Origin of the sequence: Streptococcus himalayensis (assembly GCF_001708305.1) — a bacterium.
Taxonomy (GTDB): domain Bacteria; phylum Bacillota; class Bacilli; order Lactobacillales; family Streptococcaceae; genus Streptococcus; species Streptococcus himalayensis.
The window spans coordinates 923,528-1,154,213 of sequence record NZ_CP016953.1; the positions used below are offsets into that span (position 1 = coordinate 923,528).

The following is a 230,686-nucleotide window of genomic DNA, read 5'->3' on the forward strand; positions in this document are numbered from 1 at the left end:
TACGCCTCGACGCAAGAAAGAGCCTGTGATACAGCAGAAATCGTTAGTCAACGGACAGATTATAAACGGCTGAAAGGCTTGAAGGAATGGGATTTCGGCTTATTTGAAGCTCAGCCAGAGAAGCTTACCCCTCGTTTTCGTGAGGGAGCAAATTCTTTTGAGGATTTATTTGTTCCTTATGGAGGTGAGGATGTACGAGCGGTTGGTGAGCGGATGAAGGTGGCATTGACAAGTATTGCAGAGGAAGAATCGGGCACGGTTCTCGCTGTCAGTCACGGTGGTTCTATGTGGGCCTTCTTACTAGTGCTGGGGGTGGATGTTGACTCTACTCTTCGTTTTGGCAATTGTGCCATTTGCCATTATCGCTATGAAAATGGAAGCTTTCGTCTTGTTGAGGTGATTGATCCGTTGGATAATTAAAACAATAAAAACATACTAAGATTAGTATGTTTTAATAGTCTTGGTTTTTCCGAAAAATCCTTTCTGGATGACAATTAAGTGTAAATTGGTCAGGATTAGTTCGCTATCAAACAGAGTACCATTTCTGACATTCTCGCTCTGCATAATGATGGATTCGTTTGGTAATAATGAATAGTCCATAGTGCTTCTCCTAGGTAGATGATGAGTGATTAACGAGGGGTGATTTCTAAAGGATCAAGTCGGAAAACTTCTCCCTGTGTGAAGCTAGCAATACGTGCTTTGATGTGGATATTTTGTCCTGCTTGTAGCCCATCTAACTTTGAAAATGCACTTGATTTAGCATATATCCTATAAAATTGGAAAGCAGGTCCAGGGACTCCCACATCTGGTCCTTGGTAGTCGCCTGCATAGATGAGAATATCGAAGTAGTATTTTTTATTTTCATGATGAGTGAGAAGGGCAACGTGGCCATCAAATTCGACAGTTTTATCTTTATACTTTTCGACAAAAGTAGAGATGGTAAGAGGATCTTCTGTTGTCAAAATAGCAGCAAAGTCAGGATTATTAGCGGCAGTGATGTTTTCTTCTGCTGGCTTTTCTGGCTCAGAAGTGCTTGGCTCTGATTTTGAGCTTGTACTTTCCTTGCTAGATGCACTTGTACTTGTATTCTCTTTACTGGAGGAGCTTGAATCTGCCTTCTCTTTACTAGATGAGCTTGCTGCCTCTTTAGATGATGGAGAGTCTTCTTTGTCTTCCTTAAAAGTATGATAAGTCACGGTAATCTTAGAATCTTTTTCATATTTGGAGCCTTTGATAAAATCTGTATCACCATTGATAGATACGCTTTCGATTTGCCCGTCTTTTTTGAGTAATCCTGTAATTAGGTCTTCGATTTTTTCTACTTTTACATTGGTAAATCCAGCATCTTTTAGCTGATTAACAATTGTTTTATAGTTTTGTTTGTGGATGTTTTCAGAAGTAATAGGGAGCTTAATAGTATTGGTTTCCATCTCTTTACTGTCCTTTGAGCAAGCTACTAAAAATAAGGCAGTGCCAGCAACCAATAGATATTTCCAAGATTTCATCATAATCTCCTTTATTTTAGATAAGATATGTCTATTATATATATATATATATATAATGTCAAGTATTTTTTGTAAAAAATATGATAGAATAATTCAAAGGAGGTCTGCTGATGAAAGACAATCGTATATTAGTAGGTGTTTATGAGAGTGCTCATCCGACACCTGTTTGGCTTGTTCCTGTGGTGGCAATCCTATGCTTAATCGGTGGCGAAATCTTAACCTTTGTATTTGGTCTGATATTCTTTCCTCTCGTTACGAGGCTTCTCAATACATCTGGTTTTTTGTTTATTGAACTGGGGAGCTTTGCAGCGACTAGCCTTGTACTGATGACTTGGATTAAATACGTCGAAAAACGCTCTATTCAGAGCCTCGGTTTCTTCCAAAAGCATGCTGGGCTGGAGTTGCTGAAAGGAATTGCGTGGGGCTTTCTAGCCTTTAGCCTGTTATTTCTAATCATTTTTCTAGCTGGCGGCTATTCGATTCAAGGGCTTGATATGCGTTTGGGAAATCTCCTCTATGCACTTGCGATTTTTCCGTTTTGGCTGATTCAAGGAGGTACAGAAGAGCTATTGACACGTAGCTGGATGATGCCAGAGCTTCACCGGAAATGCTCTCTTATAGTCAGCATTCTATTGTCCAGTAGTTTTTTTGCAATTCTTCATATGCTGAATCAAGGAATTGCTATTTTACCAATTGTGAATTTGATCTTATTTAGCATTTTTGCCTGTCTTTATCTACTTTATACGGATCATATCTGGGGAGTAGCTGGTTTTCATGCCGTTTGGAATTTTGCGCAAGGAAATCTTTATGGAACGCCTGTGAGTGGCCATGTTGTCGAGCAAAGGATTTTACATGTGACGAGTAATCCAATCCCTGATTATCTATCAGGAGGCAATTTTGGTCCAGAAGGTTCGATATTTACCACAATTTTATTTATCTGTGCTAGCCTGTATCTTTATCGACTAGTCAAGAAAAGCTAAAAGTCAACGAATGTTGGCTTTTTTTAATGTGTATTAATAGCAAAACCAGCTTCTGCATATCAATGCTTGAGCGATAGAGATGGAAACGAGAGCCTTGATAGGATTTTTAGAGAGGGTATCTGCCAAGCAAGAGAATGGCAAAGCTAGAGAAACTATTATTTACAGGTGATGGAAATCTATTTTCTGTAAGGAACTAGAGAATTTGAACAGTTTATCCTTGCTATTTTTTGAAAAATACTCTATAATAGTTATTTGTGAGCAAACCTCACTTACTCATGGAGAACATGAGTCACTAGACCAAAAGGAGGAAAAAATCAATGGCTAAATACGAAATTCTTTATATTATTCGTCCAAACATTGAAGAAGAAGCAAAAACTGCTTTGGTAACACGCTTTGACTCTATCTTGACAGACAATGGTGCAACTGTTGTTGAATCAAAAGATTGGGAAAAACGTCGCTTGGCATACGAAATCCAAGATTTCCGCGAAGGACTTTACCGCATCGTAACAGTTGAAGCAAATGATGACGCAGCTCTTAAAGAGTTTGACCGTCTTTCAAAAATCAACGCAGACATTCTTCGTCACATGATTGTGAAACTTGACGCGTAAGAAGGTAGATTATGATTAATAATGTTGTACTTGTGGGTCGTATGACCCGTGATGCAGAACTTCGTTACACACCACAAAATCTCGCCGTAGCGACTTTTACACTTGCTGTAAATCGCAATTTTAAAAACCAAAACGGGGAACGGGAAGCAGACTTTATTAACTGTGTCATCTGGCGTCAACAAGCTGAGAATTTGGCAAATTGGGCTAAGAAGGGTGCTTTGGTAGGCGTGACTGGACGTATCCAGACACGAAACTATGAAAACCAACAAGGTCAGCGCGTGTATGTAACGGAAATTTTAGCAGAAAGTTTCCAATTATTGGAAAGTCGTGCTAGCCGTGAAGGTCAATCGGGTGGTTATACACCAAATAATTTTGGTAGTTCAGCACCAAGTTTTGGCAGTCCGGAGCCTGCAAATCAAGTACCAAACTTTTCTCGTGATGAAAGTCCATTTGGTGCTACCAATCCGATGGATATTTCAGACGATGACCTACCATTCTAGTCAAGGAAGAACTAGAGGAAAACTCATGCGAGTTTAGGGGATATGCCCCTACGATACTATATAAAGGAGAATACACATGGCTCAACAACAACGTCGTGGCGGATTCAAACGCCGTAAAAAAGTTGACTACATCGCAGCAAACAAAATTGAATATGTTGATTACAAAGATACTGAGCTTCTTAGCCGTTTTGTTTCAGAACGTGGGAAAATCCTTCCTCGTCGTGTAACTGGAACTTCAGCTAAAAACCAACGTAAAGTAACAACCGCTATCAAACGTGCGCGTGTTATGGCTTTGATGCCTTTCGTAAATGAAGATTAATCAAATCAAGGACTAGATTTATATCTGGTCTTTTTTGTTCTTTGTCATACTGGGAGAAATCATTGAGTAATAAACAGTCGTATTTTTTAAAGAGGCTGAGACAAACCCGGATGAGCGCGATCCTCACTCTCAAAATAATGTAATCTGGAAGATTACGTATAAAAAGTGCCCAGCCTCAATTCCTTTATAGATTGAACAGTTTGACGCAGTAGTTGTCGAGTTTATAAAACGTTGATCAATCAACATTCTACAAATCGCGTCAACCTTGTGGGCTATGAACAGTCAGGGGAGTGACTGTTCATACCTGAGCCTAAAAATTGGAAAGCGAAGACAACAAAATCAATTTCTGCAAAATATCGATTTTTGTCTCACTCCCAAGAAAAATGTTTTGGATATTGAAATGGATATAAGGAGATAGTTAAGATGAAACTGAGATATTTTAGGATGCCAATAGTCGCTAGTTGTATGTGATATAATAGAAACAAATAAAATAGAGATTGGAGAAATGGGTATGGACATTAGTTTTTTGAGCGATAAGGGAAAGTTTAACTTTAGAGTGTGTGCCATTATATTAGATGATGGAAAGATTTTAGCTATGAAGGATGAACGATCGCCGTATTATTATTTGCCCGGAGGAAGGGTGAAATTTGGGGAAACAGCTGAAGAGGCGATCATCAGAGAAGTAAAAGAAGAACTTGAGATTGAAGGGAAGATTATCCGACCCTTATGGTTAAATCAAGGATTTTTTGAAGAAGATGTTGATAAGATTACCTATCATGAAATTTGCGTGTATTTTTTGATTGATATATCACACACGAAGATAGCAGAAAAAGGTAAGCACTTTATTTTACACGAACATCATCACGCTCATGAATTTGAATGGTTCAAATTTGAAGATCTAAATGACCTCTACTTCTATCCTCTATTCTTGAAGAAAGAAATAGTTAGATTGCCCGATGAATTTACCCTCCGAACAGAGATAGAGTAATCAATCCTGCTATCAAACAGAATTTCTTTCTCGTTTCTAATGCTGATACTCTATAAAAATCAAACTCTGTCTAGGCAACGAAACCGCAGGTAGAACTAGAGTTCAGCAAGGTGAATTAATGACATAGGATGTTAATTTTTGACGAGTATGACATTTGTTTGATTGAAAAAATGCTGGTAGGAGATGATGAAAGATGTGATTTATGTATGAGGATCTAGAAAGACCTATAGTAAAATAAGAAATCGTACATATACTCGATGTCTATTTCCATCTGATTTATTTATGTATAATCCTATTGAAAAAATATGAATACAAATGAAGAGGCACTTCAGAAAGATATTGCTTAATTGTAGTATTTTTCTGGAGTACTTTTTCGTTATACCGCCGTTAGTGTAGGTTTTTAGAAAGATGAAAGAGGGATATATTATTTATACAATTACTTGCAATAATTTTTCCATATATTATTCTGATAATCGTTGAAATAGCTTTTTGTTTATGATATAATCAGCACGAAGAAAGCGTTTTCAAAAAGAAAGGAGAATCTTATGAGTAAAGATTCGAAACACTTATTTTCTAAGAATAGTAAGTATGCTCTTAGAAAATTATCGGTGGGGACAGCTTCTATTTTAGTTGGCTATGTCCTATTTTCGGGGGCTGCTCGAGTTGAAGCAGCTGAAATCTCTACTGCCACACCTCCTGATGATAGGAGCACCTCAGAGTTGGCAGACAGGGAAGAAAAGCACGCGGAGTCATCGGCTGTTACATATGGGGCAAAGCCAGTTCTAGATGCAAGTTTGCCTACTCTTGCTCGCGAGGAATCAACGCCTGCTCTGGAGGAAGGGGCGATGAATAGTGCTACTCCAAGGGAGGAAGATTTAAAAGCGTCAGAAAGATTGTCTGGGTATTCCAACGCAAATGAAGAGCGTGACTCAGATGGGATTCGTGCAAATCGTTCCAGTGTCTTTTCAGAAGAAACGGATAAGTCTAGAATATCCGATGCTGTCAAAAATACGGTTCAATCGGATAAGAGACTTGTAACAAATAGCGCTGCAACTTTGCGTTCTACTGGATTAGTAGGAGGATTTCGAAAAGCTGAAATTGAAAGTGTTGAGAAAACACCAGATGTTAATCATCTTTTGGGAGTTTCTGCGACGGCGTCTGACACAGAAGTTGTTCAATTCTCAGCCGATAAGGCAGTGGATGGCAAAGAAAATACACGTTGGGCTACGAATCTCAATGTTTCCAATCCAACACTGACTGTCAATTTAGCTAAGAAAACGCATATCGAGAGAGTAGAATTAGACTGGGATCCACGGTTAAAAGATGGTCAGCCAGATCCAAATGTACATGCATGGAAATTATACGCTAGTTCTGATGAAACAGTCACAGAAGCTAGCACTTGGACAGAAATTCATAGCCGAGTAGGAGCTCCATCTCAACATGAACAAATCAATGTGATGACACCGGTGGACACTCGTCATTTGAAGCTAGTCGTTGAAGATTACCGAGCCGGTCGTTTGAATTGGCGTAATGTCGGTATCCAAGAATTTCGAGCCTTCTCCAATATCTATGAAGATATTGAACGAAGACCGGATATCAACCATTTGCTGAATGCTACTGCCACAGCATCTGATACGGAAGTCGCTCAATTCTCAGCCGATAAGGCGGTGGATGGTCAAGAAAGCACACGTTGGGCTACGAATCTCAATGCTTCCAATCCAACACTGACTGTCAATTTAGCTAAGAAAACGCATATCGAGAGAGTAGAGTTAGACTGGGATCCACGTTTGAAGGCAGGCCAGCCAGATCCAAATGTACATGGATGGAAATTATATGCTAGTTCAGATGAACATTTGACAGCATCCAGTACTTGGACAGAAATTCATAGCCGAACTGGAGAGCCGTCTCAAAAAGAACGCATTCAACTCACTAATCCGATAGATGCTCGTCATTTGAAGTTAGTCGTTGAAGATTACCGAGCCGGTCGTTTGAATTGGCGCAATGTCGGTATTCAAGAATTTCGAGCCTTTTCTAATGCTCAACCAGCCATTCGTACCCTAGAAGATATTCAGCAACTCAGCTTAAATGAAGAAGGAAATCAACTGCTCTTGCCAGAGGTTGCAGGTACACTTTCAATCAAGAAAACAAGTGCACTTCCCATCATTGATACAAGTGGAAAAATTTATCAACCATTGATTGATAAGGATGTCAAGGTCTATCTAGAGGAAAAATTAGCTGATCGCACCATTGAAAAGGAATTTGTAGTCCATGTTGTCGGTCGCCATCCAGATGAAGGCATCGGAGATAAGCCAAATGTCGTACCGGCTGTTCAGGAATGGCATGGGGTTGAAGGAAAAACTTCTATTACTTCTCGTATGCGGGTGCAAGCAGATTCGGACTTTGAAAGTGTTGCAGATAAGTACAAGTCAGACTTGGCTGCTCGAGGTTTAAGATTTGAAACGGATGTAACAGATGGTCCAACCTTGTCCTTTGCTAAGGTCGTTGATAAGGGATATGGTCGTGAAGGTTACGGCATCATGATCAGTCAGGATGGAGTTCGTATTGAGGCAGAAGATTCAGTTGGTGCATTTTATGCTACGAGAACCTTGCTTCAAATGGGGGAGAACAATCTACAAAATGGTGAGTTAAGAGATTATCCAAGCTTTGAACATCGTGGTTTCATGCTTGATACAGGACGAAAATTCATTCCGTATGAAACTGTGATGGAAGTTTTGGAAAATATGGCTTACTACAAGCTCAATGATTTACAGCTCCATTTGAATGATAATTATATTTTCCTTAAAGAGCATATCGCAGGAAAGAATTTAACACGAGAAGAGCAACTAGATTATGTATTGCACCATGCAAAAGATGGATTTCGGGTAGAGACAGACGTTGTGGGGGCTGATGGGACACCACTGACATCAAAAGAACATTACACCCGTGCACAAATGCAGGCTATCATTCATAAGGCTCAGGAATTGGGCATTAATCTTGTGCCAGAAATTGACACGCCAGGGCATGCTCTATCCTTTGTTAAAGTTCGTCCGGACTTGATGTACCAAGGAAGTGTGGGACGCCACCATGATGTGGAGAGAGTTGCCATGCTGAATTTGGAAGATAAGTATGATGAAACTCTAGCCTTTGTCAAGTCTGTTTATGATAAGCTCTTAGATGGAGAAAATGCACCATTGAAAGGTATCAAGACCATTCATATTGGTACAGATGAATACTATGGAAATTCTGAAAGCTATCGACGCTATGCCAATGATTTAATGAATTATATTAAATCCAAAGGCTTGACCCCTCGGATTTGGGGATCTTTATCGATAAAAACAGGAAGAACTCCAGTTGATTTTACAGGTTCAGAAGTTGATATTTGGAACCTGGGTTGGCAAGATCCTGGAGCAGCACTAGCTCTAGGTGCAAAGATTATCAATATCTTAGATATTCCTACTTACAGTGTACCAAGTGGCTCAGGTAGTCGTGGTGGTTACGGAGATTATAACGACTACGTTCGTCAATACAATGCTTGGCAGCCAAATGATTTTAGTGTTGCTGGTGGTAAACGATTTGCAATGACACAGCCGAATATCTTGGGGGGTGGCTATGCCGTTTGGAATGATAATATTGATTTACATGAAACTGGTCTGACTTCTTATGACATTTTCAAGCGATTTTTTGCCGCTCTTCCAGTTACAGCACAAAAGACTTGGGGCTCTAGCCGTGCCGCTCAAACTTATGCTGAATTGACCCTGCTTGATTCTGAGAAGAAATATGCTCCAGCGACCAATCCAGACTATCGCATTTCAACAGAGATCTATAGAAGATTGACTGTTGATGCATTGAAACAATTGGCACGTCAAACAGAGCAAGGAAGTCCGTTAGTGATGACTGTTGCTCAAAAAATTCAGACGAGCCTTCCTCATGTCGGACCAAATGCCGTGCTAAGTCTGGATGTAGAATTGACAGGAGATGGGGTACAGCTATTTTCTAGTACAGGTAAAGATAAGTTGTATCTTGCAGATGAAGATGGTCGTATTGGTTATCAATTTGAACATATGAAGGTGCAGTTTGATACGATTCTTCCTAAAAATCAACGTGTGAAACTTGATTTGGTGACCAAAGAGCAGCTGACAGAGTTATATGTCAATGGGGAAAAACAAGCAATTCTTGCCCAAGAAGCCTATCCACGATTGGCTCACTATAGCTTGGTCTTGCCTTTGGAGATGATTGGAGGATTTAATGGGAAGCTGTATAATCTCCGCCTATCGAATGAAGAATTTCAGAATCCGCGTGTGATTGAGCCTGATCATTATGAGACAATCACAGCAAGTAGTGAAGAGGCGGATAATGCAACAGATCAAGAAGGGCTAATCGGTCTTGCTTTTGATGGCAAACCAGGGACTATCTGGCATAGTCATTGGACAAAAAAAGATGCTTCTTATACGGTGGATATGCATTTGAAGGCAGCGGAGATGGTCAATGGCTTGTCTTACTTGCCACGAAAAGGAGCGGAAAACGGGATTGTTACACGTTATGAAGTGTATGCCGACCGTGATGGAACACTGACAAAAGTGACCGAAGGAACTTGGGCTAAGAATGCAAAAGAGAAAATTGCTGCTTTTGATGGGGTAATGACAAATCATGTTCAGCTTAAAATCTTAGAAGGGCATGGCGGATTTGCCAGTGCCGCAGAGATTGCCCTCCTTCGTCCGTATGTGGTCAATGATGCTGAAACGTCAGAAGAAACGGAAAAACCAGCTGATTCTGGGATCTCAGACTTGCCTCCTTCAGTAGATAAGAAGCAAGATGCAGCTGCTACACCAAAGATATGGCAAGCTATTCACCATATAAACGATGCGGATCAAACTATTTCTTTTGATGATCAGTGGAAATTTCATTTGGGTGAGGCTGTCGGAGCAGAGTTAAAACAATTTGATGATGCGACTTGGCAGAATGTCAATTTGCCGCATGATTATAGTCTCACTCAGGATTATACTCAGGCAGGTGAGGGCGAAAGTGGCTATAAACCAGGCGGTATAGGCTGGTATCGTAAGAATTTTACGATTGGTGAAAAAGCTAAAAAAGGGCGAGTGATGCTCCAATTTGATGGCTCTTATATGGAGACAGAGGTCTTTATCAATGGGCAATCTTTAGGAAAACACCCCAATGGCTATACAGCATTTACCTATGATTTGACGGATTATATTAAAGATAATGAGGAAAATCTATTAGCTGTTAAAGTAACAAATACAATTCCAAGTTCACGATGGTATTCAGGTAGTGGTATTTATCGCTCTCTTCAGTTGCAGGTCATGCCAGAAGTTCACCTTGAAGAAAATGGGGTTTCTGTAAAAACACCTGATTTGGCAAGTACTTATCAAGATGCAGCAGGTAGCAGGGTTGGGATTGATGCCCAAGTAGTGAATCAAGGCACTAGCGATGCGACGGTTTCTGTAAAAACGACCTTGTTTGAACGGAATGCTGATGGCAGCTTAGGAAGGCAAGTGGCGAGTGCGGATTCTGGGGCTCAAATGATAGGGGCTGGTCAATCTCACGCTCTTCATACACAGATGCAGCTTGTTCACCCTAAATTGTGGTCAGTGGACAACCCTAATTTATATATAGTCAAGACAGAGATTTACAAAGACGGAGAAAAAATCCATTCCAATCAACAGGAAACAGGCTTCCGATTTACCCGATTTGATGAAAATAGAGGCTTTTTCCTAAATGGTCAAGCGACAAAATTAAAAGGGGTCAGTATGCACCATGACCAAGGGGCTCTAGGTGCAGCGGCTTATGCGGATGCTATTGCTCGCCAGTTTGATATTTTAAAAGACATGGGAGTTAATGCTGTTCGTGTAACCCATAATCCTTCTTCTCGTGTGATGAAAGATATTGCAAATCGAAAAGGCATGCTCTTGATTGATGAAGCATTTGATACTTGGGAACATGCCAAAAATGGCAATCAGTTTGACTATGCCCGTTGGTTTAATACCCCAATTGGTGAGAAAAATGCAAAATATCTGCAAAACGTTCGGTCTGCTGATCAGACCTGGGCAGAGTATGATATCAAGCGAATGGTTAGAAGTGGTGTTAACGATCCATCCATTATCATGTGGTCCACAGGAAATGAAGTTATGGAAGGCTTTAGTGCCAATGTATCAAATTATCCACAGTTAATTGAACGTTTGATTAATTGGATTGATGAGGCAGACGGAAGTCGTCCAGCTACCTTAGGAGACAATAAATTAAAACAATCCTTGCGAGAATCCGTTGGAATGGCGAATGCTCTTAGCAATCGTACCACAGGTCCAAAAGGGGTTGTTGGCTATAATTACGCAGATGGAAGTCAGTATGACAGAGGCCATAGAGAGCACCCTGATTGGATTATGTATGGCTCTGAGACAGCTTCTGCTATCAATAGCCGTGGAGTTTATACTGTCAAGGGAAATGCTCGTCGCAATGATAAACAGCTTACTTCTTATGATCAGTCTAAGGTTAATTGGGGGCATTATGCAAGTCAAGCTTGGTATGACACCATCAAACGGGACTTTGTTGCAGGAGAATTTGTCTGGACAGGATTTGATTATCTCGGAGAGCCAACTCCGTGGAATGGGACAGGAGCTGGAGCTGTTGCTGGCTGGCCATCACCAAAAAGCTCATATTTTGGCATTGTAGATACGGCAGGATTTCCAAAAGATAGTTTCTACTTTTACCAAAGCCAGTGGAATGACAAAGTCCACACTCTTCACGTGTTACCAGGTTCTTGGAATGAGGAGGAATTAAGTCTTCAAAATAATGAAGTAGAAGTGGTTGTGTATTCAGATGCAGCTAAAGTGAAATTGGTTCATATTAGTCCAGATGGACAAGAGACGGATCTGGGAACCAAAGCTTTTACAGCCCATACGACAGAAGCTGGTCATCGTTATCAGGTCTATGAAGACGATGATAAGCAAGCAGAAGAACATAAAAATCTTTACCTAACATGGCGCGTGCCTTATCGTGCAGGTAGGATTAAGGCGATTGCCTATGATCAGAATAATCAGGAGATTTTAGACACGCAAGGTCGCAAAGAAATTAAGAACTTTGGGGCTCCTAGCCGTGTTGTGGCTCGTATTTCTCCATCAAGCCGAACCATCACGCAGGGAAATCAGACTGTAGATAATCATTCGCTTGTGTATGTGGAGCTGGCTGTGGAAGATCAAGCAGGAGAATTGGTCGCAAATAGTAAGGTTCCGATTACGGTGCAAGTGACTGGACCAGCTGAGTTAATCGGAATGGATAACGGAGATCCGACGGACTACACACCTTATCAAGAGCATCAACGGAAAGCCTTTGGAGGAAAAGCCATTGCGATTTTGAGGATGACAGGTGAAGCCGGTCAAGTGCAGATTCATGCAACCTCGCCACAGTTAGAAGGTGCACAACTTGACTTTTCAGTCCGTGGCAGATCAACTCCAGACAAGAAAACCATCACTGATGTTGAACTTGCAAAGACAGTGTATGTGAAAAAAGGAAATGAACTTCAGTTGCCACAAACGGTTCGAGTTCGCTACAGTGATCACACAGTGGAAAATCGAATGATTTCCTTTGACGAAAATCTTGTACGTGAGAAACTTGCCTTGGGAGAATCCTTCACTCTTACAGGACAGGTTGAGGGGTTAGAAGCCCCTGTGGACATGTTTGTAGCTGTGATTGATCAGGTTGCGAGCATGAAACATATTAGCATGGTAACTGCTGTGGGAAATGCTCCTCAGTTGCCGTCTACAGTTCAAGCATATTTGGCAGATGGTAAGCTACTTGCAATTCCGTTTCCAGTAGAGTGGACGTTGCCAGAAGCTACGGTTTACCAGAAAGAAGGACAAGTAACGATTGAAGGTCGGGCACAGGTGCTTGGAGACCTCTTGCCTGTCAAGGCTTTTGTACGGATTGCTCAGCCAACTGAAACCTTGGATCAAAATGTGGCACCAAGTGTCGTACGGCTGACGGAAGATACAGAGGGTGAAACATCTGATACTTTAGAAGCGATCAAAGATCAGGGGTTGACAGTTGCTGCCAATAACTCTGGCGGTGCCAATCCTACGATTTGGTCAAACTATGCCTCTTCACAACGAGGAGATACAAATTCCACCTTGACGTTTGAGTACGATACTGCACAGAATATTTCTCAGGTCGATGTATATTATGCGACAGACACCTATGCTTTAGCCCTTCCTAAGTCCACTACATTTTCATGGAAGCTATCTGGTGAAAGTGCCGCAGAAGTTATTGGGGCCCACCAGATCGCTACTAGCACCGAAGGGCGTGTAACCAAAGTTTCCTATAAGCTAGATAGAATTGTACCAGCTGTTATCTTTAATATTCATGTAGAGAATGCTGATAAGAGCCCAGGTAAAGGAAAACCGTCTACAGGAATTGTTGAAACCAAACTATGGACAGCTGTGACGAATCTTGTCGCACATCATGATGCTAATCTGTCTGAAATTCGCTTAGGCGACCAAGTAATCTCAGGGGAAGGCTTGACCGAAACTATCTTTGCATCAAGCATGCCTACAACTATAGAAGCCAATAATACAGCCAAAAATGTCGGCGTTACGATTTTACCAGCTAATAATAACGAGATTCTTATCCTGACAGAATCTGAGGATAAGAGCCAACATAAAACTTATAGGGTCAAGTTGGGCTATATTCCGAATGCTGAATGGAGTATCGAGGCAGGATCGGTTGAAAATAGAGAGTCTGAGGCGGTGGAACATATCAAGGATGAAAAACCTAGAACGCTTTGGCATTCTGCTTGGGCAGGAACAACTGTGGATAATCTTTACCTCACAATGGATACAGGAAAGAATCGTCTATTGAGTGGCCTTGCTTATCTTCCGCGTCAAGATGGTTCTTCAAATGGAAAAGTATCTGAATACGAAGTATATATTAGTTCTGATAAAGAAAATTGGATAAAAGTAGCGACAGGTAGTCTGCCAGATACGACCGATTGGCAGGAAATTTCTTTTGCACCACAAGAAGGTCGGTATTTGAAATTCCAAGCCTTACATACGAGAGGAGATAGCGGTACAGACCGATTTATGTCTGCAGCTGAAATTAGAATTAGAGAGGCTGCGGAGACGACTGTTCCTGAAAAACCAACGCTAGAATTGCACCATTCCGTAGGCGACGTTGCGGCTCCAACGGTATCCGAAAAACCAATTTTGGAATTACATCATTCCGTAGGTGACATTCCCGCTCCAACGGTATCTGACAAACCAACCTTGGAATTGCATCACTCTGTGGGAGATGTTTCAGCCCCAACGGTATCCGAAAAACCAATTTTGGAATTGCACCACTCAGTAGGTGACATTCCCGCCCCAACGGTATCTGAGAAACCAACGCTAGAATTGCACCACTCAGTAGGTGACATTCCAGCCCCAACCGTTTCTGAGAAACCTATTCTAGAGTTGCATCACTCCGTAGGTGATGTTGCAGCCCCAACCGTTTCTGAGAAACCAACGCTAGAATTGCACCACTCCGTAGGTGACGTTCCCGCCCCAACCGTTTCCGAGAAACCAATCTTGGAATTGCACCACTCCGTAGGCGACGTTCCCGCCCCAACCGTTTCTGAAAAGCCAATTTTAGAATTGCCCCATTCCGTGGGTGACGTTCCCGCCCCAACAGTTTCCGAAAAACCAATTTTGGAATTGCATCATTCCGTAGGTGATGTTGCAGCCCCAACGGTATCCGAAAAACCAATTTTGGAATTGCACCACTCCGTAGGCGACATTCCCGCCCCAACCGTTTCTGAGAAACCAATCTTGGAATTACATCACTCAGTAGGCGACGTTCCCGCTCCAACGGTATCCGAAAAACCAATTTTAGAATTGCACCATTCGGTAGGCGACATTCCCGCCCCAACCGTTTCCGAGAAACCAACGCTGGAATTGCATCACTCCGTGGGAGACGCTGCCGCCCCAATGGTATCTGAGAAACCAATTTTGGAATTACATCATTCCGTGGGTGACGTTGCAGCCCCAACCGTTTCTGAAAAGCCAATTTTAGAATTGCACCACTCGGTAGGCGACATTCCAGCACCAACAGTTTCCGAGAAACCAACCTTGGAATTGCATCATTCCGTAGGCGATGTTCCTGCTCCAACGGTATCCGAAAAACCAACCTTGGAAATGCACCACTCCGTAGGCGATGTTTCAGCACCAACCGTTTCCGAGAAACCAATTCTAGAATTGTACCACTCCGTGGGTGACGCTGCCGCCCCAACGGTATCCGGGAAACCAACGCTAGAATTGCACCACTCCGTAGGCGACGTTGCAGCCCCAACGGTATCCGAGAAACCAACGCTAGAATTGCACCATTCCGTAGGTGATGTTGCGGCTCCAACCGTTTCCGAGAAACCAACGCTAGAATTGCATCACTCCGTGGGTGACGCTGCCGCCCCAACCGTTTCTGAGAAACCAATTTTAGAGTTGCACCACTCCGTGGGTGACGTTCCCGCACCAACGGTATCCGAAAAACCAACGCTAGAATTGCATCACGCAGTGGGTGGAACTGTTGCCGACAAACCAACACTTGAGTTAGGTAATGTAGTGAGTGCCACTCCAGCGCCAACTGTTGAGGATAAGATGATGGGCTTGGTTCACGAAGGAACACAGCTGAAGGTTGTTGGTTCCGTTGCTGCCTTGAACGGTGCTACAAAGTTGAGAGTTCGTCCAATGGCTTCAACTGCTCCTGCTTTGGAAAATCAAAACTATGAATTGTACGATGTGACTCTTTATAATGAAAAAGACGAACCGGTACAAATCAAGGGAGAAGTAACCGTTGTCCTTCCAAGTAAGGGTAAAGTGGATAAAGTCTACTATGTTCTTAACAATATGACAGAAAGTCTGCCATTCGTCCAAAATGCGGATCAGACAGAAGTCGTGTTTAAGGTTACTCACTTTAGCCAATATGGACTTGTTTACGCCAAAGGCGAACCTGCACCAGTGGTGAATGGAGTGGAGGTAAAACCAGTCAATACCGCTACGACTGTGAAACCAGGTATTCAATTGCTTGCAAATGACAAGAAAGAAGAAAAGATGGAGGCTCAAAGCATGCCAGCAGATAAGATGATGGCAGACAAAGAGATGAAGTCTGAACAGTCCTTGCCAAATACAGGCAGTGCAGAGTCAGCACTTGGTTTAGCAGGTCTTGTTTTAATGGCGATGGGAGCTAGTGCTCTGAAGCCTAGAAACAAAGATGTGTAATACTCCATAAGAAAATCCTCTCTAGAAACTCTAGGGAGGATTTTTTGAAGGGTAAACATTTATATTGTTTTTATCTTTGTGGATGATGCTCGTCAAAAATCAACATCTGACGTCGTTAACTCACCTTGTTGAACTCTAGTTCTACCTGTGGTTTTTAGGACACAAGCTACGCTAGTGTTATCTATTACTTTCCACAACTCTCAATTGTGGAACCTAGTCAGATTTTGATTTTAATAGAGTATAAATTGGATTGTGAGTACTAATAAGAGGAACTTTGTCCACAGTTCTTCGCTTTCCGGTGTATAATCAGTAGAAAAAAGAGAGAACAAATTTTGTTCTCCCTAAGATAGGTGTTTCATCTCCTCATGAAAAGGTTGATTTTCAGAGGGAGATTGTCTTTAGTGTTAGGATTGAATGCGACTGGATTGGATTGTACTCTTGATATTGTATTTTTTCTTGAGTAGGTAACGGCTACCAAAGGCAAGTACTCCGACTAGAACCAAGCCAAGGTTTGGAAGTACAGGATTGATAACAGCAGGTAGTAGGCTAGTGATAGAGAAGGCTAATATCCAAAGGAGGGTACAAGCTGTGAGAATGAGGAAGGATTTCCAAAGTGGTGGACGTTTGGAACGGTCTTGCCCCATAAAGCGATAGACATAGTGATACATGGCATAAAAGACTAGACCACCCACAGCACTAGAGCTGAGAATGGTCGTTAAACCATAGATTTCAGGTTGTGAAGACAATAGGGAAACCAAACCTTGTACGACAGCAAAAAAGGCTAAAATCAATAAGGATGTATCTACCCACATGAGAAATGGGCTTTCATTTTCAGGAGCTTTTTCGGCACCAGCTGGCTTGACTTGCTCCAAAGCCCAAGCCGTTGGGGAACCAAAAAGTCCGCGGGCAGGAATGCCCTTTTTCTGGTTTTCCAAAATGGTTGGTAAAATCGTTTCCAGAAGTGCTTCGATTTCTTGGTTGTTTTTTCCTTCGTGAATGAGTTGCTTAGTGGCAGTGTGGATAAATTCCTGATTTTTTTTGGTTAATTCGTTAAGATTAATTGACATAAGTCCTCCTTAAAATGGGATTAAAACCATCTTTTCTTGATGAAATAGACAGTGAGTGAAAAGCTGATGGCAAAGGAGATAAAAATAATGAGCCAGAAGGCGTGTGGTAGGCCGTTGAGCGGGATCTCATTGTCTTTAAAGTTCATACCATAAGCTGAGAAAATCATGGTTGGAATTTCTAGAACCATGGTCATCAGGGCCAGGGTTTTCATGATTGTATTTTGATTATTGGAGACGATAGTCGCAAAGGTTTCGGTCATGCCGTGCAAGATATTCCCATAAATATCAGCCATTTCGATGGCCTGTTGGGTTTCAATCAAGGTATCTTCCAGCAAATCATCGTCTTCAACATAGCGTCGGATGATACTGGAAGAACCCGTCAATTTTTTGACTACGCGTTCGTTCGTCTTGAGGGAAGCCTTGAAATAGACGATTGTTTTTTCTAGTTCCATCAGCTCAATCAATTCTTCATTTCGAGTGGCTTGATGGAGTTGACTTTCGATTTGCTCGCTTTTTCGGTCAATCGTTCGTAGGGCTGCCAAGTAGATTTCGGCATTGCGGTACAGCATTTGAAAAACAAAGCGAGAACGCATAAAGGTATAGAAATTCCGCAGACGACGATTGATAAAGCTATCGAGCAAGGGCAAGGGCTCCAAACAAGTCGTTACGATGACATCATCTGTAATGACGATTCCTAGAGGGATGGTCACATAGTAGGTCTTGTTATTACGCTCCTCAACCACAGGGACATCGACGATAATGAGAGTGTAGTCATCCTCGATGACGATACGAGACATCTCTTCGGCGTCAAGCGGTGCTCGCAGGTCTGCGAGATCGATATTATAGGCATTTGCGACTTCAATGGATTCGCTCTGGGAAGGGTTGACTAGGTTAATCCAGGTTCCAGGTTCTAGGGACTCAACTTCTCTAAACTCTGTTGTGGTTGATAAAAATATTTGTCTCATCCTGACCTCCTTTAGTGAATTCATTGCACACTTTATCATTATACTATAAAAAATCCAATTTTAGGACAAAAGATTGTTAAAAATTTTGATATAATGAAAGATAGGAAATAAAAAGAGAAAGCAAGGAAACATGCAGGATAAAATTGTGATTCATGGGGCTCGTGCCCATAATTTGAAAAACATTGATGTGACGATTCCAAGAGATAAGTTGGTCGTGGTGACAGGCTTATCTGGCTCTGGGAAGTCCAGTCTAGCCTTTGATACCATTTATGCAGAAGGGCAACGTCGGTATGTGGAGAGTTTGTCAGCCTATGCTCGGCAATTCTTGGGCAATATGGAAAAGCCAGATGTGGATTCGATTGATGGTTTGAGTCCTGCCATTTCTATTGACCAAAAAACAACCAGTAAAAATCCTCGTTCAACAGTAGGAACAACGACCGAAATTAATGATTATCTGCGACTTCTTTATGCACGAATTGGAACGCCTTACTGTATCAATGGTCATGGAGCGATTACTGCTTCGTCCGTTGAGCAGATTGTAAATCAGGTTTTGGAATTACCAGAACGTCAACGTTTGCAGGTGTTGGCTCCGATTATTCGCAAGAAAAAAGGGCAGCATAAGACGATTTTTGAAAAAATTCAAAAAGATGGCTACGTCCGTGTTCGGGTGAATGGTGAGATTTATGATGTGACAGAGGTTCCTGAGCTGTCAAAGAGCAAAAAGCATGATATTGAGGTTGTGGTCGATCGGATAGTCATTAAAGAAGGTATTCGTAGTCGTTTGTTTGACTCGGTGGAAGCTGCACTTCGGATTGCGGAAGGTTATGTGATTATTGATACCTTGGATGAGCAGGAAATGCTTTTCTCAGAGCATTATGCCTGTCCGCTTTGTGGATTTACGGTGCCGGAGCTAGAGCCACGCCTCTTTTCTTTCAATGCTCCCTTTGGCTCTTGTAGTGAATGCGATGGTCTTGGGATGAAGCTAGAGGTGGATCTTGATTTGGTGGTACCAGATAGTACAAAGACCTTGCGAGAAGGAGCTCTGGCCCCTTGGAATCCAATTTCATCGAATTACTATCCACAGATGTTAGAACAAGCCATGGCTGAATTTGGCATTGATATGGATACTCCTTTTGAAGAGTTGACGGACGATGAGAAAAACTTGATTTTCTATGGTTCAGCTGGGAAAGAGTTCCATTTTCATTATGAAAATGAATTTGGGGGAATTCGAGATATTGACATTCCTTTCGAGGGCATTGTGACCAATATTAGCCGTCGTCATCATGAAACGAGTAGTGATTTTACCCGAACACAAATGCGGACCTATATGAATGAGCTAACCTGTGCGACTTGCCATGGCTACCGCTTGAATGATCAGGCTTTGTCTGTTCGCATTGGTGGTGAAAAGGGGCTCCATATCGGGGAGTTATCGGATTTGTCCATTGCAGATCATTTGGAAGTGGTGGAAAATCTTACACTGACGGACAATCAAGCAACGATTGCAAAGCCGATTGTGAAGGAAATTCACGACCGTCTCTCTTTCCTAAAAAATGTAGGTCTGAATTATTTAACCCTCTCTCGCTCGGCAGGGACCTTGTCAGGGGGAGAAAGCCAGCGAATTCGTTTGGCAACACAGATTGGCTCCAATCTTTCAGGTGTGCTGTATATCTTGGATGAGCCGTCGATTGGGCTTCATCAGCGAGACAATGACCGCTTGATTGAGAGTTTGAAAAAAATGCGTGATTTAGGCAATACCCTTATTGTGGTGGAGCATGATGAGGATACGATGCGGGAAGCAGATTATCTGATTGATGTAGGCCCTGGAGCAGGTGTTTTTGGAGGGCAGATCGTTGCAGCAGGAACGCCGAAGCAGGTCGCTAGAAACAGCAAATCGATTACAGGGCAATACTTGTCTGGCAAACGTAAGATTGCCGTTCCGAGTGAGCGTCGTGTTGGAAATGGTCGTTTTATCGAAATCAAGGGAGCTGCCCAAAATAATCTCCAAAATATTACGGCTAAATTTCCACTGGGCAAGTTTATTGCGGTTACAGGTGTGTCTGGCTCAGGAAAATCAACCTTGATTAACTCGATTTTGAAAAAAGCGTTGGCCCAAAAGCTGAATCGTAATTCAGAAAAACCAGGGAAATTCAAATCCATCACAGGAATTGAACATGTGGATCGCTTGATTGATATTGACCAGAGTCCTATCGGTCGAACACCTCGTTCCAATCCAGCGACCTATACAGGTGTTTTTGACGACATTCGTGATTTATTTGCCCAGACCAATGAAGCCAAGATACGAGGCTATAAGAAAGGGAGATTTTCTTTCAATGTTAAAGGTGGGCGTTGCGAGGCTTGTTCAGGGGATGGAATTATCAAGATTGAAATGCACTTTTTACCAGATGTGTATGTAGCTTGTGAGGTCTGTCACGGGACACGCTACAATAGCGAAACGCTGGAAGTTCATTACAAGGAGAAAAATATTGCCCAGGTTCTTGATATGACGGTCAATGATGCTGTCGAATTTTTCAAGCACATTCCCAAAATTGAGCGTAAACTCCAAACCATCAAGGATGTTGGACTGGGCTATGTAACTTTGGGACAGCCCGCAACGACCCTCTCAGGAGGAGAAGCGCAGCGGATGAAACTAGCGAGTGAGCTCCACAAACGCTCGACAGGCAAGAGCTTTTATATCCTCGATGAGCCAACGACTGGTCTCCATACAGAAGATATTGCAAAACTTCTCACAGTTTTGGCACGCTTTGTTGATGACGGAAATACGGTACTGGTTATTGAGCATAATCTGGATGTGATTAAGACTGCAGACCATATCATCGATTTGGGTCCAGAAGGCGGTGTCGGCGGTGGTATGATTATCGCAACAGGAACACCAGAAGAAGTAGCTGCAAACGAAGCCAGCTATACAGGACAGTATTTGAAAGGAAAACTAGAAGATGCATACGAATAGACTGGAAAAACTACGCCATCAGATGATGGAAACAGGCACTCCTGCCCTCCTCATCACAAATTTGAAGAATATTTATTATCTGACAGGATTTTGGGGATCGGCAGGAACGGTGCTGATTACGGCGGATCGGCAAGTGTTAATCACCGATGATCGCTACATCACTTATGCCCAGTCCGTGGTCAAGGATTTTGAAGTGGTGTCAGAAAGGGATGAATTGGCTGTTGTTGCTAAGGTTTTAAAAGACAGTCATATCAGCGAGCTGGCTTTTGAGGATGAAGTGTCAGTTGCCTATTACCAAGCCATGCAGACTGTATTTGAAGGAATGCACTTGGTCCCAACGAGCAATTTGGTGATGAATTTGCGGATGATGAAGGATGAGACAGAGATTGCGACCATTCAACGTGCCTGTCAGATTTCGGACCAAGCTTTTTTAGACGCTTTGGACTTTATCAAACCAGGAAAAACAGAGCTTGAAGTAGCGAATTTCCTTGATTTTCGCATGCGGGAAATGGGGTCTGAGGCCGTATCCTTTGATACCATTGCCGCATCGGGTTACCGCTCGGCTATGCCGCACGGACGTGCGTCCGAGAAGGTCATAGAAGCTGGTGATGCTCTGACACTTGATTTTGGCTGTATCTATGACCATTATGTGAGCGACATGACACGTACCATCTATATTGGTTCTGTCAGCGATGAAGAGGCCGAGATTTACCAGACTGTTTTAGCAGCCAACCAAGCCCTGATTGCAGCGGCAAAGGCTGGCATGGAATACCGTGAATTTGACGGAGTTCCTCGTCGGGTGATTGAAGCGGCGGGTTATGGCCCTTACTTTACGCATGGGATTGGTCATGGGATGGGGCTTGATGTCCATGAAATCCCCTACTTTAGTAAAACAGCAACGGATAAAATTCAAGCGGGCATGGTCTTGACCGATGAGCCAGGGATTTATCTGGAAGGAAAGTATGGTGTCCGGATTGAGGATGATCTTTTGATTACAGAAGATGGTTGTAAAATCCTAACCCTAGCACCGAAAGAATTAACTGTGATTTGAGAAAATTTCAAATCTATGGTAAAATAAAGAGAAATATTTTTTTAAAAGAGGTAATAAAAGATGATTGAAGCAAGCAAACTGAAAGCTGGGATGACATTTGAAACAGCAGACGGGAAATTGATCCGCGTTCTTGAAGCGAGCCACCACAAGCCAGGTAAGGGAAATACTATCATGCGGATGAAATTGCGTGATGTTCGTACAGGTTCAACATTTGATACGAGCTACCGTCCAGAGGAAAAATTTGAGCAAGCGATTATCGAAACTCGTCCAGCTCAATACCTGTACCAAATGGATGATACAGCTTACTTCATGGACACAGAATCCTTTGAGCAGTATGAAATTCCAGTAGCGAGCGTTGAGCAAGAATTGAAATTTATCCTTGAAAACTCAGAAGTGAAAATCCAGTTCTACGGAACAGAAGTAATCGGTGTGACTGTCCCAACAACGGTAGAGTTAGTCGTAACAGAAACACAACCATCTATCAAGGGAGCAACTGTGACAGGATCAGGTAAACCAGCAACGCTTGAAACAGGTCTTGTTGTCAATGTTCCTGACTTTATCGAAGTTGGACAAAAATTGATCATCAATACGCAAGAAGGAACGTACGTTTCTCGTGCATAATTCCACTAGAAAGGACAGATTATGGCAGTTGAACAATTAGGTGAAATCGTTATTGCACCGCGTGTCTTGGAGAAAATCATTGCCATTGCGACTGCAAAAGTAGAGGGAGTTCACTCCTTTGCGAATAAAAGTATGTCAGATAGCTTGTCAAAACGGGCCTTGGGGCGTGGCGTTTATCTTCATACAGCAGAAAATGGAGATTTGACAGTAGACATTTACCTCTATATGGAATATGGAGTTGGTGTGCCAGCTGTTGCCGTAGCAATTCAAAAAGCAGTCAAAAGTGCAGTGCATGATATGGCAGAGGTTAGCCTTACGGCTGTCAATGTCCATGTGGCAGGCATTGTGCCAGAAAAAGCACCAAAACCAGACTTTAAAGATTTGTTTGATGAGGATTTCCTCAATGACTGATGTACAATTAGAAACAAGACGTGATTTGCGTGAGCGTGCATTTCAAGCATTGATGGCGATGGAGTATGGCAAGGATGTGGTAGAAGCATGTCAGTTTGCCTACCTTCATGACCGTGATGAAGAAAAGGAAATGGATATTCCAGCCTTTCTCCTTAACCTTGTGAGCGGAGTTGCACAGTCAAAGGATGAATTGGACGAAAGTATCAGCCAACATTTGAAAGAAGGCTGGACCTTGGAACGCTTGACCTCCGTTGACCGTAACCTGCTCCGTCTCGGTGTCTTTGAAATCACAGCCTTTAACACCCCACAATTGGTCGCAATCAATGAAGCCATTGAGCTTGCAAAGACTTACTCAGATGAAAAGTCGAGTCGCTTTATCAATGGTCTCTTGAGCCAGTTTGTAGTGGACAAAGCTGAAGTAGCAGAATAAGAAAAAGAGTTGTACGAACTGAATTTCCCCAAATAGCTGGATCAATGGTCCAAGAGTGGGAATTCAGTCATGTTCAACTCTTTTTGTGTAGGGAGTGATTGCTACTTGCTGAAACTAAAGAGGCTGAGACAAACCAGGATGAGTGCGACATGCTCGCCCACAAAACCATTTAATCTGGAAGATTACGGATAAAACCATACTCGTCAAAAATCACTTTCTTCTATCGTTAACGTACTTTGCTGAACCTAGTTTTTCGTTTACTTTATTCGGAAACCTTCAATTTTTGAACACAAATAGTTCAAACACTCATCTAGAACGCTTGGTCTAAAATTCCCTTATTGAGTTTCTAAACAAGTCTATTATTTTTTTTGAGAAAATAGAAGGTAACCGCTCCATAACGAGGTATATTGAAAAAGTTCCAAAGTCTTGCTTGACTCTGGAACTTTTTCTATTTGCAGTTGTTCTGAATTCGTTCAGTCCACGGTAAATAAGCCTCTAGAACCTCCTTTTTTGCGAGTGAATCCTCGTTTGGAAGATGTTCCAGAAGATAAGTGATGTATTTCTCTGAATCAAGACCATGCCTCTTAGCTGTCTCCAGTAAACTCAGGATAATGGCAGTTGCTTTAGCTCCCTCAAAACTTTGGGAAAACAACCAATTTTTCCGTCCAATGACCAAGGACTTAATGGCGCGTTCTGCTACATTATTGGATAGAACCAAGCGACCATCTTGAAGAACTGCCTTGAATAGTTCCTCATACTTAAGGCTATACTCTATCGCACGACCAAGTTTTGATCCAGGTAAAATAGATTGATTGCGGCACCAGTTGAAGAACTCATCCATCAAAGGGGCTAACTCTGCCTGGCGTTTATGTAGTCGCTCTTCAGTAGAGAGGTCAACCCAGTCATTCTCCAAGGCAAATAAGCGGTCGCAATAGGCTAATCCCTTGGCACCCAAGGAAGTCTTGTCTGCCTTTTTAGGAGTGGCCTCGAAGAACTTTCTTCTGACATGAGCCCAACAACCAACTAGCTGAGCTCGTTCTAACTGTCTATATGCCGACCACATATCACAATGTACATAGCCTGTGTAATCTCCAAGAAACTCCTTCACAACCAAGCCACTCCGCCCTTTATCGTGATGATAAAGAGTGATTCCCTGTTCTTCATGCTTCCCAGACAAGAAGGTCCAGTAGAAGGTCAACTGACTATCATTTTCCAAGACCTTATAAGAAGTCTCATCCGCATGGAGAACAGGCTGTTCTAGTAATTTCTCGTGCAGAAGGTCATAAATCGGCTCGAAATAATACTGACTAGACTTGATGTGCCAGTTGGCGATTTCCTTCCGTGTGATTGGCAAGCCAAGCTTGTTCCAATCCTCTTCCTGGCGGTAGTTGGGGACTTTCAGATTGAACTTCTGATGAATGGTGTGGGCAATAATGGAGGCTGACCCCAAGCTATGGGCCAGAGATGCCTTAGGAACGGGAGCCTTGATAATTTTATCGCTAAGATTGTTCTCGCTACACGCCTGACACTTGTAAGCGTGTTGGACATGGTCAATTCGCTTCAATTGTGCAGGAATGAAGACCAACTCTTGCCGTTGGACGGTTGAACCAATTTCTTTCAACTGACCATGACAGTCTGGACAAGTGCAGTCTTCGCCTTTTAGTTCATGATGAACCATCTCCGGAGTAAACTGACTGAAAACAGCCTGACGAACTCCCTTGGTTTTCTTGCGTTTGTAGGTGATGGTCTCTGTTTCAACTGGGTAAGTCAGCGTCTTCTTCAGGAAGTGGTTCTTCTTCAAAGAGACTTAGCTGACCAGTTTGATGCACAACCTTTTCTGATGACTTGCCATAGAGCTTTTGTGTCAGATAAGCTACTTGTTCACGAAGGAGAGCAAGTTCATTTGTGAGTTGTTGGTTAACAGCTGCTTGTTGTTTAATAATGGCTAATAACTCTTCCATAGTCTCACCCTCCAGTTTTCTTTATTATACCGAAAAGAAAGCCATGATTTCAATAGAAATCACGACTGTTTGTAGGTTTTATTTTAGGGCTTATCGAAAATCCCTTCATCAGCCAGTCTACTTGCTCGGAAGTGAGGGCTTTGACCTCATGTTCATCATTAGGCCAAGTGAGTTTGCCGTTTTCAAATCGCTTGTAAAGCAACCAGAAACCTTGTCCATCCCAATAAAGAGCCTTGAAACGGTCTTTGCGGCCACCACAGAAGAGAAAAACTTGACCAGAAAAGGGATCAAGGTTGAACTGACTTTTTACCAGATAAGCCAGCGAATCAATCCCTTGACGCATATCGGTTTTGCCACAAACCAGATAGACCTGCCCTAAATCACTGAGTTGAATGACCATAGAGCAATACCTTATCTAAAATAGTTTCAAGTGTTTCTTGATGAAGAGATTGGAACAAGCTTAGTTCAACTTTTCCAATACGCATTTTCATTACCAGATCATTTCTGGATTTATGAGGAAATCGACGAGATTGTGGTGTTTTCAAGGGAACAATAGGTTGTGACATCAAAATAGCCTCCAGTTCTGTTTTCTGATAACAGTATACTAGAGGCGTGGAAAATATCATAGACACCTGGTTATGGGGCGGTTACAATAGAAGGAACAAAGTGAGCCAAAAACATCCGTTTTTTCGTAAAAGGAAGGGGTTCCTATTCCTGCACTATAAGAACGTATCAAAAACTGGGAATTTTTGAAAAAGATTTAGAATGTGGACAACTTCTCTTACTGACAAGATTAGAAGCAGAGGCATAAACTTTTAGAAAAATTGCTTGGATATTTTTTAAGAGTTTTTCTAAAATTTAGGAGAATACCTTTGTAGTATCGTAAAAACTCACTGGAAATCTCAGAGGCTTTTAGTGAATTTTAGCAATTCTCACTTGCATGCGAATAAACATATCGCGTTGGGGATGAGAAAGATTGGGGTGCTCATGGATAACTTCGCAAATATAGGGGCCGTTTGTACGATAGCCAGCTTGTTGAATGGCTTGGTAAAAATGCGGAAGTAGCCTTATTTCTTCTTCAAAAGAAGCAGCGTATTGAATAGCATAAGCACCTTCAGGTATCTGCTTGGTTGACAGACTTGGTAAATCCAGATATTGGTCGTGAAATAGCAAGAAGCAGTCGGAATACCAATTCTGAGACTGAAAGTTTTCTAAATCCATCAGTGAACCGATTTTACTAAAATTTTCAAAGAAGGGGCTGTATTGATTGATTTCCTGCTTAAAATACCGGAGGTTCAACTCATATTCTTCAGGAGACATTTGATAAATATTTTGAGATAGTTTGAAGGTAGCGACTTTTCTTTGAGGAAATGCTTGGATTTCAAGCTCTTTTTGAAAGCGTCGTTCTTGATATAATTGAACGCCTGAGCGAAAACTCTCAATTTCTTTGATTCGTTCCTCTAAAATCTGCTTTTCCTTGATTAATTGATGATAGCGATCTTCGATGAGCTGATGAAGGTGAGGGTTGCTCTTGTCTGACAGAATTTCTTTAATATCTTCCAGTGAAAAATCAAGTTGCCGTAGGTATTGAATCGAGTCGACAATGGAAGATTGCTTGATATGATAGTAGCGGTAATTGGTTTCTGGATCAATATGATAGGGGTGGAGTAGACCAATTTGGTCATAAAAACGCAAGGTGCGAATAGAAATAGCATTGATTTTGGAGAATTCTCCGATTCGTAAAATTTTTTTCATTTTTTCTTAAACTCTCTATTGACTCTCTAGTTACTAGAGACATTATACTATAATTGTGAAAAAAATAACAATAAAAAGGAGCGTTCACAATGAAACATTCAAAAATTAGAGCTGTCCAATATGGTTGCGGTAAAATGTCTAAGGTTTTATTTCAATATTTGAAAGACCATGATGTGGAAATTGTCGGGGCAATTGACAATAATCCTGCAGTGGTCGGACAAGACGTGGGTGATTTTGCGGAATTAGGCTACAAGACAGGCGTGATTATCTCTGATGATGCAGAAGCTGTATTTTCAAGTTGCGATGCAGATATTGCTATTGTTACTATTTTCTCTTACATGCCTGAAATGTATGATTTTTATGAAACAGCTATCAAGCATGGGGTGAATGTGATTTCAACTTGTGAAGAAGCCATCTATCCATGGACTACGTCACCATCAGAAACCAACCGTCTCGATAAATTGGCAAAAGAGCATGGGGTAACAATTACAGGCTCAGGAATGCAGGATATTTATTGGATCAATATGCCGTGTCTCATGATGGCTGGTGTAAATAAAATTACCAAAATTAAAGGTGCTGTCAGCTACAACGTGGAAGATTATGGTTTAGCACTTGCTGAAGCCCACGGTGCAGGTTACGATGTAGAGCGTTTTGAAAAAGAAATTGCGTCTGCCGAAAGCCTTCCATCATACATGTGGAATTCTGCGGAAGCGATCTGTTCTAAAATGAATTGGACGATTAAAGATATTTCTCAAAAGAGTGTTCCTTATATCTTAGAGGAAGACATCTATTCTGAAACCCTTGGTCGGACTATTCCAGCAGGAGAAGTGACAGGAATGTCAGCTGTGACAACAATCCATACTTACCAAGGAATAGAACTGGAAGTAGAATGTATCGGAAAAGTTTACCGCGAAAATGACGGAGACATGTGTGATTGGGAAATTATTGGAGAACCTGATTTGGTATTTTCTGTAAGCAAACCAGATACAGTGGCTCATACTTGTGCGACAGTTGTCAATCGTATCCCAAGTGTACTTGCTGCGCCAGCAGGATTTGTAACCTGTGAAAAATTACGCGAGGTTGAATACCCAACCTACCCTCTTCATACTTATGTAGATTAAAACTGAGAATTACAAAGAAGTTGATGTTATGGCATGCAACTTCTTTTTTTGGTTCGTGATTATTGAAAAATGAATAGGAATTTTCTGATACGTAATCAAAAAGGCGAAGATATGATAGCAATACTTGTTAAAAATCAGCTTCTTCCGTCGTTAGCCCCCTTGCTGAACTTTCGTTCTACCTAGGGTTTCGTTTGCTAATCAGGTGTTGGTTTTTATAGAGTGTAAGTGTCTAGTTTTTTTATCACACTTTCTAAGAAATAGGCTATCAGTATGATGGCTAGATAGTCATGAGAGAGGAAAATATCCTGTTTTTGATATTGGTTGTCTACGCCTGAAAGGTTTTTGGGAAATATGGAAGAACGTTTTTGCTGACAGGTGATAAGGTGAGTTTCAAATGATGAAATGACTGATTTTCCGAATATTTTTTGAAAAATATGAATGACTTTTAAAGCTGATTTCATTTTTATGGTACAATGGAATTTATGAAATACAAAAAGCGAGGTAGAAGATGACTGCAACCCTATTTTTTGTGACAGAATGTCCAGATACAGCTCCGTTTGTGGCTGGTTTAAAAGAATTGTCCTTCGACTATGAAGCTGTTGAGATTACGGCTAATTTGGCTAATTTTAAGCGTTTTATCCGTTTGCGAGACCAGCATCCAGCTTTTCAGCAAGCAAAAGAAAATGGTTATGTGGGAATGCCAGCATTGCAAATTGAAGAAGAGGTCTTTTTAGATCTTTCTGAGGTCAAAGACTTTTTGGGTCATTCATCGTGAGATAAAAAAGAAAGAGGCATAAGATGAAAGCGATTATTACAGTTGTTGGGAAAGATAGAACCGGTATTGTAGCGGGGGTTTCTGCTAAGATTGCGGAATTAGGGATGAACATTGATGATATTTCACAAACCGTTTTAGATGAATTTTTCACGATGATGGCAGTTGTTTCAAGCGATGAGAAAAAAGATTTTGCAATCTTACGTCAGGAATTTGACACCTTTGGTGAGAGCTTGAATGTCAAAATTAACATTCAAAGTGCAGCTATTTTTGAAGCCATGTATAACATCTAAGAGGTAGCGGAATGGATATTAGACAAGTAACTGAAACCATTGCTATGATTGAGGAGCAGAATTTCGATATTCGGACCATCACGATGGGAATTTCGCTTCTGGATTGTATTGATACGGACATCGACCGTGCGGCTGAGAAGATTTACCAAAAAATCACTGATAAAGCCCGCAATTTAGTAGCCGTCGGTGATGAGATTGCAGCGGAATTGGGAATTCCTATTGTCAATAAACGGGTGAGTGTGACACCCATTGCTCTGATTGGAGCAGCGACAGATGCGACGGATTATCTTCCCTTAGCCAAAGCGCTAGACCGAGCAGCCAAGGAAATCGGGGTTGATTTTATTGGTGGATTTTCTGCCTTAGTGCAAAAAGGCTATCAAAAAGGAGATGAAATCTTAATCAACTCAATTCCTCGTGCTTTAGCTGAAACAGACAAGGTCTGCTCGTCTGTCAATATCGGTTCAACCAAGACAGGAATCAATATGACAGCTGTCCGTGATATGGGACGGATTATCAAGGAAACAGCGACTCTGTCTGAAATGGGAGCTGCAAAATTAGTTGTTTTTGCGAATGCAGTAGAAGATAATCCCTTCATGGCTGGAGCCTTTCATGGAGTTGGTGAAGCGGATGTGGTCATCAACGTTGGCGTATCAGGTCCTGGGGTAGTCAAGCGTGCTTTAGAAAAAGTTCGTGGAGAGAGCTTTGACGTTGTGGCTGAGACAGTTAAAAAGACAGCCTTTAAGATTACCCGTATTGGTCAATTGGTCGGTCAAATGGCGAGTGAGCGTCTGGGTGTGAAGTTTGGGATTGTGGATTTAAGTCTTGCTCCAACCCCTGCTGTCGGTGATTCTGTAGCCCGCGTTTTAGAAGAAATGGGTCTTGAAACGGTTGGAACGCATGGGACGACAGCAGCGCTTGCTCTCCTCAATGACCAAGTGAAAAAGGGCGGTGTGATGGCTTGTAATCAGGTTGGTGGTCTGTCTGGTGCCTTTATTCCTGTCTCTGAAGATGAGGGGATGATTGCAGCTGTTCAATCTGGTTCGCTGAATTTGGAAAAATTAGAAGCGATGACAGCCATTTGTTCAGTTGGATTAGATATGATTGCCATTCCAGAAGAAACACCTGCAGAGACCATTGCTGCCATGATTGCGGATGAAGCAGCAATTGGGGTCATCAATCAGAAAACAACTGCTGTACGGATTATTCCAAAAGGCAAAGAAGGGGACATGATTGAATTTGGTGGCCTATTAGGAACGGCTCCTGTTATGAAAGTCAATCAAGCTTCATCTGCTGATTTTATTGCGCGTGGTGGACAAATTCCAGCACCAATCCATAGCTTTAAAAATTAATAAAACGAGGGAGTGAGGCTCAATCGGTATTTCGCAAAAATCGATTTACCTCACTTCTTTATTTCTAGGTTCGGGTTAAACGAATTTACTGGATTAGTTTACTTCCACCCCCGCATGTTGAATAGCTTTCACAACTCTCAATTGTGAAAGGTTGGAAATAGGGCTAGCGAAGAAATATTCGCTAGCCTTCTCTAATAGAATGTTGCTTTATCAACGTTTTACAAACCAGACAACTACCGTGTTAAACTGTTAAATCTATAAAGGAATGGAGGTTGGACACTTTCGTCTCAGCCTCTTTCTTATCAGAGTTAGTAAAAATAGCTGGACGTAGCGATTGACAGCTATTTTGATTTGCTTTTTAAGCTTCAAAGATGGTCAATCAACTGTGTGAAGGTAGATGTAAACTACTCAAGTAGATTGGCTTATCCTGAGTATAGAAACGAGAGCGAGGCTGCTTCAAGCATTTAAGTTTCTCCACTTCCTTTTTAGTCGAGTTGAGGATGCGTGAAAGCTCACCTTTGTCGGGTCCTACAATCTTTCCCTAAAAATGTGGGTAGAGCTTGTGATATTCGAACTCGTCAAAAGGAAGCTAGTGGACTTTTTATACTCATCCAAAATCAAAGTTAGCATTTTTACGACTTTCTTAGATGGTTCGAACGCAAACTAGCTATTTTTGATGCCTGTACTTTTCATCTGCTAAAAAATTATCCTGTTTGACTTACTGAAACTGCTTCATTTTTAAACAAAAATAAACATGCACACATCTGATGTGACCTGCAAAAGTTAGAGCAAAATCTAACAATAGAGAGGTCGGTACAATCGAATGGCTATTTTTGAAATTACATGAGTATTAGTACATCCAGTGGCGTTGAGAAGGTTGTTTCTTTTAATTTCCTAAGAGAATAGAGACACAGCTCAGGATGCTCTATCTTGTGCTCGATAAAGGAATTTTCATATATGGAGACCAAAGGCTCAATAGCATAGGCTTTTCCTGTCTCTTCCCATATTTTATGGAGCAGGGCTTGTTCAGAACTTTTGTTCAGCTTGACGGCTCTCTGAGTGAGCAGAGCTAGGCATCGCTTGGATTTTCCATAAAGTTAATCGTATTCATTGCAGTAGCTCTTTATTTTTAGAGAGATGAGAGAAGTATTGCTTTTTTTGAAGTGCTTATTCAAGCTCAAAAACTGTCCCCAGACAATTACCGGTTTTTCTCTTGTTTGTCCTCTTCATTCTTGCTATAATAAGGTCATGGTAAGATATAAAGCAACGATTTCCTATGATGGTTATGCCTTTGCTGGCTTTCAGCGTCAGCCTCATGCGCGTAGCGTTCAGGAAGAATTTGAAAAAACGTTAACGCAGATAAATCGTGGTGCTCCGCTTGTCGTTCATGGAGCGGGGAGAACAGATAGTGGTGTTCATGCATTTGGGCAGGTTCTTCATTTTGATTTGCCCGAAAAGCGAGATGTAGAAAAGCTTCGTTTTGCACTGGATACACAAACACCTGAGGATATAGATGTGATTGCGGTCGAAGAAGTAGGAGATGATTTTCATGCTCGCTACAGCAAGCATAGCAAGACCTACGAGTTTTTGGTTGATATAGGGCGTCCTAAAAATCCGATGATGCGCCATTATGCGACTCATTACCCCTATCCCTTGGATATTGGGTTGATTGAAAAAGCCCTCCCTCAGTTAGTTGGAAAGCATGATTTCACAGGCTTTACGGCTTCTGGGACCAGTGTTGAGGATAAGGTGAGAACCATTACAGAGGCTAGTTTAAAAGTGGATGCTGCTAAGAATTTGCTCATTTTTACTTTTTCAGGAAACGGATTTTTATATAAGCAAATTCGGAATATGGTTGGAACCTTGCTAAAGATTGGAAATGGTCGAATGCCGGTAGAGCAGATTGAGAAAATTTTAGTGCAAAAAGATCGGAATTTAGCAGGCCCAACTGCGGCACCAAATGGATTGTATTTAAAGGAGATTCGCTATGAAGAATGAGCTAGTATTGGCCATTTCAGGAAATGATATCTACAGTGGTGGTGGTTTATATGCTGACTTGATTACCTATGCAGCACATGGTCAGCATGGTTTTGTTGCCGTTACTTGTCTGACTGCCATGACGGAGCAAGGGTTTGAAGTTTTTGCAACGGATACTGAGGTTTTCCGCCATCAGCTCAACAGTCTAGTACATGTCCCATTTTCAGCCGTGAAGATTGGACTGTTGCCTAATGTGGAAATTGCTGGTCTAACGCTTGACTTTATCCAGCAGCACGCCACTATTCCTGTTATTTTAGACCCCGTTTTGGTCTGCAAGGAAACGCATGATGTGGAGGTGACGGCTCTGAGAGAGGAGCTGTTCAAACTGTTCCCGTATGCGACGATTCTCACACCAAATTTGGCAGAAGCTCAGCTATTGACCCAAAAAGAAATCAAGACTCTGAAAGATATGGAAATAGCAGCGAAAGAACTACATCGTTTAGGGGCAAAAGCGGTGGTGATTAAAGGGGGGACTCGCTTTAGTGAGAGCGAAGCGATTGACCTTTTCTATGATGGACAGAATCTTGAGCTACTGCGTCAGCCACTTCTTGAGGGCAATAATACAGGTGCTGGTTGCACCTTTGCCTCGGCGATTGCAAGTCTCATCGTAAATGGGGAGAGTGTTTCAAAAGCTGTTGCGGGTGCTAAAGAGTTTGTGTATCGTTCTATTCAAAAATCAGATAAGTATGGGGTAATTCAATATGAGAAATAATCGAACCTATCGACTGGTAATGGTAGCTATTCTAACAGCCCTCAGCGTGACTTTGGGCTACTTTCTCAAAATTCCGACTCCAACGGGGATTTTGACCTTGTTAGATGTGGGAATTTTTTTCACAGCCTTTTATGTTGGCCGTAAAGAAGGAGCCTTGGTTGGTGGTTTATCTGGCTTTTTGATTGATTTACTGGCTGGTTATCCTCAGTGGATGTTCTTTAGTTTGCTGTTTCACGGTTTGCAGGGATATTTTGCCGGCTTAAAGGGTAGCTTTCGTTGGCTGGGCTTGCTGTTAGCCAGTCTTTCTATGGTGTTGGGCTATGCCCTAGCTTCTAGCTGGATGAATGGCTGGGGGGCAGCTCTGCCAGAAATTCTACCCAATTTGTCTCAAAATCTCGTCGGTATGGTAGTGGGGGCGATGCTTGCACAAACACTTAAAAAAGGTCTGGGAGATAAGAAATGAACAGAGAAAAATTAGGAGTAGATGTTCGCAGAATTGCTCTGGATGTTGTGGAAAAATCAGGCATTCGTCAAGGGCAGATTTTTGTGCTAGGCCTTTCATCCAGTGAGGTTATGGGGGCAAGTATTGGAGAGGCGTCTAGCCAAGAGGTTGGAGAAATAGTTGTTCAGACCTTGCTAGAGATTTTAGAAGAACGAGGCATATTTTTAGCCGTTCAAGGTTGTGAACATCTCAATCGTGCCTTGGTGGTGGAGCGTGAGGTAGCCGAGCAATATCATCTTGAAATCGTAAATGTCCTACCAAGTCTTCATGCAGGTGGAGCAGGGCAATTAGCAGCCATGAAGTTTATGAAGGATCCTGTTGAAGTAGAGTTCATCACAGCCCATGCTGGATTGGACATTGGGGATACAGCAATCGGCATGCATATCAAGCATGTGCAAGTTCCTATCCGTCCCATTTTAAAGGAATTGGGAGGTGCCCATGTGACAGCCTTGACCACTCGTCCCAAAAAAATCGGCGGTGAACGAGCGATTTATGCTTAGGAATCAAATTTTCATATAGATGCCCAAAAAACACTTCTGTTCTTAGTTTATGCTAGAAGCAGAAGTGTTTTTAGTAGGATAGATTGCAGATTTATTTGACAATTACTCCTGATTATTTTTTTACTCACATAGGTTAGTTGTAAATTTTTATTGAAAGCTAAAAATTGGTTATTTTTGACTATGTAGACATATCCTGTGATATTAGAATCATCAAAGAATATACCTTGGCTAACAGCAGCTTTGGCGACATTCCTCGCAGTATTTACAACTGGTCTTACGATATTTCTAGCTGTGTTGACAATGGGTTTAGGGATATTTTTAATCGCTTGCCTATATGACTCTCTATTTCGCTGCTCCTAAGTAGTAAAAGAGATTGAAACACCACTGTAGGTTGATAGGAGGTTTGGGTGATTCTTCTAAAATAGGAATAAGGACTCGTTTTAATAGTTTGTGAACTTCTTTTTCTAGTTGCTTCATTTCATAAGTTGAAATATTTTGTGTAAGTTGTTCTTCGTTACTCGGATAATATACAGTTAGTTTGCCATTTAACAACAAAAAATAGTTATTATCATATTTATCCCTAATATTTAATCCAAAACCCTGACCGTACTTGTCGTCTTCGGTAGAAATTGTAATCGAGGTAGATGTATCTTCTAATTTGTTAATGCTTGGTTTTCCATGGGTTACGAATCTATACGAAATATCTGGTTCTGGGACATCATAGAGGTGTTCTAGAACTATTTTAGCTACTACAGAGTAATTATCATCTGTAGCCGCTTTTGAGATATAATAAAGTGTATAAGTGTTGATATTGACAATCATATAGATGAAGGATAGGATAGAAAAGATAATTGAGAGAGTTAGTATTCTTTTTTTCATTATCGTTTTCCTTTCTTTTTAGATTTAAATAGATTTTTAAGAGTGTTAGCAGCAGCTTTAGCGACATTCTTGACTGTATCATTCACAGTCTTTGTGATACATCTCACTGTATTTACAACTGGATTTGCTATGTTTCTAGATGGTTGAGCAATATTTCTAATTGCTTTTCTAGCGGGTTGTACGACTCTATTGTGTATAGTTTTAGCGATATTTCTAGTTGCTTGTTTAGCAGGTTGTATTACTCTATTTTGCACAGTTTTAGAAATATTTCTAATTATCTGCTTAGTAGATTGTCTAACTTTGTTATTGAGCCGTATGGAAATTTTTGGATTTGATTTTTTAACTGTCTGATTTGTTTTTGGTGCATTGGTTTGTGGAGCAACCTTTTTAGGGGTTTCTTTAACAGCACTAGTTTTAGGAAGGATTTTTTTGCCTTTTGGCCTACTTTCTTTTTTCCTGTTTTTAAGTCCTAAGAGTAAGCCGATTAGAATTCCTCCTAAAGTGGCTAGAGGGTATAGTAGCTGATGTTCAGGAGAAGCAGAGGGGTGAGCAGATAAGGCTTCTTCATACAACTTATTCCTATCTTTACTTAGAACATTTTCACTGTAGTATTTGATAATTCGTTGATGAAGAGGAAGATTCTTGTATTTTGGATGTTGAAATAAGATAAGAGTATCTTGATCGGTTCGAAAATCTTTTTCATTTAGATTGGTTAATCCATCTCCAGCCATAGAATTCAGTTGGAAGAAAATATCTTTATCTCCTAAATAGTGTTTTAGCCTTATATTATACTACAGAAAAATGACAATATCTAGTGCGGTGTCTAATTGAAATTTGTTTGAAAAAATACGGATGGATGGTTGATGAGGAGATTTGTTTCCTACTGGTGAAATAAAAATCGATACTCGTCTGATAAGATAAAAAGGGATGAGCGATTTACTGTTAAATCAGGCATAAATAATGAGATTGTTCGATGAATTTTTAGCATTTTATATTTAGGGCGATAGAATAATCCCTTTATTAAAATAGCATATAAAATCCCTCTTTCCAGAGGAGCCCTTAATGAAGTTAAAAAAAATAATAGAAAAATTGCGAAAAACCAAGGATTTATGTTATAATAGAGCGTATGCAATAAAATGTTAAGGAGAAATGACAGAATGTCTGTATCATTTGAAACAAAAGAAACAAACCGTGGTGTCCTAACCTTCACCATCAGCCAAGAGCAAATCAAACCAGCTCTTGACAAAGTATTTAACGATGTTAAGAAAAATCTTAATGTTCCAGGTTTCCGTAAAGGACGTATCCCACGCCCGATTTTTAACCAAAAATTTGGTGAAGAGGCACTTTACCAAGATGCGTTGAACGATCTTTTACCAGCAGCTTATGAAGGAGCTGTTACAGAAGCAGGTATCGAAGTGGTTGCTCAACCGCAATTTGATATTGCTTCAATGGAAAAAGGACAAGACTGGACCATCACGGCAGCTGTTGTCACAAAGCCAGAAGTGAAACTTGGTGCTTATAAAGATCTTGAAGTATCTGTAGAAGTTTCAAAAGAAGTAACAGATGCAGATGTGGATGCGAGAATCGAGCGTGAGCGCAATAACTTGGCAGAATTGGTCATCAAAGAAGAAGCAGCTGTTGAAGGTGATACTGTTGTGATCGACTTTGTTGGTTCTGTTGATGGCGTTGAGTTTGATGGTGGTAAGGGAGATAACTACGCACTTGAGCTTGGCAGCGGTCAATTCATTCCAGGTTTTGAAGAACAATTGGTAGGTCATACAGCAGGGGAAACAGTTGATGTAAATGTTACATTCCCAGAAGACTATCAAGCAGCAGACCTTGCAGGAAAAGCAGCGAAATTTGTCACTACTATCCACGAAGTAAAAACAAAAGAAGTGCCTGCTCTTGATGATGAATTAGCCAAAGACATCGATGAAGAAGTAGAAACATTGGATGACTTGAAAGCAAAATACCGCAAAGAATTAGAAGAGCAAAAAGAAGTTGCTTACAACGATGCGGTTGAATCAGCAGCTCTTGACCTTGCAGTTGAAAATGCAGAAATCGTTGAACTTCCATCTGAAATGATTCATGAAGAAGTGCATCGTTCTATGAATGAATTCCTTGGAAATATGCAACGTCAAGGAATCTCTCCAGAAATGTACTTCCAAATCACTGGTACAACAGAGGACGATCTTCATAAGCAATATGAAGGAGATGCTGAAAAACGTACGAAAACAAACCTTGTTATCGAAGCGATTGCAAAAGCAGAAGGATTTGAAGCAACAGATGAAGAAATCGAGGCAGAAATCACTTCTCTTGCTACAGACTACAACATGGAAGTAGACCAAGTTCGCCGCTTGCTTTCTCCAGAAATGTTGAAACATGATATTGCAATCAAGAAAGCTGTTGAAGTAATCACCAGCACTGCAAAAGTAAAATAATTGGGATGAGCTAATAGTCTTGACTATTGGCTTTTCCTATCATGTGTAGATAATATTCTTTTGACGAAAGAGAAAAATTATCGTACAATAGAAGGTAATGACAACATAAGGAGAATGACCTTGGAATTAGAAGTATTTGCTGGGCAAGAAAAAGATGAATTATCAATGGTTGAAGTGGCGCGTGCGATTTTAGAAGTTCGTGGCCGCAATCATGAAATGTATTTTAACGACCTTGTCAATGAAATTCAAAATTATTTAGGGAAATCAAATAGTGATATTCGTGAAGCTCTCCCACTCTTTTATACAGAATTAAACGTAGATGGTAGCTTTATCCCGCTTGGAGATAATAAATGGGGTCTGCGTTCATGGTATGCCATTGATGAAGTCGATGAGGAAATCATTGCACTTGAAGAAGACGATGAAAATGAAACGCCTAAGAAACGTAAGAAAAAGCGCGTCAATGCCTTCATGGATGGGGATGATGATGCTATTGATTACAATGCGGATGATCCAGAAGATGAAGATGGTTATGAGGCAGATCCAGCGCTTAGCTATGGTGATGATAATCCAGATGATGAAAAGAGCGAAGTGGAAGCCTATGACGCAGAAATCAATGAAATTGCTCCAGATGATTTAGGAGAAGAAGTGGAACTTCAGGAAGAAGACGATGAGTTTTCAGATGAAGAGGAAACAGAAATCGAAGAATAATCTAGTTGACAAACGAGCCAATCTGCGATATTATAATATCGGGCACCTCTTTTGAGAGGTCTTGACGCTCCCTAATCTTAGGGAGCTATTTTTGTTTTTTAGTGGTAAAGGAGTATCTATGGAAACCAAGTATATTTTTGTGACGGGTGGCGTGGTCAGCTCAATCGGAAAAGGGATTGTAGCTGCTAGTTTGGGACGTCTCTTGAAAAATCGCGGTTTGAAGGTCACAATTCAAAAATTTGACCCATATATCAATATTGACCCAGGGACGATGAGCCCGTATCAGCACGGGGAAGTATTTGTTACAGATGATGGAGCAGAGACGGACCTTGATTTGGGTCACTATGAACGTTTTATTGATATTAATCTCAATAAATATTCAAACGTAACGACAGGGAAGATTTATAGCGAAGTTCTTCGTAAGGAGCGCAAAGGAGAATATCTGGGAGCAACCGTTCAGGTCATTCCACATATTACAGATGCTTTGAAGGAAAAAATCAAACGGGCTGCAACGACAACAGACTCAGATGTGATTATCACAGAAGTCGGAGGAACAGTTGGAGATATTGAAAGTCTGCCATTTCTTGAAGCTCTTCGTCAAATGAAGGCGGATGTGGGTGCTGATAATGTTATGTATATCCACACAACTCTCCTTCCTTATTTGAAGGCGGCAGGTGAGATGAAAACCAAGCCAACTCAGCATTCGGTTAAAGAATTGCGCGGACTTGGCATTCAGCCAAATATGTTGGTGATTCGGACAGAAGAGCCGGCTGGTCAAGGCATTAAGAATAAATTGGCTCAATTTTGTGATGTGGCACCAGAAGCAGTGATTGAGTCGCTTGATGTAGAGCATTTATATCAGATTCCGCTCAATTTGCAAGCGCAAAACATGGATCAAATCGTCTGTGACCATTTGAAGATTGATGCGCCAGCAGCAGACATGACAGAATGGTCTGCTATGGTGGACAAGGTCATGAACTTGAAAAAACAAGTAAAGATTGCCTTGGTTGGAAAATATGTGGAATTGCAAGACGCCTATATCTCTGTCGTAGAAGCTTTGAAACATTCTGGCTATGCCAATGATGCGGAAGTGAAGATTGATTGGATCAATGCCAATGATGTGACGGCGAATAATGTAGCTGAATTGTTGGGACATGCGGATGGTATTATCGTACCTGGCGGATTTGGTCAACGTGGAACAGAAGGAAAAATTCAAGCCATTAAATATGCACGCGAACAAGATGTGCCAATGTTGGGGGTTTGTCTTGGAATGCAGTTAACCTGTATCGAGTTTGCCCGCCATGTTCTTGGACTTGAAGGGGCAAATTCTGCAGAATTGGATGCAGCAACCCCGTATCCAATCATTGATATCATGCGTGATCAAATCGATGTCGAAGACATGGGCGGAACGCTTCGCTTGGGATTGTATCCAACCAAGTTGAAAAAAGGAAGTCGTGCCGCAGCTGCCTATGACCATCAAGATGTTGTCCAAAAACGCCATCGTCATCGCTACGAATTTAACAATCAATTCCGTGAAACCTTTGAAAAAGCAGGCTTTGTATTCTCTGGTGTATCACCTGATAATCGTCTGGTCGAAATCGTGGAAATTCCTGACAATCAATTCTTTGTGGCATGTCAGTATCACCCAGAACTCTCCAGTCGTCCAAACCGTCCAGAAGGCCTATACACTGCCTTTGTAACAGCAGCGGTGAAAAATAGCCACTAATCTTTGTGCCTTAACAGTAAGAAAACATGAAAATGTGAAAAAAGTTGACAAAATCTCTTGACAAGAGAGTCAATCCTTGATATACTGTTAAGGTACTCAATCGCGGGGATGGCGGAATTGGCAGACGCGCAGGACTAAGGATCCTGTGACCGCTTTAGGTCGTGAGGGTTCAAGTCCCTCTCTCCGCACTAATGAAGGCTGGTTTATCCAGTCTTTTTTCTATTGTTGCTGAAAAAAGACAAAATCAAGCATAGTAAACGTTTTCAGCTTGTGATAAGACTAGCATTTTAGATGAAAAAGTGATAAAATAAACAATGTAAGTGGGAAACCCACAAAAATTAAGAGGAGGCTAGAAAATGCCAGTCGTTTCAGCAGAAAAATTTGTCCAAGCAGCTCGTGACAATGGTTACGCAGTTGGTGGATTTAACACAAACAACCTTGAGTGGACTCAAGCAATTTTGCGTGCAGCAGAAGCCAAAAAAGCTCCTGTTTTGATCCAAACTTCAATGGGTGCAGCAAAATACATGGGTGGTTACAAAGTAGCTCGTAACTTGATTGCAAACCTTGTAGAATCAATGAACATCACTGTTCCAGTTGCAATTCACCTTGACCATGGTCACTATGAAGATGCTCTTGAGTGTATCGAAGCTGGTTATACTTCAATCATGTTTGATGGTTCACACCTTCCAGTTGAAGAAAACCTTGAAAAAGCACGCGAAGTTGTTAAATTGGCACATGCAAAAGGAATTTCAGTTGAAGCTGAAGTTGGAACAATCGGTGGAGAAGAAGATGGTATCGTAGGTACTGGTGAGCTTGCTCCAATCGAAGATGCAAAAGCAATGGTAGAAACTGGTATCGACTTCTTGGCAGCAGGTATCGGTAACATCCATGGTCCATACCCAGCAAACTGGGAAGGTCTTGACCTTGATCACTTGAAGAAATTGACAGAAGCTGTTCCAGGTTTCCCAATCGTACTTCACGGTGGTTCTGGTATTCCAGATGAGCAAATCCAAGCAGCTATCAAACTTGGTGTGGCAAAAGTTAACGTAAATACTGAATGCCAAATCGCATTCTCAAATGCAACTCGTGCATTTGCTCGTAACTACGATGCAAACGAAGCAGAATACGATAAGAAAAAACTCTTTGACCCACGTAAATTCTTGGCTGATGGTGTGAAAGCTATCCAAGCCTCTGTTGAAGAGCGTATTGACGTTTTCGGTTCTGAAAACAAAGCTTAATGAGCGCTAGAAAAATGACAACTTCTCGTTTTGAGGAGTTGTTTTTTGTTATGTCAGTTGACGAGCCACATGATTTCTAACAATTCATACTCATGTAATTTCAAAAATAGCCATTTGATTGTACAGACCTCTCTATTATTAGATTTTGGTCTAACTTTTGTGGGTCACATCAGATGCATACATACTTATCTTTGTTTGGAAATGAAGCAGTTTCAGTAAGTCAAACAGGATGAGTTTTTAGTAGATGAAAAGTACAGGCATAAAAAATAGCGATTTTGCGACTTTTTTAGATATTTTCAGAACGTAGACAAACCCTATTAGAGATAGAAAGATTTTTATTTTTGGAGTTGACTACCATGTAACAGAAACTCTTAGAAATGCTGAGATGGCGGTATTGTTAAGAGTTTGTTATTTCTCAAGTAAAAGAAAAAGATTTAAGAAAATTGTCCAAAATGGACTTTTTCTTAAATCTAAGACGTAAATTACGCTTTTTATTACTATCCTTTTTATTTACTGAAAAAACATTATATTTAATTGACTTAGCTTCCTCTATTTTATAAAGTATGAGGGAGTGTTTTATTTTACTAGAACGGATTTGAATATGGAAGAAGTACATCTTTTAACAGTAGTTTATGATGAGATTGCTTTCCCTAAGAGAATGCAAGTAAAAACGCTTTTTATTGGAACGTGAATATGCTATACTCTACATGAGTGTATAAAAGGTGAGGTGAATCATGGACATACGAGTGATAGCAACGGATATGGATGGAACCTTGTTGGATTCAAGGGGAGAGTATCCTAGGGAACGATTTGAAAAGATAGTCACAGAGCTGGAAAAAAGGGAAATTCAGCTAGTGGTAGCGACAGGAAATAATATCTCGCGTATGCAGCTATTATTTGGAGATTTGTTTGATCGTTTGTCTTTTGTTGCGAGAAATGGTTCGATGATTGTTGAACGTGGGAAATTGCTTTCTCAGCGTTTTTGGACCAGAGAAATGGTAGAAGACTGTTTGACCTATTTCCAAGGCCAGTTTCAAGCCTATCGTCTTATCGTTGGCATGGAAGGTAAGAATGTGGCTTTAGAAGGAACGGATTTTTCTTATGTTTATCAATTGGTTGCTAAAGAATCTGCGGACGCTTTTCTGGCAACTATTTCGTACATCAAGGATTTTACCGATTTGCCAGAGGGGGCATATCTGCGTGTGAGCTTGATGATTCCTGAAAGAGATGTTGACGAGGTGACGCGTGTCTTTAATCAGGCTTTTAAAGGGAAATTTAGGGCTGTTACGAGCGGCTATGGTTCTGTTGACATTATAGAAGAAGGAATTCATAAAGCTTGGGGGTTGGAGCAACTCTTGAAGCGGTGGCAATTGTCCCCTTCTCAACTGATGGCTTTTGGAGATAGTGAAAATGATGTCGAGCTATTACAGTTTGCAGGTCAATCTTATGCGATGGAAAATGGGGATCAAAGTGCTAAAATTGTAGCCAATCAGCTTGCTCCTAGTAATCATCAGGCGGGAGTTTTGCAGGTGATTGAAAATTATTTAAGAGAAAGGTAGAAAAGGAAAACATGAAAGAATTGTATCGGCAGGTTGGTCGTTTTTCGATACGAAAATTCTCGATTGGAGCAGCTTCTGTTTTATTGGGAATGAGTCTTTTGGCGACTATGTCATCTAAAATTGTGCAGGCGGACGACAAAACGTGTACAAAAATCACCTATCATTATGTTAGTGAAGAAGAATTAACGGACGCGGAAAAGAAGTTGATTACCAGCTCCTTGCCTTCTAATCAGGTATCAGAAGATACGACCTACTACATGGTCTATCGTCCAGATGCCAAAGGAGTGTTACCAAAGACAGGGATGGACATTTCAGCTCTCGTAGCAGGAACAGGGGTAGTATTTTTAGTGTGCGCCCTTTCTTTCCATCAGAAAAAGAAAAAATGGCTAGTGACAGCTTTTCTTGTAACGAGTTTGGGACAAGCGGTTTTAATTCCAGAGGTATCGGCTCTGACTCACAATTTATTTGCCCATCTCACTCAGGAGTTTTGTTTGCCAAATGGTTCTGTTTTGCCAGAAAAAGTACGTGACATTGAGGGTTATCACTTCGTTGGCTATATTGTCGAACATGCGCCTAAAATGGCTACAGGAAAGGGAACACAGTCACCGGTATCCTCTGTCCAAAATATGGGAACAGAGACGCCAAAGGAATTGGTAGAGCAAGCTATGTCACAAGAGGCTCTTTCCTCATCAGAATTGCCAAACAAAGAGGTGACAGCTGAGCCAAGTTCTCCAGTAGAGGAATTGCCATCTACCCCAGCACCAGTCGTTCCAACTAATCCGGTCTCACCAGCTGTTCCGACCGAGCCTGTTATTCCAACACCAGAAAAGAACCATGAAGTCCCGCGTGAAGATATTCCGACGGTTGAGAAACCAGTTTTACCAGTAGAAGAAGTTCCTCGTTATGAAGTTCCAAGCGAGAATGTTCCGACAGTTGATAAACCAGTTTTACCAGTGGAAGAAGTTCCGCACTATGAAGTCCCGAGCGAGAATGTTCCAACAGTTGAGAAACCTGATTTACGATTAGAGGAAGTCCCAGCTAAAACCAGTCCAGAAGAGCAACCGATTCCTGATGCTGGCTCTTCGTCAGAACTTCCGGTTGCTCCGGTAGAACCAGTCGTTCCAGTTGTTCCTGCGGAATCAGAGGCTGAATCTCCGTCCACATCCGAACCAGTAGTTCCAGTTGTTCCTGCGGAACCAGAGGCTGAAGCTCCATCCACATCCGAACCAGTCGTTCCAGTTACTCCTGCGGAACCAGAGGTTGAAGCTCCGTCCACATCCGAACCAGTAGTTCCAGTTATTCCTGCGGAATCAGAGGCTGAAGCTCCATCCACATCCGAACCAGTCGTTCCAGTTACTCCTGCGGAACCAGAGGTTGAAGCTCCGTCCACATCCGAACCAGTCGTTCCAGTTGTTCCTGCGGAACCAGAGGTTGAAGCTCCGTCCACATCTGAACCAGTCGTTCCAGTTACTCCGGTAGAACCAGAGGTTGAAGCTCCGTCCACATCCGAACCAGTAGTTCCAGTTACTCCGGTAGAACCAGAGGAACCAACCGATACGGTTACTCCAGAGCCAGAAAAACATGTTGATGTCTTGGGAGAAGCGGTGTTGACTGTAACAAAACCGCTTGCCCCACTTGAGCTGATGGTAGCGGCTGATAAATTAGATCAAGGTTCCCAAAAGGAAGTTGATACGACCAACAAAACACCAGAAAGTGTGGCAGCCTATCAAGCAGCAAAAGAAAAAGCTCTTGCAATTCTAGCAGAGGCGAATGCTGTCATTGTAAACCAAGCAGCCAGTCCAGAAGCTATTACTGAAGCTAAGCAGAAGGCAGAAGAGGCTCTGAAAAATTTAGAAGCAGCAGAAGCTGCTCTGCAAAATAAAGCTCTCACCAAGCCGACCTTGGATTTGCAAAAACTAGAAAAGCAAGACAAGGACAAATCAGTCCGAGTAACCTATCAATTGACGGATCCTGACAATGCCTTTATTTCTGCTACTGCTCAGATTTATTCAGGAGATACCTTGGTTAAAGAAGTCATCTTGACCAAGGAAGAATTGGCTGGAACAGTAATTCCAGGATTGGATTATGATGTAGACTACCAGCTCAAAACGATTTTTGAGTATCATACAGGAGCTGAGCAAGCACGTGAAATGCTAGAACGTGTGGAACCGTTTGTCTTGGAGCGCAAGCAGATTGAACTGAAAAATCTACGTGATCTTGCACTTTACACTTACAAAAATGGTGTGAAAACAAAAGTTATCAGTTTAGCAGAAGTTGGTGCTGTCAGAGATTATTTTGCAAGTTTTATTTCTGAAACGGGCAAGGAAGTTCAACTGCCTATCAAGGAAATCGTGGCTGACGGCAATGGCTTTAAAGTAGTTGCTACTCATCCTGAACTTGTTCAGCGAAACACAGCGGGCGACTATGATGATGACTACAGCTTTAGGATTGGTCGGATTGCTCCGTCACAAAATGGTGTCTATACTTCTTTCAAAGATTTGATCAATTCGATTAATGCAAATCCAAGTGGAACATTCACTTTGGGAGCTGACTTGAGTGCAGGAGAGATGGACAAGCCAGAGGCGAGCTATGTAACCGTTCCATTTACAGGCACCCTAAATGGTCTGCATGATGGAAAGAATTACACAATCTATGGTTTGCAAGCTCCGCTCTTTGAAAGTACAAATGGAGCAACTTTGTCCAATCTCAATCTAGCTGATGTGGCTATTAAGAGTGGTAAGCCTGATGTAGCGACACTAGTCAATACTGCGCAAAATACGACCATTCGAAATGTTGCTCTATCTGGTGAGATTGAAGCGCCGAATAATGTTGCTGGTTTAGTCTATGATGCCTTGAATACGACCATTCAAGATATAGAGGCGGACCTTGCTATCCGTACGACAGCTACTACTGGAAAGATGTTATCTGGTGGCTTGGTGGGTCGCTTGAGAGATAGTAGTATTGAAAAAGCTCATATTAATGCTACAATTGATACAACGGTCAACCCAGAACAATATTTTGGAGGCATTGTTGGAACGGCTGAAGGGACTAAAACCAAGATTGAAGATGTCTATGTAGAAGGTCTTTTGGACAATAAAAAAGGTGGTCGTGTCGGTGCGCTTGCTGGTTTCTCCGGTAGAGCTGTTTTGAGCCGGATTGTATCAGGCATGACTGTCAAAGGCGGAGCAGATTATGTCGGTTCAGGTAATCAAGAAAAGGCCTCGGATATCTACCGTATTGCAAATCGTTCAACAGCTAATGTGAAGTCCAATAAGATTTCCGAAGTGACAGCTGAAGTTGCTGCTGAAACAATCAAAGCCATGGGGCTAACCGCTACCTTAGCAGACAAAGAATCGTCTGTTGGTCAAACATCGAAAATGATTGATTACAGTAGCTTGCCAAACTATGAAGCAGCGCGTGAGATGGCTTATCGCAATACGGAAAAACTCTTGCCGTTCTACAATCGTGAATACATTGTCAAGCAAGGAAATAAGATTGCTCCGTCAAGTAAGCTATACACGACTAAGCTCGTCACAGTTGTTCCGATGAAAGACAAGCAAGTTGTGGCCGATTTCTACAAGGACAAGTCTGCTATCAATCGTCTGCTCTTAAACTATGAGGACGGTACGGTAGAATACCTAGCTGTCGCTCCAGGATCAACCTTCGCTGCTGATACTATTCAAGAATACAAACTGACGGGAACAGACCTGCTCTACACGCCGGAACAATTTATGTCAGATCCGGCAGAAGTCATTGCAACAGCGATGAAGCGAGTAGAAGGATTGGAATATTTTTCAGAAGATGTCTGGAAGGTCACCCAAGGTCATCCTGAGAAGGAAACAGATACTCCGAATCTCTCACCAATTGAAACTTACCAGAAAGAAATTTTAGAAGTTCTTTATCTCAAAGATTCCTTTAAAGAAGTTCATAGCCGTGCCAAGGAAGTCTTTGAAGCAGCGCTTGCCCAAAGTGTCGCAGGAGACTTTACAACAACACCGCTCAAAGAGCAGATGAAGGATTATATGAAGAAGAATGCCGTTGCGATACTTGTGGGAGCAAGCTATCTTGACCGTCTATACAAGGTTCAGTTTGGTGATATGAATGTTGGTGAACTCGCCACCTTCTATCAAAACTTCTTTGGTAAGCAAGTCAATAGCCTTGAATGGCTAGCAAATCTTGGTCGTATGGGCAATGATGCTTTGGATATCAAGAACAATCCTGCGACCTATGAGAAATGGATTGCCCCAGTCTCTGGCTATGCGAATTTACGTGAATATCTAAGTGCTTACCGTACGCGCTTTACCGCTCTTAGTGAGAATGATTGGTTTAAGTCAGCTACTAAAGCTCATATTGCAGAAGTACAGTCCAAAGAATTACCAAATCAAACCTACCAAGTCTATGATCAGCTCAATCGTATTGATCACCCTCGCCTGATCTTACCACTTTTGAACTTGACTTCTGAGGGAATCTACATCATGAGCAATATGACGACCCTGTCCTTTGGGATGTATGATCGGTATATGGACATGTCGCTTAAGGAAACCAACCCTGAGAAATATGCGAGTGAATTAGAACGTGTCAATAATCTAGTAGACTACTTCGCCAAAACACAGGGGGACCACTTTGATTTCTGGTATCGAATTGCGAAACCAGAAGTTAGGGACCGCCTCTACAATCGAGGTGACATGCCAATTCCGTCATGGGATGGCTACCTCATTCCGCAATTTGGGAATAAGGCTTCGCACTGGATGCCGAAATTTGGAGAAGGGGCATCTAGTCGGATGACAGACTTCTTTGGCCCTATTGGAAAATACTATACTTCAAATGGTCTAGGAGCTTATGCGACGGGATACTTGGTTCATTTTGTTTTGGATGGGATGCTCAACCTATATGGTCAGTCTGTATTTACCCATGAAATGGTTCATAATTTGGATGGAACGATTTATCTAGGTGGTTACGGTCGTAGAGAAGCATTTGGGGCAGAAATCTATGCCCAAGGTCTTTTGCAATCAACCAGCTCAGCTACCAACCAAATTTTTGCCCTCAATACCCATGCAGACTTTTCGACAGTTGATGGTGGAAAATTTGCAAACAACCGTGTTCACAATCTATCACCAGATCGCTTCCGAAGCCAAGCAGACTTAAAAGATTACCTTCAAGGACGTATGGATGTCATTTATACCCTAGAAGCCTTGGAAGGAAATGCCTTGGTAAAACTGGACAAAGCAGATCAAGCCTTGTTCTATAAGAAGATTGAACCTATAAATGAGATAGGTGAGTCGAAAATTCGTCAAATGACCACAGAAGACTTGACCCCACTGACCTTTACGAGCGTGAATGATTTGGTGGATAATGATATTCTTCTTGGCACTCACAGCTTCCATGGGAATAAAGATAAGATTAGTAAAAATGGCTATGAGACTGAGGTTCTATTTGCAGCGAATTATAGCGGTTTGACCAACCTACATGGTTCTGTGGATAGCTTGAGCATTAAGCGCTTGAGTAATGAACTACTAGCCGAAACAGGTTACGATGGCTTTATTGCCTACCTATCAAACCAATATCGGGCAGCAGCGCTGGCTGAAGGCAAGACCTTTAACGATGAATACATTCTCAAGAAAATTACCAATGGTCAGTATGCCGACTTCCATGCTTTCAAGAAAGCCATGTACAAACGCCGCTTAGATAAGGTTGCACAGTTGAAACCTGTCACCTTCACCTACAATAAGCAGACCTATACAGTGACTTCAGAAACGCTGAACCGTCTGATAAACGAGGCTGTTCAGGCTGATCTTGCAGCCTTCAAGGCTAAGAAAGCGACAAATAGCCTCTTTGCATTAAAAGAAGCGATTTACCGTGCTTATTTACTCGATACAGATGACTTTAGAAGTTCGATTTATCAATAATCATGAGAAAAGAGGGAGTGGGACAAACCAGGATGGGCGCGTTGTGCTTGCTCAAAAAAATGCAATCTAGAAGATTAGGTATAAAAAATCGTGATGTCAAAGAAATGGATTAACCTCGCTCCTTCCTCTTTCCTACGCATGTTGACTAGCTTTCACAACTGAGAATTGTGAAAAGTTGGAAATAGAGCTAGCAAAGAAATGTGTACCGACCTCCAAAAGTTAGACCAAACTCTAACGATAGGGAGGTCGGTATTTTTATAGTAAAACATAGAATAGTATCAGTTTTTCTTAGGATAAGAGAAGAGAAAAGCATGGATTTATGGTAGACTATACTTATCAAAAAATAGTAGAAAAAGAGGGAAGAAGATGACAAAACGATTTCCAGATGGCTTTTTATGGGGTGGTGCAACAGCCGCTAATCAATGTGAAGGGGCTTATAATGTAGATGGTCGTGGGCTTGCGAATGTGGATGTAGTACCGATTGGTGAGGATCGATTTTCGATTATTACAGGTAAGAAAAAAATGTTTGATTTTGAGGATGGTTATTTCTATCCAGCTCAAGAAGCGATTGATATGTACCATCATTTCAAGGAAGATATCGCTCTTTTTGGAGAAATGGGCTTTAAAACTTATCGGCTTTCGATTGCTTGGACACGGATTTTTCCAAATGGGGATGAATTAGAGCCAAATGAGGCAGGTTTGAAATTCTATGAAGAGCTCTTTAAAGAATGTCACAAGTATGGGATTGAGCCCTTGGTGACCATTACTCATTTTGACTGCCCGATGCATTTGATTAAAGAATACGGTGGTTGGCGTAATCGCAAGATGTTGGAATTTTATGAACGTCTGTGCCGTACCCTCTTCACACGCTACAAAGGTTTGGTCAAGTATTGGTTGACTTTCAATGAAATCAATATGATTTTGCATGCGCCGTTCATGGGAGCAGGATTGTACTTTGAAGAAGGTGAGAATGAAGAGCAAATCAAATACCAAGCGGCCCACCACGAATTGGTGGCATCCAGTATTGCGACAAAACTAGCTCATGAGATTGACCCTGAAAATAAGGTGGGCTGTATGCTAGCGGCGGGGCAATATTATCCTCATACTCCTCATCCGCGCGATGTTTGGGAAGGGCTGCAATTAGACCGAGAAAACTATTTCTTCATTGATGTACAGGCACGAGGGGAATATCCTAATTATGCCAAGAAAATGTGGGAGAGAAAAGGTTTAACCATTGAGATGACCGAAGAAGATTTAGAACTTTTACGTGAGCATACGGTGGATTTTGTTTCCTTCTCCTACTATGCAAGTCGTGTGGCTTCTGGCGATCCAGAAGTCCAAGAGAAAACAGCTGGAAATGTGTTTGCCTCTATCAAAAATCCTTATCTGGATAGTTCAGAATGGGGCTGGCAAATTGACCCGTTGGGTCTACGCATTACGCTCAATGCGATTTGGGATCGTTACCAAAAACCGATGTTTATCGTGGAAAATGGCTTGGGAGCTGTAGATGAGCCAGATGAAAATGGCTATGTGGCAGATGATTACCGAATTGACTATCTAGCGGCTCATATCAAGGCCATGCGAGATGCGATTTTAGAAGATGGTGTGGAGCTGTTAGGATACACAACTTGGGGCTGTATTGACCTTGTATCAGCGAGCACGGGCGAAATGAAGAAACGTTATGGCTTCATCTACGTCGATCGTGACAACGATGGAAATGGAACCTCTAAACGCAGTAAGAAAAAATCCTTTGATTGGTACAAGGAAGTTATTGCAAGTAATGGTGGAATTCTCTAATTTACGCTATTCTAAAAAACGAGTGGGACAATTTAGTCTCACTCGTTTTGCTTAGTCGTAAAAGAATTAATTGGTTGTGTCGGTGCTTAAATGCCTGAGAATTATAAAAATAATCGCATCAATTCGTGGGCAACGCCGTCTTCTTCATTGGTCAAGCTTAATTGCTCATCGGCATAAGGCAAGAGGGTTGGGTTAGCATTTTTCATGGCGTAGCCAGTACCTGCAAAGGCCAGCATTTGGGTGTCATTTTGCTCATCTCCAAAGGCAATCAAGTCATTACGGTCTTTGTTTAAAACCTTGAGAAGATACTCAAGAGCAAAGGCTTTGTGAACGCCTTTTGCCGAACATTCCAAGATATTGAGAGGACCACCCCAGGTATTGATTGACAGCTGATTCTTGTAAAAGTGATTGAGCTCATCGGCTAGGGCGTACTTATCCTCTACCCTTGTCTGCATTAAAATAGCGTTTGGATTGCTTGTGACCAATGCTGACTGGAGCTGATGGTGCTCTTTGAAGCTATCAATGCCAAACAGAGCTGGATTAACCACGTCCTCGTCTGTATTGGTAATATAAAACTTTCTGCGGTACTCGCTAGCGATAAAATCTGCCTCGATTTCTTCTTCGCGTTTGACCAAGTCCAGCAAGAAAGATTTGTCGAGCGGAACCGATTGTTCGAATTCCCATTTTTGTTCAGGAATATGGGTCAATGAACCATTGAAATTAATCATGGGAGTTTGAAGTTCCAATTCCTTATAAAAATCAAGAGCCATTCGGTAGGGACGTCCTGTCGTGATAATCACATGATGCCCTTTTTTACTAATTTTTTGGATGGTTTCTTTGGTAAAGGGAGATAACTGACTGTTGTTATTGAGTAGGGTGCCATCAAGGTCGATGGCGATTACTTTTGTGCTCATAGGCTTCACTCTCCTTTCAAGTGATAACTCCTATTATATCAAATTTAAGTAGAAAAGACAGGATTGAATGGATAGGCTTTAGCTCTGACCTCTTTTTGGTAGCATCGTTTGGAATAAAACTAGTCTCTTTTCAGCGAGAACATTCGTATTTTGTTCTAGATTTCACGCTATTGCAAGAAACACGACTGTTATTTATGAACGATAACGAAAAAAATAGATAAAAAATCAGTCTATATCCTTGAAAAATGAATTTAATTAGGTTATAATCTATTTATCGTTCGTAAATAAAGGAGATTTTTTGAAAAATGGACAACTATTTTGGTCTAAAAGAAAATGGAACGACAGTTTCAACAGAAATCATGGCAGGGATGACGACCTTCTTTGCCATGTCCTATATCTTGTTTGTCAATCCAAGTGTACTTAGTGTAGCAGGAATGCCTTCTCAAGCAGTATTCTTGGCAACCATTATTGCCAGTGCGGTATCTACCTTAATTATGGGCTTATTTGCTAATGTTCCATATGCGCTAGCACCAGGAATGGGCTTGAATGCCTTTTTTACTTATACCGTTGTTATCGGTCTTGGCTTTACGTGGCAGGAGGCTCTTGCCATGGTGTTCCTCTGTGGCTTGTTTAACATCTTTATCACGGTTACGAAGGTACGTAAGAGTATTATTAAGGCGATTCCAGTCAGCCTACAACATGCGATTGGAGGAGGTATTGGGGTTTTCGTTGCCTATCTTGGTTTCAAAAATGCTAACCTGATCACATTTTTAACATCAGGTTCTGATATTATCACAGTCAATGGTGTGGCTCCTGCTGATGCAACAGCAGATACCTTCTCAAATGGTGTCTTTTCTGTCTTGGCAGGTGGTGGAGTTGTTCCTGCGATTTCAACCTTTACAGATCCAAGTGTTCTCTTAACCGTTTTTGGCTTGATTTTAACAGCTATCCTAGTCATTAAAAATGTTCGCGGGGGCATTCTCATTGGGATTATTGCAACCACTCTTGCGGGAATTCCAATCGGTGTAGTGGATATTTCTTCTGTTAACTTTGCAGAAAATCATATCGGTAGTGCCTTTGCAGAATTGGGAACCACCTTTCTTGCAGCTTTTGGGGGCATGGCTTCTCTCTTTAGCAATACAGAACGCTTGCCATTGGTCCTTATGACAATTTTCGCATTCAGTTTGTCTGATACCTTTGATACGCTTGGAACCTTTATCGGAACTGGTCGTAAGACAGGTATTTTCTCAGCAGAAGATGAAGCCGCTCTTGAAAATGGAAAAGGCTTCAACTCAAAAATGGATAAGGCTCTCTTTGCCGATGCCATTGGTACATCAATCGGTGCGATTTTCGGAACATCGAATACAACAACCTATGTGGAGTCTGCGGCAGGTATTTCAGCAGGTGGCCGGACTGGTTTGACGGCAGTGACAACAGCTGTCATGTTCTTACTTTCTATTTTAATCTTGCCATTTGTAGGGATTGTCCCAGCAGCGGCAACAGCTCCAGCCTTGATTATCGTTGGGGTGATGATGGTGTCTTCTTTCCTTGATGTGGATTGGAGCAACTTTGAAGATGCCCTACCTGCTTTCTTTGCAGCCTTCTTCATGGCACTTTGCTTCTCTATTTCATACGGCATTGCAGCAGCCTTTATCTTCTATTGCTTGGTCAAAGTATCAACTGGCAAGACAAAAGAAATTCATCCAATTCTTTGGGGAGCAACAGCTCTGTTCATTTTGAACTTCATTATCTTAGCCATTTTGTAAATAATCATTCCAGTGCAGACAAGTTGGGTTCAGCGAACCCAGTAAAAAAATCAGAGTGATGGAAAATGTACTGAATAATCTAATAAAAAATTAGGATAAACATCTAAAAACCGAATGATGGATACTTAGTCTCTTTTGAGAAAGTACCACCATTCGGTTTTTATCGTATTATTTTTCAGGCTCTTTGTCAACTGTAGTGGGTAGATGAAAAGCTAACACCTAGAGAGGACCAAATTGGTCTTCTCTCGTTTTATGTTTAAAGCAATGAAAATCCGCTTTTTAAAGTTTTCAAAGTTTCGAAAGCCAAAGGCATTGCGTTTGATGACTTTGATGAGATTATTCGTCGCCTCAAGTTTGGCATTTGAGTAAGGCAATTCCATGGCGTTGAGAATCTTATCCTTGTCCTTCAAAAAGGTATTAAATACGGTCTGGAAAATCGGGTCGACAGTCTGCCGAGTGTCTTGGATAAGTCCAAAAAACTGGTCAGCTTGCTTCTCCTGGAAGTGAAAAAGCAGTAGTTGATAGAGCTCGTAGTGTTCTCTCAGTTCTTGAGAATAGCCGAGCAGTTTAGCGACAATCTCCTTATTGGTCAAATGCATCCGAAAGGTCGGGCGGTAAAACCGCTTGTCACTGAGTTTTCGACTGTCCTGTTGTATCAATTTCCAGTAGCGTTTGAGCGTCTTGTATTCATGCGATTTGCGGTCAAAAGCATTCATGATTTGGGTACGGACACGGTTCATAGCACGGCTGAGATGTTGCACAACGTGGAAACGATCAAGCACGATTTTAGCATGAGGAAAAAGTTGTTTGGCTAGTTGATAGTAAGGGCTAAACATGTCCATAGTGATGAATTTAACGCGGTTTCTGACCTGTCTAGGGTATCTCAGAAAGTGATTTCGGATGGTTGCTTGCGTTCTTCCATCAAGGATAGCGATGACATTTAGGGAGTTGAAATCTTGAGCGATAAAGCTCATTTTCCCTTTCTTGAAGGCATACTCATCCCAAGACATGACTTCTGGAAGCTTAGACCACTCCGTTTCAAACTTAAACTCGTTGAGTTTTCGAATAACTGTAGATGTAGAAATGGAAAGTCTGTGTGCGATATGTGTCATTGCTTGCTTTTCGATGAGTAATTGTGCGATTTTCTGGTTGACAGCGACAGAGATTTGATGGTTTTTCTTAACAATAGGAGTTTCAGCGACCGCTATTTTCCCACATTCCTTGCATTTGAAACGACGCTTTCGAAGGCGGATAAGTAGCGGGTAGCCAGCAGTTTCTAAGTAGGGGATTTTAGAGGCTTTCTGGAAGTCGTACTTAGCCATTTGTCCCTTGCAGGAAGGGCATTTAGGGGCTGTGTAATCCAAGTGACCGTGGAGTTCTAAGTGTGTTCCCATGTCGCATTCATTAGTGATCGTGATATTTTTGTCTTTCATTTTGAGAAAATTTGTGATAAGATTTAGTTGTTCCATATGAGTCTTTCTAAATGATATTTTTGTCGCTTTTCATTATAGGTCATATGGGACTTTTTTTCTACACTGAAAAAGGCTCCATAATCTCCACAGTGGATTTACCCACTACAGATATTATAGAGCCATTTTTCATCAAAATACTTTTTCAGTGAGCTCGGTTCAGCTTGTCTGTTTTTTTCGGTGGAAGACTGACAAATATCGCCTTCTGTGGTATAATAATCATCATGTATAGTCAGAATGAAGAAGAATTGATGGAGCTTGGAAATCGGATTGGCCAGCTCTTGCAAGCAGGTGATGTGCTCGTCTTAACAGGCGACTTAGGAGCAGGGAAAACGACCTTTACAAAGGGAATTGCCCAAGGACTTGAGATAAGTCAAATGATTAAAAGTCCCACCTATACCATTGTCCGTGAATATGAGGGACGCCTTCCTCTTTATCATTTGGATGTTTATCGGATTGGAGATGATCCAGATTCGATTGATTTGGATGACTTTCTTTTTGGAGAAGGCGTGACGGTGATTGAGTGGGGAGAGTTGTTGGGAGATAGTTTACCTGATGAATACTTGCAGATTCAGTTGCTGAAAGAAGGAGAAGGGCGTCGTATTTTGGCACAAATCAAGGGGAAACGCCCTCGAAAATTATATGAGGACTGGATAAATGGCGACAGTTGACTTGTTGATTCGAGAGGCTGAAGCACTAGATGCGGCACTTCTTGTTGACTTTTTAAACCAAGTGGGAATGGAGTCTGATTTTATGACGCTGGATGCGACTGGGATTTTGATGACACCAGAGCAGATGGAAGAGTTTATCCTTCATAAAAGCTCGTCTGACAATCAGCTTTATCTCCTAGCTTTCGTTGATGAGCAGCTTGCAGGAGTGTTGAGTATTACCGCTGATTTTCACGACCGCATTCGTCATATTGGGCAGATTTTTATCGTGGTCAGAAAGTCCTATTGGGGACAGGGACTAGGACGGATTTTGCTAGAAGAAGGGATTGCCTGGGCAGAAGCGTCTGGGGTTATCCGTCGGTTAGAATTAACCGTTCAAGCCCGCAATCATGGAGCGGTTCACTTGTATAAAAGTGTTGGTTTTGAAATTGAAGGCACTCAAGCGCGTGGTGCTTGCTCATCTGAAGGTGAATTTTTGGATGTGCATGTGATGGGAAAATTGATAGACTGAGGAACTATGGTTAAAAAAATTCTTGGAATGCTAGTTAGTGTAGTCTTTGTAACGATTGCAGGGATTGGAGCGTATGGCTATACCATTTACAATCAATCAACGGATACACTGTCAAAAACCTATAAAAGCTTTGGAGATGAAACAGATGTTATCGCAGCAACAGAACCCTTGACCTTGCTCTTGATGGGGGTAGATACGGGGACAGGTTCGCGCGTGGATCAATGGGAGGGAAATAGTGACTCGATGCTCCTTGTGACAGTCAATCCCAAGACCAATAAAACGGTGATGATGAGCTTGGAGCGGGATATTCTGACCAAAATTGGTGGAGATGGGGAAGCCATGGAGGCTAAGTTGAATGCGGCCTATGCTAGTGGTGGGGCTAAATTAGCCATTTCAACCATTCAAGATTTGATGAATATCCATGTGGATCGCTACATCATGATTAATATGCAGGGTTTGGTTCAGCTAGTTGATGCTGTCGGAGGGATTGATGTGACCAATACCTTTGATTTTCCGATTTCGATTGAAGAGCAGGAGCCAGAATACACAGCCACGGTAAATCCAGGAAAGCAACACATCAATGGTGACCAGGCCTTGGTCTATGCTCGGATGCGTTATCAAGACCCAGAAGGAGATTACGGTCGGCAAAGACGTCAGCGAGAGGTGATTCAAAAAGTTGTCCGCAAGGTTTTGAGTTTGAACAGTGTGAGTCACTATCAAGCTATTTTAAAGGCTGTCAGTGATAACATGCAGACCAACGTTCAATTATCTTCTCGAGCTATTCCCCAATTGCTAGGTTATCAAGATGCGTTCAAGCACATTGAAACCCATCAATTGAAGGGAGAAGATGCCACTCTTCCAGACGGGGGCTCTTATCAAGTGGTGACTGGAGAGCATCTTTTAGAAATGCAAAATATACTGCGAGAATCGTTGGGACTAAAAGCTTTGACCTCTCTACAAACAAATGCAGTTCTGTATGAAAGCTTATATGGAGAAGCTGCCAATAGTAGCTCAAGCACGCGAGAGAGCAGTGAAGGAACTGTGAGCCTTCCTAGCGATTTAGAGCCTAGCCATATAGAAACTGGTGTGTCTGCTACGCTAAATTCTCCAGCTAATCCGCCAGCGAGCAACACTAACCAAGAAGTTCCAGTGTCTGCCGCTCCTCAATCTCAACCGGCTCCGTAAGAAGAGATTGGGTAAAAAGATACAGATCGTTCACATCCAAAAACGCATGCAAACAGGGTTTTGAAGAACTTGTTTGCATGCGTTTTTCTTATTTGAAGAATGTTTATTTGACCTCTGTTACAGGTTTTCATCAGTTGGTTTGTTTTTCTGCCAAATGGCTGTTATTTCCTGAGTTCTTGCCTTTAATTCCTGATCAAATTTTTGGAATTGATATTTCAAATCAGAAGAAAGGTCTAACAGATGGTCTTTTTCAGCTTGGATAATAGCGAGATTATCTTGGATGCGCTGGCTGCTTTCTTTTACGTTTTTGACTTGGCTTTTGGTTTCCGTAACATGGGTGCGGAGTTGATCTTTATTTTTAAATGCAGCATAACTAGCGGCAGCTGCTCCGAAAAATAAAAAGATGTGACTAGCTTTCATAGGTTCTCCTTAGGCTTGACGAATCTGGCTGGCAAGTTCATTTAGAGCAGTGAAGTCTGGTTCGTGGGTAGTGAAATCAATTTTCAAGCCATCCTCGTTTCCGTAGCGGGGTGCAAGATGGACATGGGTATGAAAAACGGTCTGTCCAGCGACTTCTTCACTATTTGCAATGATATTCATGCCAATGGCACCGGTTGCTTTCATGATTTTACGAGCAAGATCTGGAACTCGGGCAAATAATCGGCTACTGTCTTCACCTGTCATATCAAGAAGATTGCGGGCATGCTGTTTAGGGACAATCAAGGTATGGCCCGCTGTGACTTGCGAAATATCAAGGAAAGCGAGGACCTCACTGTCTTCGTAGACTTTGCAAGATGGGATTTCTCCAGCAATAATCTTACAAAAGATACAATCTGTCATAAAAATCACCTCTATTTTTCTAGAATTTTGGTATAATGTTCTTATATTATACCAGAATTTGGAGAAAATATGTTAGAAATAAACAATCTTACGGGAGGCTATATCCATATCCCGGTGCTGAAAAATGTCAGTTTTCAGGTTGAAAATGGTCAGTTGGTAGGATTGATTGGCCTAAATGGTGCTGGGAAATCCACAACCATCAATGAAATTATCGGTCTTTTGCAGCCCTACCAAGGCGAGATTGCCATTGATGGCTTGACCTTGCAGAGCGATGCTACGGCTTACCGAAGAAAAATTGGGTTCATTCCCGAAACTCCTAGTCTGTATGAGGAATTGACGCTGCGTGAGCACATTGAAACCGTGGCAATGGCCTATGATATTGACCAAGTAGTAGCTTTTAAACGGGTAGGGAAGCTACTCGATCTCTTTCGCTTGACAGACAAGCTTGATTGGTTTCCGGTGCATTTTTCAAAAGGGATGAAGCAGAAGGTGATGATTATTTGTGCCTTTGTGGTTGATCCAAGTCTCTTTATCGTCGATGAGCCTTTTTTTGGGACTGGATCCTTTAGCGATTTCGGACTTGATTCATCTGTTAGAGGAGGAAAAAAAGAAAGGCAAGTCCATTTTAATGAGCACGCATGTCTTGGATTCAGCTGAGAAGATGTGCGATTCTTTTGTGATTTTGCATAAGGGTGAGGTTCGGGCAAAGGGAAATTTAGCAGAATTGCAAGAAACGTTTGCGATGCCCCATGCTAGTCTCAATGACATCTACCTAGCTCTGACAAAAGAGGAGGACAGATGATAGAAGTGTTGCAAAAGCGTCGCAGGGATTTTTGGGAACAGTGTCTCAAATACCTACGATATGTACTCAATGATCATTTTGTTTTGTTTTTGCTGGTATTTCTTGGTTTTTTAGCCTTGCAATATCGGGCTTTGTTGCAGGAAGTCGAGAAGCATGTAGGCTTGGTTTTACTGGGCGTGGGACTTTTTTCAATCCTTCTTTTGCCGATGGGCTCCATAGCGACCTATATCGAGAGGGCAGATAAGCACTTTCTTCTAGCCAAAGAAGAGGAGCTAAAGAGCTGGGTTAAAGCGACCAGCCGTCGTTCGTATCTAGTGTGGGCAACCTTTCAAAGTATTGGTTCACTCTTGCTTTTTCCCATCTTTTTAGCCTTGAAATGGCCTGTACTAGGATTTATCGGTTATCTTTTCTTGATCTTGCTTGGGAAATACTTGCTTTTTCAAAAGAAGGAAGCTCGATTGCTGACGGAGACGGGACTTGCTTGGGAACTTGCTATTGCCCATGAAGAGGCACGAAAACAGAGAATTCTTCGCTTTTTTGCCCTCTTTACGAACGTCAAGGGGCTATCGACCAGCGTTAAACGTCGCAAGTACTTGGACCTCTTTTTGACTTGGCTACCTAAAAAGAAAAGTCATACTTGGGAAAATCTCTATCTGCGTTCTTATTTGCGGAATGGAGAATTGTTTGGCTTGACAATTCGCCTGCTCTTGTTATCTGTGGTGGTTTTGGGGAGTGTCTCCCAGGGATTTATTGCAGCGATTATGGCCTTGCTGTTCCAGTATTTACTGTTGTTTCAACTAACAGCTCTGTACCAAGCCTATGATTATCAGTATTTGACACGGCTATTTCCTTTGGAGCAAACAGATAAGGTAAGAGGAGCAAGGAATTTAATTCAGACGATTGGTGCTGCAAGTCTTTTCATCGAGCTAATCGTTGGCATGATTTTTTTGGAGCAAAAAGAAAGTCTCTTACTCTTATTAGGCGGGACACTTGTCTTGCAGCTTTTTCACCTACCTTATCGCCTAAAGCGATTGGTTGACGAATAGGCCTAAAATTAGTAAAATAGATAGGAAACATTGTAACGGAGGGAAAGATGGACTTGATTGATAATGAGCTATCCCTAACGCCGATTGCTGGGAAAAGTGGAAAAGCCTTTATGGGAAATTATCCAGACGGGAAGCGCATTTTCGTCAAGATGAATACCACCCCCATCCTAGCAGGTCTGGCAAGAGAACAAATCGCTCCGCAGCTATTGTGGAGCCGTCGCTTATCAGATGGCAATATGATGAGTGGTCAAGAATGGCTGTCTGGGAAAATCCTGACACCAAATGATATGAATAAAAAGCAAATCGTAACGATTTTGACCCGCCTTCACCGCTCCCGTCCCTTGATGACGCAGTTGAGTCGCTTGGGCTATCGGGTGGAATCTCCAGCTGAGCTGGTTGAAGCTTGGTTAAATCGTGTGCCAGTTGCCTTAAAGCGCAATGAATACCTCTATTCGATTATCAAGGAATTGCGGGTAACGCTGCCTAGTTTTCGGGAGGATTATGCGACAATTGTCCATGGAGATGTCCGTCATAGCAATTGGATTGAAACAGATAGTGGAATGATGTATCTGGTAGACTGGGATTCTGTACGCTTGACCGATCGGATGTTTGATGTTGCCCATATCTTGAGCCATTATATTCCAGATACACGCTGGAAGGAATGGTTGACTTTTTATGGCTACAAGTACAATCCAACGGTCTTAAAGAAATTATATTGGTTTGCCCAGTACAATTATCTATGCCAGATTGCGAATTATTTTGCCAATAATGATTTAGAAAATGTGAATCGGGAGATTTATGCCTTGCGCAACTTCCGTGCCAAATATGGAAAGGTATTATGAGAGTCAGAAATCGAAAAGGGGCGACCGAATTACTAGAAAACAACCCCCAGTATGTAGTCTTAAATCCGGCGGATGCCAAGGGAAAATGGCAGGATATTTTTGGAAATGATCACCCCATCCACGTCGAAGTAGGAAGCGGAAAAGGGGCCTTTATCACAGGTATGGCTCGGCAAAATCCTGAGATTAACTACATCGGAATTGACATTCAGAAATCGGTATTAAGCTATGCCTTGGATAAGGTCTTGGCAACGGACGCTCCAAATATTAAACTGCTCTGGGTGGACGGCTCTGACCTGACCAATTATTTTGAAAAAGCTGAGATTGACCGTCTATATCTGAACTTTTCGGACCCATGGCCTAAAAAACGCCATGAGAAACGCCGCTTGACCTATAAGAGTTTTCTAGATACCTATAAGGAAATCCTTCCAGAAAAAGGGGAAATTCATTTTAAGACAGACAACCGTGGGCTCTTTGAGTATAGTCTAGTCAGTTTTTCCCAGTACGGCATGAGGTTAAAGGGTGTTTGGCTAGATTTACATGCGAGCGACATGGAAGGCAATGTCATGACCGAGTATGAAAAGAAATTCTCCAACAAAGGCCAAGTCATCTACCGCGTAGAAGCAGAATTTTAAACAACAAAGAATTTGATACAAGAATATCTAAATGTTTAAGAAAAGTTTTGAGTGCTGGTAGTAAAAAACACCTATTCCTTGCATGTTGTGAAAAAAAGTGCTATACTGTTTTCAGTGAATAAAGAAAGTGGGGCGAAGAAGAATCTTCGCCTCTTATATCTGTAAGGAGGTGTAGTCTTATCGCAACGATTGTAGAATTAGTGAGAGAAGTCATTGAGCCTACGATTCAAACTCCCTTTGAATTAGTGGATATTGAATACGGTAAGCTTGGTGGAGATATGGTCTTGAGTATTTTTGTGGATAAGCCAGGAGGAATTAGTCTGAATGATACGGCAGATCTGACAGAAGTTATCAGCCCATTGCTAGACACGATTCAGCCTGATCCATTCCCAGAGCAATACTTTTTGGAAGTGACGAGTCCTGGGCTGGAGAGACCCTTAAAAACCAAGGAACAGATGCTCGGAGCTATTGGAAAGTATATTCATGTTGGTCTGTATCAAGCGATTGATAAGCAAAAAGTTTTTGAAGGAACCTTGCTAGCTTTTGAGGATGACGTCCTTCAGGTAGAGTACATGGATAAAACTCGGAAAAAAGAAGTTGCCATTCCTTATAATCTTGTTTCAAAGGCAAGATTAGCCGTAAAAATTTAAGACAGAAAGGATTGCTTTTGGAGACAAAAGCGAGAAAATTATGAGCAAAGAAATGCTAGATGCTTTTCGCATCTTAGAAGAAGACAAGGGAATCAAAAAAGAAGATATCATTGACGCCGTCATTGAATCTCTTCGTTCTGCCTATCGACGTCGCTATGGTCAAGCAGACAGCGCGGCTATTGAATTCAACGAAAAGACAGGCGATTTTCGGGTCTTTACCGTTCGAGAAGTTGTTGACGAAGTATTTGATAGTCGTTTAGAGATTAGTCTAAAAGATGCCCTTGCGATCAACACTGCCTATGAATTGGGGGATAAGATTAAATTCGAAGAAGCGCCAGCTGAATTTGGTCGTGTTGCTGCCCAGTCGGCAAAGCAAACCATTATGGAAAAGATGAGAAAGCAAACGCGGGCCATTACCTACAATACTTATAAGGAACACGAAAGTGAAATTATGAGTGGAACGGTTGAACGTTTCGATAACAAATTTATCTATGTCAATCTTGGAAGCATTGAAGCCCAGCTATCTAAGCAGGATCAAATTCCTGGAGAAATCTTCCAATCCCATGACCGTATCGAAGTTTATGTCTATAAAGTAGAGGATAATCCGCGTGGGGTTAGCGTCTTTGTCAGCCGTAGTCATCCAGAGATGATCAAGCGTCTGATGGAGCAGGAAATTCCTGAAGTTTATGACGGTACCGTGGAGATCATGAGCGTGGCTCGTGAAGCAGGGGATCGGACAAAGGTAGCGGTTCGCAGCCACAACCCTAATGTTGATGCCATCGGGACTATTGTTGGTCGTGGTGGAGCGAATATTAAGAAAATTACAAGTAAATTCCATCCGACACGGTATGATGCCAAGCTAGACCGCATGGTTCCAGTTGAGGAAAATATCGATGTCATTGAATGGATGCCAGATGAAGCAGAATTCATCTACAACGCAATTGCGCCAGCTGAGGTTGATCAGGTTATCTTTGATGAACAAGATAGCAAACGAGCTCTTGTGGTGGTTCCAGACAATAAATTGTCTCTTGCGATTGGTCGTCGTGGTCAAAACGTTCGCCTAGCAGCCCACTTGACAGGCTTCCGTATCGACATCAAGTCAGCGAGTGAGTTTGAAGCAATGGAACAAGCAGCCGAAAATCAAGAAGTAGAAGAGTTGGCAGAAAGCGACAGCGCAGAATAAGCCAAAAGAGGGAACAAATGGTTAAAACAAGAAAAATCCCTTTACGAAAATCAGTTGTCTCAAACGAAGTCATTGATAAGCGCGATTTACTGCGGATTGTGAAAAATAAAGAAGGTCAAATCTTTATTGACCCCACAGGGAAGGCAAATGGCAGAGGAGCTTACATCAAGCTAGATAATGAAGAAGCCCTTTTAGCCAAGAAGAAAAAGGTGTTTAACCGTAGTTTTAGCATGGAAATCGATGAGAGTTTCTATGATGAATTGATTGCCTATGTGGATCATAAGGTGAAAAGAAGAGAGTTAGGTCTTGAATAAACAACGAGTAGCCAATCTCTTGGGTCTAGCCCAGCGAGCAGGTCGTATCATTTCAGGGGAAGAATTGGTCGTAAAGGCCATTCAAGAAGGCAAGGCCAAACTTGTCTTTTTAGCCCAGGATGCTGCTCCAAATTTGACCAAGAAGATAACTGATAAAAGTCGAACCTACGAAGTAGAAGTATTTACCGTGTTTTCAACACTGGATTTAAGCTCTGCGATTGGAAAGCCTAGAAAGGTGTTGGCCGTCACAGATGCTGGATTTTCAAAGAAAATGAGGTCTCTTATGGAATAGAAGAGGAGGACAAGATTTGTCTAAAAAAAGATTGTACGAAATCGCGAAAGAACTGGGAAAAGAGAGCAAGGAAATTGTTGCTCGTGCAAAGGAATTGGGTTTTGCGGTTAAAAGTCATGCGAGCAGCGTAGAGCAAGAGGCGGCTGATAAGATTGCGGCCACTTTCAAGCAAGCAGCTCCTGTGAAAACGGAAAAACTGAAAGAGAAGGCTACAAAGCCTGTTGCTGAGAAAAAAGCAGAGCCGGCTGTACAAGTGAAGGCAGAAGAAAAAGTAGCTCCTGTTAAAGAGGAAGTCAAAAAAGTCAATCGCCCTCAAAGTCGGAATTTTAAGGCTGAACGAGAAGCGAGAGCTAAAGAGCAAGCTGAGCGTCGTAAGAAGCAGCAAGAAAATCGCAAGCAAGCACCAAAAGGAAACCAACGTCCTAAACAAGATAAGCCTTCACAGGGGCAGAAATTCCAAGGGCAAGAGGGTCGTGACCGCAAAGACAACCGTGGTCGTAAGGACAATCGGGATAACCGTGATAACCGCCGTGATTTTCAAAATGGAAAGCCAAAAGCTTACAATCAGGATGAACGTAAATCTGCACCGGCTCCAAAACCACGGATTGATTTTAAAGCCCGTGCGGCAGCCCTAAAAGCAGAACAATTGCAAGAGTATGCTCGAACCAGTGAAGAGCGCTTTAAGCAGGCACAGGAAGCAAAAGCAGCTCAGGAAGCTAGGAAAAAAGAGAAGTTGGAAGATATTTTTGTAGAATTACCAACAACTGAGGATCCTATTACTCCTGTTGCACCAGTAGTACCAAGCCCTGCCCCTGCAGAAAATCGTCGGAAAAAACAAGCTCGACCAGAAAAACGACGTGATGATTTTGATCACGAAGAAGAAGGTCCACGAAAACAACAGAAGAATCGAAACAGTCAGAATCAAGTGAGAAATCAAAAGAATAGTAACTGGAATACTAATAAGAAAAACAAAAAAGGTAAAAATAACCGCACGAGCAATCAAGCACCAAAACCAGTCACAGAACGCAAGTTCCATGAATTGCCAAGCGAGTTTGAATATACGGCAGGCATGACCGTGGCAGAGATTGCGAAACGGATCAAACGTGAACCAGCAGAAATTGTGAAGAAACTCTTTATGATGGGTGTCATGGCTACGCAAAACCAATCCTTGGACGGAGAGACTATTGAGCTCTTGATGGTGGATTATGGAATTGATGCCAAAGAAAAAGTCCAAGTGGATGTGGCCGATATTGAACGCTTCTTTGTGGATGAAGATTATATCAATCCAGAAGCGATGACAGAGCGTCCACCAGTTGTGACGATTATGGGGCACGTTGACCACGGAAAAACAACTCTCTTAGACACGCTTCGCAATTCACGTGTGGCAACAGGTGAAGCTGGAGGGATTACTCAGCACATCGGTGCCTACCAAATCGAAGAAAATGGCAAGAAAATCACTTTCCTAGATACCCCAGGACACGCAGCCTTTACAAGCATGCGTGCGCGTGGAGCGTCTGTAACAGATATTACGATCTTGGTCGTTGCTGCAGATGACGGTGTCATGCCACAGACGATTGAGGCGATTAACCACTCAAAAGCAGCTAACGTTCCTATTATCGTAGCGATTAACAAGATTGATAAGCCAGGGGCAAATCCTGAGCGTGTCATTGGTGAGCTGGCTGAGCATGGCGTTATGTCCACGGCTTGGGGTGGAGATTCCGAATTTGTCGAAATCTCAGCTAAATTTAACCAAAATATTGATGAACTTCTTGAAACCGTTCTGTTGGTAGCCGAAATCCAAGAATTAAAAGCAGACCCAACGGTTCGTGCCATCGGAACTGTTATCGAGGCACGTTTGGATAAAGGAAAAGGAGCCGTTGCGACCCTCCTTGTTCAACAAGGAAGCTTGAATGTTCAGGACCCAATCGTTGTCGGAAATACCTTTGGGCGCGTCCGTGCCATGACCAACGACCTTGGTCGCCGTGTGAAAGTTGCTGGACCATCAACCCCTGTTTCCATTACTGGTTTGAATGAAACACCGATGGCAGGAGATCATTTTGCCGTCTATGAAGATGAAAAAGCAGCGCGTGCCGCAGGGGAAGAGCGTGCAAAACGAGCCTTGATGAAACAACGTCAAGCGACTCATCGTGTCAGTCTTGAAAATCTCTTTGATACTCTGAAAGCTGGAGAAGTCAAATCTGTCAATGTCATTATCAAGGCGGATGTGCAAGGTTCAGTCGAAGCCCTAGCTGCCTCTCTTCAAAAGATTGAAGTGGAAGGGGTGAAGGTTACTATCGTTCACTCGGCAGTTGGTGCGATTAACGAGTCAGACGTGACGCTTGCAGAAGCTTCAAATGCCGTTATCATCGGATTTAACGTGCGTCCTACACCGCAAGCTCGTCAGCAAGCGGACACAGATGAAGTCGAAATTCGCCTTCACAGCATCATCTACAAAGTCATCGAAGAAGTAGAAGATGCCATGAAGGGGATGCTGGATCCTGAGTACCAAGAAAAAATTATCGGTGAAGCACTCGTTCGTGAGACTTTCAAAGTTTCAAAAGTGGGCACAATCGGTGGATTTATGGTCATCAACGGAAAGGTTACCCGCGACTCCAGCGTACGTGTCATTCGTGATGGTGTCGTTGTCTTTGATGGTAAACTTGCGAGCTTGAAACACTTCAAAGATGATGTCAAAGAAATTACCAATGGTCGTGAAGGTGGACTGATGGTTGAAAACTATAACGACCTCAAAGTGGACGATGTCATTGAAGCCTATATCATGGAAGAGATTAAAAAATAAGATACAAAGTCCGTAAAGTGCCAAGCAAAATTAGGAGTTCTATCGCCGGAGCGTCTGCTCCTAGGTTGAACTCTCTATTTTGCATAGCACTTAGGGCGTGTTCAGTTAGTTAAGATACAAAGCCCGTAAAACACCAAGTGAAAATAGCAAATCTGACGTAGAGCCTGTAGGCTCTAGGAAGATTTGTCTTTTTCTCACAGTGTTTAGGGCGTGTTCAGTTAACTAAGTAATGAGAGCGTTCGAAAAGTCCTAATGAAAATAGGAGATTTGTGAAGTGTTCGATGAACGCAAACAAATCTATCCCTAAAGGGAGCCAAAGCTGTAGTCTGCTAAAGCAGTCACAGTATTGTCTCTTTTTCATAGTGACTTTTAGCTCGAAAACAATTCTGCTTCACACAGCAATTAAGACATATCCAGTTAGGAAGTGTCCTACATTTGCTGAATAATATTCAAAAAGAAAGAAGCCAGCTTTGCTGGCTGATTTTCTATTGAAAACTGGATAACGATAGAAAAAATAGAAGGAGGAAGCGATGGCAAATCATTTTCGTACAGACCGTGTTGGCATGGAAATCAAGCGTGAAGTCAATGAGATTTTGCAAAAGAAGGTCCGTGATCCAAGAGTGCAAGGCGTGACAATTACCGATGTTCAAATGTTGGGCGATTTGTCTATGGCGAAGGTTTACTATACCATTATGAGTGACCTAGCTTCAGACAATCAAAAAGCTCAGACAGGACTTGAAAAAGCGACAGGCACCATCAAACGTGAGCTCGGTCGCAATCTCAAAATGTACAAAATCCCAGATTTAACCTTTGAAAAAGACCAATCGATTGAATATGGGAATAAAATCGATCAGATGTTGCGAAATTTGGAAAAATAATTCAGAAAACAGCAGGAAAACCCCTGTTGTTTTTGTATCTTGCTTCTAGCTTTTGAAATCCTTTGGAAATTTTAGTATAATAGAGAAACTAGAAGAATGAGGTATGGATATGAAGATGAAGCAAATTAGCGATACGACGGTGAAGATCACCATTCGCTTAGAAGATTTGGAAGAACGCGGCATGGAAATGGCAGACTTTTTAGTTCCGCAGGAAAAAACAGAAGAGTTTTTCTATACGATTTTAGATGAGCTCGAAATGCCAGAAAGTTTTTTAGAAAGTGGCATGCTTAGTTTTCGCGTGACTCCCAAGCCAGATCGATTGGATATTTTTGTGACAAAATCCGCCCTGGATAAAAATCTGGATTTTAATAACCTAACGGATTTGCCTGATATGGAGGAGATGGCTCAAATGACGCCAGATGAATTCATCAAGACCTTGGAAAAAACAATTTTAGAAAAAAGTAAGGAAGATGAAGAGGCCGTTACAAGTCTTGAGCAGGCAGAAGTTGCAGATGAGGAGGCCGAGCAAGCGGTATTTGCTGAAGAAGAGGAATCACAGGAAAAATATATCTATTATATTTTGGAATTCCCAACTTTGCAAGAGACCATTCAATTCACAAAAACGATTGATTATCCAGTAGATACATCAGAACTTTATAAAATGGAAAATCGCTATTACTTGACTGTTTTAGTGGATGTGGAAGGTCAATCTCAGCTGTATCCAGCTTGGTTGTTGGCTAAAATGCGAGAGCATGGGGAAGATACAGTGACCACACGGGCTGTTTTGCAAGAGCATGGTCATCTTTTGTTGGTGACGGATGCAGTCCCTCAATTGCAGAAGGTTAGCTACACATGATTCCATTTGCATTACAGTATATTTTGCTCTTGATTGCAACTTTTTTTATCGGAGTGTTCTTGACTCCCTTGGTGAGACTTTTCTCCTTTAAAATTGGTGCGATTGACTATCCAAATGCAAGACGAATCAATAAAAAACCGATGCCGAGTGCTGGTGGCTTGGCCATTGTCATCGCTTTTACGATAGCGAGTATGGTACTGCTTCCAATGATTGTCCCTATCACGTCTAATCATTTGGAATATCGGGAATACATCCTTCCCTTGGTGATTGGAGGATGGGTGATTGCCTTGACTGGTTTGATGGATGATGTAAAAGAATTAAAGCCGTTGCCAAAACTGCTAGGAATTATCCTTGCCGCCAGTCTTGTCTGGTATTTTACGGGCTTTCGATTGGATGCTTTTAAACTCCCCTTTGGCGGACCCTTGTTATTTTTTAAGCCTTGGCTATCTTACCTGTTAACCGTTCTTTGGATTGCAAGCATTACCAATGCGGTTAATCTAATTGACGGTCTGGATGGCTTGGTGAGTGGGGTTTCCATTATTTCTTTGATTACCATGGGGATTGTTTCCTATTTTTTCCTTCCAGTACCCAATCTTTTTCTGACGCTGACTATTTTCGTCTTGGTTTTAGCGATTGCGGGATTTTTCCCCTATAACTATCATCCGGCGATTATCTATCTGGGAGACACTGGAGCGCTCTTCATTGGTTTTATGATTGCGGTTTTGTCGCTCCAAGGCTTGAAAAATGCAACGGCGGTCGCTGTGGTAACGCCGATTATTATTCTAGGCGTTCCTCTTTCAGATACATTTTTAGCCATTATTCGAAGGACACTGGCAGGTCAGAAGATTTATAAACCTGATAAACATCATTTGCACCACCGCCTCTTGTCCTTAGGCTTGACGCATAGGGGAACGGTATTAGTGATTTATGGAATTTCCATGATTTTTGCCATGATTTCGTTATTGCTCAATATTTCTAGTCGCATCGGAGGCGTTCTCTTAGTGATGGGACTGGTCTTTGGGACAGAATTATTAGCGGAATTAATCGGAGTTTTGGGTCCTAATCGAACACCCTTACTGACGATTTTACGCTTTTTAGGAAATTCGTCCTACCGAGAAGAAGTGCGTGCTAAGCGACGTAAAAAAGGTAAATAATAATCTTTCTAAATAACAAACAAAAAGAAAGCCATTTTTGGCTTTTTTTGATATACTAAAGAGGTAATAACTTTCAGAAAGGAACTGATATGTCAGTATTAGAAATCAAAGATTTGCATGTAGCGATCGAGGGAAAAGAAATTTTAAAAGGGGTTAACTTGACCTTGAAAACAGGGGAAGTTGCAGCCATTATGGGACCAAATGGAACAGGGAAATCCACCCTTTCAGCAGCCATCATGGGAAATCCAAACTACGAAGTCACTCAAGGAGAGGTCCTACTTGATGGCGTGAATGTATTGGAATTAGAAGTTGATGAGCGTGCTCGTATGGGGCTCTTTCTTGCTATGCAATACCCAAGTGAAATCCCAGGCATTACCAATGCAGAATTTCTACGTGCAGCCATGAATGCTGGAAAAGAAGAGGATGAGAAAATTTCTGTCCGTGATTTCATTACCAAACTCGATGAGAAAATGGAATTGCTCAACATGAAAGAAGAAATGGCAGAGCGCTACCTCAATGAAGGCTTCTCTGGTGGTGAGAAAAAACGCAATGAAATTCTACAACTCTTGATGTTGGAGCCAACCTTTGCTCTTCTTGATGAAATCGACTCAGGTCTTGACATCGATGCCCTTAAAGTGGTTTCAAAAGGGGTCAATGCCATGCGTGGAGAAGGCTTTGGTGCCATGATTATTACCCACTACCAACGTTTGTTAAACTACATTACACCAGATGTGGTTCACATTATGATGGAAGGACGCGTGGTTCTATCAGGCGGTCCAGAACTTGCGATCCGTCTTGAAAAAGAAGGCTATGCAAAAATTGCAGAAGAACTAGGCTTGACTTACGAAGAGGAAGTTTAAGGCGAAACTTGTTCAGAAAGGAGAAAATAATGACCAAAGAAGCCATTAAACTGTTTTCACAAGCACACGCAGAACCAGCTTGGTTGAGCAATCTTCGGCAAGCAGCTTTTGAAAAAATAGACACATTAGATCTACCAAAGATTGAACGGGTGAAATTTCACCGTTGGAATCTTGGAGATGGAAGCATAACAGAATCTGAAGCCACGAGCAATGTTCCTGATTTCACAGCTTTAGGTGATAATCCCAAGCTAGTTCAAGTCGGAACTCAGACTGTTTTCGAACAATTGTCTCCAGAATTGGCAGAGGCAGGCGTGATTTTCACAGACTTTTACACCGCTTTGGAAGAAATTCCAGAAGTCATGGAGCAGTATTTTACCAAGGCAGTAGCGCATGATGAGGACAAACTTGCAGCCTACCATACCGCTTATTTTAATAGCGGAGCGGTCTTGTATGTTCCTGATAATGTGGAAATCAAGGTGCCAGTCGAAGGAATTTTCTACCAAGATAGCGAAAGCGATGTGCCGTTTAACAAGCATGTTTTAGTGATTACAGGGAAGAACGCTAAGTTAGACTATTTAGAACGTTTTGAAAGTATCGGAGATGGCAGCAAGCAAGCAACGGCTAATATCACGGTGGAAGTCATTGCAGGAGCAGGCAGTCAGATTAAATTTGCGGCGATTGATCGATTGGGACAGCATGTAACAACCTACATGAGTCGCCGTGGGTCACTGGCAAACAATGCCAGCATTGACTGGGCGATTGGAGTGATGAACGAAGGCAATGTCATTGCTGACTTTGATAGTGATTTGTATGGTGATGGCAGCCATGCAGATATGAAGGTTGTTGCACTCTCAAGTGGCAAGCAAGTGCAGGGGATTGATACTCGTGTAACCAACTACGGTCGCAATTCGACCGGAAATATCCTCCAATATGGTGTTATTCTAGAAAAAGGAACGCTGACCTTCAATGGAATTGGACACATTATTAAAGGTGCTAAGGGAGCAGATGCCCAACAAGAAAGCCGCGTCTTGATGTTGTCAGATAAAGCACGAAGCGATGCCAATCCGATTCTTTTAATTGACGAAAATGATGTTACAGCAGGGCATGCTGCTTCTATCGGACAGGTCGATCCAGAGGATATGTACTATCTCATGAGCCGTGGTTTGGACAAAGCAACAGCCGAACGTTTGGTTGTCCGTGGTTTCCTAGGAGCCGTGATTACTGAAATTCCTGTAAAAGAAGTCCGCAATGAAATGATTGACGGAATTGAAGAAAAGCTAAGCAAGAGGTAAGAGAGATGTCAGTAGATAGCCATGCCCTCAAAAAAGAGTTTCCAATCCTAGACCAGTTGGTCCATGATGAGCCCTTGGTCTATCTAGACAATGCCGCAACGACGCAGAAACCCCAAGTTGTTTTAGAAGAAATCCTAAACTATTACCAGACGGACAATGCCAATGTTCACCGAGGTGTGCATACCTTGGCGGAACGTGCGACTAGCCGCTATGAGGCGGCGCGTGAGCGTGTGCGGCAATTTATCCATGCCAAATCGACCAAGGAAGTACTTTTTACAAGAGGGACTACGACAAGTCTCAATTGGGTGGCACATTTTGCAGCCCAAATCTTGCAACCAGAAGATGAGGTCTTGATTTCCATTATGGAACACCATGCCAATATTATCCCCTGGCAAGAAGCTTGTCGAAAGACGGGAGCAAAGTTGGTCTATGTCTATCTGAAAGATGGGCTCCTAGATATGGAGGATTTGCAGTCCAAACTATCACCAAAAACAAGATTTGTCTCTTTGGCCCATGTCTCCAATGTCTTAGGAACCATCAATCCAATCAAAGAAATTACTCGATTGGCGCACGAAGTTGATGCCATTATGGTAGTAGATGGAGCCCAATCCGTTCCACATATGGCCATTGATGTATTGGATTTGGATGTGGATTTCTTTGCTTTTTCAGGCCATAAGATGCTAGGTCCGACAGGAATAGGTGTTCTCTACGGGAAAGAAAAATGGCTCTCCCAAATGGAACCAGTAGAATTTGGCGGTGAAATGATTGACTTTGTTTATGAGCAATCTGCTACGTGGAAGGAATTACCTTGGAAATTCGAAGCTGGTACGCCAAATATAGCAGGGGCGATTGGACTGGCTAAAGCAATCGACTATCTGGAAGAAGTGGGGATGGAGGACATTGCAGCTCACGAAGCAGACTTGCTAGCCTATGTTTTTCCAAAATTACAGACCATGGAGGGGATTGAAATCTATGGTCCGGCAGACTTGGCAAAACGTTCAGGCGTCATCTCGTTTAATATAAAAGGATTACATCCGCATGATGTAGCAACGGCACTGGACTATGAGGGAGTAGCTGTGCGAGCAGGTCATCATTGTGCTCAACCGCTTCTAACTTATTTGGGAGTGCAGTCAACGGTTCGTGCTAGTTTTTCCCTTTATAATACCAAGGAAGACTGTGATCGATTGCTTGAAGCACTGGAAAAGACAAAGGAGTTTTTCAATGGCACTTTCTAAATTAGAGAGCCTTTATATGGCTGTGGTAGCAGACCATTCCAAACATCCTCATCATCAAGGGAAAATCGCTGGGGCTCATCAGGTGGATTTGAACAATCCCACTTGTGGCGATGCGATTAACTTGTCGCTGCAATTAGATGAAACTGGTGAAACCATTCAAGACATTGCCTTTGTCAATGCAGGCTGCACCATTTCGACCGCTTCGGCTAGTATGATGACAGATTTGGTGTTAGGAAAAACGAAGACAGAAGTGCTGGAATTAGCCCAGGTCTTTTCTGAAATGGTTCAAGGAAAGACAGATGTACGCCAAAAAGACTTAGGAGATGCTGCCTTTCTAGCAGGTGTTGCTAAATTTCCACAGCGAGTAAAATGTGCGACCTTGGCCTGGAATGCACTAAAAAAAGGCTTAAATGAAGAGTAGAAAAATCTCAAAGAAATAGAGGAGGAAAGAATGACAGAGGAAAGAGTAGAACCAAAACCGATTGACCTCGGTGAATACAAATTCGGTTTTCATGATGATGTAGAGCCTATTATGTCAACCGGAAAAGGATTGAACGAAGACGTAATTCGAGCTTTATCTGCGGCGAAAAACGAGCCAGAATGGATGTTAGAATTTCGGTTGAAATCGTATGAGGCTTTCAAAAAAATGCCCCTTGAAACCTGGGGAGCAGACTTGTCTGAGATTGATTTTGATGACTTGATTTACTACCAAAAGGCATCTGACAAACCAGCTCGTTCATGGGATGAGGTGCCTGAGAAAATCAAGGAAACTTTTGAACGCATCGGAATTCCAGAAGCAGAACGTGCTTATCTTGCAGGTGCTGCTGCTCAGTACGAATCAGAAGTGGTTTACCACAATATGAAAGAAGAATTTGAGAAGTTGGGCATTATCTTTACGGATACCGATTCAGCTTTGAAAGAATACCCTGATTTGTTCAAGCAGTATTTTGCCAAATTAGTGCCGCCAACCGATAATAAATTGGCTGCTCTCAATAGTGCAGTATGGTCTGGAGGCACCTTTATCTATGTGCCAAAAGGTGTCAAATGTGATATTCCTTTGCAGACTTATTTCCGAATCAATAACGAAAGTACAGGACAGTTTGAGCGGACCCTCATCATTGTAGATGAGGGGGCAAGTGTGCATTACGTTGAAGGATGTACGGCACCGACCTATTCAAGTGATAGTTTGCATGCAGCGATTGTTGAAATCTTTGCCCTTGATGGAGCCTACATGCGCTATACAACAATTCAGAACTGGTCTGACAATGTCTATAACCTTGTTACCAAACGTGCTCGTGCGATGAAAGATGCGACAGTAGAGTGGATTGATGGAAACCTTGGGGCTAAAACTACCATGAAATATCCATCTGTTTACTTGGATGGTGAAGGGGCGCGTGGAACCATGCTGTCTATCGCTTTTGCCAATACGGGACAACACCAAGATACAGGTGCTAAGATGATTCACAATGCACCGCACACCAGCTCCTCGATTGTATCAAAATCCATTGCTAAAGGTGGTGGAGAGGTAAATTATCGTGGGCAAGTCACTTTTGCACGGAATTCTAAAAAATCAGTCAGCCATATCGAGTGTGATACCATTATCATGGATGATATTTCAAAATCAGATACCATTCCCTTCAATGAAATCCACAATTCGCAAGTGGCCTTGGAGCACGAAGCTAAAGTATCTAAGATTTCTGAAGAACAGCTCTACTACCTCATGAGCCGTGGTCTGTCAGAAGGTGAAGCCACAGAGATGATTGTCATGGGATTTGTTGAGCCATTTACTAAAGAACTTCCAATGGAATACGCAGTTGAGCTCAACCGCTTGATTGCTTACGAAATGGAAGGGTCAGTCGGCTAAGAGAGAATAAGAACCTGTATTCACAGCTCAGCAACTCTATTCAGGACTTATTTTTCGCTACTCATCGTTGCTTTTTTTCGAAATACAGTCAGTATTCCTTCAAAAAAGCTCCTTGATTATCGTAAAATAAGCTCCCGATTAGAATGACTTCGCTTATGAATACAGGTTCTAATAAAAATCGCAGGAAATACTGCGATTTTTTGCTATAATTTTTCATTGACAAAAGCGACGAAATCATGCCACCAAGCAATCAGAAAGAAGGGGCGGTCAATACTTTTTTCAGCGACCATGGTGACAGAGGGTTCTTGCTGCCCAAGGTAGCCTTGGCCAATGAGTTCGGAGTCGGAGTAGGTCAGCGTTCCTAGTTTTTGTCCTTTTTTTATAGGAGCTTTTATGCTTTTAGCATCCGGCTTAAAGTGGATTTCAGGACTGTGTTGACTGCCATTTTGCTTGATGATTGTTAAATCCTCCTGAGCGACAGCGGGGATATGGGCTTTTTTTCCATTCATAACCGCTATACTACTATCTTCATAGGTATCATGCTTATATACAAGAGTGACGGCACTAAAATTTCTAAAAATATAGGACATGAGCTGAGAAGTAGTCGTAAAGCGTACATAGGGATTTTCCTCGGTTTCAGTAGCTTTTAAAACAACGGTAATGATCCGCATTCCATTTTGGACGGTGGTCGCTACAAAGCTTTCTCCAGCTTTCTCAGAACTTCCTGTCTTTAATCCATCTACCCCGGAGCGGAAACTAATCATGTTTTCTAACATATAGTTTGAATTTTGAATAGGAATTCCTCCAAAAGTAGAGGTTGGTTTCTGTGTAATTTTTAGAATTTCTGGATAGTCTGTAATCAGATTTCGAGCGATGATAGCAACATCGTAGGCGCTGAGCTTATTTTCGTCATCTTTATCACTTTTTGGATAGATATGGTCGTCAAGATGTTCATTATTCAACCCGCTTGCATTCACTAATTTGGCATCTGTAATACCCCAGGATTCTACTTTTTGACGCATTACATCAACGAATTGAGTTTCGCTTCCTGCAAGTTTTTCAGCAAGAGCGATGGCGGCGCTATTACTGCTAGAAATAAGCATGGCTTCCAATAGCTCACCTACCGTATAACGTCTAGCTTCCATAGGGATATTTGAAATATCAGGATTTAAGGTTAATTCATAAGGATAATCTGAAATATCCACAGGTGTTTTTAACGTTATTTTTCCATCTTCAATGGCTTCGTAGACCAGATAGGCTGTGATGAGTTTGCTAATACTTGCGACCTCGACAGATGTCGTAGCATTTTTTTCATAGAGAATTTTTCCGCTTTTGGCATCCACAGCAATGGCATGTTGGGCAGCAGCGTCAAAGTCTTCTGCATGGACAGGCTGACTAAGAAAGCCAAGAAAGAGGCAGAAGATTAGTAATAGGATTTTTTTCATAATAGTCCTCTCATTATCATTACTGTTATTGTATCATAAAATCCGTTTTCTTTTTTAAAAATAAGCACAAACCGTAGCAAGATTGGTCTTTTTAAGGATTTTTTTGATATAATGGATGAGATAGATAGAAAAAAGAGGACACCATGAAATTTACAGAATTTACGTTTAAGCCTTACATTCAAGAGGCGCTAGCAGACTTGAACTTTATCGAGGCGACTGAAGTACAAGAACGACTTATTCCAATCGTGTTAGAGGGACGAGATTTGGTCGGAGAGTCAAAGACAGGTTCTGGGAAGACCCATACCTTTTTGCTTCCCATTTTCCAAGAGTTGGATGAAACAGCAACGTCTCCGCAGGTCGTGATTACAGCTCCCAGTCGTGAGTTGGCTACGCAGATTTATCAAGCTGCGCGGCAGATTGCACAGTTTGCACCGAGCGACATACGAGTGGCAAACTATGTCGGAGGGACAGATAAGGCACGTCAAGTAGAGAAATTAGCGAGCCAGCAACCGCACATCATCATCGGAACGCCAGGGCGTATCTATGACTTGGTAGAATCGGGGCATTTAAGCATTCACACTGCTAAGACCTTTGTGGTGGATGAAGCTGATATGACTCTTGATATGGGGTTCTTGGCAACGGTAGATAAAATCGCAGCACGGTTGCCGAAAGATTTACAATTTTTAGTTTTTTCTGCAACAATTCCACAAAAATTGCAGCCATTTTTGAAAAAATATTTAGCCAATCCTGTCATGGAGCAGATCAAGACCAAGACGGTTATTTCAGATACGATTGATAACTGGTTGGTTTCGACCAAGGGGCGAGATAAGAATGCTCAGATTTATGAGATTAGTCAAGCTTTACAGCCTTATTTGGCCATGATTTTTGTCAATACCAAGACGCGGGCGGATGAGCTTCATAGCTACTTGACAGCTCAAGGCCTAAAAGTGGCCAAGATTCATGGAGACATTGCTCCGCGTGAACGCAAGCGTATCATGAATCAAGTCAAGAATTTGGATTATGAGTATATTGTAGCTACGGATTTGGCAGCGCGTGGGATTGATATTGAAGGGGTGAGCCATGTCATCAATGACGCTATTCCGCAAGATTTGTCTTTCTTTGTGCACCGCGTTGGTCGAACAGGGCGTAATGGGCTAGCAGGAACAGCTATTACCTTGTACCAGCCGAGCGATGATTCAGACATCCGTGAATTGGAAAAGATAGGAATTGCCTTTGTACCTAAAGTCCTCAAGGATGGAGAATTTCAAGAAACCTACGACCGTGACCGTCGTGCCAATCGTGAGAAAACACGAGAAAAACTGGATACAGAGATGCTAGGTCTGGTCAAAAAGAAAAAGAAAAAAATCAAACCTGGCTATAAAAAGAAAATTCAATGGGCGGTGGAAGAAAAACGTCGGAAAACGAGACGAGCTGAAAATCGTGCCCGTGGTAGAGCCGAACGTAAGGCGAAGAAACAGACCTTTTAGGATTGATAGATATTTTTTATCACAGGGATAGAAAATATATATTAGGCAGAAGGGAAGATGCATGATAGACTAGAGTGAAAACTGGAGGTCTATAACATGAAAAAAAGCATTTCTTTCATTCTATTGGCATTATTTATCAGTCTTGGTTTGATTGCTTGCAGTTCACCTGCAAAAGAAACTACTAAAAAAGAGACGATTATTGTTGCGACAGATTCAGATACAGCACCTTTCACCTACAAGGAGGGTGATGTCTTTAAGGGATACGACATCGAAGTTTTACAAGCTATTTTTGAGAATTCAAAGGATTATGAGCTCGAATTTCAAACGGTTGACTTTCCCTCTATTTTGCTAGGGATTGATGCTGGCCGTTTCCACATTGCAGCGAATGATTTTAACTACAACGAGGAGCGGGCAGGGAAGTATCTCTTTTCAGATCCTGTTTCCCTGTCGAATTATAGCATTGTTAGTCAAGAAGGCAAAGATTTCAAGAGTCTGGATGATCTATCTGGCAAGAAAACGGAGGTCATTGCGGGATCGAATTATGCTCAGCTATTGGAAAATTGGAATAAGGAACACCCGAACCAGTCCCCGATTGACATTCAATACGTCGCGAATTCCTCAGGTCTATCTCAACGCTTGCAGCATATTGAAAACGGACAGATTGATTTTATCCTTTATGATGCGATTTCTTCAACCTATGTGAGCAAGGATCAGGGCTTGAAATTAAGGATTCAGCCCTTAGAACTTCAAGAAACAGCTGGTAAAGATGGATTGGAGTATTTCCTTTTTGCAAAGGATAAAAAAGGAGAAGAATTGCAAGCCTTTGTCAATCAACGGTTGGCAGAGCTGGAAAGTTCAGGTCGATTGAAGGAAATCAGTCAAACTTATTTTGGAGGAGATTTTACGGTTTCTTCTCAAAAATAGAAATACAAATATTTGGTATTTTATCGAAACTGTGGTAGAATAATCCATTATCGAGAAAGGGAAGTAACTATTATGATTACAACAGCGAAACTCGCGTCAGATTGGTACCAGAATCTGATGCAATTAATTCCAGATGGGCAACTGTTTAGTTGGCGCTCTGTATTTGATGGTCTTCCGCGGATTATTGAAAAACTTCCAACGACCCTCTTTTTAACCCTTGCAGGTGCCCTTTTTGGTCTAGTCTTGGCCTTGATTTTTGCTATCGTGAAAATCAATCGTGTGAAAATTTTGTATCCTTTGCAAGCCTTGTTTGTCAGTTTCTTGCGAGGAACGCCGGTCTTGGTTCAGTTGATGTTGACGTACTATGGAATTCCACTGATGTTGAAAGCTATCAATTTACGCTTTGGGACAGCTTTTAATATAAACGCAATCCCTGCTGTCGTCTTTGCCATTGTCGCCTTTGCCTTCAATGAAGCAGCCTATGCCAGCGAGACGATTCGTGCGGCGATTCTTTCGGTTGACAAGGGAGAGATTGAAGCGGCTAGGAGTTTGGGGATGACCGATCAGCAGGTGTATCGCAGGGTTATTATCCCAAATGCAGCAGTCGTTGCTACCCCGACCTTGATTAACTCCTTGATTGGCTTGACCAAGGGAACCTCTCTAGCCTTTAGTGCGGGAGTAGTAGAAGTCTTTGCCCAAGCCCAAATTTTGGGAGGAGCCGATTACCGTTACTTTGAACGCTTTATTTCCGTAGCCATTGTTTATTGGATTGTCAACATTGTGATTGAACAGCTGGGACGATTCCTTGAGAAGAAGATGGCGATTGCCGCACCTGAAAATGTAAAAGGAGAAGTTGGTCAATGATTCATATTTCACAATTAAGTAAAACATTTTCTGGACAAAAAGTGCTGGATAATCTGAGTTTGGATATTCAAAAGGGGGAAGTGATTGCCCTGATTGGCTCTTCGGGTGCTGGAAAATCAACTTTTTTACGCAGTTTGAATTACTTAGAAGAGCCAGATAGTGGTTTTATCGAGATTGATGAGTTTAAGGTGGATTTCTCAACCATTACGACCGAAGAAATATTAACGCTCCGTCGCAAATTATCCATGGTATTCCAACAGTTCAATTTGTTTGAACGAAGAACAGCTCTTGAAAATGTCAAAGAAGGCTTGTTGGTCGTTAAGAAGTTATCGGATGAGGAGGCGACAAAAATCGCCAAGGAAGAATTGGCAAAAGTAGGCTTGTCAGACCGAGAAAATCACTATCCAAGACATTTATCTGGTGGTCAAAAGCAACGGGTGGCTCTGGCCCGTGCCTTGGCGATGAAGCCCGACGTCTTGCTGCTAGATGAGCCAACTTCTGCCCTTGACCCAGAATTGGTGGGAGAAGTGGAAAAGTCTATCGCAGATGCAGCTAAGTCGGGTCAGACTATGGTATTGGTGAGTCATGATATGTCTTTTGTTGCTCAAGTGGCGGATAAGGTTCTCTTTTTGGACAAGGGACACATTATCGAAGCAGGGACTCCTGATGAGATTATTCACCATCCCAAAGAAGAGAGGACAAAAGAGTTCTTTGCCAGTTACAAACGGACCTATATTTGATATAATAGACGAAGGACAGAAAGTGGGAAAAAGACTGTACGAAGCTGGTCTTTTCCTGCTTTCTCATTTTCAAGAATTGCCTTTAAACGATGGTCCAAAGAACTGATTGGATGCTTGTTATCCGTCAGTCGGTCCATGAGGGGCAGAAAAGTGGAGGTTTCATGTTTGCTCAAATTTTATCCCTCTATCTCCAAAGTTTATTGTTTACAACAATAGTGATTGGAGTGGTGCTGGGAGTTTGGATAGGCTTGCGAGCTATTCGGAATAAAGACAAAACAGCAAAGGCAAGGCAAGCACATTTATACGATATGCTGTTGATTGGCGTGATGACAATTCCTGTCCTCTCATTTGCCATGATGAGCATTTTACTAGTATTAAAGGCAAGATAAGGAGATAGAAATGTACGACACACTGATTATTGGATCTGGTCCTGCAGGGATGACAGCTGCTCTTTATGCAGCAAGAAGCAATCTAAAGGTGGGGCTGTTGGAGCGAGGGATTTATGGGGGACAAATGAATAATACCTCAGAAATCGAAAATTACCCAGGTTATGCCCATATCAGCGGTCCAGAATTGGCCGAGAAAATGTTTGAACCCTTAGAAAAATTGGGAGTAGAACATGTATTTGGCTTGGTGAAGGATATTCAAGTAGAGGGGAGGCTAAAAAAAGTCATCACGGAAGATGCCGTTTTCGAAGCAAAAACCGTGATCATCGCAACAGGAGCATCTCATAGAAAATTGGGGGTGCCTGGGGAAGAAGCATTAAACAGCCGTGGGGTTTCGTATTGTGCTGTCTGCGATGGTGCTTTTTTCAGAGGTGAAGATCTCTTGGTTGTTGGCGGTGGGGATTCTGCGGTTGAAGAAGCTGCTTTCTTAACCCAGTTTGCAAATAGTGTGACGATTGTGCACCGCAGAGATGAATTGAGAGCCCAGAAACTCCTTCAAGACCGTGCCTTTTCAAATGAAAAAATTTCCTTTATTTGGGATTCTGTAGTCAAGGAAATCAAGGGAGAAAATCGTGTCGAGAGCGTGGTGTTTGAACATGTCAAGACAGGTCAAGTGACTGAGCAGGCTTTTGGCGGTACTTTTATCTATGTTGGTTTAGATCCTGTCAGTGATTTTGCAAGTGGCCTAGGGATTACAGATGAAAGTGGCTGGATTATTACGGATGACCATATGAAAACCGCTGTTGATGGTATTTATACGATTGGAGATGTCCGTCAAAAAGATTTGCGACAAATCACAACAGCCGTTGGAGATGGTGCGATTGCAGGTCAAGAAGCCTATAAATACATTGTTGAACATGGGTAAAAAGAGAGTGAGGCTCAATCGTGATTTCGGAGAAATCGATTTGCCTCACTTCTTTATTTCTGAGTTCGGGCTAAACTAATCCACTAGATTCGTTTACTCCCACCCCAGCGAGGTTGGAAATAGGCCTAGCGAAGAAATGCTCGCTAGCCTCTTCTACTAGCATGTTGATTTATCAATGTTTTGCAAATCAGACAACTACTGCGTCAAACTGTTAAAGCTATAAAAGAAACGAGGTTGAACACTTTTGTCCCACCCCTTTTTGCTGAAAATGTATAAGATATTTTCAATTGGAACAATAAAAAGAATTGTGGTAGAATAGAAAAGTTCGAAACAAGAGTTTTTTATGCCACAAAAATATGAGTACAAAGAGGACGAAATCCCTCAAATTGAATGGGGCTTCAAATCGCTCGCCTTATCTAACAGGACATTTTGAATGTAAGAATAATCTCAAATAAGGAGCGAGGTTTCGTACTCCTTATTTTTTATGATATAATAGACATAACGATGGAAAAGGAGTCGCTATGTTTGTAGATGATAGTTTGACCCTGCATACGGATTTGTACCAAATCAATATGATGCAGGTGTATTTCAAGGAAAAAATTCACCAGAAAAAAGCTGTTTTTGAATTATATTTTAGAAATAATCCTTTCAAGAGTGGCTATGCTGTGTTTGCAGGTTTGGAGCGGATCGTTGATTATCTCAAGGAGTTGCATTTTTCAGAGAGTGATATAGCTTACCTGCGCTCGTTAGGCTACGACGAAGATTTTTTGAGCTATTTAGCAGATTTCAAATTAGAGTTAACCGTTCGGTCTGCCAAAGAAGGGGATTTGGTCTTTGCCAATGAACCCTTGGTGCAAGTCGAAGGTCCCTTAGCCCAATGCCAATTGGTGGAAACAGCTTTGCTCAATATTGTCAACTTTCAAACCTTGATTGCCAGCAAGGCTGCGCGCATTCGCTCGGTTATTGGCGATGATGAGCCCTTGATGGAGTTTGGCACGAGACGTGCCCAAGAGATGGATGCCGCTATTTGGGGGACACGTGCGGCAGTGATTGGTGGGGCCAATGGCACCAGCAATGTTCGGGCTGGGAAACGCTTTGGAATTCCTGTGTTAGGAACGCATGCCCATGCCTTGGTGCAAGTTTATGGCAATGATTATGAGGCCTTTAAGGCCTATGCCAAGACTCATAAGAATTGTGTTTTTCTAGTGGATACTTATGACACTTTTAAACTAGGTGTCCCAGCTGCCATTCGGGTTGCTCGCGAAATGGGGGATAAGATTAACTTCCTTGGTGTTCGGATTGATTCGGGAGATATTGCCTATATTTCTAAGAAAGTCCGTCAACAGTTGGATGATGCAGGTTTCCCTGATGCAAAAATCTATGCTTCCAATGATTTGGATGAGCATACCATTCTCAATTTGAAAATGCAAAAGGCAAAAATTGATGTCTGGGGCGTTGGGACCAAATTAATCACAGCCTTTGACCAACCAGCTCTAGGAGCTGTTTATAAGATTGTGGCGATTGAAGATGAGAACGGTGGAATGCGTAACACCATCAAGCTGTCCAACAATGCTGAAAAAGTTTCGACACCAGGTAAAAAGCAAGTGTGGCGGATTACCAGTTGTGAAAAAGGTAAATCTGAAGGAGACTATATTACTTATGCCGGTGTAGATGTCTCTCAAATGAAGGAATTGGAAATGTTCCATCCAACCTATACCTATATAAAAAAGACCGTCCGTAATTTTGAGGCGGTGCCACTCTTGGTAGATATTTTTGACCAAGGAAGGCTGGTGTATGAGCTGCCTGATTTGATGGATATTCATGCGTATGCACGTAAGGAATTTGAGAAATTATGGGATGAGTACAAGCGTGTGTTAAATCCGCAGCACTATCCAGTGGACTTGGCACGAGACGTCTGGCAAGATAAGATGGATTTGATTGACCAAATGCGGCAAAAAGCCTATCAAGGAGACCAAGCATGAGCCTACAAGAAACAATTATCAAGCAATTAGGCGTCAAACCCACCATCAATCCTCAGGAAGAAATCCGTAAATCAATTGATTTTTTAAAGGATTACCTCAAAAAACACCCTTTTTTAAAGAGCTATGTTTTGGGGATTTCTGGTGGTCAAGATTCCACGCTCGCTGGCCGATTGGCTCAGCTTGCAATGGAGGAAATGCGAGCAGAAACGGGAGATGAGCGTTATCAATTCATCGCTGTTCGTCTTCCGTACGGCATTCAAGCAGATGAGAACGATGCCCAAGCAGCGCTCTCCTTTATCCAGCCTGATGTGAGCCTTGTTGTGAATATCAAAGAAAGTGTCGATGCCATGACAAAAGCCGTTCAAGCGACAGAGAGCACCGTATCTGACTTTCATAAAGGAAATATCAAGGCCCGTAGTCGCATGATTGCCCAATATGCCCTGGCAGGAAGTTACCAAGGTGCTGTGATTGGAACAGACCATGCCGCTGAAAATATTACTGGTTTCTTCACCAAATTTGGTGATGGCGGTGCCGACATTCTCCCACTTTTTCGTCTCAATAAACGCCAAGGAAGAGCACTCTTGGCAGAACTTGGAGCAGACCGCTCCCTCTACGAAAAAATTCCCATAGCGGATTTGGAAGAAGAAAGACCTGGGTTAACAGATGAGGTAGCACTTGGAGTGACCTACGATAAGATTGACGACTACCTAGAAGGTAAAGCAATTGAGCCAGAAGCCCAAGCCGTCATTGAGAATTGGTGGAAAAAAACAGAGCACAAACGCCATCTTCCCATTACTATTTTCGATGATTTTTGGAAATAAAACGAGATGCCAAAACAGCTATAAGCAACTAGAAAGAGAGAACAATCGATTTCAGAGAAATCAGGAGTATTCTCTCTTTTTTCTTACTCTTTTAGTCCGTACTTGAAGATTTTCGAAAAAGGTCTATAATAGGTCTTAATAGAAAAGGAGAATCTTATGAATTCATTACACCAATCATTAACCGATCGATTTTTTGCTGATTACGAAGCCAATCAGCACTTTGCAGCCACGGAAAATGCAGTAACCCACAATGGTATCTATGCTTCTCTCGAAAAACGCAGCAGCAGTGTCGAAAATACCCCTGTTTTTTCCATTGATTTAACCAAAGACAAGGTCAGCAACCAAAAGGCTTCTGGTCGCTGCTGGATGTTTGCCGCCCTCAATACCTTCCGCCACAAAATGATCGCTGGTTTCCAATTGGAAGACTTTGAACTCTCTCAAGCCCATACCTTCTTTTGGGATAAATATGAGAAATCCAACTGGTTTTTAGAACAAATTTTAGCGACAGCTGATCAAGCATTAACCAGCCGCAAGGTCAAATTTCTATTAGATGTTCCTCAACAAGACGGTGGTCAATGGGACATGGTCGTATCCCTCTTTGAAAAATACGGTGTTGTGCCAAAATCAGTCTATCCAGAATCCATCTCTTCCAGCAACAGCCGTGAACTCAATGCTGTCCTCAATAAATTGCTACGCCAGGATGCCCAAATTTTACGTGATTTGGTGACAGCAGGCCAAACTCAAGAAGATATTCAGACAAAAAAAGAAGAACTCTTGCAAGAAATCTTTAACTTCCTTGCCATGTCGCTTGGCTTACCACCTCGTACCTTTGATTTTGCCTACCGAGATAAAGACGATCACTACCATAGCGAAACAGGCTTAACTCCGCAAGAATTTTACAAAAAATATGTGGATATTCAACTGGATGACTACGTCTCCATCATCAACGCACCGACTGCTGGCAAACCGTATGGCAAGTCTTACACCGTTGAAATGCTCGGAAACGTAGTGGGCAGCCGACCTGTACGCTACCTTAACGTGGAAATGGATCGCTTGAAATCCCTTGCTATTGCTCAAATGCAGGCTGGTGAAACGGTCTGGTTTGGGTCTGATGTCGGTCAATCCAGCAATCGTAAGACAGGTGTCATGGCAAATGGCATGTATGATTTTGCTTCTAGTATGAAAATTGACCTCCACCAAGACAAGGCCAGCCGTCTTGACTACGGTGAAAGTCTGATGACTCACGCAATGGTCTTAACGGGTGTCGATCTTGATGAAAATGGACAATCCATTAAATGGAAGATTGAAAATTCTTGGGGAGACAAGGTTGGCGATAAGGGGTATTTTGTTGCAAGCGATAGCTGGATGGATGAATATACCTATCAAATCGTTGTCCGCAAAGAATTCTTAACAGAGGCAGAGCTTGCAGCCTACAATGCAGAGCCAATTGTTCTTGCGCCATGGGATCCAATGGGAGCATTGGCTAGCAAATAAGCAAACGTAAATCACTGCAAAACGCAGAGAACGTGAATAAAACTCTTCAAATATTAAAAACGCATAGAATCAATGACTATTCTCATTGACTTTATGCGTTTTTTTATGATCTATTTCGAGCTACTTTTATCTCCTAATGCTCGAATGGCAAGAACAATATGATCTTGATAGGCTTCTAGTAAGCTCTCTGCTTCAGCTAGATTTAGTTGCCCCAACTGCATGAGAATAGCTTTTTTCACTTGCTGTTTTGACTGAGAAAATACTTGTTCTGCTTCTTCCTCACTACAAGCTGTGGTTTGTTGGATAATGCGCTTCGCTCGTTCAATCAATTTGGCATTGCTTGGCTGCACATCGACCATATAGCCCTTATAGACTTTACCTAGCTGAATCATAGTAGCTGTTGAAATCATATTTAAAATTAGTTTTTGAGCAGTCCCAGCCTTCATACGACTGGATCCTGCAACCACTTCTGGACCGACCAGCACTTCTATTGCAATATCTGCGAAATCTGATAAGGCTGCTCCTTCTACACAGGAAATCGAAGCTGTCTTAGCACCGATTTTCTTCGCATAAGCAAGTCCTGAAAGCACATAAGGTGTCCGTCCTGAAGCTGCTAGTCCAATGACGATATCCTTAGCACTTAGCTGATGTGCCTGTAAATCTTCCTCCGCAGCAAGCTGATTATCTTCTGCTCCCTCTTGTGCAGCTAGAATGGCTGACGAGCCTCCTGCAATGATCCCTTGTACGAGTTCCGGAGAAACGCCATAGGTCGGTGGGCATTCAGAAGCATCTAAAATTCCTAGTCGTCCAGATGTTCCTGCCCCTATATAAAATATTCTTCCCTGATTGCGCACACATTGAACAGCCTGTTCTATCACAAGATTGACCTGTGGCAATACCTGAGCAACAGCTTGGGCAACAGTTTGATCCTCTCTATTGATATAGGCTGTTAATGCTGCAATACTCATCTCTTCAATAGCTGCAGAAGCTGGATTGCGCTGTTCCGTGTGTAATGCATGAATCTCCATCAATCGTCTCCTTTGGTTACTTGTTCTTTGTTTTATTATACACCTTTCTCCAGAAGATGGGGGATATAAAGGGAGTTCTACAAAATGATGTCCATTTTTGCCTGTTTTGGATTTCTTGCTATGCCATAAAATCTAACAAAAAATATTGATAAATAGAAGTTGTTTTTAATCTAAAATTTATGAACGTTGCTTCTCCATTAAGCAATCGTAATAACTTTTTTTGCGTATTATACAAAAAAACACAATAGATTATATAATATACACCAAATAGCACTAAAAAAGTTTTTTTATTAAAAAATGAAGAATATATCTTTACAATAATCAGAATTTTTGCTATAATCGGAATATGTTATAAAAAGTGACATGAAAGGGGCGAAGTGATGAAAAAAAGAACAGGACTATTAGCGGCTGGTATCTTACTGAGTACTGGGCTGATGCTGGCAGCTTGTAGCGGAAATAGCACAGGAAGTTCATCAGACAACACCTACTATTATGTGTATAGTACAGATCCGGATACGCTTGATTATGTATTTGCCAATCGAGCAACAACTTCAGATGTGACCAGTAACCTGGTTGATGGGTTGCTTGAAAGTGACCGCTATGGGAATTTAATCCCGTCTCTAGCTGAGGATTGGTTCGTTTCAAAAGATGGACTGACCTATACTTATAAACTTCGCAAAGATGCCAAATGGTTTACCTCTGAGGGTGAAGAGTATGCTGGTGTGACTGCCCAAGACTTTGTGACAGGTTTGAAGCATGCGGCCGATAGCAAGTCAGAATCCCTGTATATTGTCGAAGATTCCGTCAAGGGCTTAAAAGACTATGTTGATGGGAAAATCAAGGATTTCAGCGAAGTTGGTGTAAAGGCAATTGATGATTATACGGTCGAATATACTCTCACGGCTCCCGAAACCTATTGGAATTCAAAAACAACCATGGGAACGCTATTTCCTGTCAATGAGGAATTTTTGAAGTCCAAAGGAAAAGACTACGGCAGTCCCAAGCCAGATAGTATCCTTTATAATGGTCCCTATCTCTTGAAATCATGGGTTTCTAAGTCCTCTATCGAATATGTGAAAAATCCACAGTACTATGATAAGGATAATGTGCATATCGAGCATATCAAGTTATCTTATTTTGACGGTTCAGACCAAGAGTCCTTGATTCGAAACTTTAAGGACGGGGCCTATACAACGGCTACCTTGTTCCCTAACAGTTCTAGCTATCCAGCGGTTGAAAAAGAGTTTGCAGAGAATATCATTGTTGGCTCACAAGATGCGACATCTTATTACATGAATTTTAATTTCGATCGTCAATCTTACAAACATACTTCTAAAACAAATGATGCACAAAAGAATGCGACGAAAGAAGCAGTGCTCAATAAAAACTTCCGTCTAGCCATTAATTTTGCTTTTGACCGAACGAAATACAGTGCCCAGCTAAATGGTGAAAAGTTAGCCAGCAAGACGTTACGAAATACCTTGGTACCACCAAGTTTTGTGCAAATTGGGGACAAGACCTACGGAGAAGTTCTTGGTGAGAAATTGGTCAACTACGGTAGTCAATGGAGCAATATCAATCTTGCAGATGCTCAGGATGCCTACTATAATCCAGAAAAAGCCAAAGAAAACTTTGCCCAAGCCAAGTCTGAATTGGAAGCTAAAGGAGTTCAATTCCCGATTCATTTGGATGTCATCGTTTCACAAACAAGCAAAACCTTTGTGGATCAGATGAGTTCCTTGAAGCAATCTATTGAAGCGACGTTAGGAACCGAAAATGTTGTCATTGACCTTCAAAAATTATCAGAGGACGACTATAATAATGCAGGGTATTTTGCAACCACGGCTGCTCAAAAAGATTACGATCTTGGCGGAGGCGGTTGGTCTCCAGACTTCCAAGATCCATCGACTTATCTTGATACCATTCGAGTGGATAATGGAGGCTCTATTGCCAATTTTGGTTTTGATCCTGATCAAGCCAATGATAAGATTCAAACAGTTGCTCTAGATACCTATACGAACATGGTCAAGGAAGCCAATAAAGAGCAAGATGTTAAAATGCGTTATGAGAAATATGCAGAAGCTGAAGCTTGGTTGCTAGATAACGGCGTGATTATGCCTTATGCCTCTCTGGGTGGTCGCCCATCTGTCTCACGGATTGTTCCATTTTCTTCTGCAAATGCAGATGTCGGAACCAAAGGTGTCGGGACTTACTACAAGTATCGAAAGGTTCAAAAAGATATTGTAGTCGCCAAAGATTGGGAGACTGCTCGTGAAAAATGGCGAAAAGAAAAGGCCGAATCCAATAAAAAGGCACAAGAGGATTTAGTGAAACATATTCGCTAATGATAAAAGCAATTCTATCAAAAAGGAGAAAAAACTATGAAAACAAAAAAATGGCTCGTAACAGCTGGTGTTCTCGTGAGTGCAGGAGTACTCTTAACTGCTTGTAGTGGCGGAAGCTCAACGGGTGATTCAGGCAATACCTATTCCTACGTTTACACTTTGGATCCAGATACGCTAGATTATACCTTTGCTAACCGTGCCTCAACTTCTGAGGTGACCAGTAACTTGGTGGATGGCCTTCTTGAAAATGACCAATATGGAAATTTGGTTCCGTCTTTAGCAGAAGATTGGACAGTTTCAAAAGATGGGTTGACCTATACTTACAAACTCCGTAAAGATGCCAAATGGTACACATCTGAAGGTGAAGAATACGCAGATGTCAAAGCTCAAGACTTTGTTACAGGTTTGAAACACGCAGTTGATTCTAAATCAGAAGCCCTCTACATCGTTGAAGACTCTATCAAAGGTTTGAAAGAGTACGCTAAAGGGGAAAATAAGGATTTCAGCAGTGTCGGCATTAAAGCTGTTGATGACTATACGGTCGAATATACGTTGAATGCTCCTGAATCTTACTGGAATTCAAAAACAACCATGGGAATTCTCTTCCCAATCAACGAAGAATTCTTGAAATCAAAAGGTAAAGAGTTTGGTTCTGCAAAGACAGATAGCATTCTTTCAAACGGACCTTACCTGTTGAAGTCTTGGGTTACTAAATCTTCCATGGAATATGCGAAAAATCCAAACTATTATGATAAAGACAATGTTCATATCGACAATGTGAAGTTGGCTTACTTTGACGGATCAGATTTGGAATCTCTGGCACGTAACTTTAAAGATGGTGCCTACACAGGTGCAGTTCTCTATCCAAATACCACGAGCTACCCAGCGATTGAAAAAGAGTTCAAGGATTATATCTATGTCTCTCAACAAGATGCGACGAGCTATTATTTCAATTACAACTTAGATCGGAAATCTTACAAGCATACTTCTAAGAAAGATGATGCCCAAAAAGCAGCAACCAATGAAGCAATTTTAAACAAAAACTTCCGTCAAGCCATTAAATTTGCTCTGGATAAGACAGGGATGGCTGCACAGATGAATGGTGAAAAATTAGCTACTGCAACATTGCGGAATACTCTGGTACCACCAACCTTCGTACAAATCGGAGACAAGAATTACGGTGATGTGGTCGGTGAAAAGCTAGTCAACTACGGCAAAGAGTGGGCAGACATCAACTTGGCAGATGCGACCAATGCCTACTACAATCCGACAAAAGCAAAAGAAAAAATGGCGCAAGCCAAGACTGAATTGGAAGCCAAAGGAGTTCAGTTCCCAATTCATTTGGATGTACTCGTAGAAGAAACAGATAAGAACGATGTTGCTAGAAAGAGCTCCATCAAACAATCGATTGAAGCAGCATTAGGTGCAGAGAATGTCGTGATTGATCTTCAAAATGCTTCTGAGGATGAGGTGAATAACGCTAGTTACTTTGCAACAAGGGCTGCTCAAAAAGACTATGACTTTGATGTATCAGGTTGGGGGCCAGACTTCCAAGACCCATCAACCTACCTAGATATTTTGAACATAGAAAATGGTGGAATGCTTCAAAATATTGGTTTGGAACCAGGTCAAGACAATGCGAAAATTCAAGCCGTTGGCTTAGATAAATACACAGATATGCTCAAGGAAGCCAATAAAGAGCAAGATGTTAAAGTGCGTTATGAAAAATACGCAGAAGCAGAAGCTTGGTTGCAAGATAGCGCCCTTATCATTCCAACTGTTTCAAAAGGTGGACGTCCACAATTATCTAAGGTTGTCCCATTCTCCTCACCGACATCTGATGTCGGAACAAAAGGGGATGCAACCATCTTCAAATACAAACAAGTCCAAAAAGACATTGTGACAGTAAAAGATTACGAAACCGCTCGTGAAAAATGGGTGAAAGAAAAAGCAGAATCCAATGCGAAATACCAAGAAGATTTAGCAAAACACGTAAAATAATAGAAAAAGATTAGAAGTCTACCAAACTTCTAATCTTTTTTTGCACAAAATAAAGAAAACTGTTCAATTATTGAATAATCTTCAGAAAATTCATTGTATTCTGTTTCTTTTATGATATAATTCGCTTACATCTAAAAATAACAGTGGAGGTTTTCTATGAAAAAATCAAAAGTACTAGCATTAGCAGGTATCACCTTGCTTAGTGCAGGATTTTTAGCAGCATGCTCAGGTTCGAATTCCAATTCAGCAGGAGCAGGCAAGACTTATTCTTATGTGTATCAAACAGATCCTGAGAATCTGGACTATTTGACATCTAGTAAGGCAGCTATCCATGATATTACAACGAATGTCATTGATGGTTTGCTCGAAAATGACCGTTATGGGAACTTTGTTCCATCTATGGCAGAGGATTGGACTGTCTCAAAAGATGGATTGACCTATACCTATAAACTTCGGAAAGGGGTTAACTGGTACACTTCTGAAGGTGAAGAATATGCAGAAGTAAAGGCACAGGATTTTGTCACTGGTCTAAAATATGCAGCAGATAAGGAATCTCAAGCACTTTACTTGATTCAAGATTCTATCAAGGGCTTGGACGACTATATCAAGGGAAAAAATAAAGACTTTGCTTCCGTTGGGATTAAAGCGATTGATGACTATACAGTCGAATACACTCTCAATCAACCAGAGAGTTACTGGAATTCTAAAACGACGATGGGAATTTTGTACCCTGTAAATGAGGAATTCCTCAAGTCTCAAGGGGATAAGTTTGCCAGTGCGACAGATCCAACAACCTTGCTTTACAACGGACCGTTCATTCTTAAATCAATTACAGCAAAATCTGCGATTGAATTTGCCAAGAATGAAAATTACTGGGACAAGGACAATGTTCATATCGATAATGTGAAGTTGTCTTACTATGATGGTTCAGACCAAGATTCATTAGCGAAAAACTTTGCTGACGGCGTGTATAGTATCGCTCGAGTCTTTCCAAATAGTGCCAGCTATGATGCTGTGAAAAAACAGTTTAGCGAAAATATTACCTATGCTCCTCAAGGTTCAGCTAGTTATATCGTTGGGATGAATATTGATCGTCAGTCCTATGACCATACCTCAAAAACGACAGATGCTCAAAAGACTTCTACGAAAAAAGCACTCTTGAATAAAGATTTCCGTCAAGCGTTAGCCTTTGCCTTTGACCGCGAAAGCTACTCTGCTCAAATTAACGGAAAAGATGGTGCAAGCAAGGTTTTGAGAAATATGTTTGTTCCTCCAACCTTTGTAGCAGCTGGAGACAAGAGTTTTGGAGACATAGTAGAGGCTGACCTTCAAAGCAAGGGGGATGAATGGAAAGATGTTGATTTATCAGATGGACAAAACGGTCTTTACAATCCAGAAAAAGCCAAGGCAGAATTTGCCAAAGCTAAAGAAGCTCTGCAAGCTGAAGGAGTAGAATTCCCAATTCGCTTGGATGCGCCAACGATTAAAACCGATAAAGCGCGTGTTGCTCGTTTGCAATCGCTTAAACAATCCATCGAAGAATCTTTGGGAACTGACAATGTCGTGATTGATATTCAACAGTTGTCAGAAGAAGATGTCTTGAATATGACCTACTATGCACCAACAGCAGCTCAAGCGGGTTGGGACATTTCAGACATCGTCGGCTGGATTCCAGACTTCCAAGATCCATCTACCTACCTCAACATTATCAAACCATCTTCTGGGGACAATACGAAATTATTCCTTGGATTTGATGCAGGCAAGGACAATGCGGCAGCTAAAACAGTTGGCTTGACAGAGTTTGAAGAATTGGTAAATGCAGCAGATAATGAGAAATTAGATCTCAATAAACGCTATGAAAAATATGCGGCTGCTCAGGCTTGGCTAACAGATAGTGCCTTGATCATCCCATCAATGTCAAATGGTGCAACAGCTATGCTAAGAAAGACGGTTCCATTCTCAACAGCCTTTGCATGGAGTGGAAATAAAGGAGCCGATCCAAACGTTGTCTACAAGTATGTTGAATTACAAGACGAGCCGGCAACGACAGCTGAATACCAAAAAGCATTGGAAAAATGGCAAAAAGAAAAAGCAGAATCCAATGCCAAATACCAAGAAGATTTGGCAAAACACGTAAAATAAATAGCTAAATATTAGAAGTCGCATAGACTTCTAATATTTTTGTACGCACAAACGAAAAATGTCTATTTTCACAAAAATCTTCAGAAAATTCATTGAATTGTCTTTCTTTTATGATATAATTCGCTTACATGTAAAAATAACAATGGAGGTTTACGATGAAAAAATCGAAAGTTTTAGCATTGGCAGGAGTTGCTCTGCTTAGTGCTGGCTTACTAGCAGCTTGTTCGGGTGGGTCAGACTCGTCAAAAGAAGGAAGTACCTATTCTTATGTATATGCAACGGATCCTGAAACACTGGATTATCTTGCTTCAGGAAAGGCAAGTACCCATGACTTGGTGGCTAGTGCGATTGATGGTTTATTAGAAAACGACAAATATGGAAATCTAATCCCTTCTTTGGCGGAAGATTGGACGGTCTCAAAAGATGGATTGACCTACACGTATACCCTGCGCAAGGGAGTTAACTGGTATACTTCAGATGGTGAAGAATATGCAGAAGTGAAGGCTCAAGACTTTGTGGCAGGTTTGAAACATGCTGCAGATGGGAAATCAGAAGCCCTTATCCTAGTCCAAAATTCCGTTAAGGGACTTGATGACTATGTAACAGGTAAGACAAAAGATTTCTCAGAAGTGGGCGTCAAGGCTTTAGATGACTATACTGTTCAATATACCTTGAATAATCCAGAACCATACTGGAATGCCAAAACAACATCTGCGACTTTGTTTCCAGTGAATGAAGAGTTCCTGAAAGCCAAGGGAGATAAGTTCGGTCAAGCGACAGATCCTAGCTCCATCCTTTACAATGGCCCATATATCATCAAGTCCTTGGTTTCAAAATCAACGATTGAATATGCGAAGAACGAAAATTATTGGGATAAGGACAATGTGCATTTTGATAATGTTAAGATGACTTACTTTGATGGTCAAGATGTAGATACCTTGGGTCGTGGCTTCTCTGATGGAAACTTTATTGTTGCCCGCCTATTCCCAAATAGTTCAAACTACTCAACGGTTGCTGAGAAATTCAAAGAAAATATCTACTATACACAACCACAAGCAACTACCTTTGGAATAGGGATTAACATTGACCGTCAAAATTACAACCATTCATCTAAGACAACAGATGAGCAAAAATCATCCACGAAAAAAGCTATTTTAAATAAAGACTTCCGTCAAGCTTTGAGCTTTGCCTTGGATAGAAAAGCTTTTGTGGCACAGGTAAATGGGGAAGAGGCTGCAGAACTTTCTGTACGAAATCTTTTCGTCCCATCGAACTTTGTCCAAGTTGGAGATAAGAGTTTTGGGGACCTTGTTGAGGAGAAAATTGCGAGCTATGGAGATGAGTGGAAGGATGTCAAGTTAGCAGACTCCAAAGATAGCATCTACAATCCTGAGAAAGCCAAAGCAGAATTTGCTAAAGCTAAAGAAGCCTTGCAAGCAGAAGGGGTACAATTCCCAATCCATTTGGATGTTCCTGTTGCAGAAACAGACAAGACAGGAATCCTTCAAATTCAATCCTTGAAACAATCTATTGAAAAGAATTTGGGATCAGAAAATGTCGTGATTGATATCCAACAAATGTCTCAAGATGAGTTACTTAATATCACTTATTATGCAGCTACTGCAGCAGCGCAAGACTGGGATATTTCAACATCGGTTGGTTGGACTCCAGACTATCCGGACCCATCTACCTACCTAGATATTTTGAAAACAACAGAGCAAGAATATTCCAAGACTTATTTAGGTTATGAAGGGGCAGATAATGCAGCAGCTAAGCAAGTGGGCCTCCAAGAATATGATAAATTGGCCAATGAAGCTGGGGCAGAGGTTCTTGATACTATGAGTCGTTATGAAAAATATGCAGCAGCCCAAGCTTGGTTGACAGATAGTTCATTGATTATCCCAATCCAAGGTGCACCTGGTGGAGCGCCACAATTGTCTCGATTGAAACCATTCTCTGGTGCTTATGCAGAGACAGGAAGCAAAGCTCACTCAACAGATTACTACAAGTACAGACAGCCAAACGGTGGAGTTGTAACCAAGAAAGAATATGATGAAGCTCGTGAAAAATGGTTGAAAGAAAAAGCAGAATCAAATGCTAAATACCAAGAAGATTTAGCAAAACACGTGAAATAAGTTCATTGTGTGTTGCTATCATTGAGGTTGGAATGCCCTGTTCCAACCTTTTTTGGTGTGGTTAAGACGGTGATTTTTCGACAGGCACTTTTATCTGTGATTTTATGACTGGAAGGGATTTATAGGCGTATAAACATGCAAGTAAACCAAAAAGAATGATAGCGCTTTAGATGGAATGTAGCAAGGGATTTCAATCCAAAAAATATTCAGAAAATTTATTGTACTTTAAGGTTTTTTTATGGTATAATGATAGAAATTAACAGTAAATGGAGAATTGCTATGAACAAAAGCAAATTATTCGCTTTAGCAGGTGTAAGCTTGCTGAGCATCGGTGTATTGGCAGCCTGCTCAAGTAGCTCTAAGTCGTCAGGTGGTGATGGAAATACTTATAGCTATGTCTATGCAACCGACCCTGAATCATTAGATTACTTACTAACTTCGAAGGCTTCAACGCTTGATTTGGTGACAAATGGGGTTGACGGACTTCTAGCAAATGATAACTATGGGAACCTAGTTCCGTCTCTTGCAGAGGATTGGAAAGTTTCTAAGGACGGCTTGACCTATACGTATAAACTTCGTAAAGGTGCTAAATGGTACACGACTGAAGGCGAAGAGTATGCTGAAGTAACTGCGAAAGACTTCGTTGCAGGATTAAAGCATGCTGCAGATAAAAAATCAGAATCTCTTTACTTGATTCAAGATTCGATCAAGGGCTTGGCAGCGTATGTAAATGGTGAAAGCAAGGATTTTGCTAGTGTCGGAGTGAAGGCTCTTGATGATTATACGGTTCAATATACCTTAAATTCTCCAGAACCATATTGGAATTCTAAAACGACAAACGGAATTCTCTACCCTGTCAATGAAGAATTCTTGACATCTAAGGGAGATAAGTTTGCCCAACCGACAGACCCATCTTCTCTTCTATACAATGGACCATTCCTTTTGAAATCATTGGTTTCTAAATCATCTGTTGAGTTTGTCAAAAATGAAAACTATTGGGACAAAGACAATGTTCATGTTGATGCAGTGAAACTATCTTACTATGATGGTCAAGATGTGGACTCTCTTGCACGTAACTTTACAGATGGAGCCTACTCTGTTGCTCGTCTGTTCCCTTCAAGTCCAAACTATTCTAAGGTAGCTGAAGATTTCAAAGAAAATATCTACACGACTCAACCAGGAGTAGGCAGTAGCGCGATCGGAGTCAACATTGACCGTCAAAGCTATGAACACACCTCTAAGACGACAGATGAAGAAAAAACATCTACTAAGAAGGCTTTGTTGAATAAAGACTTCCGTCAAGCAATCAACTTTGCCTTTGACCGCAATGCCTTCTCTTCACAGGTTAATGGAGAGGAAATTGCTGAAAAAGCAGTTCGTAACCTCTTTGTACCGTCTGACTTCGTTTCAATTGGCGAAAAGACGTTTGGAGATGTCGTTCAAGAAAAGATTGCTTCTTATGGCGATGAGTGGAAGGATGTCAAGCTAGCAGATTCGATAAATGGAATTTACAACCCAGAGAAAGCCAAAGCTGAGTTTGAAAAAGCGAAAAAAGCATTGGAAGCTGATGGTGTGAAATTCCCAATTCATATCGACGTTCCCGTTGTGGAAACATCTAAAAACTTTGTTGCTCGGATGCAATCCTTCAAGCAATCGGTAGAAAGCACACTAGGTAATGAAAATGTCGTCATTGATCTTCAGTTGATGTCTGAGGATGAAGCGAACAATATCACGTATTATGCAGCGACAGCCAAAGCTGAGGATTGGGATATGTCAGGGGCCGTTGGTTGGAACCCAGACTTTAGTGATCCATCGACTTACCTAGATATTTTGAAATCGACAAATGCTGAACAAACCAAGACCTTCTTTGGTTTTGAAGGAGCAGATAATGCTTCTGCGAAAGCCGTTGGCTTTGATGACTATAACAAATTGGCAGAAGAAGCTAATAAAGAGGTGACGGACGTTTCTGTTCGTTATGAAAAATACGCAGCAGCACAAGCTTGGTTAACCGATAGTTCTCTATTGTTACCAACGAATGCAAGTACTGGTGCAGCACCATTTATTTCACGTATCGTACCATTTACACTCCCATCTGCAGCAAGTGGAAATAAGGACAGTGTTTATTACAAATATGTGAAACTTGGTAAGAATGTTGTAACCAAGAAAGAATATGATGAAGCACGCGAAAAATGGCTCAAAGAAAAAGCAGAGTCAAACGCTAAAGCTCAAAAAGACCTTGAAAGTCACGTAGAATAAACGTTCACTGGAACTTTCTCCTAACCCGAGGAAGTTCTTTTGAAATTAAAGGAAAGATCTATGAAAAAATATATTTTTATGCGTACCTTACGCTCGATTGTGTCGATTTTTTTAGTAACGGCACTAACGTATATTATCATTTATACTTTGGTTCCTAGAAAGCTCATTTTCAAGCAGGATCCTAACTATAATAAGATTGCTACGACTGATGATAAGCGAGATAATTACGAAAATACCATTTATGAGCGAATGGGCTATATTGATTATTATGATACAAAAGAATTGCAGGAAAAAGCCAGCAAGGATTACCCATCTGTCACCGTTGATGCAACCGATGAAAACAAAAAAATGTATGAAGATTACATTAAGAAAATCGGTAAAGGTTGGAAATTGGGACAATTCAAAGAAAGCAAGCAATTTTATGCAACTCGTGAAGTACCACCGCTAGAGAGGGTATTTGACTTTTATGCAAATCTTGTGCAGATTGATCATCCAAACGTGATTAAAGATGAAAGCAATCCAGATTTGAAACGTTATATTCGCGTGGAAAATGATCCAGCCATTGGTTGGTCAGTTGTCGGTTCTGGAACCAAGCATAAATATCTACTCTATGTGAACAACAAGTTCCCTTATATTCATCAAAATTTTGTCACTCTAAATTTAGGAAATTCTTACCCTACTTATGCCAATATTCCTGTGTTGCAAGTCATCACGCAAGGTCAAGGTCAAACAAAGGCTTCTGAGGTTCAATTCCCAACAGGGAAGAAAACATCTTCTGTCGATATTTACTCACGAACCTATAAATCACCAAGTCAAGCAGACTCTCGCGAGGTTGCTAACTATGGAAAAGACGACCCTTACACAGCGACAGAAAGCAATTATCAATATCCATCAATGATTGTCAGCTCTGCTATTGCCGGCTTGATTGGTCTACTTTTCTCTTATATTGTAGCAATTCCACTCGGTTCTTATATGGCTCGCTTCAAAAACACATGGTTTGATAGCATCTCAACGGCTTCATTGACCTTCTTACTAGCTCTGCCAACCATTGCTTTGGTATATATTGTTCGTTTGCTTGGGTCAAAATTGGGTATGCCAGACTCCTTCCCTATTTTGGGAGCAGGAAATTGGAAATCTTATGTCTTGCCGTCGGTCATCTTAGGGCTTTTGTATATTCCTGGTACAGCTATCTGGATTCGTCGTTATATGATTGACTTGCAATCTCAAGATTTTGTCCGTTTTGCACGAGCAAAAGGCTTGTCTGAACAAGAAATTTCTAATAAACATATTTTCAAAAATGCGATGGTTCCTGTGGTCAATGGAATTCCAGGGGCAATTATCGGAGTTATCGGTGGAGCGACTTTGACTGAGACAGTCTTTGCTTATCCTGGTATGGGTAAAATGTTGATTGACTCTGTTAAGGCAGCCAACAATTCCATGGTTGTTGGTCTAGTCTTTATCTTTACATCAGTGGCTATTTTCTCCTTGTTACTAGGTGATTTGCTCATGGTTGTGATTGATCCACGTATTAAATTAACATCTAAAGGAGGTAAATAATGGCTACGATTGATAAAAGTAAGTTTGCATTCGTCAAACGAGATGATTTTGCCTCTGAAACCATTGATGCGCCAGCCTATTCCTATTGGAAATCGGTGATGCGCCAGTTTATGAAGAAAAAATCAACAATCCTAATGCTAGGGATTTTGATTGCCATTGTTGTCATTAGTTTTGTATATCCTATTTTTTCTGATTTTGATTATAACGATGTCAGCAAGGTAAATGACTTCAGTGCTCGTTACATCAAGCCTAATGCAGAGCATTGGTTTGGGACAGACAGCAATGGGAAATCCTTATTTGATGGTGTTTGGTTTGGAGCTAGAAATTCGATTTTAATTTCCATTATCGCAACGGTCATCAATATGGTCATCGGGGTTCTTGTCGGTGGTATTTGGGGTGTTTCCAAGTCCGTTGACCGGATTATGCTAGAAGTGTATAATGTCCTTTCTAACATTCCTTCTCTATTGATTATCATTGTCTTGACCTACTCTATCGGGGCTGGTTTCTGGAATTTGATTTTTGCGATGACGGTGACAAGTTGGATTGGGATTGCCTATTCTATTCGGGTGCAAATTTTGCGCTACCGAGACCTAGAGTACAACCTTGCCAGTCAAACTTTGGGAACACCAACGATAAAAATCGTCACAAAGAATATCCTTCCTCAGTTGATTTCTGTTATTGTGACGGTCACGTCACAGATGCTTCCAAGTTTCATTTCTTACGAAGCCTTCCTGTCCTTCTTTGGATTGGGGCTACCTGTTACCGTACCAAGCTTGGGACGTTTGATTTCAGATTATTCACAAAACGTGACAACCAATGCTTATTTGTTCTGGATTCCATTAACAACTTTGATTTTGGTTTCCCTTTCCCTTTTCATCGTTGGGCAAAACTTAGCGGATGCTAGTGATCCACGTACACATAGATAGGAGTAAATATGACAAATTCAAAAAATGTAATATTGACTGCTCGCGATATTGTCGTGGAATTTGACGTTCGTGACAGAGTGTTGACAGCTATTCGTGGCGTTTCCCTTGACTTGATTGAGGGAGAGGTCCTAGCTCTTGTAGGAGAGTCTGGTTCAGGAAAATCTGTTTTAACCAAAACCTTTACAGGAATGCTCGAAGAAAATGGACGAGTGGCTAGTGGAACAATTGATTATCGTGGGCAAGATTTGACAGCCTTAAAAAGCCATAAAGAATGGGCGAATATTCGAGGAAGCAAGATTGCGACGATCTTCCAAGATCCGATGACGAGTCTTGATCCGATTAAGACAATCGGAAGTCAGATTACGGAAGTAATTGAAAAGCACCAAGGGAAATCAGCTAAAGAGGCTAAAGAACTAGCAGTAGATTATATGGAAAAGGTCGGAATTCCTGAAGCTGAGAAACGTTTTGACGAATATCCCTTCCAATATTCAGGTGGGATGCGACAACGGATCGTTATTGCGATTGCCTTGGCTTGCCGTCCAGATGTCTTAATTTGTGATGAGCCGACAACGGCCTTGGATGTAACTATTCAAGCTCAGATTATTGACCTGTTGAAATCTTTGCAGCAAGAGTATCATTTCACGACTATTTTTATCACCCATGACTTGGGTGTTGTGGCAAGTATTGCAGATAAGGTGGCTGTTATGTATGCAGGTGAGGTCGTGGAGTATGGAACGGTCGAAGAGATTTTCTATGATCCACGTCACCCTTATACTTGGAGTCTGCTCTCTAGCCTTCCGCAGTTAGCGGATGAGAAAGGGGAATTGTATTCCATTCCAGGAACACCGCCGTCTCTTTATACTCCGGTAAAAGGGGATGCCTTTGCGCTTCGCTCTGATTATGCGATGCAGATTGATTTTGAAGAACATCCACCTATTTTCAAGGTTTCAGATACACATTGGGCGAAGACTTGGTTGCTCCATGAAAATGCACCTACCGTTCACAAGCCATCTGTCATTGAGGATTTGCACGAGAAGATTCGCTCAAAAGTGGGCTTTGCCCAGATTGATTTCTAGGAGGAAGGAAATGACTGAAAAATTAGTAGAAGTTAAAGATTTGGAAATTTCCTTCGGTGAAGGAAGCAAGAAGTTTGTAGCTGTTAAAAATGCAAATTTCTTCATCAATAGGGGAGAAACCTTCTCGCTTGTAGGAGAATCAGGTTCAGGTAAAACGACTATTGGTCGGGCCATTATTGGCTTAAATGAGACGAGTGCCGGAGATATCTTTTACGAAGGGAAGCGGATCAATGGCAAGAAGTCAAGAGAGGAAGCAGCAGAAGTTATTCGGAAGATTCAGATGATTTTCCAAGACCCTGCAGCAAGCCTGAATGAGCGTGCTACCATTGACTATATTATCTCTGAAGGTTTGCATAATTTTAATCTTTTTAAAGATGAGGAAGAGCGTCAGGCAAAAGTAAAGGAAATTATCACAGAAGTTGGTTTGTTGGCAGAGCATTTAACTCGTTATCCACATGAATTTTCAGGTGGTCAACGCCAGCGGATTGGGATTGCTCGTGCCTTGGTGATGCGCCCAGACTTTGTAATCGCAGATGAGCCTATCTCAGCCTTGGACGTGTCTGTCCGTGCTCAAGTTTTGAATCTTTTGAAGAAGTTTCAAAGAGAATTGGGCTTGACTTATCTCTTCATCGCTCATGATTTGTCTGTCGTTCGTTTCATTTCAGATCGAATTGCAGTTATCTATAAAGGAGTGATTGTAGAAGTGGCAGAGACAGAGGAACTCTTCAATAATCCAATTCACCCTTATACTCAGTCGCTTTTATCGGCTGTACCAATTCCAGATCCAATCTTGGAGCGTAAAAAAGTGCTGAAAGTCTATGACCCAGACCAGCATGATTACACAACGGACAAACCAGAAATGGTTGAAATTCGTCCGGGACACTTTGTTTGGGGAAACCAAGCAGAGATTGCCAAATATAGAAAAGAATTTTAAAAGAATACAGATAGACCATCCTGTGAAGGGACGGTCTATTGTTTTATAAGGAATAAAAGGCTCTTTGTCAACTGTAGTGGGTAGATGTCAGCTAATACTTAACAAAAATCAAATTCTGATGTATAATAGTCATATGAACGCTACACAAGAACAAATCACAGAACTCAAATCAGCTCTCAAGGCTAAACACCTCTCTGCCTATCACAAACGGATTCAAGCGGTCTATTTACGCTCTCAAAAGTTTACCTACAAGGCCATTTCTGACTTAATCGGTTTATCTCATGATACGATTTGGCGTTTGGTGAAAAAATATGAACAAGAAGGCCTCTCTGCCCTTACCCATGATGCACGAGGGGGGCGTCATCGTTCTTATCTTACTTACGAAGAAGAAAAAACATTCTTAGAAGAACAGTTTGTTGGTAGTGCTTCAGGACAATTTGTCACTATTGCAGAAATGCACGAGGCTTACCAAACTAAAATTGGGAAACAAACGACGCGAGAAGGGTTTTATGCACTGTTGAAGCGTCACGGTTGGCGCAAAGTAACACCAAGACCTGAACACCCTAAAAAGGCAGATGCCAAAACGATTTTGGCGTCTAAAAATAAAATCTACCTTCAAGAAGACGAGAAAGCGCTTTAAGAATAGTAGACGTTACCAGAAGGTCAGACTCATGTATCAAGATGAAGCAGGATTCGGACGGATTAGTAAAATTGGGAAGTCTTGGGTGCCAAAAGGAGTACGACCTCATGTTCACAGCCACTATATTCGAGAATATCGCTACTGCTATGGAGCTGTCGATGCCCATACAGGGGAATCTTTCTTTATCATTGCTGGGGGATGTAACACCGATTGGATGAATGAATTTTTAAGACAACTGTCCCAAGCCTACCCTAATGACTATATCTTACTCGTGATGGATAACGCCGTATGGCATAAATCACGGACGTTAGAGAAACCTACCAACATTGGCTTTGAGTTCATTCCACCTTATACGCCTGAGATGAATCCCATTGAACAAGTCTGGGCTGAGATTCGTAAGAGAGGTTTCAAGAATAAGGCCTTTAAGACGCTAGACGATGTCATTAACAAGCTGCAAGAGGTGATTCAATGTCTGCATTGGTCTGTGTTAAAACCCATTGTTCACAGAAATTGGCTCTTTTCAGATTTTGATGTTAAATGAGTATAACATCTACCCACTACAGTTGACAAAGAGCCTAAAAAAATTCAACCTCCATTAGACTGTCATTAGAAAACAGAAATGGAGGTTGAAATCCTGTCAACACCGATCGTCCCCTTAAGTTTGCCCTCACTCTCGTCGGTTTGAGACAACTAACAGGGTGTATTTTATGTGGTTTTTCTTTAAAGAGTGTTGTCAAGTTTTTAAATTAAATGCTTTTTCCTGGTAATAAACTAACGGGGAGAAAATAGCCTCGAGTTGAAACTTCCTTTCCCTCTATTTTTTGCAAGAGCAAGTCTACCAGCAGGCAGGCGATGTCCTTGAGGGGTTGCTTGATGGTCGCAAGCTGGGGATAGTAGGTTTCGATAAAATAAGTCCCATCATAGCCGATAATCTTGAGTTCTTGGGGAATAGCAATTCCTAACTCCTGGGCAACTTTGCTGACTAGAATAGCGGTTAAGTCATCCGATGCAAAAATCGCGTCTGGCTTTTCTTGGGTTAAGATGGTCTTGATTTCCATTTCCTTGCGAATTGGAGAAAAATCGCTAGAAACATTAATAATCGGAGCATTTGGTAAGACAGAAGCAAAACCAGCATGCCGAAGTCCAGTAGGGGAGTTCGAATTATCATTTCCAGTGATCATGGCAATTTTTTTAGCACCAGACTTGGCAAGAGTTTCGGCTGCTAAGACACCACCTGCGTAGTTATCTGAGGATACGACAGGGATCGAAGGCGATAAATTTCTATCAAAAGAAATAATCGGTGCTGTAACCCTGTCATAATCGGAAATTCCTAGATTATGGCTACCAGAAATGATGCCATCGACTTGATTGGCTTCCAACATTTCGATATATTCTCGCTCTTTGGTAGAGTCATGCTCACTGTTACAAATAATGGTTTTATAGCCGTGTTTGAAGAGTTCATGCTCCAGTTTATCAATCAATTCTGCATAAAAAATATGTCGAATATTGGGGAAAATCAGACCGATAAGTTTGGCGGATTTTCCCTGTAAGCTACGAGCAAGATTATTGGGTTTATATCCTAATTCTCTCATGGCTTCTTTGACTTTGTGAATTGTTTTTTCGGATAAATATCCTTTTTGGTTGATGACACGAGAGACCGTTGTCGGGCTGACTCCGGCTAGTTCAGCGACATCAGTTAGTTTTGCGACCATATTCTAATTCATAGTAATGTCCAGTCGGATTGCCCTGTTTGAGCAGGATACCTGTTTGATCCTGATTTGGGAAGACGCGACCGGAGAATACCTTTTCTCCTTTATTGATGAATAATTCAAATACTGACTTATCAATAAATATATTAACATTTATAGACTGATTGTCAATAGGGCAAGTCCGTTTTGTCCCAAAATCAAGAGCGTATTGCTCACCAGCCTGACTGCGGTCTAGGCTCACCAAGCCATTTTCAGTGTCAAATAAGACCTGCAATCCTTTTCCATCTTGATCAGCAAATAAAATCAGTTCGGTCTGCTCATTAGCTGGGATTTCCAATTCAAGTTCGTAGGTATTATTTGTCTGGCATTTATCGGCTAATTCTTCTTTGTGACTGCGTAAGTCGGTGATGGCAGCTACAGGATATTGATAGAGTTTTCCGTCTTTTAAAGTTAATTCCTTAACGAGTGAGAAGGTTCCTTGGTGATTAAAACGGTCAGAAGGATATTCTACATCTGGCAGTCCAAGCCAGCTGACAGCAAGGGCTCGTCCATCTGGTGCGTTAAAGGCCTGCGTAGCATAGCATTCAAAGCCGTAGTCGAGATTGAGGAGGGGACCAGGATTGACCATTGTTGCAGAATCTGTGTCAAACGATTGACCTATTTTGTACATGTTTGGATAGATATTATCATATTGGTACACATCTTTTGCTAAGCCTTGTGGGCAATAGAGGAGAACAGGCTGTTCATCGATAAATACGAGATTTGGACATTCCATCATATAGGCGGTATTGTCATTTTCAAAGTTCAAATCGCCAACAACTTCCCAGTTGCTATAGTCATTATCGACTGCTTTGTAGAGTTTAATGTAGCCTTTTTTGTCCTTCGTTTGTCCACCTACGATGGTGTAGTATTGATCGTGATAGGTAAAAATCTGAGGATCACGGAAATGGTCGGTTGCTTCCTCAGGTTGCTCGATTAGCACTTTATCGATTTTTGTAAGATTTCCCTGTTTGTCAAGGAGGGCCCCGATTTGGTAAGGATGGCGAATCCAGTTTTCATCGCGGACATTTCCTGTGTAAAATAAAAATAGCTTATCTCCAAACTGCATAGCAGAGCCAGAATAGGCTCCATGGCTATCCAGATCTGTATCAGGAAGGACTTTAACACCCGTAGGGGTAAAGTGCACCAAATCCTCACTTTCTAGCTGTACCCATGATTTTAAGCCATGTGCAGCTCCAAAGGGAAAGTTTTGGTAGAAAACGACCCATTTTCCGTCAAAATAAGAAAAACCGTTGGGATCATTTAAGAGCCCTGTTTCTGGTTCCACATGATAAGTAGCTCTCCAAGGAGAGGATGCAATAGTTTCTTTAATGTTCTGGCATTCTTCTTTTGTCCAGTCTTCGTAGCGACGATAGCGCTTCTCAGTTGTCCAAGTCACGATAGTTCCTCCTGATGATTGTATTCACTCTTATATAGTAAACGTTTCCCTCTAAAAAATCAACTTTTTTATCAGAAAATATAAAAATTCTGCAAAACGCTTGACATATTTTGAAATCGTGTTAAAATAATATTCATAGGAGCGATAAAATCGCTTTCATAAATTTTCAAAAATAAATGAAAAGGAGATTTTTGCAAGATGAATAATACTGAAATTGCAAAAAATGTCATCGAAGCCTTGGGCGGACGTGAGAATGTCAACAGTGTAGCTCACTGTTCCACTCGTCTACGTGTCATGGTAAAAGATGAAAATAAAATCGACAAAGCACGTGTCGAAGACATTGAGAAGGTACAAGGTGCTTTCTTTAATTCAGGCCAATACCAAATCATCTTTGGTACGGGTATTGTAAATAAGATCTATGATGAAGTCGTAGCACTTGGTTTGCCAACTTCTTCAAAAGATGAGATGAAAGCAGAAGCTGCTAAGCAAGGAAATGCCTTCCAACGTGCCATTCGTACATTTGGTGACGTCTTTGTTCCAATCATTCCAGCAATCGTAGCAACTGGTTTGTTCATGGGCTTCCGTGGCTTGTTGACACAAGAAGCGATTATGTCCTTCTTTGGTATAGCCGAGTATAACCCTGACTTTATCACCTATACTCAAATTTTAACAGATACAGCCTTTATCGTCCTTCCAGCCCTTGTGGTATGGTCAACCTTCCGTGTATTTGGTGGAAACCAAACCATCGGTATCGTACTTGGAATGATGCTCATCTCTGGTTCTTTACCAAACGCTTGGGCAGTAGCTTCAGGTGGGGATGTGACGCCAATGCAATTCTTTGGCTTTATTCCAGTCGTTGGTTTGCAAGGTTCTGTTCTTCCAGCCTTCATTATCGGTATTGTTGGTGCTAAATTTGAGAAATTTGTCCGCAAGTATGTCCCAGAAGTACTTGACCTCTTGGTAACACCATTTGTGACTCTCCTTGTGATGTCTATTCTTGGGTTGTTTGTCATTGGTCCAGTCTTCCACGTGGTTGAAAACTACATTTTAGCTGCGACAAATGCTCTTCTTGCTCTTCCATTTGGTCTTCCAGGTCTTTTGATTGGGGGCGTTCACCAAGTAATCGTGGTATCAGGTGTTCACCATATCTTTAACTTATTGGAATCTCAATTGGTGGCAAATACCGGAGCAAACCCATTTAATGCCATTATCACTGCGGCTATGACAGCACAAGGTGCGGCAACCATCGCAGTTGGTGTGAAAACAAAAAATCCTAAATTGAAAGCTCTTGCTTTCCCAGCAGCTCTTGCAGCATTCTTGGGAATTACAGAGCCAGCTATCTTTGGTGTCAACTTACGCTTCCGTAAACCATTCTTCCTTTCATTGATTGCAGGTGCAATCGGTGGAGCGGTTGCTTCCCTTCTAGGACTTGCAGGTACTGGATTTGGGATTACAATTATTCCAGGTACTCTCCTTTACGTGAACGGACAACTCTTCTCTTACATCTTGATGGTTGCGGTATCATTCGTAGCAGGTTTCACGCTTACTTACATGTTCGGATTTGAAGATGAAGAAGCTCCTGCTCAAAAAGTAGAAGAAAAAGTAGTTGCGACTGAAGAAACAACAGCACCAACTCTAGCTGATGAGACTATTCAAGCTCCAATCGTTGGTCAAGCAGTGGCACTTGAAACTGTTAATGACCCAGTCTTCTCAAGTGGAGCAATGGGGAAAGGAATTGCTATCAAGCCAACTGAAGGTGTAGTCTATGCACCAGCAGATGCAGAAGTGACAATTGCATTCCAAACAGGTCATGCTTATGGCTTGAAAACAGCAAGTGGTGCTGAAATTCTCATCCACGTCGGAATTGATACAGTTTCGATGAATGGGGAAGGATTTGACCAAAAAGTTGCACAAGGCGCTACAGTAAAAGCCGGTGATGTGCTTGGAACGTTTGATGCTGCTAAAATTGCAGCAGCAGGTCTCGATGATACTACGATGGTCATCGTAACCAATACTGCAGATTATGCTTCTGTAACACCAGTAGCGGAAGGTAGCCTAGCAAAAGGCGATGCCATTATCGAAGTGAAAAAATAATAGATGAGAAGAGAGTGGAGGCAAACCCTCCTCCTCTCTTTTGTATCTTGTAGAAAAAGCTTGTACGGCTCTTTCTATCTATGCTATAATGATTGAAAAACAAAAAAGAGGATCATCATGACAAAATTATATGGAAGTTTGGAAGCTGGGGGTACAAAATTTGTTTGTGCCGTTGGTGATGAACAGTTTGAATTAGTGGAGAAAACGCAATTTCCAACAACGACTCCTTATGAAACGTTGGATAAAACGGTTGAGTTTTTCTCACGATTTGAAAATTTAGCGGGTCTTGCAGTGGGCTCCTTTGGACCGATTGACATCGATCCCAATTCGACGACTTATGGCTACATCACGACAACCCCAAAACCTCACTGGGCAAATGTGGACATTGTCGGTGCCTTGCGAAAGGCCTTGAATGTGCCGATTTACTTTACCACAGATGTGAATAGCTCTGCTTATGGGGAAGTAATTGCTCGTAAGCGTAAGGGATCACATGTGGACAATCTTGTCTATTATACGATTGGAACAGGGATTGGAGCTGGTGCCATTCAGCGAGGAACCTTTGTCGGAGGTGTCGGTCACCCAGAAATGGGCCACTACTACGTTGCCAAACATCCGATGGATGTGGAAAAGGAATTTAACGGTGTTTGTCCCTTCCATAACGGCTGCTTGGAGGGCTTAGCTGCTGGACCAAGCTTAGAAGCTCGTACAGGAATTCGTGGAGAGAATATTGAGCTTAATAGTTCTGTTTGGGATATTCAAGCTTATTACATCGCTCAGGCAGCCATTCAAGCAACAGTAACTTTCCGACCAGATGTCATTGTTTTTGGTGGTGGTGTCATGGCACAGGAGCACATGTTACATCGTGTTCGTGAAAAATTTACCTCTCTTTTGAAGGGGTATTTGCCAGTGCCAGATGTGCACGATTATATTGTCACTCCAGCTGTGGCTGGCAATGGTTCAGCGACACTTGGAAACTTTGTCCTTGCAAAAGAAGTGGCAGACAAACTCGCCGATAAGAAATAAGAAAATTCTCGTATGAAGGAGTATTCTTCATGCGAGTTTTCTCTCTATTTTATTGTATAGAAAGGAAGAAAAATGATTCGTCCGATTGTGAAAGATCCTCTATTTTTGCAACAAATCTCTCAACCAGCGACACAGGCAGATCTCACGCTGGCAAATGACTTGGTGGATACTTTGGAGGCACATAAAGATGCGTGTGTAGGACTTGCGGCCAATATGATTGGCGTTCAAAAACGGGTCATTGTCATCCGTTTGGGTCTATTCCCTTTAGTCTTATTTAATCCTGTTCTCAAGGATAAAAAAGGGCCTTATCAGGCAGAGGAAGGCTGTTTGTCCTTGGCGGGTACGCGTACTACCACACGCTATCGGGAAATTGTGGTGGCTTACTATGACCGTCATTGGCAGAAACAGGAAATAACCCTGACCGATTTTCCAGCACAAATTTGTCAGCATGAGCTGGATCATTTAGAAGGAATTTTGATTTAAAACAGGTCTAGGCAAAGAGTTGACTTGTAACTAGCAGCCACCAAAAAGCGCATGGAATCAAGGATTTGGAAAACTTGACTCTATGCGTTTTTTTAGATGTACAGAATTCTGTCTCGTTTCTTTTGTGTCTGAAATCGTTCTCATAAGAACTTTTTTCTTGACTTTTCTATTGAAAGTGCTAAAATTGTTCTCATGATAACGAATTTGGAAAGGAAGATGACCATGACAACAGATCCACTTCAGGAGTTTAAGCAACTGTCTCATAAAATGGGGACGGTTTTTCATACCCTTGCTAAGGAATATGATATGAATCTATTAGCTGGACCGCAAGGGCATGTCTTGCATTATTTGGCCCTGCATGACCAAGAGGAAATCTTTATCAAGGATATTGAACAAAAGATGAAGATTTCAAAATCTGTAGCTAGTAATCTCATCAAGCGTATGGAGAAAAACGGCTTTGTCGTTGTCGAGCCGTCAACGATTGATAAGCGAAAGAAAATTGTACGGCTGTCGGATTCAGCTCGAGAAAAAAGTAAGCGTATGGGAGATTTTTGGGCGGAGTTGCGCAAACAGTTGGTCGAAGGAATTGCAGAAGAAGATTTACAAATTCTCTCTAAAGTCATTCGACAACTCCATCAAAACTTAGAGAAGATTGAACAAAAGGAGAAAGAATGAGTAAACTATTTAAACGCTTAAATAGAAAAGAGTGGTTGATGATTTTGGCCAGTATTGCTTTTGTGTGCTTGACCGTCTGGTTGGAATTAGAAGTGCCGAGCTATATGTCAGAAATCACCAAACTTTTGCAATTACCAGATACGACTACTTCGGACCTCTGGGAACCGGGCTTAAAAATGTTGGGTTTGTCCTTGGCTAGCTTTGCCAGTTCAGTCATGGTGGGCTTTATGGCTTCGCGTTTAGCAGCAGGATTTACAACCCGTTTGCGGAAGGATATTTTCCACCGTGTCTTGGATTATTCAGATGCAGAAATCAAGCGGTTTAGCATTCCTAGTTTACTGACACGGACAACGAATGACCTTACCCAGATTCAGCTTCTATTTACCATGGGCTTGCAGGTGGCGACTCGTGGGCCGATTATGGCGATTTGGGCCTTGAGCAAGATTGTTGGGAAATCCAATCATTGGTTGTGGGCAGTGCTTGTGGCAGTTTTGATCAATCTTATCATGATGGTCTCGCTTGTTACTCTCGCTTTTCCCAAGCAGACAATCGTTCAAAGATTAACGGATAAGCTCAATAGTATTACTCGCGAAAGTTTATCTGGTATTCGGGTTGTCCGTGCTTACAATGCTGAAGCCTATCAGAATGAAAAATTTGCTCAAGCAAATCAGGAGTTGACAGGGATCAATCTATTTGTCAGTCGAATGATGGCTCTCATGCAACCTGTTATGATGACAATTTCGAGTGGCTTGAGTTTGGCTATTTATTGGATTGGAGCCTATCTTATCAATGAAGCAGAGTTGATGGACAAATTGCCTATTTTTAGCGATATGGTCGTTTTTATGTCCTATGCCATGCAGGTTGTCATGGGCTTTATGATGATGAGTGCCTTGTTTATCATTTTGCCTCGTGTCTTGGTATCGACCAAGCGGATTAACGAGGTCTTGGAGTTGACATCTTCCATTACTTCGCCTCAAGTGTCGCAAGTGGGACAAGAAAATGTAGACCAAATTGTCTTTGAAAATGTAACCTTCCGCTATTCTGATACGTCAGAGGCGGTTATTGAGCAGATTAACTTTACCGCCAAAGCAGGTGATACGGTGGCCTTCATTGGCTCAACAGGTTCTGGAAAATCAACCTTAGTCAATCTGCTTCCACGTTTTTATGATGCGAGTGAGGGGCGGATTCTGCTCGACGGCGTTGATGTGAGAGACTACAGTGAGGCGGATTTGCATGCCAAAGTCGGCTATATTCCGCAAAAAGCTGTTTTATTCTCAGGGGATATCCGTAGTAATATCGACTTTGGGGAAAGCAAGGAAAGTCCACTCAGTGATCAAGCGATTTGGGAGGCCTTGGATTTGGCACAGGCCAAAAGCTTTGTTGAGGAAAAAGAAGATGGTCTTTCTTCCCACGTTGCCCAGTCTGGAAGCAATTTCTCAGGTGGTCAGCGTCAGCGCTTAGCTATTGCTCGTGCCCTTGCTCGTAAGCCTGAAATCTTGATTTTTGATGACTCCTTCTCAGCACTGGACTATCGGACGGATCGTACTCTTCGGGAGGAACTCGCAAAGCGTACTGCTGGTATGACCAAGTTGATTGTTGCACAGCGGATTTCAACGATTATGGATGCGGATCAAATCTTGGTGCTTGACAACGGAAAAGTAGTCGGTCAAGGAACCCATAAAGAATTACTTGCACAGAACGAAGTGTATCAAGAAATTGCTTACTCACAATTATCGAAGGAGGAATTGGAAAATGGAAAATAAACAAACTTCTTTATTGAACCAGATGAAGCCCTATACCAAAGGATTCCAAGTTCCTTTTGTCGTTGCGGTGATTGGAGCGATTATCTCAAGCATTATCACGGTAATTGGTCCTGATAAACTTAGCGAGATTACAGACTTGATTACCAAGGGCTTGATGACGGGAATTGATACGGATAAGGTGTCAGAAATTGCAATGACCCTAGCTATTTTGTACGGAATTGGAGCGGTGGTTAACTACGCTCAAGCCTTTACCATTTCAACAATTGTTCAGCATTTTTCAAAACGGTTGCGGACGGCGATTGCAGAAAAAATCAATAAGCTTCCTCTCCGTTATTTTGATAGTCATTCGCAAGGGGATACCTTATCTCGTGTCACCAATGATGTGGATACGGCTAGCCAATCCCTCAACCAAAGTTTGGGGACGGTTCTTTCTTCTAGTATTCTCTTGGTAGCAGCCCTCATTATGATGTTTAAAACCAATGTGACCTTATCCTTTGTCACCATTGCTTCTGTCTTGTTTGGCTTTGTCTTTGTTGGTATTATCATGGGGCGTGCAAAGGGCTTCTTCAAAAGTCAGCAGACCAATCTTGCTAATGTAAATGGCTATGTAGAAGAAATGTACTCTGGACATTCGGTGGTTGCTAGCTATCATGCGGGTCGTACTGTAAAAGGGCAGTTTGAAATGCTCAACCAAGCACTCTACGGCAGCATGTGGAAATCTCAGTTTATTTCTGGGATTATGATGCCCATGATGATGTTTATTGGGAACTTTGGTTATGTCATGGTTGTGGTAACAGGAGCAGCCTTGACACTAAATGGTCATGCAACCATGGGAACGATTGTGGCCTTTATGGTCTATGTCCGGATTTTCTCTCAGCCTCTTTCTCAGATTGCCCAAGGTTTGACAGTCTTACAATCAGCTAGCGCTGCGATGGGTCGTGTGTTTGAATTCTTGGGTGAGCCTGAAATGGAGGTGGACAGTTATAAGGGACAACAGCTCAGGGCAGTAAAAGGCGATGTCACATTTGAGCACGTTTCGTTTGGCTATTCTGCTGATAAGACCATTATCCATGACTTCTCCGCAACAGCTAAGGCTGGGCAAAAAATTGCCATTGTGGGACCAACAGGAGCTGGAAAGACGACCATTGTCAATCTCTTGATGAAGTTCTATGACATTGATCAAGGCCGTATTTTGATTGACGGGATTGATACCAAAAATATGAAACGTTCTGAAGTTCATGATGCCTTTAGTATGGTCTTGCAAGATACCTGGCTCTTTGAGGGAACGATTAAGGAAAATCTGATTTACAACCAAAGCCATGTTTCAGATGAAGCGGTTATCGAAGCAGCCAAAGCAGTCGGAGTTCACCATTTTATCATGACCTTGCCGAAAGGCTACGATACCCTGCTAGATGATACGGTAACCTTATCTGTTGGGCAAAAACAGTTGCTAACCATTGCACGTGCCTTGTTGAAAAATGCTCCCCTTCTGATCCTTGATGAGGCAACCAGCTCTGTTGATACACGGACAGAGGAATTGATTCAGAAGGCAATGGATAAACTGATGGAAGGCCGTACGTCCTTTGTCATCGCTCACCGTCTATCCACTATCCGAAATGCGGATCTCATCTTAGTCATGAAAGACGGCAATATCATTGAACAAGGCAATCATGATGCTCTGATGGCACAAAATGGATTCTATGCCAACCTTTACAACAGCCAGTTTGTCGAGGAGTAGAACCTTTCGGTCAAACTGCTCTTTAGAATAGAAAGCGAACTAGATTTAGAAACTGATGCTACTTTTGCTATTAAATTTGGAGCGTAGCAGTTTGATAATTCAACAATAAAAGAGTTAAGCCACTAGTTCTAGGAACGTTAGGTTTAACTCTTTTTCTTAGGGATAGCAAAGCATACTCTATTTTGGATATGTAATACTCATCCAACATCAAGGTTAGCATTTTTGCGACTTGCTTAGATGGTTCAAACGCAAACGAGCTATTTTTGATGCCTGTACTTTTCATCTGCTAAAAATCACCCTATTTGACTTATTTAAACCGTTTCATTTTTAAGCAAAAATAAATATCCGTACATCTGATGTGACCCACAAAAGTTAGATTAAAATCTAACAATAGAGAGGTCGGTACAATCAAATGGCTATTTTTGAAATTACATGAGTATAAACAGAGGGGATTTGAAAGTTTTATACTAGACTTGTTCGGCAACTCGATTTGCTAATTTTAAACCGTAGGTCTCTGAACTGCTTATATTTTGAAAGTGAAGGTTTCTAAACAAGTCTACTATCTATTACAAATAGGAAGTATGGTGCCTGCTTCAAATCATGTTAGAGAGTATTAGAGTGATAAGGATGCCTAGCGACCCAAGACAATAACCCCATCAGAAAGCATTATTGTTAGGTAATGTCTTCTGATGGGGTTTTCTGTTAATCAATTTTCATTATAGAAATTGTTATTCTTCCTCAGTCTCTCGTGGACGGACGACAATTCTATCGTTTGAAGTAGTTTCTGTTTCTTTTGTTTCAGTGGAAGAAGTTGTAGTCTCCTCTGTTTTTTCAGAGGAGTTAGAAGTACTTGCTTCTGTACTGCTTTCTTCGATTTCCTGAGAATAGCTAGGGTAGGTTGTATAGGTATTATAATTTGTCCTAGCATTGTTTAGGAACACATAGGAACCACTGCGATAGAGGCCAGCTGGCATTTCCCAATCGTAGGTTCCTCCGGCAGATAGATAGCTCATCATCGCTCTATACACATCTGTTGCTACTCTAAGCCCGTCATCTAAGACAGGGGTTAGACGATTGGAGTAACCTGTCCATACAGCCATTGAGTATTGAGAAGTATAGCCAACGAAGGATTCGTCAGGAGTTACAATAGAAGAATAGCTGTAATTTTTTGTGAGATTAGGAAGGTCGCTATCAGAATAATTGGATGTTCCCGTTTTTCCTGCTTGGAAAACGCCTGCGATGCTAGCTCTTGTCCCTGTACCAGCATAGAGAACGGTTTTCAACATGTCCGTCATCATGTAGGCAGTCGTTTCTTTCATGGCACGAGTTCCAGAGTCTGTAAAATCTTTTGATGTGCCATCGCTAAAGATGATTTTATGAACATATTGAGGTTTATAGTAGATTCCACCATTAGCAAAGGCTGCATAGGCAGCTGCCATTTTCTCGCTGCTAGCACCGTATTTACGGTTTGATTCGGTTGTGTTGCTTGAAATGGCATTGGCATAAACCATAGATGGGTAATCAATTCCCAGTTTATTGAGGAATTTAAGGGATTTATCCAATCCAACATCGGCTAGTGTCTTAACGGCTGGAATATTTCGGGATTCTTGGATAGCTAGTTGCATAGTGATATTTCCGAAATAGCGGTGATCCCAGTTGTAGACAGGAGTTTTAGTCCCTGGATAGTTATATGGTGCATCGTTGATATAAGCGGCTGTGGAGTCGTAAACGCCATGTTCTAACGCCGGTCCATAGTCAGTGATAGGTTTCATGGTTGAACCAAAGTCACGGTTGGTTTCAACAGCTTGGTTGGTCCCGAAGGAAACGTTGGTTGCTTGGTTTCTAGCACCGAGTTGGGCGATGACTTTTCCGTTCGTTACGTCAATAACGGTAGAAGCGACCTGCATTTCATCATCTGGATAGGCTACGTAATCGTAAGTATTGTAGATATTCCAGAGACGCTCTTGTGCTTCGCTGTTGACGTTGGTATACACCTCCATACCAGTAGTTAAGAGATTGTAACCTGTTTCTTCTTCAACCTGGTTAATCACTTCTTTTAAATAGTTGTCCATATAAGCTGGATAGGAAGTGGCTGTTTGTAGAGGCTGAAGGCCGTCAGTTACAGGCGTATTGATGGCTTGTTCATACTGTTCAGCATTTATGTATTTGAGTTCATACATTTCCCCTAGTACCAAATTTCGGCGAGTTTGAGCGGCTTCTGGCTGTGTATAAGGGTCGTATTGGTTTGGAGCTTGGGGCATTCCAGCAAGAAGTGCAAGCTGGGGAAGACTGAGGTCTTTCAAGTCTTTTTGGTAGTAGGCCTGTGCAGCTGTTTGCATACCGTAGTTTCCATTTGACATATAGACTTTATTGATGTAATAAGTCAAAATTTCTTGCTTGGTCGCTTTTCTTTCTAGCTGCATGGCAAGCCAAGCTTCCTGAGCTTTTCGGGAAATGGTTTGGTCTGCTGTTGACGTTGAGAAATAGGTCAACTTAATCAACTGCTGGGTGAGGGTAGAGCCCCCTTGTAAGCCACCTTTTTTGAGGTTGTTAATGATAGAACCAAAGATACGCACAGAGTCCAGTCCACGATGGTCAAAGAAACGATGGTCTTCGATGGCTACAATAGCGTGAACCAAATCTGTTGGAATCTCGTTTGTGGCAGCATTCACCCGTTTTTCAGCGCCTAAGTCCGCAATCAATTGGTCATCACTATCGTAAATCTTGCTGGATGTTGTAGCAATCAACTTACTTTCTGACAAGGTCGGAGCTTTGACCGCATAAAAGAGGAAGAGAAGGCCGCCGATAACAAATCCAACCATAAATAAGGCTATTAAGCCAGAAATGGCCAATTTCAAGCCAGTTAGTATCGATTGTTTATGAATCATGTTTACCACCTAGTAAATTTTCTTTAATAATGTCAAGATAAGGGATGCTTGGAAAAGCAGCCGGAGCAATCAAGTAGCCGTGTTCTTGGATATAGGTCAAGGGCATGGATTTTCCTCCTTGATCAATCTTGAAAAATGCTATCAAATAAGAAGCAGGTAAGAGATAGGTTTCTTTCAAACTAGAAAAATGAAGTAGAACGAAACAAATGCCTTTTTGGGCTAAAACCTGTTCCATGTGCTCAATTTGATGGACATGGAAATTTTTCATAGGCATGGAGTGCTTTTGTCTAGTCTCTTTTGCTTCAAAGTCAATGTAGTGTCCTTGATAAACCCCCGAATAGTCTGTTGTAGAGGCTTGACGAAAGTAGGCTTCGACAATCTTAGCACGACTTCGTTGTGGATAATCCACCCGCACGATTTGTATCGGTGTCGGTTTTTTATGGATGACAGCGAGCCCCCTACTTAGGTAATATTGGTTGGTTTCGTTTATCATTTTTTCAAAAGACATCCCACGATTCGCGAAATCAACCGCCTTTGTTTGAGAAGTATGTTTTTGAATCTGTGGACGAATTTTATGTGGATAGTTGACCATGGACCTCCTTATTGGTACAATAACATCACTCTATTATATCATAAAAGAGGAAGAAATGGAGAAATAAATGTCTAGTATCTTGATAAGTGGCTACCGGGCTTTTGACTTAGGAATCTTTGATGAAAAGGTCCCGCAAGTAAAGATTATCAAAAAAGCCATCGAACGAGACTTGAAGAAGTTTTTAGAAGAAGGGGTAGAATGGTTGATTTTTACAGGCAATCTAGGTTTTGAAGTGTGGTGCTTGGAGATTGCCAAAGACTTGCAAAAAGAGTATGATTTTCAAATTGCAACCATTTTTATCTTTGAAAATCAAGGAGAAAATTGGAATGAAGCCAATCAAGCAAAATTATCTTTGTTTAGGCAGGTAGATTTTGTGAAATCTGCTTATCCACGCTATGAAAATCCGAGTCAATTTCGAGAGTACAACCAATTTTTGATCCATAATACGGATGGTGCCTATCTATTTTATGACGAAGAGCGAGAAACAAATCTGAAATATTTACTAACAGTGATGAAAGAACAAGAGGATTATTTCATTAAAAAATTAACATTTGATGATTTAAATGACCTTGCGGAAAATTTTTCCTAAATTTAAGAGTTTAACCTTGATTTTTGTTCTTGTTTTTTTATATAATGGAAGTATTGAACGAGAATGGAGAGACAAATGGCAAGTATTATTTTCACAGCAAAGGATATTTTTGATCAGGACTTTAAAGTTGGTGTTAGAGGCTATAATAAGGTCGAAGTGGATGAGTTTTTAGACGATGTAATCAAGGATTACGAGACTTATGCTGCTTTGGTTAAAGAATTGCGTGAAGAGAATGCTCGCTTAAAGGCAGAATTATCTGAAACACCAAGCTCAGAGCCAAGCCCCGTTGTACCGATCGTTGACCCGCTTCAGGGAACAACGAGTATGACCAATTTTGATATTTTAAAACGCTTGAATCGTTTGGAAAAAGAAGTGTTTGGCAAACAGATTTTAAATAGTGAATTTTAAAAATTTACTCATCAATTAAAAAACGTACAATTTTTGGATAATCGCATGGGAGCTTCCTTCCCATGAGGAAAGTCCATGCTAGCACTGGCTGTGATGCCAGTAGTGTTTGTGCTAGGCGAAGACATAAGCCTAGGGACGAGAAATCGTTACGGCGATTGAAAGAGCTAAGTCATTTGATAGGCTCAAGTAGATCTGAAAGTGCCACAGTGACGGAGTTTTTGTGGAAACGCAAAAAGTGGAACGCGGTAAACCCCTCAAGCTAGCAACCCAAACTTTGGTCGGGGCATGGAATGCATGGAAGACGAACGTAGCATTCTGACTGGAAACAGTAGACAGATGATTATCGAAGGAAATGGTACCTAGTCATTTCTGGAACAAAACATGGCTTATAGAAAATTGTGCATAGGTTGGGGGCTGGGACTTGTCGCAGCTCTCCTTTTTATGAAATGAAAAAGGGAGAGAAGAAAAGAGATTGTTTTCTCCCTTTTATATATTGAGGCTAAAATGAAAAATAAATTTGAAATGCTAGCAACGGCTGCAGCTGGTCTAGAGGCTGTTGTTGGACGTGAAATAAGAGAGCTTGGGATTGACTGTCAAATCGAAAACGGTCGTGTTCGGTTTGAAGGTGGTGTCAAGGAAATGATTGTGACCAATCTCTGGCTACGGTCGGCAGATCGGATAAAAATTGTGGTTGGCACTTTTCCAGCCAAGACGTTTGAGGAATTGTTTCAAGGAGTGTTTGCTCTTGATTGGGAACATTATCTTCCTCTAGGAGCAAAATTTCCCATTGCAAAGGCCAAATGTGTCCGCTCTAAACTTCATAACGAACCCAGTGTGCAAGCCATTTCTAAAAAAGCAGTGGTGAAAAAATTGCAAAAGCACTATGCAAGACCAGAAGGTGTACCTCTGATGGAACATGGTCCAGAATTTAAGATTGAAGTTTCTATCTTAAAGGATGTAGCAACGGTGATGATTGATACGACAGGTTCTAGCCTCTTCAAACGTGGCTATCGGACAGAAAAAGGTGGAGCTCCTATTAAAGAAAATATGGCTGCAGCGATTTTGCTGCTGTCCAACTGGTATCCAGATAAACCACTGATGGATCCGACCTGCGGTTCTGGAACCTTTTGCATTGAGGCTGCGATGATGGCCTTGAATATAGCACCAGGCCTATCTCGTAGTTTTGCCTTTGAGGAATGGCCATGGGTAGATGGGAAGCTTTTTTCTTCACTCAAAGATGAAGCAAGAAGTGCCAGAAAGTCAGATATAGACTTAGATATAGTAGGGTCAGATATTGATGCTCGAATGGTTGAGATTGCATGGCAAAATGCTCGTGCAGCAGGTGTTGAGGATGTCGTTTCCTTTAAACAAATGCGTTTGCAGGATTGGAAAACAGAGAAAATTAACGGCGTTGTGATTTCAAATCCGCCGTACGGAGAACGCTTGCTAGATGATAAAGAGGTGACGCGACTTTATCAAGAAATGGGACAGATCTTTGCTCCTTTGAAAACATGGAGTAAGTTTGTGTTGACGAGTGACGAACTATTCGAAGAAAAATATGGCCAAAAGGCAGACAAAAAACGAAAACTTTATAATGGTACACTCAAGGTTGATTTGTATCAATATTTTGGAGAGCGTGTTAAGCGGCCAATTAAAGAGAAAGGATAAGCACAATGGACGAAAAAGATTTGAAAAAAGACCTGGAATCCACTTTAGATTTTGAAAAAGCAAAGAAGATGACAGTGGGTCAAGCCATGCGTAAAAATGAGGAATTCGAAGCGGGTGTGAAGCCAAATGACAATGTTTTAGATAAATATATCAAGCAACACGAAGCGGAGATTGCAGCTGGGAAGTTTGATACCAAAGTAATTCAATCCACTCCTGTTGAGGAGGTTGCTGAAACAGCGGCTATTTCTGATATGATTCAAACTGTTCGAGAAGAAATCACAACACCAGTGATAGATGAGATTGAAGTGGAAGAGGATGATGACTTAGTTGTTCTTCCTTTCTACAAGAAAAAGCGGGTCATTTATTCAGCGGTGGGAGTTCTTCTTATAGCTTTGATTGGAGGGACTGGTTATTTAGCTTTGAACAAAAATCAAGCAAAACCAGCGACGACGGCGACAAGTACGACTTCTTCATCCAAAGAGCAGTCATCTTCATCCAGCACAGGGCAAACAGCCTTGAAAGAATTCAACGACCTTTATGATTCTTTCTTTACAGATGCGAACAAACTAGCCTTAAAAAATAGTAGTTTTGGGAACTTAGATCAGTTGAAAGCTGCTGTTGAAAAATTAAAGGATAGTTCTGAATACACGGCTGCTAAGGCTAAGTACGATAGTCTGGTCAAGCAAATTTCAGCTGTTCAATCAGTTAATTCTCAGTTTGAAACGCCAGCTATTACAGACGGCGTATTGGATACGGATGTAAGAGCGAAAAGCGATGCTCAATTTAAAGAGGAAAATACTGGAAATGCTGACTTGGATAAAGTCCTTCAATCAGCCATTAGCCTAGGGCGTAGTCAACAAGTGGCAACCCCAGCACCTCAGACAGAAACGGTAGAGGTAGCAGCTCCAGCACCAGTTCAGCCAACTCCAGCACAGCCAGCTCAGGAAGTGGTGCCAAGTCAAGTGCAAATTCCAGGAATTCCTGTTAGCCCGATTGCCCCTGTTGCAAATATGCAGCGTCATCTCAGTCGCGTTCCTTACAATCAAGCTGCCATTGATGATGTCAACAATCCAGCTTGGGTCTTTAATCCGGGAATTTTAGAGAAAATCCTAGAGACTTCTCGCCAACGCGGCTATATCAAGGGGAATGATTATATTATCGAGCGTGTCAATATCGTGAACGGCAATGGTTATTACAATCTGTTTAAGCCAGATGGAACTTATTTGTTTAGTATGAACTGTAAGACAGGTTACTTTGTCGGTAATGCCAAAGGCCATGCCGATGCCTTGGATTATTAGTCTATTTTGAATAAAACCACGGAGGATGAGTCATAGAACTTGTCCTCTTTTTTGCATTTCAAAGCGATACTCGTCAACAATCAAAATCTGACGTCGTTATACTGAATAAAAATCAAAGTTAGTAATTTGTAACCGCTCCATAACGAGGTGTATTAAAAAAGTTCCAAAGTCTTGATTGACTCTGGAACTTTTCTATTTGCAACGGTAAATAAGCCTCTAGAACCTCCTTTTTTGCGAGTGACTCCTCGTTTGGAAGATGTTCCAGAAGATAAGTCATATATTTCTCTGAATCAAGACCATGCCTCTTAGCTGTCTCCAGTAAACTCAGAATGATAGCTGTTGACTTGGCTCCCTCAAAACTTTGAGAAAACAACCACCTTCACTTTTGTATTTTTAAGCTCAGGCTGAAAGAGTTCACTGGACTCTTTCACTCCTACCCATGACCAAGGACTTAATAGCGCGTTCTGCTACATTATTGGATAGAACCAAGCGGCTATCTTGAAGAACTGCCTTGAATAGTTCTTCATATTTAAGGCTATACTCTATCGCACGACCAAGTTTTGATCCAGGTAAAATAGATTGATTGCGGCACCAGTCGAAAAACTCATCCATCAAAGGGGCTAACTCTGCCTGGCGTTTATGTAGTCGCTCTTCAGTAGAGAGGTCAACCCAGTCATTCTCCAAGGCAAATAGACGGTCGCAATAGGCTAATCCCTTGGCACCCAAGGAAGTCTTGTCTGCCTTCTTAGGAGTGGCCTCAAAAAAGATCTTCTGACATGAGCCCAACAACCAACTAGCTGAGCTTGTTCTAACTGTCGATAGGCACTCAGCGGTTCGCAGTTAACCAAGCTTATCCTCACTTCGTTCCTCAAGCTTGGACTGCTATCGCATAGGCAGAACTAAGGAACTAAAGTTCCAAGTTACTGCCGTAACATATCACAATGTACATAGCCTGTGTAATCTCCAAGAAACTCCTTCACAACCAAGCCACTCCGCCCTTTATCGTGATGATAAAGAGTGATGCCCTGTTCTTCATGCTTGCCAGATAAGAAGGTCCAGTAGAAGGTCAACTGGCTATCATTTTCCAAGACCCTATAAGAAGTCTCATCCGCATGGAGAACAGGCTGTTCTAGTAATTTCTCGTGCAGAAGGTCATAAATCGGCTCGAAATAATACTGACTAGACTTGATGTGCCAGTTGGCGATTTCCTTCCGTGTGATGGGCAAGACAAGCTTGTTCCAATCCTCTTCCTGGCGGTAGTTGGGGACCTTCAGATTGAACTTCTGATGAATGGTGTGGGCAATAATGGAGGCTGACCCCAAGCTATGGGCCAGAGGTGCCTTAGGAACAGGAGCCTTGATAATTTTATCGCTAAGATTGTTCTCGCTACACGCCTGACACTTGTAAGCGTGTTGGACATGGTCAATTCGCTTCAATTGTGCAGGAATGAAGACCAACTCTTGCCGTTGGACGGTTGAACCAATTTCTTTCAACTGACCATGACAGTCTGGACAAGTGCAGTCTTCGCCTTTTAGTTCATGATGAACCATCTCCGGAGTAAACTGACTGAAAACAGCCTGACGAACTCCCTTGGTTTTCTTACGTTGATAGGTAATCGTTTCTGTGTCACCTGGGTAAGTCAGCGTCTTCTTCAGGAAGTGGTTCTTCTTCAAAGAGACTTAGCTGACCAGTTTGATGCACAACCTTTTCTGATGACTTGCCATAGAGCTTTTGTGTCAGATAAGCCACCTGTTCACGAAGGAGGGTCAACTCATTGGTCAGGTTATCAATTGTAGAAGCCTGTTGTTTAATAATGGCTAATAACTCTTCCATAGTTTTGCCCTCCAGTTTTCTTTATTATACCGAAAAGAAAGCCATGATTTCAATAGAAATCACGACTTTTTGTAGATTTTATTTTAGGACTTATCGAAAATCCCTTCATCAGCCAGTCTACTTGCTCGGAAGTTAGGGCTTTTACCTCATGTTCATCATTAGGCCAAGTGAGTTTGCCATTTTCAAATCGCTTGTAAAGCAACCAGAAACCTTGTCCATCCCAGTAAAGAGCTTTGAACCGGTCTTTGCGACCACCACAGAAAAGAAAAACTTGACCAGAAAAGGAATCTAATTCAAATTGACGTTTAACAAGATAAGCCAGCGAATCAATCCCCTGTCTCATATCGGTTTTGCCACAAACCAGATAGACCTGCCCTAAATCACTGAGTCGGATGCTCATAAGCAAGTACCTTATCTAAAATAGTTTCCAGTGTTTCTTGATGAAGAGATTGGAACAAGCTTAGTTCAACTTTTCCAATACGCATTTTCATTACCAGATCATTTCTGGATTTATGAGGAAATCGACGAGATTGTGGTGTTTTCAAGGGAACAATAGGTTGTGACATCAAAATAGCCTCCAGTTCTGTTTTCTGATAACAGTATACTAGAGGCGTGGAAAATATCATAGACACCTCGTTATTGGGCGGTTACAGTAATTTTGCGACTTTCTTAAATGTTTCCTACTTCTTTTTTTGTCACTGTTCTTTTCATTTACTGAAAAAGTATTCTGTTTGACTTACTTAGCCCACTTCATAGCAAAAAATAAATTTTTATATATGGTAGTAGCTATTTTTGAAATTAAATGAGTATCACTCTGCTTCAACAGTCCACCGGACTGTGGAAGGTTGGAAATAAGGATTATGGAATAATCTTCAGCGTAACCTTTAGTTTTATCTGCGATTTTTAGGACACAAGCTAGGTTAGTTTTATCTATCACCTTCTACAATTCTCAATTGTGGAACCTAGCAGATTTTGATGTTTATAGAGTATGAACAGAACTTTTCTATGTTAGACGTATCAAAACAAGTGGATGGCATAAAATAGAATAAATTTTGCGAAGAAATCAGTGGAGCTAATCAACTTTTTCTCTGTTTATTAAAGGAAGTGAGCAAAATTCTTGCAATTTGTTCTCGTAAGAACTAAAATAGTTCTCATGAGAATTAAAAGAGGGAGTAAAAATGTGAAAAATGATAAAAATTCTACCTAACATTCCGATTGGAAATAGGGAAGACAAAAGAAAAGTGATACGAATGAACAAATAGAAATGAGGATATATGTTTTTAGCAATTGAAGAAATGCGTCAGAGTAAGCTCCGTTATGGCTTGGTTCTGGGGTTATTAGTACTGATAGCCTATCTGGTTTTTTTCCTGACAGGATTGGCCTATGGCTTGATGCAACAAAATAGGGCAGCAGTTGATAAATGGCAGGCAGATACAGTCTTGCTCTCATCAGAGGCCAACAAGTTGATGACAGCTTCGCACATTGATAGTCGCTTAGCAGATGATGTAGTAGCTGATGAGAAGGCGCTCCTCAAGCAACAAGCAGGTGCAGCGTGGGTAAAAAAGGATGCAAGTTCTGACGATAAGGAAAAAATTAGTGTATTTGCCATTGAAAAGGGCTCCTTTATAGAACCGAATATCGTAGAAGGGCGTTTGTTTGAAAAGGCACACGAGATCGTCGTTGATAAATCCTTAGGAGAAAAAGAAGGTTTTGAACTAGGAAAAAGGATTTACCTCTCTGCTTTTGATGAACCTGTGACCATTGTTGGATACACAGATCGTGCAGCCTTTAGTGTCGCTCCAGTTGTCTATATGGACTTTGACGATTTACCAACAACGAGTAAGGTGCCAAATCAAGCTGATGTTACCTTGATGAGTGCAATGATTGTTCGAGGGGATGTGACTGCTTATCCAGAAGAATTGGAGAAATTAACGACTGCTGATTTTATCGAACATCTTCCAGGTTATAAGGCGCAAAATGTGACCTTTGCCTTTATGATTGGTTTTTTGGTTGTGATTGCTGCCATTGTAGTTGCTATCTTCCTCTATGTCTTGACAACGCAAAAAGCACCCATTTTTGGTTTGATGAAGATTCAAGGTTTATCAAATGGGTTTATTTCAGCGAGTGTCGTAGCACAGACCTTCTTACTTTCTGGATTTGGTACGCTTCTTGGTCTCGTCTTGACTTATCTGTCCTCCCTTGCTCTTCCAAGCGCTGTTCCCTTTGAGAATAATTGGCTTTTCTATGGAGGGGTGGGTATTTCCTTAATTTTCTTTGCCTTAATGGGTGCTAGCTTCTCTGTTCGCTCCATTTTTAAAGTCGATCCATTGCAGAATTTATCCTAGGAGGAAAAAGATGAGTACCTTAGTATTTGAAAACATTAGTAAACAATTTCAGGACGGAGAGCAGATGATTACTGCTCTGAAACCAACGAATTTTAGTGTAGAAGCTGGAGAATTTGTAGCGATTATCGGACCATCTGGATCTGGAAAAAGTACTTTTTTGACCTTGGCAGGTGGTTTGCAAACTCCGTCAGAGGGGCGGATTATCATTAATCAAGCAGATTATTCTGATTTACCAGAAAAGAAACGGGCCCAGCTTCGTTACCGAGATATTGGTTTTATCCTCCAATCCTCTAATCTGATCCCTTTTTTGACGGTAGAAAAACAGTTGGAATTGGTAGACCGTGTTAATAAGCGTCCCAATAAGGAAAAGAGAGAACAATTGCTAGCAGAGTTGGATGTAGCACACTTAAAAACAAAATTTCCCAAGGATTTATCCGGAGGAGAGCGCCAACGAGTGGCGATTGCCCGCGCTTTATATAATGATCCAGCCTTGATATTAGCAGATGAGCCGACAGCCAGTTTGGATACGGAACGAGCTTTTGAAGTCGTAGCGCTCCTTGCTAAAGAAAGTAAAGAACGCCATAAATCCATTATCATGGTCACCCACGATCACCGGATGATTGAAGAGTGCGATAAGGTGTATGAAATGAAAGACGGTGTTTTAACGCTGGTGCGATAAGAAACTCTAAAAAAATCGCTAGAAATCAATCTAGCGATTTTTTAGATAACATGACGATCAAATGGGTCATCTGAAATTCCTTGTTCTAAAATCAGTTTTGCCCATTCCTTGGCGGAAAACAGGCTGTGATCCTTGTAGTTACCACAGGATTCAATCGTTGTTCCTGGGACCTCTTCCCAAGTAGTGGTTGTTGCAATTTCAGAAAGAGCATCTTTGATAACCTGCGCAATTTCAGTTGTCGTGTGTTGTCCCCACATAATCATGTGAAATCCTGTCCGGCAACCAAATGGAGAGCAATCAATCATGCCGTCGATCCGGGTACGAATTAATTTTGCAAGTAAGTGTTCAATCGTATGGATCCCAGCAGTCGGGATGGAGTCCTCGTTGGGCTGTACCAAGCGAATATCGAAATTAGAAATCACATCTCCTTTAGGACCTGTTTCCTCGCCAATCAAACGCACATAAGGGGCTTTGACAATCGTATGGTCCAATTCAAAACTTTCAACAATAACTTCTTTAGTCATAGAATTCTCCTTTAATTTCCTAAGGGTATTATAGCATAAATTTATAAAAAATGCAGGGGACAAATCCCATGACGTAAAAAATGGGAGCGATAACATTTTAAAAATTTAATTTGTGAATTTTTCAATTTTATGATAAAATAGTTAAGGATTTTTAAATTCATATAACATTTAATGAGGTGAAAGCATGGAAATGATTTTTGCAGTTGTTTTCGCCATCATCATTGGTTTAGCCATTGGATATATCAGTATTGCAGCCAGAATGAAATCACTCAAAGAAGCTGCAGAACTGACGCTTTTAAATGCTGAACAAGAGGCAACTAATTTACGTGGACAAGCAGAGCGTGAAGCGGACTTGATTTTAAAAGAAGTTCGTCACGAAAGCAAGTCCCTTAAAAAAGAAGCACTATTAGAGGCAAAAGAAGAAGCCAGAAAATATCGAGAGGAAGTTGATGCAGAATTTAAGTCTGAACGTCAAGAATTAAAGCAATTGGAGAGCCGCTTGACAGAGCGTGCGACCAGCCTTGATCGTAAAGATGATAATTTAACCAACAAAGAAAAAACACTCGATCAGAGAGAACAAAGTATTTCTGATAAGGCGAAAAACCTTGATGAACGCGAGGGCAAGCTGTCAGAGCTCGAAGAGCAAAAAGCAGCGGAACTAGAGCGCGTCGCCGCTCTTTCGCAACAAGAAGCCAAGGATATCATTCTAACGCAGACAGAAGAGAAATTGACCAAGGAAATTGCAACGCGGATTCGTGAAGCAGAACAAGAGGTCAAGGAACGTTCGGACAAGTTAGCCAAGGATATCTTGGTACAAGCAATGCAGCGAATTGCTGGAGATTATGTAGCAGAGCAGACCAATTCGACGGTGCATCTGCCAGATGATAGCATGAAAGGTCGGATTATTGGTCGTGAAGGCCGAAATATTCGAACCTTTGAGAGTTTGACAGGGATTGATGTCATTATTGATGACACACCAGAAGTGGTGACCTTGTCGGGATTTGACCCTGTTCGTCGTGAAATTGCACGAATGACGATGGAAACGCTGCTGAAGGATGGACGGATTCATCCAGCTCGGATTGAAGAGTTGGTGGAAAAAAATCGTTTGGAAATTGACAATCGTATCCGCGAGTATGGAGAGGCAGCTGCTTATGAGATTGGTGCTCCAAATCTCCATCCAGATTTGATGAAGATTATGGGACGCCTGCAATTCCGGACGTCATACGGTCAAAATGTCCTCCGTCATTCGATTGAGGTGGCCAAACTCTCTGGCATTATTGCAGGAGAATTGGGCGAAAATGTTAATTTAGCCAAGCGTGCAGGCTTCCTGCATGACATTGGAAAAGCCATTGACCGTGAAGTGGAAGGTAGCCACGTTGAGATTGGAACGGAATTAGCCCGTAAGTACAAGGAACATCCAGTAGTGGTGAACACTATTGCTAGTCATCATGGAGATGTTGAGCCAGATAGCGTCATTGCTGTCATTGTGGCGGCAGCCGATGCCTTGAGTGCCGCTCGCCCAGGAGCTCGAAGTGAATCCCTTGAAAGCTACATCAAACGACTCCATGATTTGGAAGAGATTGCCAATAGCTTTGAAGGTGTTAAGACCAGTTTTGCCTTGCAGGCCGGTCGTGAGATTCGGATTATGGTTCATCCTGGTCAGATTAAGGATGATAAGATTACCATTTTGGCTCATCAAGTTCGGGAGAAAATTGAGAATAACTTGGATTATCCAGGAAATATCAAAGTCACTGTTATTCGTGAACTGCGGGCAGTTGATTACGCTAAATAAAAAAGAGAAGAGGTTGGGTTATCAGATCCCAGCCCTTTTCATTTGTAGGGAGAAATTATCCTGAGTGCCGGTTTGCTAGGAGAGATAGTGGATGCTTCAAAAGGCTGATTTTTTGGCATTTAAAAGCTATTTGCATGTTCTATATTAGAGTGATAATCTGGAAAATTGGGATGGCTTCTGCTCTCTTAGTCATTTCTTGTTTCCTCAAAGAAAAAAGAGTTGAAAAGTAGGCGTTTTTTTGATAGACTAGAGAGAAAGATTGCGAAGGAGATATAATGGCAGAACGTGGTTTGTTAATCGTTTTTTCTGGCCCTTCTGGGGTTGGGAAAGGAACGGTTCGGCGTGAGATTTTTGAAAGTTCCAAAAATCAATTTCAATATTCTGTATCGATGACGACTCGTCCTCAACGTCCTGGTGAAGTGGATGGCGTGGATTATTTCTTTAGAACACGTGAAGAATTTGAAGAGTTGATTCGTCAAGGTCAGATGTTGGAATATGCGGAGTATGTAGGTAATTACTACGGCACTCCCTTGACCTATGTCAATGAAACGCTGGATAGAGGCATTGATGTCTTTCTTGAAATTGAAGTTCAAGGAGCCCTTCAAGTAAAAAAACGCGTTCCAGATGCTGTATTTATCTTTTTAACCCCACCAGATTTAGAGGAATTACAGGATCGTCTGGTTGGGCGTGGGACAGATAGTGCTGAGGTCATTGCTCAGCGAATTGAAAAGGCAAAAGAAGAAATTGCTTTGATGCGAGAGTATGACTACGCAATTGTCAATGACCAAGTGGCTTTGGCTGCTGAGCGGGTCAAACGTGTCATTGAAGCAGAGCATTTCCGGGTTGATCGGGTTATTGGTCATTACCAAGATATGCTAAAAGGGATAAAAAATTAGAAAATAGGTAAGAGATATGATGTTAAAACCTTCTATTGACACTTTGTTAGACAAGGTGCCATCAAAGTATTCATTGGTTATCTTGGAAGCCAAACGAGCGCATGAGTTAGAAGCTGGGGCTAAGCCAACTCAGGAATTCAAATCCATTAAATCAACCTTGCGTGCGTTGGAAGAAATTGAATCAGGAAATGTTGTGATTCATCCAGATCCAGAAGCCAAGCGTGAGGCTGTTCGTCGCCGTGCAGAAGAAGAGCGCCGTCGTCAAGAAGAAGAAGAGCGCAAGATTAAAGAACAAATTGCCAAAGAAAAAGAAGAAGGCGAAAAAATTTAAGCTAGTTTTAGCCAAGACAGGTACTTAGAGGAGTGAGGGGGAACAAAAATGACTGATTTTTGCGTTCTTTTCACTCTTTTTCTATTGTTGCTAGTAGAATAGGAGGTGAAGAAATGCGTGTTGCAAAAGTGATTGTGGATGTTCCTTTGATGCAGACCGACAAACCCTACCATTATGGTGTTCCCGATGAATGGCTGGAGTGGCTGGAGATCGGCATGCGGGTTCATGTGCCGTTTGGAAAGGGAAATCGCTTGATTCAAGGAATAGTGGTGGGTTTTTCAGATGAAGTAAAAGAAACACTTAAACCTATCGCTGAAGTCTTGGATTTTTCTCCTGTGTTGAATACGGAGCAGTTGTGGCTGGCAGATGAGCTGAGAAAGACTGTTTTTTCTTATAAAATCACCCTCTTGAAGGCTATGTTGCCTAGTTTCTTGAATTCGAGTTATGATAAATTGTTATTCAAAGAAGAGGGCTTGTCTGAGTTAGATGACAAAGAGATTTTCCAAAATCAAGAGAGCATTCGTTTTTCTTCTCTCGATGTGGTCTTACAAGCTCGAGTGATGCGGTTGGTGCGGCAAGGTGTCATTCGATTGGAGTATCAAGCGGTTGACCAAAAGCATATCAAGATCGAACATTGGTATCAGGTACATGCAGAAGATTTAGCTAGGGTCGTATTTTCCAATCGTGCGAAGAAGCGTCAGGAATTGCAAAGGTATTTGTTAGAACATAGGGAAGAGGGAAATGTAGCGAAGCTTCGGAAGACATTTTCTCGTGAAGTGGTCAATCACTTTATTTCGGAAGGTTTTCTCAGTCTGTTCGAACGTGAAGTTGAACGCTCCAGTGCTTATTTTGAGGATATTGCCTCAACAACGGCTCTTGTTTTAAATGATGAGCAAGCCAAGGTTGTTAAAAACGTTGTGGAAAAGATTGGAACCACTTCTTCTCCTTTTTTGTTGGAGGGGATTACGGGAAGTGGCAAAACAGAAGTTTATCTTCAAATTATTGAGGAAACCTTGAAGCGTGGTAAGACTGCCATTGTTTTGGTGCCAGAGATTTCCCTGACCCCACAGATGACCAATCGCTTTATCGGGCGTTTTGGGAAAAAGGTGGCTATTTTGCACTCGGGTTTATCCAAGGGCGAAAAATACGATGAGTGGCGTAAGGTCGAACGTGGTGAAGCTCAAGTCGTTGTAGGGGCTCGCTCGGCTATTTTTGCCCCCTTGAAACAAATTGGAGCCATTATCATTGATGAAGAGCATGAGGCGACCTATAAGCAGGATTCGAATCCTCGCTACCATGCACGGGATGTGGCTATTTTGCGGGCACAATATAATCAAGCCGTCCTAGTCTTAGGCTCTGCGACGCCGAGTTTAGAAAGTCGTGCCAGAGCAGGCAAGGGAGTATATGAGTTTTTACAGTTGACAAGAAGAGCCAATCCAATGGCACGTGTGCCTGCTGTGGAAGTGATCGATTTTAGGGATTACATTGGTCAGCAAGAGGCTAGTAATTTCACACCGGTTTTGATTGAGGCCATTCGCGACCGTTTAGAGAGACGAGAGCAGATTGTATTGATGCTCAATCGGCGGGGCTATTCTTCCTTTGTCATGTGTCGAGAATGCGGAACGGTGGATACTTGCCCCAACTGTGATATTTCCTTGACCCTTCATATGGATACCAAGACGATGAATTGCCATTATTGTGGATTTTTTAAAGAAATTCCTAAGCTTTGTTCTCAATGTAGCAGTTCGAGTATCCGCTACTATGGCTCAGGTACCCAGAAGGCCTACGATGAGTTAGCAGAGATTTTTCCAGAAGCTAGGATTTTACGGATGGATGTCGATACGACACGGAAAAAAGGAAGTCATGAGACGATTTTAGAGGCTTTTGGCAATGGCGAAGCCGATATTTTATTGGGAACTCAGATGATTGCGAAGGGCTTGGATTTTCCAAATGTGACCTTAGTGGGTGTGTTAAATGCTGATACAGCTTTGAATTTACCTGATTTTCGTTCCTCAGAGCGAACTTTTCAGCTCCTGACTCAGGTGGCTGGTCGTGCGGGGCGAGCAGAAAAAGAGGGGCGAGTTTTGATTCAAACTTACAATCCCCAGCATTATGCCATTTCTTTTGCCAGGGCTCAGGATTATGAAGGATTTTACGCTTATGAAATGGGCATTCGCAGAAAGCTAGGCTATCCGCCTTACTACTATACGATAGGGATTACCCTGTCAAACAAAAGCGAGGAAGAGGTTATCAAACGAGCTTATCAAGTGATGGCTATTTTGCAAAGTGGTCTATCTGAGCAAATTCAAATTTTAGGGCCAACGCCTAAACCGATTGCACGAACGCATAATCTCTACCATTATCAGATTATTCTCAAGTATCGGTTTGAAGATGAGTTGGCTGCAACCTTGAATCGCGTGTTGGATTTTAGTCAAGAGAAGGCTAACAAAGATTTGCGTTTGATGATTGATCAAGAGCCACAGCAGTTTATGTGAGAATAGAAAGGATTACACAAGGATGACAAAATTGATTTTTATGGGGACACCTGCATTTTCAGCAACAGTGCTAAAAGGCTTGTTAGGAGATGATCAGTATGAGATTCTAGCGGTGGTGACCCAGCCAGATCGTGCGGTCGGCAGAAAAAAAGAAATTCGAGTGACACCTGTCAAAGAAGTAGCTTTGGCACATAACCTACCAGTTTACCAACCAGAAAAATTATCTGGTAGTCCAGAATTAGACGCATTGATGTCGCTAGGTGCAGATGGCATTGTCACCGCAGCATTTGGGCAATTTTTACCGACAAAATTGTTGAATAGTGTCCATTTTGCAGTCAATGTCCATGCTTCTCTTCTTCCCAAATACCGTGGTGGAGCACCGATTCATTATGCCCTTATCAATGGAGAGAGCGAGGCTGGTGTGACCCTTATGGAGATGGTCAAGGAAATGGATGCTGGTGACATGATTGCCAAGCGTGCTATTCCAATTACAGACGAGGACAATGTCGGGACCTTGTTTGAGAAGTTGGCAGTTGTAGGTCGTGATTTATTGCTCGAAAATCTTCCTGCTTATGTAGCGGGAGAGTTAAAACCAGAAGCACAAGATCCAAGCCAAGTGACCTTTTCGCCCAATATTAGCCCAGAAGAAGAGCGACTTGATTGGACTAAGACCAATCGACAAATCTTTAATCATATTCGTGGAATGTACCCATGGCCGGTAGCCCATACCTTATTAAAGGGGGAACGCTTTAAGATTTATGAAGCTAGGCTTGCAGAAGGTTCTGGAAGACCAGGGGAAATCATTGCACTTTCTAAAAAGGAATTAGTGGTGGCGACAGGTCAGGGAGCCATTGCTCTAAAAACAGTTCAGCCAGCAGGCAAGCCTAGAATGGGGATTGCAGATTTTCTAAATGGATTTGGCCGTAAACTAGCAGTAGGAGATCGATTTGGTGAATAAAAAAGATACAGCACGATCGCTTGCTTTAAAGCTTTTAGGACAGGTTTTTGATGAGGGAGCCTATTCCAATTTGGCTCTCCAGCAAGCTCTATCCTCATCGAATTTATCCGAAAAAGATAAGGGACTGGTGACAGAGTTGGTTTATGGGACGGTGATGCGAAAAATCACTCTGGAATGGTATCTGGCACATGTGATTGAGGACCGAGATAAACTGGATTCTTGGGTCTATTACCTGCTCATGATGAGCCTGTATCAGATGCTCTACTTGGACAAAATTCCCAACCACGCGATTGTCAACGAAGCGGTCGAGCTGGCCAAAAAAAGTCGTGGGACTGATCGATTTGTGAATGCCATTTTAAGGAAATTAATCGATACGGAATTACCAGACCCTGCGACCATTAAACGAAAAAATAAACGCTTATCCATTCAGTATTCCTTGCCTGTTTGGCTCGTGAAAAAGCTGATAGAGGAATACGGCGAAGAACGGGCTATTATGATTTTCGAGAGCTTATTGGTACGAAATAAAGCAAGTGTCCGTGTCACAAATCCAGACGATGTAGAAACAATAAAACAAGAAACGAATGCAGAAACTTCTCTCTTGTCAGCGGTTGGTTTAGTCAAATCCAGTGGTCATTTTGCAGGGACAGCTGCCTTTCAAGAAGGACGGATTACGATTCAGGATGAAAGTAGCCAACTCGTTGCACCGACCCTTGCTCTTCAAGGAGAAGAAACGGTGCTAGATGCCTGTGCAGCTCCGGGTGGTAAGACCACGCATATTGCCAGCTATTTGACCACGGGAACAGTGACAGCTCTTGATTTGTACGACCATAAACTAGCCTTGATTGAGCAAAATGCCCAGCGACTAGGTGTGGCGGATAAAGTCATGACGAAAAAGCTAGACGCTAGAGAAGTCTTTGAAGCATTTGGTGCAGATGCCTTTGACAAAATTTTAGTTGATGCTCCTTGCTCTGGTATTGGGCTGCTGCGTCGCAAACCAGACATCAAATACAATAAGGAAACGGCAGATTTTACCCGTTTGCAGGAAATTCAGCTAGAGATATTAAACAATGTTTGTCAAAGTGTGCGAAAAGGTGGTATAATAACCTATAGTACCTGTACGATTATCTCAGAAGAAAATATGCAGGTGGTCAAACAATTTTTAACAGACCATCCAGCATTTGAACAGGTAAAACTCGAGCATGACAGACAGGATATTGTAAAAGATGGTTGCATTCTCATCACCCCTGAACTCTATGGAAGTGATGGCTTCTTTATCAGCCAATTTAAACGAATCGTCTAATAGGAGGACAAAACGAGTATGGAAATTGCATTACTAACAGACGTTGGGCAGAAACGCACCAACAATCAAGATTATGTGAATCAATTTGTCAATCGTGCAGGAATGAGCATGGTGATCTTAGCTGATGGCATGGGCGGTCATCGTGCAGGAAATATTGCTAGTGAGATGGCAGTCACCGATCTAGGTGCAGCTTGGGTCAATACACAGATTTCTACCATTAACGAAGTTCGGGAATGGTTTGCCCACCACATCGAAGAAGAAAATCAAAAAATTCATCAATTTGGTCAAGATGAGGCCTATAAAGGCATGGGAACAACTCTTGAAGCTCTTGCCATTATTGGCAATCAAGCGATTTATGCCCATATTGGTGATTCACGGATTGGCTTGATTCGTGGAGAAAACTACACACAATTAACCAGCGATCATTCGCTTGTTAACGCTCTATTAAAAGCCGGTCAGTTGACGCCAGAAGAGGCAGAGCGACATCCGCAACGCAATATCATTACCCAGTCTATTGGGCAAAAAGATGAGGTAGAACCAGACGTTGGTATGGTCAGTCTAGATATTGGTGACTATCTTGTATTAAACAGCGATGGTCTCTCCAATATGATTTCAGATAGTGAAATTTATGATATTGTGACCAGCGATATTAGCTTGGCGGACAAGGCAGAGACCCTGATTCGCTTTGCCAATAATGCTGGTGGGCTGGATAATATCACCGTAGCCCTTGTTCACGTGACTGAGGAGGACTTGGCATGATTCAAGTCGGCAAAATTTTTGCTGGACGGTATCGAATCATCAAGCAAATAGGCCGTGGGGGGATGGCAGATGTCTATCTCGCTAAGGATCTTATTTTAGATGGACAAGAGGTTGCGGTAAAGGTTCTTAGGACCAATTACCAGACCGATCCGATTGCAGTGGCACGCTTTCAACGTGAAGCCCGTGCCATGGCAGATTTGGATCACCCGCATATCGTTCGGATAACGGACATTGGAGAAGAAGACGGTCAACAGTATCTTGCAATGGAATATGTGGAAGGACTGGATTTAAAACGTTATATTAAAGACCGAGGCTATCTAACTAATGAAGAAGCAGTTCGGATTATGGGGCAAATTCTCTTAGCTATGCGTTTGGCACATACGAGAGGTATTGTTCACAGAGATTTGAAACCGCAAAATGTCTTGTTGACACCTGATGGCAATGCCAAGGTGACCGACTTTGGGATTGCAGTGGCATTTGCAGAAACCAGTTTGACGCAGACCAATTCGATGCTGGGGTCTGTCCATTACTTGTCTCCAGAGCAAGCACGTGGCTCCAAAGCAACGGTTCAAAGCGATATCTATGCGATGGGAATTATTTTCTACGAGATGTTAACCGGTCATATTCCTTATGATGGGGATAGTGCTGTTACCATTGCTCTTCAGCATTTTCAAAAACCGCTCCCTTCCATCATCAGCGAAAATCCTCGTGTACCACAAGCTTTGGAAAATGTCGTGATTAAGGCAACGGCCAAGAAATTACCAGACCGCTACCAGTCGGTAGCAGAGATGTATGTCGATTTATCGAGTAGCCTTTCTTATGAGCGACGAACGGAAGCTAGACTTCTCTTTGATGATGCCGGAAAAGCAGATACCAAAACTTTACCAAAAATGCCCCAGCCTCCTTTGCAAGAAGCGTCAGCAAGAGTGGCACAAACAGAACCAACGACACCGAATAAGGCTCCGATTTCGCCAAATTTGTCCAGTAAGCCTAAGAAAAAACGTCGCTTACGAACAAGATACAAGGTGTTGATGTTAGCAGTTTTCTTGGTTTTAGCAGCCTTAGGTGCGTTAATCTGGTTAAGCCCATCCAGTACTACGGTCCCAGAAGTCAATGGCCAGACTGTTGCCCAGGCTCGCTCAGCCATTGAAGAGGCGGGCTTAAAGGTCGGTAAAGAAAAAACAGAAAAGCATGATGACATTGCTGCTGGGACAGTCATTCGAACAGAACCCAAGGCAGGGACCCAACGTCGCGAAGGAACCAGTGTTGATTTAGTGATTTCAGAGGGGCCAGATACCTTTTCTATAGCCAATTATATCGGTTGGAAAAAGACAGATGTCATCAATGACTTGGTTCAAAATCACAAGATTTCACAAGAAGTCATTCGAATTGAAGAAGTAGAGACCAATGATTATGAAGCTGGAACGGTCATTGAACAAACGCCAGAAGCACGAACGATTTATAATCGAGCAGATAAACAGCGTATTACGCTGCGTGTCGCAAAAGAAATGGCCAATACCAGCATGCCAAGTTATCTTGGGTCCAGCTACGAATTTGCTGTGCAAAATTTAACACAAATTCTGGGAGTTAAGGAAGCAAATATCGAAAGACGAACAACGGCCAATCCAGATGATAATCCTTATGGATATGCGGCAGGTTTGATTGTCAAACAAACGCCAGACGTTAATGCGAACTTTAGCCTAAAGAGTGCACGAATCGTTCTTTATATTTACGAACCGAAAGAAGATCCTTCTACCGCTCATTCAGAATCCAGCAGTCGTTCCTCTAGTGAACGCCGCAGTAACTCAAGTACAGAAGAGAGCAGTGATACGCAACCTTCTTCCACGGTATCGTCTAGCACGATTGAATAAGAAATCCTAAAAAGAATTGGGTGGCTGCCCAGTTCTTTTTGTAATTTCTGCTAGAGTAGTCCGGTAATCGATGTAGTGCTCTATAAAAATCAACCTCTGACTAGGTTCTACAATTAAGAATTGTGGAAGGTGTAGATAAAACTAGGGTAGCTTGTGTCCTAAAAACTGCTGGTAGAACTAGAGTTCAGCTGAGTATTATTTCATAATCCTTATTTCCAACGAGTTTGGGAGAAACCAAGGTGAGTTAACAACGTCAGATTTTGAAGGGTGACGAGTACAAAAAAATTAACTATCATTTTTCAGTATTTAGCGTGTTCATAATTTATAACAGTGAGGCTAGATTTGACAGATGCAAAGTTAGTGATTTCCTACTTCAGAAGGAGGAAAAATCATAGAATTTTGATACAATAGAGGGAGAAAGGATACGGATATGCGGAAATTGCAATTTTTTCTATTGGTTGAGGCGATTTTATTAAGCCTTGCACTGGTAACGATTTTATCGGGGCATTTTTCGCGATTGCTCCTCTTTTTGGTTCTCTTTCTGTTGTTTGTTTATTACTATTTTGGCAAGCAAAAAACAAATGTATTATTGGTTGGTTCCAGTTTATTGCTCTTTTTTGCCATGATGCTCAATCCCTTTGTCATTGCTGCCATGCTATTTGCCCTTGTGTATGGGATGATTGTGGCTGCTCCTTATCTTTATAAGGAAGATACGACGACTGACCTAGTATTTGAGGATACTCTTGGAAAAAAGACGGAGAAAAATCGTTGGCTAGGAAATTTGCATCATTTTGCAGAGCAAAAGCAGTGCCGATTTGACGATATTAATCTGTTTCGTTTCGCCGGACAGGACACGATTCATCTGGAAAAAATCATCGTTGCCCAGCATGATAATGTGATTATCCTACGAAAAATAGCTGGGAATACAAAAATTATCCTACCGGTGGATGTCGGGGTTCGTTTAAATGTCAATCATCTTTATGGAGAATTGACCTTCTTGGATCAGCCCGTCTATGACCTCCGCAATGAAAATCTAACGCTTACGACGCCAGACTTTGAAACAGCTAATAAGACTGTCAAGATTGTTCTTGCGACCTTTGTAGGAAATGTAGAGGTGGTGAGACGATGAAAAAAGCCTACTATGCTTTAACCTCGATTTATATCTTTTTGGTGATTGGCTTTTTACTTTACTATCTGTTTAATCTTTTTGGACTGGATTGGGCTTTTATTGTTGGGGATTTGGAGCGGATAGAAAAGTTTGTTTTCTTCATGTGTGTGGTAACCCTGTCCTTGGCTTGTTTGATTTTTTTATTGATCAAAACCCTGCGTTATTTGCTATTTAGTCAAGTACAAACAAATTTACAGAGTATTCTTTCTGGGAAATCCTTAAAGTCCTTTGATGTGAGCGATGTGGACCAATCTTTTCAGGAATTGCGAGAGAAGTACCAAACTCTGGCTGAAAATGTGCAGAAGTCTGAAAATAAAGCCTTGCAGCTAGAGGAAGTGATTGTTGAAAAAGAACGCAAGCGTATTGCGCGAGATTTACATGATACCGTGAGTCAAGAATTATTTGCAGCAACCATGATTTTATCCGGTGTCAAAGGTCAGGCAGGGAAAATAAGTCAGGAGCAACTTGGTCTGCAGTTAGATAGCGTTGCAGGATTATTAGATACAGCTCAAAAAGATTTGCGGATTTTGCTCCTTCATTTGCGTCCGATGGAGCTGGAAGGGCGGAGTTTGGTTGCCGGACTAGAGCTTATCTTAAAGGAATTGACAGATAAGAGCGAGATTGAGGTTCATTTCAAACACCGAGTGGAAGAAATTCCTAAGCAAGTAGAAGAGCATATTTTTCGGATTGCTCAGGAAATCATTAGCAATACGCTACGCCATGCTAATGCCTCTCGGTTAGATGTCTACCTTTATCAAATGGATCAAGAGCTGCAGTTGAAAATGGTTGATGATGGCATTGGCTTTGAACAAGGAAAGACCGATGAGCTAAGCTATGGATTGAAAAATATCGAGGAGCGAGTGCAGGACATGGCAGGTGAGTTGCAACTACTGACAGCTCCCAAGCAAGGAGTATCCATCGCTATACGAGTACCATTGTGGAAAGGGAAAAATCATGAAGATTTTATTGATTGACGATCATGAGATGGTCCGTCTGGGACTAAAAAGTTATTTGGATATGCAAGAAGATGTAGAAGTCATCGCGGAAGCTTCCAATGGCCGTGAAGGGGTGGAGAAAGCCTTGGAGTTTCGACCAGATGTGGTTGTGATGGATATTGTCATGCCAGAGATGGATGGGATTGAGGCAACCCTAGAGCTGCTTAAAAAATGGAAGGAAGCAAAGATTGTGATATTGACTTCTTACCTGGATAATGAAAAAATCTCTCCTGTCCTAGATGCGGGAGCTAGGGGCTATCTTCTGAAAACATCCAGTGCGGACACTATTTTGGCTGGTATTCGAAAAGTGGCGAAGGGAGAGCTAGCTATCGAGACCGAGGTGAAGAAAAAAGTAGAGAATCGGCGAAATCAGCTAGCCTTGCATGATGAGTTAACCGCACGAGAACGCGATATTCTAGGTCTGCTCGCAAAAGGGTATGAAAATCAACGGATTGCAGATGAACTGTTCATCTCTCTAAAAACGGTAAAAACCCATGTTTCTAATATTCTTGCGAAATTAGAGGTGAGTGACCGCACACAGGCAGTTGTCTATGCCTTTCAACATCATTTAGTGCCACAAGAAGAAATTTAATGGTATAATAGAAAAAGCACGTTTTAACTATCGAAGGTTAATGTTCATAGAGTTAAGACGATTAGAGGGAGAAGGAATGAACGCCAAATTAAAATACAAAGCAAAGAAAATTAAACTGGTCTTTTTTGATATTGATGATACCTTGCGAGTGAAAGAAACTGGCTATATGCCCGAGTCGATTCAGACGGTTTTTAAGCAATTACAGGACAACGGAATCATGACGGGCATTGCCACAGGTCGAGCAGGCTTTGGTGTAGTTCCTGAAATCAAGGCTCTGAACCCAGATTTTTTGGTCACCTTAAATGGTGCTCATGTTGAAAATAAGAAGGGTGAGGCAATTTATCAACATATATTAGAAAAAGATTTGGTGGAAGAGTACGTCCACTGGGCAAAGGAAGTCGGGATTGATTATGGATTTATCAACAATGCTGAGGCAGCTTTGTCCAATCGCAACGAGATGATTAGCGAAGCCATGGATGTCATTTATCAAGATTTACCAGTCAATCCAGATTTTTATCAGGAACAGGATGTTTATCAACTGTTTACATTTGAGAACCGAGGAGATAGCCTGGCGTTGAAGGATGATTTATCCGAACAGCTTCGTTTGGTTCGTTGGCATGAACACTCATCCGATGTTGTCGCTATTGACGGCTCAAAAGCAGTGGGTGTCGCCAAAGTAGTTGAGCATTTGGGATTGAAACCAGAAAATGTCTTGGTTTTTGGAGATGGACTCAATGATTTGGAGCTATTTGATTACGCTGGGATGAGCATTGCAATGGGGCTTGCCCATGAGAAAGTCAAGGAGGCTGCAGATTATGTAACAGAGACGGTCGAAGAAGACGGTATTTTCAAAGCCTTGGAGCAGCTTGGCTTGGTTGAGGCAGAATTGCAATTTCCTCAATTAGATGTGGAACATACAAAAGGGCCAGTAGCGACAATTCATACCAACCATGGAGAGTTGCGTATCAAGCTCTTTGCTGACCATGCTCCAAAAACAGTCGCAAACTTTGTAGCTCTAGCAAAAGATGGTTACTACGATGGTGTGATTTTCCACCGAATTATTGAAGATTTCATGATTCAAGGGGGAGATCCGACTGGTACTGGTATGGGTGGTGAGTCCATTTATGGAGAAGCTTTTGAAGATGAATTTTCACCAGAGTTATACAATATTCGCGGAGCCCTTTCCATGGCCAATGCGGGACCAAATACCAATGGCAGTCAATTCTTTATTGTTCAGAACTCTTCTCTTCCTTACTCTAAAAAGGAATTAAGTCGCGGAGGTTGGCCTGAGGCTATTGCGGCTGTCTATGCAAAAGAAGGAGGAACTCCTCATCTGGATCGTCGTCATACGGTATTTGGCCAATTGATGGATGAAAAGTCTTATCAAACACTCGATGCGATTGCAGCTGTGGAGACAGGAGCTATGGACAAACCTTTGGAAGACGTCATCATAGAAGGGATTGAAGTGATAGAGGCATGAAAATCGGTGATAAATTGACAGGAAAAATCACAGGAATTCAGCCTTACGGTGCCTTTGTTGAATTGGACAATCAAGTGGTAGGCTTGATTCACATCTCTGAGATTAAGACAGGCTATATTGCAAATATTCATGAGTTGTTGCAACTTGGACAGGAAGTTCAGGTTCAAGTGGTCGATTTTGATGAATACACTCAAAAAGCTAGTTTATCTATGCGAACGTTGGAAGAGGAAAAGCACAGACTTCCTCGTTATCACCGCTTCTCAAATGCTCATCATAAGTATGGCTTTGCCCCTCTGGCTAAACAGCTACCGATTTGGATAGAGGAAAGCTTAACCTTCCTAAAAGAGAGACAATAGAGAAAACCAAAATATTTTACCTAAAAATCTAGGAGAACTGAAAATGTTTGCTTCAGTTCTCTTGTTTGATTTTTTTGCTTTCTTGTATAATGTAGGAACCAAAAAAATCCATGCGAATAATTCTTTAAGAGTTACTTGCATGGATTTTTAAGATTATAAGGAGTTAGTCAATTGGGAAATCGTAAAGTGCGGTAGAGAGGTAGCGTTCCCCATTATCTGGGGCAATCGCAAGGACTGTTTTTCCTTTCCCTAGTTTTTTAGCGACTTCAATGGCTGCAAAGATAGCGGCTGCAGAGGAGATTCCTACAAGGAAGCCTTCTTGCCCACCGATTTCACGACCCAATGCAATCGCTTGGTCAGACGCTACACGGACAATCCCGTCATAGGCATTGGTATCAAGGGTATCAGGGATAAAGCCAGCTGAAATTCCTTGGATTTTATGAGGTCCAGGTTGTTCGCCTGATAAGATAGCTGATTCATTTGCTTCCACTGCAAAGACTTGAAGTTCTGGACGAGCAGCTTTCAAAGTACGAGCAACACCAGAGATGGTTCCCCCCGTTCCTACTCCTGCTACGAAGGCGTCAAGTGCTTGGCCGTCAAAGGCTTCCAGAATTTCCACGCCTGTTGTTTTTTCATGGATTTCTGGATTAGCAGGATTGTTGAATTGAAGCGGTAGAAAACCATTTCTTTCCTTCGCAATTTCTTGTGCTTTGGCAATAGCTCCCTTCATTCCTTCGCTACCTGGAGTTAGGACGAGCTCAGCTCCATAGGCTTGGATAATTTTACGGCGTTCCACACTCATGGTTTCTGGCATGACAATGACGACCTTGTAGCCTTTGGCAGCACCAACCCAAGAAAGTCCAATACCTGTATTGCCACTCGTTGCTTCGACAATAGTTGCACCGGGCTGTAAAATACCGTCTTGCTCTGCTTTTTCAATCATACTAAGGGCAATCCGGTCCTTGACAGAAGAGCCAGGATTAAAGGCCTCTAGCTTGACATAGACATCAGCGGCGTCTTTAGGCACAAGGCGGTTTAGTTTCACAATTGGTGTCTGCCCAATTAAATCTGTAATCGTTTGATAAATAGCCATATCAATACCTCTTTTCTTTAGAATGACTTCTACTAACCAGTATAGAACGAGGGGGCAGATTTGTAAAATATAAAAAAGTTATCGCGGTGATAACTTTTTCTTATCTTATAGAGCAACAGGGACTTCTACCTCCCTTAATCCTTGGTCGTAGCACTGGATTTTCCCATGGAAAAATTCAACCAGTCCGCTCTTGATGGTTTCTTTTTCTTCCTTATCAACATAGATGAGGGAAGAAACCTGGTCTGTGAACTCTGTTTCGTATTCCTCTAAAGACATTTCTTTGAGGAAATTGGGGAATTCTTGATATTGGCTGTAGGTCATGGTAATTGCAAGCCCTGCCTGTTCTTTAATATCAACCAGCCCGATTTCCTTTACAGCCAAGGCGACACTGCCAGCATAAGCTCGAATTAGCCCTCCAGCTCCTAGCTTAATTCCGCCAAAATAGCGAGTTACAACGACGCAGATGTTGGTGAGATTGTGATTTTCTAGGACCCCCAGCATAGGGACGCCAGCTGTTCCACTAGGCTCCCCATCATCGCTGGTTCGTTTGATTTCACTCTTTTCCCCGATGATAAAGGCCGAGCAATTATGGGTGGCCTTATAGTGTTCTTTTTTTATCTGAGTAATAAAATCTCGAGCTTCTTCCTCGGTTTCCACACGTTTCACATGGCAAATAAAGCGAGATTTTTTGATGTCTTCTTGGACTTGACCGTCCTCTTTGATTGTTCTGATTTCCATAGTCCTATTGTACAAAAAAACTTCTTTTTTGCCAAACTCTACGAATGAATAGGTATGATGGAAAGAAAAGATTGTTTAGGGCGTTTGTTTACTAGCCAGCAGTTACCAGAGGAGTTGCGAGACATAGCAGAGCGGCTTCCTAGCATGGTGGAGTCTAAGGGGGAGTTGCGGTGCAGTCGTTGTTGGAGTCCTGTGGATAAGGAATTATCCAGGCTGCCTGTAGGGGCTTATTATTGCCGAGAGTGTTTGTTATTAGGTCGTGTTCGTAGCGATGAGCCTCTCTATTATTTTCCACAGGAAGCCTATCCTTCTCAGCAGGTTTTAAAATGGACAGGGCAGCTGACAGAGTTTCAACATAAGGTTTCAGAAGGGCTACTTGCGGCATGGGAAAAAAGAGAGAATACCTTGGTTCATGCGGTCACAGGTGCTGGAAAGACAGAGATGATTTATCCCTTGGTTGCTAGTGTGATTGATAGCGGAGGAGCTGTTTGTATGGCCAGTCCACGAATTGATGTCTGCTTGGAGTTGTATCGTCGGTTAAAAGAAGATTTTTCTTGTCCCATTTCCCTCCTTCATGGGGAATCAGAACCCTATTTTCGGAGTCCTCTAGTCATTGCTACTACTCATCAGTTATTAAAGTTTTATCAGGCGTTTGATTTGTTGGTCGTTGATGAGGTGGATGCTTTTCCCTATGTGGATAATCCTATGCTTTATCACGCTGTTTCCCAATCGGTCAAAAAAGATGGTCAGACTGTTTTTTTGACAGCTACCTCAACAGATGAATTGGATAGAAAGGTTCGAAAAGGAACTTTGAAACGTCTCAGTTTGCCTCGCCGCTTCCACGGCAATGCGCTCATCGTACCGCAGAAGGTTTGGTTGGCAAATTTTCAAACCTATCTGTCAAAAAATCAACTTCCTCCAAGATTGGAAAAAATGATTGATCAGCAGAGGAGGACTGGCTTTCCCTTGTTAATCTTTGCATCGGAAATCAAGCGAGGGCAAGCATTTGCAGCTGTTTTACAGAAATATTTCCCAGATGAACGTGTGGGGTTCGTCGCCTCAACCACGGAAAATCGCTTAGAATTGGTCGAGCAATTTCGCCAGAAGGAATTAACCATCTTGGTGTCTACAACTATTTTGGAGCGAGGAGTTACTTTTCCTTGTGTAGACGTCTTTGTACTTGAAGCCAATCATCGCTTGTTTACACGAAGTGCCCTGGTACAAATCAGTGGCCGTGTGGGACGGAGTATGGAGAGGCCAACAGGTGCTCTCTATTTCTTTCAAGATGGCACCAATCAAGCGATTGAAAAAGCCATTCAAGAAATTAAACAGATGAATCAGGAGGCAGGATTATGAACCATTGTTTGCTTTGTCACCATCCCTTGAAACAACACTATCGTTTTTTAGACCTTCTTCTTTTGAAGAAGCAGGCTGTTTTTACCTGTGATACTTGTATGTCAGAGTTTAAGGAGATTGGCGAGCAGCATTGTGAACGTTGCTGGAAAGAAGGAGAAGATGTACTTTGTTCTGATTGTCAAGAGTGGGAGAAAAAGGGAGAAATGATAGAGCATCAAGCCTGTTTTCGCTACAATCAAGCCATGAAAGAATATTTCAGTACCTATAAATTTCAAGGTGATTATGCTCTTCATCGAGTATTTGCAAGGACTTTTTCCCGTGCTTTAAAGCCGTACCAAAAGGAGTTTACACTGGTTCCCATACCTGTGAGCAGTCATCGATTTCAAAAAAGAGGGTTTAATCAAGTAACGGCTTTTTTAGAAGGAGCAAAGCTCTCTTATAGTGACTTGTTGGAAAAAGAGGATAGCCTTGCCCAATCTAGTAAAACGCGAGAAGAAAGGTTGCAGACCCAACAGGTATTTTCAATCCGAGATTTGAAAAATCTTCCAGAGAAAATCCTTTTGATTGATGATATTTATACGACAGGAGCTACACTTCATTTAGCAAAGAAACTTCTTTTGGAAAACGGGGTGAAAAGAGTACGGACATTTTCACTTGCACGATAAGAAAATACTTGCGAAAAAAGAATGAAAGCGTTATAATAGAATAAAGAAAACAAAATGTTTAGAAAGAAGGTACTGATATGATTAAATATAGTATCCGTGGCGAAAATATCGAAGTAACAGAAGCAATCCGTGACTACGTAGTTTCTAAACTTGAAAAAATTGAGAAATACTTCCAAGAATCTCAAGAACTTCATGCGCGTGTAAACTTGAAGGTTTATCGTGAAAAGACAGCAAAAGTTGAAGTGACAATTCCGCTTGGGTCAATTACTCTTCGGGCAGAGGATATTTCTCAAGACATGTATGGGTCTATTGACCTTGTAACTGATAAGATTGAGCGTCAAATCCGCAAAAATAAAACAAAGATTGAGCGTAAAAACCGTAGTAAAGTAGCGACTAGCCAGCTCTTTACAGATGCTCTTGTCGAAGATGCGGATACAGTGGGAGCAAAAGTTGTTCGCTCAAAACAAATTGATTTGAAACCAATGGATTTGGATGAAGCCCTTCTTCAAATGGAGCTATTGGGCCATGACTTCTTTATCTATACAGATGTAGAAGATAATTCGACTCATGTCCTTTATCGCCGTGAAGATGGTGATGTTGGTTTGTTAGAAGTCAAATAAATTTTTAGTCCCTCAGAGATTTCTGGGGGATTTTTCTCAAGATAAATAGGAGAGGAGACAAGGATGAACTATATTGAATTTGGCACAGAAAAAAAGGAATTGTCACAAATTGTTCTGGGAATGATGAGAATTTCTCAGATGAGTGTTAAAGAAGTCGAAAAGTTAGTAGAAACTGCGCTGTCTGTTGGAATCAATGCCTTTGATTTAGCAGATATCTACGGTCGGGGAAAGTGTGAAGAGATTTTAGGGCAAGTATTGCAGAATCGACCAGATTTACGAGACCAGATGTGGATTCAGTCCAAATGTGGGATTCGAATAGAGGAATTTACTTATTTTGATTTTTCCAAAAAACATATTCTTGACTCTGTGGATCAGATTTTACAACGGTTGAAGATTGACCAATTGGATTCGCTTTTATTGCACCGACCAGATGCGTTGATGGAGCCTGAGGAAGTGGCTGAGGCATTTCAATTGTTGACGGAGCAGGGGAAAGTCCGTGATTTTGGAGTTTCCAATCAAAATCCGATGATGATTGAATTGTTAAAAACTCGAATCAAGCAGCCTTTAGTCACCAATCAATTACAGCTCAGTGCTGCTTTTACGCCAGCCTTTGATGCAGGATTTCATGTCAATATGGAAGATTCTGCGGCAAATATGCGAGATGGTAGTGTGTTTGAATATTGCCGTCTTCAAGATATGGTGATACAGGCTTGGTCTGTTCTCCAGCATGGATATTTCGAAGGGATCTTTTTGAATTCTGAAAAATATAGTCGGTTAAATGAAGTGTTACAGCGCCTTGCCTTGGAATATGGTGTTAGCCCAACGGTGATTGCACTTGCTTGGATTTTACGCTATCCAGCAAAAATGCAAGCGATTATAGGAACCACAAACATCGAACGAGTCCGTGATGCAGCAGAAGCAACTACTATCTCACTAACTCGAAAAGAATGGTACGAGATCTATCTAGCAGCAGGCAAGTCTCTGCCTTAGTATTAATGCAATGAATTTTTGATGGATGGCTTATGTAAAAAGAATCTGTGACAAAAAGATTTTGATTTTTAAAATTCTTTATCATTAAATCTAAAATTTGGTAAATCAGACATAAAAAAACGAACAAGACAGGATTCTTAAATTCAGAAAACTAGCTTTGTTCGTTTTTTATATTTAGGGTTGGACTTTTATCTTAATCTGTTAAATCATGTGATTTTTAGTCTGTTTAGCTCCGTAGGTATGAAACAAGTAATCCGTAACAAAATCAGAAATTTTTGTATAATAAATTTCTAGCAAAGGAACTGACCTCTTGCTCAAACCAATGAATGACAGCAGGCACTCAGAGCTAAAAGGAATGCCTAACACCATAGAAAAATTCAGGATTTTATCCTTTACTTTGAGCCTTATATTTTAACAGCAGTAGTAATTCATACTCATCAAAAATCAAAATCTGACATCACTCGCTCACTCTAGTTCTATCCGTGGTTTTTAGAACACAAGCTACGCTAGTTTTATCGATAACCTTCCACAATTCTCACTTGTGGAACCTAGTCAGATTTTGATGTTTAGAGAGTATCAGTAGACTTCGCCCATCAAACCGTAGGAAATGTATTAAATCACTACTTTTGATCCCAACAACAATAAGTATGTTTCTGTTTCAATATACTAAAAAAGACAAACATCAGAATTGATGTTTGTCTACATTTTGACCACTCGTATGAATAACAGCGAGTGGTTTTGTGATAGATAATCATTATTTCTTCATTCGATAAGAGAGATAGAGAGCTATGAGGGAGATAATACTAAAGCTAGCCCAAGCGATGTCCATATTCCAAAGGGCAAGGCTGGTGAAGAGCATGGTGCCAGCTGGAATAGAGAAAGAGAAAAGAAAACTCAGGAAGGAGGATGTCTGGGCGAGGACATTTGACGGGACACTGCTAAGGAGCATGCTTTGGATTTTAGGATTTACCTTGTAGAGCAGATAGATCATAAAGGCAATGAGGGTTAGGGAAATAAGAGCAGACAGATGAAGGAAATTACTAAGTCCCAACCCAATCATGCTGAAGGCTATCCAAATGATGATCGTTTCAATGGACTGTTTGGCAAAATAATCATTGGGTGTAAGGCTTGACAGCACCATACCCACAATGTTGATGATTTCGATGAGAAAAAGAGATTGACTGAAGGTGAGACCAAAGAGCGGATTGTCCAAGAGATAGAGGTTATAAAGTGCTGAGATGGATCCGCCAAGAGCATTGACAGCTAAAATTGCAAAGAGCAGAGAGAGAAATCCGCCATTGTCTGTTTGATTGAAAATGAGCTTGGCATTGCTATAGATAGATTTCAAACGTTCGGTGAATGAAACTTCCTCCTCAGCAGTGTCAACAGTCTCGTAGGTTAATTGGCTACGGACAAAGTAGAGAATACTGGAAGAAAGAAGAAAGGCAAGGGCATTGACCAAGGCAACGAGGGTGAAATTTTGGTGACTGATAGCTAGGAGCCAGACCCCGATACCTTGACCAATCAGTCCGCAAGCCACGGAGAGCAGTTGGGTGAAGGAGTAGGATTCCATCAAGTCTTCTTCAGCGATATTTTTTTGAATCATGGGCATTTGTAGGCCACTTCGAAAATCACTGAGCATATCTGAGAAGATATTAAAGAGACAGATGATGGAAAAGGCCAAGTAGGTAGGAGTTTTGGTTAGTAGTGCAATGGCTAAGAAAATCCCAGCCTGCAAATAGCCAATCTGAATGAGCCATTTGGCTTTTTCTTTAGTTTTATCAGCCTTGATTCCAACAAAAATCGTAAAGAAGGTCGGGATGAGGACGATGATATTTGCGAGGGCAATAGCACGACTTGGATTGGGCATGCTGGCTGCAAAAACTACAAATACCAAATTGTAAATGCTAGCTCCTGTCGTATTGAAAAAGCGAGATAGACTGATAAAGGCGAAAAATTTATTTCGAAGAGCAAGTTTCATAAGATTCTCCTTTGTATATCGTTTAGAAAGAGTGTTCTTTCTGCTTGTTTTTATTATACATTAAATGAATGAAATTGGAAATAAGTTGCATATTTTCAACGATATTTTTCAAAAAGATGGTTAGTCCTTCGTGAGTAGCTCTTTCATGGCTTCTTGATAGTAGCATAAGCTGTCCTTGCATGCCAAGATGTCAAATATGCTAAGGGCTTTCGTCATGAGGCTCTTTCCTTGTGTTTGATCTTCAAATTTATAAACAAACATACCTTTGGCAAAGAGATAAACGGTTCTCAGATAGGTTTCGTTTTCCTTATAGAAATGTTCTTGGATTTTTTCATCAAAATATCTGGCGAGCTTTAGGTTATCTTTTTCAATACAAAGAAAAAATCCATTTAAGAGTATGTTGTGAATGAAGGTGCTGTGGGATTCTAGAGCATTTTGCGTATCCACATGCTCAAGCATCTCTGTCGCATATTGGGAGTAGAGTTTAGGAGATAGGAAGGGAGTGCAGCTAGAAAAGAGTCGCAGTTCATAGTTTCCCCAATGCTCGATAGAAAAAAGGTAGTTATAGAGAAAATCCATTTCTTCTTTCGTGGCTTTGACGTGGCTTGAGTCGATTCCTTTCATGAAAGCCTTGATATGAAGGGCATTTAGCCTGTGGATGTCTTGCTTATTCGCTTGATAAAGTTCTATTTCCTATTGATAAAGTCGGTGGAGCTTACTGGTATCTGTCACATCTAAAGCCTGTTCAAGCTGTTTAAAAATTGCCTTGTTAGGTTGCACCTGATAGGAGCGACAGAGAAAGACAAATTCTTCAATATCAGTGTGAATATTCTCCAAAAGAGCGACTAATTTTTGGGCACCGATGTCATGATTACCACTCTCAAAGCGAGAGAGCATGGACTTGGAGCAAATATCGCCAGCTGCTTGTGTGAGAGATAGCTGATGTGAAACACGGATCTGTTTAAACACCTCTCCGAATGATTTCATAAAAACACCTTTCTTACATTGGAATTAGTATACCAAAATTTCAAGGAAACATGATATAATAAAAGAAAAAAAGGAAATGACAATGAAGCTCAATATTCAAGAAATTAAGAAAAATTCTGAGGGTCTTTCTTTTGACCAACAGTTGGAGCTGGCAGAAGCATTAAAAGCTCGAAATGCGGAGATTTTAGATGTGAAAGAGATTGCGGTCAAAGGAACGGTTCGCTACGAAGACGCCCTTTATTTTTTAGATTATACTCTTTCTTATACCATTGTACTGGCGTCTAGCCGAAGTATGGAGCCTGTGGCGAAAAAAGAAACTTATCTGGTTCAGGAGATCTTTATGGAGACAGATAGCAGTCCTGTCAAACAAGAATTGATCGAAGAAGAGCTGGTTTTACCGATTGAGGGAGATGATATTGATGTATCAGAAAGCGTTGCAGACAATATTTTACTAAATATTCCTTTAAAAGTCTTGACGGAAGAGGAAGAGCGGTCTGCGGATATGCCTTCTGGGCAAAATTGGCAGGTCTTGACGGAAGAGGACTACGAACGTCAGCAAAAAGCTCAAAAAGCAGAAAATAGCCCCTTTGCCGGTTTGCAGCAGCTTTTTGACGAAGACTAACAAGCATGAGGACAGAAAACAACTCGAATGATTAAAAATGGCTCGCTTTCTAGCTTACAGACTAATCCCTTAGATGATTTCAGTCCCGCTCACATAGTTGAGTAAACTTAGCAAGCGAACATTTTGTCCACCAATCACTGCCTTCAACTGCTTTGCTTAATTCCTATATGAAAGGCTGGACTTTTAGTTCAGCTTTTTTGGCGAGTGGGAATTTCAAGTGAAATACTTTTCTTTAAGTCTATAAAATGGTAAAATAGAACAAACTATGCAGAGGAGAATCCAAATGACAAAAGCAAACTTTGGTGTTGTAGGAATGGCCGTAATGGGTCGCAATCTTGCCTTGAATATTGAATCTCGTGGCTATCGTGTCGCTATCTATAATCGCAGTAAGGAAAAGACTGAGGATGTGATCAAGAGCCATCCAGAGAAAAACTTTGTACCGAGCTATGATATCGAATCATTTGTAGCTTCTATCGAAAGTCCACGCCGGATTATGCTTATGGTACAAGCTGGTCCTGGAACAGATGCGACTATCCAAGCCCTTCTTCCTTATTTGGATAAGGGAGATATCTTGATTGACGGTGGAAATACCTTCTATAAAGATACTATCCGTCGTAGCGAAGAATTGGCCAATTCAGGCATCAACTTCATCGGAACAGGCGTATCTGGTGGTGAAAAAGGTGCTCTTGAAGGCCCTTCAATCATGCCAGGCGGTCAAAAAGAAGCCTATGACTTGGTAGCAGATGTCTTAGAAGAAATTTCTGCTAAAGCTCCTGAAGACGGTGCACCATGTGTAACTTATATCGGTCCAGATGGTGCTGGTCACTATGTCAAAATGGTTCACAATGGAATTGAGTACGGAGATATGCAGTTGATTGCAGAAAGCTATGACTTGATGCAACACTTGCTTGGACTTTCAGCGACTGAAATGGCAGACATTTTTACTGATTGGAACCAAGGAGAGCTGGATAGTTACTTGATTGAAATCACAGCTGATATCTTAAAACGCAAAGATGATGAAGGCCAAGACGGACCAATCGTTGACTATATCTTAGACGCAGCTGGCAATAAAGGGACTGGTAAGTGGACAAGTCAATCTGCCCTTGACTTGGGCGTTCCGCTACCTTTGATTACAGAATCTGTCTTTGCTCGTTATATCTCAACCTACAAAGAAGAGCGGGTACATGCCAGCAAGGTCTTACCAAAACCAGCACCATTCCAGTATGAAGGGGATAAGGCTGAATTGATTGAAAAAATCCGTCAAGCCCTTTACTTCTCAAAAATCATGTCGTATGCCCAAGGCTTTGCCCAATTACGTGTAGCTTCTAAAGAAAACAATTGGAATCTTCCATTTGGCGAAATCGCAAAAATCTGGCGTGCAGGCTGTATCATTCGCGCACGTTTCTTGCAAAAGATTACCGATGCCTATGGACGTGACGAAGACTTGGCGAACCTTCTCTTGGATGAGTACTTCATGGATATCACAGCGAACTACCAACAAGCAGTTCGTGATGTGGTAGCCTTGGCAGTCCAAGCAGGAGTACCTGTGCCAACCTTCTCAAGTGCCATTGCTTACTTTGATAGCTACCGTGCTGAGAATTTGCCAGCAAACTTGATTCAAGCACAGCGTGATTATTTTGGAGCACACACTTACGAGCGTAAGGATAAAGAGGGAGTGTACCATTATTCATGGTATGATGAAAAATAGGAAGGCCTATGGGAAAGCGGATTTTATTAATTGAACATGAAACAAATTTAGCACGATTCCTAGCGTTAGAGTTGCAAAAGGAAGCCTATCAGATTGATCGCTGTGAGACAGGGCAAAAAGGTTTGCACCTTGCCAAAGAAAATACTTATGATTTGCTCTTGCTTAATTATGATTTGCTAGATATGACTGGTGAAGAGTTCGCAGAAAGCCTTAGCCTGATAAAACCTGCGAGCGTGATTATCGTCATGGAAGAGCGAGAAACTCTGCCTCAGCATTTAGAAAATATCCAACGATTTGCGGTTTCTTACCTGGTCAAGCCTTTCATCGTGAATGATTTGATTGATAAAATTTCTGCCATTTTCCGTGGTCGTGACTTCATTGACCAGCATTGTAGCCAAATGAAAATCCCAACTTCCTATCGGAATTTACGGCTTGATGTTGAAAATCATCTGGTTTATAGAGGAGACGAGGTCATTGTTTTAACCCGCAGAGAATATGATTTACTAGCGACCCTTATGGGAAGTAAGCAAGTCATGACCAGAGAGCAATTGCTGGAGCGGGTTTGGAAATACGAAAGTACAGCTGAAACCAATGTCGTTGATGTCTATATCCGTTACCTTCGTGGGAAGATTGATGTTCCTAATCAGAAAAGTTACATCAAAACCATTCGTGGGGTAGGCTACAGCATGCAGGATTAGCTCCGATTAAAATATGATTGAGAGTCTAGGACAAAAGTTCCTAGCTCTTTTTATATTGATTTAGATTTATAGGATGAAATGGTTGAGCTAAACCAAATAATTTGCAGCTTTACACGTTCTTTGAACCATATAGACTGTCTAAATAGAAATGAATTTGATTTCTAATAAACTTTAGAGATTTATTTTCTGTGGTATCAATGACTCCAAACACTCGATAATGATTTCTGAAAAGTTCTTCATAGTTGATGTGACTTCCAATGATGATAATATTTGCAAGTTCTGAATGAGCTCGTATATCTTGTAAATACAAATTCAGCTGATTTGCTGATAAAAACATTGATTTTATGATAAAATAGGTAGTAGGAATATGAGATTTATAGGGATGATAATAAAGAGAAATCTTGATGTCACGATATTTTCTTTTACTTAATAGATATATTTTAGTTATTAAAGCAATAAAGAAACTAATCAAAGAATTTGGAAAAATTTCAATCATAACTATTCCTTTCCAAAGTTTAGTATGTATTAGTTTATCATTATTTTAGTTAGTCTTATAGGGTATTTCCTGAATGGTTATTAAATTTTCTTAAATAGGAAATGACTTGCCATTCAGGATGTTTCGATTACCATTTGGGATTGAGGACAAATGGATCATTGGTTTTGTGATATTCTTTGATCAAAAGGAGGGAAACCAATGAATTTTATGATGATTAAAACAAAGCAACATGCGATGAAGGTGAGGATAGCTGATGTTTATTATATAAAGTCACATCCAGAAAAACCACACTATATTGAAATTGTGACTAAAAAAAAGACCTATGCTATTTTAGAGAAACTTCAAAATATAGAAAGCCTATATTCAGAATATTTTGTTAGATGTCATAGAAATTGTTTAGTGAATATTTCAAAAGTGACTGAGATTAATCTCCAAGATAAGACGATTCTTATTGGAAATGAGGGAGAGCGTCAAGTTCGGTTTTCTAGACGTCGTTATCAACATTTGGTAGAACAATGGCTCAATAAAGGAGATTTTTAGTATGGATATATTTGTATTGGAAGATGATTTTAGGCAACAAACCCGACTTGAGCAAGTGATTGAAACATTACTAGAGAAACATCAGATTGAGCCAACGTATTTTGATATTTTTGGAAAGCCTGATCAGTTGATTCATTCCATTCACCAGAGAGGTTCGCATCAGGTATTTTTTTTGGATATTGAGATAAAGTCAGAAGAACTCAAAGGTCTTCAAGTTGCTAAACAGATTCGAGCAATTGATCCCTATGCAATTATTGTGTTTGTAACAACTCACTCTGAGTTTATGCCGTTATCATTTCGTTATCAAGTATCGGCATTGGATTATATCGATAAAGAATTATCTGCTAGTGAATTTGAATCTCGCATTGAAGCAGCTCTACTCTATGCAAAAAGTAAGGAGGGTAAAACAATAGCTGATGATTCCTTTTATTTCAAATCGAAATATGCTCAGGTTCAATATCCTTTTGAAGACGTCTATTATATAGAGACTTCTCCACGTCCTCATCGAGTTATTCTCTATACCAAGACTGACCGAATGGAATTTACCGCGAGCTTATCAGATATTCTAAAACAGGAGAAGAGGTTAGTGCAATGTCATCGTTCATTTGCTATCAATCCTAAGAATGTTGTCAAAGTGGACAGGCAGGCTAAACTTCTCTATTTTCCTAATGGAGCAAGTTGTTTGATTGCACGACAAAAGATGGAGGGAATCTTGTCATCGATTGAGCATCTACACTAATTGAGGAGGATTTATGAAGATTATTCCGTACCTTATCGAAGCTATTCTATCTAATGGTTTAGTCATCGTCTTATTTTTCGCTATCAATCGTATCCGATTTTCTTCACGATCTATTTTCATAGCACTGGCTCTTCGCGTCTTAATAGCAGTTATCTTAGCAACTGTGAAGCAGGTGATGCCAAATAATTTGTTGGATTATTTAGACCTACCACTATATTATTTATTACTATCTTTTGTGTTTTTGAAGCCACTGCCTAAAACATTGCTTATCTTCTACGGTCTTTTTCCGCTTACTTTGTGGAATCTCTTTCATCGTGTTAATTCTTACTTTATTTTATCTTTGTTGGAGCAAGGAAAGATTTCACCATTAAATGATAGTCTTTATTATTTTAGTGCTTTTCTAAGTCTAGTGTTTGTCTTTCTTTTTCTAAAATGGTCACAGTATGATTTTAGAAAATTACAAACCAGTCTGATTGACTTGAAAGATCAGCGAGTGCTCTACCGCACAAATTGGGCTATGGTTATTTATTATGTCTTGATGCAATTTTTAACCTATTTAGAGTATGATGAAGGAATAATGACTATTGATTATCGTAGGTTGATTTTAGTAGCTTATCTGGTGCTTTTTATGGGCCTTATCAAGCAATTAGATAGGCATGTAAGAGAAAAATTGCAAAAGAAATTGCAACTCCAACAAGCGTTACAGCTGAGTAATATGGAAAATTACAGTCATCATGTCGAAGAGCTTTATCGAGAGGTGAGAGGATTTCGACACGATTATGCAAATCTGTTGACGACCTTGCGGTTAAGTATTGAGGATGATAATATTTCTCAAATCAAGGAAATTTATGAAACTGTATTAAAGGACTCTCATAAAAGATTGCGGAATCAGAAATATGATATTGGTCGCTTGATGAATATTCCAAACTCAGCCTTAAAAAGTCTGTTAGCGGCAAAGTTTATGCAGGCTAGTGAGAATAACATATCAGTCATTCTAGAAGTCCCTGAAGTTTTTGAGCCAAGAGGCATGGAGTTGGTTGATTTTATCACCATTACTTCGATATTGTTAGATAATGCTATTGATGCAGCAATAGGCACTACTGTGCCTAAGATTAATATTGCCTTATTGCAGGTCGATGATAAACAGATGTTGATTATTGAAAATTCCATTAAAGAAGAAGTGATTGATACCTCAGAAATCTATTCTTTTGGAACCAGTTCAAAAGGTAGTAATAGAGGAGTTGGACTATATAATGTGATGAAAATACTCGAACATTATCCCCTCACCTCCCTTAATACGACCAGTCAGGATTACACTTTCTGCCAAATTTTAGAAATCGGTCTTGAGTAAGCTATAAATTGAAAAAGCATAGGGTAATCTCTATGCCTTTTCAATGTACTTTATCCTAGCTGATGTTTGTTAATATCTCCAGTTAATTTTATTTCGGATATTTGTCTAAATCCATTTAAAACATCCGTCCACCAATTACCGCCAGAGATGTGATGAAGTTCAGAACAGGTTAGTTCAGGAAATTGTGTTAGTGTTTGTTTCTTGTCCATTTTAGGACCTCCTTTATATAATTTTTATTTTATTATAATCAAAAGTGTATCAATTGTGTGCCTACTTCTGGAATAGTCTTTGAAATTTCCTGAATGGCGAATTTATTGAGAATGATGTAAGATTTTATCCTTATAGTAATCAAAGTAAGTTTTTTTGTCAATAACGCTGGTCACACGCCCTTGCAAGCCGTATTGGATAAGTATACTATCCTTATCAGGAAGTTTCGCTAATGCTGTAATCTCAAAGAGATTTCCTTGTTCTGTTTTGGTAGCAGTCTTATCAATGGATTGGATATTTCCAGTAATAGTGATTGTTTGATTCCCGATTTTCTCAAGGCTGAGACGAACAATCTGATTTTTTTCAAGTAATGAGACATATTCTGAAGGAACATAGTAGCTAATGAGAACTTCTCTTGTTTCACTAATATTTGGATAAATTTGAGCGATTTCACTGCCGTTTGGAATAAGGTTTTTGCCTTCAAATTCACTATTGAAATGGATAATTCCTGTTTCTGGAGCTTTGATGGTATTGCTATCCAATCGAACAGTTGCTTGTTCAAGCTGAGATTTTAGATCGGTGATTTGATTTTCGACAGTTGTGAGCTGCTGAGAAGCTGTTTGTAGGAACTGAGTTCGGAGAACTTCGATTTTTGTTCCCAAACTAGTATCATAAGTAGAGATACTTCCAGTACCTGCACGTTGAATATTGAGACTAGCAATGGAATTTTCAAGACTAGAAATACTTTGATTGATTTGTGAGATGTACTGATCTACTGTAGCTGGATTTTGGGCTTGAGACAAGTAAGTATTCAGAGTAGCTTGGTGAGGATTGCCTACTGATAAGCTAGGAGTTTGATTGGTAATTGCTTGGCGAAGCTCCTCGTATTCGGAGATTTGCTGATGGATTGCGTTGATCTGATTGTCGATTGCTGCGACAGTATTACTAGCGATAGCAGCTTGATTGTTCACTTCCGTATTGACTTTCGAGATACCAAGTTCGATATCTTGCGATTGTGTGATAAAGTTATGAAACGTATTGACATAGCCAAATTCATCATCTCCTGAAAAAAGATTTGTACCCTGCTCTAAACTGGATTTGAGCGTTTCAAGTCCAGTTTTTTGTCGCTGAAGGAGGGCTAATTGCGTCTCTATAGCCTGCTTTTGAGAGCTTTCCATGGTTTCAGAGTATTTGATGATGACCTCATCTTTTTTGACTAGCTGATTATTTGCTAGATTATTGGTAAGAATGGTGTTATTGCTGGTTGATTGAATGGAAGCGATAATCTTTGTCGGAGTAATTTCTCCTCGTGAGGTGACAGTGACTTCCTTCTTGGCAAATAGCGAAAAAATTACTAGAAAGCTAGCTAACAAGATTAAAGGAATAATCAGGAGTGTCGCAAAGTTGTGGTAACGTCGTTGATAAAATTCAGCGCTTTTAAACAGATTTGGATTCATGGAGCATCTCCTTACTTACTAAATAAATGATGGTAGAAGCCTTGCTTAGCCATTAGTTCCTGATGAGAGCCAGTCTCAATAATTTTTCCTTGGTCAAGGACAATGACCTGATTGGTTCGCTCAGAAATGCTAAGTCGATGAGCTACAAAAATAATGGTTTTATCAGTCATCGTCATCAGGTTATCAATCACCTTTTTTTCTGTCAGGACATCAAGACCGCTTGTCGCTTCATCGAGTATGAGAACAGAAGCTTTGGTGAGAAGAGCCCTGGCTAGGGCAATCCGTTGTTTTTGACCACCGGACAGACCTGCTCCGTCAGAGAGTTCTGTTTGATAGCCCATAGGCATCTGTTCGATGTCATGGCGGATCTCTGCAATTTCACAAGCCCTTAAAATATCTTCTTGACGAATCATCTGATTAGCACCCAAGGTCAAATTCTCTAAAACAGAACCGCTAAAGATATAGGCTTGTTGAGGGAGGTAGCTGATATGTTTTCGCAATACTTTTTTATCCACCATTTTGAGGTCGTTATTGTTAATGGTGATGCGTCCTTTGTAGGGTTCAAAGAAGTTGACAATCATTTTAGCTAAAGTCGTCTTTCCTGAACCACTAATCCCTACGAGACTCACCTTGTCGCCTTTTTTGATTGTCAGATTGATGTCTGATAAGGTGTCACGACCAAAACCATATTTGTAGGAAAGGTCTTCAAACTGAATATCACCAGAAAGAAATTGGCTATCTGTTAGTGTCTGACTATCGCTAAATTCTGATTCAACCAAATAAACTTCGTTGAGACGATTATTAGCTACTTTTGCAGATTGTAGTTTTGTTTGAAGGTTGATGATATTTTCCAGAGGATGGGTAAAATAGCTGAGCAGTGTATTGAAGGTAATTAGTTGACCAATAGAAATAGAGTTATCCATTGCTAATCTAGCTCCAAACCAGAGAATACCCGTATTAAGGATTAATTGAGCTCCTTGTTTTAGAGTTCCTTGTAGGATAGAGTACTTACTTAATCTAAAGGACTTATCTAGATAGTCAACGAACTCGCTGTCAATTTTCTGGTAGCGACTTTCTTCGCTAGTTAATGACTTGATGGTTTCGATACCGTTAATATCTTCAATAATAGCTGAGCTGACCATGGAATTGCTTTGCATAACGTCGTGATTCATCTTTTCAAATGGTTTCATAAAGATGAAAATAATGGCAATGTAGATAGGGACGGAAATCAGTGATAGTAAAAAAAGATTGGTATTTTGTACCAGCAGGACACTGCCAACGATGATGAGGATAGAGACATCCAGAAAGAGGGATAGGATGGTGGATGCTAAAGCGTCAATGATGGAGTTGGCATCTGTAAAGCGGGAGATCACTTCCCCTGTCCGCCGTGTGGCAAAAAAGGACATGGGTAATTCAAAGATGTGTCGGATATAAGATAGAATGACATCAATACTTAGTCTCTGACTCAATACAGTGAGAAGATAATCTCGAGAGAAACTCATCATCTGCTGGAGAATATAGGTGACAATCAAGCCAATAGAGATAATTCCTAAAGTGGACTTCATCTGATTAGGAATATATTCATCTAAAATTCCTTGAATATAGTAAGAACCGCTAATATTGATGAGAGTGACTAGGAGACTTGCTAGTACAATATAGAAGATAAGAGAGCTCTGTTTAAAAATTAAAGGAAGAAAACTCAATAGTCCGTTCTTTTTATCTTTATGCGGCTTATAGCTTGCTTCAGGGGCTAGAAAAATGGCAACCCCTGTCCATTCGGTAGCAAAGCGTTCTTTAGTCATCTTCGTGATCTTAACTGTCGGATCAGGGTCACCGATGATCAGATGGTCTTTTTTTGCTTGATAGACGACATAGTAGTGTTGGAGTCTACCCTCCTTATTGACATGGACGATAAAGGGATAAGGTACATCTTCCATATCAAACAGAGTCATATCTGCTTGAATAGCCCTTGTTTCAAATCCCATCTCATTAGCGGCTTTTACAATCCCAAGAGCAGTCGTCCCTTCCTTATTCGTTTTTGCTAGCTCTCTCAAGTGGGCTAGAGAATAGTTCGAACCGTAGAATCTTGCGATAGAAGCTAAAGCAGCGACACCACAGTCCCTAGCATCAATCTGTGGGACAAATGTTCGTTTATAGGATGTCATTTGTATAAGTCCTTTCGTGTTCATTTACAAGTCTATTATGTCATGAACAGCTAAGCAAGGAAGCTTTAAATCTTAAATGGTTATTGAAACGTCTCGAATGGAAAAAATATTTTAACTTGTTTAAAAAAGAATTCCTGCACAGTCGCTTTATCCTCTCAAAACGGAAAATTTTTCCTGTTTAGGAAAGTTAAATGACTGTTCAGGAAATGGCAAAAAAATTTTTAAAGAAGGTGCTATACTAAACTTGTCAAGGTTGCAACAAGACAAAATAGTTAAAAAGCAAGTGAGGAATTATTAATGAATAAAAAAAATATTGCTCAGTTTGAATTAATTGATGATGATACACTTCGTACTGTAGAAGGAGGCTTGGTATGGTGGGCTGTCCCTGCAGCAGGTGTTGTTTATGGTATTGTAGCTGGCTATACTGATGAAAAATGTATTATGGATAATGGAAAGCATTGGTATTGTACTAAATTACCTTAATTTTAAGGGGAGGAACTAAGAATGGAAAAATTTGAACAATTGTCAGATTTGATGTTGGAAAGCGTTCAAGGTGCTGGAACACCTTGGGGTGATATACCTAATTTTATTGAATTTGGTGATAGAATCGGAAGGTGGCTAGCTCATAGACCTTCTGGTCAACCAGCACCACTGCCTATGTGTTATGAATATGGTCCTGCATATCCTGCACCAGTTTTGCCATGTCGATAGGAGAAGAAAATGGAAAAATTTGAAAATATTGAAGTGTATGAATTAGAGCAAGTATATGGCGGAGATAATTATCACTCTTTTTTACATACTGATACTTTATGGGCTAAGTTTGAAGAGTGGCTAACTCATCCTCATGGAAATCCAGCACCACAACCTATATGCTATGAATATGGTCCCGCGTATCCAGCACCAGTTTTACCGTGTAGGTAATATTGAATGACAATATAAATATAGGGGTAACCAATATTTGACTTGAAACAAGGTTAAACATTGGTTACTCCAATTTTATAAATACGAGTTTAGCAGAAAGAGTAAGATATGCTAGAGAGAGGAAAATATTTCACGTTAGGAGTGATTTTACCTATGATATTTGGATTGATAAGATTTCTTATCAATCAAGGGAACTATCATGCTAATGAAATGTTGTTTATTATTTTTTGTATTATTTTCTTATTCCTCTGTATAAAATATATGCAGGAGGATAAAGTAGTTACTTTTAGTAGGTTAGAAAAAAAACAGTTATTTCAGATTTTGATATTTGTTATTTTGGATATAGTATTTCTTTATATATACACAAGTATCTTTAAAGTATCATCGGGTGCTTCGAGTGCTTTCGTCGATAAAAGAAACGATGGGTATAGTTTTTCTTTTATACTATCTGTTGCTATTTTTTCTCCTATTGAGGAAGAATTATGTCTAAGAGGATGTGTTCAAAAAGGAACTTTTCAAAATTCTTGGTTAGGCATAGTATTTACCTCTGGCTTATTCTCCTATTTACATAGTCCTTTTGATGCGGTATCATTTTTATATTATGCAATATCGGGATTAATTTATGGAGTTTCTTACAAACTAAGCGATAATCTACTAGTTCCTATTTTATGCCATATAAGCTATAACAGCTTTATTGTTTTTTTGTCTCTCATATAAAAAGAAAAAAACCGCGTTGTAAAATGAAGCGCAACAGAGAAGATATGTTCATCTGATATACTAAAGTCGCTAAATAAAGTATAAAGGAAATAAGAACATGTCCGCCAATCATTCTACCACAAAACAAGCCTATCACCATATTTCAGAAGGATTGAAACCAGCTGAAATTGCGAAACGTTTGAGTCGAAATCGCTCTACCATCTATCGTGAACTCAAGCGTGGGATTGTCAGACAAGTTAAACAATAGACCGAGAAAATGTCTTAACTGGAGAACACCTTATGAGGTATTTTATGAAGAAGAAATGCACTTAATTTGACAATTCAAGCCATAAAAATACCGGCCTCCCTATTGTTAGATTTTGGTCTAACTTTTTTTGGGAGAGGCGGTACATACCTATAACTAGTCATTTTTTGATATAAAATAGAGCAGGATAAGTGAGTCAAATAGGATGCTTTTCCAGCAAATGCAACGGATAGTAAAAAAATAGCTAGTTTCCGACTAAACTATATAGGTAAATTTCAAAAATGCTAATTTTGATTTTCACTGAGTATTAAACTCTTGAAAATTTTTGAAAAACTATATTTTATGATGAAAATAAAATATGTTTTTATCGTGCTATACTAAACTTGTCAAAGTTGAATGAGACAAAACAAACATAATTATAGAAGGAGATGGTTGATATGACTACGAAAACAATGGAAAACTTTTAATAAGTTGGAAGCTGAAAAACTGGCAATTGTTGAAGGTGGGATATTGGGCATTGATGATGCCTTATTTTGGACAGTAGCTGGAAGTTATGTTATAGGGAGAACTATTGATGCTGGGATTGAAGATTTGACAAATCAATGTCGAAGAAATCCTAATCAGTGGTTTTGTATTCATGTATAGGAAAGGATAGTGGCATGAAAAAGGCATTTATTATTATTCTATTATGGATTGTAATGAGCACCATATTATATCCTTTAAGAAACTGGATTGGGTATGATGTTATATTTTTTATACTATTTATTGCTGCAGTTGGGATTTATATTAGATTTGCAAAAAGAATTGAAGAAAAGGATGAAAATTAAGCATTATCATATTTTGAATGAAGAGGGATTAGGAATGATTATTGGTGGAGATGATTGTTTCTTTTTAGATGTAGGTTGTATTACGTGGGGAAGTATAAAAAGGATATCTGGAATGATTAAGCCAGGTCCCTATGTTTCTCCTACCTGTATTCCAAAAAGTTCTTGGAATCCTGCTTCGCCAGTTCCATGTCCATAAAGCATAACAAAGAATGGCTTGGGTTGGCACTGCCCTGTAGGAATGATTGATGGAGGATTGCAAGTGACGGTCTAGGTGTAGCAATGAATTTGCTGCTGGAATTTGCTTATTCTTTGATGGATTTAATAAAAAGGAATATAGAGGTAAGTGTTAGGGGAATTAGATTGTGATATTGAGCGTTTTAAAAAATAGTTGTCGTTTGATTATTTCAATTATTTGTTTTATATTTTTCAGTATTTTTATCCAATCTCTTAGCGATTTCACGATTTGAGAACCCTTCTTGAAGCCAACGTTCAATCATTCTACGTTCAGCTAGTGTTAACTGTTTCCTTTTGGTGTATAATGGTTTTGCATCTCAGAGTCTTTCTAATTGTTGTTGTGGTGATGACAATTATATCTCTCTGAGATGTTTTTTATACCCTTGAGTGGCTAACTTCATTTTAGAACTTTTGAAAAATAGTTTGACTTGTCTTAATAAAGAATTCTTGCACAGTCGCTTTACCCTCTTAAACGAAAAAATTTTTTTGTTTAAGAAAGTTAAATGACTGTTCAGGAAATGGTAAAAAATATTTTAAAGAAGATGATATACTAAACTTGTCGAAGTTGCAATGAGACAAAATAAAAATAATTATAGAAGGAGGTATTCGATATGAATACACAGACTAACTCACAATTTGAACTTCTAGACATTGAATTGCTTGAAACTGTTGAAGGTGGTGGTTGGATTAAGTGTGGACTTGGTACAGTTGGAGGAGCACTAACTGGAGGAGTTGTTGGCAGTGCTGCAGGAACTGTTACGTTACCTATTTTTGGTACTGTGTCTGGAGCTGCTGCTGGTTTTTGGGGTGGAGCAGCTACTGGAGCAGCAACTTTTTGTTAAAATCTTCCATAATCTATCCAATGAGATTATGGAAGCATGGTGATCATTATGGATAATAAAAGAGTAGTTGCCACTATTGTAACCTCAGGATTTCTTATAGTATCAGTATTTAATTTTTTTAGAGAGTTAACTCCACTGCTCTTCACTTTGAATATTATTGGATTTTCCTGTTTTTTATTATTACTATATACTAATATAAAAAAATTATTTTAGAAAAGTGATTTTTCTGATACCAGTTTTGGGGGAATTTATTGAAAAAATCGATAATCTAAATGCAAAAAAACTAGTAATTAGTTAACGAAGACGAAAGATAAGCATTCTTTGTATTTCGAAGAATTATTATCTTTCGTTTTTTATTTTTGAAATTCTCCCTAAAAGCTAGATACTAAAGTGAACTATTCCCTTTCAGAGAACAAGGGAGTTTTAAATCTTACATGGTTATCCAAATGTCTCGAATGATAAATTAGGAATTAGGAATTATTCTCACCATTATTCTTGAATGATTGACTTTCAGTATTAAACGGGAATTTTTCCCATTTTGGAAGTTTCAATGACTGTTCAGGAAATGGTAAAAAATATTTTAAAGAAGATGATATACTAAACTTGTCAAAGTTGCAACGAGACAGAAAAATCATATTGGGTAGATATTAAACAACTACGAGAGGAGATGGTTATCATGTTCTTATGAACCCTGATAGTTAGTACTATCGATTATTTAAGTAAGGTGAAACTATTGTTAAAACACTAACACTACCTTTAAAAAGGGTAGACTAGAAAATTTATTGGAGGAAAATATCATGAAAAAATTGACTGAAGAAGAAATGATGATTGTGCAAGGTGGAATTGGCTTTCGCTGGCGTTGCAATGACGGAACTGTAAGTGCTTGGCATTTGTTCCATAGAAGTGCTCAGGATAATGCTAACGCCCATATGATTAATTATCCGGGCACGATTTGCTCTGTCTATCATGATTAATAAAGATCGTTAGTTTAGTAAGTGATGGGCCAGTGTTTTATGCTGGCCTATTTTGTAGAAAGGACCGTACAATGCGATTAGAACTCAAACATATTTCCAAATCTTATGATGACAAGAAGGTCCTTGAGGACATTTCTCTAGAATTGACAGAAGGTGTTTATGGGCTTCTAGGACCTAATGGAGCTGGGAAAACAACACTGTTAAATATAATTTGCCGTTTACTCAAGTCCAGTAAAGGGGAGATTTTCTTTAATGGGAAACCACAGTCACCAGACTACTATCAGTATCTAGGCTTTTTGCCGCAACATTTTTCTTACTATCCTAGCTTTACTGGCTTAGATTTTCTGCTTTATTTGGCGGATTTGAAAGGAATGAAGAAACATGAGGCTAAGAAAGAGTCTGAAAAGTTGTTAGACTTAGTTGGCTTATCAGATGTTAAAAAGAAAAAAATTGCTTCTTACTCAGGTGGTATGAAGCAACGGTTAGGTATTGCCCAGTCTCTTCTTGGCAATCCTAAAATTTTAATTCTGGATGAGCCGACCGTTGGGCTAGATCCTAAGGAACGGATTCGCTTTCGTAATCTCATTAGTGAGCTGTCTAGCAATCGTATTGTCATTCTTTCGACCCATATAGTGTCAGACTTAGAAGCGATAGCTAAGGAAATCTTGATTTTAAAAGACAGGAAAATTAGAGAAAAAGGCTCAGGCAATCAACTCCTATCCTTAATTGAGGGAAAAAGTTGGGAGGTACTGGTATCTGAATATCAGCGTAACCACTTTGTCCAACAGTTTGTCGTCGTAAACGAACGAGTCCTACCTGAAGGTACGCTTTTAAGGATTGTTAGTGATGAAAGACCAAGTTCAACAGCACAGGCGGTCGCACCAAGTTTGGAAGATCTTTATTTGTACTATTTTAGAGAGGGGGCTTTCCTATGATGTCACTTGTTCCTTTTGAATTAAAAAAACTCTTGAAAAAGAAGTCAGTTTTGGGAGCCCTAGTTGTTTTATTATTAGGCTTATCAGGCTTGTTTTATATGTACTTTTTGAAAAGCCCTATTGCGGGAGGTTCTAATGGTCGTGTGTCTGGGCATGCAGCAGTGGAGCTTAATCAAAAGATAGCAGAGAAACACACTGGTTTTCTCACAGACGATTTAGTTAATCAAATTTTCCAAGACTATATTGCTGAGAAGAAAGAATTTGGTTTTCTAGGATTTTATAATGATGTGTCTCAGTCTGCCTTGGGGGAATTGATTGTAGATTCTAGGGAGCATTTAATTGCTATCAATGATGCGGCTCAAAATAATGCAATAGATACCACAACATTTGATGCTGTTCGGTTAAGAACGAAAAAAGAGCTTAGTTCGGCTTTAGAGTTAGATAAGTTGAAATTTGGTAACTTTGCTCCGTGGGATTATTTATTTACGGTGTTAAATAGTGGGTTTATACTACTGATTCTGTTTGTTGTCTTTATCTGTTCGGCTGTTTTTTCAGAGGATAAAGCAAGGCAAATAGATAGTCTATTGCTTACAACTAAAAAGGGAAGGAATCAGTTGACCATTGCTAAGTTTATTGCAAGTTTGAGTATTACAGTTCTTAGTTTTGTAGGACTTTACGTAGTCGTTCTTCTGGTATTTGCATCTTATTTTGGATTTAGTGGCTGGGATACGAGTGTGCAGATGAATTTGCATTGGATTACTCCGTTTTCGACAATCTTAGCCTTTCCCGTAGCAATGAATCTAGTGGAGATTCTTGGTTGGTTAGCAATTTATCATTTTATAGGTATTCTTTTTATTCTAGGAATTACATTCTTCATATCTAGCAAGACGAAAACGTCTATGGTGACTTTTGCAGTTTCATCAGGTTTTGTTTTTGCAATAGAATTTTTACTACAAGCCTTTCCGTCAGGTATCGTAAATAAGCTACTCACCTTATTTTCTGTATCCACCAATGGCGTAGAGACCTTACTTTTGAAATTAGCTAGTCACGATGGTTTCTTCCTAGATAACTTTGTAATGAATAACCTGTTGATTTCAGTGGTTCGTTTGCTCTGTCTAGGAGTGCTTATCCTTCTTACCTATATGGGAGTGAGAAAGGTGAAGAGCTAGCTTTTGCAGCAGATAGTGATATATATATCTGTTCAAGATATTATAGATACCATTTAGGATTTTACTGAATTTCTCCACTATAAATCCAGTAAAATTAGCTTATAAAATATAAGGAGCTTCCACATGAAGAAAAATTTATTGAAAGCACTATTGCTTAGTTCAGTTGTTCTTGTTACCTTTGGAACTAGTGTAGTATTAGCTGAAAGTCAAGAAATGTCAATAGGGGCTACACAGGTTTCTGATTCTGTTACAGAAAACTCTACAACTGAGGAGAAGGTTAATCAATCAGACAATACAGAAGTTGCTGAAGCAGAGCCTATCGAAGTAACGCCTGAGGAGTATGCCGTTAATGTTGCTGATTTCAAAAAAGTTGGCATAGAAGCTGTTCGTCAAGCATTTACAGAAGATAATCTGGAACATACCCTTTACTTTGGTCGTGGCACTTGTTACTATTGCCGCCAATTTTCAACAGATTTAAAAGAATTTAATCGGATTATTGATAATCGATTGGAATACTATGATACTGACAGTGAGGATTTTGATGATACAGCTAAAGAATTTGTCTTTAAAACAATTGGGATTCCAGGAACACCTACGGTACTGTACCTAAAAAATGGGAAGGCTGTTTCTGGTTGGGTTGGTGGAGGAGTGACTCCGCAACAACTTTATGATTATCTTTATCTTGGTAAAGTTCCAGAGCAACCAAATGAGAATGACGCTAAAAAAGAAGAATCAGAAAACGAATCCGATAAACATACGGAAGAGATAGTGGAGAAGACGGATACTGATGAGAAAAGTGAGAAACAAATGTTATCGGAAGAAAGAGTAGTATCTGACACTCTCTCTACATCATCTCATCAAATAGCAAGTAAAAACCAAGAAATTCAAACATCGGTATCTACTTCTGTAGATGTTGCTCATTCTTCTAAAGAAGTTAGGAGTGCAAGAGAAGGAATTTCTGTTACTAATCTGGAAACAAAAGCTCCCTCCTCACAACCCACGCCTTTCAGTAATGCTTCATCAGAAACGACCAAAAAGAATAGTTTACCTAAGACAGGTGAGCAACATTCGAATTATTTTTTCCGTTTAGGACTCGCACTTTGCCTGTCTTTGATTGTAATTAGAATGAGATACTTCATGAAAAGAAATCAATAGGAATAATCTATGCAAAGATTTAAAAAGATTTAAAAAGATTATGAAGGTTATCGGCCTGTTTAATTGTGATGCTTTGGAAATAGTACCAAAAGAAATCGGATAAGAAAAAATACAGATTTAGTTGGAAAGATTTTGGGATAGCATTGCTCTTTTACTTAGCAACTCGTGTGGTAGCTATTGGTGGAACCATTCTTGTTCAATTGGTCGCTGCTAATCAAACATCTGCAAATGATGCGGCTTTGCTGGCGACAAATGAATAGGTGATGGAGGTGTTTTCCATGTATTTTGTTGCCTTTCATTTGGCTATTGGTGTCTTTGCACCGAGTTGATTTACAGAGGTTTCTTTAGCCAGTACTTTTTCAAGAAAGATCAAAAATGGTTAAAGGTGATTGTCAGATCCACCATTTTTGGATCACTACATGTCGTTTATCCGATTGAGTTTTCTACCTATTTTACCCTTGGAGCGATTTTCTATCTAGCTTATGTCCATCGAGGTAATATTGTAGATTTGATTGCTGTGCCTCTTCTTAACAATAGCTTGTTGGTTTAGAACGTAGACAAACCCTATTAGAGATAGAAAAAATTTTATTTTTGGGCTTATATACCATATAACAGAAACTCTTAGAAATGCTGATATAGCGGTATTGTTAAGAGTTTTTTTATTTCTCATCGTGATTACAATTATATCTCTCTGAGATGTTTTTTCATATCCTTGAGTGGTTAACTTCATTTTAGAACTTTTGGAATTTACAAGATGTAAAATTTTCTAAAAAAGTTTATAAAAGCCTTTACAAAAATAAAAGTTATGGTATAATGGTCTTACAACATAATGCAAACGATTTCATAAAACGTTTGCACAAAATCTAAAAAAGGAGATTGAATGATGAAAGATACGTTCAAAAATCTATTCAGTTTCGAATTTTGGCAAAAATTCGGAAAAGCCTTGATGGTCGTCATCGCTGTAATGCCTGCAGCTGGATTGGTGATCAGTATCGGAAAATCCATTCCGCTGATCAATCCAGATGTTGCGGCCTTAGTGACAATCGGCGGTGTTCTTGAGCAGATTGGTTGGGGGATTATTGGGAACCTCCATATTCTCTTTGCTCTAGCGATTGGAGGAAGCTGGGCTAAGGAGCGTGCAGGTGGTGCGCTTGCGGCTGGGATGTCCTTTATTTTGATGAACCGCATTACAGGGGTTATCTTTGGCGTGAGCGGCGATATGCTCAAAAATCCTGAGGCAATGGTGTCTACCATATTTGGTGGTAAGATTGCGGTTGCAGATTACTTCGTGAGCGTTTTGGAAGCTCCAGCCCTCAATATGGGAGTTTTTGTTGGGATTATTGCCGGTTTTGTTGGAGCGACAGCCTACAATAAATACTATAATTTCCGTAAATTACCGGATGCCCTTTCCTTCTTTAATGGGAAACGCTTTGTGCCATTCGTTGTTATCTTGCGTTCAACCATTGTAGCGGTCATTCTTTCAATCGTATGGCCTCTTGTCCAAACTGGAATCAACAACTTTGGGATTTGGATTGCAAATTCGCAAGATACAGCACCTTTCTTAGCCCCATTCTTGTATGGTACCTTGGAACGTCTCTTGCTTCCATTTGGTTTGCACCACATGTTGACAATCCCGATGAACTACACTTCTTTTGGTGGAACCTATACAATCTTATCTGGTGCACAAGCTGGTCAACAAGTATTTGGTCAAGATCCTCTTTGGCTTGCCTGGGTGACAGACCTTGTAAACTTGAAAGGAACAGATCCTACTCAATACCAACACTTGCTAGAAACAGTGACACCAGCTCGTTTCAAAGTCGGACAAATGATTGGTTCATTTGGAATCTTGATGGGTGTGGTTGTAGCCATCTATCGCAATGTGGATCCAGATAAAAAAGCAAAATATAAAGGAATGATGACTGCAACAGCTCTTGCTGTCTTCTTGACAGGGGTAACAGAGCCAGTTGAATACATGTTCATGTTTGTTGCAATGCCACTTTACCTTATCTATGCCGTGGTGCAAGGGCTTGCCTTTGCGATGGCTGACCTTGTTCACCTTCGTGTTCATTCATTTGGTTCTATCGAATTCTTGACACGTACACCTCTAGCCGTTAGTGCTGGTCTTGGTGGTGATATTTTAAACTTCATCTGGGTTTCTGCCCTCTTTGCAGGAATTATGTACTTCATTGCTAACTTTATGATTCAAAAATTCAACTACGCAACACCAGGGCGCAATGGAAATTATGAAACAGATGGAGGCGAAGGCGAGGAAACTGGTGCTAGCGATAACAAAGTTGCAGCAGCTTCTCAAGCAGTGAATGTGATTAACCTTCTTGGTGGAAGAAATAATATTGCAGATGTAGACGCTTGTATGACTCGTCTTCGTGTAACGGTCAAAGATATTGATAAAGTCGGCACTGAAGAACAATGGAAACAAGAAGGCGCGATGGGCTTGGTAGTCAAAGGTTTAGGTGTACAAGCGATTTACGGACCTAAGGCAGATGTATTGAAATCTGACATTCAAGACTTGTTGGATTCTGGAGAAGTAATTCCTGAAACAATCGTAGCTAGCGGAGTAACATCTAACGCTACGACGGACTTTAAAGGGGTGACAGAAGAGGTTCATACGGTTGCAGATGGGCAAGTGATTGATATTAGCACCGTGACAGACCCTGTGTTTGCTCAAAAGATGATGGGGGATGGATTTGCAGTTGTGCCTGCTAATGGAACGATTGTTTCACCAGTTGCAGGAAAAGTCACCAGCATCTTCCCAACCAAACATGCTCTTGGTTTAGAAACAGAAAAAGGTCTGGAAGTATTAGTGCATATTGGACTGGATACGGTAAGCCTTGAGGGGCAACCATTTACAGTTCATGTAGCAGAAGGACAAACCGTTCAAGCAGGTGAACCTCTTGTTACAGCAGATTTGGCTGCTATCCAAGCCGCAGGACGTGAAACAACAACAGTCGTTGTCTTTACAAATATGACTGCTGTCAAAGAGGTCAAGATTGAAACACTTGGTCAAGCTGCTGCAAATGCAGTCGTTGCAAAAGTCGAATTGTAAAAGAGGAAGATATGGCAACATTCCTAAGTTTAAATACACATAGTTGGATGGAAGAGAATCAGGAAGAGAAATTGCAATTACTGGTGTCGCGTATCCTAGAACGTGACTATGATCTAGTAGCTCTTCAAGAAGTAAACCAACTGATGGATAGTCAGGAAATTGCCGACCCACTTCACTATCAATCCGCAGAAGGCATAGGGATCCATGAGGATCACTATGCTCTTCGTTTAGTGGAGGAGTTGGCTAAACAGGGAAAAGACTATTATTGGAGTTGGGCATACAACCATATTGGCTTTGATCGATTTCATGAAGGGGTCGCCATCCTGTCAAAAACTCCGTTAACGGCAGAAGTATTAACGGTTTCGAGCATGGATGATCCAGCGGACTACCACACTCGTAAGGTTTTACTAGTAGAAACAGAGATCGATGGTCAGACAATAGCTGTTGGCAGTGTTCATCTTTCTTGGTGGGATAAAGGCTTTCAAGAAGAATGGACTAGGCTTGAACGACACTTGAAAGATATTCAAAAACCTTTCATTCTCATGGGAGACTTTAATAACCCAGTCGATTATGAAGGCTATCAGCACATCTTAAAAAGCTCATTAGCCTTACAAGATAGTCATAAAGTTGCGAGAAGCATCCGAGGTACCTGTACGGTTGAGGGAGATATTGCTGGCTGGGAAGGCAATAGAGAGGCACTAAAGATTGATTATCTTTTTGCAAGTAAAGAGTGGAATCTGAAGCGTTCACACGTTGTTTTTGATGGTGAAAATGGCGCTGTCATTAGTGATCATTATGGTCTTGAAGTTGAGATGAATTTTAAATGATGAGAAAACCACATGTCAAATCAATAGAGTTTGAAATGTGGTTTTTGTGTGCTCTTTATTTCTCTCTGCTTTTGTTATTGCTTAAAACATGGTATAATAGAGTACTAAGGATTAAGGAGGGAAAGAGATGCGGTGCCCAAAATGTGGTGGTAGTAAATCAAGTGTCGTAGATAGTCGTCAGGCCGAAGATGGACATACAATTCGACGTCGAAGAGCGTGCGAGGAATGCCAACATCGTTTTACGACTTATGAACGAGTTGAAGAGCGAACCTTGGTTGTCGTCAAAAAAGACGGAACTCGTGAGCAATTTTCGCGGGACAAAATTTTCAATGGGATTATTCGCTCTGCCCAAAAACGTCCTGTTTCTAGTGAAGAAATCGATGCGGTGGTCAATCGAATTGAGCAAAAGCTGCGCAGTAATAACGAAGACGAAATCGAAAGTGAAAATATTGGGAATCTTGTCATGCAAGAGTTGGCAGAGTTAGATGAGATTACCTATGTGCGGTTTGCTAGTGTTTATCGCAGTTTTAAAGATGTCAGCGAGTTAGAAAACCTCCTCAAACAAATTACGAAATCTGCCAAGAAGAAAAAGGAAGACTAGATGAAGCCAAATGATTCGTTTTCATTTGTAAAAAATAATATCGTGTCAAAGGATACGAGCAATTTGGTTCGCCTGTATTTGCCGATTCTGGGGATAGAGGCCACCATGGTGTATCAGTATTTTCTTGCTTTTGGGGACAATGGAGAAGGGATTTTTCACTTTTCTCATATTTTAAATCATCTAAATTTTGGGATGGACCGATTAAAGCAGGCCCTTGATTTGTTAGTGGCTTTTGATTTGTTGGATTGGTATGAAGTAGACAGTCAGCACCGTTTTTTCCTTCGAGAACCTCTATCTGCCCGAGAATTTTTAGAAAATGCGGTTTATCGTCGTCTTTTGGAAAAGAAGATTGGAGAGATAGCTGTGGAATCCTTATTAGTTGGATCTTTAGAGGGGGAAAAACGAACCCTCAAACTATCCCAGCTGATGGATGTACCAAGTGTTGCCTCTGTTCCTACAACTTCAACAAATGATTTTGACATCAACCATTTCAAGGAATTGATGGCCCGAGACTTTCTGCGGTTTAAGGATGAAAAAGAAGATTTGCTGGCTCTGTTTGCCATTGCCGATCAAAAATCTTGGACTTGGTATGAAACCTATCTATTAGCCAAGGAAACAGCTGTGGGACAAGTGATTTCTGTCCAACGGATGGCTCAAAAACTTAATCAAGTAAAAGTGATAGCTGAATTTTCTAGTCAGGAAAAGATTGTGATTGATGAAGCCAAATCTAAGTCCTCAATAGAATTTTTAGCAGAAATCAAAGAAATTCGAAGAGGAACGATTGTTCAGTCAGAACGCAAATGTTTGGAAGATATGGCTGATTTAGGGCTCTTAGATGAGGTCATCAATGTGATTTTACTGTTGACTTTCAATGTGGAAAATTCAGCCAATCTTGCCATTCAGTACGCCATGAAAGTAGCTAATGATTTTGCCTATCAGAGGATTAACAGTGCTGAAGCAGCAGTGTTACGCATTCGTGAGCGCAATCAAAAAGTCAAGGAACGAAAGGAAAAACGACAGCCGCAACCACAGACCAACGTTCCTAAATGGAGCAATCCAGATTATAAAAATGAAACCAGTAAGGAGCGCCAAGCTGAATTAGAGGAGCAAAAACGCAGGTTATTGGCCAAATTAGACCAAGGAGGTGAGTAGATGGAGAGTGTAGGACAAACCTTGTCACAAAAAGGACGAGGCCGACAAATGGATTATGAAGCCTTAGTCCAGCAAATCTTGTCAGATCCAGATGTAGCAGCCTTTATCAGAGATGCTCATTTAACAGAGGCAGAAGTAAGACGGAGTGTTTCAAAGTTTAATCAGTACATTAGCGAGCGAAATCGCTTTGTTCTGGGAGATGAATCCTATATTGCCAAGGGCTATAAACCAATTTTAGTCAAGAATGAAGGCTATGCAGATGTATCTTATGAAGAAACGCCAGAGTTGATTGCTGCACAAAAAGAAGCAGCGATTAACAGCCGCCTCCATCTAATTAACCTCCCAACTAGCCTGAAAACAGCTAGTTTAAAGCAAGTCGATTTGGATGATGTAGGGCGTTATCAGGCTTTTGAATTTCTGACTACGTTTGTAGCGAATTATCCAAATTTTAAGAAATCCTTGTATTTATACGGAGATTTCGGGGTGGGAAAAAGTTACATGATGGCTGCATTAGCCCATGATTTATCGGAAAAAAGAAAGGCTTCAACAACGCTTCTCCACTATCCTAGTTTTGTTCTGGATGTAAAAAATGCCATTGGAGAAGGCTTGGTCAAGGAAAAGGTGGATGAGGTCAAAAAGGCGGAAGTTCTGATATTAGATGATATTGGAGCGGAGCAAGCGTCAGCTTGGACGCGAGATGAGATTTTGCAGGTCATTTTGCAACATCGGATGCAGGAAAACCTACCTACCTTTTTCACATCGAATTTTTCGATGGATGATTTGGAACGTCATTTTGCAGCTGCTAAAAAGGGAGATGAAACGTGGCAAGCCAAACGTGTCATGGAGAGAATTAAATATCTAGCCGAAGAGGTTAGATTGGAGGGGGAAAATCGCCGATGAATGAAACCATTGATTTGATGAAGCGTCATATTTCTGTACGCCGGTTTGGGGAAAAATCAATTTCTGACGAGGAATTAAGAGAAATTTTAGAAGCAGGTCGAATGGCTTCCAGCTGGAAAAATTTTCAATCTTACTCCATCATTGTCGTACGAAGTGAGGAGAAAAAACAAGCGCTCTATGACTTGCTCCCTCAACCTGCTATTTTAGCTGCCAATGTCTTTTTACTATTTGTAGGAGATTTGAATCGTGCGGGAAAAGGTGTGAATCTTCACAGCCCAACTTTTCACCCAGAAGGGGTAGAGAATCTTTTGATTTCTTCTGTCGATGCTAGTTTGGCTGCCCAAAATACTCTGCTTGCGGCAGAGAGTTTAGGCTATGGAGGCGTCATCATCGGTGTTCTGCGAGAAGTGGCAGAAGACTTAGCTAGGCTATTTGACTTGCCAGACTATGTTTATCCTATTTTTGGGATTGCATTGGGAGAACCAGCTCAAAGTCGGCCCCCTAAACCGCGTTTGCCCTATGACAACGTGATTTTTGAAGAGCGTTATCAAGAGCAGTCTAGAGAGGTTATCAAAGAGTATGATAAGATTCAAAAAGATTACGCTGGGGATCGAGTGACTACGACTTGGAGTGAACGCTTGGCTGATCAATTTTCCCAAGCAGAAAATCCAGTCACTAAAGATTATTTAACAAAGAAAAAATTACTATAAGGAGAAATTATGGCTCTACCAACGATTGCCATCGTGGGACGTCCCAACGTTGGAAAATCAACCTTATTTAATCGGATTGCTGGTGAACGCATTTCCATCGTAGAAGATGTGGAAGGTGTCACTCGTGACCGCATTTATGCAACGGCTGAATGGCTCAACCGTCATTTCAGTATCATTGACACAGGGGGAATTGATGATGTCGATGCACCCTTTATGGAGCAAATCAAGCATCAGGCAGAAATTGCCATGAGTGAGGCGGATGTCATCGTCTTTGTTGTATCTGGAAAAGAAGGGGTGACAGATGCGGATGAATATGTTGCCAAAATCCTGTATAAGACTAATAAACCAGTTATTTTAGCAGTGAACAAGGTTGATAACCCTGAAATGCGTAGCGACATTTATGATTTCTATGCCTTGGGCTTAGGAGATCCTTACCCAGTATCATCGGTTCATGGAATTGGAACAGGTGATATTTTGGATGCCATTGTGGAAAATCTTCCAGCAGAGCTTGAAGAAGAAAATCCAGAGATGATTAAGTTCAGCTTGATTGGGCGTCCAAATGTTGGGAAATCTAGTCTGATTAACGCTATTTTGGGAGAAGAGCGCGTGATTGCGAGTCCCGTTGCAGGTACGACTCGAGATGCGATTGATACAGTTTTTACAGATAGCGAAGGTCAAGAATTTACCATGATTGACACAGCCGGTATGCGTAAATCTGGAAAAATCTATGAGAATACAGAGAAATACTCTGTTATGCGTGCTATGCGTGCCATTGACCGTTCTGATGTGGTCCTCATGGTCTTGAATGCTGAAGAAGGAATTCGTGAGTATGATAAGCGGATTGCTGGTTTTGCCCATGAAGCAGGAAAAGGGATTATCATCGTTGTCAATAAGTGGGATACCCTTGAAAAAGATAATAAAACCATGCAGAATTGGGAAGCAGACATCAGAGATCAGTTCCAGTATCTCTCTTATGCACCGATTATCTTTGTGTCAGCTCTGACCAAACAACGTTTGCATAAATTGCCTGCCATGATTAAGCAAATTAGCGAAAGTCAGCAGACACGGATTCCGTCTGCGGTCTTGAATGATGTCATCATGGATGCCATTGCCATCAATCCAACACCAACGGACAAGGGCAAACGCCTCAAGATTTTCTATGCGACCCAAGTGGCGACCAAGCCACCGACCTTCGTCATTTTTGTTAATGAAGAAGAGCTCATGCATTTCTCTTATCTCCGTTTCCTTGAAAATCAAATCCGTAAAGCCTTCGTCTTTGAAGGCACACCCATTCATTTAATTGCCCGTAAACGCAAGTAAAAAGGAGAAGACTGTTGCAGTACTTGATTTTTTTCACAATCAGTTATGGCTTTGTTCACTATGCTAAAAAATGGTTGAATTACAATGCGGCTGCTTATGCACCGTTCTCATGGCGGTATTGGCTGAGTTTACTCGCTTACCTGTATCTTTTACTCCTTGCTTTATTATTGCTGGTTCTTCTTGCTAGTACGCTTAAGGCTCTTTTGGGAAAGATAGAAGGCATTTATCTCCTTCTTGCAGGAGTGTATAGCGTTCTCTTGTTCCTTTATGGGAAAGTGATTGTTCTCTACTCGAAAAAAATAATTCAAGATACACGCTATTATCGTGCCGTAGAGCAAAAAAAGAAATAGTGGGGATTACAATAGTATAAAACCGAGGCTGAGACAAAAGTGTCCAGCCTCACTTTAGGCTCTATAATTTCTGTAGTGGGTAAATCCACTGTAGAGATTATGGAGCCTTTTCAGTGTAGAAAAAAAGTTCCATATGACCTATAATGAAAAGTGAAGAAACTATCATTGTCATTAAACGAAATTCCTTTGGATTTCGGAAGATGAAAACTTCAAAAAGCGAATTTTGATTGCCATCAATATCAAAAAAGAGAAGACCAAGCTGGTCCTCTCTAGATGTTAGCTGACATCTACCCACTACACTTGACAAAGAGCCTTTCTTTATAGATTGAACAGTTTGACGCAGTAGTTGTTGGATTTGTAAAACGTTGTTCAATCAATATTTTACAAACCCGTCAACCTTGCAGGGGGTGGGAGTAAACGAATCAAGTGGATTCGTTTAGCCCGAACCTAAAAATAAAGGAGTGAGGTAAATCGATTTCTACGAAATAACGATTGAGTCTCACTCCCGGTTTTATCGTGTTTACATCATAAAATACTCGTCTGAGAGCATAATCGTTTCCCGTCCTTTGTTGTCTGTCACGAAGATTTGACGGGGGTAGAAAGGATCAAAAGGATAGGTAAAATCAAAGGAGACTTGAGTATCCAAATGTTCTTCCGAAAAGCGAAAGGTGAGCTTTCCTTTATTATTCAGCAATTCAAACTGGAGGAGATGGTCCAACTCAAACACACCTTTTAAATAATTGTCAATGATGTACCAAAAGGTGTCAATAATGTCATCTGGCAGGCTAGTCACAATACCAAAACTAGCGTAACGTCCTTTTGTATTTGTAAATGCCATGGGTCTTCCTCCTTTTGAGATTTCTTCTATCATACAGAAAATAAAGCAAAAATGCAAGTTTTTAAAAAGAAAAAGACTGGGGTGTCCAGTCTTTGCAACTCTACCGATTCTTCAGTTCTACATAACGTTTGTACCAAATATTCACATAGGCTTGGGAGAAGGGGCCACGTTCCTTGTTAATCCAGTCAACCAGAATCTTGACATTTTCTTTGAGAATGTAATCTAGCTCTTTGGAATAATGCATTTGTCGCTTGTGCCGCTCATACTCTTCTACATCCAATAAACGCTTTTCCCCATCTGTAAAGACCTTGACATCTAAATCATAATCAATATATTTCAAGGCTTCACTATCCATGTAGTAGGGGCTAGCCAGATTGCAGTAGTAGGAAATCCCATTATCACGAATCATCGCAATAATATTAAACCAATATTTTTTGTGAAAATACACGATAGCTGGTTCACGAGTCACCCAGCGTCTGCCATCATTTTCAGTGACCAAGGTATGGTCATTGATACCAATCAGTGCATTTTCAGTAGTTTTGAGTACCATGGTATCGCGCCAAGTTCGGTGCAGATTCCCATCATGTTTATAACTTTGAATTGTAATAAAGTCGCCCTCTTTTGGTAATTTCATAGGCCATCAACTTTCTACAATTTTTAGGTTAGCTATTTTATTGTAACATATTTTTTTGAAAAGTTAAAATTTTCGATGATTTTTAGAAATATTCTCTGAGAGCGCTTGAAATGTCGGAAAAATCATAGCCTTTTCGAGCGAGGGTTTGGGTAAGTCGCTGTTTGAGTTCATAGCCCTCATATTTTCGAGCATATTTTCGATACTGCTTGTCTAATTCTTGATAGAGGAGCTCCATCGTTAACTCTTGGTCAGGCTCAATCTCGAGTTCTTCATAGGCCTGTTTAGCTTCTGAATAGGAAAATCCTTTGTTCATTAGTGATTGTAAAATCTTATCTTTTAAGGATTTTGGGGGCAATTTTGTTCGATATTTTCTCAGCAGTTTTTCGGCTACTTTCTCGGCAACGTTCGAAAAATCAAATTCCTCTAAGACACGATCGAGAAGGTGTTTTTCAATCCCTTTTTGTTGCAAGTTTTGCCGAAGGGCATAAGCTCCCTTGTTCCCATTTCGAAGATTGCTCTCAGCATAAGAACGAGCGTACTGTTCATCATTGAGCCAATTTTGTTCTGTAAGATTTTCAAGGATTTGTGGAATAATCTTCTCGTCAATCTCATGCTGGCAGAGATAGGTTCTAACTTCTTTAGTTGTGCGAGGTTTGAAGGAAAGATAGTAGAGTGCTAGATTTTTTCCATAGGAAAATTGGGCAAATGTCTGGATTTCTTCGAGTTCCGTTTCGTTAATTTCCTTGCCTTTTGAGAGGAAAAACCGAACGATAGTATCTTCGGTAATATATAATTTAGTATCTTGATCCAGTTCTAGCAAGTACAGACGTTTTTTCTTTTCAATTTTTGTGATTTTCATATCCCTATCTTACCATAAATCTTGTATAATAGAATTATGAACTTACATGTAAAACAAAAAATTCCTTTAAAAATCAAAAAAATGGGCATCAATGGAGAAGGGATTGGGTTTTATAAACGAACCCTAGTCTTTGTGCCCGGTGCTTTAAAAGGAGAAGATATTTATTGCCAAATCACAGCTGTGAAGCGTAATTTTGCGGAAGCAAAGCTCCTTTCCGTTCATAAAGAATCAAAATTTCGTGTGACACCTGCCTGTGATATCTATGAAGCCTGTGGTGGTTGTCAAATCATGCATTTGCAGTACAACAAGCAATTGGAATTTAAGGAAGACTTGCTTCGTCAAGCCTTGAAAAAATTTGTTCCCAGAGGTTATGAATCCTACGATATAAGACCAACGATTGGGATGGAAGAGCCTCAGTATTATCGGGCAAAGTTGCAGTTTCAAACTCGGAAAATCAAGGGCGAAGTTAAGACAGGGCTCTATGCGGAGAATTCCCATTATCTGGTATCTCTGAAAAACTGTCTAGTCCAAGACAAAACAACGCAAGCGATTGTAAATAAGGTTGCGGTGCTCTTGGGGAAATACCAGTTGCCAATTTATGACGAGCGAAAGATTGCGGGTGTACGGACGGTGATGGTGCGTCGAAGTCGCAAGACTGGCCAAGTCCAGATGATTTTTGTGACTAGCAAATCCTTGAATTTTAACTCCTTGGTGCAAGATTTGGTACGGGATTTTCCAGAGATTGTGACGATAGCAGTTAATCTTCAGACTTCTAAAACCAGTGAAATTTATGGAGAAAAAACGGAGATTATCTGGGGGCAGGAGAGCATCCGTGAGAGTGTCTTGGATTATGAATTTGCTCTCTCCCCACGCGCTTTTTATCAGCTCAATCCAGAACAGACAGAGGTCCTTTATGGAGAGGCAGTTAAGGCCTTGGACGTTCATCCAGAGGATCATTTGATTGATGCTTACTGCGGAGTGGGGACGATTGGCTTTGCCTTTGCACGCCAAGTGAAGAGTCTACGCGGGATGGATATTATACCAGAAGCGATAGCGGATGCGAAGCAGAATGCCAAGCGTTTAGGCTTGAGTAATACTTATTATGAAGCCGGATTAGCAGAGGAGATTATCCCTCGTTGGTATAAAGAGGGATACCGAGCAGATGCTCTAATTGTCGATCCTCCACGTACAGGTTTGGATGATCGTTTGTTAGAGACTATTTTAAAATACGCCCCTAAAAAGATGGTTTATGTCTCGTGCAATGTCTCGACCTTGGCACGTGATTTAGCGCGTCTGACTAAGGTCTATGAAGTGAATTATATCCAGTCTGTGGATATGTTCCCCCATACCGCAAGGACCGAGGCTGTGGTGAAACTGTCCAAACGATAGGCAAACCACCTATCGCGATTGATTTAGAGTAAATGGAATGAGTTTTGCTATTTCTGAGAGAACCTGTAAGCTCCCTCACTCGACTGTCAAAGTTGATGAGGGATTTTTTATAAATATAGGTATAGTTTGAACCTATAGCTAGCTCTTAAAAAGAAGATAGGACATCCCCTTGATAAGATGGTACAATAGTAGCAAGGAGGGAGTTACGATGTGCGATTCATTACAGTTAGAGACAATTTTAGCCCAAGCAGGGATTCGAGCCGATAAGGAAACGGGAGCTTTGACGACGCCCTTGCATTTTTCGACCACCTATCAACATCCAGAATTTGGCAAATCAACAGGATATGACTATACTCGGACAAAAAATCCAACGAGGGCTAGTTTAGAGAAGACTTTGGCAGCGATTGAAGGGGCAGACTATGCTCTCGCGACGAGTTCAGGGATGAGTGCGATTGTTCTTGCCTTTAGTGTTTTTCCAGTGGGAAGCAAGGTCCTTGCCGTAAGAGATTTGTACGGCGGTAGTTTTCGGTGGTTTTACCAAGCAGAACAAGAAGGGCGTTTTCAGTTCATATATGCCAATTCTGAAGAGGAACTGCAGAGCTATTTGACAGAAGAGATCGATGTGGTCTATATCGAAACGCCTACTAATCCGCTCATGGTTGAGTTTGATCTTAAAAAGATTGCTGAATTGGCTCATGCTAAGGGAGCAAGAGTGGTGGTAGATAATACTTTCTACAGCCCTATTTACCAACAACCTCTAAAAGAAGGGGCGGATCTTGTCCTTCATTCTGCAACCAAGTATCTATCAGGTCACAATGATGTCCTAGCTGGAGCTATTATGACCAATTCCTTAGAAATCTATGAGCAACTCTTTTACAATCTCAATACGACAGGTGCTGTTTTGTCTCCTTTTGATAGTTATCTGCTGTTAAGAGGGCTCAAGACCTTGGCCTTACGCATGGAGCGAGCGACGGAAAATGCCCAAAAAGTTGTTGCATTTCTTTGCACCCATCCTGCTGTCAAAGAAGTCTTGTATCCAGGAACAGGAGGGATGATTTCTTTTAAAATCAAGGATGAGACGCGAATCCCTAACTTTTTAAATGCGATTCAAGTCTTTACCTTTGCAGAGAGTTTGGGAGGTGTGGAAAGTCTTATCACCTATCCAACGACTCAGACCCATGCTGACATTCCAGCAGAAGTTCGTCATTCTTACGGATTGACGGATGATCTTTTACGATTATCAATTGGCATTGAAGCAAGCCAAGATTTGATTGATGATTTAGCACAAGCATTGGAGAAATAAATGACGGATTACAATTTTACAAGTGCCCCAAATCGCCTGAACCATCATACGTATAAATGGAAAGAAACGGAAGAAAATCCTGAAATATTGCCTGCATGGATTGCGGATATGGATTTTGAGGTCTTGCCAGAAATCAGGCAGGCAATTTATGAGTACGCCGATCAGTTGATTTATGGCTATACCTACGCTAGTGATGGCTTGTATCAGGCTGTTTTAGAATGGGAGAAAAACCAACATGGCTATGTATTTGACAGGGAAGCCTTGGTATTCATCGAAGGAGTGGTACCAGCGATTTCCGTTGCTATTCAAGCCCTGACCCAAGAAGGGGACGCCGTTCTCATCAATACGCCTGTCTATCTCCCTTTTGCTCGTAGTATCAAGCTAAATCAGCGTCAATTGGTGACCAATTCTTTGAAAGAGCAAGATGGGATTTTTCAGATTGATTTTGAGCAGCTGGAGAAGGAACTGGTTGAAAAAGAGGTCAAGCTCTATATTCTTTGCAATCCTCACAATCCTGGTGGACGTGTGTGGGAAAAAGAAGTTCTAAAGAAAATTGGGAAACTCTGCCAAAAACACGGTGTTCTTCTGGTTTCAGATGAGATTCACCAAGATTTGACGCTCTTTGGTTATCGCCATACCTCCTTTAATACAGTGGACCCAAGTTTTAAAGACTTTGCCTTGATTTTGTCGAGTGCGACCAAGACCTTTAATATCGCTGGCACTAAAAATTCTTACGCCGTGATTGAAAATCCGTGTTTGCGAAAAGCCTTCCAGCAGCAACAGTTAAGAAATAACCAACATGAGGTGTCAGGTCTGGGCTATATTGCGACCGAAACTGCTTATCGCTACGGTCTTCCTTGGCTAACCGCCCTCAAGGATGTCCTTGAGCAGAATATCAATTTCGCAGTAGATTATTTCGCACAACATGCCCCAAAATTAAAGGTCATGAAGCCACAAGGCACCTATCTGATTTGGTTGGATTTTAGTGCCTATGAGATGAGCGATGAGGAATTGCACCAAGGGCTGCATGATGTAGCCAAGGTCATTCTCAATCGCGGAAGAGATTTTGGGAAGGAAGGGAGCTGTCATGCCCGTTTGAATGTAGCAGCACCAGAACCGCTGGTTCAAGAAATCTGCCAACGGATTGCCCAGTTTTTGGAGAGCAAAAGCCAGTGCTTGTGAGAAAGGAGTGCCTTACTTTTTTGAAAAATCTGTAAAGAGAGGGATTTGTAGCCTGGGATAATAACTCCACTGTCTGAAAAGAATAGAGCACGTAGAGGTGAAAAGCTTACCAGGTGAGGTAACATGATTGGGCACCTAAAAACGGATCGTTATTCAGACAGGGCGGATAGAAAACAAAGAACTAAAAGAGCTTTGTCATACTCTATAAAAATCAACATTTGACTAGGTTCCACAATTAAGAGTTGTGGAAGGTGATAGACAAAACTAGCGTAGCCTGGCCCTAAAAAACTCAGGTAGAACTAGAGTTCAGTAGATGAGCTAACAACATTAGATTTTTTGTTGATGAGTATAAGCTATCGATTTTCCTCCTTTTGTGCTATACTAAAGACATGAAAGAAAAAAAGAAATCTTGGAGCCTATTTTGGCTCCTTTTTGGAATTGGTTTTCTGGTGTGGGCTTATCTATTCTATCAAGATGTTCAGCTTTTTCACCATCCGGAGCAACGGTTTTCAGCAGAGATTGTTGCCTTAGAGGAGAAGATAGAGCTGACAAATCAGGGAAAACGTCTATTTTACAAAACTAATCCACAGTTAGAGCCAGCAGAAGTCTTTTACCAATCAGCTCCCAAACAAAGGGAACGAATGCTAGTTTGGGGTTATTACCTTTCTGGTCTAGATGAAATTCATATTTTAGCCAACCAGAAGCCAGAATTATCAGGAATTGAGGAGGTCACAGCTGCTCATGAACTCTTACATGCTGTGTGGGCAAGGCTGTCTGATGAAGAAAAGGAGCGATTAGGCAAAGAATTGCGGATGGTTTATGAACAAGTCAAAACAGCGTCTTTGGAAGAGCGAATGGCTCTCTATGAGGAAGAAGAACCGGGTCAATTTGAAAATGAATTACATTCCATCTTGGGGACGGAGTATGGTGAACTATCTCCTCCTTTAGAGGAGCACTATGCCCTGTATTTTCGAAATCGACCAGCTCTTGTAGCCTTCAGACAGCAGTATGGTGCGACTTTTGAAGCCATGGAGCAGCAAATTCAGCAATTGCAGCTAGATATTCAGCAACTGAAGGCTGACATTGATACCGCGCAAGCCAGTTATGAAACGAAAAAAGAGGAGCTAGATGCAGCTATCGCCCAATTCAATCAGCGGGCAGCTAGCGGTGGATTTACGAGCCAAACTGAATTTCAAGCTGAGCGTAGTTATCTTTTCAGCCAGCAAGAGATAGTTGAAGCAGAAGGCAATACCATCAATCAATGGATTGAGGACTATAATGCAAAAGTATCAGCGTTAAATACCTTATCCCAGAAAAATCAGGAATTTTATCAAAGTATTCGAGAGCCAGAGAAGATTTTGTCCTCTGACTCATAAAATTTTTGTCTTTTAAGGTCAAATATATTATAATAAAGCGAATAAAAAGAAAGAAGGTCATTCCAACATGGGAAAAATTGAAGTTATTGCACATCCACTCATTCAGCACAAGCTATCTATCTTACGTCGCACGGATACATCGACCAAGGCATTCCGTGAATTAGTCAATGAAATTGCTATGCTGATGGGGTATGAGGTATTGCGTGACTTACCGCTAGAAGATGTGGAAATTGAAACGCCCATCACAAAAACTGTTCAAAAGCAGTTGGCAGGTAAAAAGTTAGCTATTGTCCCTATCTTACGGGCAGGAATTGGCATGGTGGATGGTTTGTTGAGCTTGGTTCCAGCAGCTAAGGTTGGTCATATCGGAATGTACCGCGATGAAGAAACCTTAAAACCAGTTGAGTACCTCGTGAAGTTGCCAGAAGATATTGATCAACGGCAAATCTTTGTGGTGGATCCGATGCTTGCTACGGGTGGCTCTGCTATCTTGGCTATTGATTCGCTTAAAAAACGCGGAGCTACAAATATTAAATTTGTCTGCCTGGTTGCGGCGCCTGAAGGGGTAGAAGCTCTTCAATCAGCACATCCAGATGTAGAAATCTTTACAGCTGCTTTGGATGAACACTTAAATGATCATGGTTACATTGTTCCGGGACTAGGAGATGCAGGTGACCGTCTCTTTGGTACGAAATAAGACTTAAAGTTTGACCTTTTTTGACCAATAGAGTATAATAGCTATAAATTACGATGGAACGGGGAGGTGTAGACCTTCCTGCTATCTAAAAGAAGGAGAAACTAATGATTCCAGTAGTTATTGAACAAACCAGTCGTGGAGAACGTTCCTATGACATTTACTCTCGCCTATTGAAAGACCGCATTATCATGTTGACGGGTCCTGTTGAGGACAATATGGCTAATTCTGTTATCGCGCAATTGCTCTTTTTGGATGCACAAGATAGCACGAAAGATATTTATTTGTACGTAAATACTCCAGGAGGTTCTGTTTCAGCAGGACTTGCGATTGTGGATACGATGAATTTCATCAAAGCGGATGTCCAAACGATTGTAATGGGGATGGCAGCTAGCATGGGAACGGTTATCGCTTCAAGTGGTACCAAGGGGAAACGTTTCATGTTGCCAAATGCGGAATACATGATTCACCAACCAATGGGCGGTACCGGTGGCGGCACGCAGCAAACGGATATGGCTATTGCAGCAGAACACTTGCTCAAAACTAGAAATAACCTTGAAAGAATCTTGGCAGAAAATTCTGGAAAGACCGTGAAACAAGTCCATAAGGATGCCGAACGGGATTACTGGATGAGTGCCCAAGAAACCTTGGAATATGGTTTCATTGATGAAATCATGGAAAATAATCACTTGAAATAATGGCTCTTTGTCAACTGTAGTGGGTAGATGTCAGCTAACATCTAGAGAGGACCAACTTGGTCTTCTCTTTTTTGATGTTTAAGGCAATCAAAATCCGCTTTTTGAAGTTTTCAAAGTTCCTGAAACCAAAGGCATTTCGTTTAATGACTTTGATAAGATTATTGGTAGCTTCCAATTTAGCGTTGGAATAAGGCAATTCCAAAGCGTTTAAAACCTTGTCCTTATCCTTTAGAAAGGTCTTAAATACCGTCTGGAAAATAGGGTTAACAGTGGCTCTTTCTTGCTCAATTAGGTCAAAGAAATGCTCTGAGTTCTTCTCTTGGAAATGGAATAAAAGAAGTTGATAGAGTTCATAATGTTGTCGTAACTCATCTGAGTAGGATAGGAGCTTGTCTAAGATTTCCTTATTGGTCAAATGCATGCGAAATGTAGGGCGATAAAATCGTTTATCACTGAGTTTACGGCTATCTTGTTGTACCAGTTTCCAGTAGCGTTTTAAGACACGGTATTCCTGGGATTTTCTATCGAATTGATTCATGATTTGTATGCGGACACGGTTCATAGCACGGCTGAGATGTTGCACAACGTGGAAACGATCAAGCACGATTTTAGCATGAGGAAAAAGTTGTTTGGCTAGTTGATAGTAAGGGCTAAACATGTCCATAGTGATGAATTTAACGCGGTTTCTGACCTGTCTAGGGTATCTCAGAAAGTGATTTCGGATGGTTGCTTGCGTTCTTCCATCAAGGATAGCGATGATGTTATTTGTGTCAAAATCTTGAGCGATAAAGCTCATTTTCCCTTTCTTGAAGGCATACTCATCCCAGGACATGACTTCTGGAAGCTTAGCCCAATCCGTTTCAAACTTAAACTCATTGAGTTTTCGAATAACTGTAGATGTTGAAATGGAGAGTCTGTGTGCGATATGTGTCATTGCTTGCTTTTCGATGAGTAATTGTGCGATTTTCTGGTTGACAGCGACAGAGATTTGATGGTTCTTCTTAACAATAGGAGTTTCAGCGACCGCTATTTTCCCACAGTCTTTGCACTTGAAACGACGCTTTCGAAGGCGGATAAGTAGCGGGTAGCCAGCAGTTTCTAAGTAGGGGATTTTAGAGGCTTTCTGGAAGTCGTACTTAGCCATTTGTCCCTTGCAGGAAGAGCATTTAGGGGCTGTGTAATCCAAGTGACCGTGGAGTTCTAAGTGTGTTCCCATGTCGCATTCATTAGTGATCGTGATATTTTTGTCTTTCATTTTGAGAAAATTTGTGATAAGATTTAGTTGTTCCATATGAGTCTTTCTAAATGATGGTTTTGTCGCTTTTCATTATAGGTCATATGGAACTTTTTTTTCTACACTGAAAAAGGTTCCATAATCTCCACAGTGGATTTACCCACTACAGATATTATAGAGCCGAAATAATAGACGATCCGAGAGCAATCTCGGATTTTTTTTGCTATAATGAAAGAATGTGGAAAATAGAATTAGCGATACAAGTCTATTTTTCGGAAACTAGGAAAAAGGAAGAGGACAAGGTGGAACAAAAAGAACGGACTGGCTTAATTGCCTACTTATACTATAATCGAGATGCTAAAAAAATCACCCAGCTGGGAGATGTGGTCTATCATTCAAAAAAACATCGTTATGTTCAATTTTATGTTTTTGAAGAAGAAAAGGAAACACTGCTAGCTCAATTATCCAAGGAGAAGTTTATCAAAAAAGTAATCCCTTGTTACATTGAGGAGTTGGATACAAATTTTGTTGGAAACCTTCTAAAAGATAGTGAAAACGTTATTATGTAAAAAAAGAGACATTTGGGTTGACAATTGTCAGATAATTCGGTATATTCTTAACATATCAGTTTAGAAACTATTGAGGAGACAAACATGAAGAAAAAATTTGCATTATCATTTGTAGCTCTTGCAAGTGTTGCCTTTCTTGCAGCTTGTGGAGAAGTTAAGTCAGGTGGCTCGAATGCTTCTGGAACAGAAATTGGGGAAACCATTAAAATCGGTTTTAACTTTGAAGAAACAGGGGCAGTCGCAGCTTATGGTACAGCTGAGCAAAAAGGAGCCCAGCTTGCAGTGGATGAAATCAACAAGGCTGGCGGAATTGATGGGAAGAAGATTGAAGTCATTGATAAGGACAACAAATCTGAAACAGCTGAAGCTGCGTCTGTTACGACCAATCTTGTAACTCAATCAAAAGTAAGTGCTATCGTAGGACCTGCGACTTCAGGTGCAACAGCAGCAGCGATTCCAAATGCGACTAAAGCTGGTGTTCCATTGATTTCTCCAAGTGCGACCCAAGATGGATTGACAAATGGTCAAGATTACTTGTTTATCGCTACTTTCCAAGATAGCTTCCAAGGAAAAATTATCGCAAATTATGTCACAGAAAAATTAAGTGCGAAAAAAGTAGTTCTTTACACAGACAACTCTAGTGACTATGCTAAAGGAATTGCAAAATCTTTCCGCGATTCTTATAAAGGCGATATTGTTGCAGACGAGACTTTCGTAGCAGGAGATACAGATTTCCAAGCAGCATTGACAAAAATTAAAGGAAAAGAATTCGATGCCATTGTCATTCCTGGCTACTACACAGAAGCAGGTAAAATTGTAAACCAAGCACGTGGTCTTGGCATTGAGCAACCAATCGTTGGTGGAGATGGCTTTAACGGTGAAGAATTCGTTCAACAGGCTACACCAGAAAAAGCATCTAAGATTTACTTTATCTCAGGTTTCTCTTCAACAGTGGATGTATCGGATAAGGCTAAGAAATTCCTTGAAGCTTATAAAGCGAAGTATGGCAATGAAGAGCCTTCTACCTTTGCAGCACTTGCCTATGATTCAGTTTACCTTGTAGCTGAAGCAGCAAAAGGTGCAAAAACATCAATCGACATCAAAGATAACCTTGCAAAAACCAAGAACTTTGAAGGAGTAACAGGGGATACTAGCTTTGATGCGAACCACAATACAGTGAAAACAGCCTTCATGATGACCATGGAAAATGGTAAAGTAACAGCTGCAGAAACTGTAAAACCGTAAGAAAACTCCCATCACTGATAGAGTGATCAGCAAATTAGGAGAGTGAGAGAAATTCAAACGGAGTTTTTCTTGCTCCCCTTTTTGTGGATTTTAGGGAAACTATGATATAATAAACAACAGTGAATTTTTCACGTCTTGAAATTTAATAGAAAGTGTGGTTTTACATGCTCCAACAACTTGTCAATGGTTTAATCCTGGGAAGCGTTTATGCTCTGTTAGCCCTTGGTTACACCATGGTGTATGGAATTATTAAACTCATCAACTTCGCTCATGGCGATATTTACATGATGGGTGCCTTTATGGGGTATTTTCTTATCAATACGCTTCGCTTGCCTTTCTTTCTTGCCTTGCTATTAGCCATGGTTGGAACGGCTGGTTTGGGGGTCTTGATTGAGTTCTTAGCCTATCGTCCACTGCGTCATTCAACGCGTATTGCTGCCTTGATTACAGCGATTGGGGTATCCTTCTTCTTGGAATATACGATGGTATATCTTTTTGGAGCCAATACTCGCTCGTTTCCGCAGGTCATTGAAACAGTGCGTTATACCTTTGGTCCGATTAGTTTGACCAATATTCAGCTGATGATTTTGGGTGTGTCTTTGGTGCTCATGGTCTTACTTCAAGTCATTGTTCAAAAGACTAAAATGGGGAAAGCTATGCGTGCCGTATCGGTGGATAGCGATGCAGCTCAGCTGATGGGTATCAATGTCAATCGGACAATCAGCTTCACTTTTGCGTTAGGATCTGCTCTTGCAGGTGCAGCGGGTGTCCTGATTGCCCTCTACTATAACTCGTTAGAACCCTTGATGGGGATGACTCCAGGTCTAAAATCATTCGTTGCGGCGGTATTGGGAGGAATTGGGATTATTCCTGGTGCAGCCCTTGGTGGATTTGTCATTGGCTTATTGGAAACGTTTGCGACTGCTTTTGGGATGTCTGATTTCCGTGATGCCATTGTATATGCTGTTCTGATCTTGATTTTGTTGGTTCGTCCAGCAGGACTTCTTGGAAAAAATGTGAAGGAGAAGGTGTAAAACATGAAGAAAAATACAACAACCAATCTTGTGTGGCTAGGCCTTCTTACAGCTATTTATCTTTTGATTACGGTTCTTGCAAACCTAGGTATTTTGAATGATTTTTATCTTCAAATTTTGCAACAAATCGGTATCAACATTATTTTAGCAGTTGGTCTTAACTTAATTGTTGGGTTTTCCGGTCAATTTTCACTAGGACATGCTGGTTTTATGGCGATTGGAGCCTATGCAGCTGCGATTATTGGTTCAAAATCGCCAACTTACGGAGCCTTCTTTGCAGCTATGGTAGTTGGGGCTCTGATTGCTGGAGCTGTTGCTCTTGCGGTTGGTCTTCCAACGCTACGTTTAAAAGGGGATTACCTTGCGATTGCAACTCTTGGTGTCTCTGAGATTATTCGGATTTTGATTGTCAACGGTGGTGATTTAACCAATGGTGCAGCAGGTATTTTGGGAATTCCTAATTTTACGAGCTGGCAAATGGTGTATCTCTTTGTCGTTTTGACAACGATTTTTACCGTCAATTTCTTGCGCAGTCCGATTGGTCGGACGACCCTCTCTGTTCGAGAAGACGAAATTGCAGCAGAGTCAGTTGGGGTTAACACGACCAAAATCAAAGTGATTGCCTTTGTCTTTGGTGCCATGACAGCTAGTATTGCAGGTAGTCTTTATGCTGGTTATGTCGGTTCAGTCGTTCCAAAGGACTATTCATTTACCAATACCATTAACGTATTGATTATTGTTGTATTTGGAGGTCTTGGTTCAATGACAGGAACGATTGTGGCAGCGATTGTATTGGGAATTCTCAACATGCTCTTGCAGGATGTAGCAAGTATTCGGATGATTATCTACTCCTTGGCATTGATTCTTGTCATGATTTTCCGACCAGGTGGATTGTTAGGAACATGGGAGTTGAGTTTGTCTCGCTTTTTCAAAAAAAATAAGGAGGTGACAAAATAATGGCACTTCTTGATGTACAACATTTAACCAAGCATTTTGGTGGATTGACAGCTGTGGGCGATGTGACCTTGGAATTAAACGAGGGCGAATTGGTCGGCTTGATTGGTCCCAATGGTGCTGGGAAAACAACCCTTTTTAACTTATTGACTGGTGTCTACGAACCAAGTGAAGGAACCGTAACTCTGGATGGACATTTGTTAAACGGGCAAGCTCCCTATAAGATTGCCTCTCTTGGCCTAGGACGGACCTTCCAAAATATCCGTTTATTCAAGGATTTAAGCGTGCTGGATAATGTTTTGATTGCCTTTGGCAATCACCATAAAAAACATGTCTTTGCGAGTATGTTCCGTCTTCCTGCCTTCTATAAGCATGAAGAGGAGTTGAAGCAAAAGGCTCTTGATTTGCTTAAAATCTTTGATTTAGAGGGGGATGCAGCCACACTTGCTAAAAATTTAGCCTATGGTCAGCAACGGCGTTTAGAGATTGTACGGGCGCTTGCGACTGAGCCGAAAATCCTCTTCTTGGATGAGCCAGCTGCAGGGATGAATCCACAGGAAACCGCAGAGTTAACCGATTTAATTCGTCGTATTAAAGATGAATTTAACATAACGATTATGCTCATTGAGCATGATATGAGCTTGGTCATGGAAGTAACAGAACGCATTTATGTGTTGGAATATGGCCGCTTGATTGCTCACGGGACACCAGAGGAAATCAAAAATGACAAGCGTGTTATTGAAGCTTATCTAGGAGGTGAAGCCTAATGTCGATGTTAAAAGTTGAGAATCTTTCGGTTCATTATGGCATGATTCAGGCTGTTCATGATGTCAGTTTTGAGGTAAATGAAGGAGAAGTTGTTTCCCTTATTGGAGCCAATGGTGCTGGGAAAACAACAATTCTACGGACGATTTCAGGTTTAGTTCGCCCAAGTAATGGTCAAATTTCCTTCCTCGGTCAGGAAATCCAAAAAGTACCTGCTCAAAAAATTGTTGCAGCAGGACTATCTCAGGTTCCAGAAGGACGCCATGTCTTTTCAGGTTTGACAGTTATGGAAAATCTAGAAATGGGGGCCTTTCTCAAGAAAAATCGGGAAGAAAATCAAGCGAATTTGAAGAAGGTTTTCTCACGTTTTCCTCGCCTAGAAGAACGAAAAAATCAGGATGCTGCTACCCTTTCTGGAGGAGAACAGCAGATGCTTGCTATGGGGCGCGCCTTGATGTCAACACCGAAATTACTGCTTTTAGACGAGCCATCTATGGGACTTGCACCGATTTTTATTCAAGAAATTTTTGATATTATTCAAGATATCCAAAAACAAGGGACAACAGTTCTATTGATTGAGCAAAATGCTAATAAAGCACTTTCTATTGCCGATCGCGGCTATGTCCTAGAAACAGGGAAAGTCGTTCTATCTGGTACTGGTCAGGAATTGCTTGCTTCTGATGAAGTTCGTAAAGCCTATCTAGGAGGCTAATGACCATCAATATACGAAGGAACTGGGATAACTCCGGTTTCTTTTTTTGTTTGATACTTGTCAAAACCTGACGTCGTTAACTCACCTTGCTTCAACAGTCCAGCGGACTGTTGAAGGTTGGAAATAAGGGAGTGAGACAAAATTATCCAGCCTCGCTTCTTTTATAGCTGTAACAGTTTGACGCAGTAGTTGTCTGGTTTGTAGAATGTTGATAAATCAACATTCTAGTAGAGAGGGCTAGCAAAATGTTCGCTAGCTCTATTTCCAACCTTTCATAATTTTCAATTGCAAGGAGCGAGCTACGCTCGTTCTATTTCCAGCCTTCCACAATTCTCAATTGTGGAAGCTAGTCAACTTGCGGGGGTGGAAGTAAACGAATCCAGTGGATTCATTTAGCCCGAACCTAAAAATAAAGGAGTGAGGAAAATCGATTTCTTCGAAATCATGATTTTTATACATAATCTTCCAGATTACATTATTTTGAGGGTGAGCGCATCGCGCTCATCCTGGTTTGTCCCACTCCCTCAGCTAACCTCCGTTCCCCCTGTGGTTTTAGGACACAAGCTAGGCTAGTTTTATCGATCACCTTCCACATTTCTCAATTCTGGAACCTAGTCAGATGTTGATTTTTTAGAGTATGAATGATTGGATGTAGCTCTCTCACTAATGGAAAACTCTATTTCTCCGAGGAAAAGATGGAGTGATCTTTCTTATTTTTATGAAACAATCAAAAAAATAAGAAAACGCTTGCAATTGAACTCTTTATATGTTATACTGATATAGTAAAAAGATTCACAAAAGGAGAAAGCTTATGAAAGCTTATACATATGTTAAACCAGGCGAAGCAGCCTTTGTTGATGTTGAAAAACCAGTGGTTCGCAAACCAACCGATGCTGTGGTTCGTATGTTGAAAACAACAATTTGTGGAACAGACCTTCATATCATCAAGGGAGATGTTCCAGTTGTTGAAAGCGGTCGGATTTTAGGACACGAAGGTATTGCGATTGTCGAAGAAGTTGGTGAAGGTGTTACAAACTTCAAAAAAGGCGATAAAGTCTTAGTTTCTTGTGTCTGTGCATGTGGAAAATGTTACTATTGTCGTAAGGGGATTTATGCCCACTGTGAAGATGAAGGTGGATGGATTTTCGGTCACTTGATTGATGGTACACATGCAGAATATCTACGCGTACCGCATGCAGACAATACACTTTACCATACTCCAGAAGGTGTGTCAGATGAAGCTCTCGTTATGCTATCAGACATTCTTCCAACTGGTTATGAAATCGGTGTTATCAAAGGAAAAGTAGAGCCAGGATGTACTGTTGCAATTATCGGTTCAGGACCTGTTGGTTTGGGAGCTCTCCTTACTGCACAATTCTACTCACCAGCGAAGATTATCATGGTGGATTTGGATGACAACCGTTTAGAGACTGCTCTTTCATTTGGTGCGACTCACAAAGTAAATTCTGCTGATACAGAAAAAGCAATTCAAGAAATCTTTGATTTAACAGATGGCCGTGGGGTTGATGTTGCCATTGAAGCAGTTGGTATCCCAGCAACATTTGACTTCTGTCAAAAGATTATCGCAATCGATGGTACAATTGCGAATGCTGGAGTACACGGTGTGCCTGTTCAATTTGACTTGGATCGTCTATGGATTCGCAACATTAACGTAACAACTGGTCTTGTTTCTACCAATACAACGCCACAATTGTTGAAGGCTATGGAATCTCATAAGATTGCTCCTGAAAAATTGGTTACTCACTACTTCAAACTCAGTGAAATCGAAGAAGCTTACAAGGTATTCTCAAAAGCTGCTGATCACCATGCTATTAAAGTCATTATCGAAAATGATATCTCACCAGAAGCGTAATGAAAGAGAGGGCACTAGCCCTCTCAGACTGAAGACAAACTAGCCCTTAAACTAGTTTGTCTTTTTGTTTGCTGTGTTATTTGGCTCTTTGTCAACTGTAGTGGGTAGATGAAAAGCTAACACCTAGAGAGGACCAAATTGGTCTTCTCTCGTTTTATGTTTAAAGCAATGAAAATCCGCTTTTTAAAGTTTTCAAAGTTTCGAAAGCCAAAGGCATTGCGTTTGATGACTTTGATGAGATTATTCGTCGCCTCAAGTTTGGCATTTGAGTAAGGCAATTCCATGGCGTTGAGAATCTTATCCTTGTCCTTCAAAAAGGTATTAAATACGGTCTGGAAAATCGGGTCGACAGTCTGCCGAGTGTCTTGGATAAGTCCAAAAAACTGGTCAGCTTGCTTCTCCTGGAAGTGAAAAAGCAGTAGTTGATAGAGCTCGTAGTGTTCTCTCAGTTCTTGAGAATAGCCGAGCAGTTTAGCGACAATCTCCTTATTGGTCAAATGCATCCGAAAGGTCGGGCGGTAAAACCGCTTGTCACTGAGTTTTCGACTGTCCTGTTGTATCAATTTCCAGTAGCGTTTGAGCGTCTTGTATTCATGCGATTTGCGGTCAAAAGCATTCATGATTTGGGTACGGACACGGTTCATAGCACGGCTGAGATGTTGCACAACGTGGAAACGATCAAGCACGATTTTAGCATGAGGAAAAAGTTGTTTGGCTAGTTGATAGTAAGGGCTAAACATGTCCATAGTGATGAATTTAACGCGGTTTCTGACCTGTCTAGGGTATCTCAGAAAGTGATTTCGGATGGTTGCTTGCGTTCTTCCATCAAGGATAGCGATGACATTTAGGGAGTTGAAATCTTGAGCGATAAAGCTCATTTTCCCTTTCTTGAAGGCATACTCATCCCAAGACATGACTTCTGGAAGCTTAGACCACTCCGTTTCAAACTTAAACTCGTTGAGTTTTCGAATAACTGTAGATGTAGAAATGGAAAGTCTGTGTGCGATATGTGTCATTGCTTGCTTTTCGATGAGTAATTGTGCGATTTTCTGGTTGACAGCGACAGAGATTTGATGGTTTTTCTTAACAATAGGAGTTTCAGCGACCGCTATTTTCCCACATTCCTTGCATTTGAAACGACGCTTTCGAAGGCGGATAAGTAGCGGGTAGCCAGCAGTTTCTAAGTAGGGGATTTTAGAGGCTTTCTGGAAGTCGTACTTAGCCATTTGTCCCTTGCAGGAAGGGCATTTAGGGGCTGTGTAATCCAAGTGACCGTGGAGTTCTAAGTGTGTTCCCATGTCGCATTCATTAGTGATCGTGATATTTTTGTCTTTCATTTTGAGAAAATTTGTGATAAGATTTAGTTGTTCCATATGAGTCTTTCTAAATGATATTTTTGTCGCTTTTCATTATAGGTCATATGGGACTTTTTTTCTACACTGAAAAAGGCTCCATAATCTCCACAGTGGATTTACCCACTACAGATATTATAGAGCCTGTTATTTTTGAAAAAAGTAGTCTAAAAGAGTAGATTAGGGCAACATAAAAAGGCCTTCCTGCCCTCATTTTCACCAGTTTTTTGAGATTAAGGCACGCCAAAGTCAGCCCAACTTTATCTCGCATTTTGGGCTTACCAATTTCTCTTGTATAGCGGAGATTATGGTATTCTTTAGCCGTCCCAAAGAGTCGCTCTATCGTCTCCTTGCGGTGCTGATATCGCTCTTTCATCCCTCTTTGGTGGCGAATCTCTTCACAAATCTCCATGTAACCTTTCCAGATATGTCTGGTGACTAGCTTCTGCTTGGTCTTACTTTCAGTACAACTCTTTAGGAGTGGACAGGTTGCACAAGTCTTAGGGTCACTCTTGTATTCTCGATAGCCAGAACGGTTGGTAGTGCTGTAAGACAAGACTTGGTTTTCAGGGCAGAGGTAGACGTCATAATGCTCGTCATAAATGAAATCATTCGGTCGTAACATGCCCTTCTTGCCACGAGGTCTGGTGTAGGGAAAGACAGGTGTGATATGCTGATCCAGTAGACATTTGGCAATACTGGGAGTTTTATAACCAGAGTCAGCGATGATATAGTTGGGGTGAAACGGTTCTAGCTTTGCGAAAGCAGGGAAAGCTTGACTATCATGGACATTGCCTGCTTCAACAGTATAGGCTAATGCCCAACCGTGTTTGTCGCAAGCCACCTGTGCTGCATAAGCGAAAACCTCCTTATGCTCCCCCTTATGAAACCAACCACTATCAGGGTCAGTCGTGGACATCTTTTTAGTGTTAGCCTCGCCTTTTGCGGCGGGCTTTAAGGGCTTTTTTTCATGTGTTACCCGATCTTGTGCGATTTCTTTTTCGAGTTGTTCACTCATCCATTTAGCTTGAGCCTCGACCTCTTGTCGTCTGTATTTATGGTTGTTGGCAGCTGCTTTGATGTGCGTTCCGTCGATGAAAATCTCATCTGTATCCACTAATCCAGCAGTCAAACAGAGATTGAGGACATGTTCGAAGATACGCGTGATCACTTCTGTTTCAGCGAAACGACGGCTGTAGTTTTTACCGTATGTGGTAAAATGAGGCACCTTATCGTCCAGACTCAAGCCCAGAAACCAACGATAGGCAACATTGACCTCAATGTCCTTGATGGTCTGACGCATGGAGCGAATGCCATAGAAGCACTGAATCAGAGGGATTTTGACCAGCATAACAGGGTCAAGGCTAGGACGACCCTTGTCTGAGGAATAACTATCCTCCACCAAGTCATAGATGACAGAAAAGTCGACAGTTTCCTCCAACTGACGCAGAAAGTGGTCCTTTGGAACTAACTCTTCAAGCGTATAGAAGCCTACTTGACGACGGTTATAATCGGGATTTTCTTTGTGAAACATAGCCAACACCTCACATTCTTCTTACCTCTATTATACTCCTTGACATCAAAAAAAGCCCTCAGAAACAAGTATTTCTAGGACTTTGTCTTCAATCTGAGAGGGCACTAGCCCTCTTTTTTGCATTTTAAGTCTAGGAAATTTTTAAAAAATACAGTATAATGGAACTAGGAAAAGAAAAGGAGAATCTCCATGGCAGTAAAAGATTTTATGACTCGTAAGGTAGTCTATATCAGCCCGGATACAACAATTGCGCACGCAGCAGATATGATGAGAGAGCAAGATTTGCATCGGTTGCCAGTGATTGAAAATGATCGCTTGGTGGGCTTGGTGACCGAAGGTACCATTGCAGAAGCTAGTCCTTCAAAGGCCACGACCTTGTCTATCTATGAGATGAATTATCTCTTGAACAAGACCAAGGTCAAAGATGTGATGATTCGCAATGTCATTACCATCTCAAAATTTGCGAGTCTTGAAGATGCGGCTTATGTGATGTTGAAAAATAAGATTGGTATTTTGCCGGTCGTAGACAATGATCAGGTTGCAGGTGTGATTACGGATCGTGATATTTTCAGAGCCTTTTTAGAGGTTGCTGGATATGGTGAGGAAGGAATTCGATTGCGTTTTGTCACAGAAGATGAAGTTGGAGTGATGGAAAAAATTATCCATTTGATTGTCGGTGAAAATCTGAATATTGCCAATATCTTGAACATTTCTCGTCAAGATGGCAAGGTTATCACAGAAATGCAGCTGGATGGGAATGTTGATTTAGCGGCTTTGAAAGCAAAATTTGAAACGAGTGGCATTCCAGTTGAGGATATCGTTCGTACAAGTGCTAAGAAATTATAAGAAAAAAGTTGCAGAGATTTTCTGCAACTTTTTTATCGTTGAATGGGTTGTTTATTTTCATCCAATGTAAATCCTTCTCCCATAATCTCATGGGCATCGGTAATTGTTGTAAAGGCATGGGGATCGATATCCAGAATAATCTGTTTCATATCCTGCATTTCATTTCTCCCAACAACGCAGTAGAGGATTTTTAAATCAGTTTGGCTATAAAAACCCTGTCCGTTTAGGAAAGTAACACCGCGTTCGAGTTCTTCTCCGATTTTTTGAGCGAGTTCTTGCGGATGAGCACTTACGATGAGAAATCCTTTTCCGGCATATCCACCTTCTCCAATCAAGTCGATGACACGAGAAGCGATAAAGACAAAGATGAGGGTGTAGGTCACCATGACAATATCTTTGAAGACAAAAACAACTAACATCAGAACAAAGGAATCCACAAGGAGCATGAGTTTTCCGATGGACATGCCTGTGTATTTGTGGGCGATACGAGCCACGATATCCGTTCCTCCAGTCGTTCCCCCAGCATTAAAGATAATTCCAAGGCCTGCTCCTAAAATAATACCTGCTAGAAGACTGACAATGACCAAGTCTCCCTCTAAATCAAGCGTGAATGGAATTTTTTCAAAGAGGGCTAGCCAGGCTGAAACGGCAAAAGTCCCTAAAATACTTGAATACAAGGTTTTGACTCCGAAAATCCGCCAATAGAGAATAAAGAGCGGAATGTTAATCAGCAAGTTCATCAATGAGACAGGGATTTTAAATAAATAATAAGTGATTAATGTAATCCCTGTAGCCCCTCCCTCAAATAGATGGTTGGGAATGACTAGATAGTTAATTCCAAAGGCAAAAATGCCCGCTCCTAATAAAATAAGAGCATAGTTTTTTAGTTTGCTCATAGTTGTCTCCTAAGTGATTCTAATCCTGTCTCTATTGTATCAAAAAAATAAGTTTTTGGAAGAGGGAAACGAATATTTTTTAGCAGTGATTTTTCTTGATTTTTTTGATAGAATAAGAGTTAGAAAAAAATGAAATGAGACGATATGAGAAAAGGTAGATTGATTTCCTTGGAAGGACCAGATGGTGCGGGGAAATCCACGGTGTTGCTAGCTTTAGAAGAGCGATTAAGGCAGGATGGAATTGATTTTATAACGACTCGTGAACCGGGCGGTGTAGAGATTGGAGAAGCTATTCGAGAGATTATCCTCAATCCTCGTCACACAGCTATGGATGACAAGACAGAACTGCTCTTATATGTGGCTAGTCGTCGGCAACATTTACGCGAGAAGGTTTTGCCTGCTTTAGCAGCAGGAAAGTTGGTGTTAATGGACCGTTTTATCGACAGTTCGGTTGCTTATCAGGGCTTTGGACGAGGTCTATTGGTTTCTGATATCGAATGGCTCAATCAGTTTGCGACTGATGGCTTGAAACCTGACTTAACTCTTTATTTGGATATTGAGGTAGAAGAAGGTTTGGCTCGGATTGAGAAAAGTAAGGACCGGGGGGCGGATCGCCTTGATCAAGAAAGTGTTGCTTGGCACCGGCGTGTCCGAGAGGGGTATTTGTCTATTTTATCAAAAGAGCCACAACGAGTGGTTAAGATTGACGCCAGTCAGACACTAGAGCAAGTTATCTCAGCTTGCTGGGCTAGGCTGCAAAGAGAATGTGAATAGTTCATGAAGGAAGAAACATTACGAATCATTCAGCCAGAACAAATTCAGCGATTTGAAAAAATCTTGGAACAAAAGCGGCTTCATCATGCCTACTTATTTACTGGTGCTTTTGCTAGTTTTGAAATGGCACAATTTCTTGCCCAAGCCTTATTTTGTGAGGAAAAAAAAGGAGTTTTTGCCTGCGGACGTTGCCGGAATTGTCGCTTGATTGAAGAAGAGGCTTTTTCTGATGTAACAGTCTTACGTCCTACGAACCAGTTAATCAAGACAGAGACAATTCGTGAATTGGTGCGGAAATTCTCTCAATCAGGGATTGAAGGCAATCGACAGGTATTTATCATTTGTGAAGCAGATAAGATGCATGTTCATGCAGCTAATAGCCTGTTAAAGGTCATTGAGGAGCCCCAAAGTGAGATTTATGTCTTTTTCCTAGCGAGTGATGCGGAAAAGATTTTACCAACGATTCGCAGTCGAACGCAGGTCTTTCATTTTCCCAAGTCTCATGCCTATTTGGTGCACCGTTTGGAGCAGGAGGGGCTGATGCGTCAGCAAGCGGATATGCTTGCGACCTATGCTCAATCTGAAGCCGAAGCGTTAGGAGCTGCTAAAAGCACGAGTTTTATGCGTTCTTTGGATGAGGTCGAACGTTTTGTGAAGAGTTTGTTAAATGGGCAAAAACTGGCTTATGTACAGGTTTCTAGCTTAGTACACCTAGCAGATGACAAGGAAAAACAAGCACAGATTTTACGCTTAATCGAGGTCTGTCTAGCCAAAGAAATCATGCAGCCAAAAGCTCAATTTTACTTGACTGCTTTAAGCAAAACATACCAAATGTGGCAAGCGAATGTCAGTTTTCAGAATGCTTTAGAATACATGGTTTTAAACAGACAATCGTCTTTTTAGAGAGGAATATCATACTGTAGATGAATAAGAAAGAATTATTTGATGCCTTAGATGCTTTTTCGCAAAATCTCTTTGTCACCTTGGCTGAAGTAGAGGCTATTAAAAAAAATCTAAAAACGGTAATAGAAGAAAATACAGCTCTAAGGCTTGAAAATGATAAATTACGGGAACGTTTGGGAGAGGTGGAGCGCTCAACTCCAATCAAGACCAATCAAGGGAGAGACAATCTAAAACGGATTTATGAGGATGGTTTTCACATTTGTACGGATTTTTATGGTCAACGTCGTGAAAATGATGCAGAATGTATGTTTTGTGATGAATTGCTCTTTAGAAAGGTCTAAATCATGCAGATACAAAAAAGTTTTAAGGGACAGACGACCTCTGGAATCTTGTATCTGGTAGCCACTCCTATTGGAAACATGGAAGATATGACCTTTCGAGCTATTAAGACCCTAGAAGAGGTAGATTTGATTGCAGCTGAGGACACTAGAAATACTGGTCTTTTGCTCAAACATTTTGATATTTCGACCAAGCAAGTGAGTTTCCACGAGCATAATGCCAAGGAACGGATTCCTGAATTGGTGGATTTCTTATTGGGCGGAAAGAGTGTAGCCCAAGTTTCAGATGCGGGACTGCCGAGTATCTCTGACCCAGGACAGGATTTGGTCAAGGCGGCTGTGAAAGTCGGCATTTCTGTAGTGACTATTCCAGGAGCCAGTGCAGGGATTTCAGCCTTGATTGCCAGTGGTTTATCTCCGCAGCCCCATATTTTCTATGGCTTTTTACCGCGAAAATCAGGTCAGCAAAAAGCCTTTTTTGAGGAGAAAAAACAGTACCCTGAAACGCAGATTTTCTACGAATCGCCCCATCGAATGAAGGCGACTTTGGAAAATATGTTTGACGTTTATGGTGATCGTAAGGCAGTTCTGGTGCGGGAATTGACAAAAATTTATGAAGAGTACCGTAGGGGAATGATTTCCGAGTTGCTAGCCTCTATCGATGAAACGCCACTCAAAGGCGAATGCCTCTTAATTGTGGAAGGGGCTGGCGAGATAGGCTTGTCTGATGTGTCAGATGAGGTTGTGATGACAGAAATTTCAGCCTTGATGCAAGACGGGATGAAGACGACGAAGGCAATTAAGCAAGTAGCAAAGAAGTACGGCTTGTCAAAAAGTGAGCTATATGCACGTTTTCACGAAGAAACTGGGGAAGCATAAGCAGGGTAAAAAGAAGAGGATTTGGAAAGTTGAAATGAACTTTTTAAGCTCTTCTTTTTTTCGTTTTAAACGTGTTCTCGAAATGGATATTTTTGTGCTCTTTTTCCCTGAATATTCAGCATTTCCAACCCATTTTTTTAGGAAATATGATATAATAAAGGGTATGAATTATCAAGATTACATATGGGATTTAGGGGGCACCCTTCTGGATAATTATGAATCTTCAACAGCTGCATTTGTAAAGACGTTAGCAAAGTATGGGCGTGATGCCAATCATGATGATGTTTACCAGGCTTTAAAGTGTTCAACAGCTGATGCGATTCAAGAGTTTGCCTCTGATATTCCAGAATTTTTAACCCAGTACAAAAAGGAAGAAGCCCTAGCGCTAGCTCGTCCCCTACTCTTTCCAGGGACGCAGTCTTTGTTAGCAGCTATTGTAGATGCAGGAGGAAGAAATTTTCTGGTCTCCCATCGAAACAATCAGGTGCTAGAATTGTTAGAAAAAACGGGGATTTCAGTTTATTTTACAGAAGTCGTGACTTCAGAAAGTGGCTTTCAACGAAAACCCAATCCAGAGTCTATGTTGTATTTGAAGGAAAAATATGCTATCTCCAATGGCTTGGTCATTGGTGACCGTGAGATTGATCGACAGGCTGGAGCAGCAGCTGGTTTAGCGACCTATCTCTTTGATAGTATGGAGAACTTGAGACAGACAATCCAGTGTTAGAAAAGGAATATGATGACAGAAGAGAAAAAAGAAAAGCAAGTACAGGAATATGATGCAAGTCAGATTCAAGTCTTAGAAGGACTCGAAGCGGTACGCATGCGGCCAGGGATGTATATCGGCTCAACCTCAAAAGAGGGATTGCACCACTTGGTTTGGGAAATTGTTGACAATTCTATTGACGAAGCTTTGGCTGGTTTTGCGACCTCTATTCAGGTTTTTATTGAAAGAGATAATTCCATCACAGTTGTTGACGATGGTCGGGGTATTCCGGTTGATATTCAAGAAAAGACGGGGCGCCCAGCAGTTGAGACGGTCTTTACAGTGCTACATGCTGGAGGGAAATTTGGCGGCGGTGGCTATAAGGTCTCTGGTGGACTTCATGGGGTCGGTTCTTCCGTTGTGAATGCCCTGTCAACCCAGTTGGACGTCAAGGTCTATAAAAATGGTCAAATTTATTACCAAGAATACCATCGCGGACAAGTCCAGGATGATTTGACAGTTATTGGAGAAACAGATAGATCAGGAACGACTGTTCATTTCACTCCAGATCCGGAAATCTTTACAGAAACAACCGTTTACGAGTTTGATAAGCTTAATAAACGAATTCAAGAATTGGCCTTTTTAAATCGAGGCTTAAAAATCTCCATCGCAGACAAGCGGGAGGGGTTAGAGCAGACGCGTGATTACCACTATGAAGGTGGAATTTCTAGCTATGTTGAATATATCAATGAAAATAAGGATGCGATTTTTGAAACGCCAATCTACACGGATGGGGAGATGGATGACATTACGGTCGAAGTCGCTATCCAATATACGACGGGTTATCATGAAACGGTCATGAGTTTTGCCAATAACATTCATACCCATGAAGGTGGAACGCACGAGCAAGGATTTCGAACAGCTTTAACGCGGGTTATCAATGATTACGCCAAGAAAAACAAACTTCTCAAGGAAAATGAGGATAATCTCACCGGAGAGGATGTCCGCGAAGGCTTGACAGCGGTGATTTCGGTTAAACATCCCAATCCTCAGTTTGAAGGTCAGACCAAGACCAAGCTGGGAAATAGCGAGGTTGTGAAAATCACCAATCGCTTGTTTAGTGAGGCATTTTCAGAATTCCTGCTTGAAAATCCCCAAGTTGCTAAGAAAATTGTAGAAAAAGGGATTTTAGCGGCCAAGGCTCGGATTGCGGCCAAGCGAGCAAGGGAAGTAACCCGTAAAAAATCAGGATTAGAGATTTCCAATCTCCCTGGGAAGTTGGCTGATTGCTCCTCTAATAATCCAGCTGAAACAGAACTCTTTATCGTAGAGGGAGATTCAGCGGGTGGTTCAGCAAAATCAGGCCGAAATCGTGAATTTCAAGCCATTCTACCGATTCGTGGGAAGATTTTGAATGTTGAAAAGGCGAGCATGGATAAGATCTTAGCCAATGAAGAAATTCGTAGCCTATTTACAGCTATGGGAACTGGTTTTGGAGCCGATTTTGATGTGAGTAAGGCTCGCTATCACAAGTTAGTCATCATGACAGATGCCGATGTTGATGGGGCTCATATCCGTACCTTGCTATTGACCCTCATTTATCGCTATATGAAGCCAGTCTTGGAAGCAGGGTATGTCTATATCGCTCAACCACCGATTTATGGTGTCAAGGTTGGTAGTGATATAAAAGAGTATATTCAGCCAGGTGCTAACCAAGAAGAAGAATTGAAAGAAGCCTTGGCGCGGTATTCTGAAGGACGGGCAAAACCTACGATTCAGCGGTATAAAGGGCTTGGAGAGATGGATGACCACCAGCTATGGGAAACGACCATGAATCCAGACAATCGTTTGATGGCGCGTGTGTCCGTTGATGATGCAGCCGAAGCAGATAAGATTTTTGACATGTTGATGGGGGATCGTGTAGAACCTCGCCGTGACTTTATTGAGGCAAATGCTGTTTACAGTACACTGGACGTTTAAAAAAATCAAAAAAACTGACATTTGCTAAACAAATTGTGATATAATAATCATGATTGTTTCAAGTAATAGGAAAAAAGGAGTTATATATGTCTAGTGGACTAATCATACTGACCATAGTCATAGCAGTACTATTGATTGTAGCCTATATCACTGCTGTACTATTGAGAAAGAGAAATGAAACCCTACTTACAAAATTGGAGGAGAAAAAAGAAGAACTCTACAATCTTCCAGTGAATGATGAGGTCGAGCGTGTCAAGAATTTACATCTCATTGGGCAGAGTCAAATCGCCTTTCGGGAGTGGAATCAAAAATGGGTTGACTTATCATTAAATTCATTTGCAGACATCGAAAACAATCTTTTTGAGTCAGAAACCTACAACAGTTCTTTTCGTTTTATGAAGGCCAAACATGGCATAGATAAGATTGAAAGTCAGATTGGGTTGATTGAGGAAGATATTGCAGCCATTCGTGAAGCATTGAAAAACTTGGAAGAGCAAGAGGCACACAACAGCGGTCGTGTTGTCCATGCGCTCGATCTGTTTGAAAAATTACAAACCAATGTTGCCAATCATGCAGATAGCTATAGTGTAGCTCTTCCTGAAATTGAAAAGCAATTAGAGAATATCGAATCAGAATTTTCTCAGTTTGTGACCTTAAACTCATCAGGTGATCCTATTGAAGCGGCGGAAATCTTAGACAAGACAGAAGATCATATTCTAGCCTTGACTCAGATTGTAGAAAAAATTCCTGCGATTGTGGTCGAATTGCTGACCAAGCTACCTGAACAAGTGGAAGATTTGGAGTCTGGCTATCGCAAACTTTTAGAGAGTGACTATCATTTCTTAGAGACAGATATTGAATCTCGTCTGCAGCAATTGCATATGCTAATCAGTCACAATCGAGACAATTTGGCTCATCTTGAATTAGACAATGCTCAATATGAAAATGAACAGCTTCAAGAAGAGATTGATGCCCTGTATGATATTTTCACGCGTGAAATCAACGCGCACAAGCAGACAGAGAAATACCTCAAAACGCTGCCAGGCTATTTAACCCATATGAAGGAAAATCGAGCAAATCTTTCTTCTGAATTAGAGCGCTTAAGTAACGTTTATCTAATTCCAGAAACCTTGCGTGATCAGATTAACCAGTTGGAAAATGAATTGGCTGGGTTAGACAGCGTTGTTTTAGGAGCTGTGGAAGATTCTACTGATTTGAAACAAGCTTATTCTGTTTGGTCAGAAAAATTGGGAACCATCCAAGACCGCTTAAAAGAATTAGAAGATGAGCAAATCTTGTTAGGAGAGACCTTGGCTCAGATTGAAAAAGATGATGTCAATGCGCGTCAAAAAGCAAATATTTATGTAAATAAATTGCATACGATTAAACGTTATATGGAAAAACGAAATCTCCCAGGAATTCCAAAGAGTTTCCTAGAACTCTTCTTTACCGCTAGTCATCATACAGAAGACCTAGTCGCAGATTTGGAATCTGATTTAGTAGATATGGGAGCAGCTAATCGTATGTTGGATATTTTGACCAATGATATGAGTGAATTAGAGGATGAAACCTATCGAATTGTGCAATATGCTACCTTGACAGAGCAGTTGTTGCAGTATTCAAATCGCTACCGCTCTTTCGATGAAGGGGTGCAAGCTGCCTTCAATCGTTCGTTGGAGATCTTTGAGCATGAGTTTGATTATCAGGCATCATTTGAAGAAATTTCACAAGCATTGGATATTGTGGAACCTGGTGTTTCAACACGGTTTGTGACTTCTTATGAAAAGACACGTGAAACGATTCGATTTTAAAAATAAGGGAAAGATTAGGACAAGTTTCTAATCTTTTTTCGGCTCTTTGTCAACTGTAGTGGGTAGATGAAAAGCTAACACCTAGAGAGGACCAAATTGGTCTTCTCTTTTTTGATGTTGATGGCAATCAAAATCCGCTTTTTGAAGTTTTCAAAGTTCCGAAATCCAAAGGCATTACGCTTGATGACTTTGATGAGATTATTCGTCGCCTCAAGTTTGGCATTTGAGTAAGGCAATTCCATGGCGTTGAGAATCTTATCCTTGTCCTTCAAAAAGGTATTAAATACGGTCTGGAAAATCGGGTTGACAGTCTGCCGATCGTCTTGGATAAGTCCAAAAAACTGGTCAGCTTGCTTCTCCTGGAAGTGAAAAAGCAGTAGTTGATAGAGCTCGTAGTGTTCTCTCAGTTCTTGAGAATAGCCTATCAGTTTAGCGACAATCTCCTGGTTGGTTAAGTGCATGCGAAAAGTAGGGCGATAGAACCGCTTGTCACTGAGTTTACGGCTATCTTGTTGTACCAGTTTCCAGTAGCGTTTGAGCGTCTTGTATTCATGCGATTTGCGGTCAAAAGCATTCATGATTTGGGTACGGACACGGTTCATAGCACGGCTGAGATGTTGCACAACGTGGAAACGATCAAGCACGATTTTAGCATGAGGAAAAAGTTGTTTGGCTAGTTGATAGTAAGGGCTAAACATGTCCATAGTGATGAATTTAACGCGGTTTCTGACCTGTCTAGGGTATCGTAGGAAGTGATTTCGGATGACCACCTGCGTTCTTCCATCAAGGATAGCGATGATGTTATTTGTGTCAAAATCTTGAGCGATAAAGCTCATTTTCCCTTTCTTGAAGGCATACTCATCCCAGGACATGACTTCTGGAAGCTTAGCCCAATCCGTTTCAAACTTAAACTCATTGAGTTTTCGAATAACTGTAGATGTAGAAATGGAGAGTCTGTGTGCGATATGTGTCATTGCTTGATTTTCGATGAGTAATTGTGTGATTTTCTGGTTGACAGCGACAGATATTTGATGGTTCTTCTTAACAATAGGAGTTTCAGCGACCGCCATTTTCCCACATTCCTTGCACTTGAAACGACGCTTTCGAAGGCGGATAAGTAGCGGGTAGCCAGCAGTTTCTAAGTAGGGGATTTTAGAGGCTTTCTGGAAGTCGTACTTAGCCATTTGTCCCTTGCAGGAAGGGCATTTAGGGGCTGTGTAATCCAAGTGACCGTGGAGTTCTAAGTGTGTTCCCATGTCGCATTCATTAGTGATCGTGATATTTTTGTCTTTCATTTTGAGAAAATTTGTGATAAGATTTAGTTGTTCCATATGAGTCTTTCTAAATGATAGTTTCTTCGCTTTTCATTATAGGTCATATGGGACTTTTTTTCTACACTGAAAAAAGCTCCATAATTTCCACAGTGGATTTACCCACTACAGATATTATAGAGCCCTTTTTTCTATGTCTATCTAAAAAATAAGAGGATTTATACTCGTCAAAAATCAACATCTGACGTCGTTAATTCCCCTTGCTTCAACAGTCCAGTGGACTGTTGAAGGTTGGCAAGAAGGATTATGAAATAATCTTCAGCATAACCTCTAGTTCCTGCGTTTTTAGGACACAAGCTACGTTAGTTTTATCGATCACCTTCCACAATTCTTAATTGTGAAACCTAGTCAGATGTCGATTTTTATAGAGCATCATCTGCATGCCAGTTGGTTTTTGAAAATTGTGAGCAAATTATTATGAAATATTTTGGAAATGTGGTAAAGTAGTAATGTAAGATTTTTAAAGCGTTTTCAGATAGTGAGAAGGTTTTAATAAACTTAGCATTCTTATTATTTTTATGGAGGAGACTTTTTATGAGTCAAGGGAAAATTACTGCTTCTGCAGCAATGCTAAATGTGTTAAAGACTTGGGGCGTAGATACTATCTACGGAATTCCTTCAGGAACATTGAGTTCATTGATGGATGCTCTTGCTGAGGATCAAGATATTCGTTTCTTGCAAGTTCGTCATGAAGAAACTGGAGCACTTGCTGCTCTTATGCAAGCTAAGTTCGGTGGATCTATCGGGGTCTGCGTAGGTTCTGGTGGACCTGGTGCAACTCACTTGATTAACGGTATTTACGATGCTGCTATGGATGCAACTCCATTGCTTGCAATCCTTGGATCACGTCCAGTTAACGAATTGAACATGGATGCTTTCCAAGAATTGAACCAAAACCCAATGTACAATGGTGTAGCTGTGTATAACAAACGCGTAGCCTATGCCTCTCAATTGCCAAAAGTTATTGATGAAGCTTGCCGTGCTGCGATTGCGAAAAAAGGACCAGCTGTCGTTGAAATCCCTGTAAACTTTGGTTTTGAAGAAATTGATGAAAACTCATACTACGGATCAGGTACTTACGATCGTACATTTGTTGCACCAGCTTTGAACGAAGTTGAAGTGGATAAAGCAGTTGAAATTCTAAACAATGCGAAACGTCCAGTGATTTATGCTGGTTTTGGTGGTGTTGGAGCAGGAGATGTTGTGACTGAATTGTCTCGCAAAATCAAAGCACCAATCATTACAACAGGTAAAAACTTTGAAGCGTTTGAATGGAACTATGAAGGTTTGACTGGTTCAGCTTACCGTGTTGGTTGGAAATCAGCGAATGAAGTGATTTTTGAAGCAGATACAGTTCTTTTCCTTGGATGTAACTTCCCATTCTCAGAAGTTTACAATACTTTTAAAAATGTAGAAAAATTCATCCAAGTAGATATTGACCCTTACAAACTTGGAAAACGTCATGCCCTTGATGCGTCTATCCTTGGTGATGTGAAAGTTGCAGCTGCTGCAATCCTAGACAAGGTAAATCCAGTTGAGTCCACTCCATGGTGGAGAGCGGTTGTGAAGAACAACCAAAACTGGCGTGACTATATGAACAAGCTTGAAGGCAAAACAGAAGGCGAATTGCAATTGTACCAAGTCTACAACGCAATCAACAAATACGCTGATGAGAATGCTATTTACTCAATTGATGTCGGTAACTCAACTCAAACATCTACTCGTCACTTGCACATGACTCCTAAAAATATGTGGCGTACTTCTCCACTATTTGCGACAATGGGAATTGCCCTTCCTGGTGGAATTGCTGCGAAGAAAGACAATCCAGATCGCCAAGTATGGAATATCATGGGTGATGGTGCCTTTGGTATGTGCTACCCAGATGTGATTACCAACGTTCAATACAACCTCCCAGTTATCAACGTTGTCTTCTCAAACTCTGAGTATGCCTTCATCAAGAACAAATATGAAGACACAAACAAACACTTGTTTGGTGTAGACTTCACAAACCCTGATTACAAGATGATCGCAGAAGCACAAGGTGCTGTTGGATTTACAGTAGATCGTATCGAAGATATCGATGCAGTGATGAAAGAAGCTGTTGAGTTGAACAAACAAGGGAAGACAGTTGTGATTGATGCTCGCATCACACAACACCGTCCAATCCCAGTAGAAGCTCCAGAACTTCGCTTGGATCCAAAAGCATACTCTGCTGAAGAAATCGCAGCTTACAAAGAAAAATATGAAGCTGAAGAATTGGTGCCATTCCGTCTCTTCCTTGAAGAAGAAGGACTTGAGTCACGCAACTATCAATAAACCCTTGACGAAGCATCGTCTAAGACAGGTAGGAATTCCTATCTGTCTTTTTCGTTAGAAAAATAGCAGTACCTGTATTGGCTAGAAATGGATGTTGTGCTACTCGCCAACATTCAATATCTGATGTCATTAACTCATACTCATGTAATTTCAAAAATAGCCATTCGATTGTACCGACCTCTCTATTGTTAGATTTTGGTTTAACTTTTGAGGGTCACATCATGTATGCATATTTATCTTTATTTGAAAATAAAGCAGTTTCAGTAAGTCAAACAGGATGATTTTTTAGCAGATGAAAAGTACAGGCATAAAAAATAGCTAGTTTGCATTCGAACCATTTAAGAAAGTCGCAAAAATGCTAACTTTGATTTTGGATGAGTATCACCTTTGAGGTTCGGGCTAAACCAATCCACCGGATTCGTTTACTCCCACCCCCGCAAGTTGACTAGCTTCCACAATTGAGAATTGTGGAAGGCTGGAAATAGAACGAGCGTAGCTCGCTCCTTGCAATTGGGAATTGTGAAAGGTTGGAAATGTTCGCTAGCCCCCTCTACTAGAATGTTGATTTATCAACGTTTTACAAATCAGACAACTGCTGCTTCAAATTGCTAAAGCTATAAAAGAAGCAAGGACGGACACTTTTGTCCCAGCTTCGTACAAAAAGATTTTCACGTTAGAAATTCTATAATTTCATACAGTATTTTTTACTAAAATAGATACAAAAAGCGAACAAAGAGAGAGGTTTAAGAGTTTAATTCTTTCTTTGTTCGTTTTTACTTTTCTAATCAGACTTTTGTCCCACTCCCGGATGTGGAGTGTAGTGCAGGATGAAGGTATTGAATGCTAAAAGAGCGAAGAAGCTGTATTTGCATCATCACAGGATTTTTAAAACAGGCTAAAATGTGAAATTATCACAAAGTTAGCTTTCTAGGATGTTGAACAGTCAGCATCATCAAAGGTTGTTTTTGTGAAATTAGCACACTTGGTCGTCTTTTGCAGGCATTGTGACATTGTGAATACAGGTTTTAAAATAAGCCTTTTTAGCGTAAGATTGATTGAGCCATTTTAAAATAGGTGTGGCGGCGTCCACGAATGGCAAGGCCAAGGGTTAGAATGTTTTCTGGGATAGGCATGCGGCCGTACCCACCATCGCCAATGTGATGAATATCAGCACCAATTCGTTTATTCGCGAGAGCAAGAGTGCGAATAGTGGCTTCATCGGCACTTTCTTGGCTGGTACCAATTGTGGCTATGACCAAGCCTCCTAAGGCTTTGACAGCCTTACTAGCCTGCAAGGCGGCATCTTCTGTGGCAAAAGGAACGGTTGAGGGGCTAGGGAGCAAAATCCCGTCGGCCCCTGATTTGACAAAATCAGTTAAAGTGTCAACTGCGAAAATATCTTCTGTTAAACCTGCCCCATGCATTTTTCCAGCAAAAACCAAGCCCTTGAAATGCTCAATTGCAAGCTGGATGCCTTCTTTGATGGCTGAGAGCGAGACACCGGTTGAGGGATTGCCTGTTAGGAGGATAAAGTCCACTCCCAGAGCTTGAGCCGCTTCTAGGCTTTCTTGGTTGACTTGACGGCCTTTGCTGATGAGGATTTTCTCATCCAAGACTTGGGCGTGACGATCAACAGGCTCTAAATTGATCCCAACAGGTCGTCCTGTTAAACGTTTGATTTCCGCGATTGGATTGTCACAAGGGTAAAATCCATTGATAAATTTGCTGAAGACATCAAATTCATTGAGAAGGATGAGGTCGGCTCCAAAACTGGCCATCACTTCAGCATTGCTCACGCCTTCAAGAAGGGGAGCGGCGGTTACAACCGTTTCTCCTAGGATGATGCGGCCTTCGCTTGTTGCAATTGCTTGTTTGAGTTCCTCTTTTGAGATACCTTGTAAATCACTGGCATAGCAGCTTAATAATCGTTTCATGTATGCGCCTCCAATTCTAGCATGATTATAGCATACTTAGATTTACTTGTCTATATACAGTGATTGAATGGGGAATAATCGTGAAATTTTTTGTAATAAAATGACAGCGAATTTTCTCTATGTTTTTTCTAAGCAAAAAGATATAATTGCTTGACTAAACGAAGGAATGTTGATATATTGTTAGTAGGTATCGTGCTTTATTCTGCCTAGAAGCCAAAGATTTATCTGCCAGCCTTGTCGGATAGGTGATGGGGCTTTCTAGAGGGTAAAGAAAGAAAATATATCTAACTATATGTCTAATAGAGTGGATAAGAAAAACGAGTAAGGAGATTTTTACAAATCTATTTGGAAAGGCATTGATGAGAAATAAGAAAGTTGGTCAGTGTATCGACTCTTGATTTTCTTATCTTCCATCTATGCGAGATAGGAAGTATCTGAAATAGATAGTAAGAATTTCTTTTTTTGGCAAAAAATGTAAGCGTTATCTTATCTGTTTTGGAGACAGAAAGGAGAGGAAGATAGAGTTGTCATGATGGCTACTTTTCAAAGAAAAAGCAGTCATTTGCTAAAGGGACTAGAATAAAAAAATAGGAGGCTTCTTATGAAAGACTTATTTGACCAACAAAGAAAGTATTCCATCCGTAAATTAGCGCTTGGGACTTTTTCTGTTGTTATCGGAAGTGTTGTGTTTGGGGTAAATACAGCACAAGCTGCAGAAACAACTGCTGAGGTAGGAGGGGATTCCACACCAGCAGCCGTAGTAAATGAAGGGGCACCAGTAGCAGAAGCAGCTAGCTCACAAGAAACACCAGCAGCTCCAGAAACGAAAGAGGAAGTAGCTAGACCAGAAGAAAAGGCACTCACAGAGGCCATCAAGGCAGAAGCAGATGCTAAGGAAATTCCTCAAAAAGAAGAGAAAACAGCAGAAGCAGAAACTCCAGCTTCAAAACCAACTGACCGTGCTAGCGAAGAGCCTGTCCGTAAAACACCGACACAGCTTGGTGCTATCACCAATGTGACAGTCAATGCGACAAATCCAAATATCTTTGATGTCACTTATGAAACAGGCCAAAAAGGACGGGTTTCCTTCTATGGCGATCATGTGGTTCGCTACCATGTTGTACCAGGAAATGATGAATTTCTAGAAGTGGCACCGCCATCAAGACCAGACCGTCCAGCGGAAATTTTGGTGAAGAAGATTACGGACTATGCGTCTACAACTACACCAAGCCTTATCGTGAACAATGGCAACTATGAATTAAGCAATAACGCCATCGCTCTCTTCCTTGACAAGATGAAGAGCACGCTGAAAATCGTTGATAAGAAGACTGGGAAAACCGTTGTAGAAGAAGCGGCACCACTTGATTTGCGCTCTGCATCTGCTACACAGGTCTTAAAAGCTGGCACCGATAGCGAGTACTTTGGTGGAGGTACTCAAAATGGTCGCTTTACCCATAAGGGTCAAAAGATTGATATTGTGAATACCAATAACTGGGTAGATAAAGGAGTGGCTTCTCCAAATCCATTCTACTGGACAACGGATGGATATGGGGTTCTTCGCCATACGTTTACACCAGGTCAATATGACTTTGAAAAATCAGAATCTGATAAGGTCATCACCACCCACAAAGATAGCCATTTTGATGCCTTTTACTTTGTTAATAATAAGCCAGTAGGCATTTTGCAAGACTATTATGAATTAACGGGTAAACCAGTTGTTCTTCCTGTCTTTGCCCTTTATGAAGGACACTACAATGCCTATAACCGTGACACTTGGGTAGAAGTCCCAGAAGGAACTTATGGGGCAGTCTTCTTTGAAGAAAAAGGCAAATGGTACAAGGAATTCCAACCTGGTAAAATTCCAGCTTCTTTGGAAAATAATCCGAAATTTAAAGAAACCCTCAACGGCGAAAAGTCAGATGGGAACTATGCCTTCACAGCCCGCGCAGTGCTTGACCGCTACAAGAGACAAGATATGCCACTTGGCTATATGCTGGTCAATGATGGCTATGGTGCAGGCTATGGTCAAACAGGCACCCTAGAGGGAAATATCCAAAATCTAAAAGAATTTAGTGAATACGCACTTGAACACGGTGTCAAGGCAGGTCTATGGACACAATGTGACCTTACTCCAGACCCAACTGCACCGCCACTTTTGCAACGGGACCTTCCAAATGAAGTAGAAAAAGGCTTGGTTCGGGTCTTGAAGACAGACGTTGCTTGGGTAGGACCTGGCTATTCCTTCGGTTTGAACGGAATTGGTGGTGCTGCTAGAGTAATGTCTGAAAAGGGTCAAAATGCCCGTCCATTCATCGTAACTCTCGATGGTTGGGGAGGAACCCAACGTTATGCAGGTATGTGGACAGGAGACCAAACAGGTGGTAACTGGGAGTACATCCGTTTCCACATTCCAACCTATATCGGAACAGGTCTATCTGGTCAGCCAAATGTCGGCTCAGATATGGATGGGATTTTTGGTGGTTTGAATAAAGTTGTCAATGCCCGTGATTATGAGTGGAAGGCCTTTACGCCACTTCAACTCAACATGGATGGCTGGGGAAGCAATCCAAAAACGCCATTTGCACTTGATACCACAACGTCAGACATCAACCGTTCTTACCTCAAGTTGAAGTCTGCACTCGTGCCGTATGCTTATAGTATCGGCCATGAGGCAGTGGATGGGAAACCACCAGTTCGGGCTATGTTCCTTGAATTCCCAGATGAAAAGATTAACTACTCTAACTTGGTGAAATACCAATTTATGTATGGTGAGAATTTCCTTGTTGCCCCTGTTTATAAAAATGTTCAGGGAGACGAAGCGGGAAATGATGTCCGAAACGGCATCTATCTGCCAAAAGGCGCAGAGTGGATTGACTACTTTACAGGTAAAGTTTACCAAGGTGGTCGCATGCTCAATAATTTCGACGCTCCAATCTGGAAATTGCCAGTATTTGTGAAAAATGGGGCCATTATCCCAATCACCAAGGCTCACAACAACTATACAGAAATTGACCAAGGATTGCGTCAAGTAGACTTCTATCCACATGGCAATACAGAATTTACCTTGGTAGAAGACGATGGTCTTACTCAAGACTATCTCAATAACAAGGTTGCCAAAACGCATATCACAAGCTCCGTGTCAGGAACAACAGCGACCTTGACCATGGAAGCAACTGACAACCACTATGATGGATTTGTCAAAGAAAAAGCTAGTCAGTTTAATGTGAACGTATCTAGCAAACCAAGTGGTGTCAAGCTTCTCGTAGACGGAGTTGAGAAAGCGCTTACCGAAGTACATTCTCTTGCAGAATTTGAAGCTGGAAGCAATGTTTACTTCTATGACCAACGTCCAAACTTGAATAAGTTCTCAACAGAAGGCGGAGCTTATCATAATCAAGAAATCGTGAAAAATCCTGTCGTTCGTGTCAAATCTGAAAAGATGGACGTGACCAATCATAAGGTACAAGTCGCTATCGAAGGCTTTGCCATGAATGATAAGGTGCCAGCTCCAGAAAATGTTATTGAAAAATCTGCTCCAGTCTTGAGCAACAATGATGATCAAAATACACCAACGACCATTCCTCTTACTTGGACAGCAGTTGAAGGAGCTACGAGCTACGATGTTGAAGTCGATGGCATCCTTTATACCAACTTGAAGGGCACAAGCTTTACCAATGAGGACTTGGAATACAGCACTACCCACACCTATAAGGTTCGCGGAGTGACGGCAGATGGCGTAACCCCATGGTCTGATACCATTACAGCTGCTACCAAGGAAGACCCACTTCGCTTAGCAGTTCATGATGTTACTGTCACAGGTACACACCCAGCACAACCAGGACAGGACTTCAAGAAATTGGTAGACTTGGATACGGCATCAACCTACCATTCTAAATGGAGTGAAAATGCTATTCCAGAAACCTTGACCTTTGATTTGAAAGCCTCTTATGATTTGGATAAAATCGAGTATGTTCCACGTCAAGATGGCGGAACCAATGGGATGATTACAGACTTGACTGTGACGTATAGTGTGGACGGCGTTCACTGGAAACAATTAGGAGATGCTCTTCATTGGACAGCTGATAAGGAACGGAAAACTCTAGAAATGCCTGAAGATGCAGATGCCCGCTTTGTCCGCTTTAATGTCACTGCGGGGGTTGGTAATTTCGTTTCTGGTTCTGAAGTTCTCTTCTTCCAAAAAGAAGGAACTCAAAAACGCACTGTCGGAGATGTGACTGGTGATGGCGAAATCGACGAAAATGATGTGACATCTTTGAACAACTATGCTGGACTTCGTCGTGGTATTGACAGTGACTTTGAAGGGTATGTCGAAGTTGCCGATCTAAATGGCAACGATGTGATTGATGCTTACGATATTTACTATGCGACAGGTCGTATCGGCCAAGGCAACTTCAAGCCAGCTAAGAAAGCTAGCGGTCAATTGACTTGGACAGCCGATAAGGAAAGTGTCCGTCAAGGAGAAGTGCTAACCCTCACCTTGACCGGTAGCAATCTTGCCAATGTAGAAGCGATTAACTCTAGCTTTAAGATTGATAAGACGAAGTACGAGGTGGTGGAAGGAGGCGTCCAAGTGGATCCGACTCTGTCTGAGATGACGAACTTCTCAAGAGTACGGACACACGGAGATGGTAGCCAAGAAGCCTTTGTAATCTTAGCAAACAAGAAGACAGCACCGACTGTTTCTGGCACTCATACCATCGCAACTCTTCGCTTGCGAGCTTTAGCAGATGATACACCAAACTTCACCTTTGAAAATCCAATCTTAGTAGGTAGCAACTTCGTACCAGTTACAGCAGATGCTGCCGAACAAGAAGAAACAAGTCGTCAGGTAGAAAATAGTCGCATTACCGTTACTGGTAATGACGAAGTTTACCAAGCTGGTGCAGGTGTGGATAAACTGATCGATGGCAATGAAAGCACCTTGACAGAATTGAAGTGGGATTATGCTCCAAACCATGTCAATGGTAAATTGCCAGAAAATGTGACCCTTCCACAAGATATTACCTTCACCTTTGATAAGAATACACCGACCTACCTTGAGTCTATGGAGATTGTCAAGAGAACACCTGGAAATGGCACCGTGACCAAGTATAAAGTGACGGCCTATAATGGTGAAAACAAGGTCTATGACTCAGGAGAGGTGGCTGCTGACTTTGATGAATCAACCATCACTCACAACTTTGATAAAGTTCGTTATGTGGATAAGGTTGTCTTGACTGTCTTAGAAGCCCGCACAGGTGCCTCAGATGTGAACAACAAGATGATGACCTTAAAAGAAGTGCGCTTCTTTGAAAATACAGGAGCAGTGGAAGCAAGCAAGATTCCAAATGCTAACATCACTGTCTCTGGTAATGACGATGTTTACCAATCTGGTCATGGCGTGGATAAATTAAATGATGGCAATGAAGCAAGCTTGACAGAATTGAAGTGGGATTATGCTCCAAACCATGTCAATGGTAAATTGCCAGATGCGGTTACCCTTCCACAAGATATTACCTTTACAGTCAGCCAAGACCATCCAACCTTCCTCGCAGGTCTTAAAGTCTTGAAACGAACTCCAGGTAATGGAACCGTGACCAAGTATCGTGCGACTGTCTACGATGGTGACAAACAAGTCTATCAATCAGACGTTGTGGAAGTACCATTTGAAGACGCAGAATCTAGCTTGGTATTTGATGATATTGTCAAGGGAGATCGTGTGGTTCTGACTGTCCTTGAAGCAAGAACAAATGCTTCTACGGTCAACAATAAGATGATGACCTTGAAGGAAGTAGAATTGTATGAACTTTCTCCAGAATACTTGCCATCCTCTGAGTTAGAAACAGAAACTCCAGAAACAGAGCAACCAGATACAGAAGACACGGATACAGAAACAGATGTAGAAGATGTGACTGTTCCAAAAGACATGATTGCAGAAAACTTCAAGGATGATGCTGTGGTTCGCCGTGAAGGATTGACCTTAAGTGATGCAAACGGCAAACGTGTTGACTTGACTTCTGAATTGCCAAAATTCAAGAACTTAGAAAATTCAACTCTTCACCTTGAATTTAAGGCAGACCAAAATCCTCCAACGTTGACAAATCTATTCTCTGTGTCAAGTAGCAGTAAGGCCAATGAATACATGACGCTTTATGTGCTCAATAGCAAGCCAGGAATTGAAGCGCGTGGAGCAGACGGAGCTCAATTCTATGGAAGCTTTGGTGATGCGACTGAAAGCATCAAACCAGGTGAATGGAATACTGTGACAGTAACAGTGAGCCAGCCAGATGGCGATACTCCAGGTAAATTGAGCCTTTATGTCAATGGTGTTCTCTCTAAAGAAATCACAAGTACGGATCCAATTAAATTTATCAAGGACTTGCCAGATGGTGACATTGCCCAAGTTGGCTTGACCCATCGTCAGTCTCAACGAGTTTGGGGTTCAAATACAGATGTTGACCGTTTGATGGTTTACAACCGTGCTTTGACACCAGAAGAAGTGGCTGTTCGTTCTAGTTTGTATCTTCGTGAAGATCGGACTCCGACACTTTCAGAAGGGGCTGTCTTGACAGACAAGGCGGATATCTATAAGAGTGGTCTTTCTGGTCGTCACAATGCGATAGGTACTTATGGTTACCGTATCCCAACTCTACTTGTAACAGACAAGGGAACCTTAATTGCTGGAACAGATGAACGTCGCTTGCATACAGCAGACTATGGCGATATTGCAATGGTCGTTCGCCGCAGTGAGGATAAGGGTCAAACATGGGGCAAACCAATTATCGTCTCTGATTTGAGAAATAATGAAAATGCTTCAAATCGCAACCAGGGTGCACCGCTTAATATTGATATGTCCTTGGTACAAGATCCTGAAACGAAACGGATTTACTCACTCTTTGATATGTTCCCAGAAGGACGTGCTGTTCTTGGACTTCCACAGACCAAGGAAGAAGCTTATACAGAGATTGAAGGCAAGACTTACTTGAACTTGTATAAGACAGGTGAGACTACACCGTACACCATCCGTGAAAACGGCGTTGTCTATACACCAGCTGGAGAAGCAACGGACTACCGTGTCGTTGTTGAAGGAAAAGCAGCTTCCTTTAGTGATTTGGGAGACATCTACCGCGGTGATGAATTGCAAGGAAATGTTTACTTCCAAACTAACAAGACTTCTGATTTCCGCGTCGCAAATCATAGCTACATCTGGGAATCTCACAGTGATGATGACGGTAAGACTTGGTCTAGCCCACGTGATTTGACACCACAAATCAAGAAACCATGGATGAACTTCTATGGCATTGGCCCAGGTACAGGTATTGCTTTACGAACTGGCGCGCACAAAGGACGCTTGGTGGTTCCGACTTATTCAACGAACTTCACTGGTGGTCTCGGTGGCTCTCAATCCTCTCGTGTCATCTACTCAGATGACCATGGAATGACATGGCATTCAGGTGCAGCGGTCAATGATGGACGGAACTATGAAGGCACGAAGCTTGATTCAAGCACAATGAATGTTGCTGCAGCTCAAAACACAGAAGCAACAGTGGTTCAATTGAACAATGGTGATTTGAAACTCTTCATGCGTAACCTTACTCGTGGCGTTCAAGTTGCAACCAGTCATGATGGTGGTGAAACATGGGAACCAGATGTTGTCCGCATGGATGATGTGCATGATTCTTATGTACAGCTAGCCGCTGTTCATACCATGCATGAAGGAAAAGAATATGTGGTTCTAACCAATGCAAATGGAGCAGGCAATAGTCGTACAGAAGGTACAGCTCGTCTCGCTCGTGTAGAAGAAGACGGTAGCCTCACATGGTTGCATCATCAATTAATCCAAGATGGTAAATTTGCCTACAATTCTCTACAAGAAATCGGACCAAATGAATACGGTGTCTTGTATGAGCATGCAGAAGGTGCACAAAATGACTACACGATTAACTTCAAGAAATTCAATTGGAATTTCTTGACGGACGGATGGGATAACCATGAAAAGACTGTTCGTGTTGAAAGCGTTACGAAGGTAAATGAGACAACAGTGGCTTTGACCTTTAGTGAACCTGTCTTGGCAAGAAAATCACCAGATTTATTGCTGAAGAATGATCACCGTCTCCAATTTGTAACCCAATACAATCCAACAACGCTCGTCTATGCCTTGTCAGATGTAGCGGATTGGGACAGTGAAGTCGTTGGAAAAGCTTCAGGAGAATTGGTCAATGTGAATAATGATAACATTATTCTCAATACTCCGTTGACAAGACATCATAGTGTGGGTGAGGAAGCAGCTCCGCAAGTTGAAAAACCACAATTACCGGCTTCTGAAGTCTCTGAAACACCAAGCGAAACGCCAACTCAACCAGAAGTGCCAAGCGAAACGCCGACTGAACCAGAGGTAACAGGCGACACAGAATCACCAGCAGAACCAGAGGTACCAAGCGAAACGCCAACTCAACCAGAGGTAACAGGCGACACAGAATCACCAGCAGAACCAGAGGTACCAAGCGAAACGCCGACTGAACCAGAGGTACCAAGTGAAACAGTAACACCGACTGAACCAGAAGTACCAGGTGACACAGAAACCCCAGCAGAACCAGAGGCTAATCACCCAGGAGGTGCTATCCCAGCGCCAACGGTATCCGAGAAACCAATTTTGGAATTGCATCACTCCGCAGGTGACGTTCCAGCCCCAACCGTTTCTGAAAAACCAATTTTGGAATTGCATCATTCCGTAGGTGATGTTGCAGCCCCAACCGTTTCTGAAAAACCAATTCTAGAATTGCATCATTCCGTAGGTGATGTTCCAGCCCCAACCGTTTCCGAGAAACCAACCTTGGAATTGCATCACTCCGTAGGTGACGTTGCAGCCCCAACTGTTTCTGAGAAACCAACGCTGGAATTACACCATTCCGTAGGCGACGTTCCAGCGCCAACCGTTTCTGAGAAACCAACGCTAGAATTGCACCACTCCGTAGGTGATGTTGCAGCCCCAACCGTTTCTGAGAAACCAACCTTGGAATTGCATCACTCCGTAGGTGACGTTGCGGCTCCAACGGTATCCGAAAAACCAACCTTGGAATTGCATCACGCAGTGGGTGGAACTGTTGCCGACAAACCGACACTTGAGTTAGGTAATGTAGTGAGTGCCACCCCAGCGCCAACTGTTGAGGATAAGATGATGGGCTTGGTTCACGAAGGAACACAGCTGAAGGTTGTTGGTTCCGTTGCTGCCTTGAACGGTGCTACCAAGTTAAGAGTTCGTCCAATGACTTCAACAGCACCTGCATTGGAAAACCAAAACTATGAATTGTACGATGTGACTCTTTATAATGAAAAAGACGAACCGGTGCAAATCAAGGGAGAAGTAACCGTTGTCCTTCCAAGTAAAGGTAAAGTGGATAAGGTCTACTATGTTCTTAACAATATGACAGAAAGTCTGCCATTTATCCAAAATGCGGATCAGACAGAAGTCGTGTTTAAGGTTACTCACTTTAGTCAGTATGGACTTGTTTACACCAAAGGTGAACCTGCACCAGTGGTGAATGGAGTGGAGGTAAAACCAGTCAATACCGCTCCGACTATGAAACCAGCTATTCAATTGCTTGCAAATGACAAGAAGGAAGAAAAGATGGAATCTCAAACCATGCCAGCAGATAAGATGATGGCAGACAAAGAGATGAAGTCTGAACAGTCCTTGCCAAATACAGGCAGTGCAGAGTCAGGCCTAGCACTTGCTGGTCTAGCTCTAGGAATGCTGGGTGCAACAGCAGTTGTTCGCAAGAAAGAACAATAAAAACAATAAATATGACGGAATAGTTACTCACAAATTGTGGGTAACTTTCCCCCTTTGTTAAGGGGAGAAAAAATTTTACACGAAAAAGAAAGCGATTTCAAAATTGCTTAATAGGAGATGTTTATGAGTAAACATTCGAAAGACTTATTTTTACGGAATAACAAATATTCCTTTCGGAAATTAACAGTTGGAACGGCTTCTGTATTGATTGGCTATATCTTTTTAGCAGGTGGGGTTGCTCAAGCGGCTGAGACAGTTCATCAGGCTGATGCGAATACAGGCGAGTCAAATACAGTGGAAAGTCTGACACCTACAGATAATGCAGAAGAAAAAGCACAACCAGCTCCTTCCTTGAATGACATGACTCCAGCACCGGATCCAAATGTTGCCTTGCGAAGTGCAGGGACTCCAGAAGCTCGCAGTGCAGAAGCAGGAGGAGCAGAGAGCGCAACAACTTCAGAAGAAGCGAAAGTTGTTGATGTGGATCGTGATTCCATTCGGATCTCTGGAGATGCAAGAGCTTATCATCAAGGCAACGGCTTAGCTAACCTTATCGATGGCAATGAAAAAACCATTGCAGAATTAAAGTGGGGTGCTAACAATCGAGATAAGATTACAGGTAATTTACCAGACTATGTAAAATTGCCTCAGGAGATTACTTTTACATTTGGAGCTCCTTCTCGGAACTTAACAGAGATGGAGGTTGTCAAGAGAACCAATGCCAATGGAACAGTGACGAAATACAAGGTAGCTGGTTATTTGAACAATACTCAATTATTTGAATCAGGAGAAATCTCTGTTCCTTTTTCACAAGCAGTCATAAAACATTCGATTGATCCTTCGCTTGCTTTGAATAAAATAGTCTTGACGATTCTTGAAGCGCAAACCAACAAGCAACAAATTAATATGCAGGCTCTAGCGCTGAAGGAAGTTCGCTTCAAAGAATTGATTGAAAAAACGCCAGATGTTAATCACATGAGAACTATTAATGGGTTGGTATGGACTTCATCTACTATGGGCGATACCCATGGTGGTACTAAGAGTTACGATGGAAACGATACCACTTATTGGGAGCCTAAGCAGAATGATGCTACTCCAAATATTCGTTACAAATTACCAAAGATGACGCATATTGAACGGGTGGGCGTGAAATTTACGGCTGCCTCAACTGTTCGTGCTTGGAAGTTGTACTATTCGGATGATATAAACCGAAATCCATCTAGCTGGCGTGAGGTTTATAGTCGCGAAGACGCTGAGCCGATGGCTGAAGAAGTGGTTAATTTACCAGAAGCGATTGATGCACGTCATTTAAAATTAGCAGACTTTAATACGGGTGCAATATTAGAACTAGCAGAGGTACAGGCATTCTCAAATCGGACGATGCCTCCTGAAGAAATCGCAGAAACTTCCGAAGATGATACTACAACAGAGTCTGATATGACGTCAGAACATACAGAGAGTAATGTTGCGTCAACTACGGAAGAAATGCCAGCTTCAACCCCAACATCAAATTCTTCCACAGGCGAAGTGGCACCTCCATCAGGTAGTGAAACTTCTAACACAGAAGCATCCCCAAGCCAACCATCTAATAATTCAGAGCCTTCTAGCCCAACAGAAGACACTCCCCACGTGAACCCTGTTGGCTCAGTTGAGAACACAAATTCTGCAGAAGAGACGAATGCAGCGGATGGTGTTAATGTTGAAGGAGAAGATGAAACAGATGTGGATACAGAAGTTTTGAATGAAGAAACTACCACAGAAAACGAAGTAGCTTCACCAGGTAGTGAAAATTCTAATGTAGAAACACCTGCATCTGCACCAACTCAACCATCTAATAATTCAGAGCCTTCTAGCACACCGGAAGAAACTCCGCAAGGAAACCCTACTGGCTCAGCTGAGAACACAAATTCTGGAGAAGAGGACAATGGCATTTCAATAGAAGAAGATGAAGAGTCTTCTACAGGAGAAGTCGCTCCATCAGGTAGTGAAACTTCTGATACAGAAGCATCCCCAAGCCAACCATCTAGTGGTTCAGAAACTACAGGCACACCGGAAGCCCCTTCCCACGTGACCCCATCTAGCTCAGCTGAGAATACAAATTCTGCAGACGAGACTAGTACAGAGATAGACGATGACGAAGTTGCCATAGAAGACGATGAAGACACTTCCACAGAGGTAACAACTCCATCAGATAGTGGAACTGTATCACCAACTCAACCATCTAATAATTCAGAGCCTTCTAGCACGACGGAAGACACTCCTCAAGGAAACCCTGTTGGCTCAGCTGAGAATAGCAATTCTGGAGAAGAAGACAATGGCGTTTCAATAGAAGAGGACGAAGAGCCTTCTACAGGAGAAGTCGCTTCACCAGGTAGTGAAACTTCTGATACAGAAGCATCCCCAAGCCAACCATCTAGTGGTTCAGAAACTACAGGCACACCGGAAGCCCCTTCCCACGTGACCCCATCTAGCTCAGCTGAGAATACAAATTCTGCAGACGAGACTAGTACAGAGATAGACGATGACGAAGTTGCTATAGAAGACGATGAAGACACTTCCACAGAGGACGTAACAACTCCATCAGGTAGTGAAACATCTAATACAGAGGTATCGCCAACTCACCCATCTAATGGATCAGAGCCTTCTAGCTCGACGGAAGACACTCCTCAAGGAAACCCTGTTGGCTCAGCTGAGAATAGCAATTCTGCAGACGAGACTAGCACAGAGATAGACGATGACGAAGTTGACATAGAAGACGATGAAGACACTTCCACAGATGACGTAACAACTCCATCAGCTAATGGAACTTCTGATACAGAGGTATCACCAACTCACCCATCTAATAATTCAGAGCCTTCTAGCTCAACAGAAGACACTTCCCACGTGAACCCTACTGGCTCAGCTGAGAATAGCAATTCTGGAGAAGAAGACAATGGCGTTTCAATGGCAGAAGATGAAGAGTCTTCTACAGGAGAAGTCGCTCCATCAGGTAGTGAAACTTCTGGTACAGAAACACCTGCCTCCACCACTCACCCATCTAATAATTCAGAGCCTTCTAGCACCACGGAAGAAGCTCCGGAAGGAACCCCTGCTGTTTCAGTTGAGAATACAAATTCTGCAGAAGAGACGAATGCAGAGGATGGTGTTAATGTTGAAGGAAAAGATGAAACAGATGCGGATACAGAAGTTTCGAATGAAGAAACTACCATAGAAAACGAAGTCGCTTCACCCGGTAGTGAAACTTCTGGTACAGAAACTAAACCAAATGAGAATAGTGGAACAACTGCCTCTCCATCAATGGTAGAGGAAGAGAAAGTTGTTCTGGTAGATCGTACGACAATTCAAGTAACAGGAGATAGTGATGTTTATCATCGAAATGAAGGGGTTGATAAACTTATTGATGGAAACGAGAATACTCTTACAGAATTAAAATGGGTAACAAGTGGTACTTTGCCTGAAAATGTAAAACTTCCTCAACCGATTACCTTTACATTTGCAAATGGACCGAGACGTCTTGCTTCTATGGAAGTTGTAAAAAGAGCTTCACAAGCTGGATATAATGGTACGGTTACAAAATACAAAGTTGCAACTTATCTCAATAATTCACTAGTTGAAGAGTCTGGGGATATAGATGTTCCTTATGAACAAGCGCTTATTGAGCATTCGTTTGACAAGAATCACTTGGTTGATAAAGTTGTTCTCACTATCTTAGAAGCTAAAAATAGTAGTCGAGTTGTTGATTTGAAACAAATGACTTTAAAAGAGGTTCGTTTCAAAGAAGTGGAAACGATTGAGAACACTCCAGACACCGACCATATGAGAGCTGTCGGTGGTTGGGTTTGGGCTTCATCCAATTCAGTCTATACTCACGCTGGATCTAAGAGCTATGATCAAAATACCTCTACTTATTGGGAACCTAGACAGAATGATGCTACTCCAAATATTCGTTACAAATTACCGAAGAAGACCCATATTGAACGTCTAGAGTTATTGTTTAAAGATACTGCAACTGTTCGTTCATGGAAGTTATACTATTCAAATGATATTGGACCAGATGTAACGACTTGGACTTTGGCTCATACAAAAGAGGATTCAGATCCAGCAACAGAGGAAGTTATCAATCTTGCAACTCCAATTGATGCACGTCATTTGAAATTAGCAGACTTTAATACAGGAGCAACCATTAGATTGGCAGAAATAAAAGCCTTCTCCAATCGCATAATGCCTCCGGAAGAAACAGGAGAAGAAGGAAATTCAGGAGCAGAGGAAACTCCAAATTCAGAAGGCAACTCAAACTCAGTAGTCTCACCGAATTTAGAAGATGTTCCTACAACAGAACATACGGAGAATGATACTACGCCAACTACGGAAGAAGTGCCATCTTCAACTCCAACACCAGATTCTTCCACAGGAGAGGTAACAACTCCATCAGATAATGAAAATTCTAATGCAGACACATCTGCATCGTCTTCTCAGCCATCTAGTGGTTCAGAGACTACTGGCTCTACAGAGGACACTCCACAAGGGAACCCTGCAGGTTCAGATGAGAATACCAATTCTGGAGAAGAGACGAATACAGAGGATAGTGTTAATGTTGAAGGAGAAGATGAAACAGATGCGGATACAGAAGTTTCGAATGAAGAAACTACCGCAGGCGAAGTAGTAGCTCCATCCAATGGTGGAAATTCTAGTACAGAGGTATCACCAACTCAACCATCTAGTGGTTCAGAGACTACTGGCTCTACAGAGGACACTCCACAAGAAAACCCTGCAGGTTCAGATGAGAATACCAATTCTGGAGAAGAGGAAGACAATGAAGTTTCGATAGAAGAGGACGACGCTCCAACAGTAGTGCCAACACGTCCATCAGAAACGACTGAGACAGAAACGCCAACAACTACTCCAGAACCGGCTCGTCCAGTGGTTTATGAACCAATGATGATTGCCAATAATCGCCTTCACGTGTCTGGAAATGACAATGTTTATCACCAAGGCAAGGGCTTGGACAAGCTAATTGATGGCAAGGAGCAAACTACAACTGAGTTGAAATGGGGAGCAGGCAACCGTATTAATGGTATTCTACCAGCTTATATCACACTTCCACAGGACATCACCTTTACGATTGATGGTGAAAATACTCGGTTGGCTAAGATGGATGTTATTAAGAGAACTCCAGGAAATGGAACGGTAACCAAGTACAAGGTTGCTACATATCGCGGTGATGAGAAAGTCTATGAATCACCAGAAATAGCTGTGGACTATGCTACTCCAATCATTGAGCATCATTTTGAGAATGCTCCACTTGTAAACAAGGTTGTCTTGACCATTTTGGAAACAAAAAATGCAAATAAAACGGTTGACTTACAACAACTTGCTATCAAAGAAGTGAAATTCACAGAATTGGTTCCAAGAGAGAGTGATCCTGAAACGCCAGCTCCATCGGCTGGAAATAGTGAAACTCCTGGTGCGACTGCTCCAGCTCCATCAGCAGGGACAACTCCTACAGAAATGCCTCATCAGCCAGCAACTCCACAGCCAGCAATGGCAGAAGTCTTAGAAGCCGCTGCGACTGCTACATCCTTTAACCCGAGTGACGGTGGCCCTCGTCCAGCTGGATCTGCGACAGATGGCAATAAATCAACCTATTGGGCAAGCGATCCGAATTTAGATAATACAACAGACCCACAACGCTTGACGTTGAGCTTTGAAGACAATAAAACTCTAGTCGGCTTTGCTTATACGCCACGTCAAGTGAGAAATGCTGTTGGGAACATCAAGAAAGCCTATCTTGAAGTGAGCACGGATGGTCAAAACTGGTCTCGTGTGACTATTCAAAATGGCAATGCTGATAATACGGCAACTTTGGATTCTGAGAACTTGAACAAGCAAGTCATTTCCTTTGCTCCAGTTGAAGCTCGTCATATTCGCTTGACAGCTTTAGAAACAGCACACTGGAAGGCAGATCGCCGTAACAAAGTGGTTGCAGCTGCTGAAGTTGCAGCTCTTGAGCAGGTTGCGCCGACAGACTTACGGACAGCAGGTTCCGCTATTGCAGAGCTCTTTAATGCAGACCATGACAATACTTGGGTCTTTACAGGCGGTTTGAATGTTCAAGGCGGAGCATCCTTTACAGAAGGTATTCGCAACTACGTCGGTCAATTTGAAGAATACATCCGTTGGACCAAGTCAGGAAATACCATTCCAGGACGCCAACGTTATGTGATTAATACAGCTAAGGCTGGCGCTAAGATTGGCACTATTGCAGAAAACTTTGAGAAATATGTCGGTCAATTTGCACCAAAAGCAGTAGGTTATATGCTGGGAGTGGAAGATTACGATGCTGGCAGTGAAGGATTAGAAACCTTTAAGACGGGCTTGAAATCCTTTATAGATAGCTCACTAGCTCTTCACAATCATCAAGGGAAAGTTGTCTTGCAAACAGCCTCTGCTACGGCAAATGCTGAAATCAATACTCAGATTGAGTCTTATATCGCAGCAATGAAACAAGTGGCTCAAAGCTATGCTGGAACAGCGGCTTGGAACAACATTGTCTGGGTTGACCACTATACACAAACCAAGAATCCAGAATTCTTGGAGCACGGCTTGGTCTATGATGCTGCCTTGACTGCTAAAGGACATTTAGAAATCGGGAAACAATTAGCTGCTGCGACGATTAAGAGCAGTGACAATTTCCCAGGAACAGGAGTGACCCTTGCTCTTGAAAATGAATCAAAAGTCCAATACTTTGCAGATGCAACCCCAACGGCGACTTATGGAGCAGCAGGACTTGCAGTTGCGATTCCAGAAGTGAAACTGTCTGAAGAAGGTCCAGCTATCAGCAATTGGCATTATGAAGTGGCAGTCGGCAACCGAGTGATTGCAGGCGATGAAACAACGAATCACTTTACAATTACAGGTTTGCCAGAAAATCAAGCCTATACCTTGACCCTTCGTAGCACAGATGGTGCAATTCAATTGCAGACAGTTGCAGGACAGACGGTCCAAGCAAATGAGAGTGCTCTGAAAGAGCAAACCTTGACAGCTGATCAAGCACGGATTCGTCACCTTGTTGAAGGTGAAAAACCGCTCACTTGGCTCTTTATGGGAGATTCCATCACTCATGGTGCTCTCTGGACTAAGGGATACGATGGCATTGCTCAATTATTTGAAAAATACCTCTACACAACTCTTGGTCGAACAGCAGATACAGTCGTGAATACAGCGGTATCTGGCTCCACTGTTCAAGAAACTTTAGATGAGATAGAGCATCGTCTCAACCACTATAAACCAGACGTTGTGTCCATCATGCTAGGAACCAATGACGCGGCTAGCATTTCAGCAGAAGCCTATAAGACAAAACTGCAAACCTTGGTGGACTTGGTTAAGGCGAAGAATGTTCCAATCATTCTACGTACTCCAACGCCGACAACTATGGCGGGTCGTGGACCGAAGATTCCAAGTTTTGTCGAAAAAATGAAGGAAGTAGCAGCGGAAAATCCTGGTACAATCCTCATTGACCAATACACACCATTTAATGAACTTTTGACAAGCTATCCATATCTATGGAAACCAGCTTACTCTGTCATTACAGATACCTTCCCACTTCACCCTGGACCAAATGGTCATGCTCTCATGACGCGAGAATTTATCAAGGGTGTGGGACTTTGGACTGATGATAGTCCAATTACGCAATTGTACTACAAGATGCCGATTGACAAGCAAGAGCGTGATATCACTCCTAGTCTTACTGTGGAAAATGGGGCGATTTCGCTATCAGTAGACACCTTGAAGCAAGAAGTAACGTCTCCATTTAAGAAAGTCACTGTGACAGCCACAGATAAAGAGAGCGGCAAGACATTTACAGTGGTGGGAGATACTGGAGTTCTTACTCTTGATCATTTGGATAAAGGAAAAGCCTACGATGTATCGGTTAGTGTCCAACGGACAGATGCTCCAACCATCAATGTACTACAAACACGTACTTACCATGTTGGGGATGCGATTGAGGAAGTAGTATCTGTTGTCAATCCAACTCGTCCAAAAGACATGGTAGCAGAGAACTATAAAAACAGTGCTGTTGTTCGTCGGGAAGGATTGACTTTAAATGCTAATAATAATCAACGGATTGACTTGAGTGATGACTTGTCAAAATTCAAGAACTTAAGCAATGCAACCTACCATGTGGAATTCAAGCCATCAAGTGATGCCCCTGCCTTTTACAACCTCTTCTCAGCCTCTAGTTCGACTGTTAAGGATGAATATTTTGCTCTATTTGTGAAAGATGGCAAAGCAAATCTGGAAGCGCGTGGAGCAAATGGTTCTCAATTTTATAGCAGTTTTGGAGATGCAACAGGAAAGGTGAACCCAGGGGAATGGAATACGGTTACTTTGACTGTTAGCCAACCAGATGGAGCTACACCAGGTAAGGTTAGTCTATATGTGAACGGTGTGCTCTCTAAAGAAGTAACGAGCACAAATCCGATTAAACTGATCAAAGACATGCCAGATGTAGACATTGCTCAGGTCGGAACGACCAAACGCAAGACAAGCATGGTTTGGGGATCTAACACAGATGTCGATCGTTTGACCATCTACGACCGTGCCTTGACAGCAGAAGAAGTGGCTACTCGCTCGAAACTCTATCATCGGGAAGAAATTGCACCAACGCTTGCAGAAGGTGCCGTCTTGACAGAGAAACATGACGTCTTTACGAGTGGGGTGAATGGTCGCCGCAATCCAAATGGTGTGTCTGCTTAC

187 protein-coding genes, 1 tRNA gene, 1 other RNA gene and 7 pseudogenes (2 of these 196 cut by a window edge) are annotated in these 230,686 nt (G+C 41.3%); 150 read left to right on the top strand and 46 right to left on the bottom strand.

Annotated elements, in window-relative coordinates; genetic code table 11:
* Nucleotides 1-420, top strand: the 3' portion of a protein-coding gene (locus BFM96_RS04455) for a histidine phosphatase family protein (RefSeq protein ID WP_068994174.1). It extends 159 nt beyond the left edge of the window; 420 of the gene's 579 nt are visible here — the last part of the coding sequence; the start codon falls outside the window, past its left edge; its stop codon occupies nucleotides 418-420.
* Nucleotides 421-441: 21 nt separating this feature from the next.
* Here the strand turns inward: BFM96_RS04455 and BFM96_RS11215 are convergent, their stop codons facing one another.
* Both BFM96_RS11215 and BFM96_RS04460 read right to left on the bottom strand, forming a co-directional pair.
* Entirely contained in the window at nucleotides 442-600 is a 159-nt protein-coding gene (locus BFM96_RS11215) for a hypothetical protein (RefSeq protein WP_188595294.1), read from the bottom strand.
* Nucleotides 601-629: 29 nt separating this feature from the next.
* Nucleotides 630-1,505 (bottom strand): DUF4839 domain-containing protein, encoded by an 876-nt coding sequence (locus BFM96_RS04460; protein WP_068990844.1) that lies wholly within the window; start codon nucleotides 1,503-1,505, stop codon nucleotides 630-632.
* A gap of 110 nt (nucleotides 1,506-1,615) precedes the next feature.
* On the opposite strand from BFM96_RS04460, the gene BFM96_RS04465 reads away from it, so the two are divergent.
* From BFM96_RS04465 to BFM96_RS04490, 6 genes are all read left to right on the top strand, one after another.
* Nucleotides 1,616-2,485, top strand: coding sequence for a CPBP family intramembrane glutamic endopeptidase (locus BFM96_RS04465; RefSeq protein ID WP_068990847.1), 870 nt, complete (start codon nucleotides 1,616-1,618; stop codon nucleotides 2,483-2,485).
* Nucleotides 2,486-2,802: 317 nt separating this feature from the next.
* Complete coding sequence (gene rpsF, locus BFM96_RS04470; RefSeq protein WP_068990850.1) at nucleotides 2,803-3,093, top strand: 30S ribosomal protein S6; 291 nt, start codon at nucleotides 2,803-2,805, stop codon at nucleotides 3,091-3,093.
* A gap of 11 nt (nucleotides 3,094-3,104) precedes the next feature.
* On the top strand, nucleotides 3,105-3,593 hold the full coding sequence (locus tag BFM96_RS04475) for a single-stranded DNA-binding protein (protein WP_068990855.1): 489 nt from the start codon (nucleotides 3,105-3,107) through the stop codon (nucleotides 3,591-3,593).
* A gap of 76 nt (nucleotides 3,594-3,669) precedes the next feature.
* The gene (gene rpsR / locus BFM96_RS04480; RefSeq protein WP_018371149.1) at nucleotides 3,670-3,912 is read left to right on the top strand and encodes a 30S ribosomal protein S18; all 243 of its coding nucleotides are present in this window, start codon (nucleotides 3,670-3,672) and stop codon (nucleotides 3,910-3,912) included.
* Nucleotides 3,913-4,423: 511 nt separating this feature from the next.
* The gene (locus BFM96_RS04485) at nucleotides 4,424-4,900 is read left to right on the top strand and encodes an NUDIX hydrolase (protein ID WP_068990861.1); all 477 of its coding nucleotides are present in this window, start codon (nucleotides 4,424-4,426) and stop codon (nucleotides 4,898-4,900) included.
* Nucleotides 4,901-5,445: 545 nt separating this feature from the next.
* Entirely contained in the window at nucleotides 5,446-16,152 is a 10,707-nt protein-coding gene (locus BFM96_RS04490; RefSeq protein WP_068990864.1) for a discoidin domain-containing protein, read from the top strand.
* Between the two features lie 404 nt (nucleotides 16,153-16,556).
* On the opposite strand, the gene BFM96_RS04495 is transcribed toward BFM96_RS04490, so the two are convergent.
* Together BFM96_RS04495 and BFM96_RS04500 are read right to left on the bottom strand one after the other, a co-directional pair.
* On the bottom strand, nucleotides 16,557-17,219 hold the full coding sequence (locus BFM96_RS04495) for a DUF1129 domain-containing protein (RefSeq protein WP_068990868.1): 663 nt from the start codon (nucleotides 17,217-17,219) through the stop codon (nucleotides 16,557-16,559).
* A gap of 20 nt (nucleotides 17,220-17,239) precedes the next feature.
* Nucleotides 17,240-18,184, bottom strand: coding sequence for a magnesium transporter CorA family protein (locus BFM96_RS04500; RefSeq protein WP_068990873.1), 945 nt, complete (start codon nucleotides 18,182-18,184; stop codon nucleotides 17,240-17,242).
* Nucleotides 18,185-18,314: 130 nt separating this feature from the next.
* On the opposite strand from BFM96_RS04500, the gene uvrA reads away from it, so the two are divergent.
* Genes uvrA through nusB form a run of 5 tightly spaced genes read left to right on the top strand, consistent with a single transcriptional unit; the run spans nucleotide 18,315 to nucleotide 23,665 of the window.
* The gene (uvrA, locus tag BFM96_RS04505; protein WP_068990877.1) at nucleotides 18,315-21,152 is read left to right on the top strand and encodes an excinuclease ABC subunit UvrA; all 2,838 of its coding nucleotides are present in this window, start codon (nucleotides 18,315-18,317) and stop codon (nucleotides 21,150-21,152) included.
* Nucleotides 21,139-22,203, top strand: coding sequence for a M24 family metallopeptidase (locus BFM96_RS04510; RefSeq protein WP_068990884.1), 1,065 nt, complete (start codon nucleotides 21,139-21,141; stop codon nucleotides 22,201-22,203). Before uvrA ends, BFM96_RS04510 begins: the two co-directional genes overlap by 14 nt.
* A gap of 60 nt (nucleotides 22,204-22,263) precedes the next feature.
* The gene (efp, locus tag BFM96_RS04515; RefSeq protein ID WP_068990888.1) at nucleotides 22,264-22,824 is read left to right on the top strand and encodes an elongation factor P; all 561 of its coding nucleotides are present in this window, start codon (nucleotides 22,264-22,266) and stop codon (nucleotides 22,822-22,824) included.
* Between the two features lie 21 nt (nucleotides 22,825-22,845).
* Entirely contained in the window at nucleotides 22,846-23,235 is a 390-nt protein-coding gene (locus BFM96_RS04520; protein WP_068990891.1) for an Asp23/Gls24 family envelope stress response protein, read from the top strand.
* Nucleotides 23,228-23,665, top strand: a complete 438-nt coding sequence (nusB, locus tag BFM96_RS04525) for a transcription antitermination factor NusB (protein ID WP_068990892.1) — start codon at nucleotides 23,228-23,230, stop codon at nucleotides 23,663-23,665. Before BFM96_RS04520 ends, nusB begins: the two co-directional genes overlap by 8 nt.
* A 448-nt stretch (nucleotides 23,666-24,113) precedes the next feature.
* Here the strand turns inward: nusB and BFM96_RS04530 are convergent, their stop codons facing one another.
* From BFM96_RS04530 to BFM96_RS04550, 5 genes are all read right to left on the bottom strand, one after another.
* Complete coding sequence (locus tag BFM96_RS04530) at nucleotides 24,114-25,466, bottom strand: IS66-like element short variant transposase (protein WP_068990898.1); 1,353 nt, start codon at nucleotides 25,464-25,466, stop codon at nucleotides 24,114-24,116.
* Nucleotides 25,420-25,626 (bottom strand): IS66 family transposase, encoded by a 207-nt coding sequence (locus BFM96_RS04535; RefSeq protein ID WP_068988780.1) that lies wholly within the window; start codon nucleotides 25,624-25,626, stop codon nucleotides 25,420-25,422. The genes BFM96_RS04530 and BFM96_RS04535 overlap by 47 nt, the downstream gene beginning before the upstream one ends.
* Before the next feature lie 49 nt (nucleotides 25,627-25,675).
* The gene (gene tnpB / locus BFM96_RS04540) at nucleotides 25,676-26,026 is read right to left on the bottom strand and encodes an IS66 family insertion sequence element accessory protein TnpB (protein WP_068990900.1); all 351 of its coding nucleotides are present in this window, start codon (nucleotides 26,024-26,026) and stop codon (nucleotides 25,676-25,678) included.
* Nucleotides 26,007-26,192 (bottom strand): hypothetical protein, encoded by a 186-nt coding sequence (locus tag BFM96_RS04545; protein ID WP_068990903.1) that lies wholly within the window; start codon nucleotides 26,190-26,192, stop codon nucleotides 26,007-26,009. The genes tnpB (BFM96_RS04540) and BFM96_RS04545 overlap by 20 nt, the downstream gene beginning before the upstream one ends.
* A gap of 346 nt (nucleotides 26,193-26,538) precedes the next feature.
* Nucleotides 26,539-27,381, bottom strand: a complete 843-nt coding sequence (locus BFM96_RS04550; RefSeq protein ID WP_068990907.1) for a MerR family transcriptional regulator — start codon at nucleotides 27,379-27,381, stop codon at nucleotides 26,539-26,541.
* A gap of 89 nt (nucleotides 27,382-27,470) precedes the next feature.
* Between BFM96_RS04550 and BFM96_RS04555 the strand changes: the two genes are divergently transcribed.
* The 8 genes from BFM96_RS04555 to BFM96_RS04590 all read left to right on the top strand — a co-directional run bounded on the left by BFM96_RS04555 (nucleotide 27,471) and on the right by BFM96_RS04590 (nucleotide 34,667).
* The gene (locus tag BFM96_RS04555; protein WP_068990910.1) at nucleotides 27,471-28,502 is read left to right on the top strand and encodes an NAD(P)H-dependent amine dehydrogenase family protein; all 1,032 of its coding nucleotides are present in this window, start codon (nucleotides 27,471-27,473) and stop codon (nucleotides 28,500-28,502) included.
* Nucleotides 28,503-29,010: 508 nt separating this feature from the next.
* Nucleotides 29,011-29,277, top strand: coding sequence for a hypothetical protein (locus BFM96_RS04560; protein WP_068990913.1), 267 nt, complete (start codon nucleotides 29,011-29,013; stop codon nucleotides 29,275-29,277).
* 23 nt (nucleotides 29,278-29,300) lie between these two features.
* Complete coding sequence (locus tag BFM96_RS04565; protein ID WP_068990915.1) at nucleotides 29,301-29,567, top strand: ACT domain-containing protein; 267 nt, start codon at nucleotides 29,301-29,303, stop codon at nucleotides 29,565-29,567.
* A gap of 11 nt (nucleotides 29,568-29,578) precedes the next feature.
* On the top strand, nucleotides 29,579-30,916 hold the full coding sequence (locus BFM96_RS04570; RefSeq protein WP_068990917.1) for a PFL family protein: 1,338 nt from the start codon (nucleotides 29,579-29,581) through the stop codon (nucleotides 30,914-30,916).
* Between the two features lie 1,248 nt (nucleotides 30,917-32,164).
* Nucleotides 32,165-32,914: a tRNA pseudouridine(38-40) synthase TruA gene (gene truA / locus BFM96_RS04575; protein ID WP_068994176.1), complete on the top strand. Its 750-nt coding sequence runs from the start codon at nucleotides 32,165-32,167 to the stop codon at nucleotides 32,912-32,914.
* Nucleotides 32,904-33,665, top strand: a complete 762-nt coding sequence (locus BFM96_RS04580) for a bifunctional hydroxymethylpyrimidine kinase/phosphomethylpyrimidine kinase (RefSeq protein ID WP_068990918.1) — start codon at nucleotides 32,904-32,906, stop codon at nucleotides 33,663-33,665. The genes truA and BFM96_RS04580 overlap by 11 nt, the downstream gene beginning before the upstream one ends.
* Nucleotides 33,655-34,128 (top strand): ECF transporter S component, encoded by a 474-nt coding sequence (locus BFM96_RS04585; protein ID WP_068990920.1) that lies wholly within the window; start codon nucleotides 33,655-33,657, stop codon nucleotides 34,126-34,128. Before BFM96_RS04580 ends, BFM96_RS04585 begins: the two co-directional genes overlap by 11 nt.
* Complete coding sequence (locus BFM96_RS04590; protein WP_068990921.1) at nucleotides 34,125-34,667, top strand: TIGR01440 family protein; 543 nt, start codon at nucleotides 34,125-34,127, stop codon at nucleotides 34,665-34,667. The genes BFM96_RS04585 and BFM96_RS04590 overlap by 4 nt, the downstream gene beginning before the upstream one ends.
* A 342-nt stretch (nucleotides 34,668-35,009) precedes the next feature.
* Here BFM96_RS04590 and BFM96_RS04595 read toward each other — a convergent pair whose 3' ends face one another.
* Entirely contained in the window at nucleotides 35,010-35,546 is a 537-nt protein-coding gene (locus BFM96_RS04595; RefSeq protein ID WP_068990924.1) for a hypothetical protein, read from the bottom strand.
* Nucleotides 35,546-36,277, bottom strand: a complete 732-nt coding sequence (locus BFM96_RS04600; RefSeq protein ID WP_068990926.1) for a hypothetical protein — start codon at nucleotides 36,275-36,277, stop codon at nucleotides 35,546-35,548. The genes BFM96_RS04595 and BFM96_RS04600 overlap by 1 nt, the downstream gene beginning before the upstream one ends.
* Before the next feature lie 426 nt (nucleotides 36,278-36,703).
* Between BFM96_RS04600 and tig the strand changes: the two genes are divergently transcribed.
* The 8 genes from tig to BFM96_RS04640 all read left to right on the top strand — a co-directional run bounded on the left by tig (nucleotide 36,704) and on the right by BFM96_RS04640 (nucleotide 50,921).
* Nucleotides 36,704-37,987, top strand: a complete 1,284-nt coding sequence (tig, locus tag BFM96_RS04605) for a trigger factor (RefSeq protein ID WP_068990929.1) — start codon at nucleotides 36,704-36,706, stop codon at nucleotides 37,985-37,987.
* A 120-nt stretch (nucleotides 37,988-38,107) separates the two neighbouring features.
* Complete coding sequence (rpoE, locus tag BFM96_RS04610) at nucleotides 38,108-38,695, top strand: DNA-directed RNA polymerase subunit delta (RefSeq protein ID WP_068994178.1); 588 nt, start codon at nucleotides 38,108-38,110, stop codon at nucleotides 38,693-38,695.
* Nucleotides 38,696-38,813: 118 nt separating this feature from the next.
* On the top strand, nucleotides 38,814-40,421 hold the full coding sequence (locus BFM96_RS04615; protein WP_068990930.1) for a CTP synthase: 1,608 nt from the start codon (nucleotides 38,814-38,816) through the stop codon (nucleotides 40,419-40,421).
* Between the two features lie 102 nt (nucleotides 40,422-40,523).
* Nucleotides 40,524-40,609, top strand: a tRNA-Leu gene (locus BFM96_RS04620).
* Nucleotides 40,610-40,777: 168 nt separating this feature from the next.
* The gene (locus BFM96_RS04625; RefSeq protein WP_068990933.1) at nucleotides 40,778-41,659 is read left to right on the top strand and encodes a class II fructose-bisphosphate aldolase; all 882 of its coding nucleotides are present in this window, start codon (nucleotides 40,778-40,780) and stop codon (nucleotides 41,657-41,659) included.
* A gap of 734 nt (nucleotides 41,660-42,393) precedes the next feature.
* On the top strand, nucleotides 42,394-43,218 hold the full coding sequence (locus BFM96_RS04630) for a Cof-type HAD-IIB family hydrolase (RefSeq protein ID WP_068990935.1): 825 nt from the start codon (nucleotides 42,394-42,396) through the stop codon (nucleotides 43,216-43,218).
* Between the two features lie 11 nt (nucleotides 43,219-43,229).
* Complete coding sequence (locus BFM96_RS04635) at nucleotides 43,230-49,124, top strand: ZmpA/ZmpB/ZmpC family metallo-endopeptidase (protein ID WP_068990938.1); 5,895 nt, start codon at nucleotides 43,230-43,232, stop codon at nucleotides 49,122-49,124.
* Between the two features lie 366 nt (nucleotides 49,125-49,490).
* The gene (locus BFM96_RS04640) at nucleotides 49,491-50,921 is read left to right on the top strand and encodes a 6-phospho-beta-glucosidase (protein WP_068990941.1); all 1,431 of its coding nucleotides are present in this window, start codon (nucleotides 49,491-49,493) and stop codon (nucleotides 50,919-50,921) included.
* 101 nt (nucleotides 50,922-51,022) lie between these two features.
* Here the strand turns inward: BFM96_RS04640 and BFM96_RS04645 are convergent, their stop codons facing one another.
* On the bottom strand, nucleotides 51,023-51,835 hold the full coding sequence (locus tag BFM96_RS04645; RefSeq protein ID WP_068990943.1) for a Cof-type HAD-IIB family hydrolase: 813 nt from the start codon (nucleotides 51,833-51,835) through the stop codon (nucleotides 51,023-51,025).
* Between the two features lie 305 nt (nucleotides 51,836-52,140).
* Here BFM96_RS04645 and BFM96_RS04650 point away from each other — a divergent pair, with 305 nt between their 5' ends.
* A complete protein-coding gene (locus tag BFM96_RS04650; protein ID WP_068990946.1) occupies nucleotides 52,141-53,601 on the top strand; it encodes an NCS2 family permease in 1,461 nt (486 codons plus the stop codon).
* A 212-nt stretch (nucleotides 53,602-53,813) separates the two neighbouring features.
* Here the strand turns inward: BFM96_RS04650 and BFM96_RS04655 are convergent, their stop codons facing one another.
* Nucleotides 53,814-55,070 carry an ISL3 family transposase gene (locus tag BFM96_RS04655; protein ID WP_068990592.1) on the bottom strand — a complete coding sequence of 419 codons (1,257 nt, stop codon included), beginning with the start codon at nucleotides 55,068-55,070 and terminating at the stop codon, nucleotides 53,814-53,816.
* Between the two features lie 224 nt (nucleotides 55,071-55,294).
* On the opposite strand from BFM96_RS04655, the gene tsaE reads away from it, so the two are divergent.
* From tsaE to lytR, 3 genes are read left to right on the top strand one after another with little or no spacing between them, the layout of a single operon-like run.
* Nucleotides 55,295-55,741: a tRNA (adenosine(37)-N6)-threonylcarbamoyltransferase complex ATPase subunit type 1 TsaE gene (tsaE, locus tag BFM96_RS04660; protein ID WP_068990951.1), complete on the top strand. Its 447-nt coding sequence runs from the start codon at nucleotides 55,295-55,297 to the stop codon at nucleotides 55,739-55,741.
* Nucleotides 55,728-56,249 (top strand): GNAT family N-acetyltransferase, encoded by a 522-nt coding sequence (locus BFM96_RS04665; RefSeq protein ID WP_068990954.1) that lies wholly within the window; start codon nucleotides 55,728-55,730, stop codon nucleotides 56,247-56,249. The genes tsaE and BFM96_RS04665 overlap by 14 nt, the downstream gene beginning before the upstream one ends.
* A 6-nt stretch (nucleotides 56,250-56,255) precedes the next feature.
* Entirely contained in the window at nucleotides 56,256-57,434 is a 1,179-nt protein-coding gene (gene lytR, locus BFM96_RS04670; protein ID WP_068990957.1) for a glycopolymer--peptidoglycan transferase LytR, read from the top strand.
* 117 nt (nucleotides 57,435-57,551) lie between these two features.
* Here lytR and BFM96_RS04675 read toward each other — a convergent pair whose 3' ends face one another.
* The gene (locus BFM96_RS04675) at nucleotides 57,552-57,854 is read right to left on the bottom strand and encodes a hypothetical protein (protein ID WP_068990958.1); all 303 of its coding nucleotides are present in this window, start codon (nucleotides 57,852-57,854) and stop codon (nucleotides 57,552-57,554) included.
* A 9-nt stretch (nucleotides 57,855-57,863) separates the two neighbouring features.
* Complete coding sequence (locus BFM96_RS04680) at nucleotides 57,864-58,274, bottom strand: HIT family protein (protein WP_068990961.1); 411 nt, start codon at nucleotides 58,272-58,274, stop codon at nucleotides 57,864-57,866.
* Between the two features lie 69 nt (nucleotides 58,275-58,343).
* Here BFM96_RS04680 and BFM96_RS04685 point away from each other — a divergent pair.
* The 18 genes and pseudogenes from BFM96_RS04685 to sufB all read left to right on the top strand — a co-directional run bounded on the left by BFM96_RS04685 (nucleotide 58,344) and on the right by sufB (nucleotide 74,974).
* Nucleotides 58,344-59,076 (top strand): annotated as a pseudogene (locus BFM96_RS04685) (ABC transporter ATP-binding protein).
* Nucleotides 59,073-60,122 (top strand): ABC transporter permease, encoded by a 1,050-nt coding sequence (locus tag BFM96_RS04690; protein ID WP_068990963.1) that lies wholly within the window; start codon nucleotides 59,073-59,075, stop codon nucleotides 60,120-60,122. Before BFM96_RS04685 ends, BFM96_RS04690 begins: the two are co-directional and overlap by 4 nt.
* A 47-nt stretch (nucleotides 60,123-60,169) precedes the next feature.
* Complete coding sequence (gene ccrZ, locus BFM96_RS04695) at nucleotides 60,170-60,964, top strand: cell cycle regulator CcrZ (protein ID WP_068990970.1); 795 nt, start codon at nucleotides 60,170-60,172, stop codon at nucleotides 60,962-60,964.
* Nucleotides 60,961-61,596: a tRNA (guanosine(46)-N7)-methyltransferase TrmB gene (gene trmB / locus BFM96_RS04700; RefSeq protein ID WP_068990971.1), complete on the top strand. Its 636-nt coding sequence runs from the start codon at nucleotides 60,961-60,963 to the stop codon at nucleotides 61,594-61,596. The genes ccrZ and trmB overlap by 4 nt, the downstream gene beginning before the upstream one ends.
* A 155-nt stretch (nucleotides 61,597-61,751) precedes the next feature.
* Nucleotides 61,752-62,246 carry a ribosome maturation factor RimP gene (rimP, locus tag BFM96_RS04705; RefSeq protein WP_068990973.1) on the top strand — a complete coding sequence of 165 codons (495 nt, stop codon included), beginning with the start codon at nucleotides 61,752-61,754 and terminating at the stop codon, nucleotides 62,244-62,246.
* A 40-nt stretch (nucleotides 62,247-62,286) separates the two neighbouring features.
* A complete protein-coding gene (gene nusA, locus BFM96_RS04710; protein ID WP_068990975.1) occupies nucleotides 62,287-63,429 on the top strand; it encodes a transcription termination factor NusA in 1,143 nt (380 codons plus the stop codon).
* A gap of 17 nt (nucleotides 63,430-63,446) precedes the next feature.
* Complete coding sequence (gene rnpM, locus BFM96_RS04715; protein WP_068990976.1) at nucleotides 63,447-63,743, top strand: RNase P modulator RnpM; 297 nt, start codon at nucleotides 63,447-63,449, stop codon at nucleotides 63,741-63,743.
* Nucleotides 63,736-64,035, top strand: coding sequence for a YlxQ-related RNA-binding protein (locus BFM96_RS04720; protein ID WP_068990979.1), 300 nt, complete (start codon nucleotides 63,736-63,738; stop codon nucleotides 64,033-64,035). Before rnpM ends, BFM96_RS04720 begins: the two co-directional genes overlap by 8 nt.
* A 16-nt stretch (nucleotides 64,036-64,051) precedes the next feature.
* Nucleotides 64,052-64,742: pseudogene (locus tag BFM96_RS11530) on the top strand (translation initiation factor IF-2 N-terminal domain-containing protein); the annotation flags it as partial.
* A gap of 107 nt (nucleotides 64,743-64,849) precedes the next feature.
* Nucleotides 64,850-66,835, top strand: a pseudogene (gene infB / locus BFM96_RS04725) (translation initiation factor IF-2); the annotation flags it as partial.
* Between the two features lie 530 nt (nucleotides 66,836-67,365).
* Nucleotides 67,366-67,713 carry a 30S ribosome-binding factor RbfA gene (gene rbfA / locus BFM96_RS04730; RefSeq protein ID WP_068990984.1) on the top strand — a complete coding sequence of 116 codons (348 nt, stop codon included), beginning with the start codon at nucleotides 67,366-67,368 and terminating at the stop codon, nucleotides 67,711-67,713.
* A gap of 109 nt (nucleotides 67,714-67,822) precedes the next feature.
* Nucleotides 67,823-68,569 (top strand): adaptor protein MecA, encoded by a 747-nt coding sequence (gene mecA, locus BFM96_RS04735; protein WP_068994181.1) that lies wholly within the window; start codon nucleotides 67,823-67,825, stop codon nucleotides 68,567-68,569.
* Complete coding sequence (locus BFM96_RS04740; protein WP_068990986.1) at nucleotides 68,566-69,723, top strand: glycosyltransferase family 4 protein; 1,158 nt, start codon at nucleotides 68,566-68,568, stop codon at nucleotides 69,721-69,723. Before mecA ends, BFM96_RS04740 begins: the two co-directional genes overlap by 4 nt.
* 89 nt (nucleotides 69,724-69,812) lie before the next feature.
* Complete coding sequence (gene sufC / locus BFM96_RS04745; protein ID WP_067086477.1) at nucleotides 69,813-70,583, top strand: Fe-S cluster assembly ATPase SufC; 771 nt, start codon at nucleotides 69,813-69,815, stop codon at nucleotides 70,581-70,583.
* Nucleotides 70,584-70,612: 29 nt separating this feature from the next.
* Nucleotides 70,613-71,875 (top strand): Fe-S cluster assembly protein SufD, encoded by a 1,263-nt coding sequence (sufD, locus tag BFM96_RS04750; RefSeq protein ID WP_068990990.1) that lies wholly within the window; start codon nucleotides 70,613-70,615, stop codon nucleotides 71,873-71,875.
* Between the two features lie 5 nt (nucleotides 71,876-71,880).
* Entirely contained in the window at nucleotides 71,881-73,110 is a 1,230-nt protein-coding gene (locus tag BFM96_RS04755) for a cysteine desulfurase (RefSeq protein WP_068990995.1), read from the top strand.
* Nucleotides 73,097-73,531 (top strand): Fe-S cluster assembly sulfur transfer protein SufU, encoded by a 435-nt coding sequence (sufU, locus tag BFM96_RS04760; protein ID WP_068990997.1) that lies wholly within the window; start codon nucleotides 73,097-73,099, stop codon nucleotides 73,529-73,531. The genes BFM96_RS04755 and sufU overlap by 14 nt, the downstream gene beginning before the upstream one ends.
* A gap of 30 nt (nucleotides 73,532-73,561) precedes the next feature.
* Nucleotides 73,562-74,974 carry a Fe-S cluster assembly protein SufB gene (gene sufB, locus BFM96_RS04765; protein WP_067086467.1) on the top strand — a complete coding sequence of 471 codons (1,413 nt, stop codon included), beginning with the start codon at nucleotides 73,562-73,564 and terminating at the stop codon, nucleotides 74,972-74,974.
* A gap of 203 nt (nucleotides 74,975-75,177) precedes the next feature.
* Here sufB and pbp3 read toward each other — a convergent pair whose 3' ends face one another.
* On the bottom strand, nucleotides 75,178-76,419 hold the full coding sequence (gene pbp3, locus BFM96_RS04770; RefSeq protein WP_068991000.1) for a D-alanyl-D-alanine carboxypeptidase PBP3: 1,242 nt from the start codon (nucleotides 76,417-76,419) through the stop codon (nucleotides 75,178-75,180).
* A gap of 143 nt (nucleotides 76,420-76,562) precedes the next feature.
* Between pbp3 and BFM96_RS04775 the strand changes: the two genes are divergently transcribed.
* The 9 genes from BFM96_RS04775 (at nucleotide 76,563) to pepC (ending at nucleotide 86,042) form a co-directional block, all read left to right on the top strand.
* Complete coding sequence (locus tag BFM96_RS04775; RefSeq protein WP_068991002.1) at nucleotides 76,563-77,906, top strand: DEAD/DEAH box helicase; 1,344 nt, start codon at nucleotides 76,563-76,565, stop codon at nucleotides 77,904-77,906.
* A gap of 96 nt (nucleotides 77,907-78,002) precedes the next feature.
* The gene (locus BFM96_RS04780; RefSeq protein WP_068991004.1) at nucleotides 78,003-78,830 is read left to right on the top strand and encodes a transporter substrate-binding domain-containing protein; all 828 of its coding nucleotides are present in this window, start codon (nucleotides 78,003-78,005) and stop codon (nucleotides 78,828-78,830) included.
* A 72-nt stretch (nucleotides 78,831-78,902) separates the two neighbouring features.
* Nucleotides 78,903-79,694, top strand: a complete 792-nt coding sequence (locus BFM96_RS04785; RefSeq protein WP_068991010.1) for an amino acid ABC transporter permease — start codon at nucleotides 78,903-78,905, stop codon at nucleotides 79,692-79,694.
* A complete protein-coding gene (locus tag BFM96_RS04790; protein WP_068991013.1) occupies nucleotides 79,691-80,434 on the top strand; it encodes an amino acid ABC transporter ATP-binding protein in 744 nt (247 codons plus the stop codon). The genes BFM96_RS04785 and BFM96_RS04790 overlap by 4 nt, the downstream gene beginning before the upstream one ends.
* Nucleotides 80,435-80,595: 161 nt before the next feature.
* The gene (locus BFM96_RS04795) at nucleotides 80,596-80,823 is read left to right on the top strand and encodes a DUF4059 family protein (protein WP_068991015.1); all 228 of its coding nucleotides are present in this window, start codon (nucleotides 80,596-80,598) and stop codon (nucleotides 80,821-80,823) included.
* A 10-nt stretch (nucleotides 80,824-80,833) separates the two neighbouring features.
* Entirely contained in the window at nucleotides 80,834-81,745 is a 912-nt protein-coding gene (trxB, locus tag BFM96_RS04800; RefSeq protein WP_068991018.1) for a thioredoxin-disulfide reductase, read from the top strand.
* Between the two features lie 521 nt (nucleotides 81,746-82,266).
* On the top strand, nucleotides 82,267-83,727 hold the full coding sequence (locus tag BFM96_RS04805) for a nicotinate phosphoribosyltransferase (RefSeq protein ID WP_068991021.1): 1,461 nt from the start codon (nucleotides 82,267-82,269) through the stop codon (nucleotides 83,725-83,727).
* A complete protein-coding gene (gene nadE, locus BFM96_RS04810) occupies nucleotides 83,724-84,548 on the top strand; it encodes an ammonia-dependent NAD(+) synthetase (RefSeq protein WP_068991023.1) in 825 nt (274 codons plus the stop codon). Before BFM96_RS04805 ends, nadE begins: the two co-directional genes overlap by 4 nt.
* A gap of 156 nt (nucleotides 84,549-84,704) precedes the next feature.
* Nucleotides 84,705-86,042 carry an aminopeptidase C gene (gene pepC, locus BFM96_RS04815; protein WP_068991032.1) on the top strand — a complete coding sequence of 446 codons (1,338 nt, stop codon included), beginning with the start codon at nucleotides 84,705-84,707 and terminating at the stop codon, nucleotides 86,040-86,042.
* 110 nt (nucleotides 86,043-86,152) lie between these two features.
* Here the strand turns inward: pepC and murQ are convergent, their stop codons facing one another.
* Nucleotides 86,153-87,070: an N-acetylmuramic acid 6-phosphate etherase gene (murQ, locus tag BFM96_RS04820; RefSeq protein WP_068991034.1), complete on the bottom strand. Its 918-nt coding sequence runs from the start codon at nucleotides 87,068-87,070 to the stop codon at nucleotides 86,153-86,155.
* 380 nt (nucleotides 87,071-87,450) lie between these two features.
* Between murQ and BFM96_RS04825 the strand changes: the two genes are divergently transcribed.
* From BFM96_RS04825 to BFM96_RS10825, 10 genes are all read left to right on the top strand, one after another.
* Nucleotides 87,451-89,415: a peptide ABC transporter substrate-binding protein gene (locus tag BFM96_RS04825; protein ID WP_068991037.1), complete on the top strand. Its 1,965-nt coding sequence runs from the start codon at nucleotides 87,451-87,453 to the stop codon at nucleotides 89,413-89,415.
* A 36-nt stretch (nucleotides 89,416-89,451) separates the two neighbouring features.
* A complete protein-coding gene (locus BFM96_RS04830) occupies nucleotides 89,452-91,416 on the top strand; it encodes a peptide ABC transporter substrate-binding protein (RefSeq protein ID WP_068991042.1) in 1,965 nt (654 codons plus the stop codon).
* Nucleotides 91,417-91,572: 156 nt separating this feature from the next.
* Nucleotides 91,573-93,558, top strand: coding sequence for a peptide ABC transporter substrate-binding protein (locus BFM96_RS04835; protein WP_068991044.1), 1,986 nt, complete (start codon nucleotides 91,573-91,575; stop codon nucleotides 93,556-93,558).
* Nucleotides 93,559-93,713: 155 nt separating this feature from the next.
* Nucleotides 93,714-95,693, top strand: coding sequence for a peptide ABC transporter substrate-binding protein (locus BFM96_RS04840; protein WP_068991045.1), 1,980 nt, complete (start codon nucleotides 93,714-93,716; stop codon nucleotides 95,691-95,693).
* A 279-nt stretch (nucleotides 95,694-95,972) separates the two neighbouring features.
* Nucleotides 95,973-97,949, top strand: a complete 1,977-nt coding sequence (locus BFM96_RS04845; RefSeq protein ID WP_068991046.1) for a peptide ABC transporter substrate-binding protein — start codon at nucleotides 95,973-95,975, stop codon at nucleotides 97,947-97,949.
* A 60-nt stretch (nucleotides 97,950-98,009) separates the two neighbouring features.
* Nucleotides 98,010-99,506 carry an ABC transporter permease gene (locus BFM96_RS04850; protein WP_068991047.1) on the top strand — a complete coding sequence of 499 codons (1,497 nt, stop codon included), beginning with the start codon at nucleotides 98,010-98,012 and terminating at the stop codon, nucleotides 99,504-99,506.
* Entirely contained in the window at nucleotides 99,506-100,432 is a 927-nt protein-coding gene (gene oppC, locus BFM96_RS04855) for an oligopeptide ABC transporter permease OppC (protein WP_068991054.1), read from the top strand. Before BFM96_RS04850 ends, oppC begins: the two co-directional genes overlap by 1 nt.
* 8 nt (nucleotides 100,433-100,440) lie before the next feature.
* Nucleotides 100,441-101,508, top strand: a complete 1,068-nt coding sequence (locus BFM96_RS04860; RefSeq protein WP_068991057.1) for an ABC transporter ATP-binding protein — start codon at nucleotides 100,441-100,443, stop codon at nucleotides 101,506-101,508.
* A gap of 10 nt (nucleotides 101,509-101,518) precedes the next feature.
* On the top strand, nucleotides 101,519-102,442 hold the full coding sequence (locus BFM96_RS04865) for an ATP-binding cassette domain-containing protein (protein ID WP_068991060.1): 924 nt from the start codon (nucleotides 101,519-101,521) through the stop codon (nucleotides 102,440-102,442).
* 133 nt (nucleotides 102,443-102,575) lie between these two features.
* A protein-coding gene (locus BFM96_RS10825; RefSeq protein WP_145939709.1) for an IS630 family transposase occupies nucleotides 102,576-103,623 on the top strand; the annotation gives its coding sequence in 2 pieces (ribosomal slippage) (nucleotides 102,576-103,013 and nucleotides 103,015-103,623; 1,047 coding nt in all).
* A 205-nt stretch (nucleotides 103,624-103,828) separates the two neighbouring features.
* Here BFM96_RS10825 and BFM96_RS04880 read toward each other — a convergent pair.
* Both BFM96_RS04880 and BFM96_RS04885 read right to left on the bottom strand, forming a co-directional pair.
* Complete coding sequence (locus BFM96_RS04880) at nucleotides 103,829-104,794, bottom strand: LacI family DNA-binding transcriptional regulator (protein WP_068991062.1); 966 nt, start codon at nucleotides 104,792-104,794, stop codon at nucleotides 103,829-103,831.
* Nucleotides 104,775-106,229 (bottom strand): sucrose-6-phosphate hydrolase, encoded by a 1,455-nt coding sequence (locus tag BFM96_RS04885; protein WP_068991065.1) that lies wholly within the window; start codon nucleotides 106,227-106,229, stop codon nucleotides 104,775-104,777. The genes BFM96_RS04880 and BFM96_RS04885 overlap by 20 nt, the downstream gene beginning before the upstream one ends.
* A gap of 198 nt (nucleotides 106,230-106,427) precedes the next feature.
* Here BFM96_RS04885 and BFM96_RS04890 point away from each other — a divergent pair, with 198 nt between their 5' ends.
* The 6 genes from BFM96_RS04890 to BFM96_RS04915 all read left to right on the top strand — a co-directional run bounded on the left by BFM96_RS04890 (nucleotide 106,428) and on the right by BFM96_RS04915 (nucleotide 114,005).
* Complete coding sequence (locus BFM96_RS04890; protein WP_068991068.1) at nucleotides 106,428-108,323, top strand: sucrose-specific PTS transporter subunit IIBC; 1,896 nt, start codon at nucleotides 106,428-106,430, stop codon at nucleotides 108,321-108,323.
* Nucleotides 108,324-108,440: 117 nt separating this feature from the next.
* A complete protein-coding gene (gene scrK / locus BFM96_RS04895) occupies nucleotides 108,441-109,346 on the top strand; it encodes a fructokinase ScrK (protein WP_068991071.1) in 906 nt (301 codons plus the stop codon).
* A gap of 72 nt (nucleotides 109,347-109,418) precedes the next feature.
* Nucleotides 109,419-109,829, top strand: coding sequence for a peptide deformylase (locus BFM96_RS04900; protein WP_068991075.1), 411 nt, complete (start codon nucleotides 109,419-109,421; stop codon nucleotides 109,827-109,829).
* 222 nt (nucleotides 109,830-110,051) lie between these two features.
* Nucleotides 110,052-110,504, top strand: coding sequence for a MarR family winged helix-turn-helix transcriptional regulator (locus tag BFM96_RS04905; RefSeq protein ID WP_068991078.1), 453 nt, complete (start codon nucleotides 110,052-110,054; stop codon nucleotides 110,502-110,504).
* The gene (locus BFM96_RS04910) at nucleotides 110,501-112,267 is read left to right on the top strand and encodes an ABC transporter ATP-binding protein (RefSeq protein ID WP_068991081.1); all 1,767 of its coding nucleotides are present in this window, start codon (nucleotides 110,501-110,503) and stop codon (nucleotides 112,265-112,267) included. Before BFM96_RS04905 ends, BFM96_RS04910 begins: the two co-directional genes overlap by 4 nt.
* Nucleotides 112,257-114,005, top strand: a complete 1,749-nt coding sequence (locus tag BFM96_RS04915) for an ABC transporter ATP-binding protein (RefSeq protein WP_068991084.1) — start codon at nucleotides 112,257-112,259, stop codon at nucleotides 114,003-114,005. The genes BFM96_RS04910 and BFM96_RS04915 overlap by 11 nt, the downstream gene beginning before the upstream one ends.
* Before the next feature lie 728 nt (nucleotides 114,006-114,733).
* Here BFM96_RS04915 and pbp1a read toward each other — a convergent pair.
* Nucleotides 114,734-116,890, bottom strand: a complete 2,157-nt coding sequence (gene pbp1a, locus BFM96_RS04920) for a penicillin-binding protein PBP1A (protein WP_068994193.1) — start codon at nucleotides 116,888-116,890, stop codon at nucleotides 114,734-114,736.
* Nucleotides 116,883-117,485, bottom strand: a complete 603-nt coding sequence (gene recU, locus BFM96_RS04925) for a Holliday junction resolvase RecU (RefSeq protein WP_068991087.1) — start codon at nucleotides 117,483-117,485, stop codon at nucleotides 116,883-116,885. Before recU ends, pbp1a begins: the two co-directional genes overlap by 8 nt.
* 67 nt (nucleotides 117,486-117,552) lie before the next feature.
* On the opposite strand from recU, the gene BFM96_RS04930 reads away from it, so the two are divergent.
* The 5 genes from BFM96_RS04930 to BFM96_RS04950 all read left to right on the top strand — a co-directional run bounded on the left by BFM96_RS04930 (nucleotide 117,553) and on the right by BFM96_RS04950 (nucleotide 121,448).
* The gene (locus BFM96_RS04930; protein WP_068991088.1) at nucleotides 117,553-118,074 is read left to right on the top strand and encodes a DUF1273 domain-containing protein; all 522 of its coding nucleotides are present in this window, start codon (nucleotides 117,553-117,555) and stop codon (nucleotides 118,072-118,074) included.
* Nucleotides 118,075-118,149: 75 nt separating this feature from the next.
* Nucleotides 118,150-118,482, top strand: coding sequence for a cell division regulator GpsB (gene gpsB / locus BFM96_RS04935; RefSeq protein WP_068991091.1), 333 nt, complete (start codon nucleotides 118,150-118,152; stop codon nucleotides 118,480-118,482).
* A gap of 29 nt (nucleotides 118,483-118,511) precedes the next feature.
* An RNA gene (rnpB, locus tag BFM96_RS04940) (RNase P RNA component class B) lies at nucleotides 118,512-118,876 on the top strand.
* A 110-nt stretch (nucleotides 118,877-118,986) separates the two neighbouring features.
* The gene (locus BFM96_RS04945) at nucleotides 118,987-120,150 is read left to right on the top strand and encodes a THUMP domain-containing class I SAM-dependent RNA methyltransferase (RefSeq protein ID WP_068991095.1); all 1,164 of its coding nucleotides are present in this window, start codon (nucleotides 118,987-118,989) and stop codon (nucleotides 120,148-120,150) included.
* 5 nt (nucleotides 120,151-120,155) lie between these two features.
* Nucleotides 120,156-121,448: a cell division site-positioning protein MapZ family protein gene (locus BFM96_RS04950; RefSeq protein WP_068991097.1), complete on the top strand. Its 1,293-nt coding sequence runs from the start codon at nucleotides 120,156-120,158 to the stop codon at nucleotides 121,446-121,448.
* A 118-nt stretch (nucleotides 121,449-121,566) separates the two neighbouring features.
* Here the strand turns inward: BFM96_RS04950 and BFM96_RS11450 are convergent.
* The 5 genes and pseudogenes from BFM96_RS11450 to BFM96_RS04975 form a co-directional block, all read right to left on the bottom strand.
* Nucleotides 121,567-122,278: pseudogene (locus BFM96_RS11450) on the bottom strand (IS66 family transposase); the annotation flags it as partial.
* 102 nt (nucleotides 122,279-122,380) lie between these two features.
* Nucleotides 122,381-123,121, bottom strand: a pseudogene (locus BFM96_RS11455) (IS66 family transposase); the annotation flags it as partial.
* Nucleotides 123,075-123,281 carry an IS66 family transposase gene (locus BFM96_RS04965; RefSeq protein ID WP_068991099.1) on the bottom strand — a complete coding sequence of 69 codons (207 nt, stop codon included), beginning with the start codon at nucleotides 123,279-123,281 and terminating at the stop codon, nucleotides 123,075-123,077. The pseudogene BFM96_RS11455 and the gene BFM96_RS04965, both read right to left, overlap by 47 nt.
* 49 nt (nucleotides 123,282-123,330) lie before the next feature.
* Nucleotides 123,331-123,681: an IS66 family insertion sequence element accessory protein TnpB gene (tnpB, locus tag BFM96_RS04970; RefSeq protein WP_068991100.1), complete on the bottom strand. Its 351-nt coding sequence runs from the start codon at nucleotides 123,679-123,681 to the stop codon at nucleotides 123,331-123,333.
* A complete protein-coding gene (locus BFM96_RS04975; RefSeq protein WP_068991101.1) occupies nucleotides 123,662-123,847 on the bottom strand; it encodes a hypothetical protein in 186 nt (61 codons plus the stop codon). The genes tnpB (BFM96_RS04970) and BFM96_RS04975 overlap by 20 nt, the downstream gene beginning before the upstream one ends.
* A 708-nt stretch (nucleotides 123,848-124,555) precedes the next feature.
* Here BFM96_RS04975 and BFM96_RS04985 point away from each other — a divergent pair.
* Both BFM96_RS04985 and BFM96_RS04990 read left to right on the top strand, forming a co-directional pair.
* On the top strand, nucleotides 124,556-125,626 hold the full coding sequence (locus tag BFM96_RS04985) for an ABC transporter permease (RefSeq protein WP_068991117.1): 1,071 nt from the start codon (nucleotides 124,556-124,558) through the stop codon (nucleotides 125,624-125,626).
* 10 nt (nucleotides 125,627-125,636) lie between these two features.
* The gene (locus BFM96_RS04990) at nucleotides 125,637-126,305 is read left to right on the top strand and encodes an ABC transporter ATP-binding protein (protein WP_068991119.1); all 669 of its coding nucleotides are present in this window, start codon (nucleotides 125,637-125,639) and stop codon (nucleotides 126,303-126,305) included.
* Between the two features lie 41 nt (nucleotides 126,306-126,346).
* Here BFM96_RS04990 and BFM96_RS04995 read toward each other — a convergent pair whose 3' ends face one another.
* Entirely contained in the window at nucleotides 126,347-126,829 is a 483-nt protein-coding gene (locus tag BFM96_RS04995) for an S-ribosylhomocysteine lyase (protein WP_068991122.1), read from the bottom strand.
* Nucleotides 126,830-127,013: 184 nt separating this feature from the next.
* On the opposite strand from BFM96_RS04995, the gene BFM96_RS05000 reads away from it, so the two are divergent.
* The 13 genes from BFM96_RS05000 (at nucleotide 127,014) to BFM96_RS05060 (ending at nucleotide 141,822) form a co-directional block, all read left to right on the top strand.
* Nucleotides 127,014-128,621, top strand: a complete 1,608-nt coding sequence (locus BFM96_RS05000; RefSeq protein ID WP_068991123.1) for a ribonuclease Y — start codon at nucleotides 127,014-127,016, stop codon at nucleotides 128,619-128,621.
* Nucleotides 128,622-128,893: 272 nt separating this feature from the next.
* The gene (gene gmk, locus BFM96_RS05005; protein ID WP_188595279.1) at nucleotides 128,894-129,517 is read left to right on the top strand and encodes a guanylate kinase; all 624 of its coding nucleotides are present in this window, start codon (nucleotides 128,894-128,896) and stop codon (nucleotides 129,515-129,517) included.
* Between the two features lie 16 nt (nucleotides 129,518-129,533).
* Nucleotides 129,534-129,848, top strand: a complete 315-nt coding sequence (gene rpoZ, locus BFM96_RS05010) for a DNA-directed RNA polymerase subunit omega (protein ID WP_068991129.1) — start codon at nucleotides 129,534-129,536, stop codon at nucleotides 129,846-129,848.
* 113 nt (nucleotides 129,849-129,961) lie between these two features.
* The gene (locus BFM96_RS05015) at nucleotides 129,962-132,343 is read left to right on the top strand and encodes a primosomal protein N' (protein ID WP_068991131.1); all 2,382 of its coding nucleotides are present in this window, start codon (nucleotides 129,962-129,964) and stop codon (nucleotides 132,341-132,343) included.
* A gap of 22 nt (nucleotides 132,344-132,365) precedes the next feature.
* Nucleotides 132,366-133,301: a methionyl-tRNA formyltransferase gene (fmt, locus tag BFM96_RS05020; protein WP_068991134.1), complete on the top strand. Its 936-nt coding sequence runs from the start codon at nucleotides 132,366-132,368 to the stop codon at nucleotides 133,299-133,301.
* A complete protein-coding gene (gene rsmB / locus BFM96_RS05025; protein ID WP_068991137.1) occupies nucleotides 133,291-134,601 on the top strand; it encodes a 16S rRNA (cytosine(967)-C(5))-methyltransferase RsmB in 1,311 nt (436 codons plus the stop codon). Before fmt ends, rsmB begins: the two co-directional genes overlap by 11 nt.
* Nucleotides 134,602-134,619: 18 nt before the next feature.
* Nucleotides 134,620-135,360, top strand: coding sequence for a Stp1/IreP family PP2C-type Ser/Thr phosphatase (locus BFM96_RS05030; RefSeq protein WP_068991140.1), 741 nt, complete (start codon nucleotides 134,620-134,622; stop codon nucleotides 135,358-135,360).
* Nucleotides 135,357-137,231: a Stk1 family PASTA domain-containing Ser/Thr kinase gene (gene pknB, locus BFM96_RS05035; RefSeq protein ID WP_068991143.1), complete on the top strand. Its 1,875-nt coding sequence runs from the start codon at nucleotides 135,357-135,359 to the stop codon at nucleotides 137,229-137,231. The genes BFM96_RS05030 and pknB overlap by 4 nt, the downstream gene beginning before the upstream one ends.
* A 430-nt stretch (nucleotides 137,232-137,661) precedes the next feature.
* A complete protein-coding gene (liaF, locus tag BFM96_RS05040) occupies nucleotides 137,662-138,360 on the top strand; it encodes a cell wall-active antibiotics response protein LiaF (protein ID WP_068991146.1) in 699 nt (232 codons plus the stop codon).
* Complete coding sequence (locus BFM96_RS05045; protein WP_068991149.1) at nucleotides 138,357-139,373, top strand: sensor histidine kinase; 1,017 nt, start codon at nucleotides 138,357-138,359, stop codon at nucleotides 139,371-139,373. Before liaF ends, BFM96_RS05045 begins: the two co-directional genes overlap by 4 nt.
* Nucleotides 139,354-139,986 (top strand): response regulator transcription factor, encoded by a 633-nt coding sequence (locus tag BFM96_RS05050; protein WP_068991152.1) that lies wholly within the window; start codon nucleotides 139,354-139,356, stop codon nucleotides 139,984-139,986. The genes BFM96_RS05045 and BFM96_RS05050 overlap by 20 nt, the downstream gene beginning before the upstream one ends.
* A gap of 76 nt (nucleotides 139,987-140,062) precedes the next feature.
* Nucleotides 140,063-141,466 (top strand): bifunctional Cof-type HAD-IIB family hydrolase/peptidylprolyl isomerase, encoded by a 1,404-nt coding sequence (locus BFM96_RS05055; protein ID WP_068991155.1) that lies wholly within the window; start codon nucleotides 140,063-140,065, stop codon nucleotides 141,464-141,466.
* Nucleotides 141,463-141,822, top strand: a complete 360-nt coding sequence (locus BFM96_RS05060) for a S1 RNA-binding domain-containing protein (RefSeq protein WP_068991158.1) — start codon at nucleotides 141,463-141,465, stop codon at nucleotides 141,820-141,822. Before BFM96_RS05055 ends, BFM96_RS05060 begins: the two co-directional genes overlap by 4 nt.
* Before the next feature lie 163 nt (nucleotides 141,823-141,985).
* Here the strand turns inward: BFM96_RS05060 and cysK are convergent, their stop codons facing one another.
* Both cysK and BFM96_RS05070 read right to left on the bottom strand, forming a co-directional pair.
* On the bottom strand, nucleotides 141,986-142,915 hold the full coding sequence (gene cysK / locus BFM96_RS05065) for a cysteine synthase A (protein ID WP_068991161.1): 930 nt from the start codon (nucleotides 142,913-142,915) through the stop codon (nucleotides 141,986-141,988).
* Between the two features lie 105 nt (nucleotides 142,916-143,020).
* Nucleotides 143,021-143,653, bottom strand: coding sequence for a YigZ family protein (locus BFM96_RS05070; RefSeq protein WP_068991164.1), 633 nt, complete (start codon nucleotides 143,651-143,653; stop codon nucleotides 143,021-143,023).
* A 54-nt stretch (nucleotides 143,654-143,707) separates the two neighbouring features.
* On the opposite strand from BFM96_RS05070, the gene BFM96_RS05075 reads away from it, so the two are divergent.
* The 4 genes from BFM96_RS05075 (at nucleotide 143,708) to BFM96_RS05090 (ending at nucleotide 147,284) form a co-directional block, all read left to right on the top strand.
* Nucleotides 143,708-145,009 (top strand): DEAD/DEAH box helicase, encoded by a 1,302-nt coding sequence (locus BFM96_RS05075; protein ID WP_068991167.1) that lies wholly within the window; start codon nucleotides 143,708-143,710, stop codon nucleotides 145,007-145,009.
* The gene (locus tag BFM96_RS05080; protein ID WP_068991168.1) at nucleotides 145,006-145,674 is read left to right on the top strand and encodes a ComF family protein; all 669 of its coding nucleotides are present in this window, start codon (nucleotides 145,006-145,008) and stop codon (nucleotides 145,672-145,674) included. Before BFM96_RS05075 ends, BFM96_RS05080 begins: the two co-directional genes overlap by 4 nt.
* A 77-nt stretch (nucleotides 145,675-145,751) precedes the next feature.
* Nucleotides 145,752-146,294, top strand: coding sequence for a ribosome hibernation-promoting factor, HPF/YfiA family (gene hpf / locus BFM96_RS05085; RefSeq protein ID WP_068991173.1), 543 nt, complete (start codon nucleotides 145,752-145,754; stop codon nucleotides 146,292-146,294).
* Between the two features lie 63 nt (nucleotides 146,295-146,357).
* Nucleotides 146,358-147,284, top strand: coding sequence for an aldo/keto reductase (locus tag BFM96_RS05090; protein WP_068991176.1), 927 nt, complete (start codon nucleotides 146,358-146,360; stop codon nucleotides 147,282-147,284).
* A gap of 754 nt (nucleotides 147,285-148,038) precedes the next feature.
* On the opposite strand, the gene BFM96_RS05095 is transcribed toward BFM96_RS05090, so the two are convergent.
* The 3 genes from BFM96_RS05095 to BFM96_RS10830 form a co-directional block, all read right to left on the bottom strand.
* Nucleotides 148,039-149,265, bottom strand: a complete 1,227-nt coding sequence (locus BFM96_RS05095; RefSeq protein ID WP_068991179.1) for an MFS transporter — start codon at nucleotides 149,263-149,265, stop codon at nucleotides 148,039-148,041.
* A 120-nt stretch (nucleotides 149,266-149,385) separates the two neighbouring features.
* A complete protein-coding gene (locus BFM96_RS05100) occupies nucleotides 149,386-149,889 on the bottom strand; it encodes an Rgg family transcriptional regulator (RefSeq protein WP_229676521.1) in 504 nt (167 codons plus the stop codon).
* Nucleotides 149,890-149,958: 69 nt separating this feature from the next.
* Entirely contained in the window at nucleotides 149,959-150,252 is a 294-nt protein-coding gene (locus BFM96_RS10830) for a helix-turn-helix domain-containing protein (RefSeq protein ID WP_083201745.1), read from the bottom strand.
* A gap of 82 nt (nucleotides 150,253-150,334) precedes the next feature.
* Between BFM96_RS10830 and BFM96_RS05105 the strand changes: the two genes are divergently transcribed.
* The 3 genes from BFM96_RS05105 (at nucleotide 150,335) to BFM96_RS05115 (ending at nucleotide 153,280) form a co-directional block, all read left to right on the top strand.
* Entirely contained in the window at nucleotides 150,335-150,874 is a 540-nt protein-coding gene (locus tag BFM96_RS05105; protein ID WP_068991181.1) for a YceD family protein, read from the top strand.
* A gap of 283 nt (nucleotides 150,875-151,157) precedes the next feature.
* Nucleotides 151,158-152,582, top strand: coding sequence for an NADP-dependent phosphogluconate dehydrogenase (gene gndA, locus BFM96_RS05110; RefSeq protein WP_068991184.1), 1,425 nt, complete (start codon nucleotides 151,158-151,160; stop codon nucleotides 152,580-152,582).
* An 8-nt stretch (nucleotides 152,583-152,590) separates the two neighbouring features.
* Nucleotides 152,591-153,280, top strand: coding sequence for a response regulator transcription factor (locus tag BFM96_RS05115; RefSeq protein ID WP_068991187.1), 690 nt, complete (start codon nucleotides 152,591-152,593; stop codon nucleotides 153,278-153,280).
* 109 nt (nucleotides 153,281-153,389) lie between these two features.
* On the opposite strand, the gene BFM96_RS11340 is transcribed toward BFM96_RS05115, so the two are convergent.
* On the bottom strand, nucleotides 153,390-153,776 hold the full coding sequence (locus BFM96_RS11340) for a hypothetical protein (RefSeq protein ID WP_068991190.1): 387 nt from the start codon (nucleotides 153,774-153,776) through the stop codon (nucleotides 153,390-153,392).
* Between the two features lie 198 nt (nucleotides 153,777-153,974).
* Between BFM96_RS11340 and BFM96_RS05125 the strand changes: the two genes are divergently transcribed.
* Genes BFM96_RS05125 through BFM96_RS05135 form a run of 3 tightly spaced genes read left to right on the top strand, consistent with a single transcriptional unit; the run spans nucleotide 153,975 to nucleotide 156,406 of the window.
* Nucleotides 153,975-154,316: a LytR/AlgR family response regulator transcription factor gene (locus tag BFM96_RS05125; RefSeq protein ID WP_068991194.1), complete on the top strand. Its 342-nt coding sequence runs from the start codon at nucleotides 153,975-153,977 to the stop codon at nucleotides 154,314-154,316.
* 1 nt (nucleotide 154,317) lies between these two features.
* On the top strand, nucleotides 154,318-155,055 hold the full coding sequence (locus tag BFM96_RS05130) for a response regulator transcription factor (protein ID WP_068991197.1): 738 nt from the start codon (nucleotides 154,318-154,320) through the stop codon (nucleotides 155,053-155,055).
* 13 nt (nucleotides 155,056-155,068) lie between these two features.
* Nucleotides 155,069-156,406 carry a sensor histidine kinase gene (locus BFM96_RS05135; protein ID WP_068991199.1) on the top strand — a complete coding sequence of 446 codons (1,338 nt, stop codon included), beginning with the start codon at nucleotides 155,069-155,071 and terminating at the stop codon, nucleotides 156,404-156,406.
* A 50-nt stretch (nucleotides 156,407-156,456) separates the two neighbouring features.
* Here BFM96_RS05135 and BFM96_RS10840 read toward each other — a convergent pair whose 3' ends face one another.
* From BFM96_RS10840 to BFM96_RS05145, 3 genes are all read right to left on the bottom strand, one after another.
* On the bottom strand, nucleotides 156,457-156,615 hold the full coding sequence (locus tag BFM96_RS10840; RefSeq protein ID WP_083201746.1) for a ComC/BlpC family leader-containing pheromone/bacteriocin: 159 nt from the start codon (nucleotides 156,613-156,615) through the stop codon (nucleotides 156,457-156,459).
* A 102-nt stretch (nucleotides 156,616-156,717) separates the two neighbouring features.
* Entirely contained in the window at nucleotides 156,718-158,070 is a 1,353-nt protein-coding gene (locus BFM96_RS05140; protein ID WP_068991202.1) for a bacteriocin secretion accessory protein, read from the bottom strand.
* An 11-nt stretch (nucleotides 158,071-158,081) separates the two neighbouring features.
* Complete coding sequence (locus tag BFM96_RS05145; protein ID WP_068991204.1) at nucleotides 158,082-160,235, bottom strand: peptide cleavage/export ABC transporter; 2,154 nt, start codon at nucleotides 160,233-160,235, stop codon at nucleotides 158,082-158,084.
* 297 nt (nucleotides 160,236-160,532) lie between these two features.
* Here BFM96_RS05145 and BFM96_RS05150 point away from each other — a divergent pair, with 297 nt between their 5' ends.
* From BFM96_RS05150 to BFM96_RS05175, 7 genes and pseudogenes are all read left to right on the top strand, one after another.
* Complete coding sequence (locus BFM96_RS05150; RefSeq protein WP_068991207.1) at nucleotides 160,533-160,718, top strand: ComC/BlpC family leader-containing pheromone/bacteriocin; 186 nt, start codon at nucleotides 160,533-160,535, stop codon at nucleotides 160,716-160,718.
* A 21-nt stretch (nucleotides 160,719-160,739) separates the two neighbouring features.
* Entirely contained in the window at nucleotides 160,740-160,946 is a 207-nt protein-coding gene (locus BFM96_RS05155) for a hypothetical protein (protein WP_068991210.1), read from the top strand.
* Nucleotides 160,947-160,955: 9 nt separating this feature from the next.
* Nucleotides 160,956-161,156, top strand: a complete 201-nt coding sequence (locus BFM96_RS05160; protein ID WP_068991213.1) for a hypothetical protein — start codon at nucleotides 160,956-160,958, stop codon at nucleotides 161,154-161,156.
* A gap of 108 nt (nucleotides 161,157-161,264) precedes the next feature.
* Nucleotides 161,265-161,873, top strand: a complete 609-nt coding sequence (locus tag BFM96_RS05165; RefSeq protein WP_068991216.1) for a CPBP family intramembrane glutamic endopeptidase — start codon at nucleotides 161,265-161,267, stop codon at nucleotides 161,871-161,873.
* 97 nt (nucleotides 161,874-161,970) lie between these two features.
* Nucleotides 161,971-162,117: pseudogene (locus BFM96_RS10845) on the top strand (helix-turn-helix domain-containing protein); the annotation flags it as partial.
* Nucleotides 162,118-162,588: 471 nt separating this feature from the next.
* Nucleotides 162,589-162,762, top strand: coding sequence for a bacteriocin (locus BFM96_RS05170; protein ID WP_068991219.1), 174 nt, complete (start codon nucleotides 162,589-162,591; stop codon nucleotides 162,760-162,762).
* 93 nt (nucleotides 162,763-162,855) lie between these two features.
* Complete coding sequence (locus BFM96_RS05175) at nucleotides 162,856-163,140, top strand: hypothetical protein (RefSeq protein WP_223245869.1); 285 nt, start codon at nucleotides 162,856-162,858, stop codon at nucleotides 163,138-163,140.
* Between the two features lie 238 nt (nucleotides 163,141-163,378).
* Here the strand turns inward: BFM96_RS05175 and BFM96_RS11580 are convergent.
* Nucleotides 163,379-163,494, bottom strand: a pseudogene (locus BFM96_RS11580) (helix-turn-helix domain-containing protein); the annotation flags it as partial.
* 295 nt (nucleotides 163,495-163,789) lie between these two features.
* Here BFM96_RS11580 and BFM96_RS05180 point away from each other — a divergent pair.
* From BFM96_RS05180 to BFM96_RS05240, 14 genes are all read left to right on the top strand, one after another.
* Nucleotides 163,790-164,020: a Blp family class II bacteriocin gene (locus BFM96_RS05180; protein WP_068991225.1), complete on the top strand. Its 231-nt coding sequence runs from the start codon at nucleotides 163,790-163,792 to the stop codon at nucleotides 164,018-164,020.
* Nucleotides 164,021-164,817: 797 nt separating this feature from the next.
* Complete coding sequence (locus BFM96_RS11080; protein WP_145939711.1) at nucleotides 164,818-164,994, top strand: ComC/BlpC family peptide pheromone/bacteriocin; 177 nt, start codon at nucleotides 164,818-164,820, stop codon at nucleotides 164,992-164,994.
* A 71-nt stretch (nucleotides 164,995-165,065) separates the two neighbouring features.
* The gene (locus tag BFM96_RS05185; RefSeq protein WP_068991227.1) at nucleotides 165,066-165,929 is read left to right on the top strand and encodes an ABC transporter ATP-binding protein; all 864 of its coding nucleotides are present in this window, start codon (nucleotides 165,066-165,068) and stop codon (nucleotides 165,927-165,929) included.
* Nucleotides 165,926-167,098, top strand: a complete 1,173-nt coding sequence (locus BFM96_RS05190; protein WP_068991231.1) for an ABC transporter permease subunit — start codon at nucleotides 165,926-165,928, stop codon at nucleotides 167,096-167,098. The genes BFM96_RS05185 and BFM96_RS05190 overlap by 4 nt, the downstream gene beginning before the upstream one ends.
* A 123-nt stretch (nucleotides 167,099-167,221) precedes the next feature.
* Nucleotides 167,222-168,253: a thioredoxin family protein gene (locus BFM96_RS05195; protein ID WP_068991234.1), complete on the top strand. Its 1,032-nt coding sequence runs from the start codon at nucleotides 167,222-167,224 to the stop codon at nucleotides 168,251-168,253.
* Between the two features lie 325 nt (nucleotides 168,254-168,578).
* Nucleotides 168,579-168,803 (top strand): CPBP family intramembrane glutamic endopeptidase, encoded by a 225-nt coding sequence (locus BFM96_RS11540; protein WP_188595278.1) that lies wholly within the window; start codon nucleotides 168,579-168,581, stop codon nucleotides 168,801-168,803.
* Between the two features lie 330 nt (nucleotides 168,804-169,133).
* Nucleotides 169,134-171,317: a PTS transporter subunit IIBC gene (locus tag BFM96_RS05205; protein WP_068991241.1), complete on the top strand. Its 2,184-nt coding sequence runs from the start codon at nucleotides 169,134-169,136 to the stop codon at nucleotides 171,315-171,317.
* 11 nt (nucleotides 171,318-171,328) lie between these two features.
* Nucleotides 171,329-172,144, top strand: a complete 816-nt coding sequence (locus BFM96_RS05210; protein ID WP_068991244.1) for an endonuclease/exonuclease/phosphatase family protein — start codon at nucleotides 171,329-171,331, stop codon at nucleotides 172,142-172,144.
* 127 nt (nucleotides 172,145-172,271) lie between these two features.
* A complete protein-coding gene (nrdR, locus tag BFM96_RS05215; protein WP_068991247.1) occupies nucleotides 172,272-172,745 on the top strand; it encodes a transcriptional regulator NrdR in 474 nt (157 codons plus the stop codon).
* A complete protein-coding gene (locus BFM96_RS05220) occupies nucleotides 172,746-173,897 on the top strand; it encodes a replication initiation and membrane attachment family protein (protein WP_068991250.1) in 1,152 nt (383 codons plus the stop codon).
* Nucleotides 173,898-174,797 (top strand): primosomal protein DnaI, encoded by a 900-nt coding sequence (gene dnaI / locus BFM96_RS05225; protein ID WP_068991253.1) that lies wholly within the window; start codon nucleotides 173,898-173,900, stop codon nucleotides 174,795-174,797. It begins immediately after the preceding gene.
* Entirely contained in the window at nucleotides 174,794-175,507 is a 714-nt protein-coding gene (locus tag BFM96_RS05230; RefSeq protein ID WP_068991256.1) for a nitroreductase family protein, read from the top strand. The genes dnaI and BFM96_RS05230 overlap by 4 nt, the downstream gene beginning before the upstream one ends.
* Nucleotides 175,508-175,516: 9 nt before the next feature.
* Complete coding sequence (gene der / locus BFM96_RS05235; RefSeq protein ID WP_068991259.1) at nucleotides 175,517-176,827, top strand: ribosome biogenesis GTPase Der; 1,311 nt, start codon at nucleotides 175,517-175,519, stop codon at nucleotides 176,825-176,827.
* Between the two features lie 14 nt (nucleotides 176,828-176,841).
* Entirely contained in the window at nucleotides 176,842-177,177 is a 336-nt protein-coding gene (locus BFM96_RS05240; protein ID WP_068991261.1) for a hypothetical protein, read from the top strand.
* Between the two features lie 520 nt (nucleotides 177,178-177,697).
* On the opposite strand, the gene BFM96_RS05250 is transcribed toward BFM96_RS05240, so the two are convergent.
* From BFM96_RS05250 to recX, 3 genes are all read right to left on the bottom strand, one after another.
* Nucleotides 177,698-178,015: a DUF960 domain-containing protein gene (locus tag BFM96_RS05250; protein ID WP_068991266.1), complete on the bottom strand. Its 318-nt coding sequence runs from the start codon at nucleotides 178,013-178,015 to the stop codon at nucleotides 177,698-177,700.
* Nucleotides 178,016-178,115: 100 nt separating this feature from the next.
* Nucleotides 178,116-178,649 (bottom strand): nucleoside tri-diphosphate phosphatase, encoded by a 534-nt coding sequence (gene ntdP, locus BFM96_RS05255; protein ID WP_068991269.1) that lies wholly within the window; start codon nucleotides 178,647-178,649, stop codon nucleotides 178,116-178,118.
* 82 nt (nucleotides 178,650-178,731) lie between these two features.
* A complete protein-coding gene (recX, locus tag BFM96_RS05260; protein ID WP_068991272.1) occupies nucleotides 178,732-179,508 on the bottom strand; it encodes a recombination regulator RecX in 777 nt (258 codons plus the stop codon).
* A 36-nt stretch (nucleotides 179,509-179,544) separates the two neighbouring features.
* Between recX and rlmD the strand changes: the two genes are divergently transcribed.
* From rlmD to BFM96_RS05290, 6 genes are all read left to right on the top strand, one after another.
* Entirely contained in the window at nucleotides 179,545-180,897 is a 1,353-nt protein-coding gene (rlmD, locus tag BFM96_RS05265; protein WP_068991275.1) for a 23S rRNA (uracil(1939)-C(5))-methyltransferase RlmD, read from the top strand.
* A 208-nt stretch (nucleotides 180,898-181,105) separates the two neighbouring features.
* Nucleotides 181,106-182,200: a cystathionine gamma-synthase gene (locus tag BFM96_RS05270; protein WP_068991277.1), complete on the top strand. Its 1,095-nt coding sequence runs from the start codon at nucleotides 181,106-181,108 to the stop codon at nucleotides 182,198-182,200.
* Nucleotides 182,201-183,382, top strand: a complete 1,182-nt coding sequence (locus BFM96_RS05275; protein ID WP_068991280.1) for a MalY/PatB family protein — start codon at nucleotides 182,201-182,203, stop codon at nucleotides 183,380-183,382. It abuts the gene before it with no gap.
* 389 nt (nucleotides 183,383-183,771) lie between these two features.
* A complete protein-coding gene (locus BFM96_RS05280; RefSeq protein ID WP_068991283.1) occupies nucleotides 183,772-184,758 on the top strand; it encodes a hypothetical protein in 987 nt (328 codons plus the stop codon).
* A 67-nt stretch (nucleotides 184,759-184,825) separates the two neighbouring features.
* A complete protein-coding gene (gene upp, locus BFM96_RS05285) occupies nucleotides 184,826-185,455 on the top strand; it encodes a uracil phosphoribosyltransferase (RefSeq protein ID WP_068991284.1) in 630 nt (209 codons plus the stop codon).
* 104 nt (nucleotides 185,456-185,559) lie between these two features.
* The gene (locus BFM96_RS05290; protein ID WP_068991285.1) at nucleotides 185,560-186,150 is read left to right on the top strand and encodes an ATP-dependent Clp protease proteolytic subunit; all 591 of its coding nucleotides are present in this window, start codon (nucleotides 185,560-185,562) and stop codon (nucleotides 186,148-186,150) included.
* 34 nt (nucleotides 186,151-186,184) lie between these two features.
* On the opposite strand, the gene BFM96_RS05295 is transcribed toward BFM96_RS05290, so the two are convergent.
* On the bottom strand, nucleotides 186,185-187,441 hold the full coding sequence (locus BFM96_RS05295; RefSeq protein WP_068989905.1) for an ISL3 family transposase: 1,257 nt from the start codon (nucleotides 187,439-187,441) through the stop codon (nucleotides 186,185-186,187).
* A gap of 245 nt (nucleotides 187,442-187,686) precedes the next feature.
* Between BFM96_RS05295 and BFM96_RS05300 the strand changes: the two genes are divergently transcribed.
* The 7 genes from BFM96_RS05300 to BFM96_RS05330 all read left to right on the top strand — a co-directional run bounded on the left by BFM96_RS05300 (nucleotide 187,687) and on the right by BFM96_RS05330 (nucleotide 194,536).
* Nucleotides 187,687-187,953 carry a DUF2129 domain-containing protein gene (locus tag BFM96_RS05300; protein ID WP_068994196.1) on the top strand — a complete coding sequence of 89 codons (267 nt, stop codon included), beginning with the start codon at nucleotides 187,687-187,689 and terminating at the stop codon, nucleotides 187,951-187,953.
* An 84-nt stretch (nucleotides 187,954-188,037) separates the two neighbouring features.
* Nucleotides 188,038-189,198, top strand: a complete 1,161-nt coding sequence (locus BFM96_RS05305; RefSeq protein WP_068991286.1) for an ABC transporter substrate-binding protein — start codon at nucleotides 188,038-188,040, stop codon at nucleotides 189,196-189,198.
* Nucleotides 189,199-189,362: 164 nt separating this feature from the next.
* Nucleotides 189,363-190,232 carry a branched-chain amino acid ABC transporter permease gene (locus BFM96_RS05310; protein WP_068991287.1) on the top strand — a complete coding sequence of 290 codons (870 nt, stop codon included), beginning with the start codon at nucleotides 189,363-189,365 and terminating at the stop codon, nucleotides 190,230-190,232.
* Between the two features lie 3 nt (nucleotides 190,233-190,235).
* Nucleotides 190,236-191,189 (top strand): branched-chain amino acid ABC transporter permease, encoded by a 954-nt coding sequence (locus BFM96_RS05315; protein ID WP_068991293.1) that lies wholly within the window; start codon nucleotides 190,236-190,238, stop codon nucleotides 191,187-191,189.
* Complete coding sequence (locus tag BFM96_RS05320; protein WP_068991297.1) at nucleotides 191,189-191,953, top strand: ABC transporter ATP-binding protein; 765 nt, start codon at nucleotides 191,189-191,191, stop codon at nucleotides 191,951-191,953. Before BFM96_RS05315 ends, BFM96_RS05320 begins: the two co-directional genes overlap by 1 nt.
* Nucleotides 191,953-192,663, top strand: coding sequence for an ABC transporter ATP-binding protein (locus BFM96_RS05325; RefSeq protein WP_068991299.1), 711 nt, complete (start codon nucleotides 191,953-191,955; stop codon nucleotides 192,661-192,663). Before BFM96_RS05320 ends, BFM96_RS05325 begins: the two co-directional genes overlap by 1 nt.
* Nucleotides 192,664-193,474: 811 nt before the next feature.
* The gene (locus tag BFM96_RS05330; RefSeq protein WP_068991301.1) at nucleotides 193,475-194,536 is read left to right on the top strand and encodes a zinc-dependent alcohol dehydrogenase family protein; all 1,062 of its coding nucleotides are present in this window, start codon (nucleotides 193,475-193,477) and stop codon (nucleotides 194,534-194,536) included.
* A 116-nt stretch (nucleotides 194,537-194,652) separates the two neighbouring features.
* Here BFM96_RS05330 and BFM96_RS05335 read toward each other — a convergent pair whose 3' ends face one another.
* Entirely contained in the window at nucleotides 194,653-195,909 is a 1,257-nt protein-coding gene (locus BFM96_RS05335; protein WP_068990592.1) for an ISL3 family transposase, read from the bottom strand.
* 61 nt (nucleotides 195,910-195,970) lie between these two features.
* A complete protein-coding gene (locus tag BFM96_RS05340; protein ID WP_083201749.1) occupies nucleotides 195,971-197,422 on the bottom strand; it encodes an IS1182 family transposase in 1,452 nt (483 codons plus the stop codon).
* Nucleotides 197,423-197,611: 189 nt separating this feature from the next.
* Here BFM96_RS05340 and BFM96_RS05345 point away from each other — a divergent pair, with 189 nt between their 5' ends.
* The gene (locus BFM96_RS05345; protein ID WP_068991304.1) at nucleotides 197,612-198,268 is read left to right on the top strand and encodes a CBS domain-containing protein; all 657 of its coding nucleotides are present in this window, start codon (nucleotides 197,612-197,614) and stop codon (nucleotides 198,266-198,268) included.
* 32 nt (nucleotides 198,269-198,300) lie between these two features.
* Here BFM96_RS05345 and BFM96_RS05350 read toward each other — a convergent pair whose 3' ends face one another.
* Nucleotides 198,301-199,164, bottom strand: coding sequence for a YitT family protein (locus tag BFM96_RS05350; RefSeq protein ID WP_068991307.1), 864 nt, complete (start codon nucleotides 199,162-199,164; stop codon nucleotides 198,301-198,303).
* A 144-nt stretch (nucleotides 199,165-199,308) separates the two neighbouring features.
* Between BFM96_RS05350 and tmk the strand changes: the two genes are divergently transcribed.
* The 7 genes from tmk (at nucleotide 199,309) to ezrA (ending at nucleotide 206,555) form a co-directional block, all read left to right on the top strand.
* Complete coding sequence (tmk, locus tag BFM96_RS05355) at nucleotides 199,309-199,938, top strand: dTMP kinase (protein WP_068991310.1); 630 nt, start codon at nucleotides 199,309-199,311, stop codon at nucleotides 199,936-199,938.
* A 3-nt stretch (nucleotides 199,939-199,941) separates the two neighbouring features.
* Nucleotides 199,942-200,841 (top strand): DNA polymerase III subunit delta', encoded by a 900-nt coding sequence (locus BFM96_RS05360; protein ID WP_068991312.1) that lies wholly within the window; start codon nucleotides 199,942-199,944, stop codon nucleotides 200,839-200,841.
* A 20-nt stretch (nucleotides 200,842-200,861) separates the two neighbouring features.
* A complete protein-coding gene (yabA, locus tag BFM96_RS05365; protein WP_068991314.1) occupies nucleotides 200,862-201,182 on the top strand; it encodes a DNA replication initiation control protein YabA in 321 nt (106 codons plus the stop codon).
* A 3-nt stretch (nucleotides 201,183-201,185) separates the two neighbouring features.
* Complete coding sequence (gene rsmI, locus BFM96_RS05370) at nucleotides 201,186-202,058, top strand: 16S rRNA (cytidine(1402)-2'-O)-methyltransferase (RefSeq protein WP_068991317.1); 873 nt, start codon at nucleotides 201,186-201,188, stop codon at nucleotides 202,056-202,058.
* 163 nt (nucleotides 202,059-202,221) lie between these two features.
* Nucleotides 202,222-202,785, top strand: coding sequence for an HAD-IA family hydrolase (locus BFM96_RS05375; protein ID WP_068994198.1), 564 nt, complete (start codon nucleotides 202,222-202,224; stop codon nucleotides 202,783-202,785).
* Nucleotides 202,786-202,797: 12 nt separating this feature from the next.
* Nucleotides 202,798-204,744 (top strand): DNA topoisomerase (ATP-hydrolyzing) subunit B, encoded by a 1,947-nt coding sequence (gyrB, locus tag BFM96_RS05380; RefSeq protein WP_068994200.1) that lies wholly within the window; start codon nucleotides 202,798-202,800, stop codon nucleotides 204,742-204,744.
* 86 nt (nucleotides 204,745-204,830) lie between these two features.
* Nucleotides 204,831-206,555, top strand: coding sequence for a septation ring formation regulator EzrA (gene ezrA, locus BFM96_RS05385; protein WP_068991321.1), 1,725 nt, complete (start codon nucleotides 204,831-204,833; stop codon nucleotides 206,553-206,555).
* Between the two features lie 74 nt (nucleotides 206,556-206,629).
* Here the strand turns inward: ezrA and BFM96_RS05390 are convergent, their stop codons facing one another.
* Nucleotides 206,630-207,886, bottom strand: coding sequence for an ISL3 family transposase (locus BFM96_RS05390; protein WP_083201750.1), 1,257 nt, complete (start codon nucleotides 207,884-207,886; stop codon nucleotides 206,630-206,632).
* Nucleotides 207,887-208,420: 534 nt separating this feature from the next.
* Between BFM96_RS05390 and spxB the strand changes: the two genes are divergently transcribed.
* Complete coding sequence (gene spxB, locus BFM96_RS05395) at nucleotides 208,421-210,202, top strand: pyruvate oxidase (RefSeq protein ID WP_068991324.1); 1,782 nt, start codon at nucleotides 208,421-208,423, stop codon at nucleotides 210,200-210,202.
* 1,040 nt (nucleotides 210,203-211,242) lie between these two features.
* On the opposite strand, the gene BFM96_RS05400 is transcribed toward spxB, so the two are convergent.
* A complete protein-coding gene (locus tag BFM96_RS05400; protein WP_068991329.1) occupies nucleotides 211,243-212,136 on the bottom strand; it encodes a DUF7916 family protein in 894 nt (297 codons plus the stop codon).
* A 601-nt stretch (nucleotides 212,137-212,737) separates the two neighbouring features.
* On the opposite strand from BFM96_RS05400, the gene BFM96_RS05405 reads away from it, so the two are divergent.
* Both BFM96_RS05405 and BFM96_RS05410 read left to right on the top strand, forming a co-directional pair.
* The gene (locus tag BFM96_RS05405) at nucleotides 212,738-221,929 is read left to right on the top strand and encodes a sialidase domain-containing protein (RefSeq protein ID WP_068991332.1); all 9,192 of its coding nucleotides are present in this window, start codon (nucleotides 212,738-212,740) and stop codon (nucleotides 221,927-221,929) included.
* A 123-nt stretch (nucleotides 221,930-222,052) separates the two neighbouring features.
* Nucleotides 222,053-230,686, top strand: the 5' portion of a protein-coding gene (locus tag BFM96_RS05410) for a discoidin domain-containing protein (RefSeq protein ID WP_068991335.1). 3,363 nt of this gene lie beyond the right edge of the window; only the first 8,634 of its 11,997 coding nucleotides appear in the window; it begins with the start codon at nucleotides 222,053-222,055; its stop codon lies beyond the right edge, outside the window.

Coding starts and splice junctions, on each gene's coding strand:
- nadE (WP_068991023.1), top strand. CDS start 83,724: ATGAGCCTACAAGAAACAATTATCAAGCAATTAGGCGTCAAACCCACC.
- efp (WP_068990888.1), top strand. CDS start 22,264: ATGATTGAAGCAAGCAAACTGAAAGCTGGGATGACATTTGAAACAGCA.
- BFM96_RS05070 (WP_068991164.1), bottom strand. CDS start 143,653: ATGGAAATCAGAACAATCAAAGAGGACGGTCAAGTCCAAGAAGACATC.
- BFM96_RS05000 (WP_068991123.1), top strand. CDS start 127,014: ATGGAAATGATTTTTGCAGTTGTTTTCGCCATCATCATTGGTTTAGCC.
- BFM96_RS04535 (WP_068988780.1), bottom strand. CDS start 25,626: ATGGAAGAGTTATTAGCCATTATTAAACAACAAGCAGCTGTTAACCAA.
- BFM96_RS04865 (WP_068991060.1), top strand. CDS start 101,519: ATGACTGAAAAATTAGTAGAAGTTAAAGATTTGGAAATTTCCTTCGGT.
- ntdP (WP_068991269.1), bottom strand. CDS start 178,649: ATGAAATTACCAAAAGAGGGCGACTTTATTACAATTCAAAGTTATAAA.
- BFM96_RS11215 (WP_188595294.1), bottom strand. CDS start 600: ATGGACTATTCATTATTACCAAACGAATCCATCATTATGCAGAGCGAG.
- BFM96_RS11080 (WP_145939711.1), top strand. CDS start 164,818: ATGAAAAAATTGACTGAAGAAGAAATGATGATTGTGCAAGGTGGAATT.
- BFM96_RS04640 (WP_068990941.1), top strand. CDS start 49,491: ATGACAAAACGATTTCCAGATGGCTTTTTATGGGGTGGTGCAACAGCC.
- BFM96_RS04890 (WP_068991068.1), top strand. CDS start 106,428: ATGAATAATACTGAAATTGCAAAAAATGTCATCGAAGCCTTGGGCGGA.
- BFM96_RS05345 (WP_068991304.1), top strand. CDS start 197,612: ATGGCAGTAAAAGATTTTATGACTCGTAAGGTAGTCTATATCAGCCCG.
- BFM96_RS10830 (WP_083201745.1), bottom strand. CDS start 150,252: ATGAAATCATTCGGAGAGGTGTTTAAACAGATCCGTGTTTCACATCAG.
- BFM96_RS05150 (WP_068991207.1), top strand. CDS start 160,533: ATGAATAAAAAAAATATTGCTCAGTTTGAATTAATTGATGATGATACA.
- BFM96_RS05280 (WP_068991283.1), top strand. CDS start 183,772: ATGAAAGAAAAAAAGAAATCTTGGAGCCTATTTTGGCTCCTTTTTGGA.
- oppC (WP_068991054.1), top strand. CDS start 99,506: ATGGCTACGATTGATAAAAGTAAGTTTGCATTCGTCAAACGAGATGAT.
- BFM96_RS04465 (WP_068990847.1), top strand. CDS start 1,616: ATGAAAGACAATCGTATATTAGTAGGTGTTTATGAGAGTGCTCATCCG.
- BFM96_RS04995 (WP_068991122.1), bottom strand. CDS start 126,829: ATGACTAAAGAAGTTATTGTTGAAAGTTTTGAATTGGACCATACGATT.
- liaF (WP_068991146.1), top strand. CDS start 137,662: ATGCGGAAATTGCAATTTTTTCTATTGGTTGAGGCGATTTTATTAAGC.
- fmt (WP_068991134.1), top strand. CDS start 132,366: ATGACAAAATTGATTTTTATGGGGACACCTGCATTTTCAGCAACAGTG.
- BFM96_RS04915 (WP_068991084.1), top strand. CDS start 112,257: ATGGAAAATAAACAAACTTCTTTATTGAACCAGATGAAGCCCTATACC.
- tmk (WP_068991310.1), top strand. CDS start 199,309: ATGAGAAAAGGTAGATTGATTTCCTTGGAAGGACCAGATGGTGCGGGG.
- BFM96_RS04595 (WP_068990924.1), bottom strand. CDS start 35,546: ATGAAAAAAAGAATACTAACTCTCTCAATTATCTTTTCTATCCTATCC.
- BFM96_RS05270 (WP_068991277.1), top strand. CDS start 181,106: ATGTGCGATTCATTACAGTTAGAGACAATTTTAGCCCAAGCAGGGATT.
- BFM96_RS04990 (WP_068991119.1), top strand. CDS start 125,637: ATGAGTACCTTAGTATTTGAAAACATTAGTAAACAATTTCAGGACGGA.
- BFM96_RS05220 (WP_068991250.1), top strand. CDS start 172,746: ATGAAGCCAAATGATTCGTTTTCATTTGTAAAAAATAATATCGTGTCA.
- BFM96_RS04675 (WP_068990958.1), bottom strand. CDS start 57,854: ATGAAAGCTAGTCACATCTTTTTATTTTTCGGAGCAGCTGCCGCTAGT.
- BFM96_RS05145 (WP_068991204.1), bottom strand. CDS start 160,235: ATGACATCCTATAAACGAACATTTGTCCCACAGATTGATGCTAGGGAC.
- scrK (WP_068991071.1), top strand. CDS start 108,441: ATGACAAAATTATATGGAAGTTTGGAAGCTGGGGGTACAAAATTTGTT.
- BFM96_RS04950 (WP_068991097.1), top strand. CDS start 120,156: ATGGACGAAAAAGATTTGAAAAAAGACCTGGAATCCACTTTAGATTTT.
- BFM96_RS05325 (WP_068991299.1), top strand. CDS start 191,953: ATGTCGATGTTAAAAGTTGAGAATCTTTCGGTTCATTATGGCATGATT.
- nrdR (WP_068991247.1), top strand. CDS start 172,272: ATGCGGTGCCCAAAATGTGGTGGTAGTAAATCAAGTGTCGTAGATAGT.
- BFM96_RS04860 (WP_068991057.1), top strand. CDS start 100,441: ATGACAAATTCAAAAAATGTAATATTGACTGCTCGCGATATTGTCGTG.
- BFM96_RS04590 (WP_068990921.1), top strand. CDS start 34,125: ATGAACAGAGAAAAATTAGGAGTAGATGTTCGCAGAATTGCTCTGGAT.
- BFM96_RS05135 (WP_068991199.1), top strand. CDS start 155,069: ATGAAGATTATTCCGTACCTTATCGAAGCTATTCTATCTAATGGTTTA.
- BFM96_RS04795 (WP_068991015.1), top strand. CDS start 80,596: ATGTTTGCTCAAATTTTATCCCTCTATCTCCAAAGTTTATTGTTTACA.
- sufD (WP_068990990.1), top strand. CDS start 70,613: ATGACCAAAGAAGCCATTAAACTGTTTTCACAAGCACACGCAGAACCA.
- BFM96_RS04555 (WP_068990910.1), top strand. CDS start 27,471: ATGAAACATTCAAAAATTAGAGCTGTCCAATATGGTTGCGGTAAAATG.
- BFM96_RS04585 (WP_068990920.1), top strand. CDS start 33,655: ATGAGAAATAATCGAACCTATCGACTGGTAATGGTAGCTATTCTAACA.
- BFM96_RS05195 (WP_068991234.1), top strand. CDS start 167,222: ATGAAGAAAAATTTATTGAAAGCACTATTGCTTAGTTCAGTTGTTCTT.
- BFM96_RS04460 (WP_068990844.1), bottom strand. CDS start 1,505: ATGAAATCTTGGAAATATCTATTGGTTGCTGGCACTGCCTTATTTTTA.
- BFM96_RS05310 (WP_068991287.1), top strand. CDS start 189,363: ATGCTCCAACAACTTGTCAATGGTTTAATCCTGGGAAGCGTTTATGCT.
- BFM96_RS04680 (WP_068990961.1), bottom strand. CDS start 58,274: ATGACAGATTGTATCTTTTGTAAGATTATTGCTGGAGAAATCCCATCT.
- uvrA (WP_068990877.1), top strand. CDS start 18,315: ATGCAGGATAAAATTGTGATTCATGGGGCTCGTGCCCATAATTTGAAA.
- tnpB (WP_068991100.1), bottom strand. CDS start 123,681: ATGAGCATCCGACTCAGTGATTTAGGGCAGGTCTATCTGGTTTGTGGC.
- BFM96_RS05290 (WP_068991285.1), top strand. CDS start 185,560: ATGATTCCAGTAGTTATTGAACAAACCAGTCGTGGAGAACGTTCCTAT.
- pbp3 (WP_068991000.1), bottom strand. CDS start 76,419: ATGAAAAAAATCCTATTACTAATCTTCTGCCTCTTTCTTGGCTTTCTT.
- sufC (WP_067086477.1), top strand. CDS start 69,813: ATGTCAGTATTAGAAATCAAAGATTTGCATGTAGCGATCGAGGGAAAA.
- BFM96_RS05350 (WP_068991307.1), bottom strand. CDS start 199,164: ATGAGCAAACTAAAAAACTATGCTCTTATTTTATTAGGAGCGGGCATT.
- BFM96_RS05045 (WP_068991149.1), top strand. CDS start 138,357: ATGAAAAAAGCCTACTATGCTTTAACCTCGATTTATATCTTTTTGGTG.
- BFM96_RS04880 (WP_068991062.1), bottom strand. CDS start 104,794: ATGGTCGCAAAACTAACTGATGTCGCTGAACTAGCCGGAGTCAGCCCG.
- BFM96_RS04830 (WP_068991042.1), top strand. CDS start 89,452: ATGAAAACAAAAAAATGGCTCGTAACAGCTGGTGTTCTCGTGAGTGCA.
- BFM96_RS04485 (WP_068990861.1), top strand. CDS start 4,424: ATGGACATTAGTTTTTTGAGCGATAAGGGAAAGTTTAACTTTAGAGTG.
- tnpB (WP_068990900.1), bottom strand. CDS start 26,026: ATGGTCATTCAACTCAGTGATTTAGGGCAGGTCTATCTGGTTTGTGGC.
- pknB (WP_068991143.1), top strand. CDS start 135,357: ATGATTCAAGTCGGCAAAATTTTTGCTGGACGGTATCGAATCATCAAG.
- BFM96_RS05155 (WP_068991210.1), top strand. CDS start 160,740: ATGGAAAAATTTGAACAATTGTCAGATTTGATGTTGGAAAGCGTTCAA.
- BFM96_RS04805 (WP_068991021.1), top strand. CDS start 82,267: ATGTTTGTAGATGATAGTTTGACCCTGCATACGGATTTGTACCAAATC.
- BFM96_RS05130 (WP_068991197.1), top strand. CDS start 154,318: ATGGATATATTTGTATTGGAAGATGATTTTAGGCAACAAACCCGACTT.
- hpf (WP_068991173.1), top strand. CDS start 145,752: ATGATTAAATATAGTATCCGTGGCGAAAATATCGAAGTAACAGAAGCA.
- BFM96_RS05030 (WP_068991140.1), top strand. CDS start 134,620: ATGGAAATTGCATTACTAACAGACGTTGGGCAGAAACGCACCAACAAT.
- spxB (WP_068991324.1), top strand. CDS start 208,421: ATGAGTCAAGGGAAAATTACTGCTTCTGCAGCAATGCTAAATGTGTTA.
- BFM96_RS04600 (WP_068990926.1), bottom strand. CDS start 36,277: ATGGCTGGAGATGGATTAACCAATCTAAATGAAAAAGATTTTCGAACC.
- tig (WP_068990929.1), top strand. CDS start 36,704: ATGTCTGTATCATTTGAAACAAAAGAAACAAACCGTGGTGTCCTAACC.
- ccrZ (WP_068990970.1), top strand. CDS start 60,170: ATGGACTTGATTGATAATGAGCTATCCCTAACGCCGATTGCTGGGAAA.
- BFM96_RS05175 (WP_223245869.1), top strand. CDS start 162,856: ATGATGTTATATTTTTTATACTATTTATTGCTGCAGTTGGGATTTATA.
- BFM96_RS04780 (WP_068991004.1), top strand. CDS start 78,003: ATGAAAAAAAGCATTTCTTTCATTCTATTGGCATTATTTATCAGTCTT.
- rnpM (WP_068990976.1), top strand. CDS start 63,447: ATGGTTAAAACAAGAAAAATCCCTTTACGAAAATCAGTTGTCTCAAAC.
- BFM96_RS05250 (WP_068991266.1), bottom strand. CDS start 178,015: ATGGCATTTACAAATACAAAAGGACGTTACGCTAGTTTTGGTATTGTG.
- BFM96_RS10840 (WP_083201746.1), bottom strand. CDS start 156,615: ATGGACAAGAAACAAACACTAACACAATTTCCTGAACTAACCTGTTCT.
- rbfA (WP_068990984.1), top strand. CDS start 67,366: ATGGCAAATCATTTTCGTACAGACCGTGTTGGCATGGAAATCAAGCGT.
- BFM96_RS04790 (WP_068991013.1), top strand. CDS start 79,691: ATGATTCATATTTCACAATTAAGTAAAACATTTTCTGGACAAAAAGTG.
- BFM96_RS04490 (WP_068990864.1), top strand. CDS start 5,446: ATGAGTAAAGATTCGAAACACTTATTTTCTAAGAATAGTAAGTATGCT.
- BFM96_RS05205 (WP_068991241.1), top strand. CDS start 169,134: ATGATGAAAGATACGTTCAAAAATCTATTCAGTTTCGAATTTTGGCAA.
- BFM96_RS04835 (WP_068991044.1), top strand. CDS start 91,573: ATGAAAAAATCAAAAGTACTAGCATTAGCAGGTATCACCTTGCTTAGT.
- BFM96_RS04965 (WP_068991099.1), bottom strand. CDS start 123,281: ATGGAAGAGTTATTAGCCATTATTAAACAACAGGCTTCTACAATTGAT.
- BFM96_RS05115 (WP_068991187.1), top strand. CDS start 152,591: ATGGGAAAGCGGATTTTATTAATTGAACATGAAACAAATTTAGCACGA.
- rpsF (WP_068990850.1), top strand. CDS start 2,803: ATGGCTAAATACGAAATTCTTTATATTATTCGTCCAAACATTGAAGAA.
- BFM96_RS05090 (WP_068991176.1), top strand. CDS start 146,358: ATGAACTATATTGAATTTGGCACAGAAAAAAAGGAATTGTCACAAATT.
- BFM96_RS04690 (WP_068990963.1), top strand. CDS start 59,073: ATGATAGAAGTGTTGCAAAAGCGTCGCAGGGATTTTTGGGAACAGTGT.
- BFM96_RS05105 (WP_068991181.1), top strand. CDS start 150,335: ATGAAGCTCAATATTCAAGAAATTAAGAAAAATTCTGAGGGTCTTTCT.
- BFM96_RS04510 (WP_068990884.1), top strand. CDS start 21,139: ATGCATACGAATAGACTGGAAAAACTACGCCATCAGATGATGGAAACA.
- BFM96_RS04625 (WP_068990933.1), top strand. CDS start 40,778: ATGCCAGTCGTTTCAGCAGAAAAATTTGTCCAAGCAGCTCGTGACAAT.
- BFM96_RS04570 (WP_068990917.1), top strand. CDS start 29,579: ATGGATATTAGACAAGTAACTGAAACCATTGCTATGATTGAGGAGCAG.
- gpsB (WP_068991091.1), top strand. CDS start 118,150: ATGGCAAGTATTATTTTCACAGCAAAGGATATTTTTGATCAGGACTTT.
- BFM96_RS05315 (WP_068991293.1), top strand. CDS start 190,236: ATGAAGAAAAATACAACAACCAATCTTGTGTGGCTAGGCCTTCTTACA.
- BFM96_RS04910 (WP_068991081.1), top strand. CDS start 110,501: ATGAGTAAACTATTTAAACGCTTAAATAGAAAAGAGTGGTTGATGATT.
- BFM96_RS05210 (WP_068991244.1), top strand. CDS start 171,329: ATGGCAACATTCCTAAGTTTAAATACACATAGTTGGATGGAAGAGAAT.
- BFM96_RS05165 (WP_068991216.1), top strand. CDS start 161,265: ATGCTAGAGAGAGGAAAATATTTCACGTTAGGAGTGATTTTACCTATG.
- BFM96_RS05190 (WP_068991231.1), top strand. CDS start 165,926: ATGATGTCACTTGTTCCTTTTGAATTAAAAAAACTCTTGAAAAAGAAG.
- rpsR (WP_018371149.1), top strand. CDS start 3,670: ATGGCTCAACAACAACGTCGTGGCGGATTCAAACGCCGTAAAAAAGTT.
- rlmD (WP_068991275.1), top strand. CDS start 179,545: ATGAACTTACATGTAAAACAAAAAATTCCTTTAAAAATCAAAAAAATG.
- BFM96_RS05125 (WP_068991194.1), top strand. CDS start 153,975: ATGAATTTTATGATGATTAAAACAAAGCAACATGCGATGAAGGTGAGG.
- tsaE (WP_068990951.1), top strand. CDS start 55,295: ATGTATAGTCAGAATGAAGAAGAATTGATGGAGCTTGGAAATCGGATT.
- BFM96_RS04580 (WP_068990918.1), top strand. CDS start 32,904: ATGAAGAATGAGCTAGTATTGGCCATTTCAGGAAATGATATCTACAGT.
- dnaI (WP_068991253.1), top strand. CDS start 173,898: ATGGAGAGTGTAGGACAAACCTTGTCACAAAAAGGACGAGGCCGACAA.
- lytR (WP_068990957.1), top strand. CDS start 56,256: ATGGTTAAAAAAATTCTTGGAATGCTAGTTAGTGTAGTCTTTGTAACG.
- BFM96_RS04520 (WP_068990891.1), top strand. CDS start 22,846: ATGGCAGTTGAACAATTAGGTGAAATCGTTATTGCACCGCGTGTCTTG.
- BFM96_RS04635 (WP_068990938.1), top strand. CDS start 43,230: ATGAAAGAATTGTATCGGCAGGTTGGTCGTTTTTCGATACGAAAATTC.
- BFM96_RS04655 (WP_068990592.1), bottom strand. CDS start 55,070: ATGGAACAACTAAATCTTATCACAAATTTTCTCAAAATGAAAGACAAA.
- BFM96_RS05375 (WP_068994198.1), top strand. CDS start 202,222: ATGAATTATCAAGATTACATATGGGATTTAGGGGGCACCCTTCTGGAT.
- BFM96_RS04775 (WP_068991002.1), top strand. CDS start 76,563: ATGAAATTTACAGAATTTACGTTTAAGCCTTACATTCAAGAGGCGCTA.
- BFM96_RS05160 (WP_068991213.1), top strand. CDS start 160,956: ATGGAAAAATTTGAAAATATTGAAGTGTATGAATTAGAGCAAGTATAT.
- gyrB (WP_068994200.1), top strand. CDS start 202,798: ATGACAGAAGAGAAAAAAGAAAAGCAAGTACAGGAATATGATGCAAGT.
- recX (WP_068991272.1), bottom strand. CDS start 179,508: ATGAAAATCACAAAAATTGAAAAGAAAAAACGTCTGTACTTGCTAGAA.
- BFM96_RS05400 (WP_068991329.1), bottom strand. CDS start 212,136: ATGAAACGATTATTAAGCTGCTATGCCAGTGATTTACAAGGTATCTCA.
- rsmI (WP_068991317.1), top strand. CDS start 201,186: ATGCAGATACAAAAAAGTTTTAAGGGACAGACGACCTCTGGAATCTTG.
- BFM96_RS05080 (WP_068991168.1), top strand. CDS start 145,006: ATGAACCATTGTTTGCTTTGTCACCATCCCTTGAAACAACACTATCGT.
- BFM96_RS05335 (WP_068990592.1), bottom strand. CDS start 195,909: ATGGAACAACTAAATCTTATCACAAATTTTCTCAAAATGAAAGACAAA.
- BFM96_RS05390 (WP_083201750.1), bottom strand. CDS start 207,886: ATGGAACAACTAAATCTTATCACAAATTTTCTCAAAATGAAAGACAAA.
- BFM96_RS04615 (WP_068990930.1), top strand. CDS start 38,814: ATGGAAACCAAGTATATTTTTGTGACGGGTGGCGTGGTCAGCTCAATC.
- cysK (WP_068991161.1), bottom strand. CDS start 142,915: ATGGCTATTTATCAAACGATTACAGATTTAATTGGGCAGACACCAATT.
- BFM96_RS04560 (WP_068990913.1), top strand. CDS start 29,011: ATGACTGCAACCCTATTTTTTGTGACAGAATGTCCAGATACAGCTCCG.
- BFM96_RS05275 (WP_068991280.1), top strand. CDS start 182,201: ATGACGGATTACAATTTTACAAGTGCCCCAAATCGCCTGAACCATCAT.
- BFM96_RS04900 (WP_068991075.1), top strand. CDS start 109,419: ATGATTCGTCCGATTGTGAAAGATCCTCTATTTTTGCAACAAATCTCT.
- BFM96_RS05055 (WP_068991155.1), top strand. CDS start 140,063: ATGAACGCCAAATTAAAATACAAAGCAAAGAAAATTAAACTGGTCTTT.
- BFM96_RS05095 (WP_068991179.1), bottom strand. CDS start 149,265: ATGAAACTTGCTCTTCGAAATAAATTTTTCGCCTTTATCAGTCTATCT.
- BFM96_RS05185 (WP_068991227.1), top strand. CDS start 165,066: ATGCGATTAGAACTCAAACATATTTCCAAATCTTATGATGACAAGAAG.
- nusB (WP_068990892.1), top strand. CDS start 23,228: ATGACTGATGTACAATTAGAAACAAGACGTGATTTGCGTGAGCGTGCA.
- rpoZ (WP_068991129.1), top strand. CDS start 129,534: ATGATGTTAAAACCTTCTATTGACACTTTGTTAGACAAGGTGCCATCA.
- BFM96_RS04755 (WP_068990995.1), top strand. CDS start 71,881: ATGTCAGTAGATAGCCATGCCCTCAAAAAAGAGTTTCCAATCCTAGAC.
- BFM96_RS04475 (WP_068990855.1), top strand. CDS start 3,105: ATGATTAATAATGTTGTACTTGTGGGTCGTATGACCCGTGATGCAGAA.
- BFM96_RS05140 (WP_068991202.1), bottom strand. CDS start 158,070: ATGAATCCAAATCTGTTTAAAAGCGCTGAATTTTATCAACGACGTTAC.
- BFM96_RS05295 (WP_068989905.1), bottom strand. CDS start 187,441: ATGGAACAACTAAATCTTATCACAAATTTTCTCAAAATGAAAGACAAA.
- BFM96_RS05100 (WP_229676521.1), bottom strand. CDS start 149,889: ATGAAAGGAATCGACTCAAGCCACGTCAAAGCCACGAAAGAAGAAATG.
- BFM96_RS04630 (WP_068990935.1), top strand. CDS start 42,394: ATGGACATACGAGTGATAGCAACGGATATGGATGGAACCTTGTTGGAT.
- BFM96_RS04550 (WP_068990907.1), bottom strand. CDS start 27,381: ATGAAAAAAATTTTACGAATCGGAGAATTCTCCAAAATCAATGCTATT.
- BFM96_RS04975 (WP_068991101.1), bottom strand. CDS start 123,847: ATGTCACAACCTATTGTTCCCTTGAAAACACCACAATCTCGTCGATTT.
- BFM96_RS04665 (WP_068990954.1), top strand. CDS start 55,728: ATGGCGACAGTTGACTTGTTGATTCGAGAGGCTGAAGCACTAGATGCG.
- pepC (WP_068991032.1), top strand. CDS start 84,705: ATGAATTCATTACACCAATCATTAACCGATCGATTTTTTGCTGATTAC.
- BFM96_RS11340 (WP_068991190.1), bottom strand. CDS start 153,776: ATGATTGAAATTTTTCCAAATTCTTTGATTAGTTTCTTTATTGCTTTA.
- BFM96_RS04495 (WP_068990868.1), bottom strand. CDS start 17,219: ATGTCAATTAATCTTAACGAATTAACCAAAAAAAATCAGGAATTTATC.
- BFM96_RS05320 (WP_068991297.1), top strand. CDS start 191,189: ATGGCACTTCTTGATGTACAACATTTAACCAAGCATTTTGGTGGATTG.
- upp (WP_068991284.1), top strand. CDS start 184,826: ATGGGAAAAATTGAAGTTATTGCACATCCACTCATTCAGCACAAGCTA.
- sufU (WP_068990997.1), top strand. CDS start 73,097: ATGGCACTTTCTAAATTAGAGAGCCTTTATATGGCTGTGGTAGCAGAC.
- BFM96_RS04565 (WP_068990915.1), top strand. CDS start 29,301: ATGAAAGCGATTATTACAGTTGTTGGGAAAGATAGAACCGGTATTGTA.
- BFM96_RS05340 (WP_083201749.1), bottom strand. CDS start 197,422: ATGTTTCACAAAGAAAATCCCGATTATAACCGTCGTCAAGTAGGCTTC.
- BFM96_RS05405 (WP_068991332.1), top strand. CDS start 212,738: ATGAAAGACTTATTTGACCAACAAAGAAAGTATTCCATCCGTAAATTA.
- BFM96_RS05050 (WP_068991152.1), top strand. CDS start 139,354: ATGAAGATTTTATTGATTGACGATCATGAGATGGTCCGTCTGGGACTA.
- BFM96_RS05305 (WP_068991286.1), top strand. CDS start 188,038: ATGAAGAAAAAATTTGCATTATCATTTGTAGCTCTTGCAAGTGTTGCC.
- BFM96_RS04945 (WP_068991095.1), top strand. CDS start 118,987: ATGAAAAATAAATTTGAAATGCTAGCAACGGCTGCAGCTGGTCTAGAG.
- ezrA (WP_068991321.1), top strand. CDS start 204,831: ATGTCTAGTGGACTAATCATACTGACCATAGTCATAGCAGTACTATTG.
- BFM96_RS04740 (WP_068990986.1), top strand. CDS start 68,566: ATGATTCCATTTGCATTACAGTATATTTTGCTCTTGATTGCAACTTTT.
- BFM96_RS04985 (WP_068991117.1), top strand. CDS start 124,556: ATGTTTTTAGCAATTGAAGAAATGCGTCAGAGTAAGCTCCGTTATGGC.
- BFM96_RS05075 (WP_068991167.1), top strand. CDS start 143,708: ATGATGGAAAGAAAAGATTGTTTAGGGCGTTTGTTTACTAGCCAGCAG.
- BFM96_RS05180 (WP_068991225.1), top strand. CDS start 163,790: ATGAATACACAGACTAACTCACAATTTGAACTTCTAGACATTGAATTG.
- BFM96_RS04905 (WP_068991078.1), top strand. CDS start 110,052: ATGACAACAGATCCACTTCAGGAGTTTAAGCAACTGTCTCATAAAATG.
- der (WP_068991259.1), top strand. CDS start 175,517: ATGGCTCTACCAACGATTGCCATCGTGGGACGTCCCAACGTTGGAAAA.
- BFM96_RS05060 (WP_068991158.1), top strand. CDS start 141,463: ATGAAAATCGGTGATAAATTGACAGGAAAAATCACAGGAATTCAGCCT.
- BFM96_RS04545 (WP_068990903.1), bottom strand. CDS start 26,192: ATGTCACAACCTATTGTTCCCTTGAAAACACCACAATCTCGTCGATTT.
- BFM96_RS04785 (WP_068991010.1), top strand. CDS start 78,903: ATGATTACAACAGCGAAACTCGCGTCAGATTGGTACCAGAATCTGATG.
- BFM96_RS04845 (WP_068991046.1), top strand. CDS start 95,973: ATGAACAAAAGCAAATTATTCGCTTTAGCAGGTGTAAGCTTGCTGAGC.
- BFM96_RS04650 (WP_068990946.1), top strand. CDS start 52,141: ATGGACAACTATTTTGGTCTAAAAGAAAATGGAACGACAGTTTCAACA.
- BFM96_RS04840 (WP_068991045.1), top strand. CDS start 93,714: ATGAAAAAATCGAAAGTTTTAGCATTGGCAGGAGTTGCTCTGCTTAGT.
- mecA (WP_068994181.1), top strand. CDS start 67,823: ATGAAGATGAAGCAAATTAGCGATACGACGGTGAAGATCACCATTCGC.
- trxB (WP_068991018.1), top strand. CDS start 80,834: ATGTACGACACACTGATTATTGGATCTGGTCCTGCAGGGATGACAGCT.
- BFM96_RS04500 (WP_068990873.1), bottom strand. CDS start 18,184: ATGAGACAAATATTTTTATCAACCACAACAGAGTTTAGAGAAGTTGAG.
- yabA (WP_068991314.1), top strand. CDS start 200,862: ATGAATAAGAAAGAATTATTTGATGCCTTAGATGCTTTTTCGCAAAAT.
- sufB (WP_067086467.1), top strand. CDS start 73,562: ATGACAGAGGAAAGAGTAGAACCAAAACCGATTGACCTCGGTGAATAC.
- BFM96_RS05015 (WP_068991131.1), top strand. CDS start 129,962: ATGCGTGTTGCAAAAGTGATTGTGGATGTTCCTTTGATGCAGACCGAC.
- nusA (WP_068990975.1), top strand. CDS start 62,287: ATGAGCAAAGAAATGCTAGATGCTTTTCGCATCTTAGAAGAAGACAAG.
- BFM96_RS05230 (WP_068991256.1), top strand. CDS start 174,794: ATGAATGAAACCATTGATTTGATGAAGCGTCATATTTCTGTACGCCGG.
- trmB (WP_068990971.1), top strand. CDS start 60,961: ATGAGAGTCAGAAATCGAAAAGGGGCGACCGAATTACTAGAAAACAAC.
- truA (WP_068994176.1), top strand. CDS start 32,165: ATGGTAAGATATAAAGCAACGATTTCCTATGATGGTTATGCCTTTGCT.
- murQ (WP_068991034.1), bottom strand. CDS start 87,070: ATGGAGATTCATGCATTACACACGGAACAGCGCAATCCAGCTTCTGCA.
- gndA (WP_068991184.1), top strand. CDS start 151,158: ATGACAAAAGCAAACTTTGGTGTTGTAGGAATGGCCGTAATGGGTCGC.
- BFM96_RS04930 (WP_068991088.1), top strand. CDS start 117,553: ATGTCTAGTATCTTGATAAGTGGCTACCGGGCTTTTGACTTAGGAATC.
- BFM96_RS04825 (WP_068991037.1), top strand. CDS start 87,451: ATGAAAAAAAGAACAGGACTATTAGCGGCTGGTATCTTACTGAGTACT.
- recU (WP_068991087.1), bottom strand. CDS start 117,485: ATGGTCAACTATCCACATAAAATTCGTCCACAGATTCAAAAACATACT.
- BFM96_RS05330 (WP_068991301.1), top strand. CDS start 193,475: ATGAAAGCTTATACATATGTTAAACCAGGCGAAGCAGCCTTTGTTGAT.
- BFM96_RS05360 (WP_068991312.1), top strand. CDS start 199,942: ATGAAGGAAGAAACATTACGAATCATTCAGCCAGAACAAATTCAGCGA.
- BFM96_RS04645 (WP_068990943.1), bottom strand. CDS start 51,835: ATGAGCACAAAAGTAATCGCCATCGACCTTGATGGCACCCTACTCAAT.
- BFM96_RS04850 (WP_068991047.1), top strand. CDS start 98,010: ATGAAAAAATATATTTTTATGCGTACCTTACGCTCGATTGTGTCGATT.